Origin of the sequence: Klebsiella pneumoniae, assembly GCF_000742135.1 — a bacterium.
Taxonomy (GTDB): domain Bacteria; phylum Pseudomonadota; class Gammaproteobacteria; order Enterobacterales; family Enterobacteriaceae; genus Klebsiella; species Klebsiella pneumoniae.
Window position 1 is genome coordinate 3,502,260 of sequence record NZ_KN046818.1, and the last position, 228,929, is coordinate 3,731,188.

At 58.2% G+C, this 228,929-nt stretch carries 218 protein-coding genes, 2 tRNA genes, 1 pseudogene and 1 riboswitch (2 of these 222 cut by a window edge); of the genes and pseudogenes, 110 read left to right on the plus strand and 111 right to left on the minus strand.

The genetic code is table 11. The features are described from left to right. On the plus strand, positions 1–95 hold the final stretch of the coding sequence (locus tag DR88_RS09105; RefSeq protein WP_004149726.1) for a tetratricopeptide repeat protein. The gene continues 1,228 nt to the left of window position 1, outside the view; only the last 95 of its 1,323 coding nucleotides appear in the window; the start codon falls outside the window, past its left edge; it ends in the stop codon at positions 93–95. A 412-nt stretch (positions 96–507) separates the two neighbouring features. After that, positions 508–828 (plus strand): acid-activated periplasmic chaperone HdeA, encoded by a 321-nt coding sequence (gene hdeA, locus DR88_RS09100; RefSeq protein WP_004149724.1) that lies wholly within the window; start codon positions 508–510, stop codon positions 826–828. 197 nt (positions 829–1,025) lie between these two features. Here hdeA and DR88_RS09095 read toward each other — a convergent pair whose 3' ends face one another. The 18 genes from DR88_RS09095 to DR88_RS09010 form a co-directional block, all read right to left on the minus strand. Beyond that, entirely contained in the window at positions 1,026–1,619 is a 594-nt protein-coding gene (locus DR88_RS09095) for an ATP-binding cassette domain-containing protein (protein WP_004889839.1), read from the minus strand. Continuing rightward, the gene (locus DR88_RS09090) at positions 1,619–2,425 is read right to left on the minus strand and encodes an ATP-binding cassette domain-containing protein (protein WP_004889841.1); all 807 of its coding nucleotides are present in this window, start codon (positions 2,423–2,425) and stop codon (positions 1,619–1,621) included. Before DR88_RS09090 ends, DR88_RS09095 begins: the two co-directional genes overlap by 1 nt. Continuing rightward, on the minus strand, positions 2,419–3,231 hold the full coding sequence (locus tag DR88_RS09085; RefSeq protein WP_004889844.1) for an ABC transporter permease: 813 nt from the start codon (positions 3,229–3,231) through the stop codon (positions 2,419–2,421). Before DR88_RS09085 ends, DR88_RS09090 begins: the two co-directional genes overlap by 7 nt. Next, positions 3,231–4,229, minus strand: coding sequence for an ABC transporter permease (locus DR88_RS09080; protein WP_045145301.1), 999 nt, complete (start codon positions 4,227–4,229; stop codon positions 3,231–3,233). The genes DR88_RS09085 and DR88_RS09080 overlap by 1 nt, the downstream gene beginning before the upstream one ends. A gap of 11 nt (positions 4,230–4,240) precedes the next feature. After that, positions 4,241–5,830 (minus strand): ABC transporter substrate-binding protein, encoded by a 1,590-nt coding sequence (locus DR88_RS09075; protein ID WP_050511148.1) that lies wholly within the window; start codon positions 5,828–5,830, stop codon positions 4,241–4,243. A gap of 104 nt (positions 5,831–5,934) precedes the next feature. Beyond that, positions 5,935–6,933, minus strand: a complete 999-nt coding sequence (gene yut / locus DR88_RS09070; protein ID WP_004149719.1) for an urea transporter — start codon at positions 6,931–6,933, stop codon at positions 5,935–5,937. A 99-nt stretch (positions 6,934–7,032) separates the two neighbouring features. Further along, complete coding sequence (locus DR88_RS09065; RefSeq protein ID WP_004149718.1) at positions 7,033–7,983, minus strand: urease accessory protein UreD; 951 nt, start codon at positions 7,981–7,983, stop codon at positions 7,033–7,035. A gap of 8 nt (positions 7,984–7,991) precedes the next feature. After that, the gene (gene ureG / locus DR88_RS09060; protein WP_004149717.1) at positions 7,992–8,615 is read right to left on the minus strand and encodes an urease accessory protein UreG; all 624 of its coding nucleotides are present in this window, start codon (positions 8,613–8,615) and stop codon (positions 7,992–7,994) included. A gap of 16 nt (positions 8,616–8,631) precedes the next feature. Then, on the minus strand, positions 8,632–9,342 hold the full coding sequence (locus tag DR88_RS09055) for an urease accessory protein UreF (protein ID WP_004889850.1): 711 nt from the start codon (positions 9,340–9,342) through the stop codon (positions 8,632–8,634). Next, entirely contained in the window at positions 9,326–9,964 is a 639-nt protein-coding gene (locus DR88_RS09050; protein ID WP_004900479.1) for an urease accessory protein UreE, read from the minus strand. Before DR88_RS09050 ends, DR88_RS09055 begins: the two co-directional genes overlap by 17 nt. Before the next feature lie 38 nt (positions 9,965–10,002). After that, a complete protein-coding gene (locus DR88_RS09045; RefSeq protein WP_004149714.1) occupies positions 10,003–11,721 on the minus strand; it encodes an urease subunit alpha in 1,719 nt (572 codons plus the stop codon). 31 nt (positions 11,722–11,752) lie between these two features. Then, positions 11,753–12,193, minus strand: a complete 441-nt coding sequence (ureB, locus tag DR88_RS09040) for an urease subunit beta (protein ID WP_004149713.1) — start codon at positions 12,191–12,193, stop codon at positions 11,753–11,755. Between the two features lie 33 nt (positions 12,194–12,226). Continuing rightward, positions 12,227–12,529 carry an urease subunit gamma gene (locus DR88_RS09035; protein ID WP_004900470.1) on the minus strand — a complete coding sequence of 101 codons (303 nt, stop codon included), beginning with the start codon at positions 12,527–12,529 and terminating at the stop codon, positions 12,227–12,229. A gap of 78 nt (positions 12,530–12,607) precedes the next feature. Continuing rightward, positions 12,608–13,858: an ammonium transporter gene (locus DR88_RS09030; RefSeq protein ID WP_004149711.1), complete on the minus strand. Its 1,251-nt coding sequence runs from the start codon at positions 13,856–13,858 to the stop codon at positions 12,608–12,610. Between the two features lie 577 nt (positions 13,859–14,435). Beyond that, positions 14,436–14,747: an acid-activated periplasmic chaperone HdeB gene (gene hdeB / locus DR88_RS09025; protein ID WP_004900465.1), complete on the minus strand. Its 312-nt coding sequence runs from the start codon at positions 14,745–14,747 to the stop codon at positions 14,436–14,438. 48 nt (positions 14,748–14,795) lie between these two features. Then, the gene (locus DR88_RS09020; protein WP_004900460.1) at positions 14,796–15,386 is read right to left on the minus strand and encodes a DUF308 domain-containing protein; all 591 of its coding nucleotides are present in this window, start codon (positions 15,384–15,386) and stop codon (positions 14,796–14,798) included. A 359-nt stretch (positions 15,387–15,745) separates the two neighbouring features. Further along, on the minus strand, positions 15,746–17,281 hold the full coding sequence (locus DR88_RS09015; protein ID WP_004149705.1) for a DHA2 family efflux MFS transporter permease subunit: 1,536 nt from the start codon (positions 17,279–17,281) through the stop codon (positions 15,746–15,748). 3 nt (positions 17,282–17,284) lie between these two features. After that, a complete protein-coding gene (locus tag DR88_RS09010) occupies positions 17,285–18,451 on the minus strand; it encodes an EmrA/EmrK family multidrug efflux transporter periplasmic adaptor subunit (protein ID WP_004900454.1) in 1,167 nt (388 codons plus the stop codon). A 501-nt stretch (positions 18,452–18,952) separates the two neighbouring features. On the opposite strand from DR88_RS09010, the gene evgA reads away from it, so the two are divergent. Together evgA and DR88_RS09000 are read left to right on the plus strand one after the other, a co-directional pair. Further along, a complete protein-coding gene (gene evgA / locus DR88_RS09005) occupies positions 18,953–19,585 on the plus strand; it encodes an acid-sensing system DNA-binding response regulator EvgA (RefSeq protein WP_004214242.1) in 633 nt (210 codons plus the stop codon). Positions 19,586–19,966: 381 nt separating this feature from the next. Continuing rightward, on the plus strand, positions 19,967–21,469 hold the full coding sequence (locus tag DR88_RS09000) for a response regulator (RefSeq protein WP_025861930.1): 1,503 nt from the start codon (positions 19,967–19,969) through the stop codon (positions 21,467–21,469). Positions 21,470–21,541: 72 nt separating this feature from the next. Here the strand turns inward: DR88_RS09000 and crcB are convergent, their stop codons facing one another. From crcB to DR88_RS08955, 9 genes are all read right to left on the minus strand, one after another. Continuing rightward, positions 21,542–21,955, minus strand: a complete 414-nt coding sequence (gene crcB, locus DR88_RS08995; protein ID WP_004214240.1) for a fluoride efflux transporter CrcB — start codon at positions 21,953–21,955, stop codon at positions 21,542–21,544. 12 nt (positions 21,956–21,967) lie between these two features. Then, positions 21,968–22,351 carry a fluoride efflux transporter FluC gene (locus tag DR88_RS08990; protein ID WP_004900445.1) on the minus strand — a complete coding sequence of 128 codons (384 nt, stop codon included), beginning with the start codon at positions 22,349–22,351 and terminating at the stop codon, positions 21,968–21,970. Positions 22,352–23,554: 1,203 nt separating this feature from the next. Further along, entirely contained in the window at positions 23,555–23,800 is a 246-nt protein-coding gene (locus tag DR88_RS08985) for a hypothetical protein (RefSeq protein ID WP_004900442.1), read from the minus strand. A gap of 146 nt (positions 23,801–23,946) precedes the next feature. Continuing rightward, entirely contained in the window at positions 23,947–25,494 is a 1,548-nt protein-coding gene (locus DR88_RS08980; RefSeq protein ID WP_306238883.1) for an EAL domain-containing protein, read from the minus strand. 128 nt (positions 25,495–25,622) lie between these two features. Continuing rightward, positions 25,623–26,249, minus strand: a complete 627-nt coding sequence (locus DR88_RS08975) for an SDR family oxidoreductase (RefSeq protein WP_004900436.1) — start codon at positions 26,247–26,249, stop codon at positions 25,623–25,625. A 255-nt stretch (positions 26,250–26,504) separates the two neighbouring features. Beyond that, positions 26,505–27,308 carry a carboxymuconolactone decarboxylase family protein gene (locus DR88_RS08970; RefSeq protein WP_002916291.1) on the minus strand — a complete coding sequence of 268 codons (804 nt, stop codon included), beginning with the start codon at positions 27,306–27,308 and terminating at the stop codon, positions 26,505–26,507. 33 nt (positions 27,309–27,341) lie between these two features. After that, positions 27,342–28,361 (minus strand): aldo/keto reductase, encoded by a 1,020-nt coding sequence (locus DR88_RS08965; protein ID WP_004149693.1) that lies wholly within the window; start codon positions 28,359–28,361, stop codon positions 27,342–27,344. 20 nt (positions 28,362–28,381) lie between these two features. Further along, positions 28,382–28,939: an NAD(P)H-dependent oxidoreductase gene (locus DR88_RS08960; RefSeq protein ID WP_025861932.1), complete on the minus strand. Its 558-nt coding sequence runs from the start codon at positions 28,937–28,939 to the stop codon at positions 28,382–28,384. Positions 28,940–28,947: 8 nt separating this feature from the next. Continuing rightward, positions 28,948–29,256 carry a superoxide dismutase gene (locus tag DR88_RS08955; RefSeq protein WP_004900427.1) on the minus strand — a complete coding sequence of 103 codons (309 nt, stop codon included), beginning with the start codon at positions 29,254–29,256 and terminating at the stop codon, positions 28,948–28,950. Between the two features lie 138 nt (positions 29,257–29,394). Here DR88_RS08955 and DR88_RS08950 point away from each other — a divergent pair, with 138 nt between their 5' ends. Continuing rightward, positions 29,395–30,321, plus strand: a complete 927-nt coding sequence (locus tag DR88_RS08950; RefSeq protein ID WP_002916285.1) for a LysR family transcriptional regulator — start codon at positions 29,395–29,397, stop codon at positions 30,319–30,321. A 3-nt stretch (positions 30,322–30,324) separates the two neighbouring features. On the opposite strand, the gene DR88_RS08945 is transcribed toward DR88_RS08950, so the two are convergent. Both DR88_RS08945 and DR88_RS08940 read right to left on the minus strand, forming a co-directional pair. After that, positions 30,325–30,897, minus strand: a complete 573-nt coding sequence (locus DR88_RS08945; RefSeq protein ID WP_002916283.1) for a DUF1349 domain-containing protein — start codon at positions 30,895–30,897, stop codon at positions 30,325–30,327. A gap of 30 nt (positions 30,898–30,927) precedes the next feature. Then, on the minus strand, positions 30,928–31,221 hold the full coding sequence (locus DR88_RS08940; RefSeq protein ID WP_025861933.1) for a YciI family protein: 294 nt from the start codon (positions 31,219–31,221) through the stop codon (positions 30,928–30,930). 218 nt (positions 31,222–31,439) lie between these two features. Between DR88_RS08940 and DR88_RS08935 the strand changes: the two genes are divergently transcribed. The 5 genes from DR88_RS08935 (at position 31,440) to DR88_RS08915 (ending at position 36,055) form a co-directional block, all read left to right on the plus strand. Further along, positions 31,440–31,769, plus strand: coding sequence for a metalloregulator ArsR/SmtB family transcription factor (locus DR88_RS08935; protein WP_002916281.1), 330 nt, complete (start codon positions 31,440–31,442; stop codon positions 31,767–31,769). Positions 31,770–31,820: 51 nt separating this feature from the next. After that, positions 31,821–33,113, plus strand: a complete 1,293-nt coding sequence (locus DR88_RS08930) for an arsenic transporter (RefSeq protein ID WP_025861934.1) — start codon at positions 31,821–31,823, stop codon at positions 33,111–33,113. Positions 33,114–33,122: 9 nt separating this feature from the next. Beyond that, positions 33,123–33,545, plus strand: a complete 423-nt coding sequence (gene arsC / locus DR88_RS08925) for a glutaredoxin-dependent arsenate reductase (RefSeq protein WP_025861935.1) — start codon at positions 33,123–33,125, stop codon at positions 33,543–33,545. Positions 33,546–34,017: 472 nt separating this feature from the next. Next, the gene (locus DR88_RS08920; protein ID WP_004149688.1) at positions 34,018–35,571 is read left to right on the plus strand and encodes a peptide MFS transporter; all 1,554 of its coding nucleotides are present in this window, start codon (positions 34,018–34,020) and stop codon (positions 35,569–35,571) included. Between the two features lie 184 nt (positions 35,572–35,755). Further along, entirely contained in the window at positions 35,756–36,055 is a 300-nt protein-coding gene (locus tag DR88_RS08915) for a DUF1889 family protein (RefSeq protein WP_002916274.1), read from the plus strand. Between the two features lie 62 nt (positions 36,056–36,117). Here the strand turns inward: DR88_RS08915 and DR88_RS08910 are convergent, their stop codons facing one another. The 4 genes from DR88_RS08910 to DR88_RS08895 are packed head-to-tail and all read right to left on the minus strand — an operon-like array spanning position 36,118 to position 40,817. Further along, positions 36,118–37,566 carry an MdtP family multidrug efflux transporter outer membrane subunit gene (locus DR88_RS08910; protein WP_032443954.1) on the minus strand — a complete coding sequence of 483 codons (1,449 nt, stop codon included), beginning with the start codon at positions 37,564–37,566 and terminating at the stop codon, positions 36,118–36,120. After that, entirely contained in the window at positions 37,563–39,500 is a 1,938-nt protein-coding gene (gene mdtO, locus DR88_RS08905) for a multidrug efflux transporter permease subunit MdtO (RefSeq protein WP_004149686.1), read from the minus strand. The genes DR88_RS08910 and mdtO overlap by 4 nt, the downstream gene beginning before the upstream one ends. A gap of 12 nt (positions 39,501–39,512) precedes the next feature. After that, entirely contained in the window at positions 39,513–40,538 is a 1,026-nt protein-coding gene (gene mdtN, locus DR88_RS08900) for a multidrug transporter subunit MdtN (protein WP_004174502.1), read from the minus strand. A gap of 6 nt (positions 40,539–40,544) precedes the next feature. After that, entirely contained in the window at positions 40,545–40,817 is a 273-nt protein-coding gene (locus DR88_RS08895; RefSeq protein WP_002916204.1) for a YtcA family lipoprotein, read from the minus strand. Positions 40,818–41,022: 205 nt separating this feature from the next. On the opposite strand from DR88_RS08895, the gene yjdI reads away from it, so the two are divergent. Together yjdI and DR88_RS08885 are read left to right on the plus strand one after the other, a co-directional pair. Beyond that, entirely contained in the window at positions 41,023–41,253 is a 231-nt protein-coding gene (yjdI, locus tag DR88_RS08890; RefSeq protein ID WP_002916202.1) for a 4Fe-4S mono-cluster protein YjdI, read from the plus strand. 11 nt (positions 41,254–41,264) lie between these two features. Then, positions 41,265–41,537 (plus strand): GNAT family N-acetyltransferase, encoded by a 273-nt coding sequence (locus tag DR88_RS08885; RefSeq protein ID WP_002916201.1) that lies wholly within the window; start codon positions 41,265–41,267, stop codon positions 41,535–41,537. Between the two features lie 42 nt (positions 41,538–41,579). Here the strand turns inward: DR88_RS08885 and DR88_RS08880 are convergent, their stop codons facing one another. The 11 genes from DR88_RS08880 to DR88_RS31685 all read right to left on the minus strand — a co-directional run bounded on the left by DR88_RS08880 (position 41,580) and on the right by DR88_RS31685 (position 52,123). After that, positions 41,580–42,992: an EAL domain-containing protein gene (locus DR88_RS08880; RefSeq protein WP_025861601.1), complete on the minus strand. Its 1,413-nt coding sequence runs from the start codon at positions 42,990–42,992 to the stop codon at positions 41,580–41,582. After that, positions 42,989–43,894: a fimbrial protein gene (locus tag DR88_RS08875; RefSeq protein ID WP_004151788.1), complete on the minus strand. Its 906-nt coding sequence runs from the start codon at positions 43,892–43,894 to the stop codon at positions 42,989–42,991. Before DR88_RS08875 ends, DR88_RS08880 begins: the two co-directional genes overlap by 4 nt. Before the next feature lie 17 nt (positions 43,895–43,911). After that, entirely contained in the window at positions 43,912–44,412 is a 501-nt protein-coding gene (fimG, locus tag DR88_RS08870) for a type 1 fimbrial minor subunit FimG (RefSeq protein ID WP_002916195.1), read from the minus strand. A gap of 12 nt (positions 44,413–44,424) precedes the next feature. After that, a complete protein-coding gene (gene fimF / locus DR88_RS08865; protein ID WP_009308600.1) occupies positions 44,425–44,952 on the minus strand; it encodes a type 1 fimbrial adaptor subunit FimF in 528 nt (175 codons plus the stop codon). A 10-nt stretch (positions 44,953–44,962) separates the two neighbouring features. Next, entirely contained in the window at positions 44,963–47,575 is a 2,613-nt protein-coding gene (locus tag DR88_RS08860) for a fimbrial biogenesis usher protein (protein WP_023287975.1), read from the minus strand. An 81-nt stretch (positions 47,576–47,656) separates the two neighbouring features. Then, a complete protein-coding gene (locus DR88_RS08855; protein WP_004144024.1) occupies positions 47,657–48,343 on the minus strand; it encodes a fimbria/pilus periplasmic chaperone in 687 nt (228 codons plus the stop codon). Positions 48,344–48,410: 67 nt separating this feature from the next. After that, complete coding sequence (gene fimI / locus DR88_RS08850) at positions 48,411–48,947, minus strand: type 1 fimbrial minor subunit FimI (protein WP_025861604.1); 537 nt, start codon at positions 48,945–48,947, stop codon at positions 48,411–48,413. Positions 48,948–49,017: 70 nt separating this feature from the next. Continuing rightward, complete coding sequence (gene fimA, locus DR88_RS08845; protein WP_002916190.1) at positions 49,018–49,566, minus strand: type 1 fimbrial major subunit FimA; 549 nt, start codon at positions 49,564–49,566, stop codon at positions 49,018–49,020. A gap of 479 nt (positions 49,567–50,045) precedes the next feature. Further along, complete coding sequence (gene fimE, locus DR88_RS08840) at positions 50,046–50,654, minus strand: type 1 fimbria switch DNA invertase FimE (protein WP_004174509.1); 609 nt, start codon at positions 50,652–50,654, stop codon at positions 50,046–50,048. 464 nt (positions 50,655–51,118) lie between these two features. Then, complete coding sequence (gene fimB / locus DR88_RS08835; RefSeq protein ID WP_004151951.1) at positions 51,119–51,724, minus strand: type 1 fimbria switch DNA invertase FimB; 606 nt, start codon at positions 51,722–51,724, stop codon at positions 51,119–51,121. 150 nt (positions 51,725–51,874) lie between these two features. Beyond that, complete coding sequence (locus DR88_RS31685; protein ID WP_004144011.1) at positions 51,875–52,123, minus strand: hypothetical protein; 249 nt, start codon at positions 52,121–52,123, stop codon at positions 51,875–51,877. A gap of 818 nt (positions 52,124–52,941) precedes the next feature. Between DR88_RS31685 and DR88_RS08830 the strand changes: the two genes are divergently transcribed. Beyond that, entirely contained in the window at positions 52,942–53,898 is a 957-nt protein-coding gene (locus DR88_RS08830; protein WP_004149662.1) for a nickel/cobalt transporter, read from the plus strand. On the opposite strand, the gene DR88_RS08825 is transcribed toward DR88_RS08830, so the two are convergent. Further along, a complete protein-coding gene (locus DR88_RS08825; RefSeq protein WP_002916184.1) occupies positions 53,895–54,401 on the minus strand; it encodes a MarR family winged helix-turn-helix transcriptional regulator in 507 nt (168 codons plus the stop codon). The two genes, DR88_RS08830 and DR88_RS08825, sit on opposite strands and share 4 nt — an antisense overlap. An 81-nt stretch (positions 54,402–54,482) precedes the next feature. Between DR88_RS08825 and DR88_RS08820 the strand changes: the two genes are divergently transcribed. Further along, a complete protein-coding gene (locus DR88_RS08820; RefSeq protein WP_004185514.1) occupies positions 54,483–55,379 on the plus strand; it encodes an EamA family transporter in 897 nt (298 codons plus the stop codon). A gap of 95 nt (positions 55,380–55,474) precedes the next feature. Here DR88_RS08820 and DR88_RS08815 read toward each other — a convergent pair whose 3' ends face one another. Beyond that, positions 55,475–55,684 carry a YdgH/BhsA/McbA family protein gene (locus tag DR88_RS08815; RefSeq protein WP_002916131.1) on the minus strand — a complete coding sequence of 70 codons (210 nt, stop codon included), beginning with the start codon at positions 55,682–55,684 and terminating at the stop codon, positions 55,475–55,477. Between the two features lie 704 nt (positions 55,685–56,388). On the opposite strand from DR88_RS08815, the gene mrkA reads away from it, so the two are divergent. The 5 genes from mrkA to mrkF all read left to right on the plus strand — a co-directional run bounded on the left by mrkA (position 56,389) and on the right by mrkF (position 61,927). After that, positions 56,389–56,997: a type 3 fimbria major subunit MrkA gene (gene mrkA, locus DR88_RS08810; protein ID WP_002916128.1), complete on the plus strand. Its 609-nt coding sequence runs from the start codon at positions 56,389–56,391 to the stop codon at positions 56,995–56,997. Between the two features lie 95 nt (positions 56,998–57,092). Next, entirely contained in the window at positions 57,093–57,794 is a 702-nt protein-coding gene (gene mrkB / locus DR88_RS08805) for a type 3 fimbria chaperone MrkB (protein WP_020723553.1), read from the plus strand. A gap of 11 nt (positions 57,795–57,805) precedes the next feature. After that, positions 57,806–60,292, plus strand: coding sequence for a type 3 fimbria usher protein MrkC (gene mrkC, locus DR88_RS08800; protein WP_000813718.1), 2,487 nt, complete (start codon positions 57,806–57,808; stop codon positions 60,290–60,292). Next, a complete protein-coding gene (gene mrkD / locus DR88_RS08795; RefSeq protein WP_004149659.1) occupies positions 60,283–61,278 on the plus strand; it encodes a type 3 fimbria adhesin subunit MrkD in 996 nt (331 codons plus the stop codon). Before mrkC ends, mrkD begins: the two co-directional genes overlap by 10 nt. Before the next feature lie 13 nt (positions 61,279–61,291). Continuing rightward, a complete protein-coding gene (mrkF, locus tag DR88_RS08790) occupies positions 61,292–61,927 on the plus strand; it encodes a type 3 fimbria minor subunit MrkF (protein ID WP_002916122.1) in 636 nt (211 codons plus the stop codon). A 34-nt stretch (positions 61,928–61,961) separates the two neighbouring features. Here mrkF and mrkJ read toward each other — a convergent pair whose 3' ends face one another. From mrkJ to DR88_RS08765, 6 genes and pseudogenes are all read right to left on the minus strand, one after another. Then, positions 61,962–62,678 carry a cyclic-di-GMP phosphodiesterase MrkJ gene (mrkJ, locus tag DR88_RS08785; protein ID WP_004149658.1) on the minus strand — a complete coding sequence of 239 codons (717 nt, stop codon included), beginning with the start codon at positions 62,676–62,678 and terminating at the stop codon, positions 61,962–61,964. Positions 62,679–62,821: 143 nt separating this feature from the next. Then, entirely contained in the window at positions 62,822–63,406 is a 585-nt protein-coding gene (gene mrkI, locus DR88_RS08780; RefSeq protein WP_004149657.1) for a transcriptional regulator MrkI, read from the minus strand. A gap of 5 nt (positions 63,407–63,411) precedes the next feature. Next, positions 63,412–64,116: pseudogene (gene mrkH, locus DR88_RS30960) on the minus strand (transcriptional activator MrkH). Positions 64,117–64,498: 382 nt separating this feature from the next. Continuing rightward, the gene (locus DR88_RS08775; protein WP_025861618.1) at positions 64,499–65,377 is read right to left on the minus strand and encodes an aldo/keto reductase family oxidoreductase; all 879 of its coding nucleotides are present in this window, start codon (positions 65,375–65,377) and stop codon (positions 64,499–64,501) included. Positions 65,378–65,495: 118 nt separating this feature from the next. Further along, positions 65,496–66,725: an amino acid permease gene (locus DR88_RS08770; protein WP_002916058.1), complete on the minus strand. Its 1,230-nt coding sequence runs from the start codon at positions 66,723–66,725 to the stop codon at positions 65,496–65,498. A gap of 123 nt (positions 66,726–66,848) precedes the next feature. Beyond that, positions 66,849–67,310 carry a multidrug/biocide efflux PACE transporter gene (locus DR88_RS08765; RefSeq protein WP_002916056.1) on the minus strand — a complete coding sequence of 154 codons (462 nt, stop codon included), beginning with the start codon at positions 67,308–67,310 and terminating at the stop codon, positions 66,849–66,851. 102 nt (positions 67,311–67,412) lie between these two features. On the opposite strand from DR88_RS08765, the gene DR88_RS08760 reads away from it, so the two are divergent. The 3 genes from DR88_RS08760 (at position 67,413) to ompK26 (ending at position 70,522) form a co-directional block, all read left to right on the plus strand. Then, the gene (locus DR88_RS08760; RefSeq protein WP_004185510.1) at positions 67,413–68,282 is read left to right on the plus strand and encodes a LysR family transcriptional regulator; all 870 of its coding nucleotides are present in this window, start codon (positions 67,413–67,415) and stop codon (positions 68,280–68,282) included. 118 nt (positions 68,283–68,400) lie between these two features. Beyond that, positions 68,401–69,579 (plus strand): acetyl-CoA C-acetyltransferase, encoded by a 1,179-nt coding sequence (locus tag DR88_RS08755; RefSeq protein ID WP_002916052.1) that lies wholly within the window; start codon positions 68,401–68,403, stop codon positions 69,577–69,579. Between the two features lie 247 nt (positions 69,580–69,826). Further along, positions 69,827–70,522 carry a KdgM family porin OmpK26 gene (ompK26, locus tag DR88_RS08750; RefSeq protein ID WP_004143995.1) on the plus strand — a complete coding sequence of 232 codons (696 nt, stop codon included), beginning with the start codon at positions 69,827–69,829 and terminating at the stop codon, positions 70,520–70,522. A gap of 135 nt (positions 70,523–70,657) precedes the next feature. Here ompK26 and DR88_RS08745 read toward each other — a convergent pair whose 3' ends face one another. After that, entirely contained in the window at positions 70,658–71,833 is a 1,176-nt protein-coding gene (locus tag DR88_RS08745; RefSeq protein WP_002916048.1) for an oligogalacturonate lyase family protein, read from the minus strand. 143 nt (positions 71,834–71,976) lie between these two features. Next, entirely contained in the window at positions 71,977–72,108 is a 132-nt protein-coding gene (locus DR88_RS31640; protein WP_004149649.1) for a hypothetical protein, read from the minus strand. Positions 72,109–72,318: 210 nt separating this feature from the next. Between DR88_RS31640 and kduD the strand changes: the two genes are divergently transcribed. Both kduD and araE read left to right on the plus strand, forming a co-directional pair. After that, positions 72,319–73,080 (plus strand): 2-dehydro-3-deoxy-D-gluconate 5-dehydrogenase KduD, encoded by a 762-nt coding sequence (gene kduD / locus DR88_RS08740; RefSeq protein WP_002916003.1) that lies wholly within the window; start codon positions 72,319–72,321, stop codon positions 73,078–73,080. Between the two features lie 295 nt (positions 73,081–73,375). Beyond that, positions 73,376–74,797: an arabinose-proton symporter AraE gene (araE, locus tag DR88_RS08735; RefSeq protein ID WP_004149648.1), complete on the plus strand. Its 1,422-nt coding sequence runs from the start codon at positions 73,376–73,378 to the stop codon at positions 74,795–74,797. Here the strand turns inward: araE and DR88_RS08730 are convergent. Beyond that, positions 74,794–75,789 (minus strand): LacI family DNA-binding transcriptional regulator, encoded by a 996-nt coding sequence (locus DR88_RS08730; protein WP_004149647.1) that lies wholly within the window; start codon positions 75,787–75,789, stop codon positions 74,794–74,796. The genes araE and DR88_RS08730 overlap by 4 nt on opposite strands. A 94-nt stretch (positions 75,790–75,883) precedes the next feature. Between DR88_RS08730 and DR88_RS30970 the strand changes: the two genes are divergently transcribed. From DR88_RS30970 to DR88_RS08715, 4 genes are all read left to right on the plus strand, one after another. After that, positions 75,884–76,018, plus strand: coding sequence for a hypothetical protein (locus tag DR88_RS30970; protein WP_032443955.1), 135 nt, complete (start codon positions 75,884–75,886; stop codon positions 76,016–76,018). A 12-nt stretch (positions 76,019–76,030) separates the two neighbouring features. Then, complete coding sequence (locus DR88_RS08725) at positions 76,031–77,272, plus strand: MFS transporter (RefSeq protein ID WP_002916000.1); 1,242 nt, start codon at positions 76,031–76,033, stop codon at positions 77,270–77,272. A 19-nt stretch (positions 77,273–77,291) separates the two neighbouring features. Beyond that, the gene (locus tag DR88_RS08720; protein WP_032423845.1) at positions 77,292–78,725 is read left to right on the plus strand and encodes a glycoside hydrolase family 32 protein; all 1,434 of its coding nucleotides are present in this window, start codon (positions 77,292–77,294) and stop codon (positions 78,723–78,725) included. 121 nt (positions 78,726–78,846) lie between these two features. Beyond that, entirely contained in the window at positions 78,847–80,190 is a 1,344-nt protein-coding gene (locus tag DR88_RS08715) for a carbohydrate porin (protein WP_004149644.1), read from the plus strand. 59 nt (positions 80,191–80,249) lie between these two features. On the opposite strand, the gene DR88_RS08710 is transcribed toward DR88_RS08715, so the two are convergent. From DR88_RS08710 to DR88_RS08690, 5 genes are all read right to left on the minus strand, one after another. Next, a complete protein-coding gene (locus DR88_RS08710) occupies positions 80,250–81,536 on the minus strand; it encodes an ABC transporter substrate-binding protein (RefSeq protein ID WP_002915998.1) in 1,287 nt (428 codons plus the stop codon). 16 nt (positions 81,537–81,552) lie between these two features. After that, complete coding sequence (locus DR88_RS08705) at positions 81,553–82,680, minus strand: ABC transporter ATP-binding protein (RefSeq protein ID WP_004149643.1); 1,128 nt, start codon at positions 82,678–82,680, stop codon at positions 81,553–81,555. Positions 82,681–82,692: 12 nt separating this feature from the next. Then, entirely contained in the window at positions 82,693–83,595 is a 903-nt protein-coding gene (locus tag DR88_RS08700) for a carbohydrate ABC transporter permease (RefSeq protein WP_002915996.1), read from the minus strand. Next, the gene (locus DR88_RS08695) at positions 83,588–84,478 is read right to left on the minus strand and encodes a carbohydrate ABC transporter permease (protein WP_002915995.1); all 891 of its coding nucleotides are present in this window, start codon (positions 84,476–84,478) and stop codon (positions 83,588–83,590) included. Before DR88_RS08695 ends, DR88_RS08700 begins: the two co-directional genes overlap by 8 nt. Before the next feature lie 450 nt (positions 84,479–84,928). Further along, positions 84,929–85,255, minus strand: a complete 327-nt coding sequence (locus tag DR88_RS08690; RefSeq protein ID WP_020804165.1) for a cupin domain-containing protein — start codon at positions 85,253–85,255, stop codon at positions 84,929–84,931. Between the two features lie 139 nt (positions 85,256–85,394). Between DR88_RS08690 and DR88_RS08685 the strand changes: the two genes are divergently transcribed. Then, complete coding sequence (locus tag DR88_RS08685) at positions 85,395–86,108, plus strand: aspartate/glutamate racemase (RefSeq protein WP_025861620.1); 714 nt, start codon at positions 85,395–85,397, stop codon at positions 86,106–86,108. Here DR88_RS08685 and DR88_RS08680 read toward each other — a convergent pair. Further along, positions 86,074–87,000, minus strand: a complete 927-nt coding sequence (locus DR88_RS08680; RefSeq protein ID WP_002915991.1) for a LysR family transcriptional regulator — start codon at positions 86,998–87,000, stop codon at positions 86,074–86,076. The two genes, DR88_RS08685 and DR88_RS08680, sit on opposite strands and share 35 nt — an antisense overlap. 136 nt (positions 87,001–87,136) lie before the next feature. Here DR88_RS08680 and lysA point away from each other — a divergent pair, with 136 nt between their 5' ends. After that, positions 87,137–88,399, plus strand: a complete 1,263-nt coding sequence (gene lysA, locus DR88_RS08675) for a diaminopimelate decarboxylase (protein ID WP_002915990.1) — start codon at positions 87,137–87,139, stop codon at positions 88,397–88,399. Here the strand turns inward: lysA and DR88_RS08670 are convergent. Then, a complete protein-coding gene (locus DR88_RS08670) occupies positions 88,392–89,393 on the minus strand; it encodes a LacI family DNA-binding transcriptional regulator (protein ID WP_073980548.1) in 1,002 nt (333 codons plus the stop codon). The two genes, lysA and DR88_RS08670, sit on opposite strands and share 8 nt — an antisense overlap. Positions 89,394–89,692: 299 nt before the next feature. On the opposite strand from DR88_RS08670, the gene DR88_RS08665 reads away from it, so the two are divergent. The 4 genes from DR88_RS08665 (at position 89,693) to DR88_RS08650 (ending at position 93,782) form a co-directional block, all read left to right on the plus strand. Then, entirely contained in the window at positions 89,693–91,030 is a 1,338-nt protein-coding gene (locus DR88_RS08665) for a PTS sugar transporter subunit IIC (protein ID WP_004174520.1), read from the plus strand. 7 nt (positions 91,031–91,037) lie between these two features. After that, positions 91,038–92,465 (plus strand): glycoside hydrolase family 1 protein, encoded by a 1,428-nt coding sequence (locus DR88_RS08660; protein WP_004149636.1) that lies wholly within the window; start codon positions 91,038–91,040, stop codon positions 92,463–92,465. A 67-nt stretch (positions 92,466–92,532) separates the two neighbouring features. Beyond that, entirely contained in the window at positions 92,533–93,306 is a 774-nt protein-coding gene (locus DR88_RS08655; RefSeq protein ID WP_004900355.1) for a GntR family transcriptional regulator, read from the plus strand. Beyond that, positions 93,303–93,782, plus strand: a complete 480-nt coding sequence (locus DR88_RS08650; RefSeq protein ID WP_023301514.1) for a GNAT family N-acetyltransferase — start codon at positions 93,303–93,305, stop codon at positions 93,780–93,782. The genes DR88_RS08655 and DR88_RS08650 overlap by 4 nt, the downstream gene beginning before the upstream one ends. Here DR88_RS08650 and galR read toward each other — a convergent pair. Then, positions 93,743–94,759 (minus strand): HTH-type transcriptional regulator GalR, encoded by a 1,017-nt coding sequence (galR, locus tag DR88_RS08645; RefSeq protein ID WP_002915981.1) that lies wholly within the window; start codon positions 94,757–94,759, stop codon positions 93,743–93,745. The genes DR88_RS08650 and galR overlap by 40 nt on opposite strands. Before the next feature lie 621 nt (positions 94,760–95,380). On the opposite strand from galR, the gene aas reads away from it, so the two are divergent. Together aas and lplT are read left to right on the plus strand one after the other, a co-directional pair. After that, positions 95,381–97,540: a bifunctional acyl-ACP--phospholipid O-acyltransferase/long-chain-fatty-acid--ACP ligase gene (gene aas / locus DR88_RS08640; protein WP_004149635.1), complete on the plus strand. Its 2,160-nt coding sequence runs from the start codon at positions 95,381–95,383 to the stop codon at positions 97,538–97,540. Then, positions 97,533–98,726, plus strand: a complete 1,194-nt coding sequence (lplT, locus tag DR88_RS08635) for a lysophospholipid transporter LplT (protein WP_002915976.1) — start codon at positions 97,533–97,535, stop codon at positions 98,724–98,726. The genes aas and lplT overlap by 8 nt, the downstream gene beginning before the upstream one ends. Positions 98,727–98,829: 103 nt before the next feature. On the opposite strand, the gene DR88_RS08630 is transcribed toward lplT, so the two are convergent. The 5 genes from DR88_RS08630 to DR88_RS30975 all read right to left on the minus strand — a co-directional run bounded on the left by DR88_RS08630 (position 98,830) and on the right by DR88_RS30975 (position 102,134). Beyond that, the gene (locus DR88_RS08630) at positions 98,830–99,870 is read right to left on the minus strand and encodes an NADP(H)-dependent aldo-keto reductase (RefSeq protein WP_002915975.1); all 1,041 of its coding nucleotides are present in this window, start codon (positions 99,868–99,870) and stop codon (positions 98,830–98,832) included. 220 nt (positions 99,871–100,090) lie between these two features. Continuing rightward, complete coding sequence (locus DR88_RS08625; RefSeq protein WP_002915974.1) at positions 100,091–100,309, minus strand: YgdI/YgdR family lipoprotein; 219 nt, start codon at positions 100,307–100,309, stop codon at positions 100,091–100,093. Positions 100,310–100,432: 123 nt separating this feature from the next. Continuing rightward, positions 100,433–101,146 carry a TerC family protein gene (locus tag DR88_RS08620; RefSeq protein ID WP_002915973.1) on the minus strand — a complete coding sequence of 238 codons (714 nt, stop codon included), beginning with the start codon at positions 101,144–101,146 and terminating at the stop codon, positions 100,433–100,435. A gap of 63 nt (positions 101,147–101,209) precedes the next feature. Continuing rightward, the gene (gene mutH, locus DR88_RS08615) at positions 101,210–101,905 is read right to left on the minus strand and encodes a DNA mismatch repair endonuclease MutH (RefSeq protein ID WP_004143967.1); all 696 of its coding nucleotides are present in this window, start codon (positions 101,903–101,905) and stop codon (positions 101,210–101,212) included. Between the two features lie 85 nt (positions 101,906–101,990). Continuing rightward, positions 101,991–102,134 carry a hypothetical protein gene (locus DR88_RS30975; RefSeq protein ID WP_004218186.1) on the minus strand — a complete coding sequence of 48 codons (144 nt, stop codon included), beginning with the start codon at positions 102,132–102,134 and terminating at the stop codon, positions 101,991–101,993. A 453-nt stretch (positions 102,135–102,587) separates the two neighbouring features. Between DR88_RS30975 and rppH the strand changes: the two genes are divergently transcribed. The 12 genes from rppH (at position 102,588) to recD (ending at position 121,070) form a co-directional block, all read left to right on the plus strand. Further along, complete coding sequence (gene rppH / locus DR88_RS08610) at positions 102,588–103,118, plus strand: RNA pyrophosphohydrolase (RefSeq protein ID WP_002915936.1); 531 nt, start codon at positions 102,588–102,590, stop codon at positions 103,116–103,118. A 12-nt stretch (positions 103,119–103,130) separates the two neighbouring features. Beyond that, the gene (ptsP, locus tag DR88_RS08605) at positions 103,131–105,377 is read left to right on the plus strand and encodes a phosphoenolpyruvate--protein phosphotransferase (RefSeq protein ID WP_002915935.1); all 2,247 of its coding nucleotides are present in this window, start codon (positions 103,131–103,133) and stop codon (positions 105,375–105,377) included. Between the two features lie 245 nt (positions 105,378–105,622). After that, a complete protein-coding gene (gene lgt, locus DR88_RS08600; RefSeq protein WP_002915934.1) occupies positions 105,623–106,498 on the plus strand; it encodes a prolipoprotein diacylglyceryl transferase in 876 nt (291 codons plus the stop codon). Between the two features lie 6 nt (positions 106,499–106,504). Continuing rightward, positions 106,505–107,299 (plus strand): thymidylate synthase, encoded by a 795-nt coding sequence (gene thyA, locus DR88_RS08595; RefSeq protein ID WP_025861626.1) that lies wholly within the window; start codon positions 106,505–106,507, stop codon positions 107,297–107,299. Between the two features lie 183 nt (positions 107,300–107,482). Then, entirely contained in the window at positions 107,483–108,034 is a 552-nt protein-coding gene (locus DR88_RS08590; protein ID WP_002915932.1) for a prepilin peptidase-dependent protein, read from the plus strand. Next, entirely contained in the window at positions 108,031–108,588 is a 558-nt protein-coding gene (locus DR88_RS08585; RefSeq protein WP_025861631.1) for a prepilin peptidase-dependent protein, read from the plus strand. Before DR88_RS08590 ends, DR88_RS08585 begins: the two co-directional genes overlap by 4 nt. Next, complete coding sequence (locus tag DR88_RS08580) at positions 108,585–108,992, plus strand: DUF2509 family protein (RefSeq protein ID WP_004181182.1); 408 nt, start codon at positions 108,585–108,587, stop codon at positions 108,990–108,992. Before DR88_RS08585 ends, DR88_RS08580 begins: the two co-directional genes overlap by 4 nt. Further along, entirely contained in the window at positions 108,977–109,300 is a 324-nt protein-coding gene (locus DR88_RS08575; RefSeq protein WP_002915888.1) for a prepilin-type N-terminal cleavage/methylation domain-containing protein, read from the plus strand. The genes DR88_RS08580 and DR88_RS08575 overlap by 16 nt, the downstream gene beginning before the upstream one ends. 12 nt (positions 109,301–109,312) lie before the next feature. After that, on the plus strand, positions 109,313–112,690 hold the full coding sequence (recC, locus tag DR88_RS08570; RefSeq protein WP_004149621.1) for an exodeoxyribonuclease V subunit gamma: 3,378 nt from the start codon (positions 109,313–109,315) through the stop codon (positions 112,688–112,690). A gap of 120 nt (positions 112,691–112,810) precedes the next feature. Further along, positions 112,811–115,696, plus strand: a complete 2,886-nt coding sequence (gene ptrA / locus DR88_RS08565; protein WP_004181181.1) for a pitrilysin — start codon at positions 112,811–112,813, stop codon at positions 115,694–115,696. Continuing rightward, positions 115,693–119,229: an exodeoxyribonuclease V subunit beta gene (gene recB, locus DR88_RS08560; RefSeq protein ID WP_004149618.1), complete on the plus strand. Its 3,537-nt coding sequence runs from the start codon at positions 115,693–115,695 to the stop codon at positions 119,227–119,229. Before ptrA ends, recB begins: the two co-directional genes overlap by 4 nt. Further along, positions 119,226–121,070, plus strand: a complete 1,845-nt coding sequence (recD, locus tag DR88_RS08555; RefSeq protein WP_004149617.1) for an exodeoxyribonuclease V subunit alpha — start codon at positions 119,226–119,228, stop codon at positions 121,068–121,070. Before recB ends, recD begins: the two co-directional genes overlap by 4 nt. 57 nt (positions 121,071–121,127) lie before the next feature. Here recD and DR88_RS08550 read toward each other — a convergent pair whose 3' ends face one another. Both DR88_RS08550 and argA read right to left on the minus strand, forming a co-directional pair. Beyond that, the gene (locus tag DR88_RS08550; RefSeq protein ID WP_004185486.1) at positions 121,128–121,448 is read right to left on the minus strand and encodes a hypothetical protein; all 321 of its coding nucleotides are present in this window, start codon (positions 121,446–121,448) and stop codon (positions 121,128–121,130) included. 229 nt (positions 121,449–121,677) lie between these two features. After that, positions 121,678–123,009: an amino-acid N-acetyltransferase gene (gene argA / locus DR88_RS08545; RefSeq protein ID WP_004149616.1), complete on the minus strand. Its 1,332-nt coding sequence runs from the start codon at positions 123,007–123,009 to the stop codon at positions 121,678–121,680. A 227-nt stretch (positions 123,010–123,236) separates the two neighbouring features. Here argA and amiC point away from each other — a divergent pair, with 227 nt between their 5' ends. Then, positions 123,237–124,490 carry an N-acetylmuramoyl-L-alanine amidase AmiC gene (gene amiC, locus DR88_RS08540; protein WP_004174538.1) on the plus strand — a complete coding sequence of 418 codons (1,254 nt, stop codon included), beginning with the start codon at positions 123,237–123,239 and terminating at the stop codon, positions 124,488–124,490. A 17-nt stretch (positions 124,491–124,507) separates the two neighbouring features. Beyond that, positions 124,508–125,584: a threonine-phosphate decarboxylase CobD gene (gene cobD, locus DR88_RS08535; protein ID WP_004143954.1), complete on the plus strand. Its 1,077-nt coding sequence runs from the start codon at positions 124,508–124,510 to the stop codon at positions 125,582–125,584. A 3-nt stretch (positions 125,585–125,587) separates the two neighbouring features. Here the strand turns inward: cobD and DR88_RS08530 are convergent, their stop codons facing one another. The 21 genes from DR88_RS08530 to pduA form a co-directional block, all read right to left on the minus strand. After that, positions 125,588–126,454: a GHMP family kinase ATP-binding protein gene (locus tag DR88_RS08530; protein ID WP_032437314.1), complete on the minus strand. Its 867-nt coding sequence runs from the start codon at positions 126,452–126,454 to the stop codon at positions 125,588–125,590. Positions 126,455–126,545: 91 nt separating this feature from the next. Beyond that, positions 126,546–127,760, minus strand: coding sequence for an acetate/propionate family kinase (locus DR88_RS08525; RefSeq protein ID WP_004149614.1), 1,215 nt, complete (start codon positions 127,758–127,760; stop codon positions 126,546–126,548). Then, positions 127,757–128,197: a propanediol utilization protein PduV gene (pduV, locus tag DR88_RS08520; protein ID WP_002915858.1), complete on the minus strand. Its 441-nt coding sequence runs from the start codon at positions 128,195–128,197 to the stop codon at positions 127,757–127,759. The genes DR88_RS08525 and pduV overlap by 4 nt, the downstream gene beginning before the upstream one ends. 4 nt (positions 128,198–128,201) lie before the next feature. Then, the gene (pduU, locus tag DR88_RS08515; protein WP_002915850.1) at positions 128,202–128,552 is read right to left on the minus strand and encodes a propanediol utilization microcompartment protein PduU; all 351 of its coding nucleotides are present in this window, start codon (positions 128,550–128,552) and stop codon (positions 128,202–128,204) included. After that, positions 128,552–129,106, minus strand: coding sequence for a propanediol utilization microcompartment protein PduT (pduT, locus tag DR88_RS08510; RefSeq protein WP_004181171.1), 555 nt, complete (start codon positions 129,104–129,106; stop codon positions 128,552–128,554). Before pduT ends, pduU begins: the two co-directional genes overlap by 1 nt. Positions 129,107–129,108: 2 nt before the next feature. Then, the gene (locus DR88_RS08505; RefSeq protein ID WP_004149613.1) at positions 129,109–130,461 is read right to left on the minus strand and encodes a 4Fe-4S dicluster domain-containing protein; all 1,353 of its coding nucleotides are present in this window, start codon (positions 130,459–130,461) and stop codon (positions 129,109–129,111) included. Beyond that, positions 130,458–131,570, minus strand: coding sequence for a 1-propanol dehydrogenase PduQ (gene pduQ, locus DR88_RS08500; RefSeq protein ID WP_004149612.1), 1,113 nt, complete (start codon positions 131,568–131,570; stop codon positions 130,458–130,460). The genes DR88_RS08505 and pduQ overlap by 4 nt, the downstream gene beginning before the upstream one ends. Positions 131,571–131,581: 11 nt before the next feature. Then, the gene (pduP, locus tag DR88_RS08495) at positions 131,582–132,970 is read right to left on the minus strand and encodes a CoA-acylating propionaldehyde dehydrogenase PduP (RefSeq protein WP_004143947.1); all 1,389 of its coding nucleotides are present in this window, start codon (positions 132,968–132,970) and stop codon (positions 131,582–131,584) included. After that, entirely contained in the window at positions 132,967–133,983 is a 1,017-nt protein-coding gene (gene pduO / locus DR88_RS08490) for a two-domain cob(I)yrinic acid a,c-diamide adenosyltransferase PduO (RefSeq protein ID WP_023158846.1), read from the minus strand. The genes pduP and pduO overlap by 4 nt, the downstream gene beginning before the upstream one ends. Before the next feature lie 10 nt (positions 133,984–133,993). Then, positions 133,994–134,269, minus strand: coding sequence for a EutN/CcmL family microcompartment protein (locus DR88_RS08485; RefSeq protein WP_023301264.1), 276 nt, complete (start codon positions 134,267–134,269; stop codon positions 133,994–133,996). 3 nt (positions 134,270–134,272) lie between these two features. Continuing rightward, the gene (gene pduM, locus DR88_RS08480) at positions 134,273–134,764 is read right to left on the minus strand and encodes a microcompartment protein PduM (protein ID WP_025862038.1); all 492 of its coding nucleotides are present in this window, start codon (positions 134,762–134,764) and stop codon (positions 134,273–134,275) included. Beyond that, on the minus strand, positions 134,761–135,393 hold the full coding sequence (locus DR88_RS08475) for a phosphate propanoyltransferase (RefSeq protein WP_025862037.1): 633 nt from the start codon (positions 135,391–135,393) through the stop codon (positions 134,761–134,763). Before DR88_RS08475 ends, pduM begins: the two co-directional genes overlap by 4 nt. Beyond that, positions 135,393–135,839: a BMC domain-containing protein gene (locus tag DR88_RS08470; RefSeq protein ID WP_002915808.1), complete on the minus strand. Its 447-nt coding sequence runs from the start codon at positions 135,837–135,839 to the stop codon at positions 135,393–135,395. Before DR88_RS08470 ends, DR88_RS08475 begins: the two co-directional genes overlap by 1 nt. A 21-nt stretch (positions 135,840–135,860) precedes the next feature. Next, positions 135,861–136,136: a propanediol utilization microcompartment protein PduJ gene (gene pduJ / locus DR88_RS08465; protein WP_002915806.1), complete on the minus strand. Its 276-nt coding sequence runs from the start codon at positions 136,134–136,136 to the stop codon at positions 135,861–135,863. An 18-nt stretch (positions 136,137–136,154) separates the two neighbouring features. Beyond that, a complete protein-coding gene (locus tag DR88_RS08460; RefSeq protein ID WP_002915803.1) occupies positions 136,155–136,505 on the minus strand; it encodes a glycerol dehydratase reactivase beta/small subunit family protein in 351 nt (116 codons plus the stop codon). Next, a complete protein-coding gene (locus DR88_RS08455; protein ID WP_004149610.1) occupies positions 136,495–138,327 on the minus strand; it encodes a diol dehydratase reactivase subunit alpha in 1,833 nt (610 codons plus the stop codon). The genes DR88_RS08460 and DR88_RS08455 overlap by 11 nt, the downstream gene beginning before the upstream one ends. 12 nt (positions 138,328–138,339) lie before the next feature. Then, positions 138,340–138,864 carry a propanediol dehydratase small subunit PduE gene (pduE, locus tag DR88_RS08450; protein ID WP_002915750.1) on the minus strand — a complete coding sequence of 175 codons (525 nt, stop codon included), beginning with the start codon at positions 138,862–138,864 and terminating at the stop codon, positions 138,340–138,342. 14 nt (positions 138,865–138,878) lie between these two features. After that, the gene (pduD, locus tag DR88_RS08445; RefSeq protein ID WP_004185474.1) at positions 138,879–139,568 is read right to left on the minus strand and encodes a propanediol dehydratase medium subunit PduD; all 690 of its coding nucleotides are present in this window, start codon (positions 139,566–139,568) and stop codon (positions 138,879–138,881) included. A 10-nt stretch (positions 139,569–139,578) separates the two neighbouring features. After that, positions 139,579–141,243, minus strand: coding sequence for a propanediol dehydratase large subunit PduC (pduC, locus tag DR88_RS08440; RefSeq protein ID WP_002915744.1), 1,665 nt, complete (start codon positions 141,241–141,243; stop codon positions 139,579–139,581). Positions 141,244–141,261: 18 nt separating this feature from the next. Beyond that, positions 141,262–142,074, minus strand: coding sequence for a propanediol utilization microcompartment protein PduB (pduB, locus tag DR88_RS08435; RefSeq protein ID WP_002915739.1), 813 nt, complete (start codon positions 142,072–142,074; stop codon positions 141,262–141,264). Beyond that, positions 142,071–142,355, minus strand: coding sequence for a propanediol utilization microcompartment protein PduA (pduA, locus tag DR88_RS08430; protein WP_023301260.1), 285 nt, complete (start codon positions 142,353–142,355; stop codon positions 142,071–142,073). The genes pduB and pduA overlap by 4 nt, the downstream gene beginning before the upstream one ends. 524 nt (positions 142,356–142,879) lie before the next feature. On the opposite strand from pduA, the gene pduF reads away from it, so the two are divergent. From pduF to cobT, 21 genes are all read left to right on the plus strand, one after another. Next, complete coding sequence (gene pduF / locus DR88_RS08425) at positions 142,880–143,689, plus strand: propanediol diffusion facilitator PduF (RefSeq protein WP_002915732.1); 810 nt, start codon at positions 142,880–142,882, stop codon at positions 143,687–143,689. Between the two features lie 203 nt (positions 143,690–143,892). Then, positions 143,893–144,804 (plus strand): transcriptional regulator PocR, encoded by a 912-nt coding sequence (gene pocR, locus DR88_RS08420; protein WP_004181164.1) that lies wholly within the window; start codon positions 143,893–143,895, stop codon positions 144,802–144,804. Positions 144,805–145,085: 281 nt separating this feature from the next. After that, positions 145,086–145,263, plus strand: a riboswitch (cobalamin riboswitch). Between the two features lie 93 nt (positions 145,264–145,356). Then, complete coding sequence (locus tag DR88_RS08415; RefSeq protein WP_023313595.1) at positions 145,357–146,733, plus strand: cobyrinic acid a,c-diamide synthase CobB; 1,377 nt, start codon at positions 145,357–145,359, stop codon at positions 146,731–146,733. Continuing rightward, positions 146,730–147,689 (plus strand): adenosylcobinamide-phosphate synthase CbiB, encoded by a 960-nt coding sequence (cbiB, locus tag DR88_RS08410; RefSeq protein ID WP_002915724.1) that lies wholly within the window; start codon positions 146,730–146,732, stop codon positions 147,687–147,689. Before DR88_RS08415 ends, cbiB begins: the two co-directional genes overlap by 4 nt. Before the next feature lie 10 nt (positions 147,690–147,699). Next, positions 147,700–148,335, plus strand: coding sequence for a cobalt-precorrin-8 methylmutase (locus DR88_RS08405; RefSeq protein WP_002915711.1), 636 nt, complete (start codon positions 147,700–147,702; stop codon positions 148,333–148,335). Beyond that, a complete protein-coding gene (gene cbiD, locus DR88_RS08400) occupies positions 148,332–149,471 on the plus strand; it encodes a cobalt-precorrin-5B (C(1))-methyltransferase CbiD (protein ID WP_002915708.1) in 1,140 nt (379 codons plus the stop codon). Before DR88_RS08405 ends, cbiD begins: the two co-directional genes overlap by 4 nt. Further along, the gene (locus DR88_RS08395) at positions 149,465–150,070 is read left to right on the plus strand and encodes a cobalt-precorrin-7 (C(5))-methyltransferase (protein ID WP_032443956.1); all 606 of its coding nucleotides are present in this window, start codon (positions 149,465–149,467) and stop codon (positions 150,068–150,070) included. Before cbiD ends, DR88_RS08395 begins: the two co-directional genes overlap by 7 nt. After that, entirely contained in the window at positions 150,060–150,629 is a 570-nt protein-coding gene (locus tag DR88_RS08390) for a decarboxylating cobalt-precorrin-6B (C(15))-methyltransferase (RefSeq protein WP_002915684.1), read from the plus strand. The genes DR88_RS08395 and DR88_RS08390 overlap by 11 nt, the downstream gene beginning before the upstream one ends. Continuing rightward, complete coding sequence (locus tag DR88_RS08385) at positions 150,622–151,395, plus strand: cobalt-precorrin-4 methyltransferase (protein WP_004149602.1); 774 nt, start codon at positions 150,622–150,624, stop codon at positions 151,393–151,395. Before DR88_RS08390 ends, DR88_RS08385 begins: the two co-directional genes overlap by 8 nt. After that, complete coding sequence (gene cbiG, locus DR88_RS08380; protein ID WP_004149601.1) at positions 151,376–152,431, plus strand: cobalt-precorrin 5A hydrolase; 1,056 nt, start codon at positions 151,376–151,378, stop codon at positions 152,429–152,431. The genes DR88_RS08385 and cbiG overlap by 20 nt, the downstream gene beginning before the upstream one ends. Continuing rightward, positions 152,431–153,156 carry a precorrin-3B C(17)-methyltransferase gene (locus tag DR88_RS08375; protein ID WP_004143930.1) on the plus strand — a complete coding sequence of 242 codons (726 nt, stop codon included), beginning with the start codon at positions 152,431–152,433 and terminating at the stop codon, positions 153,154–153,156. Before cbiG ends, DR88_RS08375 begins: the two co-directional genes overlap by 1 nt. Further along, positions 153,153–153,938: a cobalt-precorrin-6A reductase gene (locus DR88_RS08370; protein WP_002915627.1), complete on the plus strand. Its 786-nt coding sequence runs from the start codon at positions 153,153–153,155 to the stop codon at positions 153,936–153,938. Before DR88_RS08375 ends, DR88_RS08370 begins: the two co-directional genes overlap by 4 nt. Before the next feature lie 10 nt (positions 153,939–153,948). Beyond that, a complete protein-coding gene (gene cbiK / locus DR88_RS08365; RefSeq protein WP_004174588.1) occupies positions 153,949–154,743 on the plus strand; it encodes a sirohydrochlorin cobaltochelatase in 795 nt (264 codons plus the stop codon). Then, positions 154,740–155,450: a cobalt-factor II C(20)-methyltransferase gene (locus DR88_RS08360; protein WP_004143927.1), complete on the plus strand. Its 711-nt coding sequence runs from the start codon at positions 154,740–154,742 to the stop codon at positions 155,448–155,450. Before cbiK ends, DR88_RS08360 begins: the two co-directional genes overlap by 4 nt. Further along, positions 155,450–156,187 carry a cobalt ECF transporter S component CbiM gene (gene cbiM, locus DR88_RS08355; RefSeq protein WP_002915621.1) on the plus strand — a complete coding sequence of 246 codons (738 nt, stop codon included), beginning with the start codon at positions 155,450–155,452 and terminating at the stop codon, positions 156,185–156,187. Before DR88_RS08360 ends, cbiM begins: the two co-directional genes overlap by 1 nt. Position 156,188: 1 nt before the next feature. After that, positions 156,189–156,470, plus strand: coding sequence for an energy-coupling factor ABC transporter substrate-binding protein (locus tag DR88_RS08350; protein ID WP_002915619.1), 282 nt, complete (start codon positions 156,189–156,191; stop codon positions 156,468–156,470). After that, the gene (locus tag DR88_RS08345) at positions 156,457–157,134 is read left to right on the plus strand and encodes an energy-coupling factor ABC transporter transmembrane protein (protein ID WP_004143925.1); all 678 of its coding nucleotides are present in this window, start codon (positions 156,457–156,459) and stop codon (positions 157,132–157,134) included. The genes DR88_RS08350 and DR88_RS08345 overlap by 14 nt, the downstream gene beginning before the upstream one ends. 8 nt (positions 157,135–157,142) lie before the next feature. Continuing rightward, complete coding sequence (locus DR88_RS08340; protein ID WP_025862240.1) at positions 157,143–157,967, plus strand: energy-coupling factor ABC transporter ATP-binding protein; 825 nt, start codon at positions 157,143–157,145, stop codon at positions 157,965–157,967. Beyond that, positions 157,964–159,487 (plus strand): cobyric acid synthase, encoded by a 1,524-nt coding sequence (locus tag DR88_RS08335; RefSeq protein WP_004149597.1) that lies wholly within the window; start codon positions 157,964–157,966, stop codon positions 159,485–159,487. Before DR88_RS08340 ends, DR88_RS08335 begins: the two co-directional genes overlap by 4 nt. Beyond that, a complete protein-coding gene (gene cobU / locus DR88_RS08330) occupies positions 159,481–160,026 on the plus strand; it encodes a bifunctional adenosylcobinamide kinase/adenosylcobinamide-phosphate guanylyltransferase (RefSeq protein WP_002915611.1) in 546 nt (181 codons plus the stop codon). The genes DR88_RS08335 and cobU overlap by 7 nt, the downstream gene beginning before the upstream one ends. 43 nt (positions 160,027–160,069) lie before the next feature. Beyond that, positions 160,070–161,125: a nicotinate-nucleotide--dimethylbenzimidazole phosphoribosyltransferase gene (gene cobT / locus DR88_RS08325; protein WP_004143920.1), complete on the plus strand. Its 1,056-nt coding sequence runs from the start codon at positions 160,070–160,072 to the stop codon at positions 161,123–161,125. Between the two features lie 95 nt (positions 161,126–161,220). Here cobT and DR88_RS08320 read toward each other — a convergent pair. Then, positions 161,221–161,297: transfer RNA gene (locus DR88_RS08320), tRNA-Met, on the minus strand. A 32-nt stretch (positions 161,298–161,329) separates the two neighbouring features. Next, a tRNA-Met gene (locus DR88_RS08315) sits at positions 161,330–161,406 on the minus strand. Between the two features lie 210 nt (positions 161,407–161,616). Between DR88_RS08315 and mltA the strand changes: the two genes are divergently transcribed. Then, positions 161,617–162,714, plus strand: coding sequence for a murein transglycosylase A (gene mltA, locus DR88_RS08310; protein ID WP_002915579.1), 1,098 nt, complete (start codon positions 161,617–161,619; stop codon positions 162,712–162,714). Between the two features lie 87 nt (positions 162,715–162,801). Further along, positions 162,802–163,623 carry a tRNA cyclic N6-threonylcarbamoyladenosine(37) synthase TcdA gene (tcdA, locus tag DR88_RS08305; RefSeq protein ID WP_002915577.1) on the plus strand — a complete coding sequence of 274 codons (822 nt, stop codon included), beginning with the start codon at positions 162,802–162,804 and terminating at the stop codon, positions 163,621–163,623. Between the two features lie 42 nt (positions 163,624–163,665). Here the strand turns inward: tcdA and csdE are convergent, their stop codons facing one another. Then, complete coding sequence (gene csdE, locus DR88_RS08300) at positions 163,666–164,097, minus strand: cysteine desulfurase sulfur acceptor subunit CsdE (RefSeq protein WP_004142894.1); 432 nt, start codon at positions 164,095–164,097, stop codon at positions 163,666–163,668. Further along, positions 164,097–165,302, minus strand: coding sequence for a cysteine desulfurase CsdA (gene csdA, locus DR88_RS08295; protein ID WP_004210612.1), 1,206 nt, complete (start codon positions 165,300–165,302; stop codon positions 164,097–164,099). The genes csdE and csdA overlap by 1 nt, the downstream gene beginning before the upstream one ends. A gap of 197 nt (positions 165,303–165,499) precedes the next feature. Here csdA and DR88_RS08290 point away from each other — a divergent pair, with 197 nt between their 5' ends. The 4 genes from DR88_RS08290 to rlmM all read left to right on the plus strand — a co-directional run bounded on the left by DR88_RS08290 (position 165,500) and on the right by rlmM (position 168,501). Then, a complete protein-coding gene (locus tag DR88_RS08290; protein WP_002915549.1) occupies positions 165,500–165,724 on the plus strand; it encodes a YgdI/YgdR family lipoprotein in 225 nt (74 codons plus the stop codon). Positions 165,725–166,075: 351 nt separating this feature from the next. Continuing rightward, complete coding sequence (gene gcvA / locus DR88_RS08285) at positions 166,076–166,993, plus strand: glycine cleavage system transcriptional regulator GcvA (protein WP_002915545.1); 918 nt, start codon at positions 166,076–166,078, stop codon at positions 166,991–166,993. A 19-nt stretch (positions 166,994–167,012) separates the two neighbouring features. Next, the gene (locus tag DR88_RS08280; protein WP_002915543.1) at positions 167,013–167,408 is read left to right on the plus strand and encodes a DUF423 domain-containing protein; all 396 of its coding nucleotides are present in this window, start codon (positions 167,013–167,015) and stop codon (positions 167,406–167,408) included. Beyond that, entirely contained in the window at positions 167,401–168,501 is a 1,101-nt protein-coding gene (rlmM, locus tag DR88_RS08275) for a 23S rRNA (cytidine(2498)-2'-O)-methyltransferase RlmM (protein WP_004149587.1), read from the plus strand. Before DR88_RS08280 ends, rlmM begins: the two co-directional genes overlap by 8 nt. A 48-nt stretch (positions 168,502–168,549) precedes the next feature. Here rlmM and fucR read toward each other — a convergent pair whose 3' ends face one another. From fucR to fucP, 5 genes are all read right to left on the minus strand, one after another. Then, positions 168,550–169,260 (minus strand): L-fucose operon activator, encoded by a 711-nt coding sequence (fucR, locus tag DR88_RS08270; RefSeq protein ID WP_004142883.1) that lies wholly within the window; start codon positions 169,258–169,260, stop codon positions 168,550–168,552. 58 nt (positions 169,261–169,318) lie between these two features. Then, on the minus strand, positions 169,319–169,741 hold the full coding sequence (gene fucU, locus DR88_RS08265; RefSeq protein WP_002915538.1) for an L-fucose mutarotase: 423 nt from the start codon (positions 169,739–169,741) through the stop codon (positions 169,319–169,321). Between the two features lies 1 nt (position 169,742). After that, positions 169,743–171,161 carry an L-fuculokinase gene (gene fucK / locus DR88_RS08260; RefSeq protein ID WP_004149586.1) on the minus strand — a complete coding sequence of 473 codons (1,419 nt, stop codon included), beginning with the start codon at positions 171,159–171,161 and terminating at the stop codon, positions 169,743–169,745. 107 nt (positions 171,162–171,268) lie between these two features. Next, positions 171,269–173,044 (minus strand): L-fucose isomerase, encoded by a 1,776-nt coding sequence (fucI, locus tag DR88_RS08255; RefSeq protein WP_004149585.1) that lies wholly within the window; start codon positions 173,042–173,044, stop codon positions 171,269–171,271. 32 nt (positions 173,045–173,076) lie between these two features. Beyond that, a complete protein-coding gene (gene fucP, locus DR88_RS08250; RefSeq protein WP_004149584.1) occupies positions 173,077–174,387 on the minus strand; it encodes an L-fucose:H+ symporter permease in 1,311 nt (436 codons plus the stop codon). A gap of 566 nt (positions 174,388–174,953) precedes the next feature. Between fucP and fucA the strand changes: the two genes are divergently transcribed. Beyond that, positions 174,954–175,601, plus strand: a complete 648-nt coding sequence (gene fucA, locus DR88_RS08245; RefSeq protein WP_002915470.1) for an L-fuculose-phosphate aldolase — start codon at positions 174,954–174,956, stop codon at positions 175,599–175,601. Positions 175,602–175,628: 27 nt separating this feature from the next. Continuing rightward, positions 175,629–176,777, plus strand: a complete 1,149-nt coding sequence (gene fucO, locus DR88_RS08240) for a lactaldehyde reductase (RefSeq protein ID WP_004149581.1) — start codon at positions 175,629–175,631, stop codon at positions 176,775–176,777. Between the two features lie 58 nt (positions 176,778–176,835). Here the strand turns inward: fucO and xni are convergent, their stop codons facing one another. Next, positions 176,836–177,591 (minus strand): flap endonuclease Xni, encoded by a 756-nt coding sequence (gene xni, locus DR88_RS08235; RefSeq protein WP_004142871.1) that lies wholly within the window; start codon positions 177,589–177,591, stop codon positions 176,836–176,838. A 96-nt stretch (positions 177,592–177,687) separates the two neighbouring features. Beyond that, complete coding sequence (locus DR88_RS08230) at positions 177,688–179,631, minus strand: sigma-54-dependent Fis family transcriptional regulator (RefSeq protein ID WP_004149580.1); 1,944 nt, start codon at positions 179,629–179,631, stop codon at positions 177,688–177,690. 77 nt (positions 179,632–179,708) lie between these two features. Here DR88_RS08230 and DR88_RS30985 point away from each other — a divergent pair, with 77 nt between their 5' ends. The 9 genes from DR88_RS30985 to DR88_RS08190 all read left to right on the plus strand — a co-directional run bounded on the left by DR88_RS30985 (position 179,709) and on the right by DR88_RS08190 (position 189,437). Continuing rightward, positions 179,709–179,825 carry a hypothetical protein gene (locus tag DR88_RS30985; RefSeq protein ID WP_004219275.1) on the plus strand — a complete coding sequence of 39 codons (117 nt, stop codon included), beginning with the start codon at positions 179,709–179,711 and terminating at the stop codon, positions 179,823–179,825. Between the two features lie 77 nt (positions 179,826–179,902). Next, positions 179,903–181,075 (plus strand): FMNH2-dependent alkanesulfonate monooxygenase, encoded by a 1,173-nt coding sequence (ssuD, locus tag DR88_RS08225; protein ID WP_004142863.1) that lies wholly within the window; start codon positions 179,903–179,905, stop codon positions 181,073–181,075. 46 nt (positions 181,076–181,121) lie between these two features. Then, positions 181,122–182,519 (plus strand): FAD/NAD(P)-binding protein, encoded by a 1,398-nt coding sequence (locus DR88_RS08220; RefSeq protein WP_004149578.1) that lies wholly within the window; start codon positions 181,122–181,124, stop codon positions 182,517–182,519. A gap of 73 nt (positions 182,520–182,592) precedes the next feature. Next, positions 182,593–183,999: an LLM class flavin-dependent oxidoreductase gene (locus tag DR88_RS08215; RefSeq protein WP_002915313.1), complete on the plus strand. Its 1,407-nt coding sequence runs from the start codon at positions 182,593–182,595 to the stop codon at positions 183,997–183,999. Further along, the gene (locus tag DR88_RS08210) at positions 183,996–185,018 is read left to right on the plus strand and encodes a methionine ABC transporter ATP-binding protein (RefSeq protein WP_004149575.1); all 1,023 of its coding nucleotides are present in this window, start codon (positions 183,996–183,998) and stop codon (positions 185,016–185,018) included. The genes DR88_RS08215 and DR88_RS08210 overlap by 4 nt, the downstream gene beginning before the upstream one ends. Next, positions 185,015–185,713, plus strand: coding sequence for a methionine ABC transporter permease (locus DR88_RS08205; protein ID WP_015958893.1), 699 nt, complete (start codon positions 185,015–185,017; stop codon positions 185,711–185,713). Before DR88_RS08210 ends, DR88_RS08205 begins: the two co-directional genes overlap by 4 nt. Beyond that, positions 185,710–186,588, plus strand: coding sequence for a MetQ/NlpA family ABC transporter substrate-binding protein (locus DR88_RS08200; RefSeq protein WP_002915265.1), 879 nt, complete (start codon positions 185,710–185,712; stop codon positions 186,586–186,588). Before DR88_RS08205 ends, DR88_RS08200 begins: the two co-directional genes overlap by 4 nt. 193 nt (positions 186,589–186,781) lie before the next feature. Then, on the plus strand, positions 186,782–188,203 hold the full coding sequence (locus tag DR88_RS08195) for an MFS transporter (RefSeq protein ID WP_004149572.1): 1,422 nt from the start codon (positions 186,782–186,784) through the stop codon (positions 188,201–188,203). Between the two features lie 10 nt (positions 188,204–188,213). Continuing rightward, positions 188,214–189,437: an acyl-CoA dehydrogenase family protein gene (locus DR88_RS08190; RefSeq protein ID WP_002915263.1), complete on the plus strand. Its 1,224-nt coding sequence runs from the start codon at positions 188,214–188,216 to the stop codon at positions 189,435–189,437. A gap of 45 nt (positions 189,438–189,482) precedes the next feature. Here the strand turns inward: DR88_RS08190 and DR88_RS08185 are convergent, their stop codons facing one another. The 5 genes from DR88_RS08185 to queF form a co-directional block, all read right to left on the minus strand. Further along, positions 189,483–190,424, minus strand: coding sequence for an aliphatic sulfonate ABC transporter substrate-binding protein (locus DR88_RS08185; protein WP_004149571.1), 942 nt, complete (start codon positions 190,422–190,424; stop codon positions 189,483–189,485). Between the two features lie 138 nt (positions 190,425–190,562). After that, entirely contained in the window at positions 190,563–191,930 is a 1,368-nt protein-coding gene (locus DR88_RS08180) for an L-serine ammonia-lyase (RefSeq protein ID WP_002915259.1), read from the minus strand. Between the two features lie 65 nt (positions 191,931–191,995). Further along, entirely contained in the window at positions 191,996–193,285 is a 1,290-nt protein-coding gene (locus DR88_RS08175) for an HAAAP family serine/threonine permease (RefSeq protein ID WP_004151070.1), read from the minus strand. A 509-nt stretch (positions 193,286–193,794) separates the two neighbouring features. Next, the gene (gene ppnN / locus DR88_RS08170) at positions 193,795–195,162 is read right to left on the minus strand and encodes a nucleotide 5'-monophosphate nucleosidase PpnN (RefSeq protein WP_002915258.1); all 1,368 of its coding nucleotides are present in this window, start codon (positions 195,160–195,162) and stop codon (positions 193,795–193,797) included. Between the two features lie 111 nt (positions 195,163–195,273). Continuing rightward, positions 195,274–196,119 carry an NADPH-dependent 7-cyano-7-deazaguanine reductase QueF gene (queF, locus tag DR88_RS08165; RefSeq protein WP_025861016.1) on the minus strand — a complete coding sequence of 282 codons (846 nt, stop codon included), beginning with the start codon at positions 196,117–196,119 and terminating at the stop codon, positions 195,274–195,276. A 68-nt stretch (positions 196,120–196,187) separates the two neighbouring features. Between queF and syd the strand changes: the two genes are divergently transcribed. The 8 genes from syd (at position 196,188) to DR88_RS08125 (ending at position 204,673) form a co-directional block, all read left to right on the plus strand. After that, complete coding sequence (gene syd / locus DR88_RS08160; protein ID WP_002915253.1) at positions 196,188–196,733, plus strand: SecY-interacting protein; 546 nt, start codon at positions 196,188–196,190, stop codon at positions 196,731–196,733. A 631-nt stretch (positions 196,734–197,364) separates the two neighbouring features. Continuing rightward, the gene (locus tag DR88_RS08155; protein WP_002915249.1) at positions 197,365–197,694 is read left to right on the plus strand and encodes a YqcC family protein; all 330 of its coding nucleotides are present in this window, start codon (positions 197,365–197,367) and stop codon (positions 197,692–197,694) included. Further along, entirely contained in the window at positions 197,694–198,488 is a 795-nt protein-coding gene (gene truC, locus DR88_RS08150; RefSeq protein ID WP_002915236.1) for a tRNA pseudouridine(65) synthase TruC, read from the plus strand. Before DR88_RS08155 ends, truC begins: the two co-directional genes overlap by 1 nt. A gap of 4 nt (positions 198,489–198,492) precedes the next feature. Next, positions 198,493–198,936, plus strand: coding sequence for a flavodoxin (locus DR88_RS08145; RefSeq protein WP_002915235.1), 444 nt, complete (start codon positions 198,493–198,495; stop codon positions 198,934–198,936). A 471-nt stretch (positions 198,937–199,407) separates the two neighbouring features. Then, positions 199,408–200,760 carry an MFS transporter gene (locus DR88_RS08140; protein ID WP_002915225.1) on the plus strand — a complete coding sequence of 451 codons (1,353 nt, stop codon included), beginning with the start codon at positions 199,408–199,410 and terminating at the stop codon, positions 200,758–200,760. Between the two features lie 2 nt (positions 200,761–200,762). After that, positions 200,763–202,103, plus strand: a complete 1,341-nt coding sequence (locus tag DR88_RS08135) for an enolase C-terminal domain-like protein (RefSeq protein WP_002915224.1) — start codon at positions 200,763–200,765, stop codon at positions 202,101–202,103. Between the two features lie 17 nt (positions 202,104–202,120). Beyond that, positions 202,121–203,461, plus strand: a complete 1,341-nt coding sequence (gene gudD, locus DR88_RS08130; RefSeq protein ID WP_004149563.1) for a glucarate dehydratase — start codon at positions 202,121–202,123, stop codon at positions 203,459–203,461. Positions 203,462–203,533: 72 nt separating this feature from the next. Further along, the gene (locus tag DR88_RS08125) at positions 203,534–204,673 is read left to right on the plus strand and encodes a glycerate kinase (protein WP_004149562.1); all 1,140 of its coding nucleotides are present in this window, start codon (positions 203,534–203,536) and stop codon (positions 204,671–204,673) included. 157 nt (positions 204,674–204,830) lie between these two features. Here DR88_RS08125 and barA read toward each other — a convergent pair whose 3' ends face one another. Further along, positions 204,831–207,581, minus strand: a complete 2,751-nt coding sequence (barA, locus tag DR88_RS08120; protein WP_004149561.1) for a two-component sensor histidine kinase BarA — start codon at positions 207,579–207,581, stop codon at positions 204,831–204,833. A 113-nt stretch (positions 207,582–207,694) separates the two neighbouring features. Between barA and rlmD the strand changes: the two genes are divergently transcribed. From rlmD to eno, 5 genes are all read left to right on the plus strand, one after another. Further along, positions 207,695–208,999 (plus strand): 23S rRNA (uracil(1939)-C(5))-methyltransferase RlmD, encoded by a 1,305-nt coding sequence (gene rlmD, locus DR88_RS08115; RefSeq protein WP_004149560.1) that lies wholly within the window; start codon positions 207,695–207,697, stop codon positions 208,997–208,999. 121 nt (positions 209,000–209,120) lie between these two features. Next, a complete protein-coding gene (gene relA / locus DR88_RS08110) occupies positions 209,121–211,358 on the plus strand; it encodes a GTP diphosphokinase (protein WP_002915217.1) in 2,238 nt (745 codons plus the stop codon). Positions 211,359–211,469: 111 nt separating this feature from the next. Next, a complete protein-coding gene (gene mazG / locus DR88_RS08105) occupies positions 211,470–212,261 on the plus strand; it encodes a nucleoside triphosphate pyrophosphohydrolase (protein ID WP_002915215.1) in 792 nt (263 codons plus the stop codon). 280 nt (positions 212,262–212,541) lie between these two features. After that, complete coding sequence (gene pyrG, locus DR88_RS08100) at positions 212,542–214,179, plus strand: glutamine hydrolyzing CTP synthase (RefSeq protein ID WP_004142808.1); 1,638 nt, start codon at positions 212,542–212,544, stop codon at positions 214,177–214,179. 81 nt (positions 214,180–214,260) lie between these two features. Further along, the gene (gene eno, locus DR88_RS08095; RefSeq protein ID WP_002915213.1) at positions 214,261–215,559 is read left to right on the plus strand and encodes a phosphopyruvate hydratase; all 1,299 of its coding nucleotides are present in this window, start codon (positions 214,261–214,263) and stop codon (positions 215,557–215,559) included. A 63-nt stretch (positions 215,560–215,622) separates the two neighbouring features. Here eno and DR88_RS08090 read toward each other — a convergent pair whose 3' ends face one another. Next, positions 215,623–216,732, minus strand: a complete 1,110-nt coding sequence (locus DR88_RS08090; RefSeq protein WP_004149557.1) for an SDR family oxidoreductase — start codon at positions 216,730–216,732, stop codon at positions 215,623–215,625. Between the two features lie 474 nt (positions 216,733–217,206). Between DR88_RS08090 and queE the strand changes: the two genes are divergently transcribed. Then, entirely contained in the window at positions 217,207–217,878 is a 672-nt protein-coding gene (gene queE / locus DR88_RS08085; RefSeq protein ID WP_025861022.1) for a 7-carboxy-7-deazaguanine synthase QueE, read from the plus strand. Between the two features lie 40 nt (positions 217,879–217,918). Here the strand turns inward: queE and queD are convergent, their stop codons facing one another. Then, complete coding sequence (gene queD / locus DR88_RS08080; protein ID WP_004174641.1) at positions 217,919–218,284, minus strand: 6-carboxytetrahydropterin synthase QueD; 366 nt, start codon at positions 218,282–218,284, stop codon at positions 217,919–217,921. A gap of 316 nt (positions 218,285–218,600) precedes the next feature. Here queD and cysJ point away from each other — a divergent pair, with 316 nt between their 5' ends. The 3 genes from cysJ (at position 218,601) to cysH (ending at position 222,945) form a co-directional block, all read left to right on the plus strand. Further along, positions 218,601–220,400, plus strand: a complete 1,800-nt coding sequence (gene cysJ / locus DR88_RS08075) for an NADPH-dependent assimilatory sulfite reductase flavoprotein subunit (RefSeq protein ID WP_004149551.1) — start codon at positions 218,601–218,603, stop codon at positions 220,398–220,400. Continuing rightward, positions 220,400–222,112 carry an assimilatory sulfite reductase (NADPH) hemoprotein subunit gene (cysI, locus tag DR88_RS08070; protein ID WP_004142787.1) on the plus strand — a complete coding sequence of 571 codons (1,713 nt, stop codon included), beginning with the start codon at positions 220,400–220,402 and terminating at the stop codon, positions 222,110–222,112. Before cysJ ends, cysI begins: the two co-directional genes overlap by 1 nt. A 98-nt stretch (positions 222,113–222,210) precedes the next feature. Next, a complete protein-coding gene (cysH, locus tag DR88_RS08065) occupies positions 222,211–222,945 on the plus strand; it encodes a phosphoadenosine phosphosulfate reductase (RefSeq protein ID WP_002915177.1) in 735 nt (244 codons plus the stop codon). A 72-nt stretch (positions 222,946–223,017) separates the two neighbouring features. Here the strand turns inward: cysH and DR88_RS08060 are convergent, their stop codons facing one another. Further along, on the minus strand, positions 223,018–224,064 hold the full coding sequence (locus DR88_RS08060; protein ID WP_004149548.1) for an aminopeptidase: 1,047 nt from the start codon (positions 224,062–224,064) through the stop codon (positions 223,018–223,020). A 237-nt stretch (positions 224,065–224,301) separates the two neighbouring features. On the opposite strand from DR88_RS08060, the gene cysG reads away from it, so the two are divergent. The 5 genes in view from cysG to DR88_RS08035 are tightly spaced (at most 50 nt apart) and all read left to right on the plus strand, a layout consistent with a single transcriptional unit that may run on beyond the window. Then, positions 224,302–225,717, plus strand: coding sequence for a siroheme synthase CysG (cysG, locus tag DR88_RS08055; protein ID WP_004149547.1), 1,416 nt, complete (start codon positions 224,302–224,304; stop codon positions 225,715–225,717). Positions 225,718–225,726: 9 nt separating this feature from the next. Continuing rightward, entirely contained in the window at positions 225,727–226,635 is a 909-nt protein-coding gene (gene cysD / locus DR88_RS08050) for a sulfate adenylyltransferase subunit CysD (RefSeq protein ID WP_002915160.1), read from the plus strand. A 9-nt stretch (positions 226,636–226,644) separates the two neighbouring features. After that, positions 226,645–228,072 (plus strand): sulfate adenylyltransferase subunit CysN, encoded by a 1,428-nt coding sequence (cysN, locus tag DR88_RS08045; RefSeq protein WP_002915159.1) that lies wholly within the window; start codon positions 226,645–226,647, stop codon positions 228,070–228,072. Next, entirely contained in the window at positions 228,072–228,677 is a 606-nt protein-coding gene (gene cysC / locus DR88_RS08040) for an adenylyl-sulfate kinase (protein ID WP_002915158.1), read from the plus strand. Before cysN ends, cysC begins: the two co-directional genes overlap by 1 nt. A 50-nt stretch (positions 228,678–228,727) precedes the next feature. Continuing rightward, positions 228,728–228,929, plus strand: the 5' portion of a protein-coding gene (locus tag DR88_RS08035; RefSeq protein ID WP_002915157.1) for a DUF3561 family protein. The gene runs 125 nt beyond the window's last position; 202 of the gene's 327 nt are visible here — the first part of the coding sequence; its start codon is at positions 228,728–228,730; the stop codon falls past the right edge of the window.

Here is a 228,929-nt window from a genome sequence, read left to right on the forward strand (position 1 = left end):
CGGTTCCTGCCCAGGAAACGGTTTCTGCTACGAAACCCGCCGAAGATAATATTGTGGGGAATCCCGCACAAGAATTGGTAAAGACAGAGGAATAGCTTAACTCTATCGTAAATCGCATAAATTTATTCTGGCTACCAAAGTTAGCTAGCTGAAAATTTATCTGATTCACAAAAAATAAGGAAATAAATAGTATGCTTATGTGTATGGCCATTTCCATTATTCCATTCGTATGGTGCCATTAAGATGGAAAAATATTATTATTACTTGCAGCCTGTGCCAATAGATACGGCTCCATTTAATGGTGAATAACACTATTATTACGCTGTGCTGATTTTGACCTTCATAAAATCAGCTAGTTTGTCGGCTGCATGCTTATCATAACCTGTCTGCTATTTCATACCATTTATTGTGCAACTGGCTATCGCCTGTCTTTGCCAGTAAATGATGGAGGGCTCAGGTTGTCAACGTACGGTCTTGTAAATTAAATAACGTGATGGAGATGAATAAATGAAAGTTAAATCATTGGTTTTTGGTGCCATCGGCGCACTGTTTTTAACCTCTGCCGCCCATGCAGCTGACCACAAGAAGCCGGTTAATTCCTGGACCTGTGAAGATTTTCTGGCGGTAAATGAAGATTTTCAGCCTACGGCAGTGGGGGTTGCGGAAGCGCTGAATTCTAAAGACAAACCGGAGGATGCGGTTCTCAACGTTTCTGGGATTGAAAAAGTCACCCCGACAATCGTTCAGGCTTGCCAGAAGGACAAGAAAATGTCTTTCAAAGATAAAGTTCGTGCTGAATGGGATAATCTGAAAAAGGAAATCTATTAATCCCAGGGGAATGCCACAATCCCTTATTCCGCAATAATGTTAGGAGTAGCAGAGCCGCGTTATAACGTGGCTCTGTTTTTTGTGACTAATTAAATACTTCATCGATTTCGCTTTCGCTTTCGCTTTCGCTTTCGCATCCGCGTTAAGCGACTCGTCCCTGCAGATCATACCCGCAACTATCCGCTAAGTCGCTGTGCTTAACGCGAGGCTATCATCATGCGTGAGCTTATTTGCTCCAGAAGCGCTGTCTGATGACTAAATATAATGATGCTTAACCCGCGCCGACGGGATTCATGGATTAGCTGCTGCCAGATATCCCGTTGCACAGAAGGATCGAGCTGGGCGGTGATCTCATCGGCAATCAGTACGCGAGTACGGGGATCGAGCGACCGCAGCAGCGCAATACGGGCCAGTTCCCCCCCGGACAGCTGAGCAGGTTTTCGCCTCAACCACTCGGGGTTAACGTGAAAACGCGCCAGTTGTTCATCATCCGGCTGCCACGCATCGCGTAAGGCATTTCCCGTGGTGCGAAAAGGGTTAAATGTGCGTTCAGGGTGCTGAGGCACTAACTGAACCGGACAATAACCACGTTTTGGCAAAGGAAGGCCGTCAAGGGTGATCCGCCCCTGGCGGCAGGACTGCCAGCCCGCAAGCACGCGTCCCAGCATGGTTTTACCATAGCCGCTCGGTGCCGAAATTCCCAACCGCTCACCCGCCGGCAATTCAAAAGAGAAATTTTGCCACAGCGGGCGATTATCTTGCTCAATGGTGAGCTCTGAAACAGAAAACATTACACGCCCCCGGCCTGGACAGGCATTTCCTCATCGGAAAATAAGCGTTGGTGTTCTGGCAGGGCCAACCACTGACGTCGCAATGCTGCGCTTCCACCGCCGTCTTTGAGTTCGTTAACGACCATATCATCACTGATCTGTCCGTGACTGAGGGCCACAATGCGATCGGCGAAACGTGCCGCCAGCGACAAATCATGGGTTACCCATAGCACCCCGGCCCCCTGAGCCGCCAGATCGCGTAACTGATGTAGGAGCTGGAAAGCCAGCGGTTCATCAAGCCATGCCGTAATTTCATCCGCCAGAATATACCGGGCTCCTCCTAATGCGGCATTACATGCCAGAATGCGTTTTGCCATGCCGCCTGACAGCTGGCGGGGATATTTCAGCAGAATATCGTGCTGAAGATGATAATGTTTGATTTGCTGTTCTAGCGCCAGTGCGCAGGTATGGCGACCACTGAGGTGCAGGCTTCGCTTCAGCTGAGTGCCTACGGTCAGAAGGGGGTTGAGCGAACCGACGCCCTGCGGAATATAGCAAAGTGTGTTACCCCGAAGCGTTGCGCAATGGCGGGAATCGATCGCTTTGCCCTCCAGTCTGATTTCCCCACGCATCCGTAAGTTATCGGGTAAGAGTGCCAGAGCCGTTTGCAGCAGGAGGCTTTTTCCTTCCCCGCTTCCCCCTACCAGAGCCGTTATTTCGCCGCGTTTGACTGACAGATTAATATTGCTAAGGAGAGGCGATAACTGTTGGCGTCCAAACCAGGTGTAATGTACATGGTCGACGTAGATGCTACTGAAATTCAGCATGATGGATTCCTTAACCACAGATCGCGAATGGCGCGCACGCAGAGATCAAACAGTAAAACAATTAACAGCAGCATCAGGCCGGGATACAGCGCCAGCCACCAGCTACCGTTGCTAAAGAAACGCAGCGCATCGGCTAATAAAATCCCCAGGGAAGGATCATGAGGCGCCAGTCCGAAACCAAGAAAACTTAATGCTGCGCTGTGTAAGACAGCATGTGGGAACATCAGTAATGTTCCCACAAGCCACTGTGATGAAAGCGCGGGCAGATAATGCGCCCGCCAGCAGTACCAGCGAGTATTTCCAATACGCTGAGCCAGCGTCATGTAGTCGCTGGTCCGAATCTGCTGGGCTTCTGCTCGCAGGATCAGCGCCAGTTTGGGCCAGTGGGTGAACGCGACGGCTAAAACCACGCCCCGCATTCCTCCTCCTACCGTAAAGCAGATCAGGATAAGCAGCAGCAGATGGGGTAATGAGAGCAGGGTATCAATGATCAATCGTAGCGCCTGATCCATCACGGGATGGATAAGCGTCAGACTGGCGATCAGCATCGCAATAACACCGCTGCAGATTGCGGCACCGACACCAATTTGCAAACTGGTCAATGCCCCCTGAAAGCAACGTAACCACAGATCGCGCCCCATATTATCGGTGCCAAACCAGTGGCTGGCACCGGGCGGAAGATAGCGTGCCTGCAGATCTATCGGTACATCCACTGACAACAATGAAACGCCATAGGCAGCCATCATGCCGAGCAGTAAGGATGAAAAAATAAAACGCAGTAATGCCGGAGCGGGATTATTCTGCATCATTTCGGCTCCAGAATATGATTTGTTCTGGCCAGTAACATCGCAGCGAAGCTATTTCCGCAAAATACCAGCACGGTACTGAACAGCACGATGCCCATCAGCAACGGAATATCGCCGCGCAGGCCAGCATCAATGGTGGCTTGCCCCAGTCCGGGGTAGGCAAACACTTTTTCTGCCAGAAGCGAGCCTCCGAGGAGTTCGCCAACTGAGGCAAACTGCAGGCAAAGCGCGGGGGTTAATGCATGGCGGAGTACCTGTACCCGTAATAGCCCCCAGCCTTTCTCGCCCTGGGCTCGCGCGTAGTGTACAAAGTCACTGCGCATCGTTTCGGCCACTTTTTCCCGAGTGTGCAGTGCAATTTGTCCAATGCCGGTCAGGCTTAACGCAACCATCGGCAAGATGACATGGTGAAGGCGCTCCCCCAGGCTGGCATTGTCGGCGTTCTGACCCGGTGCCCAGGCACAGCAAACCGGAAACCATTGCCAGTGAACGGCAAATATCGCCAGCAGTAATAAGCCCACCCAAAACGTCGGTAGTGAGGACAACAGGTAGCTGATGCGGCAGATTAAGCGATCCGGCCAGCGGTGGAGATAACGTCCGGCAGTCAATCCCAGCATGATCCCTAACAACCCTGACAGCAGCCAGGCGCTGGCTAACAGGATAAATGAGAGGGCAAAGCGTTCGCCAATAACCTGGGCAACCGGGGCGTTATAAATCATTGAATATCCGAGATCGCCCTGGATGACTTGCGAAAACCAATGCCAGAAGCGTAGCCACAGCGGTTGGTCCAGTCCCCAGCGTGCGGCAATGAGGGGGTACTGTTGGGGGGGAACATGCAGCAAATCATTGCCGATATAGGCACGAATGGGATCAACCGGTGAAAAACTCAGCAATGTAAAGGTTCCGGCCGATACCAGTATCAGCAGAATGGCGAGCCTGAAGACAGCAATCAAAACAGGACCTGGCCCGTAAGATCGGGTTAGATTTAGCCTGGTCATTAAAAAATGTTTTACTGGCACGTCCATTTCCAGTCCTGAACATTGTTAAGCACTGACCAGCTGCCATGAATTTCAGGAGCAGCATTACCTAAATCAATACACGGACTGGCAAGGTAGGTATGTTGTAAATTTAGCAGCCAGGCCCAGGCGGCATCGCCCCGCACGCCCGCGCCAGACTCTCCATCCCATTCAACCTGCTGCCAGACGGGAACCGCTTGTTGCCACGTTGGCGCGTTGAGCGCCTGCTGGAGATGCTGGTCCACGGCGTTATTGCTGTAATAACCCGGATTGTAATACTCAACGCCCGCCGCCTTGCTGCTGTAATGATGGTAAAGCTCCATCGGATCTAGACTCCCCCAGCCGAACAGCGTGGGATTGGCATGCATATGCCGCTCGACGGTTTCCCAACTGCCGGATTTGAGCTCCATCGCGATACCGAGGGGGTTCACCATCGCGCTGACGGCCTGAGCCAAATCGCGACGGGTGCTGTCTCCGCTGGCATACCACAGCGTTAACTGTGCCTTTTTACCGTTTTTAACACGAATGCCATCCTGTCCGACCTCCCAGCCGGCATCATCGAGAATGTGTTTCGCTGTGGCGAGATCACCATCTTTGAAGGCGGCCTGGGGATTGTCCCAGGGTAAGCCCTGCACCGCGCTATAAGCAGGTACTGCGTGACCTTCCATAAGCTGGTTTGCCAGAAGGTGACGATCGATGGCGTAGTTGATGGCCCGCCGGATAGCGACATCCGCAGTAACGTCATTACCGATCGGGTATCCGTTAGCATCTTTTTGACCGGCAGGTATGGTGGGGAAAGCGATACCCCGGTTTTCCACGCTTGGGCGTACCCATAGTGTTAAGCCCTGTTGCGGCGTAACCGAAACGGATGGTGCGACTCTGACTAATCCTAACTGACCACTTTGCGCCGCAGCGTAGGCGCTGTCTTCATCCAGAAAGACAAAGATCAGTTTATCGAAGTCGTTTCGGTGGCCTGAATAATAAGGATTAGCCTCAACGATAAGCTGCTGCCCGGGCTGAAAGCTCACCAGCCGATACGGCCCTGCGCCGACCGGATTTTGCGCATAGGTTTTTGCATCATATTGATGTTGAGGCACAATCCCCAGCGATCCTAATACGCTGACAAACGTGCTTTGCGGTGCGGACAGGGCAATCTCGACCCGACGGTCGTCCAGAACCCTGGCGGCGGAAAAATTCCCCATATCGATTTTGCCGCCACCCTGCGCGGCCTGGTTATAGGTAAAGGCCACATCCTGGGCCGTTAAGGGCGAGCCATCTGAGAATTTCAAATCCGGCAGGAGCGTAATGGTCCAGATCTTTCCGTCGGCACTGTGCTCGACGTGTTCAGTAAGAAAATTCTCCCAGTCCATATCGACATTTTGTTTTAACAGCGCGCTATGCAACAGCAACGTGCTTCCATGGCTCCAGCCCAGTAAAGGATCAAAGCCTTCACTGGGCTCTTCACCAATAGCCAATGTAAGTGAGTGACCTGAGGTTGAGTCCGTTTCAGCCTGCGCATAAAACGGTAACGTGCTGGCGATAAGCGCAAAAGTATATGACATTACTTTTAGTAGGTGAGGCATGCGGCTTCCTTGTAACAATGCATAGTCAATAAAAAATGCCCTGACGCCTGGTATGCAACTCTGCTTTTTCAGCAATATCGATAATGGGCGCCGGTCACATCTACCTAGTGACCCTGACGATGGGCCGGCATAATGTCTTTATTCGGCACCAGAAAGAGCCAGGAAGCGAGAACAAAGGGCATGGTCAGCGTTGGGATGCCTACCGGCGCCAGCAATGTGTTCATGGCTCCCTGCACGAAAACGGTAAATATCACGCCGATAAAGGTGTAACCCAAAACTCGCCAGCTGGGTTTATTGAAACTTGAGCCAAGCGCAATGGCCGTGAGCACCGCGCTAAATGCATATAACCCGCTGTCGGTGCTGGTGGTATTCGCTCCAAGCAGTGAGGCAGTTAATACCGCGAGCAGCGAACCGCCGATGGCAAATATCGCCGCCCAACGTGACGCCACCGCCAGACCCACAACAAATAGTCCCCCCGCGGCCACGCTGCTGAATAAATACACCTCAGAAACACCGTGCAATACTGTGGCAAATATGTGGCCGTTGAACAGCCCCCCCGCCGGAGCACTAACTAACGGGTGGGGGAGTTCAGGTACGGATAACCCGGAGGCATCCAGGCCTGAAAACGCATAACTTGCCAGCAACACAACCCACGTCGTCAGCACAAAGGGAGCCGTTAATGCCGCTACTTTCCAGGTTTTCAGTATGTCGGCAATACTGACGGTGGCGATAACAGACACGATGCTGCCTGTAATAATGCAGCCCCAAAGCTGCGGCGTGACGGATAAAAAGGTCGGCAGCGCCACCCCAACCAGACAACCATTGTATCCGTATAGTCCGGCCAGCCATGAGGTGCGATCGTTAACGAACATACCGGTAAATGTCGCAACCACCGTACCCAGCACACAGCCATAGGCCGCTGCGGGATTGCCTTCGCCGTAAGCGGCAATAAATATGGCAATAAAGAAGATTAACCCGGTCAGTGGATTATTCTGAAACATGACCTGAGCACATCCCCGCAGCGTCACGTCGATAAACCTGACGGCAGGGTTTATTTCAGTGAAATGAGTCCATTTACTCGCTATAGCTGATGAGGTATTCATGATGTGGCGTCTCCTGCTAATTATTTTTCATTCTGAGCTTGTCTGACGGAAGAGGGCCGTTAAGGCCCTTTTCCTAAAGGCAACACGCTGATGTAAGGGTCAGACTTTCCAGAGAAAGGGCGCCGGCAATGAATAACCGGTGGCGACTTGCCGCACGGTTTGCCAGAAATCCCGGATAGCTTTTTTTATACGGGTGCTGTCGTTTGCCAGTACCTTATAAATAAGCCCAGCCCCATTGGGTAAACGGCTTACGCCATGACACAGCTCCTCGCTATAAAAAGAGCGTGAACGGGATAAAATTTCGTCCTGGCAGGTTGAAGGGGTCAACACAATTACGTTGCCGTAAATATCGAATGTTCCCATTACGCCGACGACATCCAGCGGCTTTTCTTTAGGGGTAAGTACCAGTTTTTCAGTGAACAAAACGTCACCGGCTTCATTTTTGGCACTGATCCGCGAGGAATAAACATCAAAACCAAAACGCTCATCCTGGTGATGATGCTTACGCCCTGGCATCAGGATTTCCGAATAAAGCACGGTGGCGGTGCTGTCGCATTCAATAAGGGTATCGCTGATAAATCGCGAATGACGATGCGGAATGACCTGATCCGGCATAAATTCAAGATAAGCCTGCTTACCGACGCGTATATGTTGCGTTTGCGCGGCAAAATTATTATCCATCGAATGGATTTTAGTCGCTGACTGCGTGGTAATATGGGCGCAGGCGCCCGCATCAACCTCAATCTCCACCGTTAAGCGATCCCCCTGCAAAACGCATCCTGAGGTGGAGATCATGGGTACGCAGGGCAGGAATGGCATTTCCTCATCCCAGTAGAGGGCTTTTTGAACCAGCAATGGCACCTTTCTTTCCATTTCATGGAGGGTGCTTTTGGCGCCACGATCGGCAAAACGTAGCCGCAAATAGCCATGTTTGCCGACGGCGCCGCTGGCCATTTGCGGTGGCTCTTGTTGATACTTTGCCAGTTCGGGCGCCAACGCGCCCAGAGAAAGAGTATCGAACGCCGGCGACGCCTTGTGTTTGGTCTGCATGATGGCTCCTATTTTGCGTGCGTAAACAGGAAATCTTTTTCGATCATGTCCACCAGGGCATCGATGCCTTCGCCAGTTTTACAGTTCGTTAATATATAAGGACGGTTGCCGCGCACAATTTTGGTATCATCCTCCATGACTGCAAGGCTCGCTCCAACGTAAGGGGCGAGGTCGATTTTATTAATAATCAAAATATCCGCCTGCACCAGGCCGGGCCCATTTTTCCGGGGGATTTTTTCCCCTTCGGCCACATCGATAACGTAAATATAAAAATCAGCCAGCGCCGGACTAAAGGTCAGCGTTAAATTATCGCCACCGCTCTCAATCATAATGAGGTCGCTGTCCGGGTACTTATCTTCCATTTCCTCAACCGCAGCGATATTCATACTTGGATCTTCGCGTACTGCGGTATGGGGACAGGCTCCGGTTTCAACGCCCATAATCCGCTCTTCATCAAGAATGCCTTTCAGGGTGCGTTTTACCTGTTTGGCATCTTCGGTTGTGACCACATCATTGGTAATGATTAACGGCTTATAACCACGCTCGATTAATTTAGGGGTGATGACTTCAATGATGGCTGTTTTACCTGAACCAACCGGGCCGCCGATACCCAGGCGAGTAATTTTTTTCATTCTCCAGTCCTTATTTTTAATTCATAAATAAACGCACATGCGCATCAACGTGTACGGCGGCCAGAATATCGATAAGCGGCGTGTACGACGCCATTTCGCTGATATCGGCATTCACGGCCTGCCGGCAAAATTCAGGTATGTTTTTATTTACGGCATACAGAATCTGCTGGCTGTCAAAGTGCGTTATCCTCATCAGCCGCTGGGCGGCGCTCAGGATAGTCATGGCAACGCCATACTGATGCATAGCAATGGTTTCCTGAGCGCTGATCCCTTGTAACCCCATGACCAGCGCCTGGCTTACCGGAAATGTGCCTGCTGTCTGTCCGGTTTTAATGTTATCCAGCCACCACGTCAGCAGGTCGGCTTCGAACACCTGACGGGTCATCTCAACCAGTTTCTTACCCATCCGCTGCGTCATTAACCGCGACTCTTCATTGAGTTTGCGATTCATAATTTCGCGATCAACGGCCAGAAGCTGATCTAAGTTGCCATCAAGTAATGCCCGGTGAGCATGGGCCAGGCCAATCGCATCGCATTGCGCTGCCTGGACCAGCGAGGTTTCAACAAACGCTTTTAAGCTCACGACATCGTGGACCAATCCCACCTGAATAGCGGATTCCACACCGCATGAAAAAGTAAATGCTCCCACTGGCAGAACCGAGTCGCCGAACTGCAATACTCTGATCAGACGCAGGAGCTGATGTGATTCATCAATGTTTATGCTCATGCGCATTCCCATGATGTGCGTGGTGAGATCGATCGTGGGCGTGGCCGTGCTGTGGATCGCCGCTGAGCACGCTGACATGGACATGCGGGTCTTCCGCACCGCCAAACAGCAGGCGGGACTCGGACGGTGTCAGGTGTGGTAATACCGTTTCACCCGCGACAAAGTGATATTCAGATTGCGCGTAACCATGCGTTTTCAACACGGAATTCATCATTTTCTTTTCGACTGATAAAGGGACATATACCTGAGTGCCTTTGATCACCGACTTCCAGTGTTGATTTCCCAGGGCGTGTCCGAGTTCAAACACGCGTTTAATTGCGCCTTCGAACTCTGCCGTGGCCAGGGAGGCGAGCTGGATAACCAGCACTTCCCGCAGAGTGATATGTACGGTTAACAGGTATTTTTTGTCGTCATCACATAACAAAATATCCCCGTCGGTTAACCGCATGCGACGATCCAGAGCGATACCGATATCAAAACCCTGCTCGCTTTGCTTACGGCAACGGCTTTTTTGAGCTTCCCATTGTTCCAGGGACAGCACATCGTGTTGATATCCGCGGGTCTTTTCCTGCCACGACGGGTCGTTTTTTACATTTCCGATAATCGTCTCAATCAGTATCATGTTTATTTGCCTCACATCAGAACGCACGGATATGGCGCTTAGCCAAAGAAATATTTTTGGTTCATTACCGCTGTTGTGACGGGGTTGCAGGTGGCATGTTCACCATCCACTTTCACGGCGAAAGTTTCCGGATCAACTTCGATATGCGGCGTGGCGGAGTTACGTACCAAATCACGCTTGGTTACTGAGCGGCAATTGTTGATAGCGATAACCTGACGCTCAAGGCCGGCTTTCTCTTTGACACCATCATCCAGCGCGGCTTGAGACACGAAAGTCGCGCAGGTGTCTTGCAGGGTTTTCCCCATGGCACCAAACATCGGGCGATAGAATACCGGCTGCGGGGTCGGCAGCGATGCGTTTGGATCGCCCATCAGGGCCCAGTTGATCATGCCGCCCTTGATCACCATCTTCGGCTTCGCACCGAAAGAACGCGGGTCCCATAAAACCAGATCGGCCATCTTGCCCACTTCAACTGAGCCGATGATATGGCTTACGCCATGCGCAATAGCCGGATTGATGGTCAGCTTGGCAACGTAGCGCAATACCCGGAAGTTATCGTTGCCGTCGCTGTCTTCTGGCAGTTTCCCGCGGGCGACTTTCATGGCATGGGCTGTCTGCACAACGCGCAGCCAGTTTTCTCCGACGCGTCCCATCGCCTGAGAGTCGCTCGAAAACATCGAGATTACGCCCATGTCATGCAGCACGTTTTCCGCCGCGATAGTTTCCGGACGGACGCGGCTTTCAGCGAAGGAGACGTCCGCAGCCACGTTTGGGTTCAGGTTGTGACACACCATGATCATGTCGAACAGTTCAGCCTGGGTGTTGATGCCGAATGGAAGGGTAGGGTTAGTGGAGCTGGGCAGCACGTTTAACTGGCTGGCCACCTTGATGATATCCGGTGCGTGCCCACCGCCGGCCCCCTCGGTATGCAAGGTATGAATAGTACGGCCTTCAAACGCCTCGATAGTGTTTTCGACGTAACCCGCTTCGTTAAGGCTATCGGTATGCACCGATACCTGAATATCCATTTCGTCAGCAATACGCAGGGAATGACGTAACGCGTTTGGCGTGGCTCCCCAGTCTTCATGCACTTTCAGGCCCGCCACCCCGGCAATAATCTGTTCAACCAGCGGAGCACGCCCAAACGCGTTACCCTTACCCAACAGTCCGACGTTGACCGGTAGCCCTTCCACTGCGCGCAGCATCTTGCGAATATTCCAGGGGCCTGGGGTGACGGTTGTTCCGTTGGTACCGTCCGTCGGGCCGATCCCACCGCCAAAGAAAGTAGCCACGCCATTCGATAGGGCGCTGTATGCCTGCTGCGGTGAAATAAGATGGATATGGCTGTCGATGCCGGCCGCGGTCAGGATCAAGTGTTCCCCGGAAATGGCGTCAGTGCTGAGCCCGACAATCATATTCTGCGTCACGCCATCCATAATGGCCGGGTTACCGCTTTTACCAATGCCAACAATCAGGCCATCTTTAATACCGACGTCGGCCTTAATGACGCCCAGTTTGGCATCGAGAATCGTGACGTTGGTAATCACCAGGTCCAGAACGCCGTTATCGCGCGTTAAGGTATTATTCGATCCCATTCCATCACGCAGTGATTTACCGCCACCATAGACCGATTCGTCACCATAGCCGCGGAGGTCTTTCTCAATTTCGATATAAAGGTCGGTCTCACCCAGGCGGATTTTATCTCCGACCGTCGGGCCAAACAGGCTGGCATATTCTTTTCTTGAAATAGTTGGCATAAAATCCTCACTAGACAGTTAATTCTGAAATTTAACTTACTGATTTAAAACCATGTTTGATGGCATTGTTAAGAATATCTTCAGGTGCATCGCCCTGAATGCCAGAGGCGTTGCCGACCCAGCCGTCGACCAGATTATTAAAGCCGTATACCACCTGCTGACCGCTGAAAGGAATTAATTCAACGGTAATAGCATCACCCGGTTCAAATCGTATCGCTGTCGTAGCGGTAATGTTGAGTCGTTTACCAAACGCTTTACTGCGCTCAAACTCCAGTGCTTTATTGGCTTCAAAGAAATGAAAGTGCGAGCCTACCTGGATTGGACGATCGCCCGTGTTTTTGACATGAACGGTAGTAATGGAGCGGCCTTCATTAAAAGTAATTGGCGAGTCCGCTAATACATAGCCGCCGACGGAGACCCCTGTCTCCACCTTTTTAACCATGGTTTCCGAAGTGTTGGATTGCTTTTTCATTAGAGCTCCTTTGCAGAGTCATTTCAGGCTTATTCACTGAATCGGGTCATGAACCGTGACCAGACGACTGCCATCGGTGAAAATGGCTTCGACCTGGACGTGAGGAATTAAATCGGCCACACCGTCCATGACGTCCTCTTTGGTTAATACGGTACGTGCTTCATTCATCACCACTTCCAGGGTTTTTCCTTCCCGGGCACCCTCCATCGCCGTGGTCGTAATAATGGCAACCGCTTCCGGGTGGTTCAGTTTTAGACCCTTGTTTTTGCGCTTCAACGCGACGTCAGCCAGGGTATAAACCATCAGCTTTTCAATTTCTCTGGGCGTGAGTTGCATATTTCCTCCATTCCTGATTACACACATTGTTTAATATCGGTGATGCTGCCCCAGCCACAGGGAAGGGGCAGAGAGATATTAATTTTTCTCGCTATAGGCATCTTCGCCGAATAAAGTGTTATCGAGTTCGCCGCCAACTTTATTCTGGTCGACTTTAACTACGGTGAATTTATTAATGAGCCACAGAATAGCCAGTGTGAAAATAAACGACCAGACGCTGGTAAATACCACGGCGGTAATCTGTTTAATGATTTGCATCCCATTGCCTTCCAGCAGACCGTCAGGCCCATTCGCGTTCCATGTGGCTGAGGCAAAGACACCCACCAGAATCGAACCTGTTATCCCGCCAACGCCGTGTACGCCAAACACGTCCAGCGCATCATCAAGGTAGCGGCGTACCAACAGCACCACGAAATAACAGACGAAGCTGGCAATAATGCCAATTAGCGCGGCAGACTGAATCGAGACATAGCCAGCAGCTGGGGTGATAGTGGCAAGCCCGGCTACTGCGCCGGTTAAAAAACCGACCAGTTTGGGTTTGCCTGTACGGATTTTCTCAATAATAAACCAGGTGACGGCAGCAAAAGCGGCGGCGATATCCGTGGTCACAAACGCGGAGACCGTAACAGTATTGACCTGCAGTTCTGAACCTGCGTTAAAACCATACCAGCCAAACCACAATAAACCGGCTCCCAGGGCAATATAAGGAATATTATGCGTACCGTCTGAGGCCACCGTACGTTTGCCAACATACAGTGCGGAAGCCAGTGCGGCAAAACCCGCTGTGGCATGGACTACGATCCCGCCAGCAAAATCTACGACTCCCCATTTCGCCAGCATTCCCTGCGGACTCCAGATCATATGAACAAACGGGCAGTAAACCAGAAGTGTCCAGAAGGTAAGGAAGACCAGATACGCTGGAAAATTGACGCGATTTGCAAACGCACCCGTTATTAATGCGGGGGTAATGATGGCAAACATCATTTGATAGACAAAATGAACTAATAAGGGGATGCCACCTTTGTTACCGGTGTACATCGTCCCTGGATCAATATTATTCATGAAAGAATAATAGAGGGGATCGCCGATGATCCCGTTGAGCGTCGGACCAAAGCTCAGTGAATAACCGACGATAAACCAAAGGGCGGCGACCCACCCCATCGAGAAAAAGCTTTGCGCCATTATCGTCACAATACTTTTTCTGGGTACCAGTCCGCCATAAAAAAATGCCAGCCCGGGCGTCATCAACATCACGAGGCTGGCGCAGAGCAACATAAAAGCAGTGTTAGGTACATCTAATGATAAATAATTTACAAGTGCATGTTCCATAAAATTATCCCTGTGATCTTATACAGCGCCTGTAAGCGTTGATTTTTTAAGCTGACGAACGCAGATTGCACGATATGACAGTGCAATGTGTAAAATATATATGCAGGACGTTGTTTATATTCGTAAAATAAATCCTCCACGCATCGAGGGAGTGGTTTTATTAACCTGTTAATATGCTTTTAATCGTTCACGCTTTTCTCCATGGCAGGCTGTGTGCTGATTTTCCTAAAGGAGGCCAGACATGCTAACAGCTTCTTATAAATGCATGCCTTGCATTCGATAAAATAGGTCTCCTGACTTTTGTAAAGTTATATACTTCAAGAGTGTATAGCTTGTTTTATAATCTGTATATCAGAGTGGATACCCGCATGAGTCATACCCATCCTACTGGTGTAAGTTGTTGCCTGACGGAAAAAATATTGGCTTATTTCTGTCAGGGTAGCTGCCGGAGCAATTATATCTCAGGACGGAATAAGAAGGCAGGCACGTAAAAAAGCGAAAAACAGCAATCTGTAAGATAGGCTGTTTTCCGCTGGTAGTTTATCAGGTAGGGCAGAAAAGAATAAACTGCGCAGGATTATCGAATATCATTCACCCATTGCATAATTTTACTTTCTGGCTTTTCATGACAGATTTTGATTAACTTTGGTACCGAGACGGTGTCCGTTTCATTCCAGTCAACGGTATCTCCACCTTTATAGACGGTCTCATTATTGATTGCCCAGTAAGCTACCGGGGTCATTGCCTTAGGGTTCATATCAAGGTATTCCCGGCAAGTCATGTTTTTCGGTGTGGTTTCCGACGCTTTCTCCGCCGCCACGGCGGCGTTGGCGTTCAGTAAAACAAGAGTCACAACGGGTGTGAGAAACAGAGTGGATAATTTTTTCATGATGTTTTCCTGTTTGAAAAGCCTATGCACAATATATAAAATAGCGATTTACGTGGTAATTAATTTTTTTTGTGCTTTATTCAGTGCATAGCTGAGCACTAAGAAGAATCCGGCACAGAACAGCATTTCCAGACCAATGAAGGTGACAGTGATGATATAGTTGGCGTCTTCGCTAGCGCGGAGCCAGGCCAGGGCGATGATGAGGTCTATTATGCCAATGAAAATACACCAATAACGACCCTTCATAGCCCGATCTTTAAATCCCATGGCGATGCGACTATACCCGGCAAGGATAAATAAAACACAAAACAGCAATGACAAAGTATTAATACCGAATGACGTGCTAAAGATAAAACCACAGCCGACGCCAAAATAAATAATTCCAAATAACAACGATGAGATGTAAGAACGAGTATTGTATTTAATGAATATCAATGCCATCGCCACAGAGTACATGCCACAGATGAACATTAAAGCACCAGTCAGGGTGCTAATGACCACACCGCTATATATTGGGAAGAGCATACAGGCCAGCGCGCACAACAGCAGTATAACGGCCATAACGGCAGTAGCTCTATGGTATCTTTTTAACAGCGTACTGCCAAGAGTATTTATTTTACTGCTGTCAATAAATAACATGATTTCTCCGTTAGTCATTACGGTAGCAAAATGAACCGCAGCAGATAGCGGGCGACGGCATTTAATAGTATTTCAGTTATTATAAGTGGCGGTTATTTTCCTGTGTATCGGAGTGCGAGTCGATCGATATCATCAATATCTTACAGGTGTAGGATGCAATGGTGGGGAGCTTTAATTTTTCTCAACGGAGTTGTTGGCGCCGCTTTTTCTTTTATGGATGGGTAGGCGGGACGGCAACGGTTATAGTATGTAATTTGTATAAACTGGCTGGACATGATGTGAAATTAACAGGCTTGTAGCGAGTGGGAAACAGGAGGGGGATTATCAGGCCCGTTGCCGGGCCTGATAGATGACAAGTATTATCCAGCTTTGCTGGAGTTAAACGGTGGTTTTGCGAACCATACCAGCAGAGTGAGCATCAGGAATACGCCAGCCGACAGGTAAAAAACATCGTTGGCCGCCATTAGCAGGCTTTGCTGAGTAATCTGGTCATTGAGATAGGTTGCTATTTGCTGCTTATCAAAACCCATATGTTGCAGTTTATGGAACATATCGACAGACGGAGGATTATACTCGGTGACCGATTCTGTTAGCTGCGCGTGGTGGAAGGAGTCGCGATGACTCCATAGCGTCATGGTGATCGTGGTGCCAATAGAGCCGGACAAACTTCGGAAGAAGTTACTCAAACTGGTAGCGGCAGCGAATTTCTCCGGCGGTAACCCTGAAAGTGAAATGGTTGTCAGCGGTAAAAAGAAACAGGCGACCGCAAAACCCTGCATAAATTGTGGGATAATAACCCACGTAAAATCAATGGCCGAGGTAAAGGTGACGGAACGCCAGTAATAACACAGGGCGTACATGATAAAACTAAACGTTACCAACATCCGCATATCGATTTTATGGCCATAGCGACCAATAAGCGGCGCAAGCAGTAGCGGCATGATACCGATCGGTGCGTAAGCCAGTCCGGCCGATACCGAAGTGTACTCAAAAACGGTCTGCAGTAACTGCGGCATTAACACGATCGCCCCGGCATAAATTAAATAGGCACAGGCGATACATAAAATACCAATAGTAAAATTTCGCGAACGGAACAGGCTAAGATCAATAATCGGGTTATTGTCCGTTGCTTCCCAGATGACCAGTAAAATAATAGCAATAACGGCAATAATCGCCAGAACAATGATCGTGGTTGAGTTGAACCAGTCGAGATCTTTTCCTTTATCCAGCATAATTTGCAGGCTACCGACGCCCAGCACCAGGAGGCTCAACGCGATGAGATTAATTTTAACCGGTTCAGTTGGCGTCTCGCGGCCTTTGAGTAACCACGAGGTCAGCACAACCACAATGACACCCAGTGGGACGTTGATTAAAAATATCCAGCCCCAGTCGTAATTATCGCAAATGTAGCCACCAATAATGGGCCCAAAAATGGGAGCGATAATAACCGTCATTGACCAAAGCGCCAGTGCGATATTGCGTTTTTCTGGTGGATAATTGCGTAGCAGCAGACTTTGTGAGAGTGGAATGAGCGGACCAGCCACCAGTCCCTGAACAACACGGAATCCTATCAGAGTGTCCAGATTTGTCGAAAGTCCACAGCATAATGATGCCAGTGCAAAGAGGGTTACCGAGGTTAAAAATAGTTTGCGTTCGCCAAAACGTTGCGCCAGACGACCGGTAACAGGAATGGAAATAGCATTCGCCACACCGAACGAAGTTATAACCCAGGTACCTTCATCGGTTGAGGCGCCTAAAAATCCTGAGATTGTCGGAATTGCCACGTTGGAAATGGTGGAGTCCAGCATTTGCATAAAGGTGGCCATCGACAGCGCTAATGTCACCAGTACTAAGGCAGCACCCTTCAGCGGCGGAAGTGCAGTATTATTACTCATAAATCACATCGCGTTGGCTTTGATGATATTGAGGATTTCGTTATCAACAGGGGTAGTATCGATAACCAGTGCGTTGCTTGCGTAAGCCGGGGTTTTTCGCTGCGTCGTTGCCAGTGCCTCGCCCTGCGAATGGGTTTCATGCAGCCGCACGGTGGCGGACAAGCCGATGCGCAACGGGTAGGCCTTTATCTGCTCAGCATCCAGCGTAATGCGCACTGGCAGGCGTTGAACCACTTTGATCCAGTTACCGGTCGCATTCTGCGCAGGCAATACCGAAAATGCGCTGCCGGTTCCCATGTTGATACCATCAACCCGACCGTTAAACACCACATCGCTGCCGTAAAAATCGGTGACGATCGAGACTTTCTGACCGATCTTAACCCCGCTGAGCTGGGTTTCTTTGAAGTTAGCGTTAATCCAGACCTGCTCGGCAGGTATGATTGACATCAGCGCCTGGCCTGAGCCGATAGTTTCCCCGACTTGTACATTGCGTTGTGCAAGATACCCCGTGACCGGGCTGCGCACTTTGGTTCGCTGAAGCGCAACCCAGGCTTCCCGCATGGATTCCGCCGCCATTAACACTTCCGGCTGTTTTTCTAACGCCGTATTCTGAATCAGTACACGGTTTCCGCGATAAGCCTGGACAGCGACATCCAGCGCTGCTTTGCTGCTGTCCACGGCATCCTTTGCATGTTGCATATTCTCCCTTGATATCGCCGCTGCGCCCTGCAGCCTGCTGCGGCGCTGGTAGTCTGCCAGTGCCTGCTGATATGCGATTTTTGCTTCCTGAACGTTAGCGTTATATTGATCGTCAGCAATATACATCTGTTTGATCTTGCGGACCGTATTGGCCAGATTATTGGCGGCTTTGTTAAAATTAATTCTGGCGTCGGTATCATCTAATGTGACAAGAACATCACCCTGACGTACTAAATCCGTGTCGGTGTAATTAACACTAATTACGCTCCCCGCAACCAGTGAAGAGATAGCAATTTGATTTCCCTTCACATAGGCATCATCAGTGCTCTGTACATCGCGCAAATCAAAATACCACCAGGCGGTACTGGAACCCGCAACAATGACTATGACCGCCGCGAAAATAAGCAACAATTTTTTTCGTTTTTGGATTTGCTTGCCGGCAATGTTTTCGTCAGTATTTAAATTGTTCATGATGAATCTTATTCCATTCGTCTGTATACAAGAGAAACTCATGTGCAGGAAGAGCTGCGTGTGATAGAAGCTATGGAAACATGGGCGTGCTGAAAATTTATTTATTTATGCACATACCCACTTTGGTTAATGAGTTTTAGTCGAGCGGGAAAGACATCGCATCACTATGCGTAGCAGTGGTAAATGTAGTCCCGGTTAAACAAGTATAAAGTTATGTCCAGGCTTGCCATATTGGACATATCGGATATATATGCAGGTTAATTCTTACGTGTGTAATCCCAGTGGAAAGCAGGCAAAAGATACCGGCGTCATTACGATGCAATCTCAAAACTTTCACTGTATATCTAGGATGAATACGTTGAAGGATGCTATGGTAGATAATGGATGAATAATACCATTCCCGGTCTTCCGGCCACGTTTGTATATCGTCGATCAGGCATGTCTGGTTGGATAGAAGGAGAGCACAGCATGTCATTGCGTTCAACATAACAAGGAATAATGATGAGTAAAACGGCAAATTTAAGCGCGATTATTATTGATGATCATCCTCTTGCGCGAATGGCGATTCGTAACCTTCTGGAAAATGAGGGTTTTAATATTGTTGCCGAAGCGGGAGATGGAGGCGAAGCGTTAATGGCTGTTGCGGAATACCAGCCGGATGTGGTGATTGTGGATGTTGATATTCCGGTTATGAGCGGTATTGAAGTCGTTGAGAAGCTGCGTAAGAAGCAATTTAGCCATATTATCATTGTGGTTTCGGCAAAAAACGATCTCTTTTATGGCAAGCGTAGCGCAGATGCCGGCGCTAATGCGTTTATCAGTAAAAAAGAGGGGATAAACAATATTATCTCTGCCATTCATGCTGCGCAAAATGGATACAGCTATTTTCCTTTTTCGCTGAGCGGCTTTGTCGGCAGCTTATCTAACGAGCAGGCGATGCTGCAGTCGCTCTCCAGCCAGGAAGTCAAGGTGATGCGCGCCATCCTGAATGGGGCAGACAATATGCAAATCGCCTCAGAGATGCATATCAGTAGTAAAACGGTCAGCACCTATAAAGGTCGATTGATGGAGAAACTGGGTTGCAAATCGCTGGTGGATCTCTTCTCATTTGCAAACCGTAATAAAATCGGATAATGCGATGTGCCGGTGGAAGGCATCTCCAGCATTACTATGGGGGGGATATTAGCGGTCCCCCGTCTTTTTACATCAACGCTGTCAGCAACGGCTGGCGCAAAAACGAATGCCAGGTATCGCCATTGTAGGTGCTAAGTTTTCACTGCTAAGCATGCTTGCTTCCTCTGACCGCGATCGCGGGTTCTATATCGACTATTTATTATTCATGGCAAGCGGATTGTACCTGCCTGTTATACTGATAAATGTCGCGGGCAGAGCCGCTTGCGAACGATGCCTTCATGTTCCCGTGTAGGGCAACAAAATGGCAATGCATTCTCAATAAGGCATCGGATGATATCCCCGCCAACAGAGAGACCGAACCCTACGGGAAAGTGGACCAACATGCCTGAAGTGACTATCGATACCTGGAGCTTCTGTAGCCGACCCTTTTACTGGTTTGCAGGGCTGGCGACGCTATTGATCCTGAGTGGTTTGCTCTGGGGCGCGTATTGGCTGCGATCTGAGCGCAAACGAAAAGCGGTTCAGGCGGCGCTGGAGCATCAGCTCAGTTTTCACCAGACGTTGTTCAACGCGATGCCGATACCGGTGTATGTGATTACCCTTAAGGGCGAGCTTGACAGTTATAACAACGCCTTCAGCGCTTTTTTCCCCGAGCATCTGCGTGAAGCGATGCATTTTTCACTGTTCGACCGGCGTCATCCTCTCGCGCATATCTTCCCTGCGATCCAGCATGAGGTTCAGCTGGGCCTGACCCCCGATATCATTATCACGCATCCACTGGCATTACATAATGGTATAGAGGAACGAACGATTTTGCACTGGATGGTGTTATGCCGCTTACCCACAACCCTGACACCGGTCTTAATGTGTGGCTGGCAGGATATCACTGAGTCCCGACAGTTAGTGGAGAAGCTTCAGAATGAAAAAGAACAGGTCAAAGACGCCAGTCAGGGGAGCAGTGCCTCTTTGCCCTGCTCGAGTCATGATGTTCGTACGTCAGTAAGTGCTATCCTGGGGTTTCTTGAACTTATCTTCACCCGCCAACAAACAGCAGAAGAAGATCAGCAGTGCCTTAAACTGGCGTATGCCACCGCTCAGTCTTTGCTTGGTTTGAACGTTGATACCCTGCCTGGGAACGTTAAGGCAGTTCCGCAGGCAATTCGTATTCTCATTGCCGAGGATCTCCCCGCCAACCGCCAGCTGCTTCGCCGCCAGCTCGATACCTTGGGCTACGCTGCTGATGAAGCGAAGGATGGCGCCGAGGCGCTTAAACTCATCCAGCAACAGCGCTATGACCTGTTAATTACCGATCTGAATATGCCTGTGATGGACGGTATTACGTTAACCTGTCGCGTGCGCGAGTACGATACCAGAATGGTCATCTGGGGGCTTACCGCTAACCTCGTGGCCGGAGAAAAAGAGCGTTGCCTGGCCAGTGGCATGAACTTGTGCCTGTTTAAGCCCCTGGATCTTTCTCAGCTGGCCACCGCGCTGTGTGAAATAAATATACCCCAGTCCGGCAGCTCGCTTGATGAATTCCTCAATATGAAGATATTCACCGCGCTGACGCTGGGTGATAAAAAATTAATGTGGCAGATGCTCGAGCAATCGCGGGTGGAAAACGAAAAGGATATCGCCGCAGCGCGCGCGGCCATCAGCGGACAAGACTGGCGACTGGCGCAATACCATTTACATCGAATTAATGGTACTGCACAGATTCTTGGCGCAACCGCTATCCATGCGACAGCTGAACAGTTAGAGAATGCGCTGGCGGCGGGGGAACCTGAAGCCGTTTTGCCGCAGGGAATAGATGAACTTACGCAGCAGTTGCAGGCATTAAGCGCGGCGATAATCTTTTTTTCCAGTCAGGCGGACTACCATTGATAGTGCCGCTTTCACCGGATCGCTCCTGATTGCTCTGCTGCGCGGCGCAACAGGAGAAAAAGTCAGTTCGACTTAACCAGTCGATCTGTTATGAGTCATGGGCGGCGCAGGCTTTACTCGGGAGCCCAGTCTTAACCCCAGCTCCACAGCCATAAAACCGACTATCAGGCTGATAACCAGATAACAGATGGCGATCAGCGCGCTGAGTGGCTCATTCATCATTTCCACCGCGCCAGATACAAAGCTGGAGAAGGTTGATAGCCCTCCCATGATACCCGTAGCCACCATCATATGGATGTACTGATTAACCCGGTTCCTTTTATACAGTGATGTGCATAAACCAAGCAAAAAAGCGGCAATAATATTGGCGATGAAGATATCCAGGGGAAAGCCATCGCTCAGGCGAGGCACTACCAACATCAATAATTCGCGGCATATTGCGCCAAACGCCCCGCCAACAAAGATCAGAATAGTAAAATTAAGCACCTGATGCGCTCCTTATGGGCAGGCTAACCATGCACCGCAGGCAGCAGCCGCCACGCCGGTAACCACAGAGACGATTAAATATCCTGAAGCGAGTAACCTCTGGTGCGCATGAGCCAGGTTGGCGGCATCTAACTGCATGCTGCTGAAGGTGGTATAACCGCCAAGGACACCGGTCAGCAGGCCTGCATTTAACCATTCACCATAGCGCTCGCGCCAGTCGATACCGAACAGCGCGCTGAGATATCCGATGATTAATGCGCCGCTCACATTGATTAAAAACGTGCCGAGAGGAAAATGTCCGCGGTAAAGTTTGCTGACGGCAAGACCAACCCACCAGCGTAGTAAAGAGCCGGTGCCGCCGCCCAGGCCCACCCAAAAAATGTCAGTAGCGACCATATTTATACCTTTTAAAATGGCATCATCCCGAGAATCATCGGTGGGTATCTCTTAACGTTTGCCCGCGAGTAACCCTGTCGTATTGGCGTAAGCCTGTATTGAGATAAAATTTGGATCTTTCCCTACGTTGATCCCATCAAAGTTGCTGCTGCCTGCCCCCGACATTCACGGCTATCCTGCGTTTTAGTCACGAGGGATCCCAGTTACCAGGTTTTGTATAACCCGGCTCGAGAACAAATACCGATACCGATTGAGGTATCATTGCCAGAAACACTGCCCCGTTAAGCCATGTTGCAAAACGCGCTCCTGACCTGTTTTTTTGCTTAGGGATAAACCGTGGACAGGAGGCATGACATGCTGCATTTTTTGACCACGAGAGCGCGGCGAATTCGCTTTTTTCATAGACGCTGAGAGAGCAATGTTTGAAGATTAAGTCTGGCATAAAAACACCTTTTGGTAAAAGGACAGGAAACACATGTATCAGTAAATTTCTGCTGATAATAATCAGGTATGATAAGCAATGATTCGCTTTTGATAATAAGTATTTTTCTACCAGTATTAATGTAAGCTGAAGACTAGCAGAGAGAGAAATAGATGAGAAATCGTTCTTGCCGTTATAAAAACCATCCTTGAATAGGTGAAAGCTATCTTGTCATCGTTATCAATCGCTTAAAGGATATGTGGTAGTCTATACTCTAAAGGTGCCTTCCATAACACTTTTATAATAATGGTTGTTTTTTTGTTTGTGTATAGGCTTGGGTGATTTTTTTTAGTTCAAGAAAATGCTATGAAAAATCTCCTGAAATACTACACCCCCCTAATTTCATCAAAAAAATTATTTTGTTTTGGACTTGCCAGATATATGTAGGATTATAGGGGGGCTGGTGAAGGTGGGGGATGACGGATGTAGGATTTTCCCGGATGTAAATAAATACCGATCAAATTTAATGATGCGACAATATCTGCGGTTGATATCACCTCGAGTAAGATTTCTCTGCCTGTCATTCAATGGGAAATAGGCCGTGCGAGGTCTGGATCAAGTTAGAGAGATTACGTGATGAATTGCATCCAATACCATAAAAAGGAAGCAGTGAGGGGCGTCAAGCTTCATGCTCTCGGATAATTTTCTCAGCTTTGCTGAACAGATATGGGCGAAATCAAATTTCCCATTGCCAGGGCGTCTTCGCGTTGGTTAATTATGGTTTAGCCGAAAGTGGTTTCCTGTGTCTCGTCGGACAAAGGCGGCTCCATCGTGTTTGGTATATTGCCAGAGGCCTGCGTCATTTCCCCCATGACAAAAGCGAGATTCGCTGCGGCGATCAGCGCGGAGGTGTAGGCGTCGACATTCCTTTGCTCTGCGCTCAGCAGTCCGTTTGCCGCTTCATTAGCGGCGGTAATGGTGCCCACACCATGACGGTAAGTCTCAAAGGCAGTATCTTCAGTCACCATGGCGGTACTGGCCAGATGGGGAGCCGCCCGGTGTGGTTCAAACGCAGAGCGCAGTTTGTTGGCCGAAACTATGCTCTCTCTTTATCCACTATGCGGTATATCGCTGATACACATCAACCATCAGCGGCGGGGTATCGCAGTCGGTGTTATGTACGGACAGTCTCACGCTTTCTGTTATTTTCTTCGTACCAGGAAATGAAATCAGCTGCCGGCATCGGTCTGGCATAAAGATACCCCTGGACGTAAGACACCCGGTTATCTTTGAGCCACTCGGCCTGTTGTTGCGTACTGACGCCTTCCGCAATCGTGGCCAGGCCCAGACGCTTGCTAAGGCCAATGATGGTATCCAATACTGGCGTATCCGTCCCGGCGGAGGTCAGCGTATCAATAAAAATTTTATCGATTTTCAGGTAGTCCACGGGCAGGTTGTGAAGCAGACTCAATGAGCAGTATCCTGTCCCGAAATCATCCACGGCTACCTGACAGCCATGCTGACGAAGTGCGTTCAGATTCTCTGAGGCCAATGCGGTGTCATCGACCAGGCTGCGTTCGGTGACTTCCAGTACCAGGCGAAATGAGGCAGCGAGGGATTGACGAAACTGCAGCACGTCTGTGGTAAAGGCGTCATCCGTCAGATGGGCCGCAGCGATATTGACCCCCAGATGGAAAGGGGCGGTCACCTGCCAGGCTTTGACATCGGCAGCGATCAGGCCAAAAAGATGTCGCGTCAGGCTGATAATCATCTCCTCTTCTTCCGCTGCCTGGATAAACAGCGCTGGCGATATTGAGCTGCCGTCAGCCCGCTGCCAGCGCATCAGGGCCTCCGCACCGGTGCACATACCGGACGCCGCCTCACATACCGGTTGGTAATGAACAACAAACTCTCCTCGCGCCATTCCCTTCGCTATTTCATCAGCCAGAGACAATTTTCCTGTCAGCCAGCGTCGCCATAAATACAGCGTAGCCAGCGTCAGGAGCAGAGAGGCCGGGCCGAGAAAAATCATATTGCGCACCAGGTAGCGAGCAAGCGATTGCCAGGGGGTGATGATCTGTATACGCGCCTGACTAAAGTCAGAATTGAATACCGCACTGAAGCCCGCGAGGTCTTCAGTGCCTTTATCCTGACTGGAGATAACGGGACCGTCACTAAACCGCAACCGCAGGATGGCATGATTTTCATCATCCAGGGTTTCCATCAGATCGGTAAAATATCGTCCATCTACTACGCTGAAAACCGTGATGCCATTACCGGCACCAGAGGCGTAGATGATAGCCGTCTGATGCGGAACGCTGCGGGTACCGTTAATCGCCGTTATTTCCAGACTGCCCATCTCTGCTGAGAGGGGGAGTCCATAAACTGACCGAATGCTTTGCTGTCTGGAGCCGGTGATGGAGGAACAAACAAGCGTGTCCCCACGCACCAGACCGGTACTACGGATGTAAGGGGTGAGCGCACCGGTTTCGGTCATCTTTTCAACAACGTTTTCGCAGGGCTGATTCGCCATTTGCGCTGTCGTGTGGAGGGTATGGCGAGCAATCGACGTCACGTGGTCAACCTGGCCTAACAGAATCTCCGCCGTTATGGCGGTATCCCTTTGCAACTGACGAACGGCCATCCCCAACGATAGCAGGCCAACCAGAATCGCCGGAACGAGAAGGCTGACAACAATCATCCTTTTACTCAGCTGCATCATGGTGATCATCTCTGTTAATAATTAGCCAGACGCACTTCAGTTGGTGCACTGGCAAAAAGGTCCGTGTTGTTTTTATTCCCGAGTTTATCGCCGGTTATGCCGCAGTGAGAGCGTGAATTTCCTCAGCGCTAAGGCAGATTTAAATGCCGACAGATGCTGTTACCTAACTCAGTCTGCTCGATCCCGGTGGAAGGCACGATTCTCATCAGAGGAAGCTCGGGATAACATTCTATTATCCGTTGCTCGATGAGGCTGTTTGCCCAACTGCACTGGGCAATCGCATTCTCATAGTTTGAAAACCCTGGTTTGTTGTCTAGCCCACATTCGGATGCGGATACACCTAGCCCTGCAGATTCAATATGCAGGAAATGTCTCAATGAGGGGGCCTGACTCATACGATCGACAAACCTGAGCATCCCCGCCACATACCCTGTCCAGATAAACGGATTATTACCGGATGAGGTGATATGCGCACAATTGATGACGTCAGTAATGGCATTGAGACGACAATCTTCAAGAAAAAAATCCGGTGCCGTCAGGTCTCCTAGCAGGATATTGCCACTGGATATTCTGTTAATTAACGTTTCAGCGAGTTGAAATTTTCTGAGGTTCTCATTGACACGCATCACAGCATGTTTTGTCGATTCACCTCTTGTCAGTAATAGCAGTTGGCATTCGGATTTTTCTTTCAAGATATAACTCAATGCGGCACCACCTAAAAAACCGGTTGCGCCTGTAATAAGTACGTTCCGCATTTTTTCACTATCATTTTCAGGGTTATTGGCCAGACTAAACGGATGACTCTCAATGCTTCTTCAATATAGCAGTAATTCTTGTGGTCTGGGGTGAAGTATTTAGTGTTACCGTTTTTTGGTGGAGTTGCGTTTACAACAACAGGCAGGAGTATTTAGGAATTTTCGGACGCGGAGTTGTTATTTCTGAAATATTTCAGCGATGAAGGTAAATGAAGAAAATAAATAAAGGACAGCTTCCCTGTCCTTTATTCTTTTTTATTCAGTTTTGCTCTCGCGCGATCGTAATACCTCACCGACCACCGGGGCGGCGGTAAACGCATTTGGCCATCCCGCGTAGAACGCCGCCTGGGCGACCACTTCTCCGGCCTCTTCAGCCGAAAGCCCATTATCCATAGCTCTGTTTAGGTGGTAGCCAATCTGCGCGCTCTGTCCGGCGGCGATTAACGCGCTGACCGTCACCAGACTTCTGTCGCGGGGCGTAAGCGCGGGCCGTTGCCAGAGGTCGAGAAACAGCGGGTCGGCGGTAAATTTAACCAGGCCAGGCGAAATGGGGCCGACATTTTTTTCCACGGTGTCTGCACGCTGTTTCTCTACCTGTTCATTGAGTGGCAGCAGCGTTGGCGAGGCGGCGGGCAGGGCCTCTGCCGTCACGCCCCTGGCTTCAAAGATGGTTTTAGCGACGCTGACGGCTGACATCGCATTGGGCCAGCCAGCGTAGAAGGCGAGGTGAGTAATGATCTCTGACACTTCCGCTGGCGTCACGCCGCTATCGAGCGCAACGGCAATATAGTGCTTCAGCTCGCCTGGCTGGTTGCGGGCAATCAGCATCGCTACGGTCACGATGCTACGGTCGCGGGCGGACAGGGCGTCACGTTGCCAGAGGTCGTTGCTGATGGCCTCGCGGCCGAAGCGCGCCAGCGCCGGGGAGACCGCTTGAATATCAGCGTCCGCAAGGGTGGAAGGGGTAATTTTCATCATAGCTTCATCTCTTTGTTCGTGGGCATAAGTAAAATCAGACAGCACAAGCGACAAGGCTGCCGCGGCAATCACGTTTTTCATATTTTGCTCCTTTCCGATCCGCAGGGCGGATCGTTAGCGCGTCCACACCTGAGGACGGTCTTTGGCTTGCGGCGTGTTTTGCGCCATCACGCCTGTGAGGAAGTGCGGCTGATAGGCTTCTTCCAGATAACGGATGTCTTCCGGGCTCAGTGGAAGGGCTACAGCGTTGACCGCGCCGTCAACATGATGCTTTTGCGTGGCGCCGATCACCGGGGCGGTGACTTTAGTCAGCAGCCAGGCCAGCGAAATTTCGGTCATGGAGACCTGATGCCGTTCGGCAAGTTCGGCGACGCGGGCAATAATGATCCGGTCCTGCTCTGCCGTGCCGTCGTATTTGCCCCGGGCATAATCATCTTCCACCTCTCGCCGCGTGTGGCCTTCTAAGCGGGAGAGACGGCCGCTGGCCAGCGCGCTATAGGGAGTCATGGCGATACCCTCTTCTGCGCACAGCCCGAACAGCTCTCGTTCATCTTCACGCATAATCAGGTTGTAGTGGCTCTGCACAGAAACAAAGGATGTCAGCCCTTCGCGTTCGGCAAGGGCGTTCGCCTTCGCCAGCTGCCAGGCATAGCAATTGGAAATGCCAATCGCGCGCACCTTGCCGGCGGTCACTGCGGTGTGCAGCGCCTCCAGCACGTCGATAACCGGGGTGTTGTAATCCCAGATGTGGTAGATGTAGAGGTCGATGTAGTCCATCCCGAGGTTTCGCAGACTCTGGTCAAGCGAGCGGGCTATCGCCTGTTTTCCGCTGATCCCCTCGGCAATCTGGGCAGCGGTTCGTGGCAGAAACTTGGTGGCCAGCACCACCTCCTCGCGTTTTGCCATCTCCCGCAGCGCCCGGCCAACGTACCGTTCGCTGGAGCCGTTCTGATAGGCGATGGCGGTATCGTAAAAATTGATGCCCTGTTCCAGAGCGTGGCGGATGATGTCCCGGCTGGCTGTTTCGTCCAGCGTCCAGCGATGCTGACCCGTTGACGGATCGCCAAACCCCATACATCCCATGCAGATACGGGAGACCAGTAAGTCACTCTTCCCGAGCCGGGTATACTGCATCGTTATTTTCTCCCTTTGGGTTATTCCACCAGAGTTTTAAGCCGCGCGATCAGTCTGGCCGCGTGTTCCCGGGCAAGCGTTTTTTGCTGAGCGATTTTGTCGGCATCCCGGTCGGCGTAGCTAATACCGCAGGTATAAACCGGCGCCAGCAGCTCAAGATTGCACAGCCTGGCCGTGGTCTCGAAGGGAAGGAGATACTCCTCAATGGCATGGCCAAAGAAACCGTCAGCGGTATAGAGCGCCTGTGGCGCTCCCGTGGTGAAGGAGAGGATCAGCTTTTTACCACCCAGTTTCGCCGTTGAGCCATGGGCGAAGCCGTGGACAAATACCTCGTCCAGCCACTGTTTCATTAACCCGGGCAGCCCATACCAGCTAAAGGGAAACTGCCAGACAATCACATCCGCCTGCAGCAGGCTTTCCTGCTCAGCGGCGATGTTGAATTTGCCGTCCGGATAGAGCCAGTCCAGACGACGGATTTCCGCATCAGGCAGGGCGGCCGCCAGCTCATCGAGGATGGTGGCGTTGGCGATGGAATGGTTAAGATCCGGATGCCCGGAAACGACAAGAATATGAGCCATTCCCAACGTTACTCCTGATGTTTAAATTCAGCAGAGAAGAGATTTTCCCAGCTAATAAACGAGCCGAGTGGAATACACTCGAAGGTTAATAGACCCGCTTTTGCCAGCGGAAATTCGGCCATGACATTATTCGCCTCTTCCACGGTGTCGCACTCGAGGAAAATAGCGACGCCGGGTCGATCCTGACGGAAATAGATGTCGCGAATAAAGCCTGACTTGTACAGTCCCCAGGCGTGCAGGGCTTCTGCGGTAAGGTGCGGCGCATAGTGTTCCAGCGTCGCGCCGGGGGTAGGGATATCCAGACATAAAATTCGCATAGTTGTCTCCGGAAAGTCGTTGTCAGCGGGAAGAGACAAAAGTATACGAGCCGCAGGGGGGGAAGATTAGGCGGTCATTGACTTAAAAATATTTAGCCTGTACTTAATAATCAGGCGAGGGTGTCTTAAGGAGATGCTATGAATAACGCGCTTTATAATCAGATACGCATCTTTCAGAGCATTGCGCGCGAGGGCAATATCTCGGCCGCCGCGCGCAAGCTCGAAATCACGCCGCCGTCGGTCAGCAATGCGCTCAGGCTGCTGGAGGAGCATATTGGCCACCCCCTTTTTGTGCGCACTACCCGGCGTATCGAGCTGACGGAAACCGGGCAACAGCTGCTGGAGCAGACCGCCGCGGCGGTGGAGACACTGGAAAAGTCGCTGGAAATCATCCGCGACCAGAATCAGGAGCCCTCCGGGGCAGTGAGAATAACCCTCTCGCGCTTTGCCTACCTGCTTATTCTCAAACCGGCGATGGCGGCATTTTGTCAGCAATATCCGGGGATCCAGCTGGAAATATCGGTCTATGACGGTACCGTCAATATTATTGAAGAACGTTTCGACCTTGGGATCCGCTTTGGCGATATTCTCGAAGGCGGCGTGGTCGCCCGCCCGTTAATGAAGCCGTTTCGTGAAGGGCTATACGCCTCCTCTGCCTATCTTGCCGAATATGGCGTGCCCGCGATGCCTGCCGATCTCCATCATCACCGGCTGATTGGCTATCGCTTTATTACCAACAACCGCATCCTGCCGCTGATCCTCAATGACCACGGCGAGCAGCTCACCGTCGAGATGCCCGGACAGTTAATCAGCAATGATATTGACGTCATGGCCGACGGTATTCGCCACGGACTGGGGATTGGCCGTTTATTTGAACCAATCCTGCAATTACAGCCCGATCGTGAGCAGTTTATTCCCGTGATGGAGGACTACTGGAAAACCTATCCGCCGGTTTATCTCTATTACCCAAAAAACGCGGGCAGAACGAAAAGGGTGAAAGCCCTGATTGATTTCCTGATAATGCATGCCGCGGATGATGCAGAGAAAGTCGGGTCTTCCCGCTAGCGTTCAGCTCAGATCGTGCAGCGCTTTGTCCAGCGGCGGGGAAAGCTGAATATCCTGAAACGCAACCGCCAGTCCGCCACGCTCCGGTGAGCAGCACATGACGCCCGCTTTCACCGGGCCTGGCGGAAAGTAGCCGAGCCGCAGCAGCGGCCAGCGCTCGCCGTCGGTTGAATACTGCAGCCTTAACGCGTCGCCCTTGCGGGTCAGCCGCAGCCAGAAGGTGCGCGGGTCGCCGGGGAAAAGCCCGGTGGCCCAGTCGGAGTGGGTTAGCGTCAGTACGCTGCCGATGGCCGGGGCATCGTCATTGAATTCAATTCCCGCCTTCAGCCAGGTCTGCTCGTCGGCCATCATCATCAGCCCGGCCTGGTCGTAAAGCGTGGTGAAATCCGCACAGATTTTTGCCTGCAGGGTAAAATCGCCCGCCACTTCTGCGGCATAGAGATGGCCAGAGAAGCGCTCGAAGCCATACCAGGTATGGCGCCAGAAGTCGGTATGCTTATTAGTGACCACCGTCAGGCCGTCGGAATCGCGGCGCCACTCGGCAGGTTCATTGATCCAGTGAAAGTACGGCTGCATTTTTCCTCCGGGATATGCTTTCAGACAGGGTTATAACAGCGACTGCAGCGCGGGTGACGCCATGCTGGCCTCAAAGGGAATAATCTCTGTACGGGCGAGACCCAGCTGCTGGAAGGGATCCTGGCTCAGACGCGCTTGCAGAGTTTCCCGGCTATCGCATTTTGCCAGAATGACGCCGCCGGTGCGGGGAATACGGCGGCCGGAGGCGAGAAAGAGGCCGTCGGCATAGCCTTTTTTGAGCCATTCGATGTGGGTGGGGATCGCACGGTCAACCTCTTCGAGCGGTTTTATATACGTTAAAACAACCACATAAATCGTACTCATCCTGAAAGCCCTGGCAATCCAATGGGATCTCCAGCCTGACATATTCCGATGATGGATAAAAGAAAACGCGGCATTTTTCCGTGCTATTTAGCAGGGATGGCGGGGCGCAACATCCCGGATGCTCATCGCAGACGTGAATTAATATATATGTTTTTTCGAATGTATATTGATCTTTCTTTGTGGCCCCGTATGCTGTCCGTCACGCTTGAGGAGAAATCATGTCTTTATTGCCCCTGCAACTGTTCAAAAACCTCGCCGATGAAACTCGGCTGGGGATCGTATTGCTGCTCAAGGCGCGTGGAGAGCTGTGCGTGTGCGATCTCTGTACGGCGCTCGCCCAGTCCCAGCCCAAGATCTCCCGCCATCTGGCGATGCTCCGTGAGAGCGGATTGCTGCTGGATCGTAAACAGGGTAAGTGGGTCCATTACCGCCTCTCTCCGCAGATGCCGGCCTGGGCGGCGCAGGTGATTGAACAGGCCTGGCTCAGTCAGCAGGAGGATGTGCGGCTGATGATCAGCAGACTGGCTGGCGGGCCGGGTTGCCGGTAAAAAATTTATCTTAACATATATGATTTTTCGAATGTGATTGGCGGAGGAACGATGTTGCTGGCAGGTACGATTTTTATCCTGACCCTGGTGCTGGTGATCTGGCAGCCGCGGGGGTTAGGGATCGGCTGGAGCGCGACATTTGGCGCGGCGCTGGCGCTGGCCACCGGTGGCGTACAGGTAGCCGATATCCCGGTGGTATGGCATATCGTCTGGAATGCGACCGCCACCTTTATCGCCGTTATCATTATCAGCCTGCTGCTTGATGAGTCTGGCTTTTTCGAATGGGCCGCGCTGCACGTTTCCCGCTGGGGAAGAGGCCGGGGTCGTCTGCTGTTTACCTGGATTATCCTGCTCGGCGCAGCTGTGGCGGCGCTGTTTGCCAACGATGGGGCGGCGCTGATCCTCACGCCAATCGTGATTGCCATGCTGCGAGCGCTGGGGTTCAGCAAGGGAACGATGCTGGCCTTTGTCATGGCCGCCGGATTTATTGCCGATACCGCCAGCCTGCCGCTGGTGGTGTCGAATCTGGTGAATATCGTTTCGGCAGATTTCTTTGCCATCGGCTTCAGGGAGTACGCTTCGGTGATGGTGCCGGTCGATCTCGCGGCGATCCTTACCACCCTGGCGATGCTGCACCTGTTCTTTCGCAAGGATATCCCGCCGGCCTGGGATATGGCGTTACTAAAAGCGCCGGCCACGGCGATAAAAGATCCAGCGACGTTCCGCACCGGCTGGGGCGTGCTGCTGCTGTTGCTGGCTGGCTTTTTCGTCCTTGAACCGCTGGGGATCCCGGTCAGCGCCATCGCGGCGCTCGGCGCCGGGATCCTGTTTGCTGTCGCTAAGCGCGGGCGGGTGATTAACACCGGCAAGGTGCTGCGCGGCGCCCCGTGGCAGATAGTGATCTTCTCGCTGGGAATGTATCTGGTGGTGTATGGTCTGCGAAACGCCGGGTTAACGGATTATCTGACCACGGTGCTGAACATGCTGGCGGAGCGCGGGCTCTGGGCCGCGACGCTGGGCACCGGTATCCTGTCGGCCTTCCTCTCTTCAATAATGAATAATATGCCCAGCGTACTGGTCGGCGCCCTGTCGATTGATGGCAGCGCGGCAACAGGGACGATCAAAGAGGCCATGATTTATGCCAACGTCATCGGCTGCGATCTGGGGCCCAAGATCACGCCAATTGGTAGCCTGGCCACGCTGCTCTGGCTGCATGTGCTGGCGCAGAAGCACATCACCATCGGTTGGGGGTATTATTTCCGCTGCGGCATCACCATGACCCTGCCGGTGCTGCTTGTGACGCTGGCCGCGCTGGCGCTGCGTCTCTCCTTCAACCAGCCATGAGAACGTACTATGAGCATCACCATTTACCATAACCCTGACTGCGGCACCTCGCGTAATACGCTGGCGCTGATCCGTAACAGCGGCGCCGAGCCCACCATTATCTATTATCTGGAGACGCCGCCGTCGGGTGATGAGCTGCGCCAGCTGCTCGCCGCGATGGGGATCCCGGTGCGCGCGCTGCTGCGGCAAAACGTCGAACCCTACGACGTGCTGGGCCTGGCGGAAGACCGGTTTACTGACGACCAGATAATCGAGTTTATGCTTCAGCATCCGATCCTGATTAACCGTCCGATCGTAACGACGCCGCAGGGCACCCGACTCTGCCGCCCGTCAGAGGTGGTGCTGGAGATCCTGACGGCGCCGCAAAAAGGCGCATTCGTGAAGGAGGACGGTGAGCCAGTCATTGATGCCGCAGGGCAGCGTGTGAAATAGCGCGCAGAATGGCGCCGGCTGTAGCAGCCGGCATGCCGTGTTAAACCTGCTGTATGGTAGGCTCTCCAGGTATGTAGCGCCTGGATTGCTGACAATATTCTCGCTTAGCGCTATTTCTCCACTATCTAGTCTGTTTCCCTTACTTTTCCTGCCGTTATACACCGCCTCTGCGCCGGTGGTTTATGTCTCTCGATAAATTATTAACTTTTTGTTTTTAATAGGTAAAATTTCTTTTTGTGCGTAATGATATAAAGTCAACGTCGTTTGCATTATTGCGAACATTAAATCTGTAAAACTAGATGTTTGTCGACTTTTCATCTAAAAAGGGAAGGTAAGGGGCTGGACAAAACCATTGCGTGGTTATCAAATGGTTAAAAATGCTCGTGTTTGATGTTAATACAAACAAATTATAAATCGTCAGCCTGCTTTATACGGTTAACTTGCGCTGCGGCGCACCTTACCTGGAGAATTTATGCATTCCTCTGTTAATAAAAACGAAAGCCGTACCTTTTTCGGCCATCCTTATCCGCTGGGCTCCCTGTTCTTCACTGAAATGTGGGAGCGCTTCTCGTTTTACGGCATCCGTCCTTTACTGATCCTGTTTATGGCGGCGACAGTGTACGACGGCGGCATGGGCCTGGCGCGAGAGAACGCCTCGGCGATCGTTGGGATTTTTGCCGGCAGTATGTATCTGGCCGCGCTGCCTGGCGGCTGGCTGGCGGATAACTGGCTTGGCCAACAACGCGCCGTCTGGTACGGCTCTATCCTGATCGCCCTGGGGCACCTGTCGATCGCTCTGTCAGCATGGCTGGGCAACGATCTGTTCTTTATCGGTCTGATGTTTATCGTCCTGGGTTCCGGGTTGTTTAAAACCTGTATCTCGGTGATGGTCGGCACCCTGTATAAAAAGGGCGACGCGCGCCGCGACGGTGGTTTTTCGCTGTTTTACATGGGGATCAACATCGGCTCGTTTATCGCGCCATTGATCTCTGGCTGGCTTATCAAATCGCATGGCTGGCACTGGGGCTTCGGCATCGGGGGGATCGGGATGCTGGTGGCGCTGATCATTTTCCGTGTCTTTGCCGTACCGTCGATGAAGCGCTATGACGCGGAGGTTGGCCTCGATTCCACCTGGAACAGCCCGGTGGCGAAAAAGAATGGCGTTGGAGCGTGGCTGCTGGCGCTGGCGCTGGGAGTGGCGGTGCTGGTCACGCTTATCAGCCTGGGCACGATCGTGATTAACCCGGTGGCGGTGGCCAGCGTGCTGGTCTATGTAATTGCCGCCTCCGTGGCGCTCTATTTCATCTGGCTGTTCGTCTTCGCCGGACTCAACCGTAAAGAGCGGGCGCGCCTGCTGGTATGCTTTATTTTGCTGGTCTCGGCGGCCTTTTTCTGGTCCGCTTTTGAACAGAAACCGACCTCCTTCAACCTGTTTGCTAACGACTATACCAACCGGATGATCGGCGATTTTGAGATCCCCGCGGTCTGGTTCCAGTCGATTAACGCCTTGTTTATCATTCTCCTCGCGCCGGTATTCAGCTGGGCGTGGCCTGCGCTGGCGCGTAAAAATGTTCGTCCGGGCAGTATGACCAAATTCGTGATTGGCATCCTGTGCGCAGCGGCGGGCTTTGGCCTGATGATGCTGGCGGCGCAGAACGTCCTGAGCAACGGCGGGGCCGGTGTGTCACCGCTGTGGCTGGTGGGCAGCATCCTGATGCTGACGCTCGGTGAGCTGTGCCTGAGCCCGATTGGGCTGGCGACCATGACTCTGCTGGCACCGGAGAGAATGCGCGGCCAGATGATGGGGCTGTGGTTCTGCGCCAGCGCGCTGGGTAACCTGGCGGCGGGCCTGATTGGCGGTCATGTGAAGGCCGATCAGCTGTCGCTGCTGCCGGACCTCTTCGCCCGCTGCTCCATTGCGCTACTGATCTGCGCCGCCGTGCTGGCCGTGCTGATTGTCCCGGTCCGCCGGATGCTGGAGAACAGTCAGTCCAGCGCCGCGCAAAAATCCGTCAGCAACGCCTGACGCAAGCCTCAGGCCGGCCCGGTGGGGCCGGCTTGTTTTTTGTCCAATCCCCGCCCCAGCAGAACCAAATCCCCTTTTCTCAATGCGCGATGTCCCATAACGTGAGCGTGTTCTTTGAAATCACGTCACTTTCCGGTCCATAGTGTAGTCAGGTTTACTATGTGGTTAATATAAGGACACACCTATGCCAGCAGTCATTGATAAAGCATTGGATTTCATCGGTGGTATGAATACGTCTGAGCCAGTACCACAGTCTATGGATGAAAGTACCGCGAAGGGAATTCTCAAATATTTAAAAGAACTGGGCGTACCTGCCACCCCAGCCGACGTCGCTGCGCGTGGCCAACAGCAGGGCTGGAGCGCCGGGTTTACCGACAAAGTGGCGGAGTGGGCTGAACGGGTCGCCGCCGGCGAACGGCTGGTGATTAAGCATCCGGAATTCTTTTCCACCTATATGCGGGAAGAGCTGCGCGCCCTGGTGTAATCGCCGCGCATCCACCCCGCCTCTTCAGCTTAATGCCTTCCCCTATTGGGAAGGCATTTTTGTTATTGCCCTCGATAGCCGCCGCCCAGGGCTTTGATCAGGGTAATGTCGGTGCTTAGCCGCTGGGCCTCAATGTCCAGCAGCAACAGCTGCTGGGCGAGGACCGCCCGGCGGGCTTCTTCGGCGGCGTAGCGGCTGAGGAGGCCGTGCTGATAATGGGCGCGAGCGCTATCGGTGGTGGTCTGCGCCGCGGTGACTTTTAGCTGCTGCAGCGCGCGCTGCTGATTCAGGTCGTTAAGCTGGCTGGAGCTGATGGCGACATCGCGAACCGCATCCAGCACCGCCTGGTTGTACTGTTTGATCAGGATGTTGCTGGCGGTGCGTACCGACTGCAGATTAGCGTTCAGACGGCCGCCGTCGAAGATCGGCAGATACAGCCCGGGCAGCAGGTTGATCTGCTGGAAAGAGGACTTAAACAGATCCCCGACGCTCAGGGCGTTATAGCCCCAGAACGCTTTGATATCAAAATGGGGGTAGAAGGCCGCTTTCGCCGCATCGACCTGGCTCAGGGAGGCGGTGACGTAGCCGCGCAGCGCCTGCAGGTCCGGACGGCGGGCCAGCAGCTCGAAAGAGAGCGACGGCGGCAGCGTCTCCTGGAGCGCCGGCAGCGCCACCGGATGGATGGCCGGCATGCTCTGCGCATCGGCGCCGATCAGCGCCCGCAGGGTTTCACGATACTGGGTCAGCATCCCCTCGGCGCGAATGATCTGCTGGCGAGCGGCGAGCTGTTCGGCCTGGGCGTTGGCCACATCCACACTGTCTTCCAGGCCGCGCCGGGTCCGGTGCTCGTGGGCTTCCACCGAGAATCGGGCAATGCCCTCCAGCTCCTGCAGCAGCGCGATTTTCTGGAACGTCGCCTGCATGGCGAAATAGAGCTGCGCCACGCTGCTGGCGATGTCGAGCTCAATGCCGGCGGTCTCCGCCAGCCGGGCGTTTTTCTCGCCAATAGCGGCGGCGACCCGGGCGCGATCGGCCCCCCAGAGATCGATATTCAGCTGCGCCCCGACGCCAACGGTATTCAGCGTATACCAGGGGCCGTTTTTATCCACCGGCAGGGAGTATGAGTAGGGCCAGCTAAAGGATTTGTCGGTGATCCGCAGGCGGTTTTGCGCCGCGACGGCGGTGGCCTGCAGGCCCATTGCCGACCGGGCGAGTTCCACCGTGGACTGCGACTGGGAGATGCGCAGCCGGGCGGCCTGCATGGTCGGCGAGTTCTGCAGCGCCCGGTTGATCAGCATATTGAGCTGAGGATCATCATAGGCCTCCCACCAGCGGGCGGCCGGCCAGTCGCTGTTCGCCAGGTGGATCACCTGCGCCAGCTGGGCCTGCTGCGGATTGACGATGGCGACCTGGGCAGGCTCATCCTGGATCAGCGCGCAGCCGCTGAGCAGCGTCAGCGTCAGGGTAAAAAGAGTGCCGCGCAGGCGCGCGGAGAAAGGAAGGATCATCATGACGTTTTAGCCTGTTGCTCAGTCGCTATCGGTGTCGGCCCCCAGTCGGGCAGGGCGGCCAGCGCGGCGGCCAGCGCCGGGCCAAAGGGGTTAGTCAGGTCGGCGGTCAGCTGTTCGCCAGGCGCCGTCGCCTCCTGTTCGATACGTTCAGCGTAGCGCCGCAGCTGTCCGGCGCAGCGGGCCAGGGTCGGATCTCCCGGCGCGGCGTTGAGTCGGTAGCCTTCGCTGAGACGGGCGATCTCCTCGGCCTGGGCGAGGGTGGCGCGCATCGGCCAGCCTTTCGCCTGGGGCCAGGGGTGAGCATACGTGCCCAGCGGTTCGGCGCGAACCCGGTGGATCAGCGCTTCGCTGTCGGTGAAGGCGACAAGCAGGGGAGCCAGCGGAACCGCCTCCTTCGGGGCGGCGAGGCAGTACGCCAGCCGGCGATAAAGTGCCGCAAGGCGGGTTTTCAGCTGCGGCGCTTCGCTGTCCGGCCAGAGATACAAATGAACAATGGAGGAGACCAGCACCCCGAGCAGGATGCCCAGCACCCGATCCCGCAGCTCGGTGAGGTTCGTCAGCGGAGCAAACCAGCTGAGAAAGGCCAGCGCAAAGGTGAAACCAATCTGGATCCCGGCGTAGGCGATACGCTCCGAGCCGGCGGCAATCCACGCCGCCAGCGCCAGCACCGGCAGGGACATCGCCAGCAGGCCCGTCAGCGAATCGGTCCAGGGCTGGACAAAGACGATTAACAGCAGCGCCAGCAGGGAGGCGAGCAGCGCCCCGCCGATGCGCAGCCATGTCTTTTGCATCGTGGCGCCCAGCCCGGGCTGGGCGACGATCACGCAGCTCAGCATAATGGTATGTAGACCCTGCCAGTCGGCAGCGGTATAGAAGACATAGCAGATTAGGGTCGCCAGCAGGGTCTTGAGCGCAAAATGGAGATATGCCGGGTTGCGCCAGGCGTCCGGCGCCAGCAGGGGCGCCTTCTCCACCTCACCCTGCGGCAGGGCAACCGGCTCACCCTGCGCCAGCCGCTGCAGAGTGGTAGCCATCTCCTGCAGAACAGCGCGATTGACGCCGCGACCGCTGAGCGTCAGGGGAGGAATAGCGCCGTCAAACGGCCCCTCGCTAAGGGCGTTCTTCAGCTGAAGTACCGCCTGCGACAGCTGCTGGCGATCGTCACTATCCGCCTCGTCTGCTTGCAGCAGGGCCGCCAGCTGGTAGCAGCGCAAAGTGGCGGCCAGCCGCGAGCGCCAGGCCTGGGGATCGGCGGCGATCTCCGGTGTCGCCCGGCTGGCCTGGGCGAATAGCGACTGCAGCTGATTGAACTGCGCGGCGGTCTCGCCGAAGGTCGGTGGCGCTTCAGCGTCCGGGGCCGCCAGCCGCCGGGCGACCTCGTGCAGCATCCCGGCCAGACGCGCCTTAAACTGGTTGCCGGGAAAGGCCTGCTGAAAGCAGGCGTTGACCAGCAGGGTGACGAGGATCGCGGTGTTAATCGCCACCCACAGCCAAAGCAGCAGCCGCACCAGGATCTCGCTCTGGCTGGTCATCGACGGGAAGGTCTGAGCGTAAATCACCGCCAGCGCCACCACGAAAAAGGCCAGTCCCAGCTTGCCCAGCACCCGCATCAGATAGAGGGCGCAGAAAAAGAGCGCCACGGAGGCCGCCAGGCGGATCAGCGGGTAGTCATAGGTCCACTTGATGATCAGCAGCACGCCGCCGAGCGCCACGGTGACGGTGACAAAAAAGACCACGCTGACCAGCTTAATCATCAACACGTTAGGCTGGCTGACGTAGAACACGACGATCAGCGCAACGGCCAGGAAAGGGATCTGCAGGGTCATAAACAGGGTGATGAGCACCGCGCAGCTTAGCGTCAGGCGCAGCGTGTAGCTGGCGCGTCCCGGCGCGTCGCGCAGTTCCTGGCGTAAAAAATGGGCGAGAGGAAACATAGCGTCGCCCGGCTACGGCTGCAGCACGGCGCTGGCCGAGGCGCCCATGCGGAACAGTTCCGGGTCGGGATCGCTGACGGCGATTTTCACCGGGAAGCGCTGCGAGACGTGGACCCAGTTAATGCTTTTCTGGATCAGCGGCAGCCCTTCGATGACGCTCCCACCTTCGGGCAGGACCCCGGAGCCGACCGAATCCACCACCCCGTTAAAGGTCCGGTTGTGGTTGGTCATCACGGTGATCCGCGCCGCCACGCCGGGGCGCACGTTGTTCAGGTCGGTTTCGCGGAAGTTCGCGATCACATACCAGCGGTCGTCATCCAGCAGGGTGAAGACCGGCTTCAGCGCCGAGGCGTACTGGCCGACGGTGGTTTTCAGCGCCACCACCACGCCGTTGAACGGCGCGCGCACTTCGGTAAATTCCAGATGCAGTTCAGCGAGGGCGATTTGCGCCAGGACCCCGGCGCGTTGCGCCACCATGGCATCCACGCCGGTCACGGCCGCCGAGGCCTGTTTGGCCTGCAGCAGCGTGGCCTCCAGCTCCGCCCGCGCCGCTTTCTCAGCGGTGCGCGCCTGATCGAGATCTTCCTGGGAAGCGAACCCCTGCGGCACCAGCGGCTCAAGGCGGATACGCGTGGAGGTGGTCTGCTTAACCAGCGCTCTGGCGCGCTCGACGGCGGCCGCCACCGACTGGGCGTTATACTCCTGCGCTTTGATGGTGCGCTGGGTCAGCATGATCTGCGCGTCGAGGGTTGTCAGCCGGGCTTTCGCGTCATCGAGCATTGCCTGATAGGGGCGGGGGTCGATGCGGAACAACAGATCGCCTTTTTTCACCCGCTGGTTATCGCGAATGGGCATCTCCACGATGCGTCCGCTGACCTCGGGCACTACATCGATGGTATCAGCATAGACATAGGCGTCATTGGTCTCCGGCGAGGTTTGCAACTGCCAGATAACGAGGATCAGCGCCAGGATGGCGGCAAGGACCAGCGCCAGCAGAGGCCACTTTTTGCGTAACAGGGAAGTGCGGGAAGTTGTCATAAGCGATCAGTGAACAAAAAACAGAAACCACAGCAACGTGGCGAACAGGAACATCAGCGCGACGTAGCTGAAGACCAGGGGAGAAAAGCGCGGCTGCCAGCCTTTACGGGTAATCAGGATATGGCAGGGGATCAGTAAAAACGCACCGCCCAGTAAGCAGAAAAACCAGCCGGGAAAAGCAGCGCCCAATACCGGGATCTCTGGCGAAAGTGAGCAGCCGGAAAGCGGCAAGACGAGCAGTAACCGCGCCGGGCGGGCGATGGTGGCAATATGATTCAATGGAACATCCCTGAGTGATCATACCAGTGTGTCATGAGTGTAATCGCCTCGTTGCGGGAATGAAAGTCAACCGATCGTTGACTGCGGGATCCTTGCGCGATGGGAGAGCATGATGTGAGGCGTCAATTCCCGCGCTTGCGCATAGTCAGCCGCCACGGCGAGGGCTATGCTTAGCCTGAAAGATAAAAACGACCGAGGCAATGTCATGGATAAGGAATTACTGGAAGCCGGCTACCGGGCCTACACCGGGGAGAAAATCGACGTCTACTTTAATACGGCGATCTGTCAGCATTCCGGGAACTGCGTGCGCGGCAGCGCGAAGCTCTTCAACCTGAAGCGTAAGCCGTGGATTATCCCGGATGAAGTGGATGTCGCGACGGTGGTAAACGTGATTGATACCTGCCCGAGCGGCGCTCTGCAATATCGTCATAAATAAGCGAGGAGAAGATGGAAATACTGGAAGGGCATAACAAATTTTATGTTAACGACGCGCAGGGAAACCAGGTGGCGGAGATTGTTTTTGTTCCCACCGGCGAACACCTCAGCATTATCGAACATACCGATGTTGATCCCAGCCTGAAAGGCCAGGGCGTGGGGAAACAGCTGGTGGCGAAGGTAGTGGAAAAAATGCGCCAGGAGCAGCGGAAGATTATCCCTCTCTGCCCGTTTGCCAAACATGAATTCGATAACACCCGCGAATACGACGATATTCGCGCATGACGTACCGGCACCGGTGCTAACCGGTGCGCTTTTCTCGCACCCTCAACGTTTCGCCGGATCGCGCTGGTGGGAAAAGCGGCGGATCAGATCCGGGAGATGTTCGCGCCGCATCGGTGGTGAAAACAGATAGCCCTGGAAGCGATCAATCCCCAGCGATTTTAACTGCGTAAATTTCGCCAGTGAATCCACCCCTTCCGCCACACAGCGACTGTCGCTTAACTGGCAGTAGTAGGCCAGGCTTTTTATTAGCGCAAGCGCCTTTGGATCGTGCTGGGCGTCGTTGACGATGCTCATATCCAGTTTATACGCATTGAAGTGCAGTCGACGCGCCGGAAAGATAACGCTCCCCTGAGAAAAGCAGTCGTCCAGCATCACGCGCACGCCAGCACGTTGCAGCTGCGCCACGTGGGCGGCGGAGCGGCTCTGATGGCGAAAATCGATAGTTTCAGCATATTCCAGCACCAGCCTTGCCACGCCCTCTGGCTGCCGAAGCTGCTGGCGAGCGGCTTCCACCATCCGCAGCAGGCTGTCACTGTCGGCGAGCGAGGAGGGTATGTTGACCGAAAAATAGAAGGCGCCTGGATACTCATTAATATTCTGCACGGCCTCCTGCAGAACAAAGGCCGTAAGCAGCAGCCAGGTGTAGTCGGCGCGGAAGTGCGGCAGAAAGGTCTGGGGGTGAAGTACCTGGCCGCGGTGGCGCCAGCGGATCAGGATCTCCACCCCCTGTAGCTGTGAGCGACTATCGACGATAGGTTGAAAAACCGGGAAGACCTGGCGATCGTGAATCGCTTGTACCCATTCCTGTTCAAACGCCGTCAGTGCGTTTGCGGGTGAGCGCGGCAGCAGCGTGCGCGGAAAGCGGGGGGCCAGATGCGGATGACATTCCACCAGCTTTTTCACCCCAGCCAGCCGCTGGGTGTAGAGCGTTTTCTGGCTCAATCCGAGACGTTGGGCCTGCTCGCCTATCGTCTGCCCTTGCAGCAGGGCGAGGATCACCTTGAGCTCGGCGTGGGTCAACCCGACGACCCGTTTTCCGTGGATCAGCGCGGCTTCGCTGGCAAGCCGCTCAAGCCGCGGCGCATTCTCCAGCCGATGGGCCAGCTCCGCGCAGGACAGATCGGCGGGGGCAGTATGGACGTTGCGCAGACGATCCGGATGACTCACCTGATAGAGCAGCGTTTGCCACAGCCAGATGGCCGGGCTGCGGCTCAGAATCAACATCGGTAACGGCGGCAAGGCCTCGTCGAGTAGCCTTGCCGCCTGGCGCAGCGTGGTGAGCATCCACAGGGGATCGTCAGGGAGATACACCACGATCCGCTTCACGGCGGCCAGCTCGCGCAGGGACACGCCCTCGACCGGCAGCTCAACGGGCCGCTTCGCGGCGTTCAGCATCAGCTGGCTCAACCCGCGGGCGGCCAGCGAGCAGGGCGAGAGGATATAATCGGTCATCATTGATAGACAAAGGTGATGCCGATGATCGACTGCACGTTGCCGGCGGTAACCTGGCCTGTGGTCCGGGCATAGGTGGCCGTCAGGCCGAGGTTGACCGGCGAGGTGCCGACGGTGCCCAGCGAGACCGTGCTGTTCGCCGGGACGGCGCTGCCGTTGCGCGTCAGCTGAACGCCTATCCCCTGCGCCGGCGAGGCGGAGGCGGTATTGGTGAAGATCGCGTTGGCGCTGTCCGCGGTGGTGCCGGAGAGGTAATACCCCAGCTGCTGGCTCTGCGCGCAGTGGACGGTGAGCGGCACGGCCATCGATCCCGGGTAGTCGGGGAGGGTGACGGTGACATCGCGGGCGGAGACGTCGCAGCCGCCGGTGGGGACCACCACGTCGTTGTTGGCGTAGATGTTCCAGATGAACTGGAAGGAGTCGCTATTGTAGTTGTTGGTCTGATGCAGGATCAGCACCGCGATTAACGATCCTGCGGTGATGGCCACTCCACCGGCAGTGCTCACCGGCGTCAGATACAGGACGGCCGGCCAGGGTTTATCGGTCCGTGAATCATAAATCACCCGCGCGGTTTCCGTGGTGGTCGGGAACGGGTAAGAGGTGCCGTTATATTTCACGGTGCCTGAAAAACTCGACAGCACACCGCCATAGGCGGATCCGCGCTGCAGGGTCACGTAGTCGGTGATCGTTTCCGGATAGTCGTTATGGCAAAAAATCTGCGTGGAGAGGTCGACCACCAGGTTTTGCCCGACGTTCACCGCCGGGGTCAGGTTAACGTAGACGTTGGCTGACCCGCCGCCGATGGGAATCGTCGCCCCGGTGGCCGTTTTGCAGGCAAAGGACCAGGCGTTCATCGACCAGCCCAGCAGCAGCAGGGTGGTGAACAGGGGGATTATTTTTTTCATCATGATGCTCTCCTGGCTCAGGCGTAGGTATAGGTGACGTTAATCACCGCCTGAATGGTGCCTTGCGTGGCGCCGCCGTTGACGGACAGCGCCCTGACCTGCAGCGGGAAGCGAGCGGACTGGCTGGCCTCATCCACCTGTACCGACTGGCTGCTGCCATTGTTCAGCGTGGTGCCGTCCTCGTTCTGCAGTTCGAGCTGAATATTGCCCGCCGTTCCCTGGTTTTTGTAATAGCCGGTGCTGTCCGCCGTTCCGCTGAAGGTGGCTTTCACCCGTGAAGTACCCACGGGGCAGTTGCTCAGATCCAGCGCCACGCTGTGCCAGGCCGATGCCGAGCCCGCACCGATCAGGCTAAAGGTATAGAGATCGCCCAGCTCGACGGTGGCATTGACGGTGGAAACCGTGCAGGGTCTGGCCACCACCTTGCCGTTGACGGTGAGAGTGACGTCGGCCGCCCGCAGGGAAGCGCTCGCGGTTAACAGGCCGGCCAGCAGCCAGCCCACATGAGTCCATTTCATTTCAGCCTCCGCTTACTGAAATTCCAGGGTGAATGTCGCTGTCGCATTGACATGCCCGGCGGTGACGGGCACCTGAGTGGCCATCAGCCGGGCGTAAAAGTTGAGAATATTGGTCTGGCCCGGGGTCAGCGTGGTCCAGGTCATGGTGGATGACGGCGCATTGACCGGCAGCCGGGACTGCTGCTGATCGAGAATTTCCACCCCCATTCCTGCCGCCGCCGAGGCCCCGGCATCGAGTTTTAACAGGCTGGTGTTGATGCTGTCCGCCACGCCGGTGAAACCGACCTTCACCGCGGTGACGGAAGTGCCGCAGGGCGACAGCACGATGCGGAACGGCACCGGCGGCGTCGTGGCCCCAACGGCATAAAACTGCTTCGCGGCGTTATCCTGTAAATCGACAGTAAAATCCTTCGATTCGCCGGCTACCGCGCAGGCGTTATCGCGGACATAGCCGCTGATGGTGATCGTGCTATCGGCGGCAAGCGCAGCCGGTGCGCCCAGGGTGAACAGGGTGCCCAGCAGATACTGCAGTGTTCTCATCATGATCTCCTTAGCGGCACGCGACCGAAAGCTGACTGAGCGCCTGCTGCTGGCTCTCCGGCGGCAGACGGTAATCGGCCACGCACTGAGCGTCCGGGCCATCGCCCCATTTCACCCGCACTTTGCCCGCCAGCGGCATCCCGCTCAGGTAGACCTGGCCGTTGTCCGCGACGATGCTGCCGCTCTGGTTGCTGTCGCCGGTGGCGAGGGCGCCAAACGGCACCGGTTTGCCGCGATGGGTCAGCGTCATCAGGATCTTCATCCCCACCTGGGCGTTAAAGTTGGCGCGGACAATCGCCCCATGGGTGGGCACCACGCTGACCACCGCATCGTCAAGGTCGACATTGTCCGCCAGGGTGTTGGTATCCAGCGCGATCCGGTTTTCGCGATACTCAGTGGCATAAGGCAGGACGGCATACCCGCGCCAGTCGGTGCGTACCCCGGTCTGGTTTTCCACTTTCACGCCGCCGGCGCCGGGGGCTTTCACCAGCACCACGGTATCGTTTAACGGTTGGCTCAGGGTGATGCCGTTGGCGTGCGCCAGCACGCCGCCGCTGACCCCGTAGTAGAGCTGTTTAAAGCCATCGCTGCGGCTGTAGCCGACGTTGGCGTTGCCGTAGCCGCCGCGGTAGTTGAGGGTGGTGTAGCCTGTGCTCCCGTTGTCGCCGTTGCCGCCGCCGGCATAGCCGGTCTGCACGCTATAGCTGAGGTTGTTGTCTTCCAGCAGGGTGCCGTACAGGCCCGCCAGATTGGTCATGCGGCCATTGAGATCGTGCGACAGGCTGTAGCTGGCGCTGGCGTGCCGCCAGACCGAGCGGCTGTCGGAACGCAGCCAGTGGCTGAAGGGGATATTGATATTGATCGCCAGCATTTGATCGCGCCCCTGCTGCCAGGCGTTTTTTGTCAGGCTGTAGCTTAGCGACCAGTTGATATCGTCCACGGCGGCGTTGAGGCCGGCCTGCAGCTGCTCATCGGCATCGTCGGTGCCCCAGTAGGTCTGGTGGCTACCGCTGAGATAGAGGGTGGCGGTGCGCCCCAACTGCTGAGTCACGCTCAGCTGCACCTTGCCGCGCTTGCTGTAAGCCAGATTGTAGTAGTCGGTAAATTTCGGTTTTACCTGGATAACGCCGTCCTGGGTTTCCACACTGTAGCCGCTCATCCGGCGGTAAGTGGTATCGGCAAAGTTATAATAGCCGCGGGTAGAGTAGCGGTAGCCCACCAGCTGCAGGTTGGTGCCGGTCTCATCCAGGGATTTGTTATAGAGAAAACGCACCGACTGCCCCTGATGTTCGCTGTCGTCAGCCAGGGTGGCGTTGGCCTGAGTGATATCCAGCGACAGGGCGCCGAAATAGCCCATGTTTTTCCCCACCCCAAGGTTAAAGGCGCGATAGCGGTCTGCCAGCTGGGTGCCGCCGTAGAGCGTCCAGCCTGCCGGCAGGCCATGCATGGCCGTGCCCTGGAAAAAATCGGGCGTTTCCTGCTGACTGTTGCCGCTGCGGTACTCCCCGGCGGTGAGGGCGAAGCGGGTATGGCCTTCACGCTGGAGAACCGGCACCGTTGACCAGGGCACGCTGAAGACCTGGCGGGAGCCATCCGCTTCTTTGATCGTGACCTGCAGATCGCCGCCATTGCCCGCGGCGTAGAGATCGTCGATGGTAAATGGTCCCGGCGGCACTGTGCTCTGGTAGATTTCGTAGCCGTTTTGCCTGATTGACACCTGCGCCGTGCCGCGGGCGATCCCGTGGATCACCGGCGCAAAGCCTTTCTGGCTGTCCGGTAGCATATTGTCGTCGGAGGCCAGCTGGGCGCCGCGGAAGTTGATCCCGTCGAAGACATCGCCGTTGGTGTAGCTGTCCCCTAGGGTGAGTCGCGAACGCAGAGGCGTGATGTCCCGCTCAAGCCAGCTGTTAACGTGCTGCCAGCGATTCTCGTTGGATGAGGTGCTACCGCCGCTGCTGTAGCTCCAGGTGCTGTTATCGCGCAGACGCCAGGCGCCAATGTTCAGGCCGCTCTGTAGATTCAGATAGGCGTAACGGCTGCTGCCACCTGTGGTGTTATGGGCGTTATTGCCCGTGAAGTTATAGTTAATCAGCCCGGCGGTGATACCGTTATCCCACAGCTCCGGCGGAATATAGCCGCGCGCATGGTTACCCATAAATGCCTGGGGGACAGTGAGGTACAGGCGCTGCTGTCCGACGTCGAAGCGCGTGGTAGCTTCGCTGATAAGCGTGGTCAGCGGCACGCAGGCCGTGCTGTCCAGCGTCGCCATGCCCGGCACCCGACCGGTATCCACACCCATGCTCGCCAGCTGGCCGCGCGTCAGGCAGGGTGACAGACCGTGACCCTGGGCATCGGCCTGGAAAGTGACGTCCCGGGTGGTCATAAAACCATTGTTGAGATAAATATCGACGCGATAGGTGCCTGGCGGAACCTCCTGGCCTTTTTCAAATCCCGACAGGTCAGCCACCGCCGCCGGATCGTCAGCTAAAAAGCGGGGGTTAAAATAGAGGTCCGCCCGCGCGGCAAACGGCTGTGAGCAGAGCCACAGCGCCAGCGCCGGAGATACCAGGCGCCGGGCAGTTCGGCAACCTAAATGATCCAGTCCATATTTCCGATGTGACATTATCCCTCCGGTCCGACGTTGCCCGGCTGTCATTGCTTCTGGTCATGCGCAGCGTGTCCCGCGCGGCGGGGCGCTTCTGGGTTAGCGCAGCACGCCATTCATTTTTGGCGTCAGCGCGCCGTAATCATTAATCGTGCGATAGGTGATGGTGTTCCCGGCATCCGCGGGTAGCTTGACGCTGGTTTTGCCCATCGGCGGTACGAGGGCGTTCTCCAGAATGCGTGTCCCGGCGTTCAGTTCGGTCACCGTCAGGTAATAGGGGGTGGGGTTCGTCAGCGTCAGCGACGATCCGCTACGGCTAAAGGTCAGCTTTTCCGCCGCTTGATCCGGAGGCAGGGCCAGTTTTCCCGGACGGTAGTAGAGCTTGATGCGGCTGATAATCGCCAGCTGCAGGGTATTGTCGCTGAGCTTTGATTTATCCATCGAAGGGATCGCCTTCACGTTCATCCAGAACAGACTTTCCCGATCCTGCGGCAGCTGGTTATTGGTGGCGTCGATAATGCGCAGGGTGTTCTCTTTTTTACCCTGCATGGCAAACAGCGGAGGAGTGATGACAAACCGGCCGTCTCGCTGACCATCGGCATTTTCCACCCATGACTGAATAAGCCAGGTACTGTTGTCATCATTATTGGTCACCGCGAGCTGGACCTGCTTCTGTCCCGCCGGGTAGATAACCCGGGTCGCGCCAAGCGCAACGCCCGCCTGCGCGCTGGCGCTAAAGATACTGGCGGCGAAAAGCACACATCCTGCCAGTAAGCCATGCGCCATCGTTGCCGTTTTTCTCACATTATCTCCTTGTCTGCTCACCGTGTTGTCCTGTTTGTCTGCGGATTAATTACTGATAGGTCAATGAGAACCAGGCCTGGGCATTGGCTGCACCGCCGGTGACCTGGCGTCCGGTCGCCCGATATTTGGCGACGAAATTTAGCGTCGTCGGTCCGCGGTAGAGTGATATCCAGCGATCCGCTGGACGATTGAGCGGGAGCTGCTGGCCCTGGCTGTCGAATAGCGTAATACCGATCCCACTGGCGATCCCCGGACCTTCACCCACCGACAGCACGTCGGGGTTTTTTCCATCAGCCACGCCGTGAAAGGTCACACCCACATGCTGGCTGACCGCCGTACTGCAATCCTGTAAATGAATCGCGAAAGGGATTGGGTTGCTGTCTTCGCCGACAGCATGAAATCGATTACTGCTGATCTGCCCCAGATTGACCGTCATCTGCCGATCGCCGGCTTCGACGCGGCAGGAGCTCGCCATTATCAGGCCCTGAAAACGCATGCTGCCCCCCGGCAGCGTGACGTTCCAATGATTACCGGCCAGCGCCAGCGGAGGCAGTAGCAGCAGCAGACCAGATTTCATTCCCTGCATCGTTTCACTCCGGTTGAAAATAGAGAGCGGGCCCTCCTGGCCCGAATAGCTTCCCTGCCTGACTCGGGTCTTACTCGTACTGCACTTTGAACGTGGCATCCGCGTTCGCTATACCAGCCGTCGCTGCGCCGGTCGCGTAGTAACGTGCCTGGAACGGGATGATGTTGGGGCCGTCATTCAGCGTGGTCGCAGCACTGAAGGTGGCGCCGTCCAGTGCCAGTGGCGTACCGGTATTGTCGAGGATCTGCACGCCGACGTTGGTTGCGCTGCCAGCGGCAGAGTTTTGCAGGGCCAGAACGGTGGTATTGCTGCTGTCGATGGCCGTACCGGCGAAGGCGACGGACGCTTTGGTGGCTACCGTAGTGTCGCAATCATCCAGCTGGATGTTGAAACCGACGGCCGAACTGGTGCTCCCCGCCGTGGCCAGTTTCGCGGAACGCACCTGGCCTAACTGAACGGTTTGATCGATAGAGCCGGCATCCACCGCACAGGCCGCATTAACGACTTCTCCTTTAAAATGCACGGTCCCGCCGTTGACCGTGGTGGTATCGGCCAGAGCTGCCGTGGAGCTCAGTGACAGTGCTGACACAACAATCATTGCCAGTGTTTTGATTTTCATACTGTTTTCCTTTGAACGATGTCGAAATAACGAACCGGATTGGCAGCCGTTGTGCCTTCCAGGCATTTCAGATTTCAGCCGAGTGGTCCGGCTGCCGGCTCTGCACAGTTTTCGCCCAACCGATGAGACAATTGGGGCCATTTTGACTCGTTGGGATAAATGATCTGTATTTTGTGTCAACCTGGTATTCTGTGGTTTTAAATTCTGCCAAATTTGGCTTTTATGGTAATATAATCTGGTGTGGTGGAAGGGAGTGCGAAAGGAATAGCGATGGCGCTGGCGACGGATCGCCGGTGCAGCAGAGATATGGTTAGAGAAAAGTGAGTAATTTCAGGTTTAAAAATAGATAATAATCAATGAGATATTATTTTTTTTGCGGAAATATGGCGCAGTGAGTTGCAAAATATGTCAAAACATTTTTATGATATAAACAGTTTGGCCCCAATTGACCTGTTCGTTATTTTTTTAATTCTTTAAAATCAATCTGTTAATTCATTTTTCTTCTTCTGGTCTTTTTCCTCTAAAAGATTATTTCTTTCCCAGATGCCAGCGAAACGTGCCGCATTACTGGCGGTGTAACGTACTGTGTGACGAATATTGCGATGTCCTAGATAATCCTGTATCAAACGCGTATCTGTCCCTCTTTCCGCCAGTTCATAGCCGCAGGCGTGACGCAGCATATGGGGGTGAGTGTGCGTGACGGTACCCGCATTTTCCCCGGCGGAGCGAATAATACGATACGCCTGCTGGCGGGAGAGCGCGGTGCCGCGGCGGGAGATAAACAGTGCGTCCGTTTTGTCCGCCGCTTTCCAGCCGGCACGGACCAGGCTCCAGCGCTCAATCGCCTCGCGCTCATCAAAACGCAGTGGATGAATCGTCGAAAAACCATTCTTTAATCGCCGCACATTAACCCGCCCTTCATGGAGATCCAGATCGTGATAATGCAGATCCAGCAGTTCGCTAATGCGCATGCCATGGCGAAAGGCCAGCAGAATGAGGCAGTAGTCCCGTTCGCCGGTAGGGCCCTGACGAGCAGCCTGCATCATGGCCTGAACTTCTTTGGCGGTTAGAAAACGACGTCGGTTCACAATAGTTGCTCCTGAAAATAGGTATGAATGACCGTCACAGCGAAACCATACGCCATGACGAAATAGGTTCTGTAATGCTAAAACGGTACAGGGTGAAGATGATTAATCACGAATTGATAACATATTACATTGCCAGACACTAAAAATATCGTCGGGTGATAATTCTTAATTTTAAAGATTTTAATCATCGGCTCAATAGTATCTGTGCGGGTTGCCGCCAGGTATATAAAATGAAAGGATATTTTTCACTACCAGCCGTTATTAAAAACACAGCCGCGGAAATTTTTCCCACCAATAAATACCCAGTCTAATTCCTGAGTAAACGCAGGGTTATATTAACTCTCAGTAATAAGGATTAAATAAGAACTTGTGGGAACAGTAATCCTAATTAACGCAGGGTTAATAATCATGAATATTTTAATTTGTCGACCGCTCGCGATACAACGCCATCCATGGCGTCAAGGCTATTGGATCAGCGACGATCGCTGTTTGTCACGGGGATTGTCCCAGATGCCATAGAAGCGTCCCGCATTGCTGGCGGTATACCAGACGGTGTGGCGGATATTGCGATGCCCGAGATAATCCTGTATCAAGCGGGTATCGATCCCCATATTCGCCAACGCAAAGCCACAGGAGTGCCGCAGCATGTGCGGGTGGATCTCCAGTGGCAGCCCCGCCAGTCCCCCTGAGGACGCGATAATCTGATAAAACTGTTGGCGGGAAAGGGGATTACCTTTGCGGGAGAGAAACAGCCATTCGCTGGCGGCCTGCGGCCAGCTGCTGCGAATGGCCAGCCAGCGCTTTAGGGCGTAGATCTCTTTATCCAGCAACGGGTGGGTAGTCGAAAACCCTTTTTTAAGCCGATGGATGTAAACACATCGGGCAGCAAGGTCGATATCCGATATTCGTAGACGACAGATCTCGCTGGCGCGCAGACCATGGATGAAGCACAGTAACGTCAGGCAATAATTACGTGCAGCATAAGGACCGGTATCGGCCGCTTTAAGTAAAGACTCAATTTCATTCTGAGTCAGGAAGTTCCTTTTTTTTATGTCGGCGTTATTCGTCATGGTTTTCCCTTTTATTGCAGGCATATTTTTGGTTTTCCGAGCCTGCGTCAGGTCATTGTTAAATTTGACTGCCTTTTTATTTTGAAACAGCGTGGTGATAACGTTTTAATTTGCTACGAGCGCGAGCGGTATCATGGGCTAGCTCCATTGCTAACGATAAGAGGCCGCGATCTGAAGGGTAAAGAAAGGGTGAGCTGGCTGAACTGATGAATCTTTCCTGGGGGTTTCCACGTCCTGTACATCCCTGATCCTCTTGATGATACCCGCATGATGATGAAGGCTTGGGCTTCCGGCCACGGCAAGGCGGCTATCAATGCCGTCATGATTGATTGCCTGTCTACTGGGCAATGTCACCCCAGTAAACCAGCCTCCCTCGCCGACAACCTTCGGGAATGGCATGAGAAATTTCTCAGACAAAATACAACCTTAAGTCGTCTGGATAGCATTCACTGCAAAACTACAACAGTGATTAAACCATACTGCAAAAAGCCTGGTGATAATAGCATTGTCTGTAATAGAGCACATTACGCCGTATTTCAACGGGTAAGCTTAATCTGGTACATGCGGTTGAATGAGATGAAAACTCGTCACGGTCAACGTATACAGGAAGATATCAATGGGAGGTAGTAGAGGACAGGTAAGTATTGCGACACGGTCTGGCGGCGGGTTGGAATACTCGCTTCGGCGCGGGAAGGACTCACATCCAGGATACGCCGAATCCTGCCGGTTCACCACTTTTCGTCACGTGCCTCCTGGCGCTTGTCGCTGCGCCAGGTGGCCTGTACGGAAAGCGATGGCAGCAGTAACCAGGGTAAGTAAGCCTCTTTTCATGGAAGTGATCCTGCTGAAGAGTACAATAAATAGCAGTTAAAGAATATTCTTGCCGGAAGCGCAGCATAATAACTGACAAAAAATGCTCGCCAAGAAATAAGTTATTTATTTTTATCTGTGATTTTTTGAGTAATTATTCCTGTTAAAAGGTATTGGTAACCAATAACGCATAAAAAGATATAGCTGTGGTATGCTCAAGATATTGAGGCATTCTGCGCTAATACGGTGTCGGGAAGATAGCGATCGGTAGATAATGCGGAGCCTGGTGACTACGAACAATCCCGTGAACAGCTTCGACAAATTCCTCACCCTTCAGCGCTGACACCTTCGCTCGCCTGTCGTAAAGTTGCTGTCAGGCGGTTTACGTTTACTACAATGGTATAACGATGACGACTCCGATTGCGCTCCGCGACTGGCGCCTGCTGGCGGCCGGGTGCGGCGGCCTTCTACTGCTGGCCACCGCTATCACCTTGCACAGCCACTGGGGTGACTTTCTCCAGTGGTGTCTCGCCACCCAAATTACCCTGCATCGCTATCTGGTGATGTACCTTCTGTTGCTGAATAACCATCAGTACAGCGGCGGTATCTGGCTGCTGGTGGGGGCCTTTCTCTATGGCGTGCTGCACGCCGTCGGACCGGGACACGGTAAATTTATCGTGACGACCTACCTGAGCACCAATAAGGAGAGCCTGACGGCGGCGCGGGTGGTGCCCTTTCTCGGCAGCCTGTTGCAGGGCGTCACTGCGATACTCTTTGTCTTTATTCTTGCGGTGGGGCTGAATCTGGCCGCTGGCGATCTTAGCGCCAGCCGCTGGTACGTCGAGAAGATCAGCGCCCTGACCATCGGCGTCTTTGGGGCTTATGTTATCTTTCGCGCTCTGCAAAGCCTGTGGCCGACAAAACAGGTGATTCGCCGTCTGACGCCAGCGCATCAGCATGACGCCTCGTGCGGCTGCGGCCATCACGGCGTGGGGCAGGATCTGCAGGGCGCTGACTGGAAGACGCGCCTTGGCGTGGTGCTGGCTATCGGCGTTCGGCCCTGTAGCGGGGCGATCATGATTTTATTATTCGCCAATGCGTTGGGGATTGTTAGCTGGGGCATCGCCGCGGTGATGAGCATGGCGCTGGGCACCGCGCTCTCGATCCTCGGTCTGTCGCTACTGGTTCACTATGCGCGCCATCGGACGGTCAAACGATTGGCCACGAATCACCGCCCGCGGCCCTGGCTGGTACCGTTGGTGAAGATCCTCGGCGGTCTGGCGCTGATCCTCTTTGCCGTGGGATTGTTTTTCAGCGTGGTGCCGATCAGCGCCAACGGCGACTTTATCGCCGCTGGCTGTTAGCCCGTTTCCAGCAGTCGCATCAACACCCGCAGCGCCTGATCCAACTGCTGGCGTTCACCGTCACTGAGTCCTGCCAGCAGTTGCCGTTCGTTGTCGACGTGGGTTTCTACTGCGGCATCGATCCGTTCGCGTCCGGCGGAAGTCAGGGCGACCAGCATACTGCGGGCATCCTCCGGATTGGGCAGGCGGGTAATAAACCCGCGTTTCTCCAGCGCCTTCAGACGATGGGTCATGGTACCGGAGGTAATCATCAGCGTGGAGAAGAGCTGGGTGGGCGAAAGTACGAAAGGCGCCCCGGCGCGCCGCAGCGTCGCCAGCATGTCAAACTCCCAGCGCACCAGATCGTGGCGCGTAAAGGCCACTTCCACCTGCGGCTCCAGCAGCATAGCGCATCGTTTCAGGCGACCTATCGGCCCCATGGGGCTGCAGTCGAGATCTGGCCGCTCCCGCTGCCACTGGGCGAGGATGCGATCCACGGCGTCGATCGGCGGTGATTTGTCCATTAGTGCTCACTTGTCTTGATATCAAGATACTTGACGGTACATACTTCACTCACTAATTTACCTTGAAGTGAAGATAAAATCATGGCTTTTCTCTCACGTAATCTGATTCTCGACCTGCTGCTCACCGCGCTGGCGCCCGCTATCTGGGGGACGACCTACATCGTCACCTCCCAGTTTCTGCCCCCTGACCGCCCATTTATTGCTGCGCTGCTGAGGGTGCTGCCGGCAGGTATCGCCCTGCTGATCTGGAGCCGTCGTTTTCCGCAACGCGGCGAATGGGCAAAGCTGATCGTTACCGGCATCTTAAATATCGGCGCGTTTCAGGCGCTGTTGTTTATCGCCGCCTATCGCTTACCCGGCGGGCTTGCGGCAGTGATCGGCGCGATCCAGCCGCTGCTGGTGATGCTCCTCGCCTGGTGCGTCGACCGGCAGCGCTCGCCCTGGCTGGCGGTGTTCTCCGCCATCGCCGGCATACTCGGTATGGCCATGCTGCTGCTGTCGCCGCACACCGTCCTCGACCCGCTGGGCATCGGCGCGGCGTTTCTCGGGGCGATCAGTATGGCGCTGGGCACCTGGCTCTCCCGGCGCTGGGCGCTCTCCCTGCCGATCGTCGCGCTGACCGGCTGGCAGCTGACGATCGGTGGGGTGGTGCTGGCCCCGGTGGCGCTGATCGTTGACCCTCCTTTGCATCAGGTAACAGTGCTGCAGGCGGCCGGCTATCTGTGGCTGTGCTTGGCGGGCGCCATGCTGGCCTATGGCCTGTGGTTTCGGGGGATTGGCCGCCTCTCACCGGTGGCCGTGTCGGCGATGAGTCTGCTGAGCCCGGTGACCGCCGTGGTACTGGGATGGATATTCCTCGGACAAAAGATCCAGGGGATGGCGCTGATGGGATTGATCGTGGTGCTGGCGAGCGTGATGTCTATCCAGCGCGCGCTGGCGCGTCAGGCGGCGGGAGCAAAAACGAAAAAAGCCCCGTAACGGGGCTAGACATTGCTGCGTGCGGGGTGGGCGGCGGGAGCCAGACCAGCCACCCGCAGGCGGCCTGTCCGGCAGCTCCCTCTGCAACCATTCGCTTATTTAGACAGCTCGGCGGTCATATGGACCTGGTTGCCGGTGTACGCTTCGGTAATGTGATAGGAAGCGCCTTGTTCTTTCGCAATGGTTGCGATTTTCGCTTCTGCGCTGTCCAGGGTGTCTGCTGTCACGCTCACCGGATGAGCGAAGCTAGCGAAAGAGACCAGGGAGAGCATACCGGCAGCGGCGAGTAATTTTACGTTTTTCATGGTGTTTGTCCTTTTAACTTTTATGGTGGAAAGCATGTTTGCTTTCGATGGACTTATAATAAGCCTGCTAACTATAACGCGCGTGGCAAAAAGTGCGATTTAGATCACATTTTTATGGCGGTTTGATGGCGTAAACATGATCGTTTATCTATTTTTTAGTTTAAAAACAATGGATTAATGATTTGTTTCTGAAAGGGGGATCACATGGGCTGCCCTTGTTCAGGGAGAGGAATGCGCCTCATTCATGCTTTCATCATTCGTTGTGTGAATGGTTTGGTGCTGTTTTCACCACCGCAAAGGCAGATTCAGACTTATCGCGATGGCCTTCCGAGGGCTTTTTCTGCATGCTGTTGCGGTCACTTTCTCTCGCTCTGGCGTTAGGCTTGCTGCGCTGTAAACAACCACCCTCGCGTTTTCATCTATCAATGACTGTTTATTAATAGTCGATGGTTATCTGTTATATAACTTAATGAAACGTGAACAAATGTATATTTGTCGGCGAATAAATAGCATTCTTTGACGCCGATAGCACCAGCGAACTTATATTTTTAGGTTCGTTACCTGACGCCTTAAATATTGCGGCTCCCGGTCAGTCGAAGATTCTATTAGCAGTGGCATAAATCAGCATCGCCTGATGTTTCTGGTTCTATGCGAATTCACAGTGTGCTCATTGATTCGTAATTCACTCTGACAAGGAAATGGCAATGAAAAAGGTTCTTCTCTCTGCAGCAATGGCAACCGCGTTTTTTGGCATGACTGCTGCCCATGCAGCTGATACCACTGTTGGCGGCGGCCAGGTTAATTTCTTCGGTAAAGTTACCGATGTATCCTGTACTGTTTCCGTTAACGGCCAGGGCAGCGATGCGAACGTTTACCTGTCTCCGGTAACCCTGACTGAAGTTAAAGCGGCAGCAGCGGATACTTACCTGAAACCGAAATCTTTCACCATTGACGTCTCTAACTGCCAGGCTGCTGATGGCACTAAACAGGATGACGTAAGCAAACTGGGCGTGAACTGGACCGGCGGTAACCTGCTGGCTGGCGCAACCAGCAAACAACAGGGCTACCTGGCGAACACCGAAGCTTCCGGTGCTCAGAACATCCAGCTGGTGCTGTCTACTGACAACGCTACCGCGCTGACCAACAAAATCATCCCGGGTGACAGCACTCAGCCGAAAGCGAAAGGCGACGCTTCCGCTGTAGCTGATGGCGCGCGTTTCACCTACTACGTAGGCTACGCCACCAGCGCGCCGACCACGGTAACCACCGGTGTGGTTAACAGCTACGCGACTTACGAAATTACTTACCAGTAATTCCGTCAGAAAATAAAACTGCCCCGCGATGGGGCAGTTAATAACAATAATAAAGCGGCAATGTCCGCCGCTTGTATTTTTATTCTGAGGTCAGCATGAAGCGTATTGCCCTTTTTTTCTGTTTCATTTTTAGTTTTGCGGCCCATGCCAACAATATTATTGTTAACGGTACCCGCTTTATTTATCCAGGAAATGAAAAAGAAATAACGGTACAGCTTTCAAATAACGCCGACCGTCCGGCGCTGGCGCAGGCCTGGCTGGATAACGGCGATGCCGATGCCACACCGGATACCATTACCACCCCGTTTATTATCACCCCGCCGATTTCGCGCGTTGACGCCAAGAGCGGCCAGACGCTGCGTATTAAGCTCGGCAGCAGCGCCGGTCTGGCGAAAGATAAAGAGACGCTGTGGTGGCTGAATCTGCTGGAAATTCCGCCGGTGGTGGCCAATCAGAAAAATGAAGGCCAGAACGTGCTGCAGCTGGCGATCCGTTCGCGCTTTAAATTTATTTATCGTCCTGCCGGACTGGGCAACCGCGATGCGGCGGCCGAGAAGCTGACCCTGACCGCCAGCGGCAGTAGTCTCGGCATCAACAACCCGACGCCGTTCTACATTACCGTCAGCCGTATTTCCCGCGACGGCGGTAAAGCCCTGAACAGTAAAACCGTGATGCTGGCGCCGCAGTCCAGCCAGACGGTGGCGCTCTCCTCCGCCGTCAACCGCGGCGAAACCCTGACCGTTAACAACATTAATGACTATGGCGCCGATGTCGCAGTGAAAGTGGCCGTTAAATAAGGGAAAAGCTAATGAAGCAGAGGTCATTCTGCCCGGGAAGATTAAGCACCGCGATCGCCATCGCGCTGTGCTGCTTTCCGCCATTTTCCAGCGGACAGGAAAACCCGGGAACGGTATATCAGTTTAACGACGGCTTTATTGTCGGCAGTCGCGAAAAGGTCGATCTGTCGCGCTTTTCGACCAGCGCGATTACCGAAGGCACTTACTCCCTTGACGTCTACACCAACGACGAGTGGAAAGGGCGCTACGATTTACGCATCGCGCGCGATAAAGATGGTCGGCTGGGCGTCTGCTACACCAAAGCGATGCTGGCCCAATATGGCATCGCGGCGGAAAAGCTCAATCCGCAGCTGAGCGAGCAGGAGGGCTACTGCGGTAGCCTCAAATCCTGGCGCAACGAAGAAAACGTCAAAGACAACCTGGTCCAGTCCTCCCTGCGGTTGAACATTTCGGTACCGCAGATCTATGAAGATCAACGCCTGAAAAACTATGTCAGCCCGGAGTTCTGGGACAAAGGTATTACCGCGCTCAATCTTGGCTGGATGGCGAACGCCTGGAACAGCCATACCTCTTCGGTAGGCGGGTCGGATAACAGCAGCGCCTATCTGGGCGTCAACGCCGGTCTGTCGTGGGACGGCTGGCTGCTGAAGCACATCGGCAACCTGAACTGGCAGCAGCAGCAGGGTAAAGCGCACTGGAACAGCAACCAGACCTATCTCCAGCGCCCTATCCCACAGCTCAACTCCATCGTCAGCGGCGGGCAGATTTTCACCAATGGTGAATTTTTCGACACCATCGGTCTGCGCGGGGTTAATCTTTCCACCGATGACAATATGTTCCCGGACGGCATGCGCTCGTATGCTCCGGAAATTCGCGGCGTGGCGCAGAGCAACGCCCTCGTCACCGTGCGTCAGGGCAGCAATATTATCTATCAGACCACCGTTCCGCCCGGACCGTTTACCCTGCAGGATGTCTATCCTTCCGGCTATGGCAGCGATCTTGAGGTCTCGGTGAAAGAAGCGGATGGCTCGGTAGAAGTGTTTAGCGTGCCTTACGCTTCCGTCGCCCAGCTGCTGCGTCCGGGAATGACCCGCTACGCGCTCTCCGCCGGTAAAGTGGACGACAGCGCGCTGCGCAACAAGCCGATGCTCTATCAGGCGACCTGGCAGCACGGGATCAACAACCTGTTGACCGGCTACACCGGGGTCACCGGTTTTGACGACTATCAGGCCTTCCTGGTAGGGACCGGGATGAACACCGGCATCGGCGCGCTCTCTTTTGACGTCACCCATTCGCGGTTGAAGAGCGATGCCCATGATGACTCGGGTCAGAGCTATCGCGCGACCTTTAACCGCATGTTTACCGATACCCAGACCAGCATCGTGTTGGCGGCGTATCGCTACTCGACGAAAGGTTATTACAACCTCAACGACGCGCTGTACGCCGTCGATCAGGAAAAAAATAGTCGCAGCAACTACACCCTGTGGCGGCAAAAAAACGGCATGACCTTCACGGTGAACCAGAACCTGCCGGACGGCTGGGGCGGGTTTTATCTCAGCGGCCGTATCTCCGATTACTGGAACCGCTCCGGGACCGAGAAGCAGTATCAGGTCAGCTACAACAATTCATTTGGTCGTCTCTCCTGGTCGGCGAGCGCGCAGCGCGTCTATACGCCAGACAGCTCCGGTCATCGTCGCGACGATCGTATTTCACTCAACTTCAGCTACCCGCTGTGGTTTGGCGATAACCGCACCGCCAACCTGACGTCGAACACCTCGTTCAATAACTCGCGCTTTGCCAGCTCGCAGATTGGTATCAACGGTTCGCTGGACAGTGAAAACAACCTTAACTACGGCGTGTCGACCACCACCGCCACCGGCGGTCAGCATGATGTGGCGCTCAACGGCAGCTACCGTACGCCATGGACCACCCTCAACGGCAGCTACAGCCAGGGCGAAGGCTATCGTCAGAGCGGCATTGGCGCCAGCGGGACGATGATCGCCCACAGCGGCGGCGTGGTGCTCTCACCGGAAAGCGGCTCGACGATGGCCCTGATTGAAGCCAAAGACGCGGCCGGGGCGATGCTTCCGGGATCGCCGGGCACCCGTGTGGACAGCAATGGTTACGCCATCCTGCCGTATCTGCGCCCGTACCGGATTAACGCCGTGGAAATCGACCCGAAAGGCAGCCATGACGACGTGGCCTTCGATCGCACCGTGGCGCAGGTTGTGCCGTGGGAAGGCAGCGTGGTTAAGGTCGCGTTCGGCACTAAGGTGCAGAACAACCTCACCCTGCAGGCGCGCCAGGCGAACCACGAGCCGTTGCCGTTTGCGGCAAGTATTTTCTCCCCCGACGGCAAGGAGATCGGCGTTGTCGGCCAGGGCAGCATGATGTTTATCAGCGATGCGAACGCCAAACGCGCGATTGTGAAGTGGAGCGGCGGGCAGTGTTCGGTGGATCTGGGACAGCAAACAACAAAGGATAGCGTATGTCGCTGAGGAAATTACTAACGCTTTTTATCGTCTTAATGGCGCTGGGAACCACCTCGTCCTGGGCCTCCTGTACGCGTCTCTCATCGCCAACGGTGATGCTGGACATGGTGGTGGGCAGGGTGGTGGTGCCCCCGGATCTGCCGGTGGGCTCGGTGATCCTTACCCGCGACTGGACGATGAGCGCTCCCGGCGGGGCAAGCTATCGCTGTACTTCCGGCACCAACCGCTTTGCGGCGAAGATCGTGTCGCCAGGGGCCACGGACCTTGGAAATAAAATCTACTCCACCAACGTGCCGGGAATCGGCATGCGTTTCAGCCGCGGCGGCGCAACGGTAAATATCGTCTATCCCGACGTCTTTTCGTCCCGGGTATATAACACCACCAACTATTCCCTCGAAGGGTCGCGCTTTACGCTGGAGATTATCAAAACCGCGGCAACCACCGGCAGCGGCACCCTGGCGGCGGGTAAGTACACCTCCTACGACTGGGAGAGCGGCGGTAACCCGATCCTCGAAACCTATCTGAGCGCCAACGCCATCACTGTGGTCTCGCCCTCCTGTTCAGTGCTGAGCGGGAAAAATATGAATGTCGATGTGGGTTCCATCCGGCGCACCGACCTGAAAGGGGTCGGCACCACCGCCGGCGGGAAGGATTTTAATATCGACCTGCAGTGCAGCGGCGGCCTGAGTGAAACGGGATATGCCAACATTAGCACCTCGTTCTCCGGTACCCTGGCCACCAGCACTACCGCCACCATGGGCGCCTTGCTGAATGAAAAAGCCGGCAGCGGGATGGCGAAAGGCATTGGCATCCAGGTGCTGAAGGATGGCTCCCCGCTGCAGTTTAATAAGAAATACACCGTCGGCCGCTTGAATAATCAGGAGACCCGCTACATCACCATACCGCTGCACGCGCGTTTTTATCAGTATGGCCCGACGACCAGCACCGGCGAGGTGGAGTCGCATATGATCTTTAACCTGACGTACGATTAATACGGGAGGGGGAATGAAGGGATTGCCGAAAAACACTATCGCGTGGCTGCTATTTTGCGGCAGCCTCGCCGCCCCCTCGGCGTGGGGTTTTGAGACCAATTACGATCGCGGGCGGGTCGATTTTGCCGGGCGGGTGACGGATATTTCCTGTAGCGTCGCGCTAAACGGCGGCCAGCATGCCGGCAGCGGTAATGTCTGGCTGGCTCCGGTCAGCCTGGCGGAAGTCCACGATCGCGGGGCCGGGGCGTTTATGAAACCGCAGCCGTTTACCCTGGCACTGTCAAACTGCCAGCTGCGCCATGATGGTGGGGCAGCCTCGCAGGATGAGGTGCGTCGGGTCAGCGTGCGCTGGGTCGATGGTTTTTTACTGACGGCGGTCGGTAACGAAAACGCCGGGTATCTGGCCAATACCTTGCCGGATGGAGCGCAGAATATTTATCTGGCGCTATCGACTAACGATAATAATACGCTGGATAAGAGTAATAAAATTGTCCCGGCAGACCCGCAGCAAAATCAGGTGCGTTTGCAGGAAAGCGCGGTCAGCGGCGGCCTGTTCACCTATTACGTTGGCTATGTTTCGCCAACGCCGAAAAGCGCCACCAGCGGGCCGATTACCAGCTGGGCAACGTGGGAATTAGTTTATAATTAAGTGACGTTAAAAAGCCGGGAATTCCCGGCTTTTTTTACATGGCAATATCATCGGCGACCAGTTGTTCAATACTGACTTCCCGCCAGTAATGTCCCTGGATGGCAAACCACTCCATTCCCTGCAGCCATTCTTTATGGGCTTCGCTTTCGACACCTTCAATAATCACATTATGATGGTTGCGCGATAAAAAGGTCACCAGCGCATCCATCAGCTGGCGGCCGGACTCTTTGCGCATCAGGTGCCAGAAAAAATCCTTATCAATTTTCACATAGTCAAAGTGATAACCGCGAATAGCGTTAATTCCCGCGTAGCCGGAGCCGAAGTCGTCGAGCCACAGTGAGGTATCCTGTGGGCTCTGCCAGGCGGCAAGAGAATTATGCAGCAGATTCTCGGCGTTTTCGGTTACCTCGAAATGGACGCAGGTCAGGGCGGCGATTTTGGCTTTTATATCCTTCTGGCGCAACAGGTTCAGGATATGGTCATCAACGTTAATTGTTGCGGAAATATGGTTACGTAAAAACCAGGCTTTATGCTTTTCAATCAGTGCCAGTTGTTCGAGAAAAATACGTTCACGAACGGCGGCGGTAGCATGGCGGAAAAAATCTTCGGGGGAAATAGAAAGATTATCAAAGCGGCTTAAGCATTCCACCGCGACCAGAGTACCTTGTGGGGAAAACATTTTCTGAAAGACGTAGCGTACAGCGATATCATTACGAGATAAAATGTTGTCTTCGAATATTTTAGTGTTCATTATCCCTCTTCACGAGGTTAGTCAGACAATAGGCAGAGGATACATTAATTATAGGCTACCTGATGATTAATGGGAATGGCGGGAAATGTAAATCAACAGCGAATAAGTACGCTTTATCCGCTACTGATTTACCGGGAGAACATTTAGCATTGATGGAGAGCGGCAATACGCTGATTCATAGTGCGGGAATTATCAATACCCAGTTTTTGCATGATATGGATGCGGTGGCTATGAACCGTTTTATGAGCAATGCCGAGCAGGGCGGCAATACGCTTATTATTATTGTTGGCAATGAGCAGTTCGAGGATCTGACACTCCCGTGGTGAAAGCTGTTTGCGCAATCCTCGCGGCGGCAGTTCGCTGACGCCTTTGGCGCGCTGGACGATAGATGAAAAAAGAGTTAGCGGAGATTTCTCACTAATAATCATAGCGTTGTCAAAGTTTATCAACTCTCTGCACAGCCCGACAATGTCGCTTTTCACCATTAGCACCGGCTGCTGGCAGCGCAGCAGGGAAAGGCGGAGCGCATTCAGCAGATCGACGATTCTGATGGCAGAAATATCCTTATTAATTAAATTGAAAATAATCGTCTGGGCCAGTGGCAGATGTTTCTCATGGATGACATCGGCATAACTCAGACGGGTGGCATTTTCATGGCTATCAATAAGGTAGTGATAGATTGAGTGACCAATGAGATTGTCATTGGTGTACAGCAATATACTGTCCAAGGTTGTCAGATTCTCTTTTTGCGCTTGGCTTCTAAGATCAGGTCCAGCAGTATCTTCTCTATTCTGCGCTGGTCATCGAGATGGCGGAACTTAAACTGGCAGGATATCTGATAGTAGCTCTCACTCTCTTCATTAGCGTTATCCAGGGTGATAACAATGACATTTTTGACCACCAGGTCGATGGTGATCTCGCCATATTCTGCAAGCATAAGTACGGCGTTTTTCAGTAAGGCGTTGTGGCTGAGAAATTTAAGATTCGGCGTTTTGGTCATCAATGCGCAACCGCCATCTGAAATGTCTTTGATATCGAAAAGATAGTTTTCGCCGTTTTTATGGCGGCCGCGGCAATAAAAGTCATGCTCATGGCGTAAACGAAAGCGGGGATCGCGGCGACGCTGCACTACCTACAGGCATTCAGGCAATGAAAAAGCGTAGCGGATACCTTTATCGACACCGCTATTGTCATGTTTTGTCAGGGCCGCATTAAACTCTATTTTCCCTGAATCGCTATGCAGGAGAAAGCGAATTTTATGCCCGGACGGGATTTTGCGATGGGTCTGAATATGAAACTCGGCAAAGTCCACGCGCGTCAGTTGGGTTATGATACTGGTGTTGTTAAAAAATATTTCAATTTCAGTACGTTTGCGCAACTCCTCTCTGAAAATAGCAATAATTTCATACTTACTGGTCTTTATCGTTCCCTCTGTCATATGCATCCCTTGTAAATAGTTGTCGTGAGGCGTTTGATTTTTCTTATAGCAATAGCAACATTCTGATTGGGTTAATCAGATGTTTTTATGAGCGTTTGATGTTATTGACTATCTTTGCAGCCAGATTGATATGTATAAACTTGGAATTTGATATTGTATTTCCTGTAATCAAGAGTTTCGAATTTTGGTCATGACAAAAACGACAACGGCCTCCAAGCTGGAGACCGGTCGAAGGATAAAAACTTAAGTTTAATTAACGGGGATAATGAGAGAACGATCGTCGATCACGCCCCATTTGTAGGATCTATAGTGCCAGTAGCGGTGAGGTTTTTCCAGGCAAATATTGAGGAGGGATAGGGTTCCCTCCATTTTGTCTGGCAGGTCAGCGGCGCGCGGCGGTGGCGATATTATCGAGGGTGCGCAGCGCTTCCGCGGGCAGGACCAGCTCGGCAGCGGCAATATTTTCCGCGAGGTGCGTGCGGGAGGAGGTGCCGGGGATCAGCAGAATATTTGGCGCTCGCTGGAGCAGCCAGGCGAGGGCGACCTGCATCGGCGTCGCCTCAAGCGAAGCCGCGACCTCGTTCAGCTCCTGCGCCTGCAACGGCGTAAAACCGCCCAGCGGGAAAAAGGGCACCCAGGCGATGTGCTGGGCGGCCAGCGCATCCACCAGCGCGTCGTCGGCGTGATGGGCAACGTTATAAAGGTTTTGCACGCAGACGATGGGCGTCATTTTCTGCGCATCCGCGACCTGCTTTGCCGTCACGTTGCTGAGGCCGATATGGCGGATTAATCCTCGCTCTTTCAGTTCCAGCAGGGTGGCGAGTGGCGCCTCCAGCGAACCCTCCACCGGGCCGTACGGGCTCAGCATACTGCGCAGATTAACCACTTCCAGTACCTCAAGCCCCAGGTGACGCAAATTGTCTTCAACGGCCTGGGTCAGTTCGGCGGGCGACATGGCCGGTAGCCAGTTGCCTTTCTCGTCACGGCGGGCGCTGACCTTGGTGACAATGCACAGATCGTCAGGGTAGGGGTGGAGCGCTTTGCGGATCAACTGATTGGTGACATGTGGACCGTAGAAATCAGAGGTATCGATATGGTTTATCCCGGCCTCGACGGCGGCCTGTAGTACGCGCACCGCTTCTTCAGGATCTTTGGGCGGGCCGAAAACACCGGGGCCGGCCAGCTGCATCGCGCCGTAACCTAAGCGATAGACCTGGCGATCGCCGAGCGTGCCGCGACCGGATAAGATGACACTGGACATAAGAACTCTCCTCACGGTGGCTAAGCCGTAAGTGTAATCCGCTCATAAGGAAGGCAAGGGGGAGAATATTGTCAGAATGTGCGACAGCAGCTCAGGCAGCCGCTGTCGCCAGAGGGGATTAGCCGAAGAACATCACCGACACGCAGAGCAGACCAACCACCAGCGTAATGGCGTTACCCACCGAGCGGTACGGCTTCAGCGCCGGAATGAGCCATGTCGACAGCGTGGGCATAATAAACAGGATCATGGCGATAAGCGGTCCGCTGATAGCGTAGATCATTGAGATCGCATTCGGGTTGATAAAGCACACCGCAAAAGTGAAGGCGGAGACCAGCAGGATCGACATCGCGCGGTTGAAAGCGCGGCTCTTACGCACGCCCAGCAGGCCCAGCGAGCTTTTGACGATTTCGCTGGCGCCCTCAATCACTCCGAAGTAGGTTCCGAGAAACGACTTCGACATAGCGACGACGGCGACGATGATGCCGGTCACCGCCAGCCATCCCGGCGCGCCTGGCACCATCGACAGGGCGGAGAGGATAGTCACCCCCTGATCGCGGGCGGTCTCTATATAGGTTGCCGGGATCGCCAGCAGACAACTGAAGACAAAAAACAGCACGCTGGCGCAGATGATGGTGTAGGCCACCTTCATGATTTTTTTGCATTTACCCATGGCCAGGTCGCCGTGTTTCTCCTGCTGATCGATAGCAAAAGTCGAGATGATCGGCGTATGGCTAAAAGCGAAAACCATCACGGGAATAGAGATCCAGACCTGGTGGAGCGTCTGCGGGCTGAACTGCATCTGGCTGGTGAGATGCTCCGGATGCCAGTCGCGGATTAAATAGAGGGAGAGAAACAGGAAACAGGCGATAAGCGGGAAGACCAGAAAGCCCATCACCTTGATGGTGACCTGCCGTCCCATGAGAAAGATCAGGTTGAGGACCAGCACGACCCCCAGACTCAGCAGCGCACGCAGCCCTGGGGTCATCGGCGTGCGATGCGCCACCTGTTCGGCCAGCGAGTTGGTGATGGCCACGGCGTAGATGAGCACCACCACAAAGAAGGCAAGGAAATAGAGGCCGGTGATCAGGTTGCCAATTTTCTTACCATAGTAGTGATTAACTGCGCCGGTGATCCCGGTTCCCGGCGCGATATTGGCCGAGAGAATAAACTGGCTCAGCGCTTTGTGGGGCCAGTAAGTGAGCGGCCAGGCGACCAGCGCGGTGATGAACAGCACAATGGCGCCAGCCGAACCCAGCTGGATCGGTAGAAATAGCGTCCCAGCGCCTACTGCAGTGCCATATAAGGCAAAACTCCATAGAGTTTCTTCTTTAGACCAAATTTTAGACATTATGCGACTTTATCAACCGTCAAACCAAAAAAAAGGAGTGCAATTTACCATATTTATGGTTCGTCTGTTGCGATAGTTTTTGGTGATAAAGTCGCGGCGGATCGTCGAAGATCCGCGCCGGGATTAACCGCGCGCCGTCTGGCGCGGGCGGCGGTGACGAATAACGCGCTCGCGCAGGGTGTCCCATACCCAGTTAAAGGCCATGGTGTAGGGCAGGAAGAAAAGCATAAAACCGATCTCCAGCATAAACGCCTGCAGCAGCGAGACGCCCAGCACGATCGCCACCATGGTGACGCCAATGATGACGAATCCGGTTTCGAAACCGAGCGCGTGCAGGGCGCGTACTTTCAGCTGGCGGGGGAAGCGGGAGACCGGCCACAGGCGATCGAACGCCGCGTTATAGATAATGTTCCATACCATCGCCAGGGTGGCGAGCAGAATGCTCAGTCCGCCCATCTCCACTACCGAGCGCTGCATCAGCCAGGCGGCGGTAGGGGCGAGGATCAGCGTCGCCAGTCCTTCGAAGGTGATGGCGTGGATAACGCGTTCGGTGAGCGTCTTGCGCTGATGTGGGGTCTGTTGCATGGCGAGCTACCTCCAGTTTTAGCCTGAACAGGAAATTACCCGGCAGTTTATGGAAAAATATGATAAACAAAAGATAGGACCCATCGATATTGTAGATACATCATGCGTTATTCACCGGAAGCCTTAACCGCCTTTGTCGAGGCGGTCGACAGCGGATCGTTCTCCGCCGCCGCCCGCCGCCTGCGGAAAAGTCAGTCGACGATCAGTACCGCCATCGCCAATCTGGAGGCCGATCTCGGCGTAACCCTCTTTGACAGGGCAACGCGGCAACCGACGCTGACCCCGCAGGGGGAGCAGGTGCTGAGCTATGTCAAAGCGATTCTCGCCGCCAGCGAGCGGCTGGACGAACTGGCTGTGTCGCTGTCCGGCGAGACGGAGCCGCGGCTGACCTTCGTGCTCTCCGATACTCTGCACCCGGACGTGCTGGAAGATCTGCTGGTGCAGTTTGACCGCCGCTTTCCTCATACCGAGTTTGAGTGTTTGATTGGCGAAGACGAGGATGTGATCGATCTCCTGCAAAAATCCCGCGCCCAGGTGGGGCTGATTGAGGCGAGGGAGCGCTACCCCACCGATATCGGCAGCACCCGCCTGCCGCTGCAGACGGCGATGGGCATTTATGTAGCCCCTGGCCATCCGTTGGCGGCGCAGGGTAAGGTCGCCTGGGATGAGCTGCGCAGCTGGCGCGAGCTGCGTTTGAGCACCTTTCTGGCCAGCGCCACCGAACCTGCCGCAGGCCAGGTCTGGTCGGCGCCAAACTACCTGCTGCTGCTCAGCATGGCGGCGCAGGGGTTCGGCTGGTGCATTCTGCCCAGCGCGCTGGTGGCGGAGTTTGCGCCGCAGGGCGGGCTGGTGGCGCTCGATATCCCCGGCTGGCCGCGGGCGATTTCAGTCGATCTGCTGTGGAATAAGAAAGCGCCGCCGGGAGCGGCCGGCAGCTGGCTGCGTCAGCATCTGCAGCGGCGTGAACGTTAACGAATAGCTATTTCTTTGTGATTGGCTTCACTTTTTTTAAACAATTACAAAGTTTTTTGATAACAATTATCTAGTATATCGCTGTTTCTTTGCGCAAATGCATGGGCAGGGGTAGAGGATGAAGGATGTCGTGATCGTCGGCGCGCTGCGAACGCCGATTGGCTGCTTTCAGGGCGCATTATCGCGCCATTCAGCCGTCGAGCTGGGGAGCGTGGTGGTGAAGGCGCTGGTGGAGAAAACGGGAATCGATCCGCACAGCGTGGATGAGGTGATCCTCGGCCAGGTGCTGACCGCGGGGACCGGACAAAATCCGGCGCGTCAGTCCGCTATTCGCGGTGGGCTGCCTAACACCGTATCGGCTATCACCATTAACGATGTCTGCGGTTCCGGCCTGAAGGCTCTGCACCTCGCTACCCAGGCGATCCAGTGCGGGGAAGCGGACGTGGTGATCGCTGGCGGCCAGGAGAATATGAGCCGCGCTCCGCATGTGCTTACCGACAGCCGCACCGGCGCCCAGCTGGGCAACAGCCAGCTGATTGACAGTCTGGTGCATGATGGGCTGTGGGATGCTTTCAACGATTATCATATGGGCGTCACGGCGGAAAACCTGGCCCGGGAATTTGGCATCAGTCGCGAGCTGCAGGACGCCTGGGCGCTCAGCTCACAGCATAAGGCGCGCAAGGCGATTGATTCCGGTCGCTTTCGCGATGAGATCGTCCCGGTTGTCACCGAGCATAACGGCGCGGCGCGCACCGTGGATACCGATGAACAACCGCGGGTGGATGCCAGCGCGGAAGGGCTGGCCAGCCTGCAGCCCACCTTCGATCGCCTTGGATCGGTAACCGCCGGCAACGCCTCAAGCATCAATGACGGCGCGGCGGCGGTAATGATGATGAGCGAGGCTAAAGCGCTGGAGCTGGGGCTGCCGATCCTTGCGCGGATCCGCGCCTTCGCCAGCGTCGGCGTCGATCCGGCGCTGATGGGCATTGCCCCGGTGCATGCCACCCGTCGCTGTCTGGAGCGGGCCGGCTGGCGGCTGGACGACGTCGATCTGATCGAAGCCAATGAGGCCTTTGCCGCTCAGGCGATCTCGGTTGGCCGGGTACTGGAGTGGGATGAGCGCCGGGTCAACGTCAACGGCGGCGCGATCGCCCTCGGCCACCCCATCGGCGCCTCCGGCTGCCGGATTCTGGTGTCGCTGGTGCATGAAATGATCAAGCGCGATGCCCGCAAAGGTCTGGCGACGCTGTGCATTGGCGGCGGTCAGGGCGTGGCGCTGGCGGTAGAACGCGCATAGCGCTATACCTCGATTTCCATGGCCTCCTGCGGGAGGCCTTTTTTATGCGCCGTGCTTTGCCGAACCCTTATTTTTCCCTCCCTCTTTCACTCTCCCCGGCGAAATTATTGAGCTTCGTCACGTCTTGTTGTGCCACCTTTTTTGAAACAAATAACTACGATCCTGGTCACTAAAACTATGGTGCCTAAAAAATAAAATGATGTTTCATAAAAACGAAATGTCATTTTATTTATTGTAAGGGTACCCTATGTTAAAACGCTCTCTGGTTCTCGCCGCCCTCTGCGGTATGTCTTTTGCAGCAACCGCGGTAACGATAGATTTACGTCATGAATTTATTGATGGCGGAAAGAGTGATAAAAGTAATGCTGACCGCGTCTCCGTTTCTCACCGCTTTGCCAACGGCTTAGGCTTTACCGTCGAGGCCAAATGGCGCTCAGGCGGCGACAACGGTTCGCAACCCTATTCGGACGTGGTGGGCAATGGTCATGAAGACACCATCAGCTGGCGCTGGAAAGCGACGTCGAACTTGTTCCTCACCCCCGGGTTTACCATTGAGAGCAACGACAGCCGCTCCATCTACAAGCCGCACCTGCACGCGCAGTACAGTTTCGACAACGGCTTCTATGTCGCTGCTCGCTATCGCTATGAATACACCCGCTATCCGAACAACGCCGGCAAAGATGATGACAAAGTTAACCGCGGCGACGCGTGGGCCGGATTTGTCCTCGGCGACTGGCGTACAGAGCTGAACTATGTCTATGCCCGCAGCTCGGAAGGGGTCAGCCGCAACGACAATAAACCCTACTCGCAGGAATATAACGTGAAGGTGGCCTATAAGCTGGATAATAACTGGTCGCCGTATGGCGAAATTGGCAACGTCGGGGTCAATGACCGCAGCGATCGCCAGACCCGCTTCCGCGTTGGGGTGGCCTACTCGTTCTGACCGACCATTCATCCCTCATCGTTTGTTTTCCCCGGCGCCGTCAGCCGGGGTTTTTTTATGGGGGAAAGAGAAGGGACAAAAAAAGCCCTCCATGAAGGAGGGCAAGGCCAGTTACAGAAAAAAGTGTGGCGTGGATCAGGCGCTCAGCATTGACGGGTGCGCGGGTAATTTCGCGATATAGATGGCCGGTTTACCGTCTTTATCGGAGCTGAACAGAATGGCGCTATCGTCCGGGGTAAATGAGGGGTGCGGGTGCGTTACCTGGCGGCTGTTGGCCACCGTCGCCCACGAGGTATCATGGCGCGCGACGCGGAAGTAGCGCTTTTCCGCCACGTTAAAGACATACAGCCAGGGATCGTTATCAATGGAGTAGCCGCCGGTATCCTTGACATCCACCGGTGTACCTGAGCCATCGCCTACCAGCAGCGTGCCATCGAAATTGCTCATCAGATGCGAGCAGGCCGGCATCGTCATCAGGGCCTCGTTGACGCCGCTTTCGGGATCAAAGCGATAGATCGTCCGCCCCTGCTGGCCTTTCAGATAGGAGACGTAGATCAGCGCCGAACCGTCCGGCACCCAAAATTCATGAGTACAGCTTTCGCCTGGAGCATGCGCTTTGACTTTGCGAACATGGCTGCCATCCTCGTTGACCAGCCACATGCGGGCGTCCACCAGATCGTGCGGCCCTTCATGGCAGAAGGCGACGGTATGGTCGTCGAAGGGACGATAGATCGGGTGTCCCAGCCAGATTTTTTCCTCATGGATCACCTGGCTCTCACCGCTGCGCAGGTCGACGCGCAGCAGGCGGCAGTGCGGTCCTTTATGGAAGAAATCATGGAAAATCTGCCAGTCGTTGAGTGGCGTCCAGTCGCTTTTGGCAATCTCAATGCCCACCAGTTTGCTGCAATCGCTGTTTGCCACCCAGGTGCCATACCCTACCCAGTCATCGCTAACGCGATAAACTTCGCGCTCGGCGAGGGTGGTCAGGTTGACTTCCAGCAGGATACGGTCATTTTTCACGTAATAAAGCGACTTATCGTCCGGGGAGAGGAAGCCGCCGAAGGTGTTATCCCCGGCGCCTTCGGTTAGCTGGACGGCCTCGGCGCTGGCGATATTCAGCAGATAGTAGTTCCAGTGGCCGTCAAACTCGCCGGCGAACAGTAAATGGCTGCCATCGTTAAAAAAGCACTTCTGATAGAAGTAGTTGCGATGACAGGTGACCTCCGGGGGGGTTAAGCGGGTGACTTCCGCCCCGGTATCCGGATCGTGGCTGACGTGATAATTCAGTTTGACCCGCATGCCTTTAGCCATGTAGTGCTCCTTTCTTTCCTGCGATGCCGCTGGACCAGAGGCGTGTCGCTGAGTGATATGTTTTAAAAGACAGGTGTTAATTTATCAAAACATTGTTTCATTATTTGTGATGGCTCACGCAGTTCAGCGTAATTCCCGCGTTTTCAGCGGGCTGCTGGCTTCGCTTCGGCACCTCTGCGGACAATCGGTAGAATCTTCATCTTTTCAAAACCTTTTCCGGCCTGGCGCGTGCCGGGAGGCTCCTTCGCTTTTTCTTTTTTTGTAATCGTCATCATAAAAAATGAAACATCGTTTTAAATAATATTGAAAATGGCTGGGGGCGGGGCTAAGATGGCACCCATCAGCAAAACGGAACTCTGTTTTATTTTCATTATGGTGGGCTATGCCCGAGAGTTCGCCCCACGCTCAGTCGAGCCGCCGGCGCGGACCGGGCCGAGAGAACCTTGCCTGCAAACAGCAGGCTCTGAACGACTAAGGAACATAATATGATTCTTGATGCATTCTCCCTGCAGGGAAAAGTGGCCGTCGTGAGCGGATGCGATACCGGTTTAGGTCAGGGGATGGCCCTCGGGCTGGCGGAAGCGGGCTGCGATATTGTCGGTATCAATATCGTCGAACCGGTGGAGACTATCGAGCGGGTAACCGCGCTGGGACGCCGTTTTCTCAGCCTGACCGCCGACCTGCGCCAGATCGACGGTATTCCTCAGCTTCTGGAGCGGGCGGTGGCGGAGTTCGGCCATATTGATATTCTGGTCAACAATGCCGGCCTGATTCGCCGCGAGGACGCGCTGGCGTTCAGCGAAAAAGACTGGGACGACGTGATGAACCTCAACATCAAGAGCGTATTTTTTATGTCCCAGGCGGCGGCGAAACACTTTATCGCCCAGGGCAGCGGCGGGAAGATCATTAACATCGCCTCCATGCTGTCGTTCCAGGGGGGGATCCGCGTGCCGTCGTATACCGCATCCAAAAGCGCGGTGATGGGCGTCACCCGCCTGCTGGCCAACGAGTGGGCCAAACACAACATCAACGTCAACGCCATCGCCCCGGGGTATATGGCGACCAACAACACCCAGCAGCTGCGCGCCGACGAGCAGCGTAGCAGCGAAATCCTCGATCGCATTCCCGCCGGGCGCTGGGGGCTACCGGCCGATCTGATGGGGCCAGTCGTGTTCCTTGCCTCCTCAGCCTCCGATTACATCAATGGCTACACGGTGGCGGTGGACGGCGGCTGGCTGGCGCGCTAACCGTCCGCGATGGCCGGGGTCTGTCGTATCGCTCCGGCCATCTGAGCAATTATTGTCCATACGCAAAAGTGCGGATCGTCCATACTCCGGAACACGGGTATAATGTTACCGCTCTGTATAAACAGGGTTATTAACTATTGGAAACGCATTTTTTGTTACTTTGAAAGTTTAATGTCCATCACAAAACCCATCCTGCCAGCAATATAGTCCATATCTTTGGCTTATCCTGCCTGACCCATTCATCCACCAGTCACGTACTTTCGTCTTATGTCTTACTCTGTGTGGCAGGAAAAAAATGACTTCAATCAGTAACGACTCTACATTATCGCCGCGGACGCAACGTGATACCCGGCGGATGAACTGGTTTGTTTCCATCGCCGCGGCGGTGGCTGGCTTGCTCTTTGGCCTGGATATCGGCGTGATATCCGGAGCGTTGCCCTTTATAACCGACCATTTCACCTTATCCAGCCAGCTTCAGGAGTGGGTGGTTAGCAGCATGATGTTGGGGGCGGCGATAGGCGCGCTGTTTAACGGCTGGCTGTCTTTCCGCCTTGGCCGTAAATACAGCCTGATGGCGGGGGCCGTACTCTTTGTGGCCGGCTCTATCGGATCCGCTTTTGCCGCCAGCGTGGAGGTGCTGCTGGTGGCCCGCGTGGTGCTGGGCGTGGCAGTCGGGATTGCCTCTTATACCGCGCCGCTGTACCTCTCCGAGATGGCCAGCGAGAACGTGCGCGGGAAAATGATCAGTATGTATCAGCTGATGGTCACCCTTGGCATTGTGCTGGCGTTTCTTTCCGATACCGCCTTTAGCTACAGCGGTAACTGGCGCGCCATGCTGGGCGTGCTGGCGCTGCCGGCGGTGATCCTGATCATTCTGGTCGTCTTTTTGCCGAACAGCCCGCGCTGGCTGGCGGAGAAGGGACGCCATATCGAAGCGGAAGAAGTGCTGCGGATGCTGCGCGATACCTCGGAAAAGGCGCGCGACGAGCTTAACGAGATCCGTGAGAGCCTCAAGCTGAAGCAGGGCGGTTGGGCGTTGTTTAAGATCAATCGTAACGTGCGCCGGGCGGTGTTCCTGGGCATGCTGCTGCAGGCGATGCAGCAATTCACCGGCATGAACATCATCATGTACTATGCGCCGCGTATCTTTAAAATGGCGGGCTTTACCACTACTGAACAGCAGATGATCGCCACCCTGGTGGTGGGCCTGACCTTTATGTTTGCCACCTTTATTGCGGTGTTCACAGTGGATAAAGCGGGCCGCAAGCCAGCGCTGAAAATCGGCTTTAGCGTGATGGCGCTGGGCACTCTGGTGCTGGGCTACTGCCTGATGCAGTTCGACAATGGCACCGCATCCAGCGGCCTCTCCTGGCTCTCCGTCGGCATGACCATGATGTGTATTGCCGGGTATGCGATGAGCGCGGCGCCGGTGGTGTGGATCCTCTGCTCCGAGATCCAGCCGCTAAAATGCCGCGACTTCGGTATCACCTGCTCGACCACCACCAACTGGGTGTCGAACATGATCATCGGCGCCACTTTCCTGACGCTGCTTGACGCGATTGGCGCCGCCGGCACCTTCTGGCTCTACACGGCGCTCAACGTGGCCTTTATCGGCATCACCTTCTGGCTGATCCCGGAAACCAAGAATGTCACCCTCGAGCACATTGAGCGCAACCTGATGGCGGGCGAGAAGCTGCGTAACATCGGTAATCGTTAATGTGAGGCGCGCGGCAACCACGGGCTGGCGACTTTGCGCGTCTCCCGATGGTTGTCGCCGTGAATGATATGCAGGGCGCTCAGGCGCCCGATGTCATAATGCGGCAGTTGCACTGTGGAGAGCGGCGGTAGAAACAGATCGCCAATGCCCACCATGTTGTCGTATCCCACTACCGCCACGTCCTGTGGAATGCGTAACCCCTGGCCCAGCAGCGTCTGATAGACCATAAACGCGATGCGATCGTTGCCGCAGATCACTGAGTCAAAGCCAGGTTTACCCTCGCGGATATGCGCCAGCACCACCGCCGGGATATCGTGGTAATGCTCATCGCCCTGGCCCATATACGAATGGCTCAGATGGTCCGGTTCGATACCGGCCTCCCGGCAGGCGCGCTCCAGCCCCCGGCGGCGGCGGATCGTCGCCGGCTGGCTGGCGGGTAAGTGCAGGCACAGCGGACGACGATAGCCAGCGGCAAGCAGGGCTTTCACCGCGTCGTACTGCCCCTGTTCATCGTCCGGGATATAGCTGGCCACCGGCTGGCTGAGGCTTTCGCAGTTGGCCAGCACGCAGGGCAGAGTCAGCAGTTTTTCCGGCAGTGGTACCTGGCGCAGGCCCATGGTGGTAAAGATAATGCCGTCCGGACGATGGGAGAGGAGCAGGTCGACCACCGCTTCCGGACGATCGTCAGAAAACATATTGACCACAAAGCTGTTCCAGCCGTGGGCGCGGGCCGTCTCTTCGATCGATAAGGTGATTTCCACCGAAAAGGGCGTGGTGACGGTATCCAGCGCCAGCACGCCGATGGTGCTGGGGGTGGCGCGCGCCCCGCGGATCTTCTTCGCCGACAGGTCGGGGACGTAGTTGGTCTCGGCGATGGCGGCCTGCACGCGGGCCAGCGTCTCAGGCTTCAGCCGCTCCGGGGTGTTCAGCGCCCGTGAGACGGTCATCAGAGATACATTCGCCAGTTTTGCTACATCTTTCAGGGACGCCATTTTTTCCTCCGCCGTTGCCGCAGAGTACAGGCTATACAACTAAGTCGCTGATGTAAAAGAGTGAAACGATTTTCTGCTATCGCCGTCGTGAGCTATGTTGCGGTTGATTTTTGATCGCGATCGCATCTTCATTATGTTAACGTTAACTTTTGTGATTAACATCATATATCGCAGCGAATCCACCTGCGCTTTGTTTTTTGTTAACGTTACCATAATTGCATTCCTCTAACACGAGAATGTCATGATGAAAGCGCCTCACTCACACAGCTACCCGTTGCTCAGTGCCTTACTGTTTTTCTTTTTCGTGACCTGGTCGTCATCCGGCTCCTTGCTCTCTATCTGGCTTCACCAGGAGGTTGGGCTGAAGGCAGGCGATACCGGTATTATCTATGCCGTACTGTCGGTTTCCGCGCTGTTTGCGCAAGTTTGCTATGGATTTATCCAGGACAAGCTGGGGCTGCGCAAACATCTGCTCTGGTATATCACCGCGCTGCTGATCCTCTCTGGTCCGGCGTATCTGCTGTTCGGCCACCTGCTGAAAATCAACGTCCTGTTGGGCAGCATCTTTGGCGGGATCTATATCGGTTTGACCTTTAACGGCGGCATCGGCGTGCTGGAATCTTACACCGAGAGGGTGGCGCGTCAGAGCCAGTTTGAATTCGGCAGGGCGCGGATGTGGGGCTCGCTGGGCTGGGCGGTGGCCACCTTCTTCGCCGGCCTGCTGTTTAACATCAATCCGCAGCTAAACTTCCTCGTCGCCAGCTGTTCCGGGCTGGTGTTCTTTATCCTGTTGGCGCGGCTGCGGGTCTCCTCGGCGCCGCATGCGATGCAGGAGGCGGTATCGGGCGGTAAGGTGACCCTCGAAGATGCGCTGCGCCTGCTGACGCTGCCGCGCTTTTGGGCGCTGGTCTTCTTCGTCATCGGCACCTGCATTTACGGCGTCTATGACCAGCAGTTCCCGGTCTATTTCTCATCGCAGTTCGCGACCCTGCAGGAAGGCAATGAGATGTATGGCTACCTCAACTCCTTCCAGGTGTTCCTCGAGGCGGCCGGCATGTTCTGCGCGCCGTGGCTGGTGAACCGTATCGGCGCCAAGAACGGTCTGATTTTCGCCGGCATGGTGATGGCGATGCGCATGGTGGCCTCCGGTCTGGTGGAGGGGCCGCTGCTGATCTCCATCACCAAACTGCTGCACGCGGTGGAGTTGCCGATACTGCTGGTGGCTATCTTTAAGTACAACAGCCTCAACTTCGATAAACGTCTCTCCTCCACCCTCTATCTGGTGGGCTTCGCCTGCACCAGCTCGATTATCGCCAGCGTATTGTCGCCGCTGGCGGGCTACAGCTATGAAAAATATGGCTTCGCCCAGTCCTACCTGATCATGGGCCTGCTGGTGTTCTGCACCACCTTTATTTCCATCTTCTTGTTGCGCTCCGGCAAATCCTCCGCCGATCCGCTGGTGTCGCAACCTACCGCTATCTGAATCAAAAAGAGTGAAAATGATGACTTACACAATCTCCCGGGCTGAACAGGTACTCCAGACACAACGCCAGGCGCTGAATCTGCGCTGGTATCCGCACTATCACCTGGCGGCCCGCGCCGGGTGGATCAACGACCCAAACGGTCTGGTGTGGTTTGACGGCTGGTACCATGCCTTTTATCAACATCACCCGTACTCCACCCAGTGGGGACCGATGCACTGGGGGCACGCGCGCAGTAAGGATCTGGTGCACTGGGAGCATTTGCCGGTAGCCCTGGCGCCGGAGGGCCCGGAGGATAAAGACGGCTGCTTTTCCGGCTCGGCGGTGGTCGATGGCGATACCCTGGCGCTGATTTACACCGGGCATAAGTTCCACGGCGATCCTGGCGACGAAGCCAATCTGTATCAGGTGCAGTGTCTGGCCACCAGCCGCGACGGGATCCACTTTGAGCGCCAGGGGATGGTGGTCGACACCCCGCCGGGTATGCACCACTTCCGTGACCCGAAGGTCTGGCGTGAGGGAGATAGCTGGTACATGATCGTCGGCGCGCGCGAAGGCGATACCGGCCAGGTGCGGCTGTACCGTTCAGCCGATCTGCGCCAGTGGCAGGACGCGGGGGTGCTGGATGAAGCGGAAAGCACCATGGGCTATATGTGGGAGTGCCCGGACTTCTTCACCCTCAACGGCAAACGCGTTCTGATGTTTTCCCCACAGGGGATGCAGGCCGCGGGGTTCAGCAACCGCAATCTGTTCCAGAGCGGCTATCTGATCGGCGAGTGGCAGCCAGGCCAGCATTTTATTCGCCATGGCGAATTCCGGGAGATGGATAACGGCCACGATTTCTATGCCCCGCAAAGCTTCTCCACCCCCGATGGCCGGCGGATCGTGATTGGCTGGCTGGATATGTGGGAATCGCCGCTGCCGGAGCAGCAGGACGGCTGGGCGGGCATGCTCTCCCTGCCGCGCGAGCTGAGCCTGAGCGCGGATGACCGCCTGCAGATGCGCCCGGCGAAAGAAGTGGAGAGCCTGCGCGGCGCCTGGTTCCCGTGGCCGGTCAGCACCCTGAACAACCAGCAGACGACGATGGTCGACAACTGCGAGGCGATGGAGGTGAATCTGCGCTGGGACTGCGCCCGCAGCAGCGCCGAGCAGTATGGTCTGCGCTTTGGCGATGGCCTGCGCATCTACGTGGATGCCCAACTGCAGCGTCTGGTGCTGGAGCGGCATTATCCGCAGTATGGCCTGTGCGGGACGCGCAGCGTGCCGTTGACCGCCGGGGCGGATCTCAACCTGCGAATATTTTTCGATAGCTCTTCGGTGGAGGTTTTTGTCAATGACGGCGAAGCCTGCCTGAGCAGCCGTATCTATCCGCAGGCTCCCCACCGTGAATTAGCGTTATTTGCCTGGAGCGGCTCGGCGGCATTAACCGAAGCCGGCGCCTGGCAGCTCGAATAATAATAAGGCTGTTGTCGTTAATAACCCGTCTTTGACGATGGGCGGGTTATTATTGCCTGCATCGTCGTGCGTTACCCATTAATAAAAAATTCAGTTCATTCCATAATAAAAGGGTTTACCGATGAATAAAATCTGGGTCGGGTGTTTTCTGACGTCTCTGTATCTGCCATCCGTTATGGCGCAGGCGCCGTTATCGCTGGAGGAGCGACTGGCGCAAATGGAGCAGCGGCTAAAGGCGACGGAGGCGCGCGCCGCCAGCGCAGAGGCGGAAATTAAGACGCTGAAAGGCCAGCAGCAGGCCGCGACGGTCGCCCGCGCGGCGCCTGCTTCGCCGCGTTTGCAGCTAAATGACAATGGCGAATTAAAATTTTATGGCGACGTCGAATTTAACCTCGATGGCGCCAGTCGCACCGGCAGCCTGACGTCGGTCAAAACCAGCGCGAATAAAAGCTGGGCGCCCGGCGATAAAGAGCGCTGGGATATTAACGGTCGTATTCTGCTGGGTTTCGATGGCAGACGGAATGGCGCCGACGGGCAATATGCCGGATTCAGCGTGCAGCCTCTGGCGGATATGGATGGCAAAATGAATCTTGATGATGCGGTATTTTTCTTCGGCCAGCAGGATGACTGGAAAATAAAAATAGGCCGCTTTGAAGCATGGGATATGTTCCCGCTGAATCAGGATACTTTTATTGAATATTCAGGTAATACCGCCAACGATCTCTATTCCGATGGCTATGGCTATATTTACATGATGAAAGAGGGGCGCGGGCGCAGCAGCAGCGGCGGTAACCTTCTGTTTAGCAAAACGGTGGATAACTGGTATTTCGAAGTTAACACCCTGGTGGAGGACGGCAGTTCGCTGTTTGTCGATCAGAACTATCATGGTAACGCGCTGGAAAACCGCAAAAATGTGGTGTACGTGCGGCCGGTGGCGGCATGGCAGTCCGGCGCCTGGTCGGCGGCCGCGGCGATAGAGAGCAATCTCGTCAACAATGCTTACGGCTATCAGAGCCAGAGCGGACGCTGGGTCGACCAGTCAAACCGCACCGGCTACGGGCTGACCATGAGCTGGAACACCCTGAAAAGCGATCCGCAGGATGGGGCGGTGGTCAATCTGAGTACCGCCCTGCTGGACGCGGCGGACGAAACCGACTTCAGCGCCGGGATCAACGCCCTTTGGCATCGCGTGGAGCTGGGCTATATCTATGCGCACAATAAAATCGACCAGTTCAATATGGCCGGGGTGACCAGCGAATGCGATGGCGATTGCGCTATCCTGGCGCCGGGGCGCTATGACATCCATACCCTGCACACCTCCTGGCAGTTGCCGAATATCATGGCGATGCCGAACTTCAATATTTACCTTGGCGCCTATGCCTCGTGGCTCGATTCCACGGCAGCGAAGAGCGGGAATCCCGATGAACGCTACGGCGCCCGGGTGCGCTTTAAATATTTCTTCTGACAGGGCCGTCTGGCAGACCCTCCCGCGGCTTGCGCCGCGGGAGGTTTCCGACGGGCAGGTTAGCGCATCGCGCGGCGCAGAATGCGGTCGGTCTGGCGCTGGAAGTCCTCGGCCGCTTCTTCCACCGACTTTTTACCGTAGTCGATGTACTGCAGGGTGGTGCCGAACTGGGCGACGATCTGCGGATCGTCGAAGTACGGGGAGACCGGCAGAGCGGTGGGCAGGGATTGCGCCAGCTTCAGGCCGGACACCGCCGGATCGTCGGCTTTGATTACCCCATCCTCGGTCAGGTAGGTGACCGCCGCTTTACTCAGCGGCACGCCGCGCTCCAGTCCAAGAATATCCACCCCTTCTTTGCTGTTCAGCAGGAAGTTAATCACTTTCGCCGCCGCCTGCGGGTTTTTCGTCGATTTGCCAATCGACAACATTTGCGCGGGCTTGAAGAACAGTCCGGCATCGGTGGCGCCCGGCAGCATCGGGTATTCCCCCAGCACCAGCTTCGCCGGCGGCTTCAGGTTATCGGAATATTTGTTGATGGTGGAGTTCCACATGTAGGTCCCGCCCCATTCGCCCTGGATCCACGGCTTCATTTCGTACATGTTGCTCTTGCCGAAGGAGGCATAGTAGCGGGTGTCCGGCATCACATGGCTGTCGATAAGCTTCTTATACATACCGAAGAAATCCGCCCACTGCGCTTTGCTGTAGGAGAATTTTCGCCCTTTCTCATCGATGGCCGGCTGATTGTATTTTTGCACCATATAAGAGTTGAGCAGGGCCAGCACGTCCTGGTGTTCGAGCACCACCGGGTAGTACTGTTTCCCGAGCTTGCTTTCGAAAGTTTTTCCCGCCGCCATGAGTTCATCCCAGGTTTTCGGGAAGGGGATGCCCGCCTTTTTCCATGCTTCGTCGTTAAAGTAGAAGACGCGGGCGGTGACGGAAATTGGAATACCGTTAAGCTTGCCGTTGACCGTGGTGGACTGCAGTTCTTTGGCGTCGAACTGGCTGAGGTCGATCTCGTCTTTCAGGGTATTCAGATCGTAAAAGCCATCGCCATTTTTCGAAAAGATCGGCAGCCAGTTCCAGTTGGTCTGCATCACGTCAGGCTCGGTACCGCCGGCAATCTGGGTGGTCAGGCGTGAAAGATGGCCGTCCCAGCCGGTGTATTCTGCTTTGACGTTGATGTCTGGGTTTTGTTTGTGGAATTCCTCCAGCGCCTTGAGGGTGACCTGATGGCGGCCGTTGCCCCCCCACCAGGACATACGCAGGTCGACATCCTGCGCTAGCGAAGAGAAGGCGCTAAGGCCCAGGGTGGCGGAGAGGGTGGCGCTTATCAGCACGTTTTTCATTGTTATGCTCCAGGGTTCACAGAGAGAGGTTCTGTTCGGTTTTGGCGTCAAAGATGTGACACTTGTTGAGATCAAAGGTGAAATAGACTTTGCGATTCAGTCCCTTGGCAATCATCGGCTTCGCATCGTCCGACGGCACGCGGGCGGTCAGCTCATAATCAGCAACCCTGAGATAAACAAAGAATTCATGTCCCATGTTTTCTACGCGTACCATTTCACCCGCGCAGGAACCTTCGGCAAACGGTTCATCGGAGAGAGAGACAAACTCCGGGCGCACGCCAAAGAACACCTGCTGATTCTTATGGGTTTCAACTTTGCTTTGCAGCCGATCGTTGAGCGGCAGCCGCTGATCGCCCAGCGTCAAATGCAGGCGACCACCGTGCTCAACCAACTGGCTGGGACGAATATTCATCTCCGGCGCGCCGATAAACCCGGCGACAAACATATTTTTCGGCTGGTGGTAGAGATTGTCCGGGGTATCAACCTGCATAATGTGGCCTAGCTTCATCACGCAGATGCGGTCGCCCATGGTCATCGCTTCCGTCTGATCGTGGGTGACGTAGACGGTGGTCGCCGGTTTGCCAGATTTTTTCAACTGCTTATGCAGATCGGAAATGCGGATCCGCATCGAGGCGCGCAACTTGGCGTCAAGGTTGGAGAGCGGTTCGTCGAACAGGAAGACGTCCGGTTTTTTGACGATCGCCCGGCCCACCGCCACGCGCTGCGCCTGGCCACCGGAGAGCTGGCGCGGCAGGCGATCGAGCAGTTCTTCCAGTTCGAGAATTTTCGCCGCTTCTTCCACCTGTCTGTCGATTTGCGCCTTCGGCAGCTTGCTCAGCTTCAGGCCGAAGGCGAGGTTTTCGCGCACCGTCATATGCGGATAGAGGGCGTAGTTCTGGAACACCATCGCGATGCCACGGGATTTAGGCGCCAGGTTGTTGACGATTTTGTCCCCAATCCGCACCTCGCCGCCGCTGATGGTCTCCAGGCCCGCCAGCATGCGCAGGGTGGTCGATTTGGCGCAGCCGGAGGGGCCGACGATCACCATAAATTCGCCATCGGCAATCTTCAGGTCGATACCATGCACCGCTTTAAACCCGTTGGAGTAGACTTTTTCCAGTTTGTTGAAAATCACTTCAGCCATGATATTTCCCTCTTAACCTTTGATTCCGCTGCTGGTCACGCCCTGCACGAAGTAGCGTTGAGCCAGGAAGAAGACAATGATGGACGGCAGAATGGAGATGCTCGCCATTGCCAGAATTTCGTTCCACGGCGCGCCTTCCGTGACGTCGATAGACATTTTTAGCGCCAGCGCGATGGGATACTTATCGACGCTGTAGACGTAGATCAGCGGACCGATAAAGTCGTTCATCGACCACATAAACTGGAACAGCGCCACCGAGATAATGGCCGGCTTGAGGATCGGCACCACCACATACCACAGCACCTGGATGGAGTTGCAGCCGTCGATCTGCGCCGCCTCTTCCATATCGCGCGGCACGCCGCGCAGAAACTGGATCAGCATGAAGACGAAGAATCCCTGGGTGGCGAAGGCCAGCGGCAGGTACAGCGGCAGATAGCTGTTCAGCATCCCCATTTCGCGGAACATCAGGTACTGCGGGATCAGCAGGACGGTGCTCGGCAGCAACATGGTGGTGATAAGCGTTGCGAACCAGAACTTCTTCCACGGGATCTCAAAGCGTGCGAAGCCGTACGCCACGATGGTGGAGGAAATGATCGTTAACACCACTTTCGGGATCACATACTTAAAGGTGTTCAGCATATAGTGGCCGAAATGGTATTCGGTGCCGGTCTTCCAGCCGTTGATAAACCCGTCCCAGGTGGCGTGGGCAGGCCACAGCCCGAGGGTGGTGAAGATCTCATGGTTCGGCTTGAACGAGGCGGAGAACATCCACGCCAGCGGGTAGAGCATCAGCAGGCCGACGAATATCAGCACGACGTAGCGCACCACCCGGCTCACCTTTTCCCGGCGCAGCGTACGGGCGACCTCACGATCGGCGTCGCTCATCACCGGCGCCATCTGTTGAATATCAGCCATTTTTGCCTCCCTTATCGGCGGAGTAGAAGACCCAGTATTTCGATGACTTAAAGGCGATCGACGCAAAGACCGCCACGACGAGGAACAGCACCCACGCCAGCGCGGCGCCATAGCCCATGTCGAAGTACTTAAAGGCGGTATCGTAGATATAGAGTGAGAAGAGGTAGGTGTAATAGGTCGGACCGCCGCCGGTTATCACGTACGGGCCGGTAAACTCCTGGAACGCCTGGGTGGTCTGCATAATAAAGTTGAAGAAAATCACCGGGGTGATCAGCGGCACGGTGACCTTCATGAACATCTGCCACTTTGAGGCGCCGTCAATCATTGCCGCCTCATACTGCGACTGCGGAACGTTCTGCAGCGCGGCGAGGAAGATGACCATCGCGGAGCCAAACTGCCAGACGCGCAGCAGGGTGACCGACATCAGCGCCAGGGAGGGTTCCCCCAGCCAGTTGATGGCATCGATGCCAAAGACGGCGAGAAAACTGTTCAGCAGGCCGTCAATGGCGAACAGGGCGCGCCACAGCACGGCAATCGCCACCGAGCTGCCAAGGATCGACGGGATGTAATAGGCGGTGCGGAAAAAGCCGATGCCGCGCAGTTTGAAATTGAGCACAAAAGCAATGCCGAGGGCGAAAGCCAGTTTTAAGGGGATGGTTAAAAAGACGTAGGCAAAGGTCACCCCCATCGATTTCCAGAACAGGCTATCCTCGGTCAACATATAGCGATAGTTTTCGATGCCGTTAAATACCGGCGGGCTCATCAAGTCGTACTCGGTAAAACTGAGAAAGAAAGATGAAACAAAGGGAAAAGCGGTAAAGACGATCAGCCCGATGATATAGGGCGATATCCATGCCAATCCCAGCAGCTTGTTTTCATTCATACATACCTACCTGGCTTACGAGTTGTAATACGGATCCGGTGACGCCGCGCTGTCGGCCTTTTACGCCTGACAACGCAAAAATGTCTGAACGCTTCCTCTGCTTAACATGTCCTTGTTAATTAACGTGTTATTCTTTAACTGGTCTAGCAGGTAAGGGCTGTCAGCCCCTTTTTTATGCTGAACTTTTTTTATAAAACACCGTTTTAATTTCATTTTATTGCGATTTGTTTCTGCGTCATGCAGATCAGGATGGAAATGTGATCAAAGTCGAAACGATGTTTCAAAAAGGTGAGGTGGTAAGCATTTTGGCCGTAAAGGGCGCCTGAAAGGAATGAAAAATTAGGCTTAACTGAGCGGGAAATATAATTACCAGGATAATGATTGTGGCCGCATGTTTTTATTGAAGGGCGCCGGGCAGTAACCGGGGACGGCGATCGCCCCCGTTATGGATTAGCCTTCAAGAAAATCTTCGCGAATGGGAGTAAAGGTATCGAGCAGCGTGCCGGGCTGCAGGCAGACGCAGCCGTGCATAATCCCCGGCCGCTTATACAACGTATCGCCGGCGCTGACGACGCGCGTCTCCTCGCCGATGGTGAACTCGAACTCGCCGGAAAGCACATAGGTGAGCTGTTCGTGAGGATGGTTATGCATCGGGCCGACGGCGCCGGCGGCAAAATTCACCTCCACGGCCATCATTTTGCCGTCGTGGGCCAGAATGCGGCGGGTTACGCCATTGCCGAGGTCTTCAAGGATGGTGTCTTTATGAAAAATAAACATCTGGCGATCCTGTTGTTAAAGTGAAACATTGTTTCATTTAACTTATCCCACTCTTCATGAAAAAGAAATACGCGGCCAGAGAAGTGGAAAGTTGATCACAAGTTTGCTTCACTGGCAGAAACGACATAAGGAGCAGAAGATGAAAACCATTGGCCTGTTAGGCGGCATGAGCTGGGAGTCCACGATCCCCTATTATCGGTTGATCAATGAGGGCGTTAAGGCGCGACTGGGCGGCCTGCACTCTGCCAGCCTGGTGCTGCACAGCGTCGATTTTCACGACATCGAAGCCTGCCAGTCCGCCGGCGACTGGGATCGCGCCGGGGAGATCCTTGCTGAGGCCGCGGTCGGGCTGCAGCAGGCGGGGGCCGAAGGCATTGTCCTGTGCACCAACACCATGCATAAAGCCGCAGATGCCATCGCCGCCCGCTGCCAGGTTCCCTTCCTGCATATTGCCGATGCCACCGGACGGGCGATTGCCGCCAAAGGTCAGCGCCGGGTCGCGCTGCTGGGCACCCGCTATACCATGGAGCAGACCTTTTACCGCGGTCGTCTGCAGGAGCAGTTTGCCATCGAGACGCTGATCCCTGAGGCTGACGATCGGGCGCAGATCAATCAGATCATCTTCGACGAACTTTGTCTCGGCACCTTCAGCGAGGCGTCGCGGGATTATTATCTGCAGACGATCGCCGCCCTGGCGGAGCAGGGGGCGGAAGGGGTTATTTTCGGCTGTACGGAGATTGGCCTGCTGGTGCCTGCCGAGCTCAGTCCGCTGCCGGTCTTTGACGCCGCGGCGATCCACGCGGAAGACGCGGTCAACTTTATGCTCTCTGCAGGACCGACGCCAGCGGCGTGAGGATCTGCGGCAGACTCTGCTGCAGGTGGGCAACAAAGGCGTCGACCAGCGCCGAGCGCGGGCGGTGGAGGGGGCGGATCAGGCTGACGGTAAACGGCACCTCGACGCTGAAGCGGCGCACCACTACGCCGCTATCGGCATAGTCCAGGGCGGTTAACGGATTCACCACCGAGATCCCGGCGCCGGCGCGCACCATGGCGCAGATCGAGGCCGCGCTGTGGGTTTCGACCACCATCCGCCGTTTAACCTGATGCTCAAGGAACAGGGCGTCGAGCAGCTGGCGATAGCTGTCGGTGCGCGACAGGCTGATGTAGTTTTCGCCCTGAAAATCGGCGGGGGTCAGCGTCGCCTGCGCCGCCAGCGGATGGCCGGCGGGCAGCACGCAGACTTCATTCAGCGTCAGCAGCGGGGTGCGTTCGGTGCCCGCGGGGGTATGCAGGGTCTCCGTCAGGCCAAGGTCATGGCGCTGGGCGGAGAGCCACTCCTCCAGCAGCGGCGACTCCTGGGGGACGATCTGCAGGCTGACCTCCGGGTAGCGAGCGAGAAACGGCGGCAACAGCAGCGGCAGAAAGGACTGGGAAAACACCGGCAGACAGGCGATCGACAGCTCGCCCTGGCGGAACTCGCGCAGGCTCTCGGCGGCGCTGACGATACGGTCCAGGCCATACCAGGAGCGCTGAACCTCCTCAAACAAACGCAGGCCCTGCACCGTCGGCTGCAGGCGACCGCGGGTCCGCTCAAACAGTTGCAGGCCGAGCACCTTCTCAAAGCGCGCCAGCTCGCGGCTGACCGTGGGTTGCGAGGTGTGCAGCATTCGCGCCGCTTCGGTCAGGTTGCCGGTGGTCATCACCGCGTGAAAGATTTCGATATGACGCAAATTGACGGCTGGCATGCGGTCTCCGTGAGGCTCGGCTGGAACCATATCATTTTTGCATAGAGTCGCGATAAAACGATATTTTTTATTCGTCTGTCACTGTGGCGTAATCAGAAAAAACAGCGACCAACACACGCACTGCACCGGAGTTCTTATGCCACACTCGCTTTACGCCACCGATACTGACCTGACCGCGGACAACCTGCTGCGCCTGCCGGCGGAATTTGGCTGCCCGGTCTGGGTCTATGATGCGCAGATTATTCGCCGCCAGATAGCCCAGCTCAGCCAGTTCGACGTGGTGCGTTTTGCGCAAAAAGCCTGCTCTAACATTCATATTCTGCGTCTGATGCGTGAGCAGGGGGTGAAGGTGGACTCGGTGTCGCTGGGGGAGATCGAGCGGGCGCTGGCGGCAGGCTACGATCCGCAGCAGAATCCCGAGGATATTGTCTTCACCGCCGATCTGATCGACGACGCCACCCTCGATCGGGTGAAGGCGTTACAGATCCCGGTGAACGCCGGCTCGATCGACATGCTGAGCCAGCTGGGCGAGGTGTCGCCGGGCCATCGCGTCTGGCTGCGCGTCAACCCGGGCTTTGGCCACGGCCACAGCCAGAAAACCAATACCGGCGGTGAGAATAGCAAGCATGGCATCTGGTACAGCCACCTGCCGGCGGCGCTGGAAGTGATGCGACGCTATCAGCTGCAGCTGGTCGGGATCCATATGCATATCGGCTCTGGCGTTGACTATGGTCACCTGGAGCAGGTGTGCGGCGCGATGGTGCGCCAGGTCGTCGACTTTGGCCAGGATCTGCAGGCCATCTCCGCCGGCGGCGGTCTGTCGATTCCTTACCGCGAAGGTGAAGAGGCCATCGACACCGCCCACTATTATGGCCTGTGGAACCGCGCCCGGGAGCAGATCGCGGCCCATCTGGGGCACCCGGTGAAATTGGAGATTGAGCCCGGGCGCTTCCTGGTGGCCGAGTCCGGCGTGCTGGTGTCGCAGGTGCGCAGCGTGAAAGAGATGGGCAGCCGTCACTTTGTGCTGATTGACGCCGGCTTTAACGACCTGATGCGCCCGGCAATGTACGGTAGCTATCACCATATCACCGCTCTGGCGGGGGATGGCCGGGATCTCAGCGCCGCGCCGCAGGTCGAAACCGTGGTGGCCGGGCCGCTGTGCGAATCCGGGGATGTCTTTACCCAGCAGGAGGGGGGCAAAGTCGAGACCCGCCTGCTGCCGGCGGTAGCGCCTGGGGATTATCTGGTGCTCCATGACACCGGCGCCTACGGGGCTTCGATGTCATCCAACTATAACAGCCGTCCGCTGCTGCCGGAGGTTCTGTTTGATGGCGGCAAGGCGCGGCTGATCCGCCGTCGCCAGACCATCCAGGAGCTGCTGGCCTTAGAGCTTATTTAAAAAAAGGTCCCGTCGTCACCGACTCGCGAAGCACCAGCGTGCCGGTAAACGGCGGGATCGTTTCTATCGGCTGCTGATTGGCAAGCTTGATCGCCTGGTCGATAGCCGTAGTGATCATGTTGTCGATCGGCAGATAAACCGTCGACAGCCCCGGCTCCAGCCATTTCGCGCTTGGCGCATCGTCGAAGCCAAACAGCGACACATCCTGTGGAATACGCAGCCCCGCCTGATGCAGCGCCTTTGACGCCCCCAGCGCCATATCATCGTTACAGGAAAACAGCGCGCTGAAGTGGGCTTTCTCGTCCAGCAGTTCCCGGCACAGTTCGTAGCCGCGAGTCATCGTCGAGTCCCCATACTTCACCCGGCTCGGATCCCACTCAATACCATGTTTTATCAGCGCGTTGCGGTAGCCCTGCAGGCGAGCCTGGCCGGTAGGGGTATGCATCGGGACGGTGATGCAGGCGATATCGCGGTGGCCCTGGGTAATCAGATACTCCACGGCCTGGAAGGCGGCTTCCTGCTGTTCGAAGAACACGCAGCGTTCGCGGGCCTGCGCCACATCGCGGTTAATCACCACCAGCGGCATGGCGATCGAGTTAATCAGCGACATGATCGCCTTCTCGCTCATGTGCCGGGTATAGAGGATGATCGCATCGCACTGCCGGTCGGCGAGCATCTGCACCGCTTCCTCTTCGCGCTCCGGCGTATCATGGCCGTCGGTGACGATAAGCTGCTTTCCCCAGGCTTCGGTCTGGCGTGACGCCTGCTGCAGCAGACGGCCAAAGTAAAAGCCGTCAAAGGTGGAGACGACCAGCCCGATACTATTGCTGGTCTGATTGGCCAGCGAGCGGGCAAGGAAATTGGGCCGGTAGCCCAGCTCTTCCATCGCTTTAAAGACCTGTTGGCGGGTGCTCTCTTTCACCTGACCTGTGCCGTTCAACACGCGGGAAACCGTCGCTTTCGAGACGCCTGCGCGAATTGAGACATCCAGCATTGTAGCCATTCATCGATTCCTGATTTCACGTGGTAAAGCGCAGTTTATCACAGACCGAAAAGGGACATATCGACGGGGCGGGGCGGAAAAACCATCGCGATCACGCTTTTGGCAGGAACTGACGAGCCGACAGACTCTGGTATGCCAATGTCGATTTTATCGGATATTTGGGATACCACTGTGCGCGTTGCGAGCGCTGTCACAGAACTATTTTTGCCTGGCGACTATGTTTTGGTATGCCAAAAGTCTCTGGCTGTTCACCTGGCCGCAATAAGCCCTTTACTCTGAGGTACTCTTTTATGGCATTACAGGACAAACTGATCGACGCGCTGGGGCGTTTCGCGACGACATTCAACAGCTATCGCTACATTATGGCGATCAAATCGGCGTTTATTACCCTGATGCCGGTGATCATCGTCGGGGCCTTTTCGGTGCTGATCTCCAATATGGTGCTGGATCCGAAGAATGGGCTCGCCAGCTTTTCCTCGCTCTCCTTTCTTGCGGCGCTGAAGCCGATCACCAGCGCGCTAAACTACGCTACGCTCAACTTCCTCAATATCGGCGCCGTGTTTCTGATCGGTATTGAGCTGGGGCGGATCAACGGCATCAAAAGCCTGTTTCCCGGCCTGTTGGCGGTGATCTGCTTTATCTGCGTCACGCCGACCACGGTAGAGATGATGGTCGATGGCCAGATGCACGTGGTGAAAGATGTTCTGCTGCGCCAGTTTTCCGATACCCGCAGTCTGTTCCTTGGGATGTTCATCGCCATTCTGTCAGTGGAGATTTACTGCTGGCTGGAAGGGCGCAAGGGACTGAAGATCAAAATGCCGGATACCGTGCCGCCGAACGTCTCTGCCTCTTTTTCCGCGCTGATCCCGGCGATTATCACCACCACCGCGATCGCCACCTTTGGTTTTCTCTTTCACCAGCTGACGGGAATGTATCTCTACGATGCGGTCTACCAGGTGGTGCAGCAGCCGCTGGAGCGGGTGGTGCAGAGCCTGCCGGGGATCCTGCTGCTGATGTTCGTCGCCCAGCTGTTCTGGGTGATCGGCATTCACGGCAACCAGATGATTAAGCCGATCCGCGAGCCGCTGCTGCTGGGAGCGATCACTGTCAATATGAGCGCTTTTGAGCAGGGGAAAGAGGTACCGAACATCATCACGATGCCCTTCTGGGATGTCTACATGAGCATCGGCGGCTCGGGGCTGACCATCGGCCTGCTGATTGCGGTGATGATCGCCACCAGACGCAAAGAGATGAAAGAGATCGCCAAGCTGTCGATAGGTCCGGGGCTGTTCAATATTAACGAGCCGGTGATCTTCGGGATGCCGATCATGCTTAACCCGATCCTCGCCATCCCGTTTATCATCACCCCGCTGGTGACCGGCAGCATCGGCTATTTCGCCACCCTGACCGGCTTCGCCGGCAAGGCGGTGGTGATGGTCCCCTGGACCACGCCGCCGCTGATCAACGCCTGGCTCTCCACCGCCGGCTCGATGGGGGCGGTGGTGACCCAGCTTATCTGCATCGTCGTCGCGGTGCTTATCTATCTGCCTTTCGTCAAAATAGCCTCCCGCCGTGCCGATGCCGCGCAGCGTCAGGTAGACAATCAACAAACCGCCAACCCTGTCTGAGGAGCCTATGACTACCGTACGGATGACCATTCCCGATGATTTTATCCTTGGCGCGGCGGCTTCCGCCTGGCAGACCGAAGGCTGGAGCGGGAAAAAACCAGGGCAGGACTCCTGGCCCGATCTCTGGTACAAAAACGATCGCCACGTCTGGCATAACGGCTATGGCCCGGCGGTGGCCACCGATTTTATCAACCGCTTTCAGGAAGATGTGCAGCTGATGAAGCTGGCCGGGCTGACCCACTACCGCACCTCAATCAACTGGTCGCGCTTTCTGACCGACTATGAAAACGTCACGGTGGATGAGGAGTATGCGGCCTATTACGACCAGCTGTTCGATGCGCTGCTGGCCAACGGCATCACGCCGATGATCTGCCTTGAGCATTATGAATTGCCCGGCTATCTGCTGGAAAAGTATGGCGGCTGGGGGTCGAAAACGGTGGTTGAGCTGTTTGTGCGCTATGCGGAGAAGGTGTTTGCCCGCTACCACCCGAAGGTGACGCGCTGGTTTACCTTTAATGAGCCAATTGTGGTGCAGACTCGGGTCTATCTGGATGCTCTGCGCTGGCCCTATGAGCAGAACACCAGCACCTGGATGCAGTGGAACTATCATAAGGTGCTGGCGACCGCCAGCGTCGTGAAGCGGTTTCGCGAGCTCGGCTATCCCGGGACCGTCGGCTGCATCCTCAATCCGGAGGTGACCTACCCACGCTCACGCGCCCCCCATGACCTGCGCGCGGCGGAGATCTACGATCTGTTCTACAACCGCATGTTCCTCGACCCGCTGGTGCACGGCGTCTGGCCGCCGGAGCTTCTCGCGCTGCTTGAGCAGCATCAGGTGACGTGGGAGACCAGCGAGGAGGATCTGGCGGTTATCCGCGAGCACACCGTCGATGAGCTGGGGATTAATCTTTACTACCCACACCGGGTCAAAGCCCCGTCGCGGGCCTGGCATCCGCATACCCCGTTCCATCCGGCCTGGTATTATGAGCCGTTTGAGCTGCCCGGCCGGCGGATGAACGCCTCCCGCGGCTGGGAAATCTACCCGCAAATCATCTTTGATATGGCGATGCGGATAAAAAATGACTATCGCAACATCCCGTGGTTCGTGGCGGAGAGCGGGATGGGGGTGGAAAACGAAGGCCAGTTCCGTAACCGCGAAGGCGTCATCGATGACAGCTACCGCATTCGTTTTATCAGCGAACATCTGTGGCACACCCTGCGCGCCCGCGAGGCAGGGGCCAACTGCCAGGGCTATATGCTGTGGGCGTTTACCGACAATGTATCGCCGATGAACGCCTTTAAAAACCGCTACGGGCTTATCGAAATCGATCTGCAAAACCATCGCGCCCGGCGAGCCAAAGCCTCGGCGCACTGGTTTCGTCAACTGGGCGAACGGCGTGAACTGGTGCTGGATATCGATGATGAATACCGCTAGCCGGGGGCAATATTTGCTAAGATAGCGGCGTATTTGACTCGCAGGCATGTAACGCACAGGTGATTTTGTGGAAAAAGCGATAGTTCCGCCGGAAAAGAAGCCCTATCAGGAGATTGGTGATGACCTGCGCGCCCAGATCGTGCAGGGGCGCTACCCGGTCGGGTCGCGTTTGCCGCCGGAACGCCATATTGCCGAAACCTATGGCGTCAGCCGGACCATCGTGCGCGAAGCGCTGCTGATGCTGGAGCTGCAGGGGACGGTGGATATTCGTCAGGGATCCGGGGTGTATGTCATGCGCATTCCCCACGAGAACGACAGCGAAGAGGAGCAGCTGCTCAGCAGCGACGTCGGCCCGTTTGAAATTCTCCAGGCGCGCCAGCTGCTGGAGAGCAACATCGCCGCCTTTGCCGCGAAAATGGCCACCCGCGCCGATATCGACAATCTGAAGCGGATTATTGAACAGGAGCAGCGGGCAATCGCTCTCAACGACACCGCGCAGGATAACGCTCGTCTGTTCCATCTGGTGCTCGCCGGGGCGACGCAGAACCAGATGCTGTTGGCGACGGTAGAGCGGATCTGGCTGCAAATGGACAGCAGCCCGCTGTGGCAGCAGTTCAATGTGCATATTGCCAGCCGCGCCTGGCGGCTGAAATGGCTCGGCGACCGGCAGACCCTGCTCGCCGCGCTGCGGCGTCGCGATGTGATGGGCGCCTGGCAGGCGATGTGGCAGCATCTGGAAAACGTCAAAAACAGCCTGCTGGAGCTGTCCGATGAGGACGCCCCCGACTTTGACGGCTATCTGTTCGACTCAGTGCCGATTTTTCAGGGGAAGCTGGTATGACGATCCTGCCGCTGTACGCTGCGCCGCAGTACGCCCCGCAGGTGACCGACTGGCTGTGGCAGGCCTTTGGCGACGAGACGCTGCCGCGGCAATTCTTCGCCAGCATTGTGCAGCATAGCCAGACGGCGGAGGCGCTACCGTTGACCTTTATTGCGGTGGAAGGCGAGCAGTTGCTCGGCACGATTGGCCTCTGGCGCTGCGATTTGATCAGCCGCCAGGATCTGTTTCCCTGGCTGGCGGCGCTGTTCGTCGCGCCCGCCGCCCGCGGTCAGGGGCTGGCCGGAAAACTGCAGCGGCATGTGATCGATTATGCCCGCCGCGCGGGCTTTCGGGAGCTCTATCTCTACTCCGCCTGCCGGGATTTCTATGAACGCTTCGGCTGGCGCTACATCGGCGAGGGGCTGGATTACCCGGCCACCGCCGTGCACCTCTATCGCTATGACTTATCGCCTTCCTGCGGGGCGACCACCGAGTGACGACGGACCAGCGTCGGGCTGAACAGATGGGTGATCTCCGGCGCCGGCCGCTGCTCCGCCAGGGCTAAAGCCAGCTCGGCCGCCTGGGTCGCCATCGTGACGATCGGATAGCGGACGGTAGTCAACCGCGGGCGGACATAGCGCGAAATCAGGACATCGTCGAAGCCAATCAGCGAAATCTCCCGCGGAACGTCGATGCCGTTGTCATTCAGCACCCCCATCGCGCCGGCGGCCATCGAGTCGTTATAGCAGGCGACGGCGCTAAAGTGGCGACCGCGGCCAAGCAGTTCGGTCATCGCCTGTTCGCCGCCGCTTTCATCCGGCTCGGCAAACGTGACCAGCCGGTCGTTGCACGGCAGGCCGCTCTCCTCCAGCGCCGCGTAGTACCCCTGCAGCCGATCTTCCGCATCGGAGATATCGTGGTTTGAGCACAGATAGCCGATACGCGTGTGCCCCTGCTGGATCAAATGGCGGGTCGCCAGCCAGGCGCCGTAGCGGTCGTCCAGCGCCACGCAGCGGGTTTCATATCCGGGCAGGATGCGGTTGATCAGCACCATACCCGGGATCTGTTTCATCAGCCCGGCGAGTTCCTCATCGGGGATCATTTTGGCGTGCACCACCAACGCCGCGCAGCGATGGCGGATCAGCTGCTCTATCGCCTGGCGCTCCTTCTGCACGTTGTGGTAGCCATTGCCAATCAGCAAAAAGTTGCCGGTGCGGTAGGCCACCTGTTCGACGGCTTTGACCATCGCGCCGAAGAAGGGGTCGGAGACATCGCCCACCACCAGACCGACGGTTTCCGTTGACTGCTGGGCCAGCGCCCGGGCGTTCGCGTTGGGGTGATAGTTCAGGGTTTCCATCGCCGCGCCCACGGACTGACGCGAAGCTTCGCTGGCTTTGGGAGAGTTGTTGATGACGCGGGAGACGGTAGCGACGGAGACTCCTGCGAGTCGGGCTACATCCTTAATAGTCGCCATACCATGCCTTTTCTAGGGTAAGCGTTTACATACTGCTATGTTACGGGAAAGAGCGGCAGATTCAAGGCGCGGCGGCGAAGGAATGGCGCAAATGTGATTCAGCGCGGGCTTATCGGTGACCTGGTTACATTGACGCGATCGGTAATTGAAACCGGCGCAGGGAAATACAAACCTTTGCTTACACTTTGCGATGCGCTGTTGCGAATGTTCGCTGGTTTGTTCGCGGATCCGGTTGATATTCTGGCTATCCCAGAGGTATTGATAGGTGGAGTCAACGTCACGTTGACCACTTTACTTACACCAGCCTGCGCAGATGCGCAGGTTTTTTTTTGCCCGCTATCGGCGTTGTTACAGATAGCGAAAATCGTAATACCTCGTTGCACTTAGGCTCACTCCCTTGCGTTTTCCCGCTGGCCCGTTACGGCCAAAAAACGTGACAATCGAGATCCCAGAGGTATTGATAGGTGAGTTTCTCAGGTACGCTCTTCGTACTGAACGTCTTACACCGACCTGCGCGGATGCGCAGGTTTTTTTTATTCCGAAAATCCCCCCGCTGCACTGCTTTCCCATGCCTTCTCGTGTAACCTGCTTTGACTCATCAACCGGTCACATGGAGTTGTTATGCTTTTGGGATTTTTCAGACTGCTGTTCAAGGGGTTATACCGGGTCAGACTGACCGGCGACACGCAGGCTTTATACCAGCAAAAGGTCTTAATCACCCCGAACCACGTCTCTTTCCTCGACGGCATTCTGCTGGCGCTGTTTTTGCCGGTCCGACCGGTTTTTGCGGTCTATACCTCAATCAGCCAGCGCTGGTTTATGCGCGCGCTGACGCCGATTATCGATTTTGTGCCGCTGGACCCGACCAAGCCGATGTCGATCAAACATCTGGTGCGCCTGATTGAGCAGGGGCGGCCGGTGGTTATTTTCCCGGAAGGGCGAATTTCGGTCAGCGGCTCGCTGATGAAAATTTATGACGGTGCCGCCTTTGTCGCCGCCAAATCGCAGGCGACCATTGTGCCGCTGCGTATTGAAGGCGCCGAACTGACGCCCTTCAGCCGGCTGAAGGGGCTGGTGAAACGTCGCCTGTTCCCGCGTATTCAGCTGCATCTCCTGCCGCCCACCCATCTGCCGATGCCCGAGGCGCCGCGCGCCCGCGACCGGCGGAAGATCGCCGGGGAGATGCTGCACCAGATCATGATGGAAGCCCGGATGGCGGTGCGCCCGCGGGAAACCCTGTATGAGTCGCTGCTGGCGGCGCAGGACCGCTTCGGCGCGCGCAAACCCTGCGTGGAGGATATCAACTTCCAGCCGGATACCTATCGCAAGCTGCTGACCAAAACCCTGTTTGTCGCCCGCATTCTGGAAAAATACAGCCAGCCGGGCGAGAAGATCGGCCTGATGCTGCCTAACGCCGGCATCAGCGCGGCGGTGATTTTCGGCGCTATCGCCCGCGGGCGTATTCCGGCGATGATGAACTATACCGCCGGGGTGAAAGGGCTCAGCAGCGCGATAGCCGCCGCGGAGCTCAACACCATTTTCACCTCGCGCACCTTCCTCGATAAAGGCAAACTCTGGCACCTGCCGGAGCAGCTGACCCAGGTGCGCTGGGTATTCCTGGAAGATCTTAAAGGCGATATCACCCTCGCTGACAAACTGTGGATTTTTGCTCATCTGCTGGCGCCGCGTCTGGCGCAGGTTAAGCAGCAGCCTGAAGACGCGGCGATGATCCTCTTCACCTCCGGTTCCGAGGGCAATCCGAAAGGGGTGGTGCACAGCCATAAGAGTCTGCTGTCCAACGTCGAGCAGATCAAAACTATCGCCGACTTTACCGCCAATGACCGCTTTATGTCGGCGCTGCCGCTGTTCCACTCTTTTGGCCTCACCGTCGGCCTGCTAACGCCGCTGCTTACCGGGGCGGAAGTGTTTCTCTATCCCAGCCCGCTGCACTATCGCGTGGTGCCGGAGCTGGTCTACGATCGCAACTGTACGGTGCTGTTCGGCACTTCGACCTTCCTCGCCAACTATGCCCGTTTCGCCAATCCGTACGATTTCTACCGCCTGCGCTACGTGGTCGCCGGGGCGGAGAAGCTGCAGGAGAGCACCAAACAGCTGTGGCAGGATAAATTCGGCCTGCGCATTCTCGAAGGCTATGGCGTGACCGAGTGCGCGCCGGTGGTCTCGATTAACGTGCCGATGGCGGCGAAGGTCGGCACCGTGGGCCGCATCCTGCCGGGGATGGACGCCCGCCTGCTGGCGATGCCAGGCATTGAGCAAGGGGGGCGGCTGCAGCTGAAAGGGCCGAACATCATGAAAGGCTACCTGCGGGTGGAAAACCCCGGCGTGCTGGAAGCGCCTGCGGCGGAAAACCAGCACGGCGAGATGGAAGCGGGCTGGTATGACACCGGGGATATCGTTACCTTCGACGAGCAGGGCTATGTCCGCATTCAGGGCCGCGCGAAGCGCTTCGCCAAAATCGCCGGCGAGATGATCTCCCTCGAGATGGTGGAGCAGGTGGCCCTCGGCGCGTCGCCGGACAAAATGCACGCCACGGCGATTAAACAGGACGCCAGCAAAGGCGAGGCGCTGGTGCTGTTTACCACCGATAATGAACTGACTCGTGAAGCCCTGCTGCGCTACGCTCGCCAGCACGGCGTACCGGAGCTGGCGGTGCCGCGAGATATACGCTGGCTGAAACAGCTACCGGTGCTCGGCAGCGGCAAGCCAGACTATGTCACCCTGAAAAATATGGTCGACGAGGCGGAAACAACCCATGAGTGAGTCAGTACATACTAACCCTTCGCTGTACTCGAAAGGGATGCTGGCGGTGATCTGCGCTCAGTTCCTGTCGGCCTTCGGCGACAATGCGCTTCTCTTCGCCACCCTGGCGCTGATGAAGCAGCTCTATTATCCGGAGTGGAGCCAGCCGGTCTTGCAGATGTTGTTTGTGGGCGCTTACATCCTCTTTGCCCCCTTTGTCGGCCAGTTCGCCGATAGCTTTGCCAAAGGCCGGGTGATGATGGTGGCCAACGGCCTGAAACTGCTCGGCGCCGGCTGCATCTGCTTCGGCGTCAATCCGTTTATCGGCTATACGCTGGTGGGGATTGGCGCCGCCGCCTATTCGCCGGCCAAGTATGGCATTCTCGGCGAACTCACCACCGGCGATAAGTTAGTGAAGGCTAACGGACTGATGGAGTCCTCGACCATCGCGGCGATCCTGCTGGGCTCCATGGCCGGCGGGATCCTCGCCGACTGGCACGTGCTGGCGGCGCTGATCGTCTGCGCGCTGGTCTACGGCGGGGCGGTAGTGGCTAACCTGTGGATACCCAGGCTGCCGGCGGCGCGTCCGGGGCAGTCGTGGCGTTTTAAGCCAATGACGCACAGCTTCTTCAGCGCCTGCCGGACGCTGTGGCGCAACGGCGAAACCCGCTTTTCGCTGATGGGCACCAGCCTGTTCTGGGGCGCTGGCGTGACCCTGCGTTTCCTGCTGGTGATCTGGGTGCCGGTGGCGCTGGGCATTACCAGCAACGCCATGCCCACCTATCTTAATGCGATGGTAGCGGTGGGGATTGTGCTGGGTGCCGGGGCGGCGGCGAAGCTGGTGACCCTGGAGACGGTGTCGCGCTGTATGCCGGCCGGGATTTTGATCGGTATCGCGGTGATAGCCTTTGCGGTGCAGCAGTCGCTGCTGCCGGCGTTCGGTCTGCTGCTGCTGCTCGGGGTGTTCGGCGGGTTCTTTATCGTACCGCTGAACGCGCTGCTGCAGGAGCGTGGGAAACATTCGGTCGGGGCAGGTAACGCCATTGCGGTACAGAACCTCGGTGAGAACGTGGCGATGCTGCTGATGCTGGGGCTCTATTCCCTGGCGGTGAGCGTGGGCGTTCCACCGGTCGCCGTGGGGATAGGCTTTGGCGCGGTATTCGCCGTGGCCATCGCCGCGCTGTGGGTCTGGGGGCGGCGTAAATAACCTCCCGGCTTGCGCTGCGCTTGACTGGGCGAGGGGGGCGCCAATATCTGCTCTTCGGTAGCCCGGGTAAGGCGTATACGCCGCTACCCGGGGCTTTGCTTTCTTACGGCGCCGGGTAGGTATAAACCTGATGCACCGCCTCAATCTCCGCTAATACCTCTTCGCTCAGCTCAAGCTGCAAACTTTCCACGTTGGCCTGCAGCTGCGTCATGGTCGTCGCCCCCAGCAGGGTGCTGGCGACAAACGGCTGCCGACGCACAAAGGCCAGCGCCATTTGCGCCGGATCGAGGCCGTGGCGTTTGGCGATATCCACATAGGCCGCTACCGCTTTCTGCGACTGCTCGCTGCTGTAGCGCGTAAAGCGGCTGAACAGCGTATTGCGCGCCCCCGCCGGCTTCGCACCGTTGAGATACTTGCCGGTCAGTGTGCCGAAAGCCAGGCAAGAGTAGGCCAGCAGCTCCACGCCTTCGAACTGACTCACTTCCGCGAGGCCGACTTCAAAGCTGCGGTTCAGCAGGCTGTAAGGATTCTGAATAGTCACGATCCGCGGGAGGTCGTGCTTATCCGCCAGGTGCAGATAACGCATCACGCCGAAGGCGGTTTCGTTCGACACGCCGATGTAGCGGATCTTCCCGGCGCGCTGGAACTCGGTCAGCGCTTCGAGGGTATCCAGCAGCGTCACGGCGGGCGCGGCGTCGGCCCAGGTATAGCCCAGCTTGCCAAAGCAGTTGGTTGGCCGCTGCGGCCAGTGAACCTGATATAAATCGAGATAATCGGTCTGCAGCCGCTTCAGGCTGGCGTGCAGCGCCTCGCGGATATTTTTGCGGTCCAGGACGTGATTGGGCCGAATGCTGCTGTCGTTATTGCGCGCGGGCCCGCTGACTTTCGAGGCGAGCACCAGCTTTTCGCGATTGCCGCGTTTCGCCAGCCAGTTGCCGACGTAGGTTTCAGTCAGCCCCTGGGTTTCCGGGCGCGGCGGGACCGGGTACATTTCAGCGACATCGATCAGGTTGATGCCGTTGGCAACCGCGTAATCGAGCTGCTGGTGGGCATCGGCCTCGCTATTCTGTTCGCCAAAAGTCATGGTTCCCAGCCCGAGGGTGCTGATTTCAAGAGAACTGTGTGGGATACGGTGATACTGCATAGCCAGCTTCCTTTTTATTTATAAGGTCAGGCATTCCCCGACAAAGGAGTATCAACATGGCAGAGGGTGAGAAAAAGAGGAAGTAAAAAATCAAAAAAGCCGGGTGACGAGGAGGGGCGGTGGGTGAAACCCGCGGCGTCCTGGTATATCCCGACTCTTCTCAAAAGACTGGTGGTCGGTAAGCGCAGCGTCAACAGAAGCTGGGGCCGACAGGGAAAGATTAACGCTTAATGATTTGCGAAACGTCGTCACGATTGATCTGCATTTTATTACCCTGCTGATCTTCGTAACTGATTAAACCGGTATCGTCATCCACGGTAGGTTTACCGTCGGTCAGGATCATTCGCCCATCTTTGGTCGCCATGACGTAATCGCTGCTGCAACCGGAAACCGAGAACGCCAGTCCTACGGCGGAAATCAATACTGCCCATTTCTTCATCGTCAACACCTCTTCAGTAGCTGCACCCCATACCCGTCTATTAATAGCCTGATTTGTGAGACATAAAAAGCAGTAAAGTCTGAAAAAGGGTTGCAGCCTGTGACCAGGCTGCAATTTTGTGGTTTACAGCGGGTTTTTCTTATTACGCAGCAGGTTAAGGCTCTCCACCGCGATAGAGAAGAACATGGCGAAATAGATGTATCCCTTCGGCACATGGACGTCGAAGCTTTCCAGCATCAGGGTAAAGCCGACGAGGATCAGAAACGACAGCGCCAGCATTTTCACCGAAGGATGACGGTCAACAAAATCGCCGATGGGTCGCGCGGCGAACATCATCACCCCCACCGCGATCACCACTGCCGCCATCATGATGAACAGATGATCCGACAGGCCGACGGCGGTGATCACTGAATCGAGGCTAAAGATGATATCCAGCAGCATGATCTGCACGATGGCGCCGAGGAAGGAGTGGACGTTGGTCTTCAGCCCCTCCTCTTCACCTTCGATAGATTCATGGATCTCTTTACTGGCTTTCCAGATAAGGAATAGCCCGCCGAGCAGCAAGATCAGATCGCGAAACGAGATCTCCTGACCGAAAACGGTAAAGAGCGGGTTGGTAAGCTTAACGACCCAGGCGATTGAGGCCAGCAGCGCCAGACGCATGACCATCGCGCCCATCAAACCGATCCGGCGCGCATGGGCGCGCTGGGCGGTGGGGAGCTTAGCCACGACCAGAGAGAGGAAAATAATATTGTCGATCCCGAGCACGATCTCCAGCAGCGTCAATGTGCCCAGCGCCAGCCAGGCGTTAGGATCGGTTATCCATGCAAATAACATTGTTCAAAGTCCTGCAAAATAGAAAGCAGCAATTATATGCAACCCCCAACGCAGAACAAAAAATTAATCGTGTTGTAACAAGAAATGGCGGGCAAGCAGAGCGGCGGTAAAATTCTTTTTCAGATAGAAACCGCGCGGCAGCGTGAGGATTGTCTCCCCGCGGGCGCCGATGGCTTCGGTCAGCGCCTTGCTGTTGGCGGCTTTCGGTCTTAACTGCAGCACCTCGCCGTGGCGGGCGGTAATGCGCTCGACCTCACCGAGAACAATGAGATCCATCAGCTCTTCCCAGTCCATGCGCAGCTGGCGCTCCTCGTCTTCGTCCGGGCTCCACAGCAGCGGTGCGCCGACGCGCCGCGCCGCCAGCGGGATGGTGCGTTCACCCTCCACCGGGATCCACAGGACGCGCTGCAGCTTATGCCGTACATGGCTGCTCTCCCAGGTGACGCCGCTATTGCCGGTTAACGGGGCGACGCAGACGAAGGTGGTCTCCAGCGGGCGTCCCCGGCTGTCGATGGGGATCGTTTTGAGCTCGACCCCCAGCGCGGCGAAATCCTGCTCGGGTTTACTGCCTGCGCTGGCGCCCAGCCACAGCTCCAGCAGAATGCCCGTCCAGCCTTTATCGCGCTTCAGATCGCGCGGAATGGGGATCCCCGCCAGCGCCGCCAGCTCGCCCAGCGAATAGCCGGCCAGCTGGCGGGCCTGGGCCAGCAGCTGTTCCTGACTTTGCGGCGGTGAGGCGAGCGGAGCGATAGCGGGCATAGGGTAATACCTTTGGTTAAAAAGTGAGCGCTAATTTTGCGCGTTGTGGATAGAGTTTACCGTTTTCTGAGTAACTATACCAATCTCATGATTTATATGGCTTTTTAAACTCATCATGCGGCTTATGAAAACGGTGTAAACGGGTTTTCCAGAACTGGTCACTGACAATAAACAGGATCTTACACCATGTTATCCACAGAAAAGTGGGATAACTGGGGAAAAGACTCACTACTGGTTCGATTTACAGCCTTGACGTGCGACGAAAATCGAATTTTTAGAGAAAATCTGCCGGTGGCCTGCGCGTAATCTGTGGATAAAATCGACATTGCTCGATCTTTCATCAGTCGGCGGATCGCATGTGTGATGATCGTCACGTTATGCTGTAATGTGTGAAAGGAATATATTCTAACTTTATGAATATGATACTATTATTTTCAGATGCTAGCGATGCGATGTTCGGATTACTCTGGGTTTTCCCGGGTTAATTCCGTACTTCTTCACAACTCTATCCACAGAAAAAGTGAATAAAATCGGCTGTCACGCGCTTTCATTGTTTATAACTCTGGCAATTACTGTGAGTTATTCAAATGTTATCCGTTCTCAGTGTGCGAACAGAGTGGTTTACCGTTTCCGGCGAGTGTGAAACAATCATTCACATTGAAGCTTATCTTGAGGTAGTCCGGTGATTGATGACGATGGCTACCGCCCAAATGTCGGTATTGTAATCTGTAATCGTCAGGGCCAGGTGATGTGGGCCCGGCGCTATGGTCAGCACTCGTGGCAGTTCCCGCAAGGGGGCATTAATCCAGGAGAATCCGCAGAGCAGGCGATGTATCGGGAATTGTTTGAAGAGGTCGGGTTAAGCCGTAAAGATGTGCGGATCCTGGCCTCAACCCGTAACTGGCTGCGTTACAAGTTGCCTAAACGTTTGGTGCGTTGGGACACAAAGCCGGTTTGTATCGGCCAGAAACAAAAGTGGTTTCTTTTGCAGTTGATCGGCAATGATGCGGACATCAATATGCAAACCAGCAGTACACCTGAATTTGATGGTTGGCGCTGGGTGAGTTACTGGTACCCGGTTCGCCAGGTGGTGTCGTTTAAGCGCGACGTCTACCGCCGGGTGATGAAAGAGTTCGCCAGCGTGACCATGTCGCTGGCGGAGAGCGCACCTAAGCCGCAAAACGCGCCTGCTTATCGACGTAAAAGAGGTTAAGCCACGCACATTATGCTCACTCGGTTGCGAGAAATAGTCGAGAAGGTCGCGAGCGCGCCGCGTTTAAACGAGGCGCTGGATATTCTGGTGACGGATGTCTGCCAGGCGATGGAGACGGAAGTCTGCTCGGTTTACCTGGCTGACAATGACCGACGCTGCTATTACCTGATGGCCACCCGCGGGTTAAAAAAACCTCGCGGGCGCACCGTTGCGCTGGCGTTCGATGAAGGCCTGGTGGGGCTGGTTGGCCGCCTGGCGGAACCCATCAACCTCGCCGATGCGCAAAAACACCCCAGCTTCAAATATATCCCCGCCGTCAAAGAGGACCGCTTCCGCGCCTTCCTTGGCGTGCCGATCATTCAGCGCCGCCAGCTGCTGGGCGTGCTGGTGGTCCAGCAGCGCGAGCTGCGTCAGTTTGATGAAAGCGAAGAGTCTTTCCTCGTCACCCTCGCCACCCAGATGGCGGCGATCCTCTCCCAGTCCCAGCTGAACGCCCTGTTCGGCCAGTATCGTCAAACGCGCATTCGCGCTCTGCCGGCCTCTTCCGGGGTGGCGATCGCCGAGGGCTGGATGGACGTCAGCCTGCCGCTGATGGAGCAGGTGTATGAAGCCTCGACGCTGGACACCGCCTCGGAACGCGAACGCCTGACCGGTGCGCTGGAAGAGGCGGCCAACGAGTTTCGTCGCTACAGCAAACGCTACGCCGCCGGGGCGCAAAAAGAGACGGCGGCGATCTTCGATCTCTACTCGCACCTGCTCTCTGACGCCCGCCTGCGTCGCGAGCTGTTTGCCGAAGTTGACAAAGGCGCCGTCGCCGAGTGGGCCGTCAAAAAGATCATTGAGAAGTTCGCCGAACAGTTTGCCGCGCTGAGCGACGGCTATTTGAAAGAGCGGGCCGGCGATCTGCGTACCCTGGGCCAGCGTCTGCTGTTCCATCTCGACGACAGTATTCAGGGGCCCAACACCTGGCCGGCGCGCATTATCCTCGTGGCGGACGAGCTGTCGGCCACCACCCTCGCCGAAGTGCCGCAGGATCGCCTGGCCGGCGTGGTGGTGCGCGATGGCGCCGCCAACTCCCATGCCGCTATTATGGTGCGGGCCCTCGGCATCCCAACGGTGATGGGCGCCGATATTCAGCCCTCGCTGCTGCATGGCCATACGCTGATTGTCGATGGCTATCGCGGTGAACTGCTGGTGGATCCTGAACCTGTCCTGTTGCAGGAGTATCAGCGCCTTATCAGCGAAGAGAACGAACTCAGCCGCCTGGCGGAGGACGATCTCCAGCGCGCGTCGGAGCTGAAAAGCGGCGAGCGGGTGAAAGTCATGCTCAACGCCGGCTTAAGCCCGGAGCACGAAGAGAAGCTCGGCAGCTTTGTTGACGGCATTGGCCTCTACCGCACCGAAATTCCCTTTATGCTGCAGAGCGGCTTCCCCTCAGAAGAGGAGCAGGTCGCCCAGTATCAGGGCATGCTGCAGATGTTTAACAGCAAACCGGTGACCCTGCGTACCCTGGACATCGGCGCGGATAAACAGCTGCCGTATATGCCGATCAGCGAAGAGAACCCGTGCCTCGGCTGGCGCGGGATCCGCATCACCCTCGATCAGCCGGAGATCTTTTTGATCCAGGTGCGGGCGATGCTGCGCGCCAACGCCGCCACCGGCAACCTCAGCATTTTGCTGCCGATGGTGACCAGTCTGGAGGAGGTGGATGAGGCCCGTCGGCTGATCGATCGCGCCAGCCGGGAAGTGGAAGAGATGATCGGCTACGCCATCCCACGTCCGCGCCTGGGGGTGATGCTGGAGGTCCCGTCGATGGTCTTTATGCTGCCGCAGCTGGCCAGCCGGATCGATTTTATTTCGGTAGGGACGAACGACCTGACCCAGTACCTGCTGGCCGTCGACCGCAACAATACCCGGGTCGCCAGCATGTATGACAGCCTGCATCCTGCGGTATTGCGGGCGCTGGCGATGATCGCCCATGACGCGGAGCGCTTTGGCATCGATCTGCGCCTGTGCGGCGAGATGGCGGGCGACCCGATGTGCGTGACGATCCTTATCGGCCTCGGTTACCGCCATCTGTCGATGAACGGCCGCTCGGTGGCGAGGGTGAAGTATCTGCTGCGCCGCATTGATATCGAAGAGGCGCAGGAGCTGTCGCGTCGCAGCCTCGATGCGCAGATGACCGCCGAGGTGCGCCATCAGGTGGCGGCCTTTATGGAGCGTCGCGGTCTCGGCGGCCTGATCCGCGGCGGGCGGTAGCGCCAGCCCGGGTGAGGCGTAAGCCGTAACCCGGGGATCCTCTGCTCGCACCCTCCGGCAAAGTAGGGTACCGCCGGGAAAACGGCATTCTGTTAGCATCCGTATACATATCTTTTACACGTTCGGCGCGGATCGCTCTTGTGGCTTATGCTATGATTCGCCTCCTTCGGCGTGCCCGTTTTGTTCGGGTATGGATCATCACCGCTGTCCACTTTCGGCGGAATAACAAGTCTTTATGGTGACAGATGAATAGTGGCTACCTGCATTTTCCGGAGTTCGATCCGGTCATTTTTTCTCTAGGCCCGGTCTCCCTCCACTGGTACGGTTTGATGTACCTGGTGGGCTTTGTCTTTGCGATGTGGCTGGCCACCCGTCGGGCGAATCGTCCGGGCAGCGGCTGGACGAAAAATGAAGTGGAAAACCTGCTCTACGCGGGCTTCCTCGGCGTCTTCCTGGGCGGCCGTATCGGCTACGTGCTGTTTTACAACCTGCCGGTATTTCTTGCCGATCCGCTGTATCTGTTCCGCGTCTGGGACGGCGGCATGTCGTTCCACGGCGGCCTGATCGGCGTGATCCTGGTGATGATTATCTTCGCCAGACGCACCAAACGCACCTTCTTCCAGGTCTCCGATTTTATCGCGCCGCTGATCCCGTTTGGTCTTGGCGCCGGGCGTCTGGGCAACTTTATCAACGGCGAGCTGTGGGGCCGCGTAGACCCGAGCTTCCACTACACGATGATTTTCCCGGGCTCCCGTGCCGAAGACCTGGCGCTGCTGCCGACGCATCCGGAATGGCAATCGCTGTTCGATACCTACGGCGCGCTGCCGCGTCACGCGTCGCAGCTGTACGAGCTGGCGCTGGAAGGCGTGGTACTGTTCCTGATCCTCAACCTGTTTATCCGTAAACCGCGCCCGACCGGCTCCGTTTCCGGTCTGTTCCTGATTGGCTACGGCCTGTTCCGCATCATCGTGGAATTCTTCCGCCAGCCCGACGCCCAGTTCACCGGCGGCTGGGTGCAGTACATCAGTATGGGGCAGATTCTTTCGATCCCGATGGTGCTTGCGGGTATCATTATGATGGTTTGGGCTTACCGCCACCGTCCGCAGCAACAGAATTCTTGAGGAACCATGAAACAGTATCTTGATTTGATGCAGAAAGTGCTCACCGAGGGCACGCCAAAAAATGACCGCACCGGCACTGGCACGATCTCCATTTTCGGCCATCAGATGCGTTTTAACCTGCAGGAAGGCTTCCCGCTGGTGACCACCAAGCGCTGTCATTTACGCTCCATCATCCATGAACTGCTGTGGTTCCTGCAGGGCGACACCAACATCGCCTATCTGCACAAGAACAACGTCACCATCTGGGACGAGTGGGCGGATGAGAATGGCGACCTGGGGCCGGTCTACGGCAAACAGTGGCGTTCCTGGCCTGCGCCGGACGGCCGCCATATCGACCAGATCAGCACGGTGATGAACCAGCTGAAAAACGACCCGGACTCCCGCCGGATCATCGTCTCGGCATGGAACGTCGGCGAGCTGGATAAAATGGCGCTGGCGCCGTGCCACGCCTTCTTCCAGTTCTACGTCGCCGACGGCAAGCTCTCCTGCCAGCTGTATCAGCGTTCCTGCGATGTGTTCCTCGGCCTGCCGTTCAATATCGCCAGCTATGCGCTGCTGGTGCATATGGTAGCGCAGCAGTGCGATCTGCAGGTCGGTGATTTCGTCTGGACCGGCGGAGACACCCATCTGTACAGCAACCATCTTGAGCAGACCAACCTGCAGCTAAGCCGCGAACCGCGTCCGCTGCCGAAGCTGGTCATCAAACGCAAGCCGGCGTCGATCTTCGACTACCGCTTTGAAGACTTCGAGATTGAAGGTTACGATCCGCACCCGGGCATTAAAGCGCCGGTGGCGATTTAACCCCCAGCAGAGATGACTAACCGGCGCCCGATGGCGCCGGTTTTTTTATGCCCTTCGCACCACCCGATGGGAGCGCTTTCCGTTACCACCGGGAGAAGGTCGTTTTCACCTGCCCCAGGCCACAGGTGGTTGCGGTGGGCGAAGTTGGGTAGACGCTCGCAAAAAAATGTCCTTCTGTCGAGTATGCAAAGCTTTTTTGCGTATCTGGCCGGGAAAGCTATTTTCCGTCGTCGCGCCAGAGCCAATCGCCGCGGCATACTCGACGCCATGAACAGAGAACATGGCTACACCCTGATGGAAACCCTGGTAACGCTGACACTGATGATGATCCTTAGCGTCGGCGGCCTGTACGGCTGGCAGCGCTGGCAGCAGCAGCAACGACTGTGGCAAACCGCCGTCCAGGTGCGGGATTTTCTGCTCTTTCTGCGCGATGACGCCAACGCCTACAACCGGGACCGCGTGCTTCGCGTCGGCCAGGACGAAGTGGGCTGGTGCCTGAGCGCGGAGGGGGAGGGGCCTGACTGCGCCTCGGGGACATCCTTCACGCTGCGCCCGCGCTGGCCGGGGATCACGCTGGCTGGCGTTACGCCTGGTCTGGGGTTTTATGGTCTGCGCAGCACCGCCTGGGCGGGTAATCTGCGGCTGCAGAGCGCGGCCGGCAGCTGGAGCATTGTGATCTCACACTGGGGGCGGATTCGTTTATGCCGCAGCGACAGCGCAGGAGGGTGTCAGTGAGCCGCCACGGATTTTCCCTGGCGGAGGCGCTTATCGCCATGGCCATCGGCTCGCTGCTGCTGATGGGTGCCTGCCGCTTTCTGCCTGCCCTGCAGCGTCATATTCTGCGCCAGGGCGAACAGCTGGCCCTGGAGAACGAGCTGTGGCAGCGCGTGCATGCCGTGGGAAAACATCTGCAGCGCGCCGGGTACTGCCGGGGAGCGTGCGGCGGAGCCGGGCTGGAGCTAGCCGCTGGCGGCGAGTGTCTGATTGTGCGCTGGGATGCGAACAGCAACGGGAGATGGGAAAACTCCCCCGCGGCAGCGGCGGAGAGCACCGGCTTTCGCCTGCGCGACGGCGCGCTGGAGACCCTGCGCGGGGCCAGCGACTGCCGCGGCGGCGGATGGGAGAAAATCACCAACCCGGCCGCCATCGTGGTGACGCGCTTCTCGGTACAACGTCAGGTCACCCCGGGCTTCGCGCCGGAGCTGAGCGTGACGCTGGCGGCGCGCTCCGCGCAACAGACGGGCCTGACGAGCGAGGTTGAGCAGCGGGTGACGGGGTATAACCTGTGATCCGCCAGCGTGGAATGTCGTCGCTGCTGATGGTGCTCCTGTTGCTGACCCTCGGCAGCCTGTTACTCGAGGGGCTTAACCTGCAGCAGCGGGCGCTGCTGGCGCAAACCGCCAGCGAAACGCAGGCGATCCGCGATACGGCGATAGCCCATTCCGCGCTGCAGTGGGGAAAACAGCAGGTCTGGTCGGCGCAGGTGGCGCTGGCCTGCCGGGAGCAGGCGCCGCAGGGCTGGCGCGCCTGTCTGCGTATCTTCGGCGACGGTTCACTGGTGCTCAGCAGCGCCAGCGGCGAGGTGCAGGTCTGGCAGTCCGGCGAGGTGCGCGGCGGGCAGGTGCGTTTTTCCGCCCACGGCTGGAGCGATTTTTGCCCGCTCAGGGAGGCGAGCTTATGTCAAATGCCCTGAAGCGTCAGCGGGGGTTTAGCCTGCCGGAGACCGTGCTGGCGATGGCGCTGATGGTGCTGACGGTCACCGCGCTGGGCGGCTATCAGCGCGGAATGGCGCAAGGAATTGTCCAGTTGAACCAGACCCGTCAACTGTGGCGCGACGCGTGGCGCTATAGCCAGCTCTCCGCGCCGCCGTCGCCGGCACGCGGTCAGGTAAGCCGTATGCAGACATCGAGGCAAAGATGTGTCAGCATCACGGTAACGATCAGTAGACCCGTTGCAAAGCGGGTGCAGATGACCCGGCTGCATTGCCCGGTCAGCCAGTAGTCAGGAGCAATTATGTTAAGGGTATACCACTCAAACCGGCTGGATGTTCTCGAGGCGTTGATGGAGTTTATCGTCGAGCGCCAGCGGCTGGATGACCCTTTTCAGGCCGAAATGGTGCTGGTGCAGAGTACCGGCATGGCGCAGTGGCTGCAGATGACCCTGGCCGCGCGCTTCGGGATTGCCGCCAATATCGAGTTCCCGCTGCCGGCGAGCTTTATCTGGGATATGTTCGTGCGCGTCCTGAAAGATATTCCGGGCGAAAGCGCCTTCAGCAAGCAGAGCATGAGCTGGAAGCTGATGACCCTCCTGCCGCAGCACCTGGAGGAAGACGATTTTATCCTGCTGCGCCAGTATCTGAGTGATGACGGCGACAAGCGCAAGCTGTTTCAGCTGGCCGCCCGGGTGGCGGACCTCTATGACCAGTACCTCGTCTATCGCCCGGAGTGGCTGATGCGCTGGGAGGCCGGCCAGCGGGTGGAAGGTCTCGGCGATGCCCAGCAGTGGCAGGCGCCGCTGTGGCAGGCGCTGGTGAGCTACACCGCCGAGCTGGGGCAGCCGCAGTGGCACCGCGCCAATCTCTACCAGCGCTTTATCAGTACCCTGGAAAAAGCGGACGAACCGCCCGCCGGGCTGCCGTCGCGCGTCTTCATCTGCGGGATTTCCGCGCTGCCGCCGGTCTATCTTCAGGCCCTGCAGGCGCTGGGTAAGCATGTCGATGTCTATGTCTTGTTTACCAACCCCTGCCGCTACTACTGGGGAGACATTAAGGATCCGGCGTTTCTGGCGAAGCTGCTGTCGCGTCAGCGGCGCCATCACCGCGAGGCGCGCGCGCTACCTCTGTTTCGCGACACCGAGCAGGCGCCGGGGTTGTTTAATGACGCTGGGGAACAGGATGTCGGCAACCCGTTGCTCGCCTCCTGGGGGAAACTGGGTCGCGACTATATCTACCTGCTGGCGGGGCTGGAGCGCTATGAGGAGCTGGACGCTTTTGTCGACATCGCCCCCGATAACCTGTTGCATAACCTGCAGTCGGATATCCTTGAACTACGCAACGCGGCGGTGGCCGGGCAGAGCGCAGAGGCATTTGCCCACAGTCGCGACAAACGTCCGCTGACGCTGGATGACCGCAGTCTGAGCATTCACGTCTGCCACAGTCCGCAGCGCGAAGTGGAGGTTCTGCACGATAGGCTACTGGCGATGCTGGAGGCGGATCCGACGCTCACGCCGCGGGATATCATCGTCATGGTGGCGGATATCGACAGCTACAGTCCCTATATTCAGGCGGTGTTTGGCGCGGCCAGCGGCGATCGCTGGTTGCCGTGGGCGATCTCCGACCGTCGCGCCCGCGAGTCGCATCCGGTGCTGCAGGCGTTTATCACGCTGCTCTCGCTGCCGGACAGCCGCTTCGCCAGCGAAGATGTGCTGGCGCTGCTGGACGTGCCGGTGCTGGCGGCGCGCTTTAATATCACGGAAGAAGGGCTGCGCTACCTGCGCCAGTGGGTGAACGAGTCCGGCGTCCGCTGGGGAATGGATGACGACAACGTCCGCGAGCTGGACCTGCCTGCGACCGGGCAGCATACCTGGCGGTTCGGCCTCACCCGTATGCTGTTGGGCTACGCCATGGACAGCCGCGAGGGAGAGTGGCAGTCGGTGCTGCCGTATGACGAATCCAGCGGTTTGATCGCCGAGCTGGTGGGCAACCTCGCGTCGCTGCTGATGCAGCTTAATCTGTGGCGACGCGGCCTGGCCCAGCAGCGGCCGCTGGCGGAGTGGCTGCCGGTCTGTCGCGATCTGCTGAATGACTTTTTCCTGCCGGACAGTGAGACCGAAGCGGCGCTGGCGCTGATTGAGCAGCAGTGGCTGGCGGTTATTGATAGCGGTCTGGAGGCGCAGTATGGCGAGCAGGTGCCGCTGACGCTGCTGCGCGATGAGCTGGCCCAGCGCCTCGATCAGCAGCGGATCAGCCAGCGCTTTCTTGCCGGCCCGGTCAATATCTGTACCCTGATGCCGATGCGTTCGATCCCCTTTAAGGTGGTGTGCCTGCTGGGGATGAATGACGGGGTTTATCCGCGCACGCTACCGCCGCTGGGCTTTGATTTAATGAGCCAGAAGCCGCAGCGCGGCGACCGCAGCCGGCGCGATGATGACCGCTATCTGTTCCTCGAGGCGCTGATGTCCGCCGAGCAGACGCTGTATATCAGCTATATCGGCCGTTCGATACAGGACAACAGCGAGCGTTTTCCTTCGGTGCTGGTGCAGGAGCTGGTGGATTATATCGGCCAGAGCCACTGTCTCGCCGGTGACGAAGAGCTTGACTGCGACGCCAGCGAAGCGCGGGTTAAAGCCCACATCACCCATCTGCATACGCGCATGCCGTTCGACGTAGCCAATTTCCAGGAAGACGAGAACAAGAGCTACGCTCGTGAATGGCTGGCGGCCGCCGGCCAGCAGGGAGAGGCGCATAGCGATTTTATACAGCCGCTCACCGCGCCGCCGATTGACAGCCTGCCGTTCGACCAGCTCCTGCGCTTCTGGCAGCACCCGGTACGCGCGTTCTTTCAGCAGCGTTTGCGGGTCAATTTCCGCGCCGAAGAGGACGATATTCCAGACGACGAGCCGTTCACTCTTGAAGGGCTGAGCCGTTATCAACTGAATCAGCAACTGCTCAATACGCTTATTGAGGAGCAGGACGTCTCGGCTATGTTCCGCCGCTTTCGCGCCGCCGGCGAGCTGCCGTATGGCGCCTTTGGCGAGCTGGTCTGGGAGACGCAGCGCCTGGAGATGCAGGCGCTGGCCGAGCGGGTGATGGCCGAGCGCCAGCAGGCGCAGAGCATGGAGATCGATCTGCAGTGCGGCGGCGTGAACCTGACCGGCTGGCTGCAGCAGGTGCAGCCGGACGGTCTGCTGCGCTGGCGGCCTTCGCTGCTGAGCGTCTCCCAGGGGATGCAACTTTGGCTGGAACACCTTGTCTACTGCGCCAGCGGCGGCACCGGCGAGAGCCGGCTGTTTGTGCGGAAAGAGGGAGAGTGGCGCTTTCCGGCGCTGGCGCCCGCCGAGGCGCAGGCGTACCTTAACGAGCTGGTGGATGGCTATTTGCTGGGGATGTCGCAGCCGCTGCTGCTGCTGCCGGAAAGCGGTGGCGCCTGGCTGAAAGCCTGTTACGACGCCGAAAAGGATGTCATCTTAATGGACGAAGAGACGCAGCAGAAAGCGCGGAGCAAATTCCTGCAGACCTACGAAGGGAACATGGTGGTCAGCGGGGAGGGCGCCGATATCTGGTATCAACGCCTGTGGCGTTCGCTGGAGCCGGCGCATTACGAAGAAATCATTGCCCAGACGCAGCGTTATCTGTTACCGCTATATCGTTACCATCGGTCCACACAAATTTAAATAGTATAAAAATTGCGCAGTGAATGGCGGTTCATTTAATATGCGCAACGTATCACGGACTGATGGACATAAAAGGCTGCACGCTGTGCAGCGCAAGTTTGTTAATGATGAGGTTCGTGAATGCCCCGCAGTTTATGGTTCAAGGTTTTTGTTGTGCTGGCCGCCCTCTGGGCGCCGTTTAGTCAGGCCGACACCGGATGGCAGCCGATTCAGGAGACGATCCGCAAAAGCGAAAAAGATACGCGTCAGTATCAGGCGATCCGCCTTGATAACGACATGGTCGTGCTGCTGGTTTCCGATCCGCAGGCGGTGAAATCGCTGTCGGCGCTGGTGGTGCCGGTGGGATCCCTGCAGGATCCGGCAGATCATCAGGGGCTGGCGCATTTTCTGGAACATATGACGCTGATGGGGTCGCAAAAATATCCCCAGCCTGACAGCCTTGCAGAGTTTCTTAAGCTGCACGGCGGCAGCCATAACGCCAGTACCGCGCCCTACCGCACCGCGTTTTATCTTGAAGTGGAAAATGATGCGCTGGACGGGGCCGTAGATCGCCTGGCCGACGCCATCGCCGCGCCGCTGCTGGATAAAAAATATGCCGACCGCGAACGTAACGCGGTCAACGCCGAGCTGACGATGGCCCGGACGCGAGACGGGATGCGCATGGCCCAGGTCAGCGCGGAGACCATCAACCCGGCTCACCCGGCGGCCCACTTCTCGGGTGGCAACCTCGAGACGCTCAGCGATAAGCCCGGCAGCCCGGTGCTTGATGCGCTGCACACCTTCCGCGATAGCTGGTACTCCGCCAATCTGATGAAAGCGGTGATCTACAGCAACAAGCCGTTGCCGGCGCTGGCGCGCATGGCTGCGGACACCTTTGGCCGCGTGCCGAATCGTCAGATCAGCAGGCCGGAAATTACCGTCCCGGTGGTCACGGATGCGCAAAAAGGCATCATTATTCACTATGTGCCGGCGATGCCGCGTAAAGTGCTGCGCGTCGAGTTTCGCATCGACAACAACAGCGATCGCTTCCGCAGCAAAACCGATGAGCTGGTCACCTATCTTATCGGCAACCGCAGCCCGGGCACGCTCTCTGACTGGTTGCAAAAACAGGGTCTGGCGGAAGGTATCCGCGCCGATTCCGATCCGGTGGTAAACGGCAACAGCGGCGTACTGGCGATCTCAGCCACCCTCACCGACAAAGGCCTGGCGCACCGCGATGAAGTGACGGCGGCCATTTTCAGCTACCTCGACCTCCTGCGTACTCAGGGCATCGACAAACGCTATTTCGACGAACTGGCGCATGTGCTGGCGCTCGATTTCCGCTATCCGTCGATCAACCGCGACATGGACTACGTGGAATGGCTGGCGGACACCATGATCCGGGTGCCGGTCGAGCATGCGCTGGACGTGGTGAATATTGCCGACCAGTACGACCCGCAGGCGATCAAAGACCGGCTGGCGATGATGACCCCGCAGAACGCCCGTATCTGGTATATCAGCCCCCAGGAGCCGCATAACAAGACGGCCTACTTTGTCGATGCGCCGTATCAGGTGGATAAGATTAGCGAGCAGACGTTCGCTGACTGGCAGCACAAATCCCAGGCCATCCAGCTGCAGCTGCCGGCGCTCAACCCCTATATTCCGGATGACTTCACCCTTATCAAAAGCGATAAAGCCTGGCCGCATCCGCAGCTGATCCTTGATGAACCGACGCTGCGGGTGGTGTATGCCCCGAGCCAGTATTTTGCCAGCGAGCCGAAGGCGGACATCTCCCTGGTGCTGCGTAACCCTCAGGCGATGGACAGCGCTCGCCGGCAGGTGATGTTTGCCCTCAACGATTATCTCGCCGGCATCGCCCTCGACCAGCTCAGTAACCAGGCGGCGGTCGGCGGCATTTCGTTCTCTACCGGCGCTAATAACGGATTAATGGTCAATGCCAACGGCTATACCCAGCATCTTCCGGCGCTGTTCAGCGATCTGTTGCAGGGATACTTCAGCTATACGCCGACCGAGGAGCAGCTGGAGCAGGCCAAATCCTGGTATGCGCAGATGATGGATTCCGCCGAGAAAGGCAAAGCCTACGATCAGGCGATTATGCCGATCCAGATGGTCTCGCAGGTGCCGTACTTCCAGCGCGAAGTGCGCCGGGCGCTGCTGCCCTCCATTACCCTTAAAGAGGTGCTCGACTACCGCGCCAACCTGAAAACCAGGGGGCGTCCTGAACTGATGGTGATCGGCAATATGACCGCCGATGCCGCCACGACCCTGGCCCGCCAGATCCAGCAGCAGCTGGGCGCCGACGGCAACGAATGGTGCCGTAATAAAGACGTGGTGGTGAACCGGCAGCAGCTGGCGATCTTCAACAAAGCGGGCAACAGCACCGACTCCGCGCTGGCCGCGGTGTTTGCGCCGCCCAACGTGGATGAGTTCAGCAGCACCGCCGCCAGCACCCTGCTGGGGCAGATCATTCAGCCGTGGTTCTACAACCAGCTGCGTACTGAAGAGCAGCTCGGCTACGCGGTCTTTGCCTTCCCGATGAACGTGGGGCGCCAGTGGGGCATGGGCTTCCTGCTGCAGAGTAGCGATAAGCAGCCGGCCTTCCTCTGGCAGCGGTTCCAGGCCTTCTTCCCCACCGCGGAGGCGAAGCTGCGGGCGATGAAGCCGGAAGAGTTTGCCCAGCTCCAGCAGGCGGTGATAAGCCAGATGCTGCAGGCGCCGCAGACGCTGGGCGATGAAGCCTCGAAACTGAGCAAAGATTTCGATCGCGGTAATATGCGTTTTGATTCACGTGATAAAGTAGTGGCTCAGATTAAACTGCTGACGCCGCAAAAACTTGCCGACTTCTTCCATCAGACGGTGGTGGATCCGCAGGGCATGACGATCTTGTCCCAGATTTCCGGTAGCCAGAATGGCAAAGCGGACTATGCCCAGCCGAAAGGCGGCAAAGTGTGGGAAAACGTCAGCGCATTGCAGCAATCCTTACCCCTGATGCGAGAGAATGAATGACCGACACCGCTGAGTCTTTGGATCCCCTGCGCTTGCCCCTGATCGGCGAGCGCCTGATAGAAGCCTCTGCGGGCACCGGAAAAACCTTTACCATCGCCGCGCTGTATCTGCGGCTGCTGTTGGGGCTGGGCGGTGAGGCCGCCTATCCCCGCGCCATCAGCGTTGAAGAACTGCTGGTGGTGACCTTTACCGAGGCGGCGACCGAAGAGCTGCGCGGCCGTATCCGCAGCAACATCCACGAACTGCGCATCGCCTGCCTGCGCGGCGAATCCGACAATCCGCTCTACAGCGCGTTGTTGGCGGAGATCGCCGATAAAGACGACGCCGCGAAGACGCTGCTGCTGGCTGAACGGCAGATGGACGAGGCGGCGGTATTCACCATCCACGGCTTTTGCCAACGGATGCTGAGCCTTAACGCCTTCGAGTCGGGCATGCTGTTCGAGCAACAGCTGATCGAGGATGAATCCCGCCTGCGCTATCAGGCCTGCGCCGATTTCTGGCGCCGCCACTGCTATCCCCTGACCCGCGATATCGCGGCGGTGATCCACGACGTCTGGAAAGGGCCGCGCGATCTGCTGAAGTCCCTTGACCGCTGGCTGCAGGGCGAAGCGCCGCAGCTTAAGTCGCCGCCAGCCCCTAACGAGACGCTGGCCGAACGCCATCAGCAGATCATCGCCCGCATTGACTCGCTCAAGCAGCAGTGGCGCGAGCAGGTGGGCGAGATCGAAGGCGTGCTGGAAAATTCCGGCCTTGACCGGCGGAAGTTTAATCGCGGCAACCAGGGCAAGTGGATGGAGAAAGTGAACGCCTGGGCGCAGGAAGAGACGTTAAGCTACCAGCTGCCCGACGCGCTGGAGAAATTTGCCCAGTCGTTTCTGCTCGAGCGCACCAAAGCCGGTGGCGAACCGCCGGTGCATCCCCTGTTTAGCGCCGTAGAGTCGTTGCTGGCCTCCTCGCTGACGCTCACCGATCTGGTGCTGGCGAGAGCGATGGTCGAGATCCGCGATGCGGTCGCCCGCGAAAAGCGCCGCCGCGGCGAGCTGGGGTTTGACGATATGCTCAGCCGGCTTGACGAGGCGCTGCGCGGCGACAGCGGCGAGACGCTGGCCAGCGCCATTCGCCAGCGTTTTCCGGTGGCGATGATCGATGAATTTCAGGACACCGACCCTCAGCAGTACCGGATTTTTCGCCGCATCTGGCGCCGGCAGCCGGAGACGGCTCTGCTGCTGATCGGCGATCCGAAGCAGGCCATCTACGCCTTTCGCGGCGCCGATATCTTTACCTATATGAAAGCGCGCGGCGACGTTGCCGCGCACTACACCCTCGATACCAACTGGCGCTCCTCGCCGGGCATGGTGGGCAGCGTCAATCGGCTGTTCAGCCTCAGCGATAACCCCTTCATGTTCCACGAGATCCCGTTCCTGCCGGTGAAGGCGGCGGCGAAGAACAAGGGGCTGCGCTTTACCGTTGACGCGGCGGACGTACCGGCGATGAACGTCTGGCTGATGCCCGGCGACACTGTCGGGTCTGGCGATTATCAGACCTTTATGGCGCAGCTCTGCGCCACGCAGATCCGCGACTGGCTGAGCGCCGGTCAGCGGGGGCGCGCGCTGCTGTGGCGCGGGGAAACCTCGCGCCCGGTACAGGCTTCGGATATTACCGTGCTGGTGCGCAACCGGCTGGAGGCGGCGCAGGTGCGTGAAGCGCTGCAGACGCTGGGTATTCCCTCGGTGTACCTCTCCAACCGCGACAGCGTTTTTGAGACGCTGGAGGCCCAGGAGCTGCTCTGGCTATTGCAGGCGGTGCTGGCCCCGGAGCGGGAAAATACCCTGCGCAGCGCGCTGGCGACGTCGATGTTTGGCCTGACCGCGCTGGATATTGAAAACCTGAACCAGGATGAGCAGGCGTGGGACGCGCTGGTGGAAGAGTTCAGCGAATACCGCCAGATTTGGCGGCAGCGCGGAGTGATGCCGATGCTGCGGGCGTTGATGACAGCCCGACATATCGCCGAGAATCTGCTGGCGACACGCGGCGGCGAGCGGCGCTTAACCGACATTCTGCACATCAGCGAACTGCTGCAGGAGGCGGCCAGCCAGCTGGAAAGCGAGCATGCCCTTGTGCGCTGGCTGGCGCAGCATATCGCCGAGCCGGACAGCAACGCCGCCAGCCAGCAGATGCGTCTCGAAAGCGATAAGCACCTGGTGCAAATTGTCACTATTCACAAGTCAAAAGGGCTGGAATACCCCTTGGTCTGGCTGCCGTTTATCGCCCGGTTTCGTAAACAGGACCAGGCGTTTTACCACGATCGCGAGACGTTCGCGGCGGTGCTGGATTTGGGCCAGGATGAGGCCAGCCTCGAGCTGGCGGAGGCGGAACGACTGGCGGAAGATCTGCGCCTGCTGTACGTGGCCCTGACCCGCGCGGTCTGGCACTGCAGCCTCGGCGTGGCGCCGCTCAGCAGCCGGAAATCCGGCAACAGCGATTTCCACCTCAGCGCGCTGGGGCGGCTGCTGCAGGCGGGCGAAGCCATGGACGCCGCCGGGCTGGCCGCGCGGCTGGCAGACTTCTGTCATGGCGATATTGCATTACAGAGACCGGGCGAACTGGATCTCACCCCGTGGCAGGCTCCCGCGGCGACCATCCCGCGATTGTCGGCGCGCGAGCTGCAGCGCCGCATCGCCGACGACTGGCGGGTGACCAGTTACTCCGGACTGCAGCAGCATGGTTTCAGCGGCGGGCAGGATTTGCTGCCGCGTCTGGATGTTGATGCCGCCGGCGTCGGCGAAGTCGTGGAAGAGCCGCAGCTGACTCCGCACCAGTTCCCGCGCGGCGCCGCGCCGGGGACCTTCCTGCACAGCCTGTTTGAGGAGCTGGACTTCACCCAGCCGGTGCCGGAAGGGTGGATGGCGGAGAAGCTGCAGCTGAGCGGGTTTGACGCGCAGTGGGCGCCGGTGCTGACCGACTGGCTGGGCGGCGTGCTGAAGACCCGCCTGCCGGGGCCGGATATCGCGCTCAATCAGCTTGCGGCGCGGGATAAACAGGTGGAGATGGCATTTTACCTGCCCATCGCCCAGCTGCTGACGGCGGAGCGCCTTGACGCGCTTATCCGCCAGTACGATCCCCTCTCTGCCGACACGCCGCCGCTGGATTTCCGCCAGGTGCGTGGCATGCTGAAGGGCTTTATCGATCTGGTCTTCCGCCACGAAGGCCGTTATTACCTGCTGGATTACAAATCCAACTGGCTGGGGGAAGATCGCGAGGCCTACACCCGGCCGGCGATGGAGCAGGCGATGCGTGCCCACCGCTACGATCTACAGTATCAGCTGTATAGCCTGGCGCTGCACCGCTATCTGCGCCACCGGCTGGCCGATTATGACTATGACCGCCACTTCGGCGGCGTGATTTATCTTTTCCTGCGCGGCATGGACGGGCAGGAGGGGGGGCAGGGGATCTTCACCACCCGGCCGGTGCGACCGCTGATTGACGGTCTGGATCAGCTTTTTGCCGGAGAAACTCAGGAGGAGGCCTCATGACTTTCGAACAACTACTACTGGCGGCGGTGGAGCAGCGTCTGCTGCGGCCGCTGGACGTCCAGTTTGCCCTGATGGTGGCGCAAAACGACCCGCCGGCGGTCAAGCTGGCGGCGGCCTTGCTGAGCCGGGATGCCGGCGAGGGGCACGTCTGTCTGCCGCTCTCGCGGTTGAGCGGCGACGAGGCGCTGAGCGGTAAAGCCGGGGAGATCCGCGATCGGCTGCTGGCCGAAGCCGGCGCGCCGGAGGACTGGCCCGCACTGCTGCTCGCTTCGTCGGCGGTGAGCTGCGGCGATGCTCCGGCGCCGATGATTTTGTGCGGCGACCGGCTCTATCTCAACCGGATGTGGCGCAACGAGCTGACCGTCGCCCGCTTCTTCAATGAAGCCAACCGGGTGCTGGAGATGGATGAGGCCCGGCTGGCGTCAACCCTGAATGCCCTGTTCCCTGCCACCGGCGAAACCGACTGGCAAAAAGTGGCCGCGGCGGTGGCGCTGACCCGCCGCATCTCAGTGATCTCCGGCGGTCCCGGGACCGGGAAGACCACCACCGTGGCGAAGCTTCTGGCGGCGCTGATCCAGATCGAAGACAGCCCGCGCTGTCGTATTCGCCTGGCGGCGCCAACCGGGAAAGCGGCGGCGCGTCTGACCGAATCGCTGGGCGCGGCGCTGAGAAAATTGCCGCTGACCGACGCGCAGAAAGCGTTGATTCCCACCGAGGCCAGCACGCTGCATCGTCTGCTGGGCGCCCAGCCAGGCAGCCAGCGGATGCGCTATCACGCCGGCAACCCGCTGCATCTGGACGTGCTGGTGGTGGATGAAGCCTCGATGATCGACCTGCCGATGATGTCGCGGCTTATCGACGCGCTGCCGGCCCACGGGCGGGTGATTTTCCTCGGCGATCGCGACCAGCTGGCCTCCGTAGAAGCGGGGGCGGTGCTGGGGGATATCTGCGCCTGGGCGAGTTCGGGCTATACCGCCGCGCGGGCGCAGGAGCTGACCCGGCTGACCGGTTCGCCGGTGCCGGCGGGCGAGGGGGCTATCGCGGGCGCGCTGAGAGACAGTTTGTGCCTGCTGCAAAAGAGCTATCGCTTCGGTAGTCACTCCGGCATCGGGAGCCTGGCGCGGGCGGTGAACGCTGGCGCGCGCGCGGAGGTGAAGGCCACGCTGCGCCAGCCGTTTGACGATATCGCGCTTCATCCCCTCAGCACGACCGAAGAGTACGAAGCCATGCTCGGCGCGGCTCAGCAGGGCTATGAGCGCTACCTGCAGCTGCGCCGCGAGCGGGCCGAACCGCAGGCCATGCTGGCCGCTTTCAGCGAATTCCAGCTGCTGTGCGCGCTGCGCGAGGGGCCGTACGGCGTGAGCGGCGTCAATGAGCGGCTGGAGCAGCGGCTCAACCGACAGCGGGCGATCGCCCTGCCGCGCCACTCTCGCTGGTATGATGGCCGACCGATCATGATATCGCGCAACGACAGCGCGCTGGGGCTGTTTAACGGCGATATCGGCATCGCCCTGGAGCGCAACGGCGAGCTGCGGGTGTGGTTCCTGATGCCCGACGGCGCCATCAAGTCGGTGCAGCCGAGCCGTCTGCCGGAGCATGATACCGCCTGGGCGATGACCGTGCATAAATCGCAGGGCTCGGAGTTCGAACACGCGGCGCTGATCCTGCCGGCGCGCAGCGTCCCGCTGGTGACCCGCGAACTGGTCTACACGGCGATCACCCGCGCGAAACGGCGGTTGTCGCTCTATGCCGACGAGCAGGTGCTCTCCCAGGCCATTGTGACGCGCACCGAACGGCGCAGCGGCCTGGCGGAGATTTTCGCCGGGCGCGAAGCCCCCTGAGACGCCGGGTCCGGGCGATGGAAAATGCTGCAGCCGTTGCCCGGGCTGGCGGAAAAATCAGTAACTGAAGAACAGAGGGATAAGCCAGAGCGCCGAGATCGAGTTCATGGCGAAAAAGCGGACTGCTGCGCCGCCGGCCAGCGGTGGGGTGGAACAGCGGGCACAAAAAATCACCAGCGAGGAGATGAGAAGATTCATGCCGGACGTCAGGGCCAGCAGAAATAATATCGCGATGGCGGCGCCGAGCGCGGCATAGCCATGCTGATGATGGCGCTGGTTATCCCAGAGGAGCAGTATCATCAGCAACCACGGATAGAGGGCGACCGCGGTGGTAATGAGATTAATATGTCTGACCAGCCAGTTCGGTTTGGGTTCCATTCTTTAAGCGATCCTTACAGGGCGGGTGGCGGCCGCGGCGCCAGTCGACGTCCTGTCGACAGCCAATAGCATATCGGTGAGCCAGCGAGAAAGAAATGGCCTGCGCGGAAACCAGGAATTTCGCCCGCGTGCGTACGCCAGGCTGGCGGGAAGAGGGGCGGGAGACCGGCCGGGGATAAAGCGATAAGCGTCGCGCTATCCCGGGCCGTTAGATAGAGAGGAGAAGGGCTTAAGCGAGGTCGGCCATCAGCACCTTCGACCGGCGCTGATAGTTATACATCTGCTTTTTACTCTCCGGCAGCAGGTCGATATCCACCGGCGTGAAGCCGCGCTCCTGGAACCAGTGGATGCTGCGGGTGGTTAACACGAACAGCTTGCTCAGTCCCATCTGCCTGGCCTGAGCGGCAATACGCTCCAGCAGCACCTCTCCCCGCGACGAGCTCCGGTAATCCGGATGCACCGCCACGCAGGCCATTTCGCCGATCTTCTCTTCCGGGAAAGGATAGAGGGCGGCGCAGGCGATGGTGGTGTTATCGCGCTGAATAATGGTGAATTTGTCGATCTCCATCTCCAGCTGTTCGCGGGAACGGCGTACCAGAATGCCCTGCTGCTCGAGCGGGCTTATCAGCTCAAGAATACCGCCGATATCATTGATGGTCGCCCGACGGATCTGCTCCGCGCTCTCCATGACGATCTGGGTGCCGATGCCGTCGCGTGAAAACAGCTCCTGCAGCAGCGCGCCATTTTCCTGATAGCTGATCAGGTGGCAGCGCCGTACGCCGCTGCGGCAGGCCTTCACCGCCCCGCGCAGGAAGCGCACGGTGCCGGAGTTATAGTCTTCGTCTGCTTCCAGCTCTTCGACGCGGGCTTGCGCCTCATTAGGGAACAGTTCGGAGACAATTTCCCCGGCCTGGTTGTAAACCCCTTGCGACGAACAGAAGCCGATCATTTTCTCCGCCTTCAGCTTGATGGCCAGCTGGGTAGCGATCTCTTCCGAAGTCAGGTTAAAGCTCTCGCCGGTGACCGACACCGCGACCGGCCCCATCAGGACAATGGCGCCGCTGTCGAGCTGACGATGAATCGCCTCTTCGTCAATGCGGCGAATGCGTCCGCTGTGGCAATAATCGACGCCGTCATCGACGCCCAGCGGCTGGGCAATGATAAAGTTGCCGCTGACAACGTTGATATGGGCCCCCTGCAGCGGGGTGTTGTTGAGGCTCATCGACAGACGGGCGGTGATCTCCAGCTGCAGCATCCCCGCCGCCTGCTTAACCAGCTCCAGCGTTTTGGCGTCAGTCACTCGCGTCTGCTTGTGATAGACCGGCTCGTGATGGTGCTCGGCGAGGTTAGCGTCAATCTGCGGGCGGGCGCCATAGACCACCACCAGGCGAATGCCCAGGCTATGCAATAATCCTATGTCATTGACAATATTTGAGAAATTTTCATGCTCAATGGCTTCGCCGCCCAGCATGATGACAAACGTTTTTCCCCGATGGGCATTAATATAGGGAACAGAATGGCGGAATCCTTCTACCAGTTCAGTGCGACGTTCCTTCACCATGACAAACCCTCAATGCATGATTATTCGTAATTATTGTATTTTTATTCTGTTTTGCCGTTAAACGCAAGCCCCAATTTGAGGCTAAGCCGCGAAAAACATGTGACCCGGCGCAGGGTGTCAATGAATGTTTACCCTTTTATAGATGACAGGTTATATGCCTTTCGTTAAAGTTTCTGGTCAATCTGTTTGTTTTGGGTATAAATGTGTTTTTATTGCTTGGGAGTGGCATGTCGGGAAACAACTCTGGATTAAGCCGTCGCCGTTTATTGCAGGGGGCGGGCGCCATGTGGTTAATGAGCGTGAGCCCTGTCGGGCTGGCCGCCGCCGCGCGGGTGGTCGCTGTTCGCGTCTGGCCAGCATCGACCTACACCCGCGTCACGGTGGAATCGAATCATGTGCTGAAATACCGGCAGTTTGCCCTCAGTAATCCGGAACGGGTAGTGGTCGATCTGGAGGGGGTTAACCTGAACTCGGTACTGAAGGGCATGGGGGGGCAGATCCGCGCTGACGATCCCTTTATTAAGTCCGCCCGGGTGGGCCAGTTTGATCCGCAAACCGTGCGCATGGTCTTCGAACTCAAGCAGAACGTTAAGCCGCAGCTGTTTGCCCTCGCGCCGGTGGCCGGCTTTAAAGAGCGTCTGGTGATGGATCTCTACCCCGCCAACGCTACCGATGTTCAGGATCCGCTGCTGGCGCTGCTCGAGGATTACAACAAAGGCGATCTGGAGCGGCAGGTGCCGCCGGCGCAAAGCGGGCCGCAGCCGGGCAAAGCCGGGCGCGACCGGCCGATTGTCATCATGCTCGATCCCGGGCACGGCGGCGAAGACTCCGGCGCCGTGGGGAAGTATCGCACCCGCGAGAAAGATGTGGTGCTACAGATCGCCCGTCGCCTGCGGGCGCTGATCGACAAAGAAGGCAATATGAAGGCCTATATGACCCGCAACGAAGACGTGTTTATCCCGTTGAAAGTGCGTGTCGCCAAGGCGCAGAAGCAGCGCGCCGACCTGTTCGTGTCGATTCACGCCGACGCCTTTACCAGCCGCCAGCCCAGCGGCTCTTCGGTGTTTGCCCTCTCCACCAAGGGGGCCACCAGTACCGCGGCAAAATATCTCGCCCAGACGCAGAACGCCTCGGATCTGATCGGTGGGGTCAGCAAGAGCGGCGACCGCTATGTCGACCACACCATGTTCGATATGGTGCAGTCCCTCACCATCGCCGACAGCCTCAAATTCGGAAAGGCGGTGCTGGAGAAAATGGGCAATATCAATAATTTGCACAAGAATCGGGTAGAGCAGGCGGGCTTTGCGGTACTGAAGGCGCCTGATATCCCCTCCATTCTGGTGGAGACGGCGTTTATCAGTAACGTGGAAGAAGAGCGGAAACTGAAAACGGCCAAATTCCAGCAGGAGGTGGCCGAGTCGATCCTCGCCGGGATTAAAGCCTACTTCGCCGACGGCGCGACGCTGGCCCGCCGCGGATAACCACACAGGAAAGGGACATGGCCTTACTGAAAAGCGCCCATGGCGGCAATATCCGCGAGGCCGCCGCCCTGCTGGGCATAGCCCCCGGCGAGCTGCTGGATTTTAGCGCCAACATCAATCCGCTGGGGATGCCTGCCTCGCTCAGGCAGGCGATCGTTGACAACCCAGGCTGCGCCGAACGCTACCCTGACGTCGAGTATCAACAGCTGCATCAGGCGCTGGCTGCCCACCATCAGCTGCCGGCGGCGCATATCCTCGCCGGCAACGGCGAAACTGAATCGATCTTCACCCTCGTCCACGGCCTTAAGCCGCGGCGGGCGATGATCGTCATTCCCGGTTTCGCGGAGTACCGGCGGGCGCTGCAGACGGTGGACTGCGAGGTGGTGGAGTATGCCCTGCGGGAGCGCGATGGCTGGCAGCTGACCGACGCGATCCTCGATGCCCTGACTCCGGCGCTGGACTGCCTGTTTCTCTGCACCCCGAACAACCCCACCGGCCTGCTGCCGGAGCGGGGCCTGCTGGAAGCCATTGCGCAGCGCTGCCGGGCGCTGAACATCAGCCTGATCCTCGATGAGGCCTTCCTCGACTTTATCCCCGACCAGCCGGGGTTTATTCCTCTGCTGGCGCAGCATCCGCACGTCTGGGTTTTGCGATCGCTGACCAAATTTTATGCCATTCCGGGGCTGCGTCTCGGCTACCTGCTGAACGCTGATGCCCAGGCGGTGGCCCGACTGCGCGCGCGACAAATGCCGTGGTCCATCAACGCCTATGCCGCCCTGGCCGGGGAAATTATTCTCCAGGATCGGGCGTATCAGCGGGCCACCTGGCAGTGGCTGCAGGAGGAGGGAGCGCGTTTCTATGCGCAGCTGCAGGAGATGGCCGGGCTGACCGTGTGGCCCGGGCGTGCTAACTACCTGTTCTTGCGCTGCGACAGAGCCGATTTTGACCTGCAATATGCCCTGCTGCGCCAGCATGTGCTGATCCGCAGCTGCGCCAACTACCCGGGGCTGGATAGCCGCTATTTCCGGGTGGCGATCCGCAGCGCCGAGGAAAACGACCAGCTGCTGGCGGCGTTGCGCCGGGTGCTGGCCTGAGGCCTACTGCAGGATGACGCCCCCGGGCACCATCGCCAACAGATGCTGCTGCGGCCAGTGGGCGGCGATGTCGCTCTCTGCCAGCCGCCATTGCAGAAATTCGACGTCATGCCGACGGCGGTCCAGCAGCAGGCCGACGACGCTGCCGCTGTGCGCCACGTTGAGACCATAGAGCCCTGCGCTTTCCACCAGGTCCAGCAGCGCGTCAAACCCCGGCTTAGGCAACAGCTGCTGGCTGGCAATGGCGCTGATGGTTGCTGCTTCGCCCAGCAGCTGCGGGTTGCCGCAGTGGCAGGCCTGTTGAACTTTCTCCCACGCCAGCTGCAGCCGGGAGGCGTTTGCCAACAGGCCCGGCTCGCGCGGCAGCTGGTGATAGTCGGTGGTGCGCAGCGTCAGCGGGCTCTCCAGCACTAACAGGTCGAGCGCCGGCGGAGGGGGACAGGCGATTTGCGTGGCGGCGGTATTATGGTCGAACAGCGTCAGCTGGCGAAACAGGGTGCTGTCGGTAGGCTCCAGCGCGACGCACAGGCGCGCCAGCGTCGGCTCATCCAGTAGATGGCCCAGATGATTGGCGGTGGCGACGGCGGTGGCAGCGATATCGGCGGTGCTGCTGGCCATCCCTTTGGCCACCGGGATCGTTGAGTGCAGGGTGATGCGGATCTGCTGGCTCAGCGCTGGGGGGTAGCCCCAGTGGGCCAGCAGCTGGTCGACCATCGCCCGCGACAGCGGCCGCTCGTCTTTTCGCGGTACCCCGGTCTCGACCTCGACGGTGCTGTACCAGTCCACCGGACAGGAGACCAGCTTTTCGCTGCCGAGGATCCAGCCCTGGATAAGTTCTCCGCACGAGGCGGGACATTGTGCAACAGCCACGTTTTCACCTTTCCGCTTACCTTCGCCAGGGCGCATAGTGGCATGGCGACCCGCCGGTTACCATGATTCTCCGCAAGAGGAGGCGCGTCGTTTATGCCGACACCGCCAGCTCGCGCGCCTGCGGCAATGCAAGACGCATGACGTCGCGGGCAATCATTAGCTCTTCATTGGTGTTGATCACCGCCACTTTGACCAGCGCATTATCCGCCTGAATAAAGGTCGCGCTCCGCTGGTTTTTCTCGTCGTCCAGCGCGAGGCCGAGAAAATGCAAATTGCGGCAGATCGTCGCCCGCGCCCGGGCGGAATTCTCGCCTATGCCGCCGGTAAAGATCAGCGCGTCCAGACCTCCCATCTGCATGATATAGCTGCCGATAGTCGCGCGAATGCGTTCGGCAAACAGCGACAGCGCCAGAGCCGCTTGTTCGTTGCCGGCGTCAGCTGCCTGTTCGACGTCGCGATAATCAGATGACACACCGGAGACGCCCAGCAGCCCGGATTCATTATTCAGCAGCTGGCTGAGCTGCTGGGCGGATTTCCCTTCTTTCTCCACCAGCCAGGGAAGTATCGACGGGTCGATATCGCCGCTGCGGGTGCCCATCATCACCCCGGACTGGGGAGTAAAGCCCATTGAGGTATTCACCGACTGCCCGCCTTTGATGGCGCAGACGCTACAGCCATTGCCCAGATGGCAGCTTACTACCCGCAGGGCGCTCAGCGGTACGCCCAGCTTTTCCGCCAGCGCGCTGCTGACATAGTGATGGCTGGTACCGTGAAAACCGTAGCGGCGAATGCCCAGCTCGGCGTAATAGCGCCAGGGGAGGGGATAGAGCCAGGCCTCCGGCGCCAGGGTCTGGTGAAAGGCGGTATCAAAAACCGCCACCGCCGGTACCGCGGGTAACAGCTGGCGAAAGAGACGTATGCCCAGCGCATTGACCGGGTTATGCAACGGCGCCAGCTCCGCCAGGCGCTCGATCTCCCGCAGGGTATCGTCGCAGACCAGCGCGGCGTCTTTGAAGCGTTCGCCGCCGTGGGCGACGCGGTGGCCAACGCCGTCGATCTCCTGCAGGCTGCTCAGGATCCCGCGGCCGGTCAGCGCCTCCAGCAGCAGGGTCACTGCCTCATGGTGATCGGCGATGGGCAGCGTCTCCTGCCATTTCTGTGCCGACGTTTTCAGCGTGAAGCGGGCCTCGGGCAGGCCGATACGTTCGATCAACCCCTGACAGAGCAACGCCCCCTGCGGCATGTTAAGCAGCTGAAACTTCAGGGAGGAGCTGCCGGCGTTAATCGCCATGATTTTATAGGTCATTGATATTCCTCTGCATTCAGGCAGGCGAACAGGTCATCAAGCCCGTCGCCGGTTAACGCGCTGGTGATAAAGATATGTCCGGCGCCCGCCGTCTCGAGCCATGTCCGGACCTGTTGCAGACGGGGCGGGGCGGCCAAATCGGCTTTAGTGATCACCCCGATGACCGGGCGGTTCATCGGGGCGGTAAACCCCGGAGAAAAAGGTGACCAGGGCGCATCGGCATTTAGTACCAGCGCGATGACATCGGCCTCGCAGGCGCTGGTGAGCAGTGCACTGTACAGGCAGCGGTTTTCCAGATATTCCCCGGGGGTATCGATGGCGGCCGGCGTCCAGACGATGGCCTGGGTTTTCTGATAGCGCAGGGTTTCGCCACGCAATACCTGGGTCAGCGAGGTTTTGCCGCACTGGCTGGGTCCGATTAGCATCAGGCGTTTCATGGGCTTAGGTCCGGGTAATTGGGCAAGCGGTGAAGCGCATCAGCTCACCGAGGGTGCGGGTGACCTGCCTGAGCGCGTACTCCACGGCGGAGACATCGCCGGTCAACACCACCGCGCCGGTGAAGCGATCGAGAAAACCGATCTCCACCGCGCCGGACTTGGTAGCGATGTCGCAGGCGATAATCGATGCTTCACTGGGGGTAATGGTAAGAATGCCGATGGCGGAGACCGCGTCCGGCAGACCCAGCTTTTTGAACAGATCTTTGCCAGGATTGGCAATGAGATGCGCCAGAGTGACCTGTTTGCCCGGGACATACTCCTGGATCATGCGTTCGGTAGGGGTTTGCGGTTCCATTATCCCTCCATCAGCTGTTGCCACAGCGCATCGTGCGGTCGCGGGATCACTGCCCGGTGAACCAGTAATCCTTTCTCGCCTGCGCTGTCGCTGGCCACCGTGACGGCGTTGTCGACATCGGCGATATCACCCGCCACCACCATGTAGCATTTGCCGCCGATACCAAACGCCATATGGACCCGCACCAGGGTGACGTTGGCCGCTTTCACCGCGTGGTCGGCGGCGCTGATGCACGCCGCCACGCTCCAGGTTTCGACGATCCCCGCCGCCTGCCGCTGCCCGACCACGTTGAGACCGCTGATCGCCGGTAGTACGCTGGGGTGAATGTTGGCCAGCACCAGGCTGTCCACCAGCATCTCCCCAGCGCGCGCGGTGCCGGCGGCGATTGCCTGCTGCACGGCGCCGACGTCGCCGCCGAGCATCAGCAGGAATTTCCCGGGGCAAAGGGTTCTGCAGAGCAGGAGCTGTACGTTCGCGCTTTTCAGCATGACGTCGCCCAGCTCCATCCCCCTGGCGATGCTGGTCAGTTCTAAAATTCCGATAGCCTGGGTCATGATTAACCTCTTACAAGCGTAATGGCCTGCTCCGTGATGGCGGAGACCAGGCCGTCAATACTGGCGTGCACCGGCGCGCCGAGGGCGTCGGCGGGGATATCCGCCAGCACCTGGCCGCGCGTTACCCGCTCTCCCGGCGCGACGCAGGGCACGGCGCTGATGCCGATATGCTGGCGCAGGGGCAGGGTGACGCAGGCCACCTCCGGCTCCACCGCCGTCAGCGGCGCTTCCTGATACCAGGGATCAAGTCCCAGTTTGCTGATGAGCCGCTTGACCGGCACCAGGCGGTGCTTCGCCATCTCGTCCGCCGGACGCAGCGGTCCGTCGTAGCGCAGGTTTTTCGCCCTCAGCTCACGTTTCAGCAGACGGTTGATGCGCATGGGGGAAATACCCACCGGGCAGGCGACGCTCTCGCAAACGTTGCACTCCGAACAGGTCAGGGCGCTGAGCAGCAGCGACGGGGTGGCCGCCTGGCGATAGTTCACCGCCCGCACCAGCAGATGAGGGGAAAGCTCATGGCCGATCAGGTGCCGGGGGCATAAATCTGTGCATAAACGGCACTGTTCACAGACGGTGCGGGCGATGGCGAGCAGCGTTCGTTCATCCTGCCGCCGTCGCTGGATCAATGGATGGTTGCCCGGGAGCACCAGCAGGCCGCCGGTGGTTTTGGTGACCGGTGTCTCGAGGGAGGTAATAAGCGAGCCCATCATCGGACCGCCGTTGATAAACCCCGGATCGTCAACCGTCGCGCCGCCGGCCAGATCCAGCACCTCGCGCAGCGATATACCCAGTGGTACGGCCAGCGTCAGCGGACGGGCGACGGCGCCATTGACGGTCAACGTCCGGCGAGTTACCGGATAGCCCTGTTCCACGGCTCTGGCGATATTGAGCACCGTCTGCACGTTATTGACCACCACGCCGACGCTGACCGGCAGCGCGGCAGGTGGTACGCGGCGTCCCGTCGCCAGCCAGATAGTGAGCACCTCATCCCCGGCCGGATAGACGTCAGGCAGAATATGCAGCCGGGCCCATTCCGGGAGTCGTGGGGTTAATGCCGCAATCGCCGGAGCATATTTCGCCTTCAGGGCAATGATCCCTTCCCGGGCGCCAGTGGCGGTCATCGCGTAACCCAGGCCGCGAATCAGTCGGTCAGCCTGCTGAGCCATCAGCTGTTGGTCAACCTTCAGCATCGGTTCGCATTCGGCGGCGTTCACCAGCACGGTGTCCACCCGGGCCTGCAGTTTGATGTGGGTCGGAAAGCCTGCGCCACCGGCTCCTACGACGCCAGCGGCCCGAACGCGTTCGCGGATCTCCGCTGCATCAATGCTTGATAGTGGCACTATCGCTTCACTCATTGCAGGTTCTCCAGCAGTTGCGCGATGGCCGCGCCATCGACCGGACGCGGGTTGGTGCGCAGGGTGGCGTCGGCCAGCGCGGCCGGCACCATGGCGGGAATTCGCGATAAGAAAAGGGGATACTTTTCCTGCAGCGCGCCCTTGAGGGTGGGAATGGCGCACTGCTGTTTCAGCGTTTCCACCGCGGTAAGCAGCGCCTGGAAAGCCTCCTGTTCGCCAGCTGCGGGCGGGCAGAAGCGGCAGGCCCTGGCCAGGCGTGCATAGCGCTTAGCCGCTCGCGGCTCGCCGGCATTGAAGCGGATCACCGCGGTCAGCAGCAGCGCATTGGCCAGGCCATGGGGGAGGTGAAACTGGCCGCCAAGCTGATGGGCGATCGCATGATTGAGCCCAAGGCCAGCCTGGCTAAAGGCCATACCGGCGAGGGTTGATGCATTGTGCATTTTGCTGCGGGTCGCAATGCAGTCGCCCTGACGAATCGCAACGGGCAGGGCGCGAAACACCAGCCTGGCGGCCTTTTCCGCCAGCGCATCGGTAAAATCGGTGGCCTGCGGCGAGACCCATGCCTCCAGGGCGTGGGTCAGCGCGTCCAGCCCGGTATGGGCTGTGATGGTGGGCGGTACGCTAACCACCAGCGTCGGGTCGATGATCGCCATGTCGGGACAGAGCGCCTCATGGAACAGCGGGTACTTGATCCCTTTTTCCGGGTCGCTGATGACGCAGGCGCTGGTCACTTCCGAACCGGTACCGCTGGTGGTGGGGATCGCCACGCAGGTGTCAACAGGCAGACCGCCCTGCTGGCTGAACCAGACGATAGCCTTGGCGGCATCCATCGCCGAGCCGCCGCCGAAGCCGATCACCACCTGCGGACGCAGGGCCTGCATCTGCGCTATCCCTTTCGCCACGGTGTGAATGGTCGGATCCGGTGTAATATCGCTGAACACGCTGACGCGGTTGCTGGCGGGCAGCGCGGCGCGCAGTCGGTCAAGCAGCGGCGAGCGCGCCAGGAAGCCGTCGCAGACGATCCAGATGTGCTGATGGCTAAAGCGCTGCAGCGCGGCCAGGCTGCCCGGGCCGCTGTAGAGGCGCGTTTGCAGAGAAAAGGTATGCATGGCGCCCCCGGTTAGCGAATGGAAAAACCGTTGGTCAACACGCAGCGCCGCAGGCGGGCGAACGTCCGCGCGGAGGTGGTGCCTTCTCCGGTTGGCGTGGCGATGGTGAAGGTGGTAAACCCTTCGCCGCCGACGCCGATTCCCGCGTAAGACGGGCCATTTTTGACAAAAATGGAGGTCTGCAGCGTGCGTGCCGCCAGATTGAGCCGCGAGACATTCTGCGAGTGCATAATGGCGGTGTGGTGCAGACCCTCCTCAACGCGCAGGGCCAGCGCCAGGGCGCTGTCAAAGTCGGCGACCCTGACGATCGGCAGCACCGGCATCAGCTGCTCGCAGGTCACCCAGGGGTCGTTCGCCTCCACCTCGGCTATCAGCAGGCGAGGGGGGCGAGGCGGAACGGCGAGACCCGCCGCCGCCAGCAGCGCAGCCGGGCTTTTACCGACCAGTTTTTTATTCGCCGCGCCGTCGGGCAGGCAGACGGCACGCAGGGTATCGGCCTCCTGTCGGCTCAACAGCAGCGCGTCAAAATCCTGCATCTGCTGGATCAGGCGGTCAGCGACGGAGGCGACGACGATCAGGCTTTTTTCGGCGATACAGGGCAGGTTGTAATCGAAGGCGGCGCCGCTGATAATATCTTCGGCGGCTTTGACGAGATCGGCGGTTTCATCAACGATGCACGGCGGATTGCCGGCGCCAGCGCCGATCACTTTTTTACCGCTTTTCATGCCCATCGCCACAATGCCAGGGCCGCCGGTGATAGCCAGAACGGCAATCAGCGGGTGGGACATCATTTGCTGGGTGGCTTCAAAGGTCGGCTCGGCAACGGTCACCACCAGGTTACGGATCCCGCTGCAGCGGTAGGCGATCTCTTCGATCCTGGCGATAAGCTTCAACGAGACCTTTTTCGCGCCGGGATGGGGGCTGAAATAGACGCTGTTACCCGCCGCCAGCATGCTGATACTGTTGTTGATAATGGTTTCCGTTGGGTTGGTGCTGGGCGCCACGGCGCCAATAACCCCGAACGGCGAGTACTCAAACAGCACCATCCCGCCATCGCCGGTGAGGGCGCTGGTAGTGAGATCCTCTATGCCCGGCGTGTTTTCAAGAGCGGCTTTATTTTTCAGATATTTATCTTCTTTGTTGCCCATGCCGGTTTCCGTGGCGCTCTCTTCCGCCAGCGTCGCCAGCTCGGGGGCCAGCGTCTCCCGCAGGGCGCTGATAATGGCGCTGCGGGTTTTTAGCGGACACTGCTGATAGCGGAGAAAAGCCTGATGAGCGGCGTCGATGGCGCTGCCGACATCGCAGAAAATGCCCTGCTCTTGCTGAGGGGCAGGGGGCGTCGGCGCGAGCTTTTCACTGAGGATGGTGCGGATAAGGGTTTCCAGTTCTGCTGTATTCATTGATGAGTTCTCACGTTAATGGCCGCCATGGCAGCCTGTGCAATAGCCATATCCTGCTCGACGCTGCCGCCGCTAATGCCGAGGCCGGCTATTAGCTGGCCATCGCGCCACAGCGGATATCCGCCGCCAAAGGTGACAACTTTGCCCTGCAGATGGCTCTCCAGACCGTACAGCGCAGCGCCTGGCTGTACGGTCGTCGCGAGCTCGTGGGTGGCGGTTTTCATGGCGACGGCGGTCCAGGCTTTTTTCGGCGCCAGCTCGCTGCTGACCAGCAGCGCATCGGGCATTCGCCAGGTCACGGTTTCGGTGCCGTGTGCGTCAACGATGCTGATCACCACCGGCACCTGCAGCTGGCGGGCGTGTTCAATGGCCTGACGGATGAGCTGATGCAGCTCGTGAAAGGAGAGCGACCCGGCCTGGGCTTTGGGCGCGTCGGGCGCAGGCGACCTGCTGGCGGCCAGATAGCGGGCCGCGATCTCCGTCACAAGGCGGCGCTGGTGAGCGGCATGATCCTCGCTGCGCGCCAGGGCATACAGGCAGTCAGATAAGCGGTTCAGATAACGCAGCAGTATCTGACGGATAGTAACCTCTGCCCCCAGCTCGACCAGCCGGCGCTCCGCCCGTCTGGCAACGGTGCGGGCCAGGTGCAGACGGCTGGCGGCTTCACAGCGTCCGGGCAATACAAACTGGTGCAGCGCCGGCACGCGGGCCATCTCGCGATCGATGGTCTGCTCCAGCAGGGCAATCTCTTCGCTGCTGATATAGCGCTTACCCGGTGATGGCTGTTCGCTGTCGCTGGCGAGCTCCGCGCTGAACCAAAAAATGTGCTGCTGCAGGGCTTCGAGCAGGGTGCGCTGTTCCTCTTCAGCGACGGCGCAGACGCACAGGCTCAGCATGGCGTTCAGTTCATCCAGGGTGCCGTAGGCTTCGACGCGCGGATGCGTCTTGCTGACCCGCTGGCCGGTAAAGAGTGATGTACTGCCGGCATCGCCGGTTCGGGTATAGATAGCCACAGGCGCCCCCTTAGCGTGAAAGTGAGTCAATAATGCCCACGACGGCAAGATCGATGGCCTCATTCGGGCCGCTGAAAACGTGGCGTGCGCTCGAGCCGCTGCAGAGCAGCACCAGCTCGCCGACGCCAGCGCCAACCGAATCTACCGCCACTTCATCGCCGCTCGTGGGGAGAATCGGACGATCGTCGTCCGCGCTTACCCGGCGCACCAGCAGCAGTTTTTTGCCGTTCAGAGAGGGCGATTTTTGCGTCGAGACGACGGCGCCGGTCACGCGTGCCAGATGCATAGTTCACTCCTGCTTAATCAATTGAACATGCCGCGCGACGGCCGCTTCGCGGGCGAGGGCGGTGATAATGGGGCGGCGGCGCAGCACCAGATAGCCGCCACTGAAATGGGCTACGTCGGCATAGGTGAGCACCGACTCGGCGTGAAGCCTGACGGGCTGGCCAAGCGGATCGCTGAACGTCAGCGGCAAGCGGGCGAGTTTTTTTACCGCCAGCGCGGGGAGCAGGGCGGGAAGCAGCGTTAGCTGTACCCGAACGCCCCAGGCCATCGCCTCATGCAGTGCGCAACCGGCTGCCGCCAGCGCACGCTGGCCGGCAAGCTGCTCCAGCAGCGGTAAATCCACCTGCACGATGCGCAGCGAAGCGTGCTGGCACAGCAGGCTGCGGATATCCGCTTCGCCGAGCTGGGCCACGCTGAGCGTGGCCGTGCTGAGGGCGCGACGGCGCAGACGGGCGGCGACCTCTTCGACGATACGCTGCAGCATCGCGTGGTTCATGGCTTCGTCACCAGCGTTGCCCAGGCTTGCGCAGCGTCAGCGCCTGCCGCATTAGCCTCGTCAGTATCGATGTGCATCTCAAGACGCATATCCGGGGCAACGCGGACCGCCACGTTGTCGAAGATAAGCCGCCTGTCGCTGCCTTCGATCGCCACCGCGACGCTCTCGCCATGGGAGACGCGCAGGATCAACGCATCAAGTGGCGACATATGAATATGTCGCTGGGCAACAATCGTCCCGCCGCTCAACTCCAGTTCGGCAAAGGGGCTTATCAGGCGGATCCCCGGCGTGCCCTGCAGATTGCCGGACATGCGCAGCGGCGCGGCGATACCGAGGATCCGGGCGTCGGTGCGTGAGATTTCCACCTGGCTGGTCTGGCGCAAAGGGCCGAGCAGGCGCACGTTGTTTAATCGCCCTTTGGGGCCAACCAGGGTCACCGTCTGCTCTGCAGCATATTGTCCCGGCTGCAGCAGCGCTTTTTTCGGCTGGATGGGCTGCGCGGGAAAAAGCCTGGCATAGTCAGCCGCCGCTAAATGGATATGGCGACTGGAGATACCGATTGGAATGGGACGCTGGCGCATCTCATCCAGCACTTTGTTGACTGTCGAAGCCAGCTGTTGTTTATCCATTACGCGTCACCTCGTTTACCGGCGTGCAGGCACTGCGAGCGGGGATCGCCTTTTTGTCGTGGGCAGTGTGGGTCCAGGCACAGGTTGCAGGTCACCCGCTCCGTAGAGTGGGAGGGGGCGTCTGTGAGGGCCGTGTTCTCCTCCGTCACGGCGACGTCAGGCGCTGGTGAAGGCGCCTGGACGCGGGCCGGCAGCAGGCCTTCCCCGGGCCTGGCGATAACCTTCTGCGCTACCAGCCCCTGCTGCCGTTCGGCGAGTTCGGCCCCGGTCATCACCGCCGCCTGGACAGAGGCCACATCACCGGCGATCTTCACCACCATCCAGCCGGAACCGTTGGTCTTTTCCAGGGCGAGCAGCGTGATGGCGGCCGCTTTCGCCATAGCGTCGGCGCAGGTGATGGCCAGGGCCAGACCGCTGACCTCAAGTAATCCCAGTGATTGCTTCACGCGGTGCTCCTTTTTTGAGGGTCAGACAGATTTCGGCAGAATGGCCTCAACATCGCTATGCGGGCGCGGGATCACATGGCTGGACTTGACCTCGCCGACCACGCTGGCCGCCGCGCTGCCGGCGTCAACGGCGGCTTTGACCGCGCCGACGTCTCCGCGGACCATCACGGTAATCAGCCCGGAGCCAATTTTTTCGTAACCAATCAACTGCACGTTGGCGGATTTCACCATTGCATCAGCGGCTTCAATGGCGCCAACCAGGCCTTTCGTTTCAACCAGTCCTAGTGCGTTATTCATACTGCGTTCTCCTGTGGATTAAGCATGGCGATCCCGAAATGGGATCCCTTTGACGAGACGAGCCGCATTGTTGCCAGTGTTTCGCCGGGCCAGCCTGTTCTGGTGATACATCAGCGAAAACAACGGAGTTGATGCGGGTAAATTTTTGTAGTGCACGATGAGCCGTTCCCGGTCGCAGGCGATGCCTACCTGCAGCGGCGAACGCTGCGCCGCCTGCCAGGCGTGATGGATAAGATCGCCGCCGGTCTGCGGCTGCAGAACAAAAGGAATGCCTTCCTCTTCAATGCCCAGCAGGACATCGCGCCACTGTTCGCTGCATTCGTCAGTGACGGCAATGACGATGGCGGGGGCGACTACGCTACTCTCCATGTGTGCCTCCTTTTTGCCAGGAAAGGAGTAATCCGCTGGCGACCGCATTGCGTGGGCCTTCACAGCCGCGGATATTGCCGCGCCCGGCAACCAGCCGGTAGTGCGCCAGCGCGTCGGTGACCAGCTGGGGGATCTCGAAATCGAGGGACGAGCCGCCCACCAGCACCACGAACGGGATGTCGCGAATGTTGCCGGTAGGGCTCACCTGGCGTAACGCTCGCAGGGCGTTGGTGACAAAGACGCGTGATTTGGCGCTACGGCGAATGGCGCGCACTTTCTCCAGCGGCAGATCGCCGGGCAGGGGAACCAGTTCATCCGGTTTCACCACGCAGACGCGGGCAAATACCGTCGGTGGTAAGGCCGACGGAAAAAACTGGACGCTGCCGTCTTCATGACGCAGATGAAACAGGCTTTCGACTTTTGCCAGCGGATATTTTTTGATCTCTTCCGCCAGGTAGCGGTCCTCAAGCCCCAGCTCGCGGGCGATGATCATCGTGACCATATCGCCGGCGCCGGCCAGGTGAGTGGCGCTGATCTCTCCCTGCGCATTGATAATGGAGGCGTCGGTCGACCCGGCGCCCAGATCGAGGATTGCCAGCGGGCGCGTGGTGCCGGGAGTGGTGAGCGCCCCAAGAATGGCCGCCTCCGCTTCGGCGCCGCCCACCTGAACCGCAATCTGCAGTTTGTGCTCAATTTCACGGGCGATGAGGGCCATCTGCAGGCGATCCGACTTGACCATCGAGGCGATACCCACCGCCTGCTCCAGCGAGAACTCCCCCGCAAGACCGCCGGTCACGCTGACTGGCACCGCCGTATCAACGGCCAGCAGATCCTGAATGCGGATCTCCTGAGCTGGCTTATTGGTAAGCTCCGCCATGGTCTGGCGCACGTGCTCTAGCATGCCGCCGATATTGGTGCCCGCTTCTCCCGCGACGTTGTCCAGTTTGCCGCAGCCATCAACCGCTTTCATGATGGCTTCCGCCCCGGCGGCCACATCAACCTGTACGCTGCGCCCCTGAGCGATGAGCAGCAGATTACCTGCCGGAATAGCGCGGGCCTTGACGTCGCCGGAGGGGGTTTTCACCACCACGGCCGAGCGGTTGCCAATCAGCGCCCGCGCCATTGGCACGATATTTTTGGTCTCCTCGGCGTTGAGATCGAAAACGGTCGCAATACCGTAGGGGTTGGAGAGCGTTTCGATGATCTTACCGGGTAAAGCGACCTCGACGGCCGCCAGCATGCCAAGTGGAATCCGGTCGATATGCTGAACTTCGTCGATCACCGGCAGCGGTTGCTGTAGCCGGTTATTGACCAGCACGCCGTCATCCTGCTGCAAAATAATGCCGGTTATCTGATAGCCCGCTGCCGTTGCCGCATTGACCATCGCGGCGACATCGGCAAAGTCAAAGGCCGAGGAGACCACCAGAATATAGGGAGTGCCCGCGGAGCAGGACAGCAGCGCCTCTGGTGTGATGGTGATGCCGACCCCCAGTCCGACGCCGCCGGGTGTCTTCGGGTTATGGCCGATCATGGTGGACTCGGTGATGATGGTTTCCGTGATGGTTTCCATCGCCACATCGCCAATGACCGGCGTGGCTTCGTTAATGCGAATAAGCGAAATATCGCTGAGCTGAATGCCGGCCGCTTTTGCCGCCTGCGTTAGCGCCTCCTGGATACCGAACACATTTCGTAATGTGCCTTTTATACCCGTGGTTTCAGCCAACGCGCTGTGGCGAATGTTCAGCACACCTGCGTCATCGACCGTCGCCAGGGCGACTTCTGTCGAGGAGTTGCCAATATCAATGCCAGCGATATAGCGCATGCTTACCCCCTGTTAATCGTCGCCTTTGAGTTTCTTACGCTCGATGTACAGCCCGGCCGCTTCCCGAACAAAGGCGGCACAGAGTCGTGCCTGGTAGCGATGCTCGAGGTCATCAGCGATCGCCAGTAGCTCCGCCTGGGTGGAACGGTATGGGCGCAGGGCGTTGTAGATCTCAAGGATCCGGTCGTCGGGAACCGCGGTGAGCTCTGCGGCCCGCTCAAAGTTCATCGCCAGCCGATCGCGTCCGGCATCCTGGGCGATCGCCGCCTGCATACGCAGCGTTTCCGGAGTGATGCGCATGTCCTGCGCCGTAACGCGATCGCTTAATACGTTCTCCAGCGTCAGGTCATCGAGCGTTTTATTGGTAGCGGTTTTGACCCACTCCGGATGGCGGGTCGCTAACGGGTAGTCGCTAACTTTTGGCTGGCGAACGGTGTCGTTTGTCGGCGCGGCTGGCGCGGGCGTTATCCCGTCCTGTAGGCTGTTCATCCGGCTCAGCACGTCGCGTACCATGGATTCAATTGCGTCGGTATTCATCGGGATATCCTTTGTTAAAGCGCCACGCGCAGTTCCTGCGGGTTTTTGCCCGTCACCACGTATTTGGTCTCTTTAATGTGCAAAATGGCCGACTTCGCCTGGTATTTGGGACGAGCCATCTGATCGTTAAGCGTCGGCACCGGCTGCGGCGACTCGCGTTTGGCGTAGCGCGCGGCGTTTTTGCCAATCTGACGGTAGGTTTCCAGCGTCAGCAGCGGCGCCTGCGGGAAGAGTTCCAGATTGGAAAGCGGCGGCAGGCCGCGCTGGTGGATGACGGTGGTGCCTTTCGACTGAATACCGATCGAGATGCCGGAGCCGCTCAGGCGGTTGCCTTCCACTGCCACGAAGGCGACGTCAGAAGACTTAAAGCAGCGGATCACCCGGGCTTTGATGCCTTCTTCCTCAATGCCGGCGATCACTTCGCGCAGAATATTTTTATGCGGAATGCCGACGATATTGGCGGTTTGCGCCAGACCAAACGCTGGCCCGACGGCAATAATGACTTCATCCTGCTGCGTGCCGGGTTTGGCTTCGCCGATTTCCGTCAGGAAGCTGTCGCCGGACACAGGCGCAACGGCGACCGGCGCGGCAGAGGCGACAGAAGCCGCAGACGCGCTAAAGGAGACCGGCTTATCTGCGCCTGATTTCATCTCCGACAGCACCTCTTCGATAATCTGGCGCAGCAGCGTTTCGTTAATTTCCATTTTTCACCCCTTAGCCAAGTTCATTGGGATCGAGCGCGCCCGGGATATTTTTAATCTCTTCCCAGCGCTCGCCTTGCAGGCGGTAGCCTGTTGCCGGACCGGCATAATCGTTCACGTCATTCACGGCCGAGAGCACCTGGCCCTCGCCAACAATGATGGCGGAGGTATGCAGGTAGTCGCCGGTGAGCTTGGCTTTCTGAATATTGAGCATGTCCTGGGCGACATCGGGGAAGCCGCCTTTCGCCAGGGCTTTCACCACCTCCAGGCCGTTGCGGTTCTTGTTGATGATCTCCTGAGCAAACTTGATGTCCTCGACGATATTGCGCTCAGGCATATCTTTTGAACCGTGGGCGTAGGTAGCGGCTTCCACCTCTTCATCCGTAATAGGCGGCAAACCCATGCCGGCAAATACCGCCTGCAGCGCGCGGGCGGCTTTGTTGCGAATGGCGATCACGTCCTCTTCACGCACCGGCCGCAGGCCGCCATCGACCTTCAGGTCGCGCTGGATCACGTTGTAGTCATCGAAGTCTTCGGCATCTTCGTTGGAACCGGCGAACATGTTGTCGTAGTTCGGCACCGCCGAGTAACCGGAGGAGATAAAGTCGGTACCTGGCAGGAACTGCATCAGCAGACGCGCGGTACGCCGCATATCCGAGTGGGTAAAGGTTTGATCGTTGCTGGAGGCACACTCCAGATCCAGCGCTGAGCAGATCAGGTTTTCCGCCAGTACGGCGCGGATCCCGGACGGCACGGCGGACGGTACGCCGATACAGCTGACGGAGCCATTCTGCAGGCCTTGCACCCCGGCGGCTTTGGTGATGTAGATGCAGCGCGCTTCGAGATAAAGCATCGATTTGCCTTCGGCATAGCCCATCTGTACTTCAGAACCAGAACCGGAGGTAAAGCGCATTTTCAGGCCGCGCGAGGCGTAGGAGGAGGCGAGGAAGCCTTTCGACCACGGGGTGTCATCGCCATCGGTAAACACCGGTTCCGTACCGTATACCGAAATGGTTTCGGCATAGCAGGTGTGGCCCAGCATGCCCAGTTTCAGCTCGGTGGCTTCTTCCAGCGAACACTGGGTGAGGACGCCGGGACGGCCAACCTGTGAACCCACCAGCAGGGCGATGGCGTTGAACGGCGCGTAGCGCGCCACGGCGACGGTGGTCTCCTGTTCGTCAAAGCCGCGCCATGCGCCTTCAGCGGCGTCGGCGGCAATCTGTACCGGATTGTCTTTGATATTAGTGACATGCGCCTGCTGGGACGGCGTGCGGCGGGCGCGCATTTTTTGCATCGCCATCATCATCTCGACCACGTTCATATGCGACACCACTTCCACGATTTTCGCCGGGGTCATCGCGGTAGTGAGCGGCACGATGTCGCTGCGTTTAACGTTCGGGTCGCAGAGCATGTTGGCGAGCTTAACCGAATCCATGGCCATCACTTCTTCGGCCCGGGCGAGATTAATGCCGTAGCGCGCGATAAAGTGGTCAATCAGGTCGAACTGCTCAACCGGTTTACCGTCGAGTTCGGTCACCGCGCCGTTGACGATGCGGATAGAAGGTTTGGGATCGTTAGGGCTTTCCATCGCGATAAAGCCCTCTTCAATCCACTCCTTAACGAAACCATCCTGATTCACAGGGCGTTTCGCCAGTGCTTCAAATCTTTTCGATCTCATGAATCAGCCTCGCGGGTATTAAATGTAGGAGGGGCGATCGTTTTTCGGTTCGGCGCCCAGCGTCGCCAGTACGGTTTTGCCGATTTCCCGGGCGGAGATCACCGCCTGGCGCACCGCGCCAGAGTCGCCGGAAATCACCAGAATGGCTTCGTTGCTGAAACTGGTGCCGTGGGCCGGTGAGCTGTAAGCCACCACCTCGACGTTGGCTGATTTCAGCGCGGTATCGGCCATCAGCACGCCAACGGACGCCGGGGCGCCGACGATAATGCCGCAGGCGCGGCCCAGTGGGGCGCCGAACGCTTTTTCCAGGGCATAACTGGCGCGCGCGGTATACTGCAGCTCAATATGACCCGCTTCGTTGCCGTAGACATCGCCGAAGGTACGGTCCAGCTCTTTCAGCGCGACCTCAATCCCGCGTTTGACGTCGGAAACATCATTCCCGCCCAGCACAATCAGCGAGCCATGGCCGGCGCCGCCTTTGGTGTCGCGAGGAAGCTCAATGCTGACCACTTCGGTGTTGGTGGCTTTGACCGCTTCATCGGCGGCCATGATGTGCGGCCCGGCGCCGGTGCGGGCGCCGAGGATGCCGATAGAGCGATAGCGTTTTTCGAGCTTCATCGCCTCCAGCAACGCGGCATCCACGTTGGCGATGACCAGCCCGAGGGTGTCGCCAATGGCGGTCCCGACAAATTCCGTTAAGCTGCAGCTTTTCTCTGCCATAGCCGTCTCTCCTGTGGGATGGGGGGTATCGGGAAGCGCCTGCTGCTCTGGCGTCGCTACACGGGCTATGACTTGCGCCATGATCTGTTCAACCAGCTCATTGCTGCTCATTGGCTATTCCCCTTCGGTAAGATTTTTTCAACATCGGTATGGGGGCGGGGAATGACGTGTATGGCTTTCACTTCGCCCACGTGGCGGGCTGCGGCGGCACCGGCGTCGGTGGCGGCTTTAACTGCCCCCACGTCGCCACGCACGATGACGGTCACCAGGCCTGAACCGATCCTTTCATAGCCAACTAATAAAACGTTGGCCGACTTAACCATTGCGTCAGCGGCCTCTATGGCTGCGGTTAAGCCTTTGGTTTCTACCATTCCTAATGCTTCTTGTTGCATAAAGACCTCGCAGGATATGTGCCAGTGAGGGAACTATATGGCGGAGCGGCGAAAAAGAATGGCTGAGTTGGTGGTGGAGAGCGAAAAAATAGTGGTTTTTATATAATATAAAATGGATTTATTCTGTTTTATATCGTTGTTTTTATTTGATTTTATTGTTTATATAAATGTGATTATATTGCAATTCACGCTCCGTATTTACATTTTAAGAGGTGATTTTTTAAATTGTTTTTGCTATGCGATATTTTGCGTGATGTGATATTTGTTGGAAAATAAGCACTGCGCTTTCGCAATTTTTTATCATTTAGTTGGAAATTAAAATACCCCCTGAACGCCCGCCATTGCTGCATGGATTCGCGAACAAATAGCAATAAATTATTCTTCTTCGGCGACTTTACGCCGCCCGATTTCCGCAGGATGCCAACACTTTGCCGCTGCCGGTTTCTATAGTGGGCCTCGCCGTACCCAACGAGCCAGCGGATGGTTGGCTGGCCTGGACACGAACTTCGTCACGAGGTGTCACAATGAATGGTTCTTTACGCGCGCAATGTATCGCCGAGTTTTTAGGCACCGGGCTGTTTCTGTTTTTTGGTATCTGCTGCCTGAGCGCCCTGAAACTGACCGGCGCCAGCCTGGGGCTGTGGGAGATCTGTATTATCTGGGGACTGGGTATTTCTCTGGCGGTGTACCTGACGGCCGGCATTTCGGGGGGACATCTGAACCCTGCGGTCACCGTCGCCCTGTGGCTGTTTGCCTGCTTCCCGGGCAGAAAAGTGGTGCCCTATATCGTGGCTCAGGTCGCCGGCGCGTTTGGCGGCGCCGTGCTGGCCTGGATACTTTACAGCACCCTGTTTACGCAATTTGAAACGGTGCATCATATGGTGCGCGGCAGCCTGGAAAGCCTGCAGCTGGCCAGTATATTCAGCACTTACCCGGCGCCTGAGCTCAGCATCTGGCATGCGGCGCTGGTGGAGGTGGTGATCACCTCGATGCTGATGGGGATGATCATGGCGCTCACCGATGATGGCAACGGCGTACCCAAGGGCCCACTGGCGCCGCTGTTGATTGGCATTCTGGTGGCGGTGATCGGCGCCTCGACCGGGCCGCTTACCGGCTTCGCGATGAATCCGGCACGCGATTTTGGCCCGAAATTGTTCACCTGGTTCGCCGGGTGGGGCAATATCGCCATGACCGGGGGAAGAGATATTCCCTATTTTATCGTGCCCATTATCGCACCGTTGTTAGGGGCCTGCCTCGGCGCCGCAATTTATCGTTTTCTTATCGCCAATAATCTGCCCTGTCATACCTGCGTGGAGGAAGAAAATACGCGTTAGCGTCATAAGGGGAATGTATCTGTGAAATAGCCAGGCTAATTTCATGAACCGATATCACGAACCGCTCAAAAAGTCTCCCCGGGTTGGGAGACTTTTGTTATTGTCAATGCACTTTTTTATCGTCGATGGGATCTGATGCTAAAAAAGGTAAATATGAAAAATATGTTTTATTTATAACAAAAAATTAACTGAGGGGTTTTATCATGATTTCTGCGAGTACCTTGAACTCAGAACTCATCAATAAAATCGCACAGGATTTTGCGCAAGCCACCAGTCTGGCGGTTGTGGTCGTCAATATTCACGGTGATGAGATTTCTGAATTGTTTAATTTCACGCCGTTTTGCCAGCTGATGCGTCAGCACCCGGAGCACAGCGGACGCTGTCGCATGAGCGACCGCTGCGGCGGGCTGGAAGCCTCGAAAAAAGACCAGCTGTGTATCTACCGCTGTCATGCGGGGTTAACCGATTTTTCCATCCCGCTGGTGATCGCCGGCCACCTGGTCGGTTTCGTGCTGTGCGGGCAGGTGCGTCTGAGCAATGATGTTGAACTGGTTGATATCTTGAACGTCGATGACCGCTGGCAGGACGATCCGGCGCTGGTCCAGGCGTTTCGCGATGTGCCGGAGATGGACTATTCGCGGGTTATCGCTTCGGCGGATCTGCTGAAGCTGATCGTCGAGAATTGCCTGAAAAAACAGCTCAACTTTGTGGTTATCAAAGATAACCCGTCGCAGAACGATCCGGCGCAGGCCAGCCGGGCGCCCTCGCCGCACGATGGCAAAATGAAGAAGGCGCTGCGCTATATCGACGCGCATCTCTCCGATGAGCTGCGTCTGGAGGATGTGGCGGCGCATGTCTATCTCAGCCCGTACTACTTCAGCAAACTGTTTAAAAAGTATCAGGGGATCGGTTTTAACGCCTGGGTCAATCAGCAGCGGATGGCGAGCGCAAAAGAGCTGCTATGCCACAGCGACTGGAGCATCGCCAGCATCGCGCGGAATTTAGGTTTTTCGCAAACCAGCTATTTTTGCAAAGTGTTTCGCCAGACCTATCAGGTAACGCCGCAGGCATTTCGTCAGCAAATTAATGCCGGATCACAAACTGAGTCTTTTTAAATGACAATATTTTGCTATTGCCGATTTTTGATATCCCCGAGTATCTTCATCAATATAAAATGAAAAAAACGACAGTAGAGCAATAAATTGTCATAGCGCAACAAAATAGTGGTATTCGAGGGATAAACTACACCAGTTTTTATTTTTGTGATGAGATAGAGTGTCCGTTAATACGAGACAGCTGATTATCACAACACCGCTTTCCTTCACTGACGTCATTGTGACGAGTGATGAAACGGTAAAAGAAAACATAAAGTAATACCCGTCGATGCAGGGCGCATCGGCGAAACAAACCGACAGGTTCGACACCAGTTTGGTGTCAGGGAAGGGGGTGTAAATCCCCCGCAGCCCCCGCTGCTGTGATGCTGACGACCCCGCAAAAACCACTGATCGAAAGATTGGGAAGGGCGGGCGAGAACGAGGCTAAGCCAGAAGACCTGCCTGCCGGTAACTGACCAACAACTTCGGTGGGAAGTGGGTGGCTTAGCGGTGCGTGGTCGCAGGACCAGGCATGCGCGTAGCTATACCCTGACCGCCAGAACAGGACAGGGTATGGCAACCAGGCGTGCGTTCATTCTTGCGGGTACCGGCAGCGGTTGTGGCAAAACCACCGTTACGCTCGGCCTGCTCAGCTTGCTCCAACAGCGCGGTATGCGGGTGCAACCCTGTAAAGTCGGGCCTGACTACCTGGATACCGCCTGGCACACCGCCATCAGCGGCATCGCTTCCCGCAATCTCGACAGCTTTATGCTTCCCGCCCCGATACTCAACGTGCTGTTTACCGAACAGCTACAGCAGGCCGATATCGCGGTTATCGAAGGGGTGATGGGCCTGTATGACGGCTACGGCACCGACCCCAACTACTGCAGCAGCGCGGCAATGGCTAAGCAGCTTGGCTGCCCGGTGATTTTGCTGGTGGATGGCAAAGCGGTGTCGACCTCCATCGCCGCCACGGTGATGGGTTTTCAACATTTTGATCCGGCTCTCGACATCGCTGGCGTTATCGTCAATCGGGTCAACAGCGACGCGCACTTCCAGCTGCTGAAAAGCGCCATTGAGCGCTACTGTCAGGTGCCAGTGCTCGGCTATGTGCCGCGCGTGGAAGGCGTGGCGCTGCCCGAACGACATCTGGGACTGGTGACCGCCCGCGAGTCGGTGGTCAATCAGCAGGCATGGCGGGATTTTGCCAGCCTGCTGGGGCGCACTCTCGACATAGACCGGCTGCTGGCCCTCAGCGAACTGGCCGCCATGCCGATCGGCGAGTGGGGAGAACAGCTTGCCGCCGATGCCGGCGAAGGACTGACGCTGGCCCTCGCCGACGATGAGGCCTTCAATTTTTATTACCCCGATAACCTGGCGCTGCTGGCGCGCTGCGGCGTGAAGATGGTGCGCTTTAGCCCACTGCGCGATCGCCAGCTGCCGGCCTGCCAGATGATCTGGCTCGGCGGCGGCTATCCGGAGCTGCATGCGGCCGGGCTATCCGCTAACCACGAGATGCTGACACAGCTTCGCGCGGCGCACCGGCGCGGGGTGGCGATCTACGCCGAGTGCGGCGGCCTGATGTACCTGGGCACGACCCTGGAAGTCACCAGCGGCGAGCGCTACACGATGGCGGATATTATTCCCGGACACAGCCGAATGGGGACGCGTCTGACCCGGTTCGGCTACTGCGAAGCGCAGGCGCAGCAGCAGACGCTGCTGGCAGCCCCTGGCGAGTGGCTGCGCGGCCATGAATTTCATTACTCCGATTTTTCTCCCGCCACCCCCGCCGTACTGGCCTGCCGTAAACAGCGAGACGGTAAGACGCTCCAGCAGTGGCAGGGAGGATGGCAGTCCGGCAGCGCCTTTGCCAGCTATCTCCATGTCCATTTTGCCCAGCGTCCCACCATGCTCAACCACTGGTTGCGGGCAGCAAGGAGGGCGCTATGACCCTTCTCGCCTGGTGTGTAGCCTGGATACTTGATGTCGTCATTGGCGATCCGCCGCACTGGCCGCATCCGGTGCGCTGGATAGGTCGCCTGATCGCCGTCAGCCAGCGTGTAGTGCGACGCGTCTGCCATAGCGACCGGGCGCTGCGCATCGGCGGCGGGGTGATGTGGCTGGTGGTTATCGGCCTGACATGGGGCGTGGCCTGGGGCGTACTGGCGCTGGCGCACGGGATCCACCCCTGGCTTGGATGGCTGGTGGAAGTGTGGATGATCTTCACCGCGCTGGCGGGACGCTGTCTGGCACAGTCGGCGATGGCGGTGGCCCGGCCGCTGCAGGCCGGAGATCTCGCCGAAAGCCGGCATAAGCTCTCCTGGATTGTCGGGCGCGATACCTCTCAGCTCCAGCCAGCGCAGATCAACCGTGCGGTGGTGGAGACCGTGGCGGAGAACACGGTGGATGGCATTATCGCGCCGCTCTTTTTCCTGCTCCTCGGCGGCGCGCCGCTGGCCATGGCCTATAAAGCGGTCAACACCCTCGATTCCATGGTCGGCTATAAACACGAAAAATACCGGGCGATCGGCATGGTCAGCGCTCGTCTTGATGATGTAGCCAACTTCCTTCCCGCCCGGCTGAGCTGGCTGTTGCTCAGCCTTGCCGCGGTGCTATGCCGGGAAGATGGCGCCCGGGCGCTGCGTACGGGCTGGCGCGATCGCTATCAGCACAGCAGTCCTAACTGCGCCTGGCCGGAAGCGACCGTCGCCGGCGCGCTGGGGATCCGCCTTGGCGGCCCGAACGATTACTTCGGCCAGCGCGTTGAAAAGCCCTGGATAGGCGACGCCGTCCGCGACATCGCGGTGGACGATATTTCCCGAACCATTCGATTAATGTGGGTGGCGTCAAGCCTGGCGCTGGCGCTGTTTATCGGCGTGCGCTACTGGCTGGTCGGCGCGGCCTGAGGAGAACCTGATGCAGTACATCCAACAACCGCAGGCGATCGAGGCGAAAAGCTTCGACATCATCAGCGAGATCATCGCCGAAACGCGACCGGACTACCGTTTCGCCAGCCCGCTGCACGAGGCGATTATCAAGCGGGTGATCCACACCACCGCTGACTTCGACTGGCTGGATATTCTGTGGTTTTCTCCGGATGCCCTGATCGCGCTGAGTGAGGCCTTGAGCCGGCCCTGCACGCTGTATACCGATACCACCATGGCGCTGTCCGGGATCAACAAAACCCTGCTGGCCCGCTTTGGCGGCGAATGCCGCTGCTATATCAGCGACCCGCGGGTGGTGCGCGAGGCGCAAAGCCGGGGGATGACCCGCTCGATGGCGGCGGTGGATATTGCGGTGCAGGAGCCCGGGGAGAAAGTGTTCGTCTTCGGCAATGCGCCAACCGCGCTGTTTCGCCTGCTGGAACATCGCGAGACCGCCATCGGCGGCGTGGTGGGAGTGCCGGTCGGGTTCGTCGGCGCCGCGGAGTCGAAAGCGGCGCTCAGCGAGAGCGGCCTGCCGGCCATCGCCGCGCTCGGCCGCAAAGGGGGAAGCAACGTGGCGGCAGCGATTGTGAACGCTCTGCTTTACCACCTGCGGGAGGCGCAATGAGCGATCAGACCTTTGACGCCCCGGTGTGGCATCACGGCAAAGCGCTGCGCAAGGGCTACACCACCGGCTCCTGCGCCACAGCGGCGGCAAAAGTGGCGGCGCTGATGGTGATGCGCCAGCATCTGATTCATCAGGTCTCGATCGTCACCCCCTCCGGCGTCACCCTGTGCCTGAACGTTGAGTCCCCGCACGTCGAAGGGCAGCAGGCGGTCGCCGCGATCCGTAAAGACGGCGGCGATGATGTCGACGCCACCCACGGCATGCTGATTTTTGCCCGGGTCACCCTCAATGACAGCGGAGAGATTAGCCTGCAGGGCGGGGAGGGTATCGGCACGGTGACCCGCAAAGGGATCGGCCTGCCGACAGGCAGCCCGGCGATAAACCGCACTCCGCGGCACACCATCGAGACCGCCGTGCGCGAAGCGATAGGTCCTACCCGCGGCGCGCAGGTGGAGATTTTTGCTCCGGAAGGCGTACTTCGCGCGCAAAAAACCTATAACGCCCGGCTGGGGATCCTCGGCGGGATCTCGATTATCGGCACCACGGGGATCGTTACCCCGATGTCGGAAGAGAGCTGGAAGCGCTCGCTCTCCCTCGAGCTGGAGATAAAACGCGCCGCCGGGCTGGAGCGCGTGGTGCTGGTGCCGGGCAACCACGGTGAGCGCTTTGTCCGCGAGCAGATGGGCATCGACCCGCAGATGGTGGTCACCATGAGCAACTTCGTCGGCTACATGATTGAAGAGGCGGTTCGGCTCGGTTTCCGCCAGATTGTGCTCATTGGCCATCCCGGCAAACTGATCAAAATCGCCGCCGGGATCTTTCATACCCACAGCCATATCGCCGATGCGCGGATGGAAACTCTCGTCGCTCATCTGGCGCTGCTTGGCGCGCCGCTGCCGCTGCTGACGCTGGTCAGCGAGTGCGACACTACCGAAGCGGCAATGGAGCATATCGACGCCTGGGGATACCAGCGCCTCTATAACCATCTGGCTGAGCGAATCTGCCAGCGTGTTCTTGAGATGCTGCGCTTCACTCAGCAACCGCCCACCTGCGACGCGGTTCTGTTTTCTTTTGATAACCAGGTACTGGGCAGCAGCCGTCCGCTGGAGGCGATTGCCCGGGAGCTGACATGTTGACGGTCGTGGGAATGGGCCCGGCGGGGCTGCAGTGGCTGACCCCGGCCGCGCGCGAGGCAATCGCCGCCGCCGAGGCGCTGGTGGGCGGCAGCCGCCATCTCCAGCAGTTTCCCGACTTCGCCGGCGAGCGCTTCGCGCTGGGGGCCGATATGCCGGCGCTGCTGGCGTGGATTGAGGCCCGTACCGGGCGCCGCGTCGTGGTGCTGGCCTCTGGCGACCCGCTGTTCTATGGCATTGGCACCCGACTGATTGCCTATTTTGGCCGGGAACGAGTGCAGGTGATCCCCGGCATCAGCGCGGTGCAGTACCTCTGCGCCCGGGCGGGCATCGACATGAACGATATGTGGCTGACCAGCAGCCATGGCCGGGCGGTGAGCTTCGATGCTCTGGCCGCCCACCGGAAAGTCGCCATGGTGACCGACGGCCGCTGCGGACCGCGGGAGATAGCCGCCCAGCTGATGGCCCGCGGCAAAGGCCATCGCTGGATGGTGATAGGCGAGAACCTGGCGATGGAAAACGAGCGGATCCACTGGCTGCCGGTCAGCGCCGTGGAGGACGAATATGAGATGAATGCGGTGGTGATCCTCGATGAAAGATGAGCTGTTTTTGCGCGGCGCCCAGGTGCCGATGACCAAAGAGGCCGTGCGCGCGCTGGCGCTGGCGAAGCTGGAGCTGCACCGGGCGCGCCATCTGATTGATATCGGCGCGGGCACCGGCAGCGTCAGCATTGAGGCTGCTCTACAGAACCCGGCGCTGCGGGTGACGGCGATTGAGCGTCAGGCCGACGCGCTGCGCCTGCTGGCGGAGAACCGGCAGCGCTTTGGCTGCGACAACATCGCTATCGTGGCGGGCGTTGCGCCGCTGGCGGTCGCCGACAAAGCCGACGCGATCTTTATGGGGGGCAGCGGCGGCCACCTGACGGCGCTGATCGACTGGTCGCTGGCGCAGCTGCATCCCGGCGGCCGGCTGGTGATGACTTTTATTTTGCAGGAAAACCTTCATAGCGCTCTGGCGCACCTGCGGCAGAGCGGCATCCACGAGGTGGACTGCCAGCAGCTGGCGGTCTCCACCCTGGCTACCCTGGGCAGCGGCCACTACTTCAAACCCCATAATCCCGTTTTTGTCATCGCCTGTCAGAAGGAAGAAAACCATGGCTGAGACTTTTGATCCCCATTGCGTGTGGTTCGTCGGCGCCGGTCCGGGCGATCGCGAACTGATTACTCTCAAAGGCTACCGTCTGCTACAGCAGGCGCAGGTAGTGATCTACGCCGGGTCGCTGATCAACACCGAGCTACTGGCCTACTGTCCGCCACAGGCGGAGTGCCACGACAGCGCCGCGCTGCATCTGGAGCAGATCCTCGACCTGATGGAGGCGGGGGTGAAGGCGGGAAAAACGGTGGTGCGTCTGCAGACGGGCGACGTCTCGCTATATGGCTCGGTGCGCGAGCAGGGCGAAGAGCTGACCCGCCGCGGGATCCGCTGGCAGGTGGTGCCGGGCGTCAGCGCTTTCCTCGGCGCGGCGGCGGAGCTGGGGGTGGAGTACACGGTACCCGAAGTCTCGCAGAGTCTGATTATTACCCGTCTGGAAGGGCGCACGCCGGTTCCCGCGCGCGAACAGCTGGAAGCCTTTGCCAGCCATCAAACCTCGATGGCGATTTACCTGTCGGTGCAACGTATTCACCGGGTGGCGGAGCGGCTGGTGGAGGGCGGCTACCCCGCGACCACCCCGGTCGCGGTGATCTACAAGGCCACCTGGCCGGAAAGCCAGACCGTCCGCGGTACCCTCGCGGACATCGGCGACAAAGTACGCGACGCCGGGATCCGCAAAACGGCGCTGATCCTGGTCGGCCCCTTCCTCGGCGATGAGTATCACTACTCAAAACTGTACGCAGCGGATTTTAGCCATGAATACCGTAAAGCCTGAATCCATTGCCCTGTTTTGCCTGACGCCCGGCGGCGTGCGGCTGGCAAAACGGCTGGCGGCCATGCTGCCGCTTACCTGTTACACCAGCGAAGCGCTGCAGGAAGAGGGGTTTATCCCCTTCAACGGCGGCTTTGCCAGCGCTGCCCGCGAGGCGTTCAGCAGCTTCTCGGCGCTGATTTTTATCGGCGCCACCGGGATTGCCGTGCGGGTGCTGGCCCCGCTGGTGAATGACAAGCTCAGCGACCCGGCGGTGGTGGTGATTGATGAGCGCGCCCGGCACGTCATCAGCTTGCTCTCCGGCCATGCCGGGGGGGCCAATGCGCTGACCCGCTATCTCGCCGGGATGCTCGAAGCCGACCCGGTGATCACCACCGCCACCGACGTCAACGAGCTGGCCGCCCTCGACACGCTGGCCTTCCAGCTGAACGCCCGGATGACCGATTTTCGCGCGGCGGTGAAAACTGTTAACCAGATGCTGGTGAGCGGTAAGCGGGTGGGGCTGTGGTGCGACGGCGAATTCACCGGGGCGCTAAGCCGCTGCGACCGGCGCGGGTTTATCCCGGTAAGCGACCTGGCGCGCTTGCCGGCGCTCGACGCCCTGATCTGCGTCACCCTGCGCCGGTCGCTGCCGCCGCTGCCGGTGCCTCACTGGAAGCTGGTGCCCCAGCGGGTGGTGGCGGGGATCGGCTGTCGGCGCGACACCCCCTGCGCGCTGCTCAGTACGTTGCTGGATCGCCAGCTTGCCGCTCAGCGTCTTGACCCGCTGGCGCTGAAAGCGATCGGCAGCGTGAGCCTGAAGGCAAACGAGCCGGGGTTGCGCCAGCTGGCTCACCGCTGCCGGGTGCCGTTCGAAACCTTTAGCGCCGAGGCGCTGCGCGAGCACGAGCACCGCTTTCCGGCCTCGTCTTTTGTCCGGGAGACGGTCGGCGTCGGCAGCGTCTCCGGCCCGGTGGCCTGGCTGCTGAGTCAGGGAAACCTGTCCGGCGAAACCCTGCGTGAGCAGGGCGTGACCATTACTTTGGGAGTAACACACTGATGTTAAGCGTAATCGGAATTGGCCCTGGCTCGCAGGCGATGATGACCATGGAAGCCGTGGAGGCCTTGCAGGCGGCAGAGATCGTGGTGGGCTACAAGACCTACACCCACCTGGTAAAAGCCTTTACCGGCGACAAGCAGGTGATCAAAACCGGCATGTGCAAAGAGATTGAGCGCTGCCAGGCGGCCATCGAGCTGGCGCAGGCCGGGCACAACGTTGCGCTGATCAGCAGCGGCGACGCCGGCATCTACGGCATGGCGGGGCTGGTGCTGGAGCTGGTTAATAAGCAGCAGCTGGACATTGAGGTCCGTCTGATCCCAGGGATGACGGCCAGTATCGCCGCCGCCTCGCTGCTCGGCGCGCCGCTGATGCATGATTTCTGCCATATCAGCCTTAGCGATCTGCTGACGCCCTGGCCGGTGATTGAAAAACGCATAGTCGCCGCCGGGGAAGCGGACTTCGTTATCTGTTTCTACAACCCCCGCAGCCGCGGCCGCGAAGGACATCTGGCGCGCGCCTTTGCGCTGCTGGCGGCCAGTAAAAGCGCAGATACGCCGGTCGGCGTAGTCAAATCCGCCGGACGCAAAAAGCAGGAGAAATGGCTGACCACCCTCGGGGAGATGGATTTTGCCCCAGTGGATATGACCAGTCTGGTGATCGTTGGCAACAAAGCGACTTACATCGACAACGGCCTGATGATCACCCCGCGAGGCTACGCGCTGTGAATCACGGCGACGTGCTGGTTATCGGGGGCACCAGCGATGCGCGGGCGATCTGCCAGCAGCTGGACGCCGCCGACGTGCGCTACACCCTGTCGGTGGCAACTCCTACCGGCGAGCGGCTGGCCGGCGATATCCGCGGGCAGATACGCTGCGGGCGTATGGAGTGGCAGCAGATGGCGGAGTGGCTCAGAGCGCAGCGCACCCGCTGGGTGATCGATGCCTCTCACCCCTACGCCGAGGTGGTCAGCCAGAATATTGTGCGCGCCTGCGCCAGCGTCGGGGTTCTGCTCAGCCGCTATCAAAGGCCGGAGCAGCTGAGCGATCTGCGCCATCCGTTACTTCACGTGGTCGGCGATCTGAACGAGGCCTGCGCGGTGGCTCGTCGCCTCGGCGAGCGGATCCTGCTGACCACCGGCAGCAAAGATCTGGCGGCCTGGCGGGCGGGACTGGCGGAGAAAACGCTGCTCGCCCGGGTGCTGCCGGTGCCGGAGGTGGTTCAGCACTGTAGCGATCTGGGGTTTGGCGTCGGGGAGATCTTCGCCCTCTGCGGGCCGTTCAGCGCCGAATTTAACGCCGCCTTTTATCGCCAGTGCCGGGCCGATGTTGTGGTGACGAAAGCCTCGGGGGCGGAAGGAGGCTATCAGGAAAAAGTACAACCCTGTCTTGATGCGGGGATCCCCTGCATCGTCATTACCCGTCCGGCGCCGCTGGTGACGGGCGATGAACTACTGCAAAGCCAGGCCGATTTCACTGCGCGGCTGACGCGCTGGCTGTCGGCGACTTGAGGAAGAGGATATGAAAAAAGCACTTCTGGTGGTGAGCTTTGGCACCAGCTATCACGACACCCGCGAAAAGAACATCGCCGCCTGCGAGCGCGATCTGGCCGCCAGCTGCCCGGACCGCACGCTGTTCCGCGCCTTCACCTCGGGGATGATTATTCGCAAACTGCAGCAGCGCGATGGTATTCATATCGATACTCCGCTGCAGGCTCTGCAAAAGCTGGCCGAGCAGGGATACCAGGATGTGGCTATCCAGTCCCTGCACATTATCAACGGCGACGAGTACGAGAAGATCGTTCGCGAAGTGCAGAGTATGCGCCCGCGCTTTCAGCGTCTGACGCTGGGCGCGCCGCTGTTGAGCGGTCATGGCGATTATGTGCAGCTGATGCAGGCCCTGCGCCAGCAGATGCCGCCGCTGGCGGCGACGGAGCGAGTGGTGTTTATGGGGCACGGCGCCAGCCACCACGCCTTCGCGGCCTACGCCTGTCTGGATCATATGATGGCGGTGCAGGGTTTTCCGGCGCGGGTGGGGGCGGTGGAAAGCTATCCCGAAGTGGACATCGTCATTAACGAACTCTCCCGCCAGGGCGTGACCGGCGTGCATCTGATGCCGCTGATGCTGGTGGCCGGCGATCATGCCATTAATGATATGGCCTCCGACGAAGACGATTCGTGGAAAACCCGCTTCAATGCCGCCGGTATCCCCGCCACGCCGTGGCTTAACGGATTAGGGGAGAATCCGGCGGTGCGGGCGATGTTTGTCGCCCATCTGCAGCAGGCGCTGAACGACACGATGGAGAAAGCAGCATGAGCGGCAAACTATACGCCCTGAGCAGCGGGCCGGGGGCGGCCGATCTGATCACCGTGCGTGCGGCGCGGATCCTCGGCCAGCTGGATGTGCTGTATGCGCCAGCCGGCCGCAAAGGCGGCGACAGCCTGGCGCTCTCCATCGTACGCGAGTACCTGGGCGCACACACGGAGGTCCGCTGCTGCCATTTTCCGATGAGCGCCGACAGCGCGGAAAAAGAGGCGGTGTGGAACGACGTTGCCGCGGCGCTGGCCCAGGAGGTGGCGGCGGGCAGGCAGGTCGGGTTTATCACCCTCGGCGACGCCATGTTGTTCAGCACCTGGGTCTTTCTGCTGCAGCGGATTGGCTGCCCGGACTGGCTGGAGATTGTCCCTGGCGTTACCTCCTTCGCCGCCATTGCCGCGCGGGCGAAAACCCCGCTGGCCATGGAGCAGCAGTCGCTGGCGGTGATCTCCTGCACCGCGCCGGAAGCGGACATTGCCGCGGCGCTGCGCCAGCATGACAGTCTGGTACTGATGAAAGTCTACGGCCGCTTCGCCCGCATTAAGGCGCTGCTGGCGCAGGCGGGGCTGCTGGATGCGGCGCTGATGATGTCAGAGGCCACCCTGCCGGGCGAGCAGTGCTGGCGCCGTCTGCGCGAGGTCAGCGATGACCAGCCGCTGCCCTATTTCTCGACCATCCTGGTTAACAAACAGTGGGAGGAGGCGTAATGAATCAGGTGAAATCGCTGAAGCAGCTTTCGTATGGGGGGCTGGCGGCCGCTGTTCTGCTGATCATCGTCCCGCAGGAGGCGTTCGCCATGCATATCATGGAGGGCTTTTTGCCGCCGATGTGGGCGCTGGCGTGGTGGCTGCTGTTTTTACCCTGCCTGTGGTACGGCCTGGTGCGCCTGCGGCGTATCGTCCAGGAAGAGAGCAATCAGAAGGTGCTGCTGGCCCTCTGCGGGGCGTTTATTTTTGTTCTTTCGGCGCTGAAGATCCCGTCGGTGACCGGCAGCTGCTCGCATCCGACCGGCGTCGGTCTGGCGGTGATCCTCTTCGGGCCGGGCGTGGTGGCGGTGCTGGGGGCGATCGTTCTGCTGTTCCAGGCGCTGCTGCTGGCGCATGGCGGCCTGACCACCCTTGGCGCCAACGGGATGTCGATGGCGGTAATCGGCCCGATGGTCGGCTATCTGGTGTGGAAGCTGGCCTGTCGGGCGGGGATCCGTCGCGATGTCGGGGTCTTTCTCTGCGCCATGCTGGCGGATCTGATGACCTACTTTGTCACCTCCGTCCAGCTCGGGGTGGCCTTTCCCGATCCGGCAACCGGGGCAGGCGGATCGATCGCCAAGTTTATGGGCATCTTCTGCCTGACGCAGATCCCGATCGCCATCGCGGAAGGCTTGCTCACCGTGATGATCTACGATCAGCTAACCAAACGGCGACTGATCGCCGCGGAGGCACATTAATATGAAAAAGACCCTGATCCTGTTGGCGATGGTGGCCGCCCTGATGATCCTGCCATTTTTTATTAACCACGGCGGCGAGTTTGGCGGCTCGGACGGCGAAGCGGAGAGCCAGATCCAGGTGGTGGCGCCGGATTATCAACCCTGGTTCCAGCCGCTATATGAACCGGCGAGCGGCGAGATTGAGAGCCTGCTGTTTACCCTGCAGGGCTCGCTGGGCGCGGCGGTGATTTTTTACATTCTCGGATATGCGAGGGGCAGACAGCGCCGTGATGACCGGGTTTGACCGACTCAGCTACCAGAGCCGCTGGTTGCAGGTGGCGCCAGAGCGTAAGTTTCTGCTCTGGCTACTGCTGATGGCGCTGGCCTTTACGCTGCCGGCGTGGGGCCAGGCGCTGACGCTGGCGCTGACCGCCGCGCTGACCTGCTGGCTGCTGCGGGTCTCATTCTGGCGCTGGTGCCGCTGGATGGCGCTACCCTTTGGCTTTTTGCTGGTCGGCGTGCTGACCATTGTGTTCAGCGTCAGCCGCGACCCGCAGATGCTGTTAGCCAGCATCCGACTGGGCGCTTTCTCGATAGGGATTTCCGCCCCGGGGCTGGCCGTGGCCGGGGAGACCTTCTGGCGCAGCCTGGCGGCGATGGCGGCGACGCTCTGGCTGGTGCTTAATCTGCCTTTCCCGCAGTTGATTATTTTACTCAAGCGCGGTCGCGTACCGCGGCTGTTGACGGAGCAGATCCTGCTGACCTGGCGCTTCATTTTTATTCTGTTAGACGAGGCGATGGCGATTCACCGCGCGCAAACCCTGCGTTTTGGCTATGGTAGCGTGCCGCAGGGCTATCGCTCGCTGGCGATGCTGGTGGGACTGCTGTTCACCCGCGTCCTCCTGCGCTATCAGCAGATGAGCACGGCGCTGGATATCAAATTGTACCAGGGTGATTTTCACCTCTAAGGATAAGTATGCTTGCCACAACCGATCTCTGGTTTCGCTATCAGGATGAGCCGGTACTTAAAGGGCTGACGCTGGATTTTTCCCGCCATGCGGTGACCGGCCTGGTGGGGGCCAACGGCTGCGGAAAGTCGACGCTGTTTATGAACCTGAGCGGCCTGCTGCGCCCGCAGCAGGGGGCGGTGCTGTGGCAGGGAGAGGCGCTGAATTACAGCAAGCGCGGTCTGCTGGCGCTGCGCCAGCAGGTGGCGACGGTGTTTCAGGATCCGGACCAGCAAATATTCTATACCGATATCGACAGCGATATCGCTTTTAGTCTGCGTAACCTCGGGGTGGCGGAAGAGGAGATCGCCCGCCGGCTGGATGAGGCGTTGACCCTCGTCGATGCCCTGGGGTTTCGCCAGCAGCCGATCCAGTGCCTCAGCCATGGGCAGAAAAAACGGGTGGCGATCGCCGGGGCGCTGGTGCTGCAGGCTCGCTACCTGCTGCTTGACGAGCCCACCGCGGGCCTCGATCCACGCGGGCGGGCGCAGATGATCGCCATCATCCGCCGCATTGTCGGGCAGGGGCGGCGGGTGGTGATCTCCAGCCACGATATCGATCTGATCTATGAGGTGAGCGACGCCGTTTACGTGCTGCGTCACGGCGAAGTGCTGGCCGCGGGGGATCCCGGCGAGGTATTTGCCTGCGCGGAGACGATGGACAGGGCGGGATTGACGCAGCCGTGGCTGGTGAAACTTCATAGCGAACTGGGGCTGCCGCTGTGTAAAACCGAGGCGGAGTTTTTTCAGCGGATGCACAACAACGCGATAGGCGCGATAAAGGAGGCGTCATGACGCTGGCAGTGATGTTGCAGGGCACGGCTTCCGACGTGGGGAAAAGCGTACTGGTGGCGGGACTGTGCCGCATTTTTCATCAGGATGGGCTGCGTACCGCGCCGTTTAAATCACAGAATATGGCGCTGAACTCCGGCATTACGCCGGATGGCAAAGAGATGGGCCGGGCGCAGATTTTCCAGGCCGAAGCGGCCGGGATTGCGCCGGATGTCCGCATGAATCCGGTTTTGCTCAAGCCCACCAGCGACCGTCAGGCGCAGGTGGTCCTGATGGGGCAGGTGGCGACCAGCATGGACGCGGTGAGCTATCACCAGTACAAGCCGCGCCTGCGCGAGCAGATCCTCGCGGTCTACCAGAGCCTGGCCGGAGAGTATGAGGCGCTGGTGCTGGAAGGCGCCGGCAGTCCGGCGGAGATTAACCTGCGCGACCGCGATATCGTCAATATGGGCATGGCCGAGATGGCGCAATGCCCGGTGATCCTGGTGGCCGATATCGACCGCGGCGGGGTGTTTGCCGCGATTTACGGCACGCTGGCGCTGCTGCAGCCTCAGGAGCGGGCGCGGGTGAAAGGGGTGATCATCAATAAATTCCGCGGCGATGTGGCGCTCCTGCGCTCCGGGATAGAGCAAATCGAGGCGTTGACCGGGGTGCCGGTGCTGGGCGTTATGCCATGGCTTGACGTGGATCTTGAGGATGAGGACGGCGTCGCGCTGCAGGCCGGGAAATACCATCGCACCGACCGGCGCGATATCGACATCGCCGTGGTTCACCTGCCGCATATCGCCAATTTTACCGACTTTAACGCCCTGGCGGCGCAGCCAGACGTCCGGGTGCGCTATGTCCGCGATCCGCAGGCGCTGGCCGACGCCGATCTGGTCATTCTCCCGGGCAGTAAAAATACCCTCGGCGATCTGTGCTGGCTGCGCGAGAGCGGCATGGCGCACGCGGTCGAGCAGGCCCGGCAGCGCAAGGTGCCGCTGCTGGGGATCTGCGGCGGCTATCAGATGCTGGGCGAAACCATTATCGATGAGGTGGAGTCTGGCCTTGGCGCCCAGCCCGGGCTGGGGGTGCTAAAGACCGTGACCCATTTCGCCCAGCACAAAACCACCACCCAGGTGCAGGCGACCCTGGGGTCTGCGCTCCCGGATTGGTTAGCCGACGCGGCGGGGCTGCGCGTCAGTGGCTACGAAATTCATATGGGCGAGACGCGCCGCGAGGCAGGCTGCCCGCCGCTGCTGCAGCTGCATAAAGCGGGGCAGGCAGTGGACGACGGGGCGATAAGCGACGACGGCCTGGCGTTCGGCACCTATCTCCATGGCCTGTTCGACAGCGATGCCTTTACCCGGGCGCTGCTCAACGGCCTGCGCCAGCGCAAAGGGCTGGCGCCGCTGGACAGCGCCCTGGAGTATGCCCGCTATAAAACCCGGCAGTTTGATCGGCTGGCCGAGGCCATGCGCGAACATATCGCCATCGATAAAATTTACGCCATCATGCGCCAACATCAGGAGCCCCTATGCTGACTCTGGTTACCGGCGGCGCGCGCAGCGGCAAAAGTCGCCATGCCGAGGCGCTGATTGCCGATGCGCCGCAGGTGTTATATATCGCCACCTCGCAAATCTTTGACGACGAGATGGCCGCAAGGATCCAGCATCATCGCGACGGCAGGCCCGCCCACTGGCGCACCGCCGAGCGCTGGCAGCAGCTTGATGAACTGATCACCCCGGCTATCGCCCCAGCGGAGGCGATTTTGCTGGAATGCATCACCACCATGGTCACCAACCTGCTGTTCGCGCTCGGCGGCGACAGCGACCCCGACGGCTGGGATTACGCCGCCATGGAACGGGCTATTGATGACGAAATTGGCGTGCTGATTGCCGCCTGTCAGCGCTGTCCGGCGCACGTCGTGCTGGTGACCAACGAGGTGGGGATGGGCATTGTGCCGGAGAACCGCCTGGCGAGGCATTTTCGCGATATTGCCGGGCGGGTCAATCAGCGCCTGGCGGCCGCGGCGGATGCGGTCTGGCTGGTGGTCTCCGGCATCGGCGTCAAAATCAAATAACTCAATCGCTGGCTGACCGGGCCAGCCCTGGCAGGGATTCTGTATGCAAAATTTAAACACGGTTCTGCGGGCGATCCCCGCGCCGGACGCCGACGCCATGGCGCGGGCACAGCAACACATCGACGGCTTACTCAAGCCCCCCGGCAGCCTCGGGCGTCTGGAGGCGCTGGCGGTGCAGCTGGCGGGAATGCCCGGCCTGGGCGGCCAGCCGCAGGTGGCGAAAAAGGCCCTGCTGGTGATGTGCGCCGACCATGGGGTGTGGGACGAAGGGGTGGCGATTTCGCCGAAGGCGGTCACCGCCATCCAGGCGGCAAATATGACCCGCGGCACCACCGGCGTCTGCGTGCTCGCCGCTCAGGCCGGGGCGAAAGTGCATGTAATTGATGTCGGTATCGATAGCGAACCGCTCCCCGGCGTGGTGAATATGCGGGTGGCGCGGGGCTGCGGCAATATTGCCCGCGGTCCGGCGATGAGCCGTGAGCAGGGGCAGGAGCTGTTGCTGGAGGTGATGCGCTACACCCGCGCGCTGGCCCAGGAGGGCGTTACCCTGTTTGGCGTCGGCGAACTGGGGATGGCCAATACCACGCCGGCGGCAGCGATCGTCAGCGTCCTGACCGGCAGCGATGCGCAGGAGGTGGTCGGGATTGGCGCCAATCTGCCGCTGGCGAAGGTTGGCAACAAGGTGGAGGTGGTGCGGCGGGCTATCGCCGTCAATCAGCCCGACCCGAATGATGGCCTCGACGTACTGAGCAAAGTCGGTGGTTTCGATCTGCTGGGGATGACCGGTGTCATGCTGGGGGCGGCGTCCTGTGGGCTGCCGGTGGTGCTGGATGGCTTTCTCTCCTACGCGGCGGCGCTGGCGGCGTGTCAGATAGCGCCGGAGGTGAAACCGTATCTGATCCCGTCCCATTATTCGGCGGAGAAGGGGGCGCGTATCGCGCTGGCGCACCTGGGTCTCGAACCGTATCTCAATATGGGCATGCGTCTGGGAGAAGGCAGCGGCGCGGCGCTGGCGATGCCGATCGTCGAGGCGGCCTGCGCGATGTACCATCGCATGGGCATGCTGGCGGCAAGCAATATTGTGTTACCGAAGGGGTAAGCAGGAGATGGGGGCGGCAATGGCCGTTCCCGTTTTCGGCAGAGGTTTTGCCGGCGGCAGAAACAAAAAAACACCCTTGAGGGTGTTTGTAATGTTGGTTGCGGGGGCCGGATTTGAACCGACGACCTTCGGGTTATGAGCCCGACGAGCTACCAGGCTGCTCCACCCCGCGTCACCGTACTGCTTCACTTTGTCAAATTTGATTGGTTGCGGGGGCCGGATTTGAACCGACGACCTTCGGGTTATGAGCCCGACGAGCTACCAGGCTGCTCCACCCCGCGTCCGTGGAAGCGCACTATACTCCGCTAGCGAGATGATGCAACCTTTTTTCGACCAAATCGACATTTTTGTAAGAATTGGCTTATAAAACGCCACGTTGTGGTGTTTTTTTACACAAATCTGTGCCATCGATGAGATCGCGCATTTCAATAGCTCCGGCGCTTTGTTATCTTCAACACGCACTAAGGCTTCGCAGCAAAAGATGAGACACCATGAAAGGACGTTGGGCAAAATATGTAGCGACGGGGGCAATGCTGGCCATGCTCGCCGCCTGTTCCTCAAAACCGACCGACCGCGGTCAGCAATATAGCGATGGCAAGTTCACCCAGCCGTTTTCACTGGTAAACCAGCCGGATGCCGTCGGGGCGCCGATCAACGCCGGCGACTTCTCCGAGCAGGTTAATCAAATTCGTAACGCCTCGCCACGCCTCTATAATAGCCAGAGCAACGTCTATAACGCGCTGCAGGAGTGGCTGCGCGCCGGCGGCGACACCCGTACGCTGCGCCAGTTTGGCATCGACGCCTGGCAGATGCAGGGCGTCGACAACTATGGCAACGTCCAGTTTACCGGCTACTACACGCCGGTGGTGCAGGCGCGCCACACCCGTCAGGGCGAATTCCAGTACCCCATTTACCGTATGCCGCCGAAACGCGGTAAGCTGCCGTCCCGCGCCAGCATCTATGCCGGCGCGCTGAGCGATAACTATGTGCTGGCGTACAGCAACTCGCTGATGGATAACTTCATCATGGACGTGCAGGGCAGCGGCTATATCGACTTTGGCGATGGTTCGCCGCTCAACTTCTTTAGCTATGCCGGGAAAAACGGCTGGCCCTATCGCAGCATCGGCAAAGTGCTGATCGACCGCGGGGAAGTGAAGAAAGAAGATATGTCGATGCAGGCGATCCGCGAGTGGGGTGAGAAGCACAGCGAAGCGGAAGTGCGTGAGCTGCTGGAGCAGAACCCGTCGTTCGTGTTCTTTAAACCGCAGTCTTTCGCGCCGGTGAAAGGGGCCAGCGCTGTGCCGCTGATCGGCCGCGCCTCGGTGGCCTCCGACCGGTCGATTATTCCGCCAGGAACCACCTTGCTGGCCGAGGTGCCTCTGCTGGATAATAACGGCAAGTTTAACGGCCAGTACGAACTGCGCCTGATGGTCGCCCTCGACGTCGGCGGGGCCATCAAAGGTCAGCATTTCGACATCTATCAGGGCATTGGGCCTGACGCGGGCCACCGTGCCGGCTGGTATAACCACTACGGCCGCGTATGGGTACTGAAAAACGCCCCGGGCGCGGGGAATGTTTTTAGCGGCTAACTCCCCTGGCCATGCCTGTTGACCAGGGCGCCCGGATGACGCCGTTTACGGCGGCCTCCGGGCGCTGTCATTTTGTTCTGAGGTTCTATGTCTGTTGTAATCAGCGATGCCTGGCGCCAGCGTTTTGGCGGTACGGCACGTTTATATGGTGAAAAAGCGCTGCAATGTTTTGCCGACGCCCACGTCTGCGTGGTCGGGATCGGCGGGGTCGGCTCCTGGGCGGCGGAAGCGCTGGCGCGGACCGGCATCGGGGCGATCACCCTTATCGATATGGACGATGTCTGCGTCACCAACACCAATCGTCAGATCCACGCCCTCAGCGGCAACGTCGGGCTGGCGAAAGCGGAGGTGATGGCGGAGCGTATTCGTCTCATCAACCCGGAGTGTCGGGTGACGGTGGTGGATGATTTCGTGACCCCGGAAAACGTGGCGGAATATCTTGGCGTCGGCTTTAGCTATGTTATCGACGCCATCGATAGCGTCCGGCCGAAAGCGGCGCTTATCGCCTGGTGTCGCCGCTACAAGGTGCCGCTGGTGACTACCGGCGGGGCGGGTGGTCAGATTGACCCAACGCAGATCCAGGTCGCTGACCTGGCGAAGACCATCCAGGATCCGCTGGCGGCCAAACTGCGCGAGCGGCTGAAAAGCCAGTTTGGGGTGGTGAAAAACAGCAAAGGTAAGCTCGGTGTAGACTGCGTCTTCTCTACGGAAGCGCTGGTCTACCCGCAGGCGGACGGCAGCGTCTGCGCAATGAAGAGCACGGCGGAAGGGCCGAAGCGGATGGACTGCGCTTCCGGCTTTGGCGCGGCGACGATGGTGACCGCGACCTTCGGGTTCGTCGCGGTGTCGCATGCCCTGAAGAAGATGCTGGCGAAAGCGCAGCGTGACGCTGCGGCTTCCGGAAAGTAGTTTGCCCACCGGGCTCGGCGGCGGGAAAGCGAAATCGTGAGATTACCTTTCGCGGGCGGCGGCGAGCACCGCCTCGCTCAGGGCGCTGAGGCCCTGGCTGCGCGAGGCGCTGAGCTGGCCGCGCAGCCCCAGCTCGTCGAACAGCGCCAGCGGATCCTGCGCCAGGATCCCGGCGCGGGTTTTTCCTTCCACGGCGGTTAAAAGTACCGCCAGCAGACCGCGCACAATCCTTCCTTCGCTGTCGCCAAAGAAGTGCAGCCTGCCCTCGGCGTCCTCCTCATAGCCCAGCCAGACGCGGTTCTCACAGCCGGCAATCTCATGGGCCTGCGCTTTGCGCTCGTCGGTCAGCGTCGGCAGCTTTTTGCCCAATAAAATCAGCTGACGGTATTTATCCTCCCACTGGTTCAGCGGGGCGAAGATCTGGCGCAGCGTAGCGTCGGTAATGGTTGTGCCGAAGGGGTGCAGAGTTGTCATTAATCCACCAGAATTTCCAGGGCGCGATCCACCGCGTGGACCAGCGCCGCAACATCGTCTTGGGTATTGTAGGGGGCGAAAGAGGCCCGCAGGGTGCCGCTGACCCCTAAGGCAGCCAGCAGCGGCTGGGCGCAGTGTTGTCCGGCGCGCAGGGCAATGCCGGACTCCGCCAGCAGCGTCACCAGATCGCTGTGATGAATACCCTCAAATTCAAAGGCCAGCAGGCTTGACTGCTGGCAGCGGAAAGAGCGGAAGCCCGGCCGTTTCGCCAGTTCCTCTTCCGCCAGGCTCGCCAGACTGCGGCTCCAGTTTTCCGCCTGGCCGATATCGCTCTGCGCCAGCCACTCCAGCGCGGCGCTGAGGCCGATAACCCCGGCGACATTCGGCGTACCGGCCTCGAGGCCATAGGGGGCCGGCTGCGGCGTAAAGCCGTCAAAGCTGACCTCGGCGATCATTTTCCCGCCGCCGAGCCAGGGCGACATCGCTGCCAGCAGCTCGCTTTTGCCGTACAGGGCGCCGATCCCGGTCGGGCCATACAGCTTATGGCCGGAAAAGGCGTAAAAATCGATATCCAGCGCCTGCACGTCAGCGGGGAAATGCACCGCCCCCTGGGCGCCATCAACCATCACCACCATCCCGGCGGCGTGGGCAAGGCGGATAGCCTGGGCCAGGTCCGGGCAGCCGCCGGTGACGTTGGACATCTGGCCGATGGCCAGCACCCGGCTGCGCGAGGTAATCAGCGCGCTGAGGCTGGCGATATCCGGCAGACGGTCGGCGCCAAGCGGCAGCTTGACCACTCTGGCGCCGGTCTGCCCGGCCACCATCAGCCAGGGCACGAGGTTGGCATGATGCTCGGCTTCGCTAACGATAATTTCATCGCCAGGCTGCAGGCGCGGCCGGACGTAGCTCTGCGCCACCATATTGATGGCCTCGGTGGTCCCCCGCGTCCAGACGATATCTTTGCCGGACGGGGCGTTAAGCCACGCCGCCACGCGATCGCGGGCCGCCTCGTAGCGCTCGGTCAGCCGCTGGGCGGCGGCGAACTGGCTGCGATGGACATTGCCGGCGCTCAGGCGATAAAACTGGTCGCTGGCGTCGATCACCGCCAGCGGTTTGAGCGCTGTCGCCGCGCTGTCGAGATAGACGCCGGCATCGGCCAGAGCCGGAAACTGCGCGCGAAAGTGCGCCGGGTTGAATGCGTTCATGGAATTCCTCGTATCAATACCGCGATCGTCGCGCAATTTGCCGGGCATGACAAGGTCTCTGCGTCCTGTGGAATTGTCCGAATGTGACTCCACGTCGGTCAAAGAGGGTTATGCTGAAAAGTGTTGGGTTTGTGTTTTAACCTATTACTTAACGAGTTACGAATAGTATAAATAGCCGTAAGGAGAGAAGAATGAAAATGACTAAGGCCGCTGCGATTATCTCTGCCTGTATGCTGACTTTAGGCCTGAGCGCCTGTTCCTCTAACTATGTGATGCATACCAATGATGGGCGGACCATCGTTACCGACGGGAAACCGCAAACCGATAATGACACTGGCATGATCTCGTATAAAGACGCGTGGGGCAACAAACAGCAGATTAATCGCTCTGACGTGAAACAACTGGGTGAACTGGACGAGTAAGGCAGTAAAAAGGCAAAAAAAAGCACCGCGCGTTGCGGTGCTACATTAAATCACTATGGACAGACAGGGTAAATGTACAGGAAGTGAAAAGGGGTAGCTTTGCTACCAGGGTCTGCAAAAACAGACCAATTGCAAACACAACAACACAACATCACAACCGTAAGCCAAAAGCTTGATGGAACACGCATTCCAAAAAAAGCTTCTCGTTCCGGCTCAGGAAGTGCCGCCACTATAGGTATTTGCTGGTAGAACCTCAACGGACAATTTATAATGGCTCAGATAAAAAAAACTAATAGGTTAATCATTGTTTCCTATTTGTTAAATTGAGTTAACATCTAAGCCAGGATAACCATGTCGAAGCGATTACCACCTCTGAATGCATTACGTGTTTTTGATGCAGCCGCACGTCATCTCAGCTTCACTCGGGCAGCCGATGAGCTTTTTGTGACGCAGGCCGCAGTCAGCCATCAAATCAAGTCTCTCGAGGATTTTCTGGGCCTTAAGCTGTTCCGTCGGCGCAATCGTTCGCTGCTGTTAACGGAAGAAGGGCAGAGCTATTTTCAGGATATTAAAGAGATTTTTTCGCAACTGACGGAAGCGACGCGTAAACTGCAGGCGCGCAGCGCCAAAGGGGCATTAACGGTCAGTTTATTGCCAAGTTTCGCCATTCAGTGGCTGGTGCCAAGACTCACAAGCTTTAACTCAGCTTATCCGGGAATCGACGTCAGGATCCAGGCGGTGGACCGTCAGGAGGATAAGCTGGCGGACGATGTCGATGTGGCGATTTTTTATGGCCGCGGCAACTGGCCGGGCCTGCGTGTGGAAAAATTGTACGCCGAGTATCTGCTGCCGGTCTGTTCCCCGCTCTTGCTCACCGGCGACAAAGCATTGAAAACGCCTGCCGATCTGGCGCAACATACCCTGCTTCACGATGCGTCCCGCCGCGACTGGCAAACTTATACCCGTCAGCTTGGTCTAAGCCATATTAATGTGCAGCAGGGGCCGATTTTCAGCCATAGCGCGATGGTGCTGCAGGCGGCCATTCACGGGCAGGGCGTGGCGCTGGCCAACAACGTCATGGCGCAGTCCGAAATTGAAGCCGGTCGTCTGGTGTGTCCGTTTAATGATGTTCTGGTCAGTAAGAATGCGTTTTACCTTGTTTGCCATGACAGTCAGGCAGAACTGGGTAAAATAGCCGCTTTCCGGCAGTGGATCCTGGCGAAAGCGGCAAGTGAACAAGAAAAATTCCGCTTTCGTTATGAACAATAATTACTTGTAGGGTAACAACATGACCAGCCGTTTTATGCTGATATTCGCCGCGATTAGCGGCTTTATCTTTGTGGCTCTGGGCGCCTTTGGCGCGCATGTCTTAAGTCAATCGCTCGGCGCGGCGGAGATGGCCTGGATCCATACCGGCCTGGAGTACCAGGCCTTCCATACCCTGGCGATTTTTGGTCTGGCGGTGGCGATGCAGCGTCGGATCAGTATCTGGTTCTACTGGAGCAGCGTATTTCTGGCGTTAGGGACCGTGCTGTTCAGCGGCAGCCTCTATTGTCTGGCGCTCTCTCATTTACGTCTGTGGGCGTTCGTGACCCCGGTGGGCGGCGTAAGCTTCCTCGCCGGTTGGGTTTTAATGTTAATTGGTGCAATTCGTCTGAAACGTAAGGGCGTTGTTCATGAATAAGGTTGTCCTCTATTGTCGCCCTGGGTTTGAGAAAGAGTGCGCAGCAGAAATTACCGATAAGGCAGCCCGCCTTGAGGTGTTTGGTTTTGCCCGGGTCAAAGAAGACTCTGGCTATGTAATTTTTGAAGGTTATCAGCAGGACGACGGCGAGAAGCTGGTGCGCGATCTGCCGTTCAGCTCGCTGATTTTTGCCCGTCAGATGTTTGTGGTCGGCGAACTGCTGCGCGACCTGCCGCCGGAGGATCGCATTACCCCGATCGTCGGCATGCTGCAGGGCGTGGTGGAGAAGGGTGGCGAGCTGCGTGTGGAAGTGGCGGATACCAACGAAAGCAAAGAGCTGATGAAGTTCTGCCGCAAGTTTACGGTGCCGTTACGCGCGGCGCTGCGCGAGGCGGGCGTGCTGACCAACTATGAAACGCCAAAGCGACCGGTGGTGCATGTGTTCTTTATCGCCCCCGGCTGCTGCTATACCGGCTACTCATACAGCAACAACAACTCACCGTTCTATATGGGCATTCCGCGGCTGAAGTTTCCGTCCGACGCCCCGAGCCGTTCCACCCTCAAGCTGGAAGAGGCGTTCCACGTTTTTATTCCGGCGGACGAGTGGGACGAGCGTCTGGCGAACGGCATGTATGCCGTCGATCTCGGCGCCTGCCCGGGCGGCTGGACCTATCAGCTGGTGAAGCGCAACATGTGGGTCTCTTCGGTCGATAACGGCCCGATGGCCCAGAGCCTGATGGATACCGGCCAGGTGTCCTGGCTGCGCGAAGACGGTTTCCGCTATCGTCCGAACCGCAACAACATCTCGTGGATGGTCTGCGATATGGTGGAGAAACCGGCGAAGGTGGCGGCGCTGATGGCGCAGTGGCTGGTCAACGGCTGGTGCCGGGAGACCATCTTCAACCTCAAGCTGCCGATGAAAAAGCGCTATGAAGAGGTGTCGCAGAATCTGGCCTATATTCAGGCCCAGCTGGACGAGCACGGCGTTAACGCCCAGATCCAGGCGCGTCAGCTGTATCACGATCGTGAAGAAGTGACCGTTCACGTGCGCCGCCTGTGGGCCGCCGTCGGCGGACGTCGCGACGAGCGTTAATCCTTCCCCCTCAGGCCGGAGACGCGTGCGCGTCCTCCGGCCTTCCCCTTAAGGCTGCGGCGCATCCGACACAATATGCGTCACGTCATCCAGATGACCAATCCTCGCCTCGCCGGAGCGGTTGAACTTGCTTTTGTCGATCAGCAGTAGCGACTGCGCCGCCCGCTTAAGCAGGATCGATTTGAAGTCGGCATTGAACGCATTGGAGTCCCACAGCGCGCCCTGCGGGTCGATGCCTTCGCAGGAAAAAATAAACAGATCGATCTCCAGCGATTTCAGCTGGGAAATCAGCGCCGGGTTCACGTAGCAGCCATATTTCCGCTGCAGAGTGCCGCCGGAGCAGGTGAGCGTGATCTGGTCGCGTTTGGCCAGCTCCTGGCAGATGGGCTGGCTGTTGGTAAAGACGTGCAGCGGGCGGTCCGGCAGCTGGCGGGCGAGATACCAGCAGGTGGAGCTGGCATCGAGGGCGATCACCATCCCTTCGTCAATCCAGGCCAGCGCTTCGCGGGCGATGTCGGCTTTATGCGCGTAATGGCTTTTCAGGCGCATGTGGAAAGGATCGCCGCTGTCCTGGCTGCGCTGGTGGATCACTTTGGCCCGGCCGTGGTTACGCAGCACTTTGCCCTGCGCCTGCAGCTCGCTCAGATCGCGGCGAATAGTTTCCCTGCTGACGTTGAGCTGTTTTGACAACGTTTCGGTGGTCAGGCTGCTGTGGGTGATCAGGAGATCGACGATCGCCTGCTGGCGGGCTGCTTTCATTTATTCTCATCCCATCATTGATTGAGCGTCTGCATCAGGCAGACGCTCCGGCATGAGATTACGGCGTGACTCCTTTTTTTAAAAGGATATTTCCGTACTTAGCGCACTCTCCTGTGATAACGATCGCAAAGGCTTTTTGCGCCCGGTCGTAGAAGGCAAAGCGGTCAATCCGCACGATATCCGGGCAGGGGGCCTGCGCCGATAGCGCCTGCCGATAGCGCTGTTCCACCGTCGGGTCGAGCGCATCGCCTTCGACGGCGGCCATCATCACCACCGGCGGCGCATAGCTGTCTAATTCGAACAGCGGGATAATCGCCTGCAGCAGATCGCTGACTCGCAGGCCATCGGCGCGGATCACCTGCGGCCCCATGCTGTGCGCCGGGAAATGGGCATCGGAAAAAATGATTTCATCCCCATGGCCCATTTCGGCCAGCACTTTCAGCAGTTCCGGCGATATCAGCGGGGAAATGGTTTTGAGCATCTCAGGCTTCCTCTATCAGTTCAGGTTCAGTTTGCGGCCAGAAATAGCGGTAGCGGTACGCGACCTGCGCTCTGGCCTGTTCTGGCGAAGAGAACTCGCCCACGCCATACCAGCCAAACATCGCCGCGCCGGCCACGGTGGTTTCGGCATCGTCGAGGACTTTGATCGGTATCCCGAGTCGGTTGGCCTTGATCTGGTTCCATAGCGCGTTGCGGCTGCCGCCGCCCACCAGCAGCAGCTCTTTCGCCCTGAAGCCGCCGATTTTTTCCAGGGTTTGCAGATGCTGCGCCAGCTGATCGCTTAACCCCTCCAGCGCGGCGCGGTAAAAATGGCCGCGGGTGGTGTTGAGCGTGACGCCCTGCCAGCCGGCGTGCTGGCTGGCGAGCAGGTCGCACTGCATCCTGACGCCCTGGGCGCCGGGCGGGATCGCCTGCGCTTCGTCAATCAGCGTCTGCCATGGGGTGTCAGCGCTCCACAGCAGTTTGCGCACCCACTCGAGCACGCCGGAGGCCAGCCACTGCATCCCCGGGTTATAGCGGCCCGGCTGGCTGTCCAGCTCGCAGGTGGAGCCGCTGTAGTCACAGAGCAGCGAGGTGTCGACCTGCGCGCTGCGTACCATCAGGATCTCCCAGGTCCCGGAGGAGAGCACCGGCTCATCCTGCCCGGCGCCGGCGCCAAACAGAGCGAACTGGGTGTCATGCCCGGCCGAGATAACCGGGATCCCGACGGGGAGGCCCAGCAGCGCAGCGGCCTCCGGCAGCAGGGCGCCGATCGGCTGGCCTGCTTCAACCAGCCGCGGGAACAGGCGGCGCGGCAGGCCGGTCGCCTGCAGGATCGGCGCGCTGAAATCGCGCTGCCGGAGATCGAGCATCTGGCTGGTGCCCGCCATGGTGAGGTCGGTGGTGAACTCCCCGGTCAGCCGATGGTTGATCAGCGATGAAATAAACAGCCAGGCATGGGCCTGCGCCAGCAGCTGCGGGTGGTTCTCTTTCAGCCACACCAGCTTATACAGGGTGTTGAACGCAAACGCGCCGACGCCGGCTATCCGCTGCAGCTGGCGCGCGGGCATATACTGGCTGATTTTCTCCATCACCGCCGCGGTGCGCGGGCATTTCCAGCTGATGATCGGATACAGCAGGGCACCCTGCTCATCCACCAACGCGCCATCGACGCCAAAGGTCGTGACGGTAATGCCGCGCACCGTGCAGGAGGCCAGCTGGTCATGGATCTGCCGGCAGCAGTCGGCAAAGCGCTGCACAATGGCCTCCAGCGACCACTGGTGCCAGTCGCTTTTTTCCGCCGCGATGTCGCTGGCGTTCGCCGTTGCGGCGCGGGCGATAATGTTCCCTTGTCGATCCACGGCCATCGCCCGCACGTTCGTGGCGCCGCAGTCGAGGACCAGGATAACGTCTTGCTTCATAGTGACTCCCGAAACAACATTGCCGGATGGCGCAGCGCTTATCCGGCCTACAGACCGCGCGCGTCTGTAGGCCAGGTAAGCCTGCGCCTCCGGGCGAAACCAACCTGTTAACGCTTATACAGCGGCCCGTAGTTCTGGCAGGCGCGGTAGTCCTGGCCCTCGATATCCATGCCGTGCGCGGCCCAGGCGGAAGGGCGATAGATTTTCGCCTCTTCCACGTTGTGCATGCAGACCGGAATGCGCAGCATGGCGGCGAGGGTAATGAAATCTGCGCCAACGTGGCCGATGGTCAGCACGCCGTGGTTGGCGCCCCAGTTGGCCATCACCGAGTACACATCGCTGAACGGGCCCTTGCCGGTCAGGCGTGGGGCAAACCAGGTGGTGGGCCAGGTGGAGTTGGTGCGGGCGTCGAGTTGGTCGTGCATCGCTTTGGGCAGCGCTACGCTCCAGCCTTCGGCAATTTGCAGCACCGGCCCCAGACCTTTGATGATGTTCACCCGGGTCATGGTGAACGGCACGCCGCCTTCGGTCAGGAAGCGGGAAGAGAAGCCGCCGCCGCGGAAGTATTCGTGGATCGCCGGGCACCATTCGGTCGCCGCGAGGCAGGCATCCGCCTCGCTCTGCTCAATCTCCCAGTGGGGTTTCATCGTCGGATTGCCCTGCGCGTCGCGCTGCTGGCAGGAGCCGTCCAGCGCCGCAGAGCCGGAGTTAATCAGGTGAATGATGCCGTGCTCCGCCCGCCCGGTGAGCGGCTGCCCGGTGACCCGTTCAACGGCATCCGGCGACCAGTAGGTGCGTACGTCGGCAAACACCTGGGCGGTGCCGGTGAGCTGATGGCCCATCAGCATGGCCACGCCGTTGAGGCTGTCGTTTTCGGTAGCGACGACAAACGGTTCGCGCACCCCGTTCCAGTCAAAAGAGCTGTTGAGCAGCGCTTCGGCGGTATCGCCATTGGGGTATTGATCGGTCCAGTGGCGCTGCCCCTGGAAACCGGCGGCGATGGCGTTGTAACCCAGCGACTCCTCCACCAGCCCTTTTTCTGCGAGCTTCGGGTTGCCCTGCATCATGTCGCGGATGCACATCGCCATCAGCAGGCTCTCTTTCAGCACCGCGCGGCTCTGCGTTTCATTGCGCTTATACTGCTCAGCGTTCTGATCTTCGCCGTAGCGGAAGTGTTTATCCGCCCACGCCAGCGCCATCTCCAGCTCGGTTTCATCATAGATTTTTTGATCGATTCGCCGGCGCAGCTCCGTCATGTCGACAGCCTGCACCTTCATGCCGAGCCAGGACTCAAAAAAGATGTGGTCGACGATAGATCCGGCGATGCCCATTGAGACGCCGCCCAGCGACAGATAGCTTTTCCCTTTCATACTGGCGACAGCCAGGCCGGCGCGAGCGAAGCGCAACAGCTTTTCTTCGACATCCGCTGGGATCGACGTGTCATCGGCATCCTGCACGTCATGTCCGTAGATGGAGAACGCCGGGATCCCTTTCTGGCTATGGGCCGCCAGCGCCGCGGCCAGATAGACCGCCCCCGGACGCTCGGTGCCGTTAAAGCCCCAGATGGCCTTCGGGCGCAGCGGATCCATGTCGATGGTTTCGCTGCCGTAGCACCAGCAGGGGGTGACGGTGATGGTGACGCCGACGTTCTGGCTGCTGAATTTCTCTTCACAGGCGGCCGACTCGGCCATGCCGGCGATGCAGGTATCGGCAATCACGCACTCCACCCGGGCGCCGCAGGCGTGGCGCAGTTTCTCGCTGATAAGCGCGGCGGTGGCTTTCGCCATGTTCATGGTTTGCGCTTCCAGCGACTCGCGGACCCCCATGCGACGACCATCGATTACCGGACGAATACCGATCTTCGGTAAGCTGATTTTTTTCATTACAGATCCCTCAGGTTATGCGGATAACAGGTTTAGTTCGTCGCCGCTTGTGAACGGAAACGGGCAAAAATAAAGATGATGGCGAAGCACAGCGCCGGGACCAGTTCGGCGGTCGGGATATTGCCGGCGGCGTCGCTGACAAAGCCCATCACCGGGGTAACGATCCCGCCGCCGATAATGGTCATGACGATAAATGACGAGCCATATTTGGTGTCCTGGCCCAGATGCTTAATCCCCAGCGAGAAGATGGTCGGGTACTGAATGGACATAAAGGCGCTGCACAGGGTCAGGGCCAGCAGACCGACGTGGCCGCCGCTGAAGGCGGAGAGCAAACAGAGCAGCATGGCGATAAACGCATAGATAGCGAGCACGTTTTGCGGCGCGAAGCGGCGGATAAGCCAGGTGCCGGTAAAACGGCCGATAAAGAAGCAGACCATGGTGGCGGTCAGGTAGTTGGCGGCGAAACCGGCCGTCATGCCCGGGATCTCTTCGATAGCGTAGCGAATCAGGTAGCTCCAGCAGGCGGTTTGCGCGCCGACGTAGCAGAACTGGGCCAGTACCGCCCAGCGCCAGTGGCGGATGCGCATCAGGCGCGTCAGCGAGGCGAAAAAAGTGCTCTGCGCGCTGTCGCTGTGGTCATCGCTTTGCAGGGAGGGGAAGCGGGTGCAGACGATCAGCAGGGCGACCAGCAGGACAATGGCCACGATAATCATATAGGGGGTTTGTACCGACAGGACCAGACTGTGCTTCCAGGCGCTGAGCTGTTCCGGCGTCATTTTATCCAGCACCTCCTGCGGCTGATGCGGGACGTTAGACAAAATAAGACTCTGGCCAAATACCACGGCAATAATGGCGCCGAATGAGTTAAAGGTCTGGGCCAGATTAAGGCGGAAGTGACCGCCGCTTTCCGGACCGAGGACGGTGACAAACGGGTTGGCCGCGGTTTCCAGACAGCCAAGCCCGGCAGCGATAATAAATAATCCAATCAGGAATAAAGTGTAGTTCATCACTTCGGCGGCAGGCCAGAACAGCGCGGCGCCGCAGGCATATAAAAACAGACCCGTAAGGATGCCGGCTTTGTAGCTGAATTTTTTCATCAACATCCCGGCGGGGATGGGAATAATAAAATAGCCAAAGTAAAAGGCCGATTGAATTAATCCGGCCTGGAAGTTAGTCAGGGTAAAGGCCTGTTGAAATTGCGGTAATAAAATATCATTCAGATTATTAGCCACGGCCCACAGAAAAAAGAGGGAGCACAGCAGAGCGAAAGGAATAATGTAGCTCTTACTCTGCCCGCTCTCCATGGCGCGGTAACTTTGCGTTGGTATCGTTGTGTTTCCCATAGCGTCCTCATCAGTTCAGAAGCATTTACAACAGCATTCAGGGCGCAGTCTGGTGCTGCAGCAGACCGCAAAATTAAGTGAGCTCAGGTGACGCGCCGGTGAGTGAAATGAAAGTCACGGCGGAACTCATGGCTTCATTTTCAAATAAAAACCGTCTGTTAATATGATGATGGTCACACTTAACGTACTGTGGGCCATTTTATGTGATTATTGTCACTTTAATTTTTCAAAAACGCTGACCGTTTGAGAAAATAAATTCACAAAACCACAACGCTAATGACCGAATGAATATATATCGTGGAAAACGGGCAAATGTTACAAAGAAATAAAATGCCCGCTTGATGAAATATTATTAAGAACGGGCATTTTAATCTCTCTCGTAATGGGCATGGTTGCTTTATTCATGGCGGAATAATTGACGCGGCTCACAAAAAATAATCATGAAAATTCCCCTTTGAATATTCAGGTTGATGATGAAGACCATTATTCACCCTATCCCACGGTAGCCGACGATGTTTCTGTTGCCCTGCCGTTGATGGATGATGAGTCACCAAAAGAGGAACGCAATGGAAAGAAACAGACTGGCCCGGCAGATAATCGATACCTGCCTGGAAATGACCCGCCTGGGGTTAAATCAGGGGACCGCCGGCAATGTCAGCGTGCGCTATCAGGGAGGAATGCTGATCACCCCTACCGGTATCCCATATGAAAAGCTGACGGAAGACAAGATCGTCTTTATTGATGCCGACGGCCAGCATGAGCAGGGAAAACTGCCCTCCAGCGAATGGCGTTTTCATCAGGCGGCCTACCAGACGCGACCCGATGCCCAGGCGGTGGTCCACAATCACGCTGTCCATTGTACGGCGGTGTCGATCCTCAACCGGCCCATCCCGGCCATCCACTATATGATCGCCGCGGCCGGCGGGAATTCGATCCCCTGCGCGCCCTATGCCACCTTCGGCACCCGCGAACTGTCTGAGCATGTCGCGGTGGCGCTGAAGCACCGCAAAGCCACGCTGCTGCAGCATCACGGCCTGATCGCCTGCGAGGCCAGCCTGGAGAAAGCGCTCTGGCTGGCGCATGAAGTGGAGGTCCTGGCCCAGCTCTACCTCAGTACGCTGGCGATTACCGACCCGGTCCCGGTGCTGGATGACGAGGCGATCGCCATCGTGCTGGAGAAGTTCAAAACCTACGGATTACGCATTGAAGAGTGATGCCGCAACGCTAACAGGAGAGCCACGATGGCAAACAGAATGATCCTCAATGAAACGGCATGGTTTGGCCGGGGGGCGATAAACGCATTAACCGATGAAGCGGTGCGGCGCGGTTATCGTAAAGCATTGATCGTCACTGACAGCACTCTCGCCCGCTGCGGCGTGGCGGCGAAAGTCACCGACAAACTGGATGCCGCCGGGCTGGCATGGGATATGTTCAGCGACGTGATCCCTAACCCGACCATCGCCGTGGTCCAGCAGGGGCTGCAGGCCTTTCAACGCAGCGGGGCGGATTACCTGATCGCCATCGGCGGCGGTTCGCCGCAGGATACCTGTAAGGCGATCGGTATTATTCAGCGTAACCCGGAATTCGCCGATGTCCGTAGCCTCGAGGGGCTGTCGCCCACCCGTCAGCCCAGCGTGCCGATCTTCGCGGTGCCGACCACCGCAGGTACCGCGGCGGAGGTGACGATTAACTATGTCATCACCGATGAAGAACAGCGGCGCAAATTCGTCTGTGTCGACCCGCACGATATTCCGCAGGTGGCCTTTATTGATGCCGATATGATGGACGCTATGCCGCCGGCGCTGAAGGCGGCTACCGGCGTGGACGCCCTGACGCATGCTATCGAAGGGTACCTCACTCGCGGCGCCTGGGCTTTGACCGATGCTCTGCACCTTAAGGCCATCGAGATCATCGCCGGCGCGCTGCGCGGCTCGGTTGCCGGCGACGCCGGCGCGGGGGAAGCTATGGCGCTCGGCCAGTATGTGGCGGGGATGGGATTTTCCAACGTTGGGCTTGGCCTGGTACACGGTATGGCGCATCCGCTCGGCGCTTTTTACAACACGCCGCACGGCGTGGCGAATGCCATCCTGCTGCCGCACGTGATGCGCTTTAATGCTGAGGCGACCGGGGAAAAATATCGCGACATCGCCCGGGCGATGGGCGTCAGGGTGGAAGCGTTAAGCCTGACCGCCGCGCGCGAGGCGGCAGTAGAGGCGGTCTGCCAGCTTAACCGCGATGTCGGTATTCCCGGCCATCTGCGCGAGGTGGGCGTCAGGAAAGAGGATATTCCGGCGCTGGCCCAGGCGGCGCTGGCGGATGTGTGTACCGGCGGCAACCCGCGCGAGGCGAGCCTGGCGGATATCGTCGGGTTATATCAGGCGGCCTGGTGAGTGCCTGGCCCGGGTAAAGCAGGCCGTTACCCTGCACCGGCGCACCTCTTAACGATGGTCAGCGCGTCAGCCGCAGCTGCTGCAGATTGCCGTCCAGCTGGAGGTCGGTCTGCAGGCGGGCCACCTCCCGGCAGGTGAAGGCCATCTCCTGATGCGCGGCCAGCTTTTTACGCCACTTCTCCGGGACCTCGGCCAGGCGGGCGTACAGCCCCTCCAGGTCCTGAAACTCGTTCAGCAGCTGGGCGGCGCTTTTGGGTCCAATGCCCGCCACGCCCGGCACCTTCGAGCTGCTGATCCCCGCCAGCCCCCAGTAATCCGCCAGCTGCTCCGGGGTGACGCCGAACTCGCTGGCGATGAAGGGGGCGTCCAGCCAGCGCTTCTGAAAGTAGTCGCGGATGCGGATGGTGGGCGACAGCAGCTGGCAGTAGCCTTTGTCGGTGGAGACGATGGTGGCCTGATGGCCCGCCTGGGCCACCTTCACCGCCAGGGTGGCGGCGAGATCGTCTGCTTCGCTGCCTGGCGAGGCCCAGCAGCGGATCCCCCGCTGTTCGAAGGCGGCCCGCAGCGCCGGCATCTCGGCCACCAGCGTCTCCGGCATCGGCGCGCGGCCGGCTTTGTACTCCGGCAGGCGCTGGTGGCGCCAGCCGTGGGCGCGATCCTCATCATCGAACACCGCCACTGCGTGGGTGGGCTGACTGTGGACAATCAGCTGCTCCAGGGCATGCAGGCAGGTATCGACGCAGGGTGAACCCTGCACCGCGTGGATGCGGCGGATTAGATTTAACGCGTCGACGATTAACAGATGAACAGCCACAGATACCCCCTTATTCTCAGCGTCTTTAGGGTAACATCGCCATCAGATCGAGGCTATCTGCGCCTGAACAATCAGGAAGATAACGCGCAAATTTCGCTAACTGACCGCCATCAGCGGTCTGATGACGTCCGGCGCGGGTTCGCCGTACCACACCGCTTCGCGCACCGGGACCGGTTTGGCGATAAGCCCGAGGGCGTAAAAGCGATCGGCGATGGTCTGCTGGGCGCGGATCACCGACAGATCCATCGGCCGCGGGCGATGGCTGCGGCGGGCGAGGGCCATGCTCAGCGACCGGGCGTCGATCCCCAGCTCTGCCGAGAGTAAGCGGGCCGCTTCGCCGCGATGCGAGTCGATAAACTGCCCGGTGTGGGTCAGCTCCGTCAGCAGGCAGCGCATGATATCGCCATGCTGAGCGAGGTAGTCCCGTCGCGAAAGATAAAACTGATGGTTGTTGACCCGGCCTTCGCCGCTGGCGACCACCCGCAGCTCGCCGGTGTGTTCGGCGTCGCTGAGCAGCGGATCCCACATCATCCAGGCGTCAACCGCCAGATAGTCGCTGGCGGTCAGCGGATATTTCGGCGGGGTATAGACCACCCGCACATCGTTCAGACCCAGGCCGGCGTCCTCGAGGATCTGCAGCAGCAGCCAGTGGACATTCGACCCTTTATTGAGGGCGATGCGTTTACCGCGCAGATCGCTGAGCTGGCGAATGTCGCTCTCCTGCGGGACGACCATCGCCACGCTGCGCGGCGCCGGCGGCTCCCACGCCACGTACATCAGTTCGCTATTGCTGGCCTGGGCAAACACCGGCGGCGCTTCTCCGGTGGTGCCGAAGTCGATCTCGTTGCAGGCGAGGGCGTGGAGGAGCTGCGGTCCGGCAGGAAACTCACTCCACAGCACGTTGACGCCGAGGCTGGCGAAGGCGGTTTCCAGACTCTGACGGGCTTTCAGGATCCCGAGGCTGCCGAAGCGCTGGTAGCCAATGCGCAGTTCGCGATCGGCCCCGGCTGCGTTGGCGAACGCCCGCGGCGGCGCAGGCGGGCGGCGGCGGCTTTTGATCAGCCCGAGGTTAGCGAGCTGGGTGCGCAAGGTATGCCGGCTGATCCCCAACAGCGCGGCCGCCTGGCTCTGGTTATCGTCGCAATGTGCCATGGCGTGGCGAATCAGGGCGCTGGTCACTCGCTGCCACAGCGGCTCGCCGGGAAGCGCCAGCTGGTGGCGAATAAAGTCGTCCAGTTCATGATCGCTCGCCGGCCCCGGGGCGTCGTTGAGCGTCGCCAGGCGCAGCTGGGCAGGACTGATCTCCTCTTCTTTACTGAGCAGCACCGCGTTGTGCAGGGTGTTTTCCAGCTCGCGAATATTGCCCGGCCACGAATAGTCCATCAGCCGGGCCAGTGATTCCGGCGCCAGACGCAGGGTTGGCCGCCCGAGGCGCCGGGCGTAGAGTGATAAAAAGTGGTGCGCCAGCAGCGGGATATCCTGCCGACGCTGGCGCAGCGGCGGCAGCGGCACCACCGCGATATTCAGTCGATAGTAGAGATCCTCGCGAAAGCGGCGCTCGCGGATCGCCTGGGCCAGGTCAACGTGGGTGGCGGCAATCACCCGGACATTCACTTTAATCGCTTTGCGTGAGCCGACGCGGGTAATTTCACGCTCCTGCAGCACTCGCAGCAGCTTGACCTGCAGCGGCAGGCTTAATTCGCCGATCTCGTCCAGCAGCAGCGTCCCCCCTTCCGCGGCTTCAAACCAGCCGGGCTGTCCCTGCTGCGCGCCGGTGAAGGCGCCTTTCTCATGGCCGAACAGTTCAGCTTCGGCGAGGCTCTCGGTCAGCGCGCCGCAGTTAACGGCCAGAAACGGCTGCTGGCGACGGGCGCTGTGATGATGGAGATAGCGGGCCACCACCTCCTTGCCGGTGCCGGTTTCGCCCACGATCAGCACGGTCGCCTCCGTTGGCGCGAGTTTGTCCAGCAGGCTCTGGAAGGCCTTCGACGCCGGGTCGATCAGCGCGGGAGCGGTGGAAGGGGATTCTGGGTTCAGCATAGCGGGCCTCCGATCGTTGACGCTCTGAACTTATCCTGCGGCGGCCGCAGAAACCAGAGGGGGAAGGCCCGCGGCTGTTGCAAATGCGCCAGCGGATGCGCGGCGGCTGCGCGATTTGCAACAGCGCGGCGCGGCGAAGCCGTTTTCAGTGCATTGATTTTAAAAGATTAATTTTTTATTCACCATTGGCATGATTATCGCTAACACCCATATAACCAAATTAAAACATCTCTTCGATAAATATCGGATATGGTTATATAGGAAATAGATAATGACGCAGCAAGCTCCCGACAAGATCAATGTCTTCTGGTTCTTACCTACCCACGGCGATGGCCGTTATCTGGGTACCACCGAGGGTGGACGCCCGGTCGATTTACCTTATCTGCAGCAGGTGGCGCTGGCAGCCGACAGCCTGGGCTACTACGGCGTGCTGATCCCCACCGGTAAAAGCTGTGAAGATTCGTGGCTGGTGGCCTCGGCGCTGGCGCCGTTGACCCGCCGTCTGCGCTATCTGGTGGCGGTCAGGCCGGGCCTGCAGCCGCCAACCCTGGCGGCGCGGATGGCGGCCACCCTCGACCGTTTATCGGAAGGTCGGCTGCTGATCAACGTCGTTACCGGCGGCGACCCGGTGGAAAACAAAGGCGACGGTATCTTCCTCAGCCACAGCGAGCGCTATCAGGTGACCCGCGAATTTCTTGATATTTACACCCGCCTGCTGCGCGGGGAAAAAGTGGATTATCACGGCGAGCATATTCACGTGGAAGGCGCTGAGGTGTTGTTCCCGCCGGTGCAGGAGAATGGCCCGCCGCTCTATTTCGGCGGCTCTTCTGATGCGGCCATTGATGTGGCGGCCGAGCAGATCGACAGCTATCTGACGTGGGGCGAACCCCCGGAACTGGTGGCGGAGAAGCTGGCGGTGGTGCGCGAGCGCGCCGCGGCCCGCGGACGCACCCTGCAGTACGGCATTCGTCTACACGTCATTGTGCGCGAAACGGAAGAAGAGGCATGGGCCGCCGCCGACCGGCTGATCGCCCATCTTGACGACGATACCATTGCCCAGGCGCAAAAGATCTTCGCCCGCATGGACTCAGCCGGCCAGGCGCGGATGAGCGCCCTGCATCAGGGATCGCGCGATAATCTGCGCATTGCGCCCAATCTGTGGGCCGGCGTCGGACTGGTGCGCGGCGGCGCGGGTACCGCGCTGGTAGGTAATCCGCAGCAGGTAGCGGAACGCATCCGCGAATATCAGGCGCTCGGCATCAGCAACTTTATCTTCTCCGGTTACCCACATCTGGAAGAAGCGCACCGCTTTGCTGAGCTGGTGATGCCTCTGTTGCCGCTGGAAAACGGGGCCTCGTCGAAGGCGCGTAGCGTGAACACCGGTCCGTTTGGCGAAACCATCGGCGGCGATAAGCGCCCGGTGCGCCAGGTCAGCGCCAGCTGATGGCCCGGAGCGCGACCATGAGACAGCATACCGGAGGAGGGCAGCGATGAGTGCAGAACCGCATATCGTGATTATCGGCGGCGGCTTTAGCGGCGCGGCGGTGGCGATTGAGCTGCTGCGCCTGGCGCCGAACGGGGTGCGCGTGACGCTGCTGGAGCCGCGCCAGTCCCCCGGGGCCGGGGTGGCCTACTCCACTGCGGAGCCGACGCACCGGATTAACGTTCCGGCCGCTCGCATGCAGCTGGCCGGCGACGAAGAGGGCGCCTTCGATCATTGGTACCGCCATCAGCCTGCCTTTACCGTCGATGTGCAGGCGCTGCGCCCGGACGGTTCCGTCTACCCTCAGCGCGGCCAGTTTGGTCGCTATGTGGCGCAGCGTTTTGCCGACGCCGCGGCGTCCAGCGGCGGACGGCTTCGCCACCTGCGCGATCGGGCGCTCGCTTTTCATCAGGGGATGGTGACCACCGACGGCGGCCTGCAGCTTAAGGCCGATCTGCTGGTGCTGGCGATCAGTCATCCACCGCCTTCGCTGCCGGCACAGGCCGAAGCCTGGCGTCATCATCCGGCGCTGATTGCCAACCCGTGGCAGCCCGGCGCGCTCGATGCCATCGCCCCGCACGCCCGGGTGGCGGTGATGGGCACTGGATTAACCATGGCCGATACGGTCGCGACGCTGGACCGGCTGGGCCACCGCGGCAGTATCGTCGCCTTTTCGCGCCATGGCCTGCTGTCGCGCGGCAACCTGAGCGGCGCAGGGGCAACCTGGCCTGGCGACTATCAGCAGGGCAGTCTGCGTCAGCGCCTGCGTCAGATCCGCCTCGACGTCGCGTATGCGGCGCAGCAGGGCCTGAGCTGGCAGGTGGTGCTGGATGCGGTTCGTCAGCAGGGGCAACGGATCTGGCAGGCGCTCAGCGTCGCCGATCGCCAGCGTTTTCTGCGCCATCTGCGCCATTACTGGGATGTCCACCGCTACCGCGTGGCGCCGCAGGTCGCCGAGGTGCTGGAGGCGCGCCAGCGCACGGGCAGTCTGCAGGTGCAGGCGGCCAGGCTACTGTCGATAAGCGGTGAAGGCGAAACGCTGCGTCTGACGCTGGCGCGGCGCGGCGGCGGCGTGCAGACGCTGAGCGTCGATCACCTGATCCTGACCACCGGACCCGCACACCGCGCCCTGACCGACAGCCAGCCATTTTTACAGGACCTCGCCCGCCGCGGCCTGATTCGCGCCGATGCCCTCGGCATGGGCCTGGAGGTGGACAGCCGTTCCCGGGCAGTGGCTGAGCCGCACGTTGAGGCGCTGCCGGTGCTGGTGGCCGGTCCGGCCGCCCGCGGGCGTTTTGGCGAACTGATGGGCCTGCCGCAGGTAGCCGACCATGCCGCTGACGTGGCGGCGCAAGCGTTACTCACGCTCGGGATCCCGCAGGACTCCCGATGTCCTGCGTACTGAATACCTCTCTTTCTTTTCCCTGATTCATTTTGCCGCGTGCGCCCCGGCGACGGGCCGCGCTATGGAGATTGCTATGTCATCACAACGTGAAATTCGTCTTAACGCTTTCGATATGAACTGCGTCGGCCATCAGTCGCCGGGCCTGTGGGCGCATCCCCGGGATCGCTCCTGGCAGTATAAAGATCTGGAGTACTGGGTGGATCTGGCGCGGCTTCTGGAGCGCGGCAAGTTCGACGGGCTGTTTATCGCCGACGTGCTGGGGATCTATGACGTGCTGAACGGCAGCGGCGATGCGGCGATCCGCCAGGCGACGCAGGTTCCGGTCAACGATCCGCTGGCTCTGATCACCCCAATGGCGCTGGTGACGGAGCATCTGGGCTTCGGCCTGACCGCCTCGCTGTCGTTTGAGCATCCTTACCCCTTCGCTCGTCGTCTGTCGACGCTCGATCATCTGACCAAAGGGCGGGTGGGCTGGAATATCGTCACCTCCTATCTGGAGAGCGGGGCGCGCAATATCGGCCAGCAGACCCAGACCGACCATGACACCCGCTATGACTATGCCGATGAGTATTTGCAGGTGATCTACAAACTGCTGGAGGGAAGCTGGGAGGACGGGGCGGTGCTGCGCGACAGAGAGCGGAAGATCTTCAGCGATCCGCGGAAAATCCATCCCATTAACCATCAGGGACAGTTCTTTTCCGTGCCGGGGATCCACCTCTGCGAGCCATCCCCGCAGCGCACGCCGGTGCTGTATCAGGCGGGGGCGTCCAGCCGCGGCAAACAGTTCGCCGCCGGCCATGCCGAATGCGTCTTCGTCGCAGCGCCGTCGAAGGTGCTGCTGAAGAAGACGGTGGCGGATATTCGCCGCCGGGCAGCTGAGGCGGGGCGCGATCCGCACAGCATCCTGATCTTCAACCTGCAGACGGTAATTGTCGGCGACACCGACCGCGAGGCACAGGCGAAGTGGCAGGAATATAAGCAGTACGTCAGCTATGAAGGCGCGCTGGCGCTGCTCTCCGGCTGGACGGGGATCGATTTCGGCCAGTATCAGCCGGATCAGGTGCTGAAGTATCTGCACACCAACGCCATTCAGTCGGCGGTGGAGGCCTTTTCGACCGCTGATCCGAACCGCCAGTGGACGGTGCAGGCCCTGGCCGATTGGGCGGGGATCGGCGGCTTCGGTCCGCTGGTGGTTGGCAGCGCGCAAACCGTGGCGGACGAACTGCAGTCCTGGGTCGAAGAGACGGACGTCGATGGCTTTAACCTCGCCTATGCCGTCACTCACGAAACCTTCCGCGATGTCGTCGAGCTGCTGGTGCCTGAGCTGCAAAAGCGCGGCGTCTTTAAGCAAGAGTACCGCGAGGGGACCCTGCGCGAAAAACTGTTCGGCGGCGGCCCGCGTCTGGCCGCGCCTCACCCGGGCGCCAGCTACCGCCGCGATGCGCGCACGGCGGCATCGGTAGAGGAGAAGGTGACATGATCGCTATTGATGACCTGCATAAAAGTTACCGCACGGCGGATGGCCGGCTCAGCGCGGTGCTGAAAGGGCTGTCGCTGCAGGTGCCTGAGCGCTCCATCACCGCGGTGGTGGGGCCGAGCGGCGCCGGTAAATCAACCCTGGCGCGCTGCATCAGCCTGCTGGAGCAACCGGACAGCGGCAGCATTCGTATCAATGGCAAGGATCTGTCGGCGCTGTCCGGCGAGGCGCTGCGCCGGGAACGGCGGGCGATTGGCACCGTTTTCCAGTCTTCGGCGCTGTTGAGCCGCAGGACCGCCTGGGAGAATGTCGCCCTGCCGCTGGCGTGGCTTGGTGTGGTGGAGCGCGATATCAAGGCGCGGGTTGGCGAGCTGCTGGAGAGCGTCGGCCTGAGCCACAAAGCGGATGCCTGGCCGGCCCAGCTCTCAGGCGGCCAGCGCCAGCGGATCGGCATTGCCCGCGCGCTGGCGCTGCGCCCGTCCGTTCTGCTGGCGGATGAAGCCACCTCCGGCCTCGATCCTCAGGCCACGGCCTCGGTGCTGGCTCTGCTCAAGCGGCTGCGTGATGAGTACCAGCTGGCGATCGTCCTGATTACCCATGAAATGGACGCGGTGCGCACGGCGGCGGATGCGGTGGCGGAGATCCGCGACGGGACGATCGTCCAGTACGGGCGGATCGAAGATCTGCTGGCGCGTCCCGATTCTCTGCTCGGCCAGCAGCTGTTGCCGCTGACGCCGGCGGCAGCTACCCATAGCGATCTGCTGCTGCGTCTGAGCTACCGCTGGGATGTGCCGGTGGCCACCGACTGGATCAGCCGCCTGAGCCAGCAGTGGGGGCTGCAGATCGATCTCCTTGGCGGTCACGTCGAGGTGATTAATGGTCGGCTGGCCGGTCGCCTGCAGGCCGGAGTGCGCTTTCAGGGCGAACGCCTGTCGCCCGCGCGACTGCAGGGCCTGCTGGCGCAGCTCGGCATAACGGCGGAGATCCTCGACAGCGCGCCGTTGCTCAGGGAGGCGGTATGAAACCGACAGTCATCAGTCAGGATACCCCCTGGGGCGAAATCCCTTCGCTGCTGCTCCCCGCCTATGGCGAAACCTGGCTGATGGTGGCCATTGTGATGCTGTTTGTCGTCACGCTGGGGGGGCTGGTGGGGGTGGTGTTGTTTAACGCCTCGCCGCGGGGCTTATTTCCGCACGCACTGCTGTACCGGCTGCTGAACTGGGTGGTCAATATGGGACGTTCGCTGCCGTTTCTGGTGCTGATGGCCGCCATTATCCCGTTCACTTACTGGCTGACCGGCACCACGATTGGCATCCCCGCCGCGGTAGTGCCGATGATCGCCGCCGGCGTCCCGTTCTTTGGCCGTCTGGTGGAGAACGCGCTGCGCGAGTTGCCGGCGGAGGTCACCGCGGTGGGGGTCGTCTGCGGCGGGTCGCGCTGGCAAATCATTGCCAGCGCGCAGCTCAGTGAAGCCATGCCCGCGCTGGCGGCGGCGGTGACGCTAAACCTGGTCTCGATGATCGAGTATTCGGCTATCGCCGGGACCATCGGCGCCGGCGGCATCGGCTACCTGGCCGTGGTGTACGGCTATCAGCGCTTCGACAACCACATCATGATCGCGACGATCGTTGCCCTGATCGCCACGATCCAGTTGATTCAATTTTTGGGTGACCGTCTGGTCAACCGTTTACGCCACACGCAGGGGAACCTTGTATGACAACAGAGCAATTTGAGTTACGTAAAGCGCGGCGCTGGCCCTGGCTGGCGGCGCTGGCGGTGATTATCCTGCTCGCCATCGCCTTCTGGTGGTGGCGGGGACATACCCAAAGCCAGCAGGTGGTCTTCGGCAGCACGTTAAAAATTCACTACGAGCCGGCGATGGCCGGCGAGCAGCGGATCATTGAGTATATTAATCAGCATATTGCGCCCGATTACGGTCTGAAACTGGAGGCGGTGGGGGTGCAGGATCCGGTCCAGGCTGACCGCGCGGTAGCGGAAGGTCAGTATGCCGGGACGATCTATCAGCATCAGTGGTGGCTTAAACAGGTGGTGGACGCTAACGGCTTTGCGCTGTCGACCACGGTGCCGGTGTTCCAGTGGGCGTTTGGCATCTATTCCGACCGCTACTCGTCGGTACAGGCGTTGCCCAACGGCGCGACCATTGTCGTGCCTGACGATGGCGCCAATCAGGGGCAGGCCCTGTGGCTGCTCCAGCGCATTGGGTTGATCTCGCTCGACCCGGCGGTGGAGCCGCGCACGGCGAAGCTGAAAAATATTGTCGGTAACCCGCATCAGTTTGTCTTTAAAGAGCTGGATCTGCTGACCATGCCGCGGGCGTTAAATTCGGTGGATGCCGCCATCGGCTATGTCTCGCAATTTGACGCCGGGAAAGTGCCGCGTGAGAAAGGCATATTATTCCCGCCGGCGCCGCGCACCTTTGCTTCGCAATTAGTGATTGGTACACCGTATTTATCGCAGGAAAATATCGTCAAATTAAAACAGGCTTTTTCTGATCCGCGGATCCAGACGTGGTTAAAAACCACCGATGACCCGCTGGTAAAAGACGTATTAGTTCCAGTGTCCGCGGAATAAGCGTCCTGCACGACGTCTATTTTCGTTGTTATTTATTTCCCTTGAGGATGCGTGAAAGCGCGTCCTTTTTGTGCTGGTGATATTTATTAACTTATTGATTATATTGATTTTTATAGAATGATTTGTTGTTTTGATTCTCGTCGCGCGCGGTCTATAACCGCTGATGACCTGCACAAAATAATAAGGTGAAAAAATGAGTACATTACCAGTGGATAATCCCGGTATCGCTTCGGTACCGGTCAGTAGCGTCGGGGATGTGGCGCGGCTAATTAATTCCGGCAAGGAACATGCGAAATATGCGCGGATGATTGTCTTCCTCGCGCTGGGGGGCGTTTTTCTCGACGCATATGACTTAACCACGCTCTCCTACGGTATTGATGACGTTGTACGTGAATTTCAGCTCTCACCGCTGCTGACCGGCCTGGTGACTTCGTCCATTATGGTCGGGACTATCGTCGGCAATATTATCGGCGGCTGGTTGACCGATAAATATGGTCGCTATTCGGTTTTTATGGCCGATATGTTCTTTTTCGTGATTTCGGCTATCGCCGCCGGGCTGGCGCCGAACGTCTGGGTGTTGATTGGCGCCCGTTTCCTGATGGGCATCGGCGTTGGCATCGACCTGCCGGTAGCGATGTCCTATCTGGCCGAGTTTTCCCGCTTTGCCGGCAAAGGCAACAAAGCGGCTCGCCTCGCGGCGTGGTGCCCGATGTGGTACGCCGCCTCAACCGTCTGCTTTCTCATTATCTTCGGCCTCTATTTCCTGCTGCCGCAGGAGCATCTTGACTGGCTATGGCGCGCCTCCCTGCTGTTCGGCGCCGTGCCGGCACTGCTGATTATTGCCGTCCGCAGTCGATTTATGAATGAATCCCCGCTGTGGGCGGCGAACCAGGGCGATCTGACCTCTGCAGTGCGTATTTTACGCGACTCCTGGGGGATCCATGCCCATGAGGTCCCGGCGGCGAAGCCCGCGCCAGCGCCGAAAGTGAGCTTCCGCGTGCTGTTCGAAAAACCCTACCGCGAGCGGACTATCGTCGCCGGGGTGATGAATATCTGTATCTCCTTCGAGTACACGGCGATTGCCTTTTTCCTGCCGTCAATTCTTGCCCAGTTCCTCGGGGCTGGCGTCTTCGAAACTATATCGGCATCGCTGGGGCTGAACGCCCTGTTTGCTTTTACCGGTGGGCTGCTCGGTATGCATCTGGCGTGGAAATATCCTTCGCGTCATGTGGCGATAGCCGGCTTCGCCCTGCAGTTTGTGGCGCTGATTGTGCTGGCGCTGGTGGGGCAACCGCACGCGACGGCAGGTATCGTGCTGGCTATCGCGATGCTGGGGCTGTGGCTGTTCGCCGAAGGGTTTGGCCCGGGGGCGCAGCTGATGATCTACCCGGCGCTCTCCTATCCTACTGCCATTCGCGCCACCGGGGTCGGTTTCAGCCGGGCACTCTCCGGGATCGGCAGCGCGCTGGCGTTGTTTATTCTGCCGCTGCTGCAGGCCTCCCTCGGCACGCAGATGTTCTGGGTGGTCTCGCTTGCCGCCATTATTCCCATTTTCTTCCTGCTGGCGGTCCGTCATGAACCGACGCGAGAAGATATCGACGCACTTCATGAATAAGGAACTGACAATGACCCTGCTCTCTACTGGCACCGATTATGACGCGCTGGCGGCCGCCTTCCGCCCGATATTCACCCGTATCGCCCAGGGCGCTGCGGAGCGCGAACAGCAGCGCATTCTGCCCGATGAGCCGATCCGCTGGCTGAAAGAAGCGGGCTTCGGCACGCTGCGTATCCCGCGCGAGAAGGGCGGCTGGGGCGCTTCGCTGCCGCAGCTCAGCGCGCTGCTGATCGAGCTGGCGCAAGCGGACTCTAACCTGCCGCAGGCCCTGCGCGCGCACTTTGCCTTTGTGGAAGATCAGCTGAATCAGCCGGATTCCGCCGGGCGCGACCGCTGGTTTCGTCGCTTCCTCGACGGTGAGCTGGTGGGCAGCGGCTGGACGGAGATCGGCGCGGTTAAGCTGGGAGAGGTGAACACCAGAGTGACGCCGACAGAGGGCGGCTGGCGACTCGACGGCGAGAAGTTTTACAGCACCGGCGCGCTGTACGCCGACTGGATCGATGTGTTTGCCCGGCGCAGTGATACCGCCAGCGATGTGATAGCCCTGGTCAGCACCCAGCAGACCGGCGTGGTGCGGGAAGATGACTGGGATGGCTTTGGCCAGCGGTTGACCGGCAGCGGGACCACCCGCTTTACCGGCGCTCGGGTGGAAACCGAACATGTCTATGATTTTGCCCAGCGCTTTCGCTATCAGACCGCCTTCTACCAGCATGTGCTGCTGGCGACCCTCGCGGGCATTGGCCTGGCGGTTGAGCGGGATGCCGCGCAGGGCGTCAAACATCGCTCCCGGATGTACAGCCACGGCAACGCCGCCGTGCCGCGCGATGACGCCCAGGTTCTGCAGGTCGTTGGGCAGATCAGCAGCTGGGCATGGGCGACCCGGGCCGCGGTCCTGCAGGCCGCGGAATCGCTGCAGCAGGCCTATGTGGCGCACGTCAGCGACGACGAAGCATTGATTGCCCGGCGTAACCAGCTGGCGGAAGTGGAAGCGGCGCAGGCGCAGGTGATCGCCAGCGACTGGATCCCGCGGGCGGCGACGGAGCTGTTTAATGCCCTCGGGGCGTCGGATACGCGAACTCGCCTTGCGTTGGATCGCCACTGGCGCAATGCGCGGACGGTTGCCTCGCATAATCCGGTGATTTATAAGGCACGTAATATCGGTAACTGGCTGGTGAACGGTGAAGCGCCCACCTTTATCTGGCAGATAGGCAATGGTGAGAAAACGGCGGGGTAAGCCTGTCGGCGACGGGAGGCGCAGTGCTTCCCGTCGTCAGGAAAATCAAGGTCTATCCAGCGACCAGGTGGCGCTGCGCACGTCGACTTTCACCGGCAGCAGGCCGATGCGTGTAAAGGTATCCGCCAGCGCCTGCTGTTCGTTATACACCGCCGGGGTCATGCGTTCGGCACCGTAGGGCAGGCGGGCCAGGGTCTTCAGCCAGATGGCTTTATCCAGTCCGGTTGAGGTCGACAGCAGCCCGGCGGCCTCGTCCTGATGGCTGTTCGCCCACGCGCTGAGTTTACCCAGCTCATCCACCACCTGCTTTGCTGTCTCCGGGTAGGTATCTGCAAACTTGCGGCTGGCGAGATAGAAGGTGTAGTGCGGCACCAGCCCCTCGGCATTGCGGATCTGTCGGGCTTTCGCGTTGGTTTCCACTTCTGCGAGGAACGGATCCCAGATCACCCACGCATCAATCGCCCCGCGCTGGAAAGCGGCGCGGGCGTCCGCCGGCGGCAGATAGACCGGGGTGATGTCTTTATAGCTGAGGCCCGCTTTTTCCAGTGCGGCAACCAGCAGGTAGTTGACGTCAGACCCCTTGTTCAACCCCACGCGCTTGCCCTTCAGGTCGGCCACGCTGTGGATTGCCGACTGTTCAGGCACCACAATCGCTTCCGTTTTCGGGTTAGCGGGGGAGTGGGCAAGGTAGACCAGATCGGCTTGCGCCGCCTGGGCAAAGGCCGGAGGCGCATCGCCGGTCGCGGCCAGATCGATACTACCGACGTTCAGCCCCTCCAGCATTTGCGGCCCGGCGGGGAATTCGACCCAGCGTACGGCAATGCCCTGTTTTTTCAGGCTCTCATCCACCGTGCCGCGGTACTTCAGCAGCGCGAAGATATTCGCCTTTTGATAGCCGATGTTGACGGTTTCCGGCGCTTTGGCCAGCGCGGAGGTAGAGAGGGCGGCGAGGACCAGCAGCCAGGCGGGGCGGAATCGGTTGGACATTGTCTGTTCTCCTTAGCGGTTTTGCGTAAGGTAACAAACAGCGCTTATAACCATTAAATAACTAAAATTTTATTGTTATAACAAAAAGAGTTATGCAGGACGATGGCCCGACACGCCGACGCGTGGCGGGCCAGCAGGTTAATCGCAGGCAACAATCTTCATCGCCAGACCACCGCGGGAGGTTTCCCGGTACTTGGCGTTCATGTCTTTGCCGGTTTCGTACATGGTCTCGATCACTTTATCGAGACACACTCGCGGCTCGCTGGTCCGGCGCAGCGCCATTCGCGCGGCGTTGACCGCTTTCACGGCAGCGATAGCGTTGCGTTCGATGCACGGCACCTGCACCTGGCCGGCGACCGGGTCGCAGGTCAGGCCGAGGTTATGCTCCATAGCGATCTCTGCCGCGATGCACACCTGACCCGGGCTGCCGCCCAGCAGTTCCGCCAGACCGGCCGCCGCCATCGAGCAGGCGACCCCCACTTCACCCTGGCAGCCGACTTCGGCGCCGGAGATGGAGGCGTTCATCTTATACAGCGAACCAATCGCGCTGGCGACCAGCATATAGCGGGCCAGGGAGTTGCTGTTCACCTTGCGGATAAACTTGTCGTAGTAGGCCAGCACCGCCGGCACGATACCGCAGGCGCCGTTGGTTGGCGCGGTCACCACCCGGCCGCCGGCGGCGTTCTCTTCGTTCACCGCCAGGGCGAACATATTGATCCAGTCGACCACCGCCATCGGATCGCTGTTGGTGGTGTCCTGGCTCACCAGCATACGGCGCAGCGCGGCGGCGCGGCGCGGGACGCGCAGTTTGCCCGGCAGGACGCCTTCGGTGGTGATGCCGCGCTCGATACCGGCGCTCATCACTTCCCACACCGCGGCGAAGTGTTGCTCAAGGGCTTCTTTGCTGTGCAGCGCCAGTTCGTTCTGCATCATCAGGCCGGAGAGCGACAGCCCGGTTTCACGGCAGTGACGCTGCAGGTCGGCGGCGTTTTTGTAAGGGTAAGGAACGGCAACCGGCGCCTCGGTAGTCTGGCCGAAGTGCTCCTCATCAACGATAAAGCCGCCGCCGATAGAGTAATACGTCTGGCTGTAGAGCACCTTGTCGCCGGCCAGGGCGGTGATACGCATGCCGTTCTCATGCAGCGACAGGTTGTCGGCATGGAAATTCATGCACTGATCCACCGGGAAGTCCACTTCGTGCTGACCGTTGGCCAGCATCAGGCGGCCATGGGTATTAACATCCTGAATAAAGCCCGGAATGGCGTCGATGTCGACGGTGTCCGGCAGGTTGCCGGCGAGTCCCATGATAATCGCGATATCGGTATGGTGGCCTTTACCGGTCAGGGAGAGGGAGCCGTAGACGTCGACGACGACTTTGCTCACCTCGGCCAGCAGGCCGCGCGCGATCAGGTCGTCAGTGAATTGTTTGCCCGCTTTCATCGGTCCAACGGTATGGGAGCTGGAAGGGCCAATGCCGATTTTAAAGATATCGAATACGCTGATCATATGTATTCCCGTGCTGTCGGAAAGCGCGCCGCCGTAAAGCGGCGCGGGGGGAGGCGTTGAATGAATTAGCTGAACAGAGAGTAGAAGATCGCGGAGATGGCAATCAGGCCCATAATCACCACGAAGACGTTGCTGATATGGCCGCTGTATTTACGCATCGCCGGGACTTTCTGAATCGCGTACATCGGCATCAGGAACAGGATCATCGCGATAATCGGGCCGCCAAGGGTCTCGATCATACCGAGGATGCTCGGGTTCAGGGTTGCCACAATCCAGGTGGTGATCAGCATGAACAGCGCGGTCAGCTTGTTCAGTTTGTTGATTTCAATTGATTTGCCTTTACTGCGCAGGGATTTAATCACCATGCCGTTAAAGCCTTCGCGAGCGCCCAGATAGTGGCCAAGGAAGGATTTGGTGATGGCGATCATCGCGATGATCGGTGCCATCCAGGCAATGATTGGCGCGTTAAAGTGGTTCGCCAGGTAAGACAGAATCGAGATGTTCTGCTCTTTCGCCGCCGCCAGGTCTGCCGGAGAGAGGCTCAGAACGCAGCTGAAGACGAAGAACATCACGGTCAGCACCATCATGATGTGGGCGCGAGCGAGGATACTGGAGCATTTCTTCTCAGCGCCTTCGCCGTACTCTTCACGTTTGGCTACCGCGAAGGAAGAGATGATCGGCGAGTGGTTGAAGGAGAAGACCATCACCGGGATCGCCAGCCACAGGGTCATCAGCAGGCCGTTGCCGGTAACGGAAGCGCCGCTCAGGGAGAGCGTCTCCAGCGCCGCGCCGTTCCACTGCGGGATCAGATACAGAGCCAGCACCATCAGCGCGATAACGAATGGGAACACCAGCACGCTCATCGCTTTCACAATCATCTGCTCGCCGAAACGCACGATGGTCATCATGCCGACAATCAGGATCAGCGACAGAATGGCGCGCGGCGGCGGCGTCATGTGCAGCTGATGCGCCATGAAGGTTTCGACGGTGTTAGTGATCGCCACGCTGTAAACCAGCAGGATCGGGTAGATAGCGAAGAAATAAAGCAGGGTAATCAGCTTACCTGCGCCTACGCCGAAGTGTTCTTCCACTACTTCGGTGATGTCTTCGCCCGGGTTTTTCCCGGAGAGCACGAAGCGGGTCATGCCGCGGTGGGCGAAGAAAGTCATCGGGAAGGCCAGAATCGCCATGATGATCAGGGGGATCATGCCGCCAACGCCGGCGTTGATCGGCAGGAACAAGACGCCTGCGCCAATCGCCGTGCCGTACAGGCCCAGCATCCACATGGTGTCGGTTTTACGCCATCCGCTGCGGGTTTCGCCCGAAACGATGGTGCTGGTTTGAGTGGTTTCCATCTGTATCTCCTGGAGGAATCAACAAAATCTAATGAATAAATACAATTGCGTAACGTGAAATTCGTTTAATTACGGTTTTTTTAGAAATTTTCTCCGTAATAATTGGGCCGGAAAGATACATTTATATGGTTTATGCATCAGTGATCGCGATCTCAAATGCAATAATCCACTTTCAATGTGCGTATTTTTAGTCCAACAGCCTGTTTCTGGTGATCAGCCAGCGATTTGTGGCGCGAAGGCTACCATTTGCAGCATATGAGATAAAAGCGGAGCGGCGTAATAACGAGGGATTTACTGTAAAAAAGAGAACTAGTCGACGTTTTTGCGCTTAAAACCATTTTTTGCAGTGATAATTGTCGCAGTTTTTACCAACGCAAACGTTTGGCTATGTAGAAATAATTCAGGTGATTGATTAGTAACAGAAAGGTTTTTAGCGCGTTCTGGAAGTCAGAGGAAGAGAGCCCGCCGGGGGCAGGCGTCAGGCGATGCCCCGGCGGGAGAGGGGGAAATCAGGCGATGATTTCGTAGCAAGGAATATAGGCGGTGCCGCCCGGAAGCTTCATGCGGTGCTGGGCGACGAAGCCCTGCAGCAGATCGTCCATACGGCGCATCATCTCCGGATCGCCGTGCAGTTTGTAAGGACCGTACTGCTCAATGGCCTGGATGCCCACCTCTTTGACGTTCCCCGCGACAATCCCGGAGAAGGCACGACGCAGGTCGGCGGCCAGCACTTCCACCGGCTGATCCGGGGAGAGTTTGAGGTTGGCCATGTTCTCGTGGGTCGGATCAAACGGCATCTGCAGGTCCGGCGAGATGCGAATCGACCAGTTAAAGCTATAGGCGTCATCGGTCTCGCGACGGCTCTCTTTCACCAGCGGCATCGCTTTTTTCATCTGCCGCGCCACTTCCGCGGGGTCGTCAATGATGATCCGGTAGTGGCGACGGGCCGATTCGCCCAGGGTATGGGTGATAAACTCGTCCAGTACGCGGAAGTAGTCGGCGCTCTCCTTCGGCCCGGTGAGGATCAGCGGCAGCACCTGCGCTTTGTTGTCGGGGTGCATCAGAATACCCAGCAGGTAGAGCAGCTCTTCGGCAGTGCCGACGCCGCCCGGGAAAATAATGATCCCGTGGGCGATACGTACGAAGGCCTCCAGACGCTTTTCGATATCCGGCATGATGATCAGTTCATTGACCAGCGGGTTCGGTGGTTCCGCAGCGATAATGGATGGTTCGGTCATGCCGATAAAGCGGCTGTCTTTGTAGCGCTGCTGCGCATGGCCGACGGCGGCGCCTTTCATCGGCGCCTCCATTGCGCCAGGCCCGCAGCCGGTGCAGATATTCAGTTCCCGCAGGCCCAGCTGCGTACCGACGCGGCGGGCGTAGAGATATTCGTTTTCGTTGATGGAGTGGCCGCCCCAGCAGACGATCATGTTCGGCGCCTCGCCGACGTGCAGCGCGCGGGCGTTGCGCAGGATCGAGAACACCAGGTTAGTGATATGAACCGAACTTTCGAGATCGAGGTTCGGGAAGCGAACGGTATTGTGGATCTGGCCGTAAACGAACAGGATATCGCGCAGCACGGCGAACAGGTTGGCCTGCAGGGAGCGGATAATCCGCCCGTCAACGAAGGCGTCTTCCGGCGGGTTGATCAGTTCCAGCTTCACGCCGCGTTCGCGCCGCAGCACGTTAATCTCGAAATTTTCGAAACGGGACAGGAGCTCCTTGCTGTTATCGGTCAGGCTCCCCGAATTGAGCACAGCAAGCGAGCAGTTGCGAAAGAGTTGGTACAGGTCGCTGCTGGCGGTGCGCTTAAGCATATCCACTTCCAGCTGCGACAGCATATCCATTGAACCAAGCGGGCTAACATGTGTAATCAAGTGAACTCCTTACAGGACGCTTATGGTCTTCCTGTGATTACAATAGCCCTGCGAACGGCGTTTCCACAACCTTGCGCGCGCCTAAACGCACGCAAATTGTGAAATTGTTTATTATTGACGGGCGAGGCGGCCGGTGGCGGGGGAAAAGTCGCCATTGCTGCGCCAGGGGTTGATATCCAGACCGCCGCGTCGCGTATAGCGGGCGTAAACGGAAAGCGATTCCGGCTGGCAGAAACGGAGAATATCGTTAAAGATACGTTCGACGCACTGCTCATGGAATTCGTTATGGTGGCGGAACGAAACCAGATAGCGCAGGAGCTGCTCGCGGTCGATTTTCGCCCCCCGATACTGGATCTGCACCGAGCCCCAGTCCGGCTGATGAGTGATAAGGCAATTAGACTTCAGCAGGTGGCTGACCAGCGTCTCCTCCACGATTTTGCCGCTGGCGGCGCCCTGCAGGTAATCGGCGCTGAACTGATAGTTATCGATCTCGATATCCTGATCGTCGATGCAGGTGCCGTGCAGGCGGGCAATCGGCTGGCCTTCCACTTCATCCAGGCGGTAGAGCGATACCTTAACCTTCCCCTGCGCGCAGGCGCTGAGATCGCGAGTCAGCGTCTCTGCAACGTCCTGCCAGCTGGCGAAACGGGTCTGGTTAAAGCTGTTGAGATAGAGCTTAAAGCTTTTCGACTCCACCAGATTGAGGCTGGTATCGGGCAGCTCGACGTGGCCGACAGCCACCTGCGGCAGACCTTTGCCGTTCAGCCAGGAGAGTTCGTACAGCGTCCAGATATCGGCGCCGTGAAACGGCAGATTATCGGCATGCAGGCCCAGCGGGTCGCGGTTTAAACTGCGCGGCACGCCCTGCAGCAGCGAGGCGTCATAGGTATCGCGGTAATCGGTTGATTTACCGAGCGTCAGGCCGGCCAGCGCCTGATGATTATCGTAAGAAGACATGTTTCACCATAGTAAAGCGGGTACACTATTGCTCCAGTGTATCCTGTCTAACGTGAAGAGAGAAACCGGTGGACCATCAGACAGCAGAAGCGCTACGCGCTTTTACCCAACGATATTGCGCCGTCTGGCAGCAGCAGCGCCACAGCCTGCCGCGCAGTGAAGAGCTTTACGGCGTCCCGTCGCCTTGCGTTGTCGACACCCAGGGCGAGGCCGTTTTCTGGCAGCCGCAGCCGTTTTCGCTGGCGCAAAATATCAGCGCGGTTGAACGCGCCCTCGACATTGTGGTACAACAGCCGCTTCATTCTTATTATACCACTCAGTTTGCCGGCGATATGTCCGGCCGGTTTGCCGGCGAAACCTTGACGCTGCTGCAGACCTGGAGTGAAGAGGATTTCCAGCGGGTGCAGGAAAATTTAATCGGGCACCTGGTGGTGCAGAAGCGGTTGAAGCTGTCGCCGACGCTGTTTATCGCCACCCTCGAGAGTGAACTGGATGTGATTTCCGTCTGTAATCTTAGCGGCGAGGTAGTCAAAGAGACCCTCGGCACCGCCAAACGCATTACGCTTTCTCCCTCACTTGCGGGTTTCCTCAACCACCTTGAGCCAGTTCTGTAATCCAGTCTGCCAGATCGTTTGTGAGAGATCTCTTACAAAACCTGTAAGAGATCGTCATCATTTAAGGTAAATTTAATCCATACTTTTTTATATAAGTTGTTGGTATTAAATCAGATCTTAATTTTTTCGTCCTTTTGAGTGGGGACTAATCTTAAGAGATTGTCTCAAGAAGGGTTGTAAGAAGGGGCAGAATCAGTGATCCTATGTCTGTCGACAGGACGTCGCGAAATGAAGCGAACATCAGGATGATGGCGCTTCTGCAGGACCCGCCAAGACGGCGTTGCAGGGACAGGCTTCAGGATGAAGCAAGGATAACGCAGGATCGCGTAATGGACACCTCCAGGATGGAGAACGAGAGCCGCTCAGGATGAACGGTGGATCAGGAAGATCGGGACAAACTTATGGATAAGTCATTTCGCATCGGGGTGGTGTGAAAGCAGGATGCACGTGTTTATGGATGAACATGGTCAGGAGACCTCAGGAAAAGTTTTCAAGGACGAGCAGGGAGCACCAATGTAGCGGGACTGCTGCAAAACGAACCGGGAGCACTGTTTATACAGTGCTCCCTTTTTTTATTTCTCCTGTGGATTTGCTATCCTGCGCCCGGTTTTTAACTCATCGAGGTTTCCCCATGACTCTTCACGATAGCGTGCGCGATCGCCTGCGCGCCATTGAAGCCCTGCTGCGCGAAACGGAGCACTGGCAGGAGACGGCGCCTGACAGCAGCGCCTTCGCCAGCGATAAGCCGTTTTGCCTGGATACCCTGGAGCCGCTGGAGTGGCTGCAGTGGGTCCTGATCCCGCGTATGCACCAGCTGCTGGAGAGCGGCCAGCCGCTGCCGCAAAATTTTGCCGTTGCGCCTTATTACGAAATGGCTCTGGATCAGGCCCACCCGGTCCGCGAATCCATGCTGGCGGAACTTCTGCTGTTAGACGCGCTGTTTGCCGGTGAGCAGGCCTGATGCTGGAGATTATCTACCAGGACGACTGGCTGGTGGCGGTCAACAAACCCTCGGGCTGGCTGGTGCATCGCAGCTGGCTCGATCGTGACGAGAAAGTGGTGGTGATGCAGACCGTGCGCGACCAGATCGGTCAGCACGTTTTTACCGCTCATCGTCTCGACCGGCCCACCTCCGGCGTGCTGCTGATGGGATTGTCGAGCGAGGCGGGCCGGCTGCTGGCGCAACAGTTCGAGCAGCACCAGATCCGGAAGCGCTACCATGCGATCGTCCGCGGCTGGCTGATGGAAGAGGCGCTGCTGGATTACCCGCTGGTGGAGGAGCTGGATAGAATCGCCGATAAGTTCGCCCGCGAAGATAAAGGGCCGCAGCCAGCGGTAACCCACTACCGCGGTCTGGCGACAGTGGAGATGCCAGTGGCGACTGGGCGCTATCCCACCTCGCGCTATGGGCTGGTGGAACTGGAGCCGAAAACCGGCCGCAAGCACCAGCTGCGCCGTCATCTGGCCCACCTCCGTCATCCGATCCTCGGCGACAGCAAGCACGGCGATCTGCGGCAAAACCGCAGCGCCGCGGAACATTTCGGCTGTCACCGCTTGATGCTGCACGCCAGCGAGCTGTCGTTAACCCATCCTTTTACCGGCGAGCCGCTGACCCTGCGCGCCGGTTTTGACGACGTCTGGATGCGCGCGCTGTCGCAGTTTGGCTGGCGCGGGCTTCTCCCGCTAAATGAAAGGGTTGAGTTTGCCGACGACAGCGGTCAGGATGAAGAGAATAAGGTCAATCCAGGGAGATAATAGCATGGCGGAAGTCGGAATTTTTGTCGGCACCATGTACGGCAACTCGCTGCTGGTCGCGGAAGAAGCGGAAGCGATCCTCAGCGGACTGGGACACAAGGCTACCGTGTATGAGGATCCGCAGGTCAACGACTGGGAATCCTACACGGGTAAGTATGTGCTGGTGGTCACCTCCACCACCGGGCAGGGCGATCTGCCGGACAGCATCGTCCCGCTGTATGAGGGCATCAAAGATATGTATCAGCCTCACCTGCGGTACGGCATTATCGCGCTCGGCGACAGCACCTATGCCAACTTTTGCGGCGGCGGCCTGAAGTTCGATCAGCTGCTGCAGGAGCAGGGCGCGAAGCGCATCGGCGAGATGCTGAAGATTGACGCCAGCGAAGATCCGGAGCCGGAGAGCGTCTCCAATCCGTGGGTTGAGCAGTGGGCCACCCTGCTCGCATAAAAGCGCTGCCCTCTCCCTACGCAGAGGGCGCTCTTTCAATACGTCGCGGCCAGATACGCGGACGTCAAAATAGTAGCGCTTTCCAGGCGCCGCGCCTTTAGGCAAACGCCACAATATCCTTAGCAATATCATGGCTTAAGCCAGCCAGTTTCACCGGGTCAAGTGAGGTATTTCACACTCCGGCCCTTTTTGCTGCGCTATGCGGCGCCAGCGGCGCTGGCTTTTCATTTCCGTGAACTTCCCCCCATTCTTTCAGGCATTCGCCACAAACCACCTGCAATAGCGGCGTAAAAGCTGTGTGGATGCACGGTGAGCCGCGGTGTGCCTCTTCATATACTGCTCCAGCCAGTGATAAATGCAGTGCCAGATATAACGACAACTATCAAAACACGACCACGTCATTCTGATTACCCTACAGGTTGTGCTGTTCAGAATGAACGTAGCTAAACGCTATGATTCAGGAGTACAACAATGAGTTCATTAAGTCAGGCGGCGACGGCGGCTGAAAAGCGCACCAACGCCCGCTACTGGATAGTGGTGATGCTGTTTATCGTCACCTCTTTTAACTATGGCGACCGGGCGACGCTGTCGATCGCCGGTTCGGAAATGGCCAGGGATATCGGCCTTGATCCGGTGGGGATGGGGTATGTGTTCTCCGCCTTCTCATGGGCTTATGTCATCGGCCAGATCCCGGGCGGCTGGCTGCTCGACCGCTTCGGCTCGAAGCGCGTCTATTTCTGGTCGATCTTCATCTGGTCGATGTTTACCCTGCTGCAGGGCTTCGTCGATATCTTCAGCGGCTTTGGCATTATCGTTGCGCTGTTTACCCTGCGCTTCCTCGTCGGCCTTGCCGAGTCGCCGTCATTCCCCGGCAACAGCCGGATCGTCGCCGCCTGGTTCCCGGCGCAGGAGAGGGGGACAGCGGTATCGATTTTTAACTCCGCCCAGTACTTTGCCACCGTTATTTTCGCGCCGATCATGGGCTGGCTGACGCATGAGGTGGGTTGGTCGCATGTGTTCTTCTTTATGGGCGGCCTGGGGATTGTGATCAGCTTTGTGTGGCTGAAAGTGATCCACGATCCGAACAACCACCCGGGCGTGAACCAGAAAGAGCTGGACTATATCGCCGAAGGCGGGGCGCTGATCAACATGGATCAGAAGAGCAGCGCGCAGAAAGTGCCGTTTAGCGTCAAAATGGGACAGATCAAGCAACTGATCGGCTCGCGGATGATGATCGGCATCTATATCGGTCAGTACTGCATCAACGCCTTAACCTACTTCTTTATCACCTGGTTCCCGGTTTATCTGGTGCAGGCGCGCGGCATGTCGATCCTCAAAGCCGGCTTTGTCGCCTCCATTCCGGCGGTGTGCGGCTTTGTCGGCGGGGTGCTGGGCGGGGTGATCTCCGACTGGTTAATGCGCCGCACCGGCTCGCTGAACATTGCGCGCAAAACGCCGATTGTGCTGGGGATGCTGCTCTCCATGACCATGCTGATGTGTAACTATGTCAACGTGGAGTGGATGGTGATCGGCTTTATGGCAATGGCCTTCTTCGGCAAAGGGATCGGCGCCCTCGGCTGGGCGGTGATGGCGGATACCGCGCCGAAAGAGATTAGCGGTCTCTCCGGCGGTCTGTTCAATATGTTCGGCAATATTTCCGGCATCGTCACCCCGATCGCCATCGGCTATATCGTCGGCACCACCGGCTCGTTCAACGGCGCGCTGATCTACGTCGGTATCCATGCCCTGGTGGCGGTACTGAGCTATCTGGTGCTGGTGGGCGATATCAAACGTATCGAATTGAAACCTGTAGCGGGACGTTAATCATGACTACTCAATCCAGCCCGATTATCACAGAGATGAAGGTCATTCCGGTGGCCGGGCACGACAGCATGCTGCTGAACATCGGCGGAGCGCATAACGCCTGGTTTACCCGCAATATCGTGGTGTTAACCGATAACGCCGGCCATACCGGCGTCGGCGAAGCGCCCGGCGGAGAGGTCATCTACCAGACGCTGCTGGCGGCGATCCCGCAGGTGGTGGGCCAGGAGGTCGCCCGACTCAATCGCGTGGTGCAGCAGGTGCACAAAGGCAATCAGGCGGCGGATTTCGACACCTTCGGCAAAGGGGCGTGGACCTTCGAACTGAAGGTTAACGCGGTGGCGGCGCTGGAAGCGGCGCTGCTCGACCTGCTCGGCCAGGTGCTTAATGTGCCGGTCTGCGAGCTGCTGGGCCCGGGTAAGCAGCGTGATGCCGTCACCGTGCTGGGCTACCTGTTCTATATCGGCGATCGGCAGAAAACCGACCTTGGCTATCTGGACCATACGCCGGGCGATCACGAATGGTACCGCCTGCGCCACCAGCAGGCTTTGAGCAGCGAGGCGATAGTGCGTCTGGCGGAAGCCGCCCAGGATCGCTACGGTTTCAAAGACTTTAAGCTCAAAGGCGGCGTGCTGCCCGGCGAGCAGGAGATTGACACCGCGCGGGCGCTGAAAAAGCGTTTCCCGGATGCGCGCATCACCGTCGACCCTAACGGCGCCTGGCTGCTGGATGAGGCCATCGCGCTATGTAAAGGGCTGCAGGATGTTCTGACCTACGCCGAAGATCCGTGCGGCGCCGAGCAGGGTTTCTCCGGCCGGGAGGTGATGGCCGAGTTCCGCCGCGCCACCGGGCTGCCGGTCGCCACCAATATGATAGCCACTAACTGGCGCGAAATGGGCCATGCGGTGATGCTCAACGCCGTCGATATCCCGCTGGCGGACCCGCACTTCTGGACGCTCTCCGGCGCGGTGCGGGTGGCACAGCTGTGCGACGACTGGGGGCTCACCTGGGGTTGCCATTCCAACAACCACTTTGATATTTCCCTGGCGATGTTTACCCACGTCGGCGCCGCCGCGCCGGGCAACCCCACCGCCATCGATACCCACTGGATCTGGCAGGAGGGCGACGCGCGCCTGACCAAAAATCCGCTGCAGATTATTAACGGCAGCATTGCCGTGCCAGACGCGCCGGGACTCGGCGTGGAACTTGACTGGGAGCAGGTGCGCAGAGCCCATGAGGCCTATAAAGCGCTGCCGGGCGGCGCGCGCAACGACGCAGGCCCGATGCAGTACCTGATCCCCGGCTGGACATTCGACCGCAAACGTCCCGTTTTCGGCCGCCACTAATTAAAAAGGATGATGCTATGACGACTTTCTCTTCAACGCCCGCTGTCACCACCATGCAGGTGATCCCGGTTGCCGGCCATGACAGCATGCTGATGAACCTGAGCGGCGCGCACGCCCCGTACTTCACCCGCAATATCGTAATTATCAAAGATAACGCCGGCCATACTGGCGTCGGTGAAATCCCGGGCGGTGAAAAAATTCGCCAGACCCTGGAGGATGCCATTCCGCTGGTGGTGGGCAAAACGCTGGGCGAGTATAAAAACGTGCTGGGCGCGGTGCGCAATCAGTTTGCCGACCGCGACGCCGGGGGCCGCGGCCTGCAGACCTTTGACCTGCGCACCACCATTCACGTGGTGACCGGCATCGAAGCGGCACTGCTGGATCTGCTGGGCCAGCACCTTGGGGTCAACGTCGCCTCGCTGCTAGGCGATGGCCAGCAGCGCAGCGAAGTCGAAATGCTGGGCTATCTGTTCTTTATCGGTAATCGCCATGCGACGCCGCTGGCCTATCAGAGCCAGCCGGATGAGCAGTGCGAGTGGTATCGCCTGCGCCATGAAGAGGCGATGACGCCGGATGCGGTGGTCCGCCTGGCGGAAGCGGCGTATGAAAAATATGGTTTCAACGACTTTAAGCTGAAGGGCGGCGTGCTGGCCGGTTTTGAAGAAGCCGAAGCGATCAGCGCCCTGGCGAAGCGCTTCCCGAATGCTCGCGTCACTCTCGACCCGAATGGCGCCTGGCTGCTTGAGGAGGCCATTCAGATTGGTAAACAGCTGAAGGGCGTGCTGGCCTATGCGGAAGATCCGTGCGGCGCCGAACAGGGCTTCTCCGGCCGCGAAGTGATGGCCGAGTTCCGCCGCGCGACGGGCCTGCCGACCGCCACCAATATGATCGCCACCGACTGGCGGCAGATGGGCCATACGCTGTCGCTACAATCGGTGGATATCCCGCTGGCGGACCCGCACTTCTGGACCATGCAGGGGTCGGTGCGCGTAGCGCAGATGTGCCATGAGTTCGGTCTGACCTGGGGTTCGCACTCTAATAATCACTTCGACGTGTCGCTGGCGATGTTCACCCACGTCGCGGCAGCGGCGCCGGGCAAGATCACCGCTATCGATACCCACTGGATCTGGCAGGAGGGCAACCAGCGTCTGACCAAACAACCTTTTGAAATCAAAGGCGGCATGGTGCAGGTACCGAGTACCCCGGGCCTGGGGGTTGAGCTGGATATGGACCGCGTGATGCAGGCAAATGAGCTATATAAGAAACATGGTCTTGGCGCCCGCGATGATGCGATGGCGATGCAGTATCTGATCCCGGGCTGGACCTTTGACAACAAGCGTCCATGCATGGTGCGCTAAAAGTCCGCCGGCCTCTGCGGGGGCCGGCATTGCGCGACAGCGCCAGGGGTTGGCTCAGAGTAAGGACAGCAGATGAAAATAGTGATCGCACCGGATTCCTGGAAGGAGAGCCTGAGCGCGCTGGAAGTGGCCAGTGCGATAGAGCAAGGCTTTCGCGAGATTTATCCTGACGCCGAGTACGTCAAGCTGCCGGTTGCCGATGGTGGGGAAGGGACGGTGGAAGCCATGGTGGCGGCGACCGGCGGGCTTCTGGTTCCGCTGACGGTCACCGGGCCGCTGGGCGAGCCGGTTGAGGCATTTTACGGGCTGTCCGGCGATCGCCAGTGCGCCTTTATCGAAATGGCGGCGGCCAGCGGCCTGGAGAGCGTCCCGCCGGCGCAGCGTAACCCGCTGCTGACCACTTCCTGGGGTACCGGGGAGCTTATCCGCCATGCGCTGGACGCCGGGGTAAGACAGATCATTATTGGTATTGGCGGCAGTGCGACCAATGACGGCGGCGCCGGGATGGCGCAGGCGCTGGGGGCGAAACTGCTGACCGCCGAGGGCCAGCAAATCGCCTCCGGGGGCGGCGCGCTGGAGACGCTGGCGCTCATCGATCTCAGCGAACTCGATTCGCGGCTGGCAGATTGCCGGATTGACGTTGCCTGCGACGTCACCAACCCGTTGACCGGCCCGCAGGGCGCCAGCGCGGTGTTCGGCCCGCAAAAAGGGGCGACAGCGCAGATGATCGACCGGCTCGACACCGGCCTGCGGCACTATGCCCGGATTATCGCCCGCGATTTAGATATCGACGTGCTGAGCCTTGAGGGCGGCGGCGCGGCGGGCGGCATGGGTGCGGCGCTGTATGCGTTCTGTGGTGCTCAGTTGCGTCCGGGCATTGAGATTGTCACCGATGCGCTACAGCTGGCTGAGCGGGTGGCGGATGCCGATTTAGTGATCACCGGCGAAGGGCGTATCGATAGCCAGACGATCCACGGCAAAGTGCCGGTGGGGGTGGCGAGGGTGGCGAAGCGTTTTAACGTCCCGGTGATCGGGATTGCCGGCAGTCTTACCGCCGATGTTGGCGTCGTGCATCAGCACGGGCTGGATGCGGTATTCAGCGTGTTGTATACCATCTGTACCCTTGATGAAGCGTTGGCCAATGCCGCCGCCAACCTGCGAATGACGGCGCGTAACGTAGCCGCGGTTTTGCAGATGGGCGACAGGCGGTAACCCGGCTGGCGCAGTGGTATTTGTAGTCCGGATAAGGTGCGTAGCACCGCGATCCGGGAACCATCCCCGGTGGCGCTTACGCTTACCGGGGCTACCAACCGAATACCGGACTGTAGGGCGTAGGCCGGATGAGGCGCGTAGCGCCGCTATCCGGGGTTTACACCCCCATCCGGCACGCTTCGCGGGCCACATTATCCATCTCATCTAACAGCTCAAGCAGCTCCGGCTCCAGATCCTCGGCGGCGGTGCCTGCCCGCAGCTGACTTTCCAGGGTATGGCACAGCTTTTTCAGCCGCGGCACGCCGCTATAGCTGCAGCTGCCGTGCAGTTTATGGATCAGATCCACCAGCCCTTCCGGCTGCTCGCCCACCAGCTGCTCCTCAACTTTGTTACGCACCTCCGGCATAAAGGCGATCAGCATTTGCAGCATCTCCCGCGCCAGGTCCGGCTTCATGGCCGCCTGGCGCAGCGCCAGCTGCCAGTCGAGCGTTTGATTATGATCGACGATCGGCTCTGCGGGCGGTAGCGACGCCGGAACGACGCTGTGCAGGCCGGGCTGATAGCGCAGCAGCAGTGCGTGCAGTTTCTCTTCTTCGATTGGCTTCGCCAGATAGTCGTTCATGCCGGCGCTCAGTAATTTCTCACGCAGGCCCTCCAGGGCGTGCGCGGTGACCGCAATAACCGGGGTTTGCTGATGATGGGACAGGTGATGGATAAGCTCACAGGCGCGGATGCCGTCCATATCCGGCATCTGAATATCCATCAGGATCAGATCCATCTGCAGCTGCTTGGCCTTGTCCACCGCCTGCTGGCCGCTGTCGCAGAGGATCACCTGCTGCACAAGATCATCCAGCAGGGCGCCAATCAGCTTCAGGTTAGCCGGGTTGTCGTCGACGGCCATTACCGTCATTGGCAACTTATGACTGTCGATCTGCATCAGCGGCGCGGAGGCAAGCGCGTGGCTGGTAGCCACCAGCGCCGGTAGCAGACGGGTGGTGGTGAGCGGCTTTAACAGGCAGGCGGCAACGCCGTCGCGCTTCAGGGCTTCGGCGCTGACCTGGGCATGGCACGGCAGGGCCAGCAGTACGTTATCGGACATCGCGCAGGCTTTGGCTAATTTTTCCCGATGCGGCGACAAATCGCGCATTGAAACCGGGATACCGACCAGCAGAATGTCATACTGCGCTTCCGCCAGCGAGGAGAAGGTAGGGCTGTAGATAACCTCCAGCGGCGTAGCGGCTAGCATCTCCAGGGTACACTGCGCCGCCGTCGCGTTGGCTTCCACATAGGCCAGACGTTTGCCGACAAGCCCGTCGGTGTTCAGCGTATCCGGAATGGCGTTCGGGTTGAGATCGAGGCTGATATGGAACCAGAAGGTGGAGCCGCGGTTCGGCTGGCTGTGGAACGAAATATCCCCGCCCATCTCTTTGACCAGACGCTGAGTGATCACCAGCCCGAGCCCGGTGCCGCCGTGGCGGCGTGAAATACTGGCATCGGCCTGACGGAAGGCCTGGAATAGCCGGGACTGGTCGCGCTCGGGGATGCCGATGCCGGTATCGTGGATCTGAATTTCGATCTGTACCCGGGAATTACTGATGGCCCGCTGCTCCACCAGTACGTCGATATTGCCGTGCTCGGTAAATTTGATGGCGTTGCCCACGAGGTTGGTCACAATCTGCTGCAGACGCAGCGGGTCGCCGATAACGTTGTCCGGTACATTGTTCTTAATATTCAGCGTCAGCTCCAGCCCTTTATCGTGCGCGGAATGCGCCAGCAGGGTGACCACTTCATCAAGCGAAGTGCGCAGCAGGAACGGAATACTCTCCAGGATCAGCTTCCCGGCTTCCAGCTTGGAAAAGTCGAGCACGTCATTGATGATCGCCAGCAGATTGTTGGCCGAACGTTCGATGGTGGTCAGGTGGTCGCGCTGCGTAGCGTTGAGATCGGTTTTCAGCGTCAGGCGGGTAAAGCCGATCACCCCATTGAGCGGGGTGCGCAGCTCGTGAGACATATTGGCCAGGAACTCAGACTTAATGCGCACCGCCTCCTGGGCGCGCTTTTTCGCCAGGTCCAGCTCGACGTTCTGGATCTCCATCTGCTCAAGCGTTTCCCGTAGATCGGAGGTCGCCTGGTCGACGTTGTGTTGCATCTCTTCGTGGTATGCCGCCAGCGACATGGCCATCGAGTTAATGCCGTTTTTCAGCATATCCAGTTCGCCGAGCATAAAGCCTTCGACCCGGCTGTCCAGCTGTCCGCGGCGGATGCGGTCGACAGTGTTAACCATATTGCGGATTGGCCCGGTGACGTCGCGCATCAGCCTCCAGCCGAAGATTAACGCGATGCCGATACAGAACAGCATCATTACGCTGGAGATAAAAATCTCTTTGTACTGCTGGAGGCGAACCGATTTTAGATCCAGCTCCAGGGCGACGTAGCCCAGCATATTGCCCGGCATTTTAGCGTCAGATTCGGGTGATTCATCCGGAGAATAGCTTTCCGAGACAATAGGCGTGCGCAGGATCATCATGTCGCCATCGCGGATGACGCTGAGGTGACGGGGGAATGCCTCGCCTTTCGGGATCTGCAGTTCGCTGGGATTGAGCTGGTAATTGGAGGTGACAAATAAGCGGTTATGCGAATCGTACACCGAGATGGCCCGCACGATCTCCGAGTGGCGACGATGCAGAACGCTGATCAGCTGGCCGATGGATTCGCGGTTTTGCAAGTTCATGCCATATTCGCTGGAGACCGCCAGCGGTTCGATAATACTGGCGCCAGCGTCCTCCAGCTGGCGTTGCAGGTCGTTATAACGATGAGCGACAAAGAAAATACTGAGCAACAGTCCTATCAGGACGGTTGGCGCCAGAATCAGAATCATCATGCGAGCACGCAGGCTGTAGTTGGTCATGCGGTTCCATTATGGGAGAATATAGACATCATCGTTCTGTGCAGCGTCGCTGCGCCTCGCGGCGCTGCCGCTCTGAACGAGCTCGTTTTATTTGATTGAGACAACTCTCTACGATGGCGCAATTCTACTCTGCAAAACGGCGTGTGACGACGCGCCAGATCATAACCGTTACAGTCAACGACCTCGATCCCTTTGGTCAGGGTGTTGCCCGCCACCAGGGGAAGGCGCTGTTCGTGAGCGGCGTGCTGCCCCACGAGCAGGCCGAGGTGGTGCTGGTGGAAGATAAAAAACAGTACGCCCGCGCCGAGGTGAAACGCCGACTGACCGACAGCCCGCAGCGCCAGGCGCCGCGCTGCCCCCATTTTGGCGTCTGCGGCGGATGCCAACAACAACATGCCAGCGTTCCGCTTCAGCAGCAAAGTAAACGCGCCGCGCTGGGGCGACTGATGAAGCGCGAGGTAGATGACGTCATCGCCGGCGCGCCGTGGGGCTACCGCCGTCGCGCACGCTTGAGCTTGAATTATCAGCCGAAGACCCAACAATTGCAGATGGGTTTTCGCCAGGCCAACGCCAAAGCGATCGTCGATGTGGTGCAGTGCCCTGTTTTGGTGCCCCAACTTGAGGCATTGCTGCCCGTCGTGCGCGAGTGCTTAAGCGCGCTGAGCGCATTACGCCATCTCGGCCACGTCGAGCTGGTGCAGGCGGACAATGGCCCGCTGATGGTGCTGCGCCATACCGCAACCCTGCCGGCGACAGACAGGGAAAAACTGGAACACTTTTCGCAAACTCACGGTCTTTCCCTGTACCTCTCGCCACAAAGCGAGATACTGGAGCATATTCATGGCGAAGCGCCATGGTATACCTCAGACGGACTACGCTTAGTGTTCAGCCCGCGGGATTTTATCCAGGTCAACGACGGCGTAAATCAGCAGATGGTGCGTACCGCACTGGAGTGGCTGGATCTGCGGCCAGAGGACCGGGTGCTGGATCTGTTCTGCGGGATGGGCAACTTTACCCTGCCGCTGGCGACACGCGCCGCCCATGTGGTGGGCGTGGAAGGGGTGCCGGCGCTGGTGGAGAAGGGGCGGGAAAACGCCGCCCGCAATGGTTTATCAAATGTCACTTTCTTCCATGAAAATCTGGAAGAAGACGTCACCCGTCAGGCCTGGGCGAAGCACGGCTTTGATAAAGTGCTGCTGGACCCGGCCCGCGCCGGCGCGCCGGGCGTGATGCCGCATATAATAAAACTGGCACCGCGGCGGGTGGTGTATGTTTCCTGCAACCCGGCGACGCTGGCGCGAGACAGCGAAACCCTGTTGCAGGCTGGATATCAGATTCAACGCCTGGCGATGCTGGATATGTTCCCGCATACCGGCCATCTGGAATCAATGGTGTTGTTTGAGCGCAGGCTTACATAAGGTCATTCACAACGTCGCAGAAGAGCCACCCTGGCCATGAATGCTGACGCGACCTGCAGGATGACATGTAGAAAGTTGAGGCTTGCCGACTTCGGCAGGCCGGTCCCTTAAGGAGAGGACAATGGTTGCGGTAAGAAGTGCACATCTTAATAAAGCTGGTGAATTTGACCCGAAGAAATGGATCGCGAGTCTGGGAATTTCCAGCCAGCAGTCGTGTGAGCGCTTAGCCGAAACCTGGGATTATTGTCGCGAAAAAACGCAAGGACACCCGCAGGCGGACCTGCTGCTGTGGCGGGGCGTCGAAATGGTGGAGATCCTCTCTACCCTAAGTATGGACATCGATACGCTGCGCGCGGCGCTGCTGTTCCCGCTGGCCGACGGAGAAGTTGTCAGCGAAGAGGTGATGCAGGAGAGCGTAGGTAAATCGGTCGTGACCCTGATTCACGGGGTGCGGGACATGGCCGCTATCCGCCAGCTGAAGGCTACCCATACCGACTCGGTCTCTTCCGAGCAGGTGGATAACATTCGCCGTATGCTGCTGGCGATGGTTGACGATTTCCGCTGCGTGGTCATCAAACTTGCTGAGCGTATCGCGCATCTGCGCGAGGTCAAGGACGCGCCGGAAGATGAGCGCGTTCTTGCGGCGAAAGAGTGCACCAATATCTATGCTCCCCTGGCGAACCGCTTAGGCATCGGCCAGCTGAAGTGGGAGCTGGAAGATTACTGCTTCCGCTATCTGCACCCGGCGGAATACAAGCGCATTGCCAAACTGCTCCACGAGCGCCGTATCGACCGCGAGCATTACATCGAAGAGTTTGTCGGCCACCTGCGCTCAGAGATGAAAGCCGAAGGCGTCAAGGCCGAGGTCTATGGCCGGCCGAAGCATATCTACAGTATCTGGCGCAAAATGCAGAAAAAACACCTCGCTTTCGACGAGCTGTTTGACGTTCGCGCGGTGCGTATTGTGGCTGAGCGTTTGCAGGATTGCTATGCCGCGCTGGGGATCGTCCATACTCACTACCGCCATCTGCCGGATGAATTCGACGACTACGTGGCCAACCCGAAACCCAACGGTTACCAGTCTATCCATACCGTGGTGCTGGGGCCGAGCGGCAAGACGGTGGAGATTCAGATCCGCACCCGGCAGATGCATGAAGACGCCGAGCTGGGCGTGGCCGCGCACTGGAAGTACAAAGAGGGCGCGGGAGCCGGCACCAGCGGCGGCCGCGGCTATGAAGACCGCATCGCCTGGCTGCGTAAGCTGATTGCCTGGCAGGAAGAGATGGCCGACTCCGGCGAGATGCTCGACGAAGTGCGCAGCCAGGTCTTCGACGACCGGGTGTATGTCTTTACGCCGAAAGGCGACGTGGTGGACCTGCCTGCGGGGTCGACGCCGCTCGACTTTGCCTATCATATTCACAGCGATGTCGGCCATCGCTGCATCGGCGCCAAAATTGGCGGCCGCATCGTGCCATTCACCTACCAGCTGCAGATGGGCGATCAGATCGAAATTATAACCCAGAAGCAGCCGAACCCGAGCCGTGACTGGCTGAACCCTAACCTCGGCTATGTGACCACCAGCCGCGGACGTTCGAAGATCCACGCCTGGTTCCGTAAGCAGGATCGCGACAAGAACATTCTCGCCGGTCGGCAGATCCTCGACGACGAGCTGGAGCATTTGGGCATCAGCCTGAAGGATGCGGAAAAGCACCTGCTGCCGCGCTATAACTTCAACGAGCTCGATGAACTGCTGGCCGCCATCGGCGGTGGCGATATCCGTCTCAACCAGATGGTCAACTTCCTGCAGGCGCAGTTCAATAAACCTAGCGCCGCCGAGCAGGATGCGGCCGCGCTGAAGCAACTGCAGCAGAAAACCTACACGCCGCAAAATCGCACCAAGGACAATGGCCGGGTAGTGGTGGAAGGGGTAGGCAACCTGATGCACCATATTGCCCGCTGCTGCCAGCCAATCCCGGGCGACGAGATCGTCGGCTTTATCACCCAGGGGCGCGGGATCTCCGTGCATCGCGCGGACTGCGATCAGCTGGCAGAACTGCAGTCGCATGCCCCGGAGCGCATCGTCGATGCGGTATGGGGCGAAAGCTACTCGGCGGGCTACTCGCTGGTGGTCAGGGTGGAGGCGAACGATCGCAGCGGTTTACTGCGCGATATCACAACCATCCTCGCCAATGAGAAGGTGAACGTGCTGGGCGTCGCCAGCCGCAGCGATACCCGTCAGCAGCTGGCAACCATCGATATGACCATCGAGATTTACAACCTGCAGGTGCTGGGCCGGGTGCTCGGTAAGCTCAACCAGGTGCCGGATGTGATCGACGCGCGCCGTCTGCACGGCGGTTAATTCGTCTGTAGGCCGGATAAGGCGAAGCCGCCATCCGGCAATTTCGCAACGTCGGATAAGGTCTAAACGCCTTATCCGGCCGACTATTTTTTAAATGTCCAGGATTGTCACATGACTCAAATTGACCGCTTGCTCGGCATCATGCGCCGCCTGCGCGACCCGGAAAACGGCTGCCCATGGGATAAAGAGCAGACCTTTGCCACTATCGCCCCTTACACCCTTGAGGAGACCTACGAGGTCCTCGATGCTATCCAGCGGGAAGATTTTGACGATCTGCGCGGTGAGCTGGGCGATCTGCTGTTCCAGGTGGTGTTCTATGCGCAAATGGCGCAGGAAGAGGGACGCTTTAACTTTGACGATATCTGCGCCGCCATCAGCGACAAGCTGGAGCGTCGCCACCCGCATATCTTCGGCGAGGCATCGGCGGGCAATAGCACGGAAGTCCTGGCTCGCTGGGAGCAAATCAAAAGCGCGGAGCGGGCGGAAAAAGCCCAGCATTCGGCACTGGACGATATTCCCCATAGCCTGCCGGCGCTGATGCGCGCGCATAAAATCCAGCGCCGCTGCTCGGCAGTGGGTTTCGACTGGACCTCGCTGGGCCCGGTGCTCGACAAAGTGCATGAAGAAATTGATGAAGTGATGCATGAAGCGCAGCAGGCGGTGGTGGATGAAGCAAAACTGGAAGAGGAAGTGGGCGATCTGCTGTTTGCCACGGTGAATTTATCCCGTCATTTGGGCGTCAAAGCCGAGGTGGCGCTGCAGAAAGCAAACCTCAAATTTGAGCGTCGTTTCCGCGAGGTCGAGCGTATTGTCGCCGCCCGAGGCCTGGAAATGACCGGCGTCGACCTCGATACCATGGAAGAAGTGTGGCAGGAAGTAAAACGCCAGGAAACTGATCTCTAACGGATTTTCGTGATCAAGCGCGATTTGTGTGATTTTATAAATAACAAGCGCTTGATTTACGTCAAAAACATTTCGCCAAAAGCGTCTATTTTCTCTTTCCGTTATGTCGTTGAAACACCATGTAGCCTGCCTCTTCGAGTTGTTCGAGTCGCAACACAGGTGCAACTTGAAGAACGAAGGGGAGGGGAAGAATGAAAGTTTGTGGCGTCACGCATGTTCGGGTATACTACTTTCCCGTCCTGGTTATTCCATCGTTTTACCCTAACTTCTCAGGTTCAGCATGACAACGAACTATATTTTTGTGACCGGCGGGGTCGTATCCTCTCTGGGTAAAGGCATTGCCGCAGCCTCCCTGGCAGCCATTCTTGAAGCCCGTGGTCTCAACGTGACCATCATGAAACTGGATCCGTATATCAACGTCGATCCGGGCACCATGAGCCCAATCCAGCATGGGGAAGTGTTCGTTACTGAAGACGGCGCAGAAACCGATCTGGACCTGGGCCACTATGAGCGTTTTATCCGCACCAAGATGACGCGCCGCAATAACTTCACCACCGGCCGTATCTACTCCGACGTGCTGCGCAAAGAGCGCCGTGGCGACTACCTGGGCGCGACCGTTCAGGTTATCCCGCACATCACCAACGCTATCAAAGAGCGCGTACTGGCGGGCGGCGAAGGCCATGACGTCGTGCTGGTGGAAATCGGCGGTACCGTAGGCGATATCGAATCCCTGCCGTTCCTCGAAGCGATTCGTCAGATGGCGGTAGAGATCGGCCGCGAGCATACCCTGTTCATGCACCTGACTCTGGTGCCGTACATGGCCGCCGCGGGCGAAGTCAAAACCAAGCCGACCCAGCACTCCGTAAAAGAGCTGCTCTCCATCGGTATTCAGCCTGATATTCTGATCTGCCGCTCCGATCGCGCGGTTCCGGCCAACGAACGAGCCAAAATTGCTTTGTTCTGTAACGTTCCGGAAAAGGCTGTGATTTCTCTGAAAGATGTCGATTCCATTTATAAAATTCCGGGCCTGTTGAAATCTCAGGGGCTGGACGATTATATTTGTAAACGATTCAGCTTAACTTGTCCGGAAGCAAACCTGGCCGAATGGGAACAGGTAATCTATGAAGAAGCTAATCCGGCAGGCGAAGTCACCATCGGTATGGTCGGTAAGTACATTGAACTGCCGGATGCCTACAAGTCGGTGATTGAAGCGCTGAAACACGGCGGTCTGAAAAATCGCGTTACCGTCAACATCAAGCTGATCGATTCGCAGGATGTGGAAACGCGCGGCGTCGAAATCCTCAAGGATTTAGACGCTATCCTGATCCCGGGCGGCTTCGGCTACCGCGGCGTTGAAGGCAAGATCGCCACCGCGCGCTATGCGCGTGAAAACAATATTCCTTATCTGGGCATCTGCCTGGGTATGCAGGTTGCGCTGATTGAGTTCGCGCGTAACGTAGCGGGTATGGAAAACGCCAACTCGACGGAATTTGTGCCAGACTGTAAATACCCGGTCGTGGCCCTGATTACCGAATGGCGTGACGAAGATGGCAACGTTGAAGTCCGCTCTGAGAAGAGCGATCTGGGCGGCACCATGCGCCTTGGCGCGCAGCAGTGCCAGCTGAGTGATGATTCTCTGGTACGCCAGCTTTACGGCGAGCCGACCATCACCGAGCGTCATCGTCACCGCTACGAAGTCAACAACATGTTGTTGAAACCGATTGAAGCTGCCGGTCTGCGCGTTGCGGGCCGTTCCGGGGATGATCAGTTGGTCGAGATCATCGAAGTGCCGAACCATCCGTGGTTTGTGGCCTGCCAGTTCCACCCGGAGTTTACTTCGACGCCGCGTGATGGACACCCGCTGTTTGCCGGCTTTGTGAAAGCCGCGAGCGAGTACCAGAAACGCCAGGCGAAGTAAAAAGAGTTTGAACGGCAATGCACCCATCCGGGTGCATTGTTTGTCTGGAGTTTTAGTTTAACTTGTACTGAGGAAAACCTAATGTCCAAAATCGTTAAAGTCATCGGTCGTGAAATCATCGACTCCCGTGGTAACCCGACTGTTGAAGCCGAAGTACACCTGGAAGGTGGTTTCGTCGGTATGGCAGCTGCTCCGTCAGGTGCTTCTACTGGTTCCCGCGAAGCGCTGGAACTGCGCGATGGCGACAAATCCCGTTTCCTGGGTAAAGGCGTAACCAAAGCTGTTGCTGCGGTAAACGGCCCGATCGCTCAGGCAATCCTGGGCAAAGATGCTAAAGATCAGGCTGGCATCGACAAGATCATGATCGACCTGGACGGTACTGAAAACAAATCTAACTTCGGTGCGAACGCTATCCTGGCCGTTTCTCTGGCGAACGCCAAAGCAGCTGCTGCGTCCAAAGGCCTGCCGCTGTACGCGCACATCGCTGAACTGAACGGCACTCCGGGCAAATACTCCATGCCGGTTCCGATGATGAACATCATCAACGGCGGTGAGCACGCTGACAACAACGTCGACATCCAGGAATTCATGATTCAGCCGGTCGGCGCGCCGACCCTGAAAGAAGCAGTACGCATGGGTTCTGAAGTGTTCCATCACCTGGCGAAAGTGCTGAAGTCCAAAGGCATGAACACTGCCGTTGGTGACGAAGGCGGCTACGCGCCGAACCTGGGTTCCAACGCCGAAGCGCTGGCTGTTATCGCTGAAGCGGTTAAAGCTGCAGGCTACGAGCTGGGCAAAGACATCACCCTGGCGATGGACTGCGCGGCGTCTGAATTCTACAAAGACGGTAAATACGTTCTGGCTGGCGAAGGCAACAAAGCGTTCACCTCTGAAGAGTTCACTCACTTCCTGGAAGAGCTGACCAAACAGTACCCGATCGTCTCCATCGAAGATGGTCTGGACGAATCTGACTGGGAAGGTTTCGCTTACCAGACCAAAGTACTGGGCGACAAAATCCAGCTGGTTGGTGACGACCTGTTCGTAACCAACACCAAGATCCTGAAAGAAGGCATCGAAAAAGGCATCGCTAACTCCATCCTGATCAAGTTCAACCAGATCGGTTCTCTGACCGAAACTCTGGCTGCTATCAAGATGGCGAAAGACGCTGGCTACACCGCTGTTATCTCTCACCGTTCTGGCGAAACTGAAGACGCTACCATTGCCGACCTGGCTGTTGGTACCGCTGCAGGCCAGATCAAAACCGGTTCTATGAGCCGTTCTGACCGCGTTGCTAAATACAACCAGCTGATTCGTATCGAAGAAGCGCTAGGTGAGCAAGCGCCGTTCAACGGTCGTAAAGAGATCAAAGGTCAGGCTTAATCCTATCCTTGTGAAATAATCATGCCAGCCTTCGGGCTGGCATTTTTTTTACGCCTGCGGCCATTATTTAAAGTCGACGGCCATTTGCTGAGGGATCGACAACCCGCGGGTGGTTTCCACGCAGCGGTCGATGTAATCGGTAAAGCGCGGCGGTTTTGGCATCCCCATGCTCAGCAGCTTGTCGTTACTAAAGCGCACGTTCAGTGTGGCGAACGCGCCGTATAAGCGCATGGCTTTCAGCATCAGCCGCTCATTGCATGGCCCAAATATCCCTTTCAGTTCGCGTCTCATTTTGACCAGCGTTTCATAGCTCACCTGGGCGTACTTATCCCCCACCGGCGCCTGCTCCAGGGCCTGAGCCATCGCCCGGTCGATTTCGGCAAACTTCACGCTGTTCTCTTCGCCAGCAGAGATATGCACCACCTCGCCGTGAGCCAGAGGCTGGTTAAGCAGCATTAGCAGGGCGTCGGCGCAGTAGTCCACCGGGATAACGTCAATTCGGTCCTCCATGGAGCACATGAATTTCTGCAGCATCAGCCCCATGCTGAACACCCAGAAAATACTGCTGGAAGGCCGGCAGCCGTGATGGGTATGACCCACCACGATAGAGGGGCGGGCAATTACCAGCGGTAGCGTAGGGCACTGCTGCTGCATCAGCTGCTCGATGGTCGACTTCGAGTGGGTATATTCCACCAGGTGCTCAGCGCGTTCCCGAAACTCCGCGCTTTCGGCGACCAGTGAATCCGGTTCAGGCGAACATGACATCGCCGTACCGACGTGCAGAAAGCGCTGCAGACCCGTCACCTGCGCCATACGTTGCGCCAGGCGCAGCGTGCCCTCAACGTTAACCTTCCAGATAAGCGGGTTGCTGCCAAATGAGGCGACAGCGGCGCAGTTGAGGACATGGGTGACCTGCTCAAGGCGCGGATCGTTAAGAAAATGCTCCGGAGAGGCGAGATCGCCCAGCAGGATATGCTGCTGGCGCAACATCGCCAGCTTCTCCTCGGCGATGTTGAACTTACGCATGTTCTCTTTGACCCGTTCGAGGCCAGCCTCGGGGCTATCAGCACGTACCAGCAGCAGCAGATCTAACCGGGTTTCCTGATGGAGTATTTTCTCTAACGCGGCACCGCCCAGAAACCCCGTAACGCCGGTAATGAATAATGTGGTCATAAACGCTATCTCATTATGGTTGGTCTGCGGGATTCTAGGCGGGCAAAAGTAAACGACAATTAAATAAAAAAGGGGCCCGATCAGGGCTTTATTAAGACCAGTTTAAGGTTATTATTACCGGGGGATAGAATTGGACTCGCAGATCGGCCAGATAATTCACTCTTTCATGTATCAGTTTGTACATTACTGTATTTTAAGGTTTTTTATTTTGGTTCTTGGACCTTTTATTTTATCCTGAATGACAGGAATAACATTTTTTGTTACATATTTCCCCCCGCGCGTCAGAATGCTATTTATTTTAATTCTTATCATGCTAATAAACTAAGCCAAAAGAAAAGATTGCCTTTTTAATCAATAATATTATTCCCGACACGGATATTGACGGAGGGGTAAAAAAGCGATCGCAGCGCAGGACAAGACCTGGGCAGCGAAATCTGCGATAATGAACGTTTATCACCCTAAACAGAGATGACTATGCAGTACCCGATTAACGAGATGTTCCAGACCCTGCAAGGCGAGGGTTACTTCACCGGCGTGCCTGCCATCTTTATTCGTCTGCAGGGATGCCCGGTAGGATGCGCGTGGTGTGACACCAAGCATACCTGGGACAAGCTGGCCGATCGGGAAGTGTCGTTGTTCAGCATCCTGGCGAAAACCAAAGAGAGCGACAAGTGGGGCCCGGCAAGCAGCGAGGATCTGCTGGCGATTATTGGGCGGCAGGGGTGGACAGCCCGCCACGTGGTCATTACCGGCGGTGAGCCCTGCATTCATGATTTAACGCCGTTAACCTCGCTTCTGGAACAAAACGGCTTTAGCTGTCAGATTGAAACCAGCGGCACCCATGAAGTACGCTGCAGCCCCAATACCTGGGTGACGGTTTCCCCGAAGATCAACATGCGCGGTGGCTATGACGTGCTGTCTCAGGCCCTGCAGCGGGCGGATGAGATCAAGCATCCGGTAGGGCGCGTCCGCGACATAGAAGCGCTGGACGAACTGCTGGAAACGCTGAGCGATGACAAACCGCGGATCATCGCCCTGCAGCCGATCAGTCAGAAAGAAGATGCGACGCGCCTGTGTATCGACACCTGCATCGCCCGCAACTGGCGCCTGTCCATGCAGACGCACAAGTATCTGAATATTGCCTGATAAAAAAGCCCGGCAGCGTACTGACCGGGCTTTTTATCGCTTACTCGCCGCGATAGACGCAGCCGGCGGTGCAGGTCTCTTTGACCATCACGGCGCTCAGCAGCGGCACCCGCGGTTTCATCTCATCCCAGATCCATTTGGCCAGCACTTCGCTGGTGGGGTTTTCCAGACCAGGAATATCGTTCAGATAATAGTGGTCGAGGCGATCGTATGTCGGCTTAAAGGCGGCCTTCAGCTCGGCAAAATCCATGATCCACCCTGTATGGGGATCGACTTCACCGGTGATCTCCAGACGCACCATAAAGGAGTGGCCATGCAGGCGACCGCATTTGTGTCCTTCCGGGACGTGCGGCAGGTGGTGGGCGGCTTCGAAGGTGAAATCTTTAAACAGCGTGGTGGACATCATTGACTCTCAACAGGACGAAAAAAACCGCCGTAGGGTACCGGAAAGTACATTTTTTCGCATTAACTAAAACGGCCGTGAACAGAAAATGGACATGTTTATCTGCTTTATTTGATTTAATCTCTTATATTTCAATTGCTTATTTAATCGATTTTGTTGTTAATAACTACAACTAAAACAGGTTAGTCCATTTGGTTATTTATTATTTCCATCCCTTCTTTAATTGTTACTATGCCCGCCGTTAACCTTCTATTCTCTTCTGTTTTTGTCGCGCTGACAGGGTGCGAATAACAGCTTTGCTTACTGGAACAAACGACGCATGACGACACAGGCCCCACCTTCCAACTTGCTGCCGCTCAACCCGGAGCAACTGGCGCGCCTTCAGGCGGCCACCACTGACTTCACGCCCACTCAGCTCGCCTGGGTATCTGGCTATTTCTGGGGCGTGCTGAATCAGCAGTCCGGCGCAGCGGTAGCCGCCCCCGCCCCGGCCGCCGAGGTACCGACGATCACGCTGATTTCCGCCTCGCAAACCGGCAACGCCCGCCGCGTCGCCGAAGCGCTGCGTGACGATCTGCTGGCGGCGAAGCTGAACGTGAAGCTGGTGAATGCAGGCGATTATAAATTCAAACAAATTGCTGCGGAAAAACTGCTGGTGGTAGTGACGTCCACCCAGGGGGAAGGAGAGCCGCCGGAAGAAGCGGTCGCATTGCATAAGTTCCTGTTCTCTAAGAAAGCGCCGAAGCTGGACGGGACCGCGTTCGCCGTCTTTGGTCTCGGCGATACCTCTTATGAATTTTTCTGTCAGTCCGGCAAAGATTTCGACAGCAAGCTGGCCGAGCTCGGCGCGGAACGTCTGCTCGATCGCGTTGATGCCGACGTTGAATATCAGGCCGCGGCCGCTGAATGGCGCGCGCGCGTGGTTGAGGCGCTGAAGGCTCGTGCGCCGGTCGCTGCGCCCGCTCAGCTGGCCACCAGCGGCGCGGTGAACGATATTCACACCAGCCCATATACCAAAGAAGCGCCCCTGACGGCGACCCTGTCGGTCAATCAGAAAATCACCGGCCGCAATTCAGAAAAAGATGTGCGCCATATCGAAATAGACCTCGGTGATTCCGGTCTGCGCTATCAGCCGGGCGACGCCCTGGGCGTCTGGTACCAGAACGATCCTCAGCTGGTGAAAGAGCTGGTGGAGCTGCTGTGGCTGAAAGGCGACGAGCCGGTGACCGTTGAGGGCAAAACTCTGCCGCTGTCGGAAGCCCTGCAGTGGCACTTTGAGCTGACGGTTAACACCGCGACTATCGTTGAAAACTACGCCACCCTGACGCGCAGCGAATCGCTGCTGCCGCTGGTGGGCGATAAAGCTCAGTTGCAGCAGTATGCCGCCGCGACGCCGATCGTCGATATGGTCCGTTTCTCTCCAGCGCAGCTGGACGCCGAGGCGTTAATCGGTCTGCTGCGTCCGCTGACGCCGCGCCTGTACTCCATTGCTTCCTCACAGGCGGAAGTGGAGAGCGAGGTGCATGTCACCGTGGGCGTGGTGCGCTATGAAATTGAAGGCCGCGCCCGGGCTGGCGGCGCCTCCAGCTTCCTCGCCGACCGCGTGGAAGAGGATGGCGAAGTCCGTGTCTTTATCGAACACAACGACAACTTCCGTCTGCCAGCCAACCCGGAGACCCCGGTGATCATGATTGGCCCGGGCACCGGTATTGCGCCGTTCCGCGCCTTTATGCAGCAGCGCGCTGCGGACGGAGCGCAAGGCAAGAACTGGTTGTTCTTCGGCAACCCGCACTTCACCGAAGATTTCCTCTATCAGGTGGAGTGGCAGAGCTATGTGAAGGAAGGTCTGCTGACCCGTATCGATCTGGCCTGGTCCCGCGATCAACAACAAAAAATCTATGTGCAGGACAAACTGCGCGAGCAGGGGGCCGAGCTGTGGCGCTGGATCAATGACGGCGCCCACATTTATGTCTGCGGCGACGCCAATCGTATGGCGAAGGACGTGGAAAACACCTTACTGGAAGTGATTGCCGAATACGGCGCGATGGACGCCGAAGCGGCGGACGAATTTTTAAGTGAGCTGCGCGTTGAGCGCCGTTATCAGCGAGATGTCTACTAATGAGCGAAAAACATCCGGGGCCTTTAGTGGTCGAAGGTAAACTGAGCGATGCCGAGCGCATGAAGCTTGAGAGCAACTACCTGCGCGGCACCATTGCGGAAGATTTAAACGACGGTCTGACCGGCGGTTTTAAAGGCGATAACTTCCTGCTGATCCGTTTCCACGGCATGTACCAGCAGGACGATCGCGATATCCGCGCGGAGCGCGCCGCCCAGAAGCTGGAGCCGCGTCATGCGATGCTGCTCCGCTGCCGTCTGCCGGGCGGGGTGATCACCACCACCCAGTGGAAGGCGATCGATAAGTTTGCCGCTGAGAACACCATTTACGGCAGTATTCGCCTGACCAACCGGCAGACCTTTCAGTTCCACGGCATTCTGAAAAAGAACGTCAAGCCGGTGCATCAGATGCTGCACTCGGTGGGGCTGGACGCGCTGGCCACCGCCAACGATATGAACCGTAACGTGCTGTGCACCTCCAACCCGTACGAGTCGCAGCTGCACGCTGAGGCCTACGAGTGGGCGAAAAAGATCTCTGAGCATCTGCTGCCGCGTACCCGCGCTTATGCCGAGATCTGGCTGGATCAGAAAAAGGTCGCCACTACCGACGAAGAGCCGATCCTCGGCCAGACCTATCTGCCGCGTAAGTTTAAAACCACGGTGGTGATCCCGCCGCAGAACGATATCGATCTGCACGCTAACGACATGAACTTCGTGGCGATTGCCGAAAATGGCAAGCTGGTAGGCTTTAACCTGCTGGTGGGCGGCGGTCTCTCTATCGAACATGGTAACAAAAAAACCTACGCCCGCACGGCGAGCGAATTCGGTTATCTGCCGCTGGAGCATACGCTGGCGGTGGCGGAAGCGGTTGTGACCACCCAGCGCGACTGGGGCAACCGTACCGACCGTAAGAATGCGAAAACCAAGTACACCCTTGAGCGCGTCGGTGTCGAAACCTTCAAAGCGGAAGTGGAGCGCCGGGCAGGCATTAAGTTTGAGCCGATCCGCCCGTACGAATTTACCGGCCGCGGCGATCGCATCGGCTGGGTGAAGGGGATTGATGATAAGTGGCACCTGACGCTGTTTATTGAAAACGGCCGCATTCTCGATTATCCGGGTCGTCCGCTGAAGACAGGCCTGCTGGAGATTGCTAAGGTCCATCAAGGCGAATTCCGCATCACCGCTAACCAGAACCTGATTGTCGCCAGCGTACCGGAAGATCAGAAGGCGCGGATCGAGAAGCTCGCGCGGGATCATGGTTTGATGAATGCCGTCACCCCGCAGCGCGAAAACTCGATGGCCTGCGTCTCCTTCCCGACCTGCCCGCTGGCGATGGCGGAAGCCGAGCGTTTCCTGCCGTCCTTTATCGACAAGGTGGAAGGGGTGATGAGCAAGCACGGCGTGAGCGATGAGCATATCGTCACCCGCGTCACCGGCTGCCCGAACGGCTGCGGCCGCGCGATGCTGGCGGAAGTGGGACTGGTGGGCAAAGCGCCGGGCCGCTATAACCTGCACATCGGCGGTAACCGCAACGGCACCCGCATCCCGCGGATGTACCGTGAGAATATTACCGAGTCGGAAATTCTCGACTCGCTAGACGAACTGGTAGGGCGCTGGGCGAAAGAGCGCGAAGCGGGTGAAGGCTTCGGCGATTTTACGGTGCGTGCGGGCATCATTCGCCCGGTGCTCGACCCAGCCCGCGATTTCTGGGAATAACATCCTGGTGCCCGGTGGCGCGTAGCGCTCCGGGCCAGCGAAACCCGTAGGCCGGACGAACGCAGTGTCGTCCGGCAAAACAGGCAAACGAGGTTCATATGTCCGTACTCGATCTAAACGCGCTTAATGCATTGCCGAAAGTGGAACGCATTCTGGCACTCGCGGAAACCAACGCCCAACTGGAAAAGCTTGACGCCGAAGGGCGTGTGGCGTGGGCGCTGGAAAATCTGCCGGGAAACTATGTGCTGTCGTCGAGCTTTGGCATTCAGGCGGCGGTCAGTTTGCATCTGGTGAATCAGATCCGCCCGGATATTCCGGTGATCCTCACCGATACCGGCTACCTGTTCCCGGAAACCTATCAATTTATTGACGAGCTGACGGACAAGCTCAAGCTGAACCTGAAGGTCTACCGCGCGGCTGAAAGCGCGGCCTGGCAGGAGGCGCGCTACGGCAAGCTGTGGGAGCAGGGCGTTGAGGGCATTGAGAAATACAATGAGATCAACAAGGTTGAGCCGATGAACCGGGCGCTGAAAGAGCTCAATGCGCAGACGTGGTTTGCCGGTCTGCGCCGCGAGCAGTCGGGCAGCCGGGCTACGCTTCCGGTGCTGGCGGTCCAGCGCGGGGTGTTCAAGGTGCTACCGATTATCGACTGGGATAACCGCACGGTGTATCAGTACCTGCAAAAGCACGGGCTGAAGTACCACCCGCTGTGGGATCAGGGCTATCTGTCGGTAGGCGATACCCACACCACCCGCAAGTGGGAGCCGGGCATGGCAGAAGAAGAGACCCGGTTCTTCGGGCTTAAACGCGAGTGCGGATTGCACGAGGGTTAAGCTGTTAGCTCTTCCTCTGAGTGATAATTCAAAAAGAACACGCGGGCGATACCGCGCGTTCTTTTGTGCGTATTAGCTTTTCTTCTCCACCTTCGCCAGCTCTTTCACCAGCGGCAGCATGACTTTCACTACCTCGCGTCCGCGGTGTTCGATGCGCCCGGGCAGCGCGTGGTCGATATACTGCTGATTATCCAGCTGGACGTCATGCCAACTGGTTCCCTGCGGGAAACTGGCCGATTTGCTCCGCTGCTGATAGCCATCTTTTTTGCCGAGTGACCAGTTAGTCGCCTCGACCGACAGCACCGGGATCCCGGCGTTGTCGAAGACGCTGGCGTCATTGCAGCAGCTGGTGCCTTTCGGATAAGCCGGGTTGAGTCCCGGGTTGGTGTAGGCGGCGATGCCCTTGCTGCGAGCGATAGCCAGCGCGCGATCGCGGGTCAGCTTGCGCACCGAGGCCGGCGTGCTGCGGCCGCTGTTGAAGTAAAGCTTATCGCCCACCACCAGATTATCGAGATTGATCACCAGCAGGGTATTGTTCTTTTCCGCTTCGCTCATCCGCTGCAGCAGGTTTTGCGCGCCGAGACGGCCTTCCTCTTCACCGCTGGTGGCGATAAAGCGGATGCCATAGCGGGTAGGGACGTTCTTTAAATGCTCCGCCAGCTCCAGCAACACGCCAAGTCCCATCGCGTTGTCGTCGATGCCCTGCAGCGTCAGGCCGCCGAGGTTGTTCTCCACGTCTTTATCGCTCTGCGGCGCATAGGTGTCGAGGTGTGCCATGATAATAATCTGCTGGCGCACTTTACCTTCATGGGCGGCGATCACCGTACTGCCGGTGGCGTTATGCCAGTTCTTGCGCTGATTGCTGTCGGTATAGATATAGCGGGTATTGAAGCTTCGCACGTCGCTCTGATACCCCATCAGGGCGAACTGCTGGCGCAGATAGTCAGCTGAGAGCATTTCCGGCGGCGTTCCGGTCATTCGTCCCGGGAAGACGGTGGCGATATGGCGGGCCTGGCTACTGGCGGTGTCGCCCAGCGCGCTGAATGCGGGGGCGGCGGCAAAAACAAAACCGGTGCCGAGCGCCAGCGGAAGCAGACGGCGGCACAACGCGGAAAACATAAGGGGTCCTTACACGAACAAGACAATTTGACGCGTACAGTATGAAACTGTGACCGCGGTTAAACAATTTCAATTGCTCTTAAATAGCGGAAAAATAGCGCGTTAAGCACTTTTTGATATTTGTATTTCCGCCGCGTTATTCCTTTGTGTCACAACTCATTCCATTTCGTAATTTCATTTGCTCTAAGGCGCACCCTATAGTCGCAGTATCGCTGAATGTAAGAGAGTTGTTGCACCGTGGATTACTTGCCCCTTTTTGCCGAACTGAAACAAAGGCCCGTGCTGGTGATCGGCGGCGGCGAGATTGCTGAACGTAAGATCAAGTTCCTGCTGCGCGCCCAGGCGCAGGTGCAGGTGGTCGCTGAAACGCTGTCACCGGCGCTGGCCGATCTGGCTGCGCGCCAGGCACTCAGCTGGCGGGCGACGGAATTCAGCGACTCGCTGGTGGATGATGTCTTTCTGGTGATTGCGGCCACCGAGGATGAGGCGCTTAACCAGCGGGTGTTTGCGGCAGCTAACGCGCGCTACCGGTTGGTCAACGTGGTGGATAACCAGGCGCTGTGCTCGTTTGTTTTCCCTTCTATCGTCGACCGTTCGCCGCTGCTGGTGGCGATCTCCTCCAGCGGTAAAGCGCCGGTGTTGTCGCGCATTCTGCGTGAAAAAATCGAAGCGCTGCTGCCGACGAATCTCGGTCGGCTGGCGGAATCAGCAAGCTACTGGCGCAACCATCTGAAAACCCGCCTGACGACTACCGAAGCGCGTCGCCGCTTCTGGGAGCGCGTCTTTACCGGCCGCTTTGCCAGCCTGATGGTGGCGGGCAACTCTGCGGAGGCGGAAAAAGCGCTGCAGGATGAGCTCGACAAACCCGAACGCGAGACGGGAGAAATTATTCTGGTCGGCGCCGGGCCGGGCGATGCCGGGCTGCTGACCCTTCGCGGTCTGCAGGCGATCCAGCAGGCGGACGTGGTTTTCCACGATCATCTGGTGACTCAGCCGGTTCTCGAGCTGGTGCGTCGCGATGCCGAGCTGATCTGCGTTGGCAAACGCGCCGGCGAGCACTCGGTGCCGCAGCATGAAACCAATCTGCTGCTGGTGGAGGCGGCGAAGGCGGGGAAAACCGTCGTGCGCCTGAAGGGCGGCGATCCGTTTATTTTTGGCCGCGGCGCAGAAGAGCTGCAGGCTGCCGCCGAGGCGGGGATCCCGTTCCAGGTGGTGCCGGGCGTCACCGCAGCCGCCGGGGCGACGGCCTACGCCGGTATTCCGCTGACCCATCGCGATTATGCGCAAAGCGCCGTCTTTGTCACCGGCCACTATAAGCCGGACAGCGCCCCCTTCGATTGGTCGCTGCTGGCGAAGAGCCAACAGACGTTGGCGATCTACATGGGCACCATGAAGGCAGCGGAAATCAGCGCCCAGCTGATCGCCCACGGTCGCGACAGCGACACGCCGGTGGCGGTAATTTCCCGCGGCACCCGTGACGATCAGCAGACGATAACCGGCACATTGCAACAACTCGAACACCTGGCGAAAGACGCCCCGATGCCCGCCCTGCTGGTGGTAGGCGAAGTGGTGCAGCTGCATCAGCAGCTCGCCTGGTTTCAACATACATCATCCGCCGAGGGGTTTAACGCTTCGGTGGTCAATCTGGCTTAAGGAACGGTTATGGACCAAAAACGACTCACTCACCTGCGGCAACTGGAGGCGGAAAGCATCCATATTATTCGTGAGGTGGCCGCCGAATTTTCTAACCCGGTAATGATGTACTCCATCGGGAAAGATTCCAGCGTAATGCTGCATCTGGCGCGCAAAGCGTTTTATCCGGGAACCCTGCCGTTCCCGCTGCTGCACGTCGATACCGGCTGGAAATTCCGTGAGATGTATGAGTTCCGCGACCGGACCGCTAAAGCCTACGGCTGTGAACTGCTGGTGCATAAAAATCCGGAAGGGGTGGCGATGGGCATCAACCCGTTTGTCCACGGCAGCGCCAAGCATACCGATATCATGAAAACCGAAGGCCTGAAGCAGGCGCTGAACAAATACGGCTTTGACGCCGCGTTCGGCGGCGCGCGTCGCGACGAAGAGAAATCCCGCGCGAAAGAGCGCATCTACTCCTTCCGCGACCGCTTCCACCGCTGGGACCCGAAAAATCAGCGTCCGGAGCTGTGGCACAACTACAACGGCCAGATTAACAAAGGCGAAAGCATCCGCGTCTTCCCGCTCTCCAACTGGACCGAGCTGGATATCTGGCAGTACATCTATCTGGAAAATATTGAAATCGTGCCGCTGTATCTGGCCGCTGAGCGTCCGGTGCTGGAGCGCGACGGTATGCTGATGATGATCGATGACGACCGTATCGATCTGCAGCCGGGCGAGGTGATTGAAAAACGGATGGTGCGTTTCCGTACCCTCGGCTGCTGGCCGCTGACCGGCGCGGTGGAGTCTGAAGCGCAGACGCTACCCGAAATTATTGAAGAGATGCTGGTATCGACCACCAGCGAACGTCAGGGGCGCGTCATTGACCGCGACCAGGCCGGCTCGATGGAGCTGAAGAAACGTCAGGGGTATTTCTAAGGAGCCGCCATGAACACGACCATTGCCCAACAAATTGCCAACGAAGGCGGCGTAGAAGCTTACCTGCACGCGCAACAGCACAAGAGCCTGCTGCGTTTTTTGACCTGCGGCAGCGTCGATGACGGCAAAAGCACCTTAATTGGCCGCCTGCTGCACGATACGCGCCAGATCTATGAAGACCAGCTCTCTTCGCTGCACAACGACAGCAAGCGTCACGGCACCCAGGGCGAAAAACTGGACCTGGCGCTGCTGGTGGACGGCCTGCAGGCTGAGCGCGAGCAGGGCATCACCATCGACGTGGCCTATCGCTACTTCTCGACCGAAAAGCGCAAATTTATCATCGCCGACACCCCGGGGCACGAGCAGTACACGCGCAATATGGCCACCGGGGCGTCCACCTGCGACCTGGCGATCCTGCTGATCGATGCGCGCAAGGGCGTGCTCGACCAGACTCGCCGTCACAGCTTCATCTCGACGCTGCTGGGCATTAAACACCTGGTAGTGGCGATCAACAAAATGGATCTCGTCGAGTTTAGCGAAGCGCGCTTCAACGAGATCCGGGAAGATTATCTGACCTTTGCCGAGCAGCTGCCGGGCAACCTTGATATCCGCTTTGTGCCGTTGTCGGCGCTGGAAGGCGATAATGTCGCCAGCCAGAGCGCGAATATGCCGTGGTACAGTGGCCCGACGCTGCTGGAGGTCCTCGAAACCGTGGAGATCCAGCGGGTGGTCGAGAGCCAGCCGCTGCGCTTCCCGGTGCAGTATGTTAACCGTCCGAACCTTGATTTCCGCGGCTTCTCCGGCACGGTCGCCTCCGGTACCGTGCAGGTTGGCCAGCGTCTGAAGGTGCTGCCGTCGGGCGTCGAATCGAGCGTAGCGCGTATCGTCACCTTCGACGGCGACCTGCAGGAAGCCGCCGCCGGCGAAGCCATTACCCTTGTGCTGAAAGATGAAATCGACATCAGTCGCGGCGACCTGCTGGTTGACGCGCAAGCCTCGCTGCCGGCGGTACAGAGCGCCAGCATCGACGTGGTGTGGATGGCCGAACAGCCGCTGACCCCGGGCCAGAGCTACGACATCAAAATCGCCGGCAAGAAGACCCGCGCTCGCGTCGACGCTATCCGCTACCAGGTCGATATTAACAACCTGACCCAGCGTGAAGTCGAGTCTCTGCCGCTGAACGGCATCGGCCTGGTGGAGCTGACCTTTGACGAACCTTTAGTGCTGGATCCGTATCAGCAAAACCCGGTGACCGGCGGGCTTATCTTTATCGATCGCCTGACCAACGTCACCGTCGGCGCCGGGATGGTCAACGAGCCGCACCTGCAGGCATCGACTTCGGCATCACAGTACAGCGCCTTCGAGCTGGAGCTGAACCAGCTGATCCGTAAACATTTCCCGCACTGGGACGCCCGCGACCTGCTGGGAGGCAAATAATGGCCCAGCATGACGAAAACGTCGTCTGGCATGCCCACCCTGTGACCCAACAGCAGCGGGAACAGCATCACGGCCATCGCGGCGTGGTGCTGTGGTTTACCGGCCTTTCGGGGTCGGGTAAATCCACCGTCGCCGGGGCGCTGGAGGAGGCCCTGCATGAGCGCGGCGTCAGCACCTATCTGCTGGACGGCGATAACGTGCGCCATGGCCTGTGCAGCGACCTGGGATTCAGCGATGAGGATCGCAAAGAGAACATTCGCCGCGTCGGCGAAGTGGCCAGGCTGATGGTCGATGCCGGGCTGGTGGTATTGACGGCATTTATATCTCCGCACCGTGCGGAACGGCAGATGGTGCGCGAGCGCCTCGGGGAAGGACGCTTTATCGAAGTGTTCGTCGATACCCCGCTGGCCATCTGCGAGGCGCGGGATCCGAAAGGATTGTATAAGAAAGCGCGGGCAGGGGAATTACGCAATTTCACCGGTATAGACTCGGTCTATGAGGCACCGGAAAAGGCGGAAATTCATCTGGATGGTGAACAATTGGTAACAAATTTGGTGCACCAACTATTAGACCTGCTGCAACAGAGCGATATTATCAGATCCTGAAACGGCAGCGGCATCGAGGGGTGCCGGTTGCCCGGTCTACAGGATTCGATATGCGCAATACCCAGAACCTCAGTATTATTCGTTCAGAACCGCCTCCGGCGATCGGCGACGAGACCACCTGGTCTTTGTCGGGCGCTGCCGTGGGCTTTATTTCGTGGCTGCTGGCGCTGGGTATTCCCTTCCTTCTCTATGGCAGTAATACACTCTTCTTTCTCCTCTACACCTGGCCATTCTTCCTTGCGTTGATGCCGG

Bases quoted from the DNA above. Each gene is read 5' to 3' on its own strand.
- hdeA (WP_004149724.1), top strand. From the start codon at position 508: ATGAAAGTTAAATCATTGGTTTTTGGTGCCATCGGCGCACTGTTTTTA.
- DR88_RS09095 (WP_004889839.1), bottom strand. From the start codon at position 1,619: ATGTTTTCTGTTTCAGAGCTCACCATTGAGCAAGATAATCGCCCGCTG.
- DR88_RS09090 (WP_004889841.1), bottom strand. From the start codon at position 2,425: ATGCTGAATTTCAGTAGCATCTACGTCGACCATGTACATTACACCTGG.
- DR88_RS09085 (WP_004889844.1), bottom strand. From the start codon at position 3,231: ATGCAGAATAATCCCGCTCCGGCATTACTGCGTTTTATTTTTTCATCC.
- DR88_RS09080 (WP_045145301.1), bottom strand. From the start codon at position 4,229: ATGACCAGGCTAAATCTAACCCGATCTTACGGGCCAGGTCCTGTTTTG.
- DR88_RS09075 (WP_050511148.1), bottom strand. From the start codon at position 5,830: ATGCCTCACCTACTAAAAGTAATGTCATATACTTTTGCGCTTATCGCC.
- yut (WP_004149719.1), bottom strand. From the start codon at position 6,933: ATGAATACCTCATCAGCTATAGCGAGTAAATGGACTCATTTCACTGAA.
- DR88_RS09065 (WP_004149718.1), bottom strand. From the start codon at position 7,983: ATGCAGACCAAACACAAGGCGTCGCCGGCGTTCGATACTCTTTCTCTG.
- ureG (WP_004149717.1), bottom strand. From the start codon at position 8,615: ATGAAAAAAATTACTCGCCTGGGTATCGGCGGCCCGGTTGGTTCAGGT.
- DR88_RS09055 (WP_004889850.1), bottom strand. From the start codon at position 9,342: ATGAGCATAAACATTGATGAATCACATCAGCTCCTGCGTCTGATCAGA.
- DR88_RS09050 (WP_004900479.1), bottom strand. From the start codon at position 9,964: ATGATACTGATTGAGACGATTATCGGAAATGTAAAAAACGACCCGTCG.
- DR88_RS09045 (WP_004149714.1), bottom strand. From the start codon at position 11,721: ATGCCAACTATTTCAAGAAAAGAATATGCCAGCCTGTTTGGCCCGACG.
- ureB (WP_004149713.1), bottom strand. From the start codon at position 12,193: ATGAAAAAGCAATCCAACACTTCGGAAACCATGGTTAAAAAGGTGGAG.
- DR88_RS09035 (WP_004900470.1), bottom strand. From the start codon at position 12,529: ATGCAACTCACGCCCAGAGAAATTGAAAAGCTGATGGTTTATACCCTG.
- DR88_RS09030 (WP_004149711.1), bottom strand. From the start codon at position 13,858: ATGGAACATGCACTTGTAAATTATTTATCATTAGATGTACCTAACACT.
- hdeB (WP_004900465.1), bottom strand. From the start codon at position 14,747: ATGAAAAAATTATCCACTCTGTTTCTCACACCCGTTGTGACTCTTGTT.
- DR88_RS09020 (WP_004900460.1), bottom strand. From the start codon at position 15,386: ATGTTATTTATTGACAGCAGTAAAATAAATACTCTTGGCAGTACGCTG.
- DR88_RS09015 (WP_004149705.1), bottom strand. From the start codon at position 17,281: ATGAGTAATAATACTGCACTTCCGCCGCTGAAGGGTGCTGCCTTAGTA.
- DR88_RS09010 (WP_004900454.1), bottom strand. From the start codon at position 18,451: ATGAACAATTTAAATACTGACGAAAACATTGCCGGCAAGCAAATCCAA.
- evgA (WP_004214242.1), top strand. From the start codon at position 18,953: ATGAGTAAAACGGCAAATTTAAGCGCGATTATTATTGATGATCATCCT.
- DR88_RS09000 (WP_025861930.1), top strand. From the start codon at position 19,967: ATGCCTGAAGTGACTATCGATACCTGGAGCTTCTGTAGCCGACCCTTT.
- DR88_RS08990 (WP_004900445.1), bottom strand. From the start codon at position 22,351: ATGGTCGCTACTGACATTTTTTGGGTGGGCCTGGGCGGCGGCACCGGC.
- DR88_RS08985 (WP_004900442.1), bottom strand. From the start codon at position 23,800: ATGGTGACTGAAGATACTGCCTTTGAGACTTACCGTCATGGTGTGGGC.
- DR88_RS08980 (WP_306238883.1), bottom strand. From the start codon at position 25,494: ATGATGCAGCTGAGTAAAAGGATGATTGTTGTCAGCCTTCTCGTTCCG.
- DR88_RS08975 (WP_004900436.1), bottom strand. From the start codon at position 26,249: ATGCGGAACGTACTTATTACAGGCGCAACCGGTTTTTTAGGTGGTGCC.
- DR88_RS08970 (WP_002916291.1), bottom strand. From the start codon at position 27,308: ATGAAAAACGTGATTGCCGCGGCAGCCTTGTCGCTTGTGCTGTCTGAT.
- DR88_RS08965 (WP_004149693.1), bottom strand. From the start codon at position 28,361: ATGCAGTATACCCGGCTCGGGAAGAGTGACTTACTGGTCTCCCGTATC.
- DR88_RS08960 (WP_025861932.1), bottom strand. From the start codon at position 28,939: ATGGCTCATATTCTTGTCGTTTCCGGGCATCCGGATCTTAACCATTCC.
- DR88_RS08955 (WP_004900427.1), bottom strand. From the start codon at position 29,256: ATGCGAATTTTATGTCTGGATATCCCTACCCCCGGCGCGACGCTGGAA.
- DR88_RS08950 (WP_002916285.1), top strand. From the start codon at position 29,395: ATGAATAACGCGCTTTATAATCAGATACGCATCTTTCAGAGCATTGCG.
- DR88_RS08945 (WP_002916283.1), bottom strand. From the start codon at position 30,897: ATGCAGCCGTACTTTCACTGGATCAATGAACCTGCCGAGTGGCGCCGC.
- DR88_RS08940 (WP_025861933.1), bottom strand. From the start codon at position 31,221: ATGAGTACGATTTATGTGGTTGTTTTAACGTATATAAAACCGCTCGAA.
- DR88_RS08935 (WP_002916281.1), top strand. From the start codon at position 31,440: ATGTCTTTATTGCCCCTGCAACTGTTCAAAAACCTCGCCGATGAAACT.
- DR88_RS08930 (WP_025861934.1), top strand. From the start codon at position 31,821: ATGTTGCTGGCAGGTACGATTTTTATCCTGACCCTGGTGCTGGTGATC.
- arsC (WP_025861935.1), top strand. From the start codon at position 33,123: ATGAGCATCACCATTTACCATAACCCTGACTGCGGCACCTCGCGTAAT.
- DR88_RS08920 (WP_004149688.1), top strand. From the start codon at position 34,018: ATGCATTCCTCTGTTAATAAAAACGAAAGCCGTACCTTTTTCGGCCAT.
- DR88_RS08915 (WP_002916274.1), top strand. From the start codon at position 35,756: ATGCCAGCAGTCATTGATAAAGCATTGGATTTCATCGGTGGTATGAAT.
- DR88_RS08910 (WP_032443954.1), bottom strand. From the start codon at position 37,566: ATGATGATCCTTCCTTTCTCCGCGCGCCTGCGCGGCACTCTTTTTACC.
- mdtO (WP_004149686.1), bottom strand. From the start codon at position 39,500: ATGTTTCCTCTCGCCCATTTTTTACGCCAGGAACTGCGCGACGCGCCG.
- mdtN (WP_004174502.1), bottom strand. From the start codon at position 40,538: ATGACAACTTCCCGCACTTCCCTGTTACGCAAAAAGTGGCCTCTGCTG.
- yjdI (WP_002916202.1), top strand. From the start codon at position 41,023: ATGGATAAGGAATTACTGGAAGCCGGCTACCGGGCCTACACCGGGGAG.
- DR88_RS08885 (WP_002916201.1), top strand. From the start codon at position 41,265: ATGGAAATACTGGAAGGGCATAACAAATTTTATGTTAACGACGCGCAG.
- DR88_RS08880 (WP_025861601.1), bottom strand. From the start codon at position 42,992: ATGATGACCGATTATATCCTCTCGCCCTGCTCGCTGGCCGCCCGCGGG.
- DR88_RS08875 (WP_004151788.1), bottom strand. From the start codon at position 43,894: ATGAAAAAAATAATCCCCCTGTTCACCACCCTGCTGCTGCTGGGCTGG.
- fimG (WP_002916195.1), bottom strand. From the start codon at position 44,412: ATGAAATGGACTCATGTGGGCTGGCTGCTGGCCGGCCTGTTAACCGCG.
- fimF (WP_009308600.1), bottom strand. From the start codon at position 44,952: ATGAGAACACTGCAGTATCTGCTGGGCACCCTGTTCACCCTGGGCGCA.
- DR88_RS08860 (WP_023287975.1), bottom strand. From the start codon at position 47,575: ATGTCACATCGGAAATATGGACTGGATCATTTAGGTTGCCGAACTGCC.
- DR88_RS08855 (WP_004144024.1), bottom strand. From the start codon at position 48,343: ATGGCGCATGGCTTACTGGCAGGATGTGTGCTTTTCGCCGCCAGTATC.
- fimI (WP_025861604.1), bottom strand. From the start codon at position 48,947: ATGCAGGGAATGAAATCTGGTCTGCTGCTGCTACTGCCTCCGCTGGCG.
- fimA (WP_002916190.1), bottom strand. From the start codon at position 49,566: ATGAAAATCAAAACACTGGCAATGATTGTTGTGTCAGCACTGTCACTG.
- fimB (WP_004151951.1), bottom strand. From the start codon at position 51,724: ATGACGAATAACGCCGACATAAAAAAAAGGAACTTCCTGACTCAGAAT.
- DR88_RS31685 (WP_004144011.1), bottom strand. From the start codon at position 52,123: ATGCCATTCCCGAAGGTTGTCGGCGAGGGAGGCTGGTTTACTGGGGTG.
- DR88_RS08830 (WP_004149662.1), top strand. From the start codon at position 52,942: ATGACGACTCCGATTGCGCTCCGCGACTGGCGCCTGCTGGCGGCCGGG.
- DR88_RS08825 (WP_002916184.1), bottom strand. From the start codon at position 54,401: ATGGACAAATCACCGCCGATCGACGCCGTGGATCGCATCCTCGCCCAG.
- DR88_RS08820 (WP_004185514.1), top strand. From the start codon at position 54,483: ATGGCTTTTCTCTCACGTAATCTGATTCTCGACCTGCTGCTCACCGCG.
- DR88_RS08815 (WP_002916131.1), bottom strand. From the start codon at position 55,684: ATGAAAAACGTAAAATTACTCGCCGCTGCCGGTATGCTCTCCCTGGTC.
- mrkA (WP_002916128.1), top strand. From the start codon at position 56,389: ATGAAAAAGGTTCTTCTCTCTGCAGCAATGGCAACCGCGTTTTTTGGC.
- mrkB (WP_020723553.1), top strand. From the start codon at position 57,093: ATGAAGCGTATTGCCCTTTTTTTCTGTTTCATTTTTAGTTTTGCGGCC.
- mrkC (WP_000813718.1), top strand. From the start codon at position 57,806: ATGAAGCAGAGGTCATTCTGCCCGGGAAGATTAAGCACCGCGATCGCC.
- mrkD (WP_004149659.1), top strand. From the start codon at position 60,283: ATGTCGCTGAGGAAATTACTAACGCTTTTTATCGTCTTAATGGCGCTG.
- mrkF (WP_002916122.1), top strand. From the start codon at position 61,292: ATGAAGGGATTGCCGAAAAACACTATCGCGTGGCTGCTATTTTGCGGC.
- mrkJ (WP_004149658.1), bottom strand. From the start codon at position 62,678: ATGAACACTAAAATATTCGAAGACAACATTTTATCTCGTAATGATATC.
- DR88_RS08775 (WP_025861618.1), bottom strand. From the start codon at position 65,377: ATGTCCAGTGTCATCTTATCCGGTCGCGGCACGCTCGGCGATCGCCAG.
- DR88_RS08770 (WP_002916058.1), bottom strand. From the start codon at position 66,725: ATGTCTAAAATTTGGTCTAAAGAAGAAACTCTATGGAGTTTTGCCTTA.
- DR88_RS08765 (WP_002916056.1), bottom strand. From the start codon at position 67,310: ATGCAACAGACCCCACATCAGCGCAAGACGCTCACCGAACGCGTTATC.
- DR88_RS08760 (WP_004185510.1), top strand. From the start codon at position 67,413: ATGCGTTATTCACCGGAAGCCTTAACCGCCTTTGTCGAGGCGGTCGAC.
- DR88_RS08755 (WP_002916052.1), top strand. From the start codon at position 68,401: ATGAAGGATGTCGTGATCGTCGGCGCGCTGCGAACGCCGATTGGCTGC.
- ompK26 (WP_004143995.1), top strand. From the start codon at position 69,827: ATGTTAAAACGCTCTCTGGTTCTCGCCGCCCTCTGCGGTATGTCTTTT.
- DR88_RS08745 (WP_002916048.1), bottom strand. From the start codon at position 71,833: ATGGCTAAAGGCATGCGGGTCAAACTGAATTATCACGTCAGCCACGAT.
- DR88_RS31640 (WP_004149649.1), bottom strand. From the start codon at position 72,108: ATGATGACGATTACAAAAAAAGAAAAAGCGAAGGAGCCTCCCGGCACG.
- kduD (WP_002916003.1), top strand. From the start codon at position 72,319: ATGATTCTTGATGCATTCTCCCTGCAGGGAAAAGTGGCCGTCGTGAGC.
- araE (WP_004149648.1), top strand. From the start codon at position 73,376: ATGACTTCAATCAGTAACGACTCTACATTATCGCCGCGGACGCAACGT.
- DR88_RS08730 (WP_004149647.1), bottom strand. From the start codon at position 75,789: ATGGCGTCCCTGAAAGATGTAGCAAAACTGGCGAATGTATCTCTGATG.
- DR88_RS30970 (WP_032443955.1), top strand. From the start codon at position 75,884: ATGTTGCGGTTGATTTTTGATCGCGATCGCATCTTCATTATGTTAACG.
- DR88_RS08725 (WP_002916000.1), top strand. From the start codon at position 76,031: ATGATGAAAGCGCCTCACTCACACAGCTACCCGTTGCTCAGTGCCTTA.
- DR88_RS08720 (WP_032423845.1), top strand. From the start codon at position 77,292: ATGACTTACACAATCTCCCGGGCTGAACAGGTACTCCAGACACAACGC.
- DR88_RS08715 (WP_004149644.1), top strand. From the start codon at position 78,847: ATGAATAAAATCTGGGTCGGGTGTTTTCTGACGTCTCTGTATCTGCCA.
- DR88_RS08710 (WP_002915998.1), bottom strand. From the start codon at position 81,536: ATGAAAAACGTGCTGATAAGCGCCACCCTCTCCGCCACCCTGGGCCTT.
- DR88_RS08705 (WP_004149643.1), bottom strand. From the start codon at position 82,680: ATGGCTGAAGTGATTTTCAACAAACTGGAAAAAGTCTACTCCAACGGG.
- DR88_RS08700 (WP_002915996.1), bottom strand. From the start codon at position 83,595: ATGGCTGATATTCAACAGATGGCGCCGGTGATGAGCGACGCCGATCGT.
- DR88_RS08695 (WP_002915995.1), bottom strand. From the start codon at position 84,478: ATGAATGAAAACAAGCTGCTGGGATTGGCATGGATATCGCCCTATATC.
- DR88_RS08690 (WP_020804165.1), bottom strand. From the start codon at position 85,255: ATGTTTATTTTTCATAAAGACACCATCCTTGAAGACCTCGGCAATGGC.
- DR88_RS08685 (WP_025861620.1), top strand. From the start codon at position 85,395: ATGAAAACCATTGGCCTGTTAGGCGGCATGAGCTGGGAGTCCACGATC.
- DR88_RS08680 (WP_002915991.1), bottom strand. From the start codon at position 87,000: ATGCCAGCCGTCAATTTGCGTCATATCGAAATCTTTCACGCGGTGATG.
- lysA (WP_002915990.1), top strand. From the start codon at position 87,137: ATGCCACACTCGCTTTACGCCACCGATACTGACCTGACCGCGGACAAC.
- DR88_RS08670 (WP_073980548.1), bottom strand. From the start codon at position 89,393: ATGCTGGATGTCTCAATTCGCGCAGGCGTCTCGAAAGCGACGGTTTCC.
- DR88_RS08665 (WP_004174520.1), top strand. From the start codon at position 89,693: ATGGCATTACAGGACAAACTGATCGACGCGCTGGGGCGTTTCGCGACG.
- DR88_RS08660 (WP_004149636.1), top strand. From the start codon at position 91,038: ATGACTACCGTACGGATGACCATTCCCGATGATTTTATCCTTGGCGCG.
- DR88_RS08650 (WP_023301514.1), top strand. From the start codon at position 93,303: ATGACGATCCTGCCGCTGTACGCTGCGCCGCAGTACGCCCCGCAGGTG.
- galR (WP_002915981.1), bottom strand. From the start codon at position 94,759: ATGGCGACTATTAAGGATGTAGCCCGACTCGCAGGAGTCTCCGTCGCT.
- aas (WP_004149635.1), top strand. From the start codon at position 95,381: ATGCTTTTGGGATTTTTCAGACTGCTGTTCAAGGGGTTATACCGGGTC.
- lplT (WP_002915976.1), top strand. From the start codon at position 97,533: ATGAGTGAGTCAGTACATACTAACCCTTCGCTGTACTCGAAAGGGATG.
- DR88_RS08630 (WP_002915975.1), bottom strand. From the start codon at position 99,870: ATGCAGTATCACCGTATCCCACACAGTTCTCTTGAAATCAGCACCCTC.
- DR88_RS08625 (WP_002915974.1), bottom strand. From the start codon at position 100,309: ATGAAGAAATGGGCAGTATTGATTTCCGCCGTAGGACTGGCGTTCTCG.
- DR88_RS08620 (WP_002915973.1), bottom strand. From the start codon at position 101,146: ATGTTATTTGCATGGATAACCGATCCTAACGCCTGGCTGGCGCTGGGC.
- mutH (WP_004143967.1), bottom strand. From the start codon at position 101,905: ATGCCCGCTATCGCTCCGCTCGCCTCACCGCCGCAAAGTCAGGAACAG.
- ptsP (WP_002915935.1), top strand. From the start codon at position 103,131: ATGCTCACTCGGTTGCGAGAAATAGTCGAGAAGGTCGCGAGCGCGCCG.
- lgt (WP_002915934.1), top strand. From the start codon at position 105,623: ATGAATAGTGGCTACCTGCATTTTCCGGAGTTCGATCCGGTCATTTTT.
- thyA (WP_025861626.1), top strand. From the start codon at position 106,505: ATGAAACAGTATCTTGATTTGATGCAGAAAGTGCTCACCGAGGGCACG.
- DR88_RS08590 (WP_002915932.1), top strand. From the start codon at position 107,483: ATGCAAAGCTTTTTTGCGTATCTGGCCGGGAAAGCTATTTTCCGTCGT.
- DR88_RS08575 (WP_002915888.1), top strand. From the start codon at position 108,977: ATGTCAAATGCCCTGAAGCGTCAGCGGGGGTTTAGCCTGCCGGAGACC.
- recC (WP_004149621.1), top strand. From the start codon at position 109,313: ATGTTAAGGGTATACCACTCAAACCGGCTGGATGTTCTCGAGGCGTTG.
- ptrA (WP_004181181.1), top strand. From the start codon at position 112,811: ATGCCCCGCAGTTTATGGTTCAAGGTTTTTGTTGTGCTGGCCGCCCTC.
- recB (WP_004149618.1), top strand. From the start codon at position 115,693: ATGACCGACACCGCTGAGTCTTTGGATCCCCTGCGCTTGCCCCTGATC.
- recD (WP_004149617.1), top strand. From the start codon at position 119,226: ATGACTTTCGAACAACTACTACTGGCGGCGGTGGAGCAGCGTCTGCTG.
- DR88_RS08550 (WP_004185486.1), bottom strand. From the start codon at position 121,448: ATGGAACCCAAACCGAACTGGCTGGTCAGACATATTAATCTCATTACC.
- argA (WP_004149616.1), bottom strand. From the start codon at position 123,009: ATGGTGAAGGAACGTCGCACTGAACTGGTAGAAGGATTCCGCCATTCT.
- amiC (WP_004174538.1), top strand. From the start codon at position 123,237: ATGTCGGGAAACAACTCTGGATTAAGCCGTCGCCGTTTATTGCAGGGG.
- cobD (WP_004143954.1), top strand. From the start codon at position 124,508: ATGGCCTTACTGAAAAGCGCCCATGGCGGCAATATCCGCGAGGCCGCC.
- DR88_RS08525 (WP_004149614.1), bottom strand. From the start codon at position 127,760: ATGACCTATAAAATCATGGCGATTAACGCCGGCAGCTCCTCCCTGAAG.
- pduV (WP_002915858.1), bottom strand. From the start codon at position 128,197: ATGAAACGCCTGATGCTAATCGGACCCAGCCAGTGCGGCAAAACCTCG.
- pduU (WP_002915850.1), bottom strand. From the start codon at position 128,552: ATGGAACCGCAAACCCCTACCGAACGCATGATCCAGGAGTATGTCCCG.
- pduT (WP_004181171.1), bottom strand. From the start codon at position 129,106: ATGACCCAGGCTATCGGAATTTTAGAACTGACCAGCATCGCCAGGGGG.
- DR88_RS08505 (WP_004149613.1), bottom strand. From the start codon at position 130,461: ATGAGTGAAGCGATAGTGCCACTATCAAGCATTGATGCAGCGGAGATC.
- pduQ (WP_004149612.1), bottom strand. From the start codon at position 131,570: ATGCATACCTTTTCTCTGCAAACGCGCCTCTACAGCGGCCCGGGCAGC.
- pduP (WP_004143947.1), bottom strand. From the start codon at position 132,970: ATGAATACAGCAGAACTGGAAACCCTTATCCGCACCATCCTCAGTGAA.
- DR88_RS08485 (WP_023301264.1), bottom strand. From the start codon at position 134,269: ATGCATCTGGCACGCGTGACCGGCGCCGTCGTCTCGACGCAAAAATCG.
- pduM (WP_025862038.1), bottom strand. From the start codon at position 134,764: ATGAACCACGCGATGCTGCAGCGTATCGTCGAAGAGGTCGCCGCCCGT.
- DR88_RS08475 (WP_025862037.1), bottom strand. From the start codon at position 135,393: ATGGATAAACAACAGCTGGCTTCGACAGTCAACAAAGTGCTGGATGAG.
- pduJ (WP_002915806.1), bottom strand. From the start codon at position 136,136: ATGAATAACGCACTAGGACTGGTTGAAACGAAAGGCCTGGTTGGCGCC.
- DR88_RS08460 (WP_002915803.1), bottom strand. From the start codon at position 136,505: ATGGAGAGTAGCGTAGTCGCCCCCGCCATCGTCATTGCCGTCACTGAC.
- DR88_RS08455 (WP_004149610.1), bottom strand. From the start codon at position 138,327: ATGCGCTATATCGCTGGCATTGATATTGGCAACTCCTCGACAGAAGTC.
- pduE (WP_002915750.1), bottom strand. From the start codon at position 138,864: ATGAATACCGACGCAATTGAATCCATGGTACGCGACGTGCTGAGCCGG.
- pduD (WP_004185474.1), bottom strand. From the start codon at position 139,568: ATGGAAATTAACGAAACGCTGCTGCGCCAGATTATCGAAGAGGTGCTG.
- pduC (WP_002915744.1), bottom strand. From the start codon at position 141,243: ATGAGATCGAAAAGATTTGAAGCACTGGCGAAACGCCCTGTGAATCAG.
- pduB (WP_002915739.1), bottom strand. From the start codon at position 142,074: ATGAGCAGCAATGAGCTGGTTGAACAGATCATGGCGCAAGTCATAGCC.
- pduA (WP_023301260.1), bottom strand. From the start codon at position 142,355: ATGCAACAAGAAGCATTAGGAATGGTAGAAACCAAAGGCTTAACCGCA.
- pduF (WP_002915732.1), top strand. From the start codon at position 142,880: ATGAATGGTTCTTTACGCGCGCAATGTATCGCCGAGTTTTTAGGCACC.
- pocR (WP_004181164.1), top strand. From the start codon at position 143,893: ATGATTTCTGCGAGTACCTTGAACTCAGAACTCATCAATAAAATCGCA.
- DR88_RS08415 (WP_023313595.1), top strand. From the start codon at position 145,357: ATGGCAACCAGGCGTGCGTTCATTCTTGCGGGTACCGGCAGCGGTTGT.
- cbiB (WP_002915724.1), top strand. From the start codon at position 146,730: ATGACCCTTCTCGCCTGGTGTGTAGCCTGGATACTTGATGTCGTCATT.
- DR88_RS08405 (WP_002915711.1), top strand. From the start codon at position 147,700: ATGCAGTACATCCAACAACCGCAGGCGATCGAGGCGAAAAGCTTCGAC.
- cbiD (WP_002915708.1), top strand. From the start codon at position 148,332: ATGAGCGATCAGACCTTTGACGCCCCGGTGTGGCATCACGGCAAAGCG.
- DR88_RS08395 (WP_032443956.1), top strand. From the start codon at position 149,465: ATGTTGACGGTCGTGGGAATGGGCCCGGCGGGGCTGCAGTGGCTGACC.
- DR88_RS08390 (WP_002915684.1), top strand. From the start codon at position 150,060: ATGAAAGATGAGCTGTTTTTGCGCGGCGCCCAGGTGCCGATGACCAAA.
- DR88_RS08385 (WP_004149602.1), top strand. From the start codon at position 150,622: ATGGCTGAGACTTTTGATCCCCATTGCGTGTGGTTCGTCGGCGCCGGT.
- cbiG (WP_004149601.1), top strand. From the start codon at position 151,376: ATGAATACCGTAAAGCCTGAATCCATTGCCCTGTTTTGCCTGACGCCC.
- DR88_RS08375 (WP_004143930.1), top strand. From the start codon at position 152,431: ATGTTAAGCGTAATCGGAATTGGCCCTGGCTCGCAGGCGATGATGACC.
- cbiK (WP_004174588.1), top strand. From the start codon at position 153,949: ATGAAAAAAGCACTTCTGGTGGTGAGCTTTGGCACCAGCTATCACGAC.
- DR88_RS08360 (WP_004143927.1), top strand. From the start codon at position 154,740: ATGAGCGGCAAACTATACGCCCTGAGCAGCGGGCCGGGGGCGGCCGAT.
- cbiM (WP_002915621.1), top strand. From the start codon at position 155,450: ATGAATCAGGTGAAATCGCTGAAGCAGCTTTCGTATGGGGGGCTGGCG.
- DR88_RS08350 (WP_002915619.1), top strand. From the start codon at position 156,189: ATGAAAAAGACCCTGATCCTGTTGGCGATGGTGGCCGCCCTGATGATC.
- DR88_RS08345 (WP_004143925.1), top strand. From the start codon at position 156,457: ATGACCGGGTTTGACCGACTCAGCTACCAGAGCCGCTGGTTGCAGGTG.
- DR88_RS08340 (WP_025862240.1), top strand. From the start codon at position 157,143: ATGCTTGCCACAACCGATCTCTGGTTTCGCTATCAGGATGAGCCGGTA.
- DR88_RS08335 (WP_004149597.1), top strand. From the start codon at position 157,964: ATGACGCTGGCAGTGATGTTGCAGGGCACGGCTTCCGACGTGGGGAAA.
- cobU (WP_002915611.1), top strand. From the start codon at position 159,481: ATGCTGACTCTGGTTACCGGCGGCGCGCGCAGCGGCAAAAGTCGCCAT.
- cobT (WP_004143920.1), top strand. From the start codon at position 160,070: ATGCAAAATTTAAACACGGTTCTGCGGGCGATCCCCGCGCCGGACGCC.
- mltA (WP_002915579.1), top strand. From the start codon at position 161,617: ATGAAAGGACGTTGGGCAAAATATGTAGCGACGGGGGCAATGCTGGCC.
- tcdA (WP_002915577.1), top strand. From the start codon at position 162,802: ATGTCTGTTGTAATCAGCGATGCCTGGCGCCAGCGTTTTGGCGGTACG.
- csdE (WP_004142894.1), bottom strand. From the start codon at position 164,097: ATGACAACTCTGCACCCCTTCGGCACAACCATTACCGACGCTACGCTG.
- csdA (WP_004210612.1), bottom strand. From the start codon at position 165,302: ATGAACGCATTCAACCCGGCGCACTTTCGCGCGCAGTTTCCGGCTCTG.
- DR88_RS08290 (WP_002915549.1), top strand. From the start codon at position 165,500: ATGACTAAGGCCGCTGCGATTATCTCTGCCTGTATGCTGACTTTAGGC.
- gcvA (WP_002915545.1), top strand. From the start codon at position 166,076: ATGTCGAAGCGATTACCACCTCTGAATGCATTACGTGTTTTTGATGCA.
- DR88_RS08280 (WP_002915543.1), top strand. From the start codon at position 167,013: ATGACCAGCCGTTTTATGCTGATATTCGCCGCGATTAGCGGCTTTATC.
- rlmM (WP_004149587.1), top strand. From the start codon at position 167,401: ATGAATAAGGTTGTCCTCTATTGTCGCCCTGGGTTTGAGAAAGAGTGC.
- fucR (WP_004142883.1), bottom strand. From the start codon at position 169,260: ATGAAAGCAGCCCGCCAGCAGGCGATCGTCGATCTCCTGATCACCCAC.
- fucU (WP_002915538.1), bottom strand. From the start codon at position 169,741: ATGCTCAAAACCATTTCCCCGCTGATATCGCCGGAACTGCTGAAAGTG.
- fucK (WP_004149586.1), bottom strand. From the start codon at position 171,161: ATGAAGCAAGACGTTATCCTGGTCCTCGACTGCGGCGCCACGAACGTG.
- fucI (WP_004149585.1), bottom strand. From the start codon at position 173,044: ATGAAAAAAATCAGCTTACCGAAGATCGGTATTCGTCCGGTAATCGAT.
- fucP (WP_004149584.1), bottom strand. From the start codon at position 174,387: ATGGGAAACACAACGATACCAACGCAAAGTTACCGCGCCATGGAGAGC.
- fucA (WP_002915470.1), top strand. From the start codon at position 174,954: ATGGAAAGAAACAGACTGGCCCGGCAGATAATCGATACCTGCCTGGAA.
- fucO (WP_004149581.1), top strand. From the start codon at position 175,629: ATGGCAAACAGAATGATCCTCAATGAAACGGCATGGTTTGGCCGGGGG.
- DR88_RS08230 (WP_004149580.1), bottom strand. From the start codon at position 179,631: ATGCTGAACCCAGAATCCCCTTCCACCGCTCCCGCGCTGATCGACCCG.
- ssuD (WP_004142863.1), top strand. From the start codon at position 179,903: ATGACGCAGCAAGCTCCCGACAAGATCAATGTCTTCTGGTTCTTACCT.
- DR88_RS08220 (WP_004149578.1), top strand. From the start codon at position 181,122: ATGAGTGCAGAACCGCATATCGTGATTATCGGCGGCGGCTTTAGCGGC.
- DR88_RS08215 (WP_002915313.1), top strand. From the start codon at position 182,593: ATGTCATCACAACGTGAAATTCGTCTTAACGCTTTCGATATGAACTGC.
- DR88_RS08210 (WP_004149575.1), top strand. From the start codon at position 183,996: ATGATCGCTATTGATGACCTGCATAAAAGTTACCGCACGGCGGATGGC.
- DR88_RS08205 (WP_015958893.1), top strand. From the start codon at position 185,015: ATGAAACCGACAGTCATCAGTCAGGATACCCCCTGGGGCGAAATCCCT.
- DR88_RS08200 (WP_002915265.1), top strand. From the start codon at position 185,710: ATGACAACAGAGCAATTTGAGTTACGTAAAGCGCGGCGCTGGCCCTGG.
- DR88_RS08195 (WP_004149572.1), top strand. From the start codon at position 186,782: ATGAGTACATTACCAGTGGATAATCCCGGTATCGCTTCGGTACCGGTC.
- DR88_RS08190 (WP_002915263.1), top strand. From the start codon at position 188,214: ATGACCCTGCTCTCTACTGGCACCGATTATGACGCGCTGGCGGCCGCC.
- DR88_RS08185 (WP_004149571.1), bottom strand. From the start codon at position 190,424: ATGTCCAACCGATTCCGCCCCGCCTGGCTGCTGGTCCTCGCCGCCCTC.
- DR88_RS08180 (WP_002915259.1), bottom strand. From the start codon at position 191,930: ATGATCAGCGTATTCGATATCTTTAAAATCGGCATTGGCCCTTCCAGC.
- DR88_RS08175 (WP_004151070.1), bottom strand. From the start codon at position 193,285: ATGGAAACCACTCAAACCAGCACCATCGTTTCGGGCGAAACCCGCAGC.
- queF (WP_025861016.1), bottom strand. From the start codon at position 196,119: ATGTCTTCTTACGATAATCATCAGGCGCTGGCCGGCCTGACGCTCGGT.
- DR88_RS08155 (WP_002915249.1), top strand. From the start codon at position 197,365: ATGACTCTTCACGATAGCGTGCGCGATCGCCTGCGCGCCATTGAAGCC.
- truC (WP_002915236.1), top strand. From the start codon at position 197,694: ATGCTGGAGATTATCTACCAGGACGACTGGCTGGTGGCGGTCAACAAA.
- DR88_RS08145 (WP_002915235.1), top strand. From the start codon at position 198,493: ATGGCGGAAGTCGGAATTTTTGTCGGCACCATGTACGGCAACTCGCTG.
- DR88_RS08140 (WP_002915225.1), top strand. From the start codon at position 199,408: ATGAGTTCATTAAGTCAGGCGGCGACGGCGGCTGAAAAGCGCACCAAC.
- DR88_RS08135 (WP_002915224.1), top strand. From the start codon at position 200,763: ATGACTACTCAATCCAGCCCGATTATCACAGAGATGAAGGTCATTCCG.
- gudD (WP_004149563.1), top strand. From the start codon at position 202,121: ATGACGACTTTCTCTTCAACGCCCGCTGTCACCACCATGCAGGTGATC.
- DR88_RS08125 (WP_004149562.1), top strand. From the start codon at position 203,534: ATGAAAATAGTGATCGCACCGGATTCCTGGAAGGAGAGCCTGAGCGCG.
- barA (WP_004149561.1), bottom strand. From the start codon at position 207,581: ATGACCAACTACAGCCTGCGTGCTCGCATGATGATTCTGATTCTGGCG.
- rlmD (WP_004149560.1), top strand. From the start codon at position 207,695: ATGGCGCAATTCTACTCTGCAAAACGGCGTGTGACGACGCGCCAGATC.
- relA (WP_002915217.1), top strand. From the start codon at position 209,121: ATGGTTGCGGTAAGAAGTGCACATCTTAATAAAGCTGGTGAATTTGAC.
- mazG (WP_002915215.1), top strand. From the start codon at position 211,470: ATGACTCAAATTGACCGCTTGCTCGGCATCATGCGCCGCCTGCGCGAC.
- pyrG (WP_004142808.1), top strand. From the start codon at position 212,542: ATGACAACGAACTATATTTTTGTGACCGGCGGGGTCGTATCCTCTCTG.
- eno (WP_002915213.1), top strand. From the start codon at position 214,261: ATGTCCAAAATCGTTAAAGTCATCGGTCGTGAAATCATCGACTCCCGT.
- DR88_RS08090 (WP_004149557.1), bottom strand. From the start codon at position 216,732: ATGACCACATTATTCATTACCGGCGTTACGGGGTTTCTGGGCGGTGCC.
- queE (WP_025861022.1), top strand. From the start codon at position 217,207: ATGCAGTACCCGATTAACGAGATGTTCCAGACCCTGCAAGGCGAGGGT.
- queD (WP_004174641.1), bottom strand. From the start codon at position 218,284: ATGATGTCCACCACGCTGTTTAAAGATTTCACCTTCGAAGCCGCCCAC.
- cysJ (WP_004149551.1), top strand. From the start codon at position 218,601: ATGACGACACAGGCCCCACCTTCCAACTTGCTGCCGCTCAACCCGGAG.
- cysI (WP_004142787.1), top strand. From the start codon at position 220,400: ATGAGCGAAAAACATCCGGGGCCTTTAGTGGTCGAAGGTAAACTGAGC.
- cysH (WP_002915177.1), top strand. From the start codon at position 222,211: ATGTCCGTACTCGATCTAAACGCGCTTAATGCATTGCCGAAAGTGGAA.
- DR88_RS08060 (WP_004149548.1), bottom strand. From the start codon at position 224,064: ATGTTTTCCGCGTTGTGCCGCCGTCTGCTTCCGCTGGCGCTCGGCACC.
- cysD (WP_002915160.1), top strand. From the start codon at position 225,727: ATGGACCAAAAACGACTCACTCACCTGCGGCAACTGGAGGCGGAAAGC.
- cysN (WP_002915159.1), top strand. From the start codon at position 226,645: ATGAACACGACCATTGCCCAACAAATTGCCAACGAAGGCGGCGTAGAA.
- cysC (WP_002915158.1), top strand. From the start codon at position 228,072: ATGGCCCAGCATGACGAAAACGTCGTCTGGCATGCCCACCCTGTGACC.